The following is a 230686-nucleotide window of genomic DNA, read 5'->3' as shown; positions in this document are numbered from 1 at the left end:
GCGAAGTGATCGACGAGCCGCAGTTCAAGATCACCACCCAGAAGGTCGAGCTGGACCCAGAGGCTAAAGCCACTGCGCCGGAGCCGGTGACCATTCTGCTGCATGCGCCGGTGGGTGTGGATGCCGAAACGGCACTGGCCTCGATCAGCGCCGAGACCCTGTCTGAAGAACACCGCTTCAGCAAGCGCCCGCTTAAAGGCCACTTTCTGCGCCTGACCGCCAGTGCCGACCTGCAAGCCAAGGCCAGCGGCCTGCTGGTGTTCACCCAGGACTGGAAGATTCTGCGCAAGTTGACCGCCGATGCCGCCAAGATCGAGCAGGAATACGTGGTGGAGGTTGAAGGCGACATGGTTGCCCACGGCCTCAACCGCCTGAACCACGGCCTGACCTACAAAGGCAAAGAGCTGCCGCCCGTGAAGGCCAGCTGGCAGAACGAAAACCGCCTGCGCTTTGCGATGAAGAACCCGCAACCGGGCGTGATCGCGCTGTTCTGCGAGGCCGTTGGGCTGAAAGTCATCGCCATCCGCCGCATCCGCATTGGCGGCGTGTCCATCGGCAAAGTGCCGGTCGGCCAATGGCGTTACCTGTCCGGCAAAGAGAAGTTCTAAGCCGTTCCCCTTTTCTCGACACCGCCTGATCAGGCGGTGTCCTCAGTTGAATACCAGGATTGCCCACCATGATTCACAACGACGTACTGCGCAGCGTGCGCTACATGCTCGACATCAGCGACAACAAGATGGTCGAGATCATCAAGCTCGGCGGCATGGACGTAACCAAGGAAGACCTGCTGACCTACCTCAAGAAAGACGAGGAAGAAGGCTTTGTGTTCTGCCCGGATGACGTCATGGCCCACTTCCTCGATGGCCTGGTGATCTTCAAGCGCGGCAAGGACGAAAGCCGTCCACCGCAGCCGATCGAAACCCCGGTGACCAACAACATCATCCTCAAGAAACTGCGCGTGGCCTTCGAACTGAAGGAAGACGACATGCACGCCATTCTCAAGGCAGCCGAGTTCCCGGTGTCCAAGCCCGAGCTGAGCGCGCTGTTCCGCAAGTTCGGCCACACCAACTACCGCACCTGTGGCGACCAGTTGCTGCGCAACTTCCTCAAGGGCCTGACCCTGCGGGTTCGCGCGTAAGCCATGAGTTACAACGTCTCGCCTGTCGGCTTCGTGCGCTCCTGCTTCAAGGAGAAGTTCGCCATCCCGCGCCAGCCGCAACTGGCACCGGCCGCCCGTGGCGTACTGGAGCTGGTGGCGCCGTTTGATCAAGGTGAGGCGGTGCAGGGTCTGGAGCAGGTCAGCCATGTGTGGTTGCTGTTTCTGTTCCACCAGGCCCTGGAAGACAAGCCACGCCTGAAAGTGCGGCCGCCACGTTTGGGCGGCAACACGTCCATGGGCGTGTTCGCCACCCGTGCGACTCATCGGCCCAATGGCATTGGCCAATCCGTGGTGAAACTGGACAAGGTCGAGCCTGGCCGGTTGTGGATTTCCGGGATTGATCTGCTTGATGGCACGCCGGTGCTGGATATCAAGCCGTACGTGCCGTATGCGGACATCATCGACAGCGCCACCAACAGCATCGCCAGCGGCGCACCGCCGCTGATTCCTGTGCAGTGGCTCAAGACTGCACTGTTCCAGGCGCAAAGCCATGCTGAGCGCCTTGACGAGCCCTTGGTGGCGTTGATCGAGCAATGTTTGGCGCAGGACCCACGGCCGGCGTATCAGACGCCAGGGCCGGAGCGTGAGTATGGGGCGCAGTTCTGGGATGTGGATGTGCGCTGGCACTATCCTGAGGCGGGCGTGATCTGTGTGCTGGAAGTGGTTCCAGCTGGATAAACCAGAAACCAAATGTGGGAGCGGGCTTGCTCGCGAAAGCGGTGTCTCAGCCAACCGATTTGGCGACTGATACACCGTCTTCGCGAGCAAGCCCGCTCCCACATTTAGAGCTTCTTTGTTGCTCAGTCAGCACACGGCCTGACTGATTTACTTCTCGACGAACGCACGCTCGATCAAGTAATCACCCGGCTCACGCATACGTGGCGAAACTTTCAGGCCGAAGCTGTTCAGCACTTCGCTGGTTTCGTCCAACATGCTTGGGCTGCCGCACAGCATGGCGCGGTCGTCCTCGGGGTTGATCGGCGGCAGGCCGATGTCGCTGAACAGCTTACCGCTGCGCATCAGATCAGTCAGGCGGCCTTCGTTTTCGAACGGCTCTCGGGTCACGGTCGGGTAGTAGATCAACTTGTCACGCAGGGCCTCACCGAAGAACTCGTTCTGCGGCAGGTGCTCGGTGATGAATTCGCGGTAGGCGACTTCGTTGACGTAACGCACGCCGTGGCACAGGATCACTTTTTCGAAACGCTCGTAGGTCTCCGGGTCCTGGATCACGCTCATAAATGGAGCGAGGCCCGTACCGGTGCTGAGCAGGTACAGGTGTTTGCCCGGCTTCAAATCGTCAAGCACCAGGGTGCCCGTCGGTTTTTTGCTGATGATGATCTCGTCGCCTTCCTTCAAGTGCTGCAATTGGGAAGTCAGCGGGCCATCAGGCACCTTGATGCTGAAGAACTCCAGATGCTCTTCCCAGTTCGGACTGGCAATGGAGTAAGCGCGCATGAGCGGGCGGCCATTAGGCTGTTGCAGGCCGATCATCACGAACTGACCGTTCTCGAAGCGCAGGCCCGGATCGCGGGTGCACTTGAAGCTGAACAGAGTGTCGTTCCAGTGATGAACACTGAGGACACGCTCGTGGTTCATGTTGCTCATGTACGGGGAACTCCTGGAAATGGGTCTGCGCCAAGATTGAGATGCGCAATTGCACAGCATTCTAATGGCGGCGACAATATCTGTTAACTGGATTATTAAGATAAGGGTTATCGGTTATATCGATATGCGATTTACTCTCCGTCAACTGCAAGTCTTCGTCGCCGTCGCCCAGCAGGAAAGCGTCTCACGCGCTGCTGGCCTTCTGGCCTTATCTCAATCCGCCGCCAGCACATCGATTACCGAGCTGGAGCGCCAATCCAGCTGCCAATTATTCGACCGCGCGGGCAAACGCCTGAGCCTCAACGCCCTCGGTCATCAGCTGTTGCCCCAGGCCGTGGCACTGTTGGATCAAGCCAAGGAGATCGAAGACCTGCTCAACGGCAAGTCCGGTTTCGGCTCGCTTGCGGTCGGCGCCACCCTGACCATCGGCAATTACCTGGCAACGTTGCTGATCGGCAGCTTCATGCAGCAACACCCCGAGAGTCAGGTGAAGCTGCATGTGCAGAACACTGCACATATCGTGCATCAGGTGGCGCACTACGAAATTGACCTGGGTCTAATTGAAGGCGACTGCAGCCACCCGGACATCGAGGTGCAAACCTGGGTAGAAGACGAGCTGGTGGTGTTTTGCGCACCGCAGCATCATTTGGCCAAGCGTGGCGTGGCGACTATGGAAGAGTTGACCCATGAAGCATGGATCCTGCGCGAACAAGGCTCCGGCACGCGCCTGACCTTTGACCAGGCCATGCGGCATCACCGCAGCGCGCTGAATATCCGCCTGGAGCTGGAACACACCGAGGCGATCAAGCGTGCGGTGGAGTCCGGGCTGGGGATTGGCTGTATTTCCCGGCTGGCGCTACGCGATGCGTTCCGCCGTGGCAGCCTGGTGCCGGTGGAAACGCCGGACCTGGACCTGGCCCGGCAGTTCTATTTCATCTGGCATAAACAGAAGTACCAGACCTCGGCAATGCGCGAGTTCCTGGAGCTGTGCCGCGCCTTCACCGCCGGGGTGCAGCGCAGCGACGAGATCGTGCTGCCGAGCATCGCCTGAGCCTTAGATCAGGATCACGGCCCACACCAGGGTGATCATGGTCAGTGCCACGAATTGCGCGGCGCTGCCCATGTCCTTGGCGTTTTTCGACAGCGGGTGCAGGTCGAGGGAGATCCGGTCGATGGCAGCTTCCACTGCCGAATTGAGCAATTCGACGATCAACGCCAGCAAGCACACTGCAATCAGCAAGGCGCGTTCGACACGGCTGACCTGCAGGAAAAAGCTCAGCGGGATCAGGATCACGTTGAGCAACACCAACTGGCGAAAAGCTGCCTCGCCGGTGAAAGCCGCGCGCAGGCCATCCAGGGAATAGCCCCCTGCGTTGAAGATACGTTTGATACCGGTTTGACCCTTGAAAGGCGACATAGATGTAGGCAACTGAACCAAAGGAGTGGGGAAACTAGATCACGCAAAGTCAAAAAAGCGTGAATCAGTAACAACTTAATGCTGCGAAATTGACTCAAGTTGTTGCAAGAGCAGCGCCGCCTGAGTACGCGTACGCACGCCCAGCTTGCGGAAAATCGCCGTAACGTGGGCCTTGATGGTCGCTTCAGACACACTCAGCTCATAGGCAATCTGTTTGTTCAGCAAGCCTTCGCAGACCATGGTCAACACGCGGAACTGCTGGGGTGTCAGGCTGGCAAGGCCATCACGGGCCGCCTTGGCTTCGTCGGACACGTTGATTTCTTCAAACGCTTGCGGCGGCCAGGACACATCGCCATCCAGCACGGTGCGCACGGCTTTCTGGATCGCTTCCATTGAACTGGACTTGGGAATGAAACCGCTGGCGCCAAACTCCTTGGAGCGCACCACCACGTCGGCTTCTTCCTGGGCCGAGACCATCACCACCGGGATCTGCGGGTATTGCCCGCGCAACAGCACCAACCCGGAAAAACCATAGGCACCGGGCATGTTGAGGTCGAGCAGCACCAGGTCCCAGTCGGATTTTTCGGTGAGGCGGGCTTCCAGCTCGGCAATGCTGGCCACCTCAACCAGTCGCACGTCCGGGCCGAGGCCCAGGGTAACCGCCTGATGCAGCGCACTGCGAAACAGCGGGTGGTCATCGGCTATCAGGATTTCGTATGTGGCCATTGATTAAATGATCCTGTTTTTTATGGCAGCCCTGATGGGTTCAGGGTTCGCCAGTACACAAGGCAACAGCCAGGCAGCCATCGCCACAGGGCATGCTCAACGTCAAAAACACCTGCAACGACGCTGAAAATTCACGGTTACGCCCCAATCGGCGCCCAGCATGCCCAGCGTAGCCTAGGGGGTCAAGCACTACGCCCGTGGGCATTTTAGCGGGGTGCAGGTTTACGGTGCCATCATGCAAACGTCGTCTGGTTATACCGCCGGTATATAGGGTGCAAGGCGAGTATGGACGATGTCGGTCAGGTCCAGGGGCAACTGGAACTTGGCGGCCAGGTAATGGGTGCTGAAGACGTCGAGGTAGGCGTCCAGCACTTCGCTGGCGGCTTGATCGCTCGCCAACTCCAGGCACAGCGCCGCGACTTCGGCGGTGCAGAAATGGTCATCTCGCTTGGAACGGCGCAGCTTGTAACGCGACAACTGCTCGGGTGCCAGGCTCAGCACTGGCAAATGTTCCAGGTAGGGACTTTTGCGGAACATCTTGCGCGCTTCGCTCCAAGTGCCATCCAGCAAAATGAACAGCGGACGCTTGCCCTCCTCCACTATCACCTCACTGACAACCCGCTCGGGCACGACGAATTCACCAGGGAACACAATGTAGGGTTGCCACTGCGGGTCAGCCAGCAAGGTCAGCAGTTCGGGATCGACCTCGGTGCGCGACCAGGCGAACGCGGTGGTGTCGTCGATTACATCGGCGATCAGCCAGCCGGTGTTACTGGGTTTCATCGGCTCGACATCGTGCATCAGCAGGCACATGGCCGAGCGGGCCTGCACCTTCGGTCGCCAGGCACACAGGCAGTACTCGGGAATCACCCGGCAGCCGGGGCAGCGTTCGGCGCGTGAGCCACGGTTGAGAAAAGGCCGCACGGCCCGCGCCAGGCGCTGAGTACGCAAACGGGAGACGGCGTGGCTCATCGGGTGCAACCCGTAGAAGGGAAAGTCGACACTGGGGAACTCGAGGCAGGCTTTAAGTGGCGGCAGTTTACCAGAGCCACCCGCACTTCCGAGCGATTCGCCTGGCTGTAGTGGCAAGCGGTCACCTATAATTGCGCGCCACTGAACGCACAGCGCAGTGGCTGGTCTATGCACCAGTAACCGAATCAGGAGAGTTTCATGCTGCGTTCCATGCTGCGCCTTGTTGCCCCATCCGTCGCCCTTGCGCTGGTCCTGCCTATGGGCGCCCACGCGGCCTCGCTGCTGGAGGCTCAAATGAATAGGAAGCTGCAAAGCGTCGCGGCTGAAAGCAACAAGGACCTGCCCCGGGAAATCGATGAAAAAACCCTGGAAGTGGCCTACACCGTTGAAGGCATGCAACTGATCGATCACCTCAGTGTGCAACCTGATCGGGCCGAACAGATGCGCGCCAACCCCAAGGCCGTGTATTTCCAGCTGGGTCAAAGCGTGTGCCTGAACAAGGGCTACCGCGAGTTGATGGCCAAGGGCGCCGTGATGCGCTATGACATCACCGAGAACAAGACCAACCGCCCAGTGGCCTCGGTCAAGTTCGTAGAAGCGGATTGCCCAGCCCCCGCGGCAGCCAAGAAGAAAAAGTAACCTTTGCTCGACCGTCGCGCGCTGCTGTCCAGTGGCGCGCACTTCCCCCGCTGCATTTGCCTGCCGACGGCTAAACTCGATGATGTGTGGCCAATAACCGGTTGCCAGCCAAGGGTTTTTCGGCTCATGATCAAGTCATTCCAGCAGCCCTGCCACCGCGTTTTCTACGCCGTTCTGTAACATTTTCAGGGCAAAAGAGGGTTGCCCTCCTGCGACTTGCAGTGCAAAGGTTTTTAAATCACAAGGAACATACAGAGCCCGCTTTGCCGCTCGGCGAACACCGTGCATCGCCTTCAGCATGCAGCGACACATGCAGTGTCGTGGCCGCGGACGAATATCTCGCCGATGGCCCAGGTTCTGTGAAGAAGGAGAAGTTGAATGCCTTACGAATCGAATGACCATCTGCTCCGTCATTTTGAAGAACACGGGACCGACCTCACACAGCAGGTCGACGCGCAACTCCAGCTGATCGCTCCCAACAGCCTGAATATCCCCCTTTATCGCGACATGATCCTCACCGTTCTGCGCATGGCCCAGGACGACCGCAGCCGTTGGAACGCTAAAATCACCTTGCAGGCGATCCGCGAGCTGGACAATGCCTTCCGCGTATTGGAACAGTTCAAGGGCCGCCGCAAGGTGACGGTATTTGGCTCGGCGCGCACACCGGTCGAAAGCCCGTTGTACGCTTTGGCCCGCGAAGTCGGCGCCAAGTTGGCGCAATCAGACCTGATGGTGATCACCGGCGGCGGTGGCGGCATCATGGCGGCAGCCCACGAAGGTGCCGGCCTGGAACACAGCCTGGGGTTCAATATCACCCTGCCGTTTGAACAACATGCCAACCCGACCATTGATGGCACCGAGAACCTGCTGTCCTTCCACTTCTTTTTTACCCGCAAGCTGTTCTTTGTCAAAGAGGCCGATGCGTTGGTGCTGTGCCCTGGCGGTTTCGGCACACTGGATGAAGCACTGGAAGTACTCACGCTGATCCAGACCGGCAAAAGCCCACTGGTGCCGGTGGTACTGCTGGATGCGCCCGGTGGCGGTTTCTGGCAAGGCGCCCTGGACTTTATCCGCAGCCAGCTGGAGGCCAACCGCTATATCCTGCCCACCGACCTCAAGCTGGTCCGCCTGGTGCACAGCGCGGAAGACGCGGTGGACGAGATCAATCAGTTCTATGCCAACTTCCATTCCACGCGTTGGCTGAAGCGTGAGTTTGTGGTGCGCATGAATCACCCACTGAGTGATCGCGCGCTGGCCCATCTGCAGAGCGAGTTTGCCAGCCTGCGGCTGAGTGGGGAGTTCCAGCAGCTTGCCTATACGGGCGAGGAGCATGATGAGCCGAGGTTCGGTCATTTGACGCGGTTGGTGTTCAACTTCAATGGAAGAGATCAGGGCCGGCTGCGTGAGTTGGTGGATTACATCAATTTGCCGGAGAACTGGGCGCAGGCTCAGGGTAAGGCGCAGCAGCGCGTGACGCCGGAACCGGCGTGATTTTTTGAAAGCAAAAAAAAGGCCCACTATTTTCATAGTGGGCCTTTTTTATGGTGCTTCAGGTGACCTTGCAGTGAAGCGATTGGGGCTGCTGCGCAGCCCAGCGGGAGCAAGCTCCCTCGCCACAAAAGCTCGCCTACCGTCCCGGTCAGTCGTCCATGTCTCGGCCGCTTAATAGGCGGCTGATCATTTCCATCGAAAACCCGCGATAACTCAGGAAGCGACCTTGCTTCGCACGCTCCCTGGCATCAATCGGAAGATGGCCGGCAAACTTGCGACGCCAGGTGTCTTCCAACTGCGACTGCCAACTGATACCGCACTCACGCAAGGCGAGGTCGATATCGGCACGTTGCAGGCCACGCTGGCTCAGCTCTTCGCGAATTCGCGCAGGGCCGTAGCCGGAGCGCGCTCGGTAGGAGACAAAACTTTCGAGGTAACGGGCTTCCGACAGCAGCCCTTCTTCCGTCAGGCGGTCGAGGGCAGTTTCAATCATCTCGGGCTCTGCGCCGCGCTGACGCAGTTTACGCGTCAGCTCGACTCGACCATGCTCGCGGCGAGCGAGCAGGTCCATTGCAGTGCGCCGAACGGCGACGAGTGTATCCAGTACAACTGTCATCGTTTGCTTCAGATGTCAGTGTCGACTTCTTCCACTTCCGCAACCGGCTCGCGGTTGGCTGCAGCTTTCACGTCAGGCGTTGGGGTCAACAGCTTGTCGCGGATCTGCTTCTCAAGCGTGGCAGCGATATCCGGGTTGTCCGCCAGGAACTTGGCCGAGTTGGCCTTGCCCTGACCGATCTTGCTGCCGTTGTAGGCATACCAGGCACCAGACTTCTCGACGAAACCGTGCAGCACGCCCAGGTCGATCATCTCGCCGTTCAGGTAGATACCCTTGCCGTAGAGAATCTGGAACTCAGCCTGACGGAACGGCGGGGCCACTTTGTTCTTCACGACTTTAACGCGGGTTTCGCTACCGACAACCTCGTCACCTTCTTTAACCGCGCCAGTACGGCGGATGTCCAGACGGACGGAAGCGTAGAACTTCAACGCGTTACCACCGGTGGTAGTTTCCGGGCTGCCGAACATCACGCCGATCTTCATACGGATCTGGTTGATGAAGATCACCAGGCAGTTGGCGTTCTTGATGTTACCGGTGATTTTACGCAGCGCCTGGGACATCAGGCGGGCTTGCAGGCCCACGTGCATGTCGCCCATTTCGCCTTCGATTTCAGCCTTTGGCACCAGGGCAGCCACGGAGTCGACCACGATCACGTCGATGGCGTTGGAGCGCACCAGCATGTCGGTGATTTCCAGGGCTTGCTCACCGGTATCCGGCTGGGAAACCAGCAGGTCGTCAACGTTGACGCCCAGCTTGCCGGCGTACTCAGGGTCGAGGGCGTGCTCGGCGTCGACGAACGCACAGGTGGCGCCCATTTTTTGAGCCTGGGCAATCACCGACAGGGTCAGGGTGGTTTTACCGGAAGATTCAGGACCGTAGATTTCAACAATACGGCCTTTTGGCAGGCCGCCAATGCCGAGCGCGATGTCCAGACCCAGAGAGCCAGTGGAAATAGCCGGGATCGCCTGACGGTCGTGATCGCCCATACGCATTACGGCACCCTTGCCGAATTGACGTTCGATCTGACCCAGGGCCGCAGCCAAGGCTTTCTTCTTGTTGTCGTCCATTAAAGTCCTCACGTAATCAATAAGGCCTGACGGCCAACACCTGTATAAGTAGACAGTATTGTTCCACAAAGATCGAAGATCGCCTACCCCTGATTTTCTATTTCTGCTGCAGCTCGTCGCAACAAGCCCTCTAGCGCGGCTTTTACCGTTTGTCGGCGGACCTCATCGCGGTTGCCGGGGAAGTGCGCCAGCTCAGCGGTCATCTCCTCGCCAACACCAAACGCCAGCCAGACGGTGCCTACCGGTTTGTCCGGCGAACCACCATCGGGCCCAGCGACACCACTGACCGCCACGGCAAAGCGCGACAGGCTTTTTTCCTGCGCGCCCCTGACCATTGCCTCCACCACTTCCTGGCTGACGGCGCCGACGTTGCCGAACAACTCCTCTGGCACACCCAGTTGCCGGGTTTTCTGTCGATTGGAGTAAGTGACATAGCCCGCCTCAAACCAGGCCGAACTGCCCGGGATCCGCGTGATGGCTTCGGCGATACCGCCGCCGGTGCAGGACTCGGCGGTAGTGACGTGGGCATTGAGCACCTGCAAACGGCGCCCCAGTTCAGCGGCCAATTGAGTGATTTCCTTCACGGTCGTCTCCAGAGGTAGGCGGGGGTTTGCCTACCCTACAGGAGCAAATCGCACGCGCAAGCAACAGACTGGATCAAGATGCTAACGCCCGACGGCGCGCACATACGCCTGGCAGGCACGCAAGGCAATCAAGGCGTTATCACCGTCGTCGGTGATGGCGATAATTCGTTGAGCATGCGCCGGGTCAAGTCGGGCTCGCGCGGCTGCATGAACCACGCCGCTGGAGGTGGCAGCGGTTGGCATTGAGCAGCCGATGGCGGGGTCGGTGGCGTCGAGAAGGACTGACAACCGCACATCAGCAGTGGCCAGGCGGTCACGCAGAGTCGCTTGATTACGTTGGGCATCGATCAATTCCCGGGCATGTTGTGTGTCGCTGGCGCTGAGTTGCTGCTCCAGCGCCAGCCGTTTTTTCTGCTCGGCCTGCTGTTGAAGCAAGGCCACCTGAGCGTGCAGATCCGCCTGCTGATCAAGCTGAGAACCATAGCGCCACGCCTGCACCTGCCAAGTCACCAGCACCAGCAGGCCAACGCCGATCAGCCGTAATGCGCCTAAGAAACGCATAACAGCGCCTTGGCCCGCGCCCACACTTGCAGACGGTCCTGGAGCCCATTCAGCCCGCCGTTGATGCGCCGGGTGATGAGGGTGAACTGGTCCTGGTCGGCGAGTTCATTCAAGCCGTTGCTCTGCCAGAACCACGCCGCGGATTCACACGCCCACTGCGGTTGTTCCAGCAGCTCGGGCTGGCGCAACAGGCGATCGTCGCCAAACAGCGCCTGGCTGCAGGCCAGATAATTGCGCCGCCCGGTAATCTGGATCAGCCCCCGGCCCCGATACTTCTGGCCGTCGCCGTCCGCTTCGGGGCTGTTGCCCAGGCGCGCAGCCAAGCTGCCGGTATCGTATTTGCTGAGGTATTGATCGCTGCCCAGCTCGCGCACGTAGCGCAGCTCGCCGGATTCGTGGCCGATTTGGGCGAGGAAGGCGGCGACGCGTGTGGGCGTGGTGATTTGCCGATTCAGCATGGCCGAGTTGAGTGCGGATATGAAAACGCCCGCTAGAGAGCGGGCGTGCGGGAACACTTGCTGCAACTGCTCAAGCGTCATGGGATGACCTTGCCGCGAGCCGCCGCCCGCGCCGCCAGAATCGCTTCGGGCACCGGTTTTTGCTCCTCGATTAACCGCAAGCTGTACCAGTCGGTAGACGCCAGATAGGCGAGCGCCTCGCGGGACTCCGCTTGCGCCTGGAGGTCTTGCGGCGTTGGCGTTTTTTCCAGCTTCGACAAGTCAAACATCCTGCTTTACCTCCTGGGGCTTGGCTGCGTGGGGTGAGGCCTCGACGGGTTCAACGGGAAAAGGCACAGGCCCAGCCGATACCTGCAGCCTTGCGCTCTGCCACATATAGGCCGGGGCGCCCGCGTTGACTGCTAGTTTCAAAGTCAGCTCGATTTCACCATTGCGACGGCTGATCGGCCCTGCGAACAACTCGTGCTCGATCGCGGACATGGGCAAGGTCATGCCCTCGGGGATCAGCGAAAGATCAATCCTTTCGTCATTCAAGATCAGCGTGTCGCCCTCGACGGAGGCAGTCGTCGGGTTTGCGGTGCCAAGCGGCCGAAAAGGTACGTGATGGATAATCATGCGTGCCACCTCCCGATTGCAGTCACTGTCACGATATTGTTCAGGGTGAGGTCAGACACAAAGAAATAGGAGCCGACATTGCCGTAGCACCTGGCCGTCATATCCCAATTAACCGACGGGTAAATATTGTGAAACACCGCCACCGGCGTATCCGCGAAAGCCGCCAACCATGACACGTTGCGCGTGACGCCGGCGGTGTAGCCGGTAAACCGCTGCTGACAGATTTGCAGGCCGCCGGCAAAACGAAAATACCAATTGTCGAGTGCTCCGCCGCGCTCGATGAGCCCGGAGTTGATCGGCAGAGCACCCGAGGGGCCAGCATTGAGCACTCCGGAAATCGCATTACCGTTATGAAGGATGCTGCGCCAGTTCGGCGCAGCTGCCCCTGGGTTGACGCTGAACTGGCGAAAGTGGATACCGTCCCCGGATACCGCCATCGACAGTTGCGCGCGCCATTGCGGGTCATGCCCCCACGCCTGGGACAACACACTGATTGCACCAAACCCGGGTACGCCATCGGGGTGCAGGTAGTAGCTGTACAAACCGGTGTTTGCCTTATTGGGCGAAGCCGTCTGTGCCGCCGACAACCCGATCAGCTCGCCTGCAGTGGAGCCTTGTCCTGTACCAATCGCAAACAACGACGAATTGATATCAGCACGCCACGGCGACCACGCACCATCGCCACGCCGCCCTCGCGTATAGACCGATTCGTCCAGCATGGCCTTCGCGGTTTGCCAGACGTATCCGCCTGTGTTGGCGATCTGCAGGATCTGCACATACGGGTTCGGCAGGTTGACTCCCCCGTTGCCAAATTGAAACAGGCCGCTGACGCGTGGCAACTCGTTGGCGTCGTCGGTAGGTGCTTTTGAAATCGGCGAGCTGCCCCACCCTGCGTGGCCCATCATTGATACCCGACCGGGTGTGAAATCATCGCTGCCGGTCACTGCATCTAAAGTGGCTGCTGTGCCCAACTGAGCCTGCCGGGCGAACAACTCTTGAGTCATTGCGTTGATCTTGACGTTCGCACTGCGCGGGGTGTCGCCACCCACGCCGGTGGGTGCCGTACCAATATTGATTTCCTGTCGTGCCATTGGACTCTCCATAGTCAGGGCAATAAAAAACCCGCTCAAAGGCGGGGTTCGCGTGTTAACGGCAGCGCTCAGGCAGGGCGATGGGGTCGAGACTCGAGGGCAGGATAACCATCGGTACCTTCTTCCCATCTGCGCACTTGAGTGCGGTAGTCGCGCCATTGCCGCTCGGTGCCTGGCTGAGCAGTCGGGTCCTGGTCTTCGAGCGCGATCAGTTGATCGGCAATAAACGCCATCTCCGCTGTTTGCCAACGTGCTTCAGCTTCTTTGAGCGGTGCCAACAGCCTGTTTGCTCGGTCGCGCGCCGTCGTCAGCTGCGACCAATCAATATTCTCAGTTGTCATGCTCCACCTCCTTGAACGCCGGCACTTCAATGACGCCATTGTGCTCAATGGTTCTGTCCACTGGCAGCACGCCGTTGAAGTTGAACCCCGACGCCACAGGCACAAATAACGATAGGCAAAGGTGTTCGCCTTCGACACTGACACGATGTGCAAACCAGGTGCTTTTCACCGCAACAGGTGCGATCAGTTCATCACCCTCCTGCAGGCGGGAAAAATCAAACTGTTCCCCATTTACTTCAATCTGATACGGCCCGACACGTTGATACTTCACCGTGTCCAAACGCTGTTGTGGCATAAAGTGAATTTTCATTATCCCCACATCCCTATCATGCTCACCATGAATGACTGCGGCAGTGTCTGGTCCGGATAAACCACACAACTGGAACCCGCCGCGTACCCTCTCAACGTTGTCCAGGCATAACTGGGAATCTGATTGGGCATGCAACTGGCATTGCCCACAAAAGCCGAATACATCGCGATAGTGATAGGCACACCCGCCGTCGTGCCGGCGTTATATTGGACGGTATAGAGCATCAAGCCCGTGGCGAACTTGTGCCATTGATGAACACTGCCGTTGCCGTCGGTGACTTCTCCTGACTCCATCAACGCGCCTGCCGGCACGCGCCCTCCCGCCGCTGCGCTGAACCCGACAATGCCCACCGCAGTGGACTGGTCATACACCAAGCGCCAAGGTGACCAGTTGCCGTCGCCATAGACGCAGCGGGTCCAAGTGGGTTTGCTGACCGCCGCCGTGCCGCCGATGATGACGGTCCAGATTTGATGGACCGAGTCTCCGGAATAGCCAAATGTTTCGAGAACACCATAGGTGTAACCCGGAGGTCGAGTACCGGGGGCTGAGTTATTGACGTAATAACGGCCGCGCTGAGTTCGGTCATCAATGTTCTTGGCGTACAGCACCACATTGCCACCGAGACCGAAGTCACCCGTTTGCAGGATCTGCCGCCACGGGCTCCAAACACCGCCCCAAAGGAAACGCGTGGCGCGCTTTTCGCCGTTGAGCGCCACGGCTTCCTGGGTACAGAAGCTCGCATCGGCAGAGCCTACAACCAGGACATAACAGTAAGTCATGCCTTCGATACTGGCGCCAGGTCCATCCAGGCCGCTGTTACCAAAGATGTAATTACCGGTGCGGGTGCAGTCGTTGAAGCTGGCGGTAGAGGCCATGTCCACCGGGTAGCCTGTCAGCCCCCAATCACCAAACTTAAGTACGTTTTGATTAACGGGTCTGACGTCGCCGTCTACCGTAGTGTTGCGGTTGGCCGCTGTGCCCAATGCGGCGTCGCGGGCATAAAGCTCCGCCGTCATTGCATTGATTTTTACGTTGGCGGTACGGGGTGTGTCGCCGCCCACGCCGGTAGGCAGCACACCTAACAGTATTTCTTGTCGTGACATTTGCGTCTCCAATGCCGCACATCGCGGCCGGGTTATCAGCGATGGGGCCGGGACAGCGCCATTCAGTTAAATTACAGGCTGTGCAGCCGGCTCAAGCTCCATCAGTTCGGCATGCAGGGACATAGCCCCCACCAGGTCACAAGGCTGCCCATCCTTGTACAACTTCACGGTCAAGACCTTGCGTGAATAGGTCACCACCGCCGAAATATCCTTCTGTGCAACACCCATGCTGTAGCCCCAACCATTGCCTGCAGGAGGCAATGGAATCAGCCCCAAGGTGCCACGTACTTCGTAGACTCCGACGGCCTTGCGCTTGGACGAAACCTTCGGATAAGCAAAGGGCACGACTGCGCAAACACCCTCAGCCCCGCTTAGTTCAATAACTGCTCGCATGCTCAAATCGCCTTTATCAAGCCATCCGCCTGCCTTGCGCAGTTGGCCGTGTTAAGAGTAGTGATGACCGACAGTGCGCCCATGTTCATCGCCGCGGTTGGCGGGGCGATGTCGGCCACGGTGGTCCAGTTCGATGTATAGGCTGCGGGCACTTCAAGGGCGCCGGTCTGGATCGAGTACATGGCAAAGCGCGGCAGATACACCAACCCTGGGAACCCGATGTAAACAGACATCAAGCCTGTTTCCGGGCGGCGATACACACTGACCTTCAGTGCGGGCGCGCCTTGTACGTTGCTGATGCCCGGCGAAGCCGAATTCAACAGCGCAACGCCGGTGTTGAACGAGCCCTGGTAGTAGTACCAGGAGAGGTCGAGGGTAAACGGCGACGTATAGCCGTTGATGCAACCTACGCACCGAATCAGCGGTGATTCACCTTCGGTGTAGGGCATGGTGGTGTGGATGGTCAGCGAGGAAACCAGTCCTCCACTGGCCCTGCCTGCTTCGGTGATGTTCTGCCCAAGCAGGCGCTCGCCATCAGCCTGAAAGGCGCGTGACTTGAGGCCCAGCCGTTGTTGCGTAGAAGCAAGGCCTGGACCGTCAGTCAGCACTTTTTGCCAGGGCTGCCACACGCCGGCGGCCTCGATTCGCACCCATTTGGCACTGTCGACGCCGACGTACTCCTGCAGGGTGTAGCCACGGCCGGCTTCGTTGACGGTTACCCAACCATTCGTTGCGTTAGGCGTATTCACGCCGGACATCGAGTAATAAGTGCCGACAACACGCAGGCCATCCAAATCTGCGCCGACTATCGATTTGACTGCACCTACGCCAAAGTCCCCGACACGGACCACTCGGCCCAGCGTGTGATCGTCAGTGCTGGTAGTGAGCGTGCCCAAAGCAGCAGTGCCGAGCGCATCGACTCGTCCGTACAGCTCTTGGGTCATGGCGTTGATTTTTACGTTGGCGCTGCGAGGCGTATCGCCGCCAAGACCGGCGGGCAAAGAGCCTAAATTAATTTCCTGTCGTGACATTTCTCACCCCTATCCCTGTCAGATATCAGTGTCGGATAAATAACCCTAACTACCCGACGACAACCCGCGCCCCTCTCTGCAATGGGCGTGGTTAGACGCTACAAACCCGTCACATCGGCGATGAGCATTCGTTGAGGCGCGCCCCGGTTTGGAATTTGCCAAACACGCGAGTTAGGCCATGACTGAGTCCATTGGTACTTGGTCATGAACTTGCATTGATAAAGACCAGAACTGGTCATCGAGGCAATTCGCACACTATTATAACTGGCGCTTTTACCCGTATTCGTTCGGACCAAGCGGTAATAGTAATGCGCATTGGAAAATTGAAACGCCAACTTCCTTGCGCCCTCGACATAGGCTGTTTGATATTGATAGGGCGGCGGCAAATCTTCTGTCGCCACCGCGGGATGGGTGTCTACATAGACACCGACCAGCTTCAGAAAGGGCTGGCCGGTAGAAAACTTCACGACCCCCGCCTGATCACGAACTTCCAGACCACTGCTCGCCGAATCCGGCAGCGCCGGGCCGAATGAATAACACTCAAACGAGGCCCCCACCACATCGGAAAATATACGACCGCCTTGTTCTACCAGTTTATGACCCGCCGGCGAACGGTAAAAACGTAACGTGCTCTTATCGTCCGGGACGACCGCGCTGCCCACGTAGCTAACAAAGTTAAAACCTGGCCCATTGACGTTAAAGTTCTGCGTCACCAGCGTCGTTTTTCCATACAGTACCAAGTTAGGGTAGTCCGAACCCGCTATCTTGAAACCTGCCTGATTAAACACCTCGAATCCATTCATTAGAAAGCCACCACTACGAGAAGTCGTGAGCCAGAAAAGCCACCGGCGTAAAAGGCATCATCGAGTCGCCAGTTAATCGTTTGCCCGGATTTCCAGACGGTCAGTGCTTGGAAGTCGCCTTGAAAATAGGCGAAGTCCAAGCTGTCTTCAGCGATATCTGAATAGGTTTTGCTGCCCGTACCAAGGTTAGGCGTTAAAATATCAATGACCCGACCATAACGGCCGGTGCCATCCATATAGAGCTCGCCCAACCTGCCATAGATTTCAATCCCTGAAGTCATCACCAGATCCCGGCACGCAAACATGGTTTATTGGGGCCATAAAAAATCTCAATCAATTGATTGGTCATTCTCAAATAGCCGCCACCTGCGATGTTCCCATTAATTTCAAAACCGCCATCCCTGCTCAACTTCCAGCCCGTATTCAGCTCTTTGCTGTAATTATCAGACTGGAGGTCACCGCCAATTTTCAACATATCAATCGAGCCATTTTTTATAAACGCCGAATCGATAAAGGCTTTCCCATCAGCCACCGCAAACGGGCTTGTCCCGCCACCACCGTCCAGAATCACAAACTTATCGGCGGCGACCACAAATTGGCTTTCCAGTATTCCTGACGTTCCGCTTTCCAGCCCCAGACCAATCCCGGCGTACTTATATTTACCGTCCGCAGTTGCTTGCATGCGCACAGACCAATTGGCCGCCAATCTACCTTTCGTGTCCGCAATCGCGCTGGCGTTGGTTTGGATACTCAATGCCTGCTGATTAACGTTGGCCTGCACGGTATCAATACTTTGAGCGAGTGCTTTGTCTGCACTCACCAAGGTACTCATCTGCACGTCAACTGACGCGGAGTTACCGTTGACCTTTGCATCCAGGCGCGTCACTCGCTGCGCCAAGGCGTCATCACGTGATGCCGAAGCGGTATCCACATTGGTGATACTGGCCTGGTTTTGATTGACCTTGACCTGCAACGCATCCGTCCTAATCGCCTGGGCAAGATCGCCTTCAGCAATCGCTGACATGACCGACCAGGCGCCTGCGAGGGAAACATCATCTCCCGCAAGACTGGTTTGCTCGTCACCCGCCATCTTCGGATTGACCTGGGCAAAAACCCCGTCGGTTTTCTCCGACGTACTGGTAACCTTTCCATCCAGAGTGGTGACTTGGCTCTTCAACCCATTGAGTCCGGTCGAGGTGGCTGCCAAGCCAGTGACGGGGTCATCCACCTTGCTTTTCACACTGTTCAGTTGCTGGGACTGAGCGGTGACTTTCCCATCCACCGTTTCGATAGCAGTCCTGTTTTGACGGATCTGAACGGCCAACGCATTGCTGTTTTGCGCCAGCGAGCCGATATCCAACCAATAAGCAGCGTTGGGTGGAGGGTTACCCGCAGGCACAGCCTGAAGTGCCTGATACAAGTGATTACTCTGACGAACACAATCACCCGCGGCGTAAGTGTTCGCTGGTTCATAAAGCAGCGCGCCAGTGACTTGGTCAACCAGCCCTTCAAGCTCTTTACGCGTTGCTTCCAAGCGTTTATTGACCGAACCGGCCCCCGAACCATCGATCAATTCAATGCGATCGAACAGATGCTTGCCCAGTTCAGTCTCGCCCACCTGCCCGGCAATCAGTTCAAGGATCGGCGAAGGATCCGAACTCGCTTGCCCCTGCACTGCAGAGCCCTTCGGGAACCACGGCCCGATATTGCCCGTACGGTCCACCAGGCGCGCCCAGAAGAACAACGAGGCGCCGGCGCTCAACCCCATCAAGGTCAAGTCAGTCTGCGGGTATGCGTAATCGCCCAGCTTGGTCGCCAGCGCCAAGTCGCCCGTCTTGCCATACCAGATCTCGGTGCGCTGCAAATCCGCGGTACTCACATCCTGCGGAATCTGCCATTTCACCTTGATCGCAAACACCAGCGACTCCGTCGTCAGCGCGGCAACGGTCGGTGGCAAGGTGGTCTTGCCGTTGAGCACGGTCTCAATGGATTCGCTGTACAACGAGCCGATATCCAGTGCGTTGATCGCCCGTACCTTGGCCACGTAGCGCCCGGCGTAAATCCCGGAGACTTCCAGCGAGGTGCCACCGGTGCGCCCGGCGTAGACCCACTCGCCATCGTTTTTGCGCCAGTAAGCCTCGAAGGCAATTGCGTTCGCCGGGCGTTGCCACTCGATGGTCATCACGTTGACCGCGCTGCCCTGCTCGACAAAATGGTCATTGCTGACCGTCACGCCGGTCGGTGCCGCTTGCACACTCGGCGGAATCACGGTGATCGGTGGGCGGTCGATTTTTGCGCCGTTGTCGATCGCGGCAAATTTGCTCGGCACGTGCTTGACTGCGCTGAGGCTGTACTTGATTTCGCTGTCCGAGAAGTCTTCGGAGATCGACAGCACGCGAAACTGTTGCAAGGCCAGGGTCGCGGAGTCGATGGCCCAGATCGATTGCGCCGGTGGCAGTTCGTCGAGTTTGCTTTGCAGCACAACCTGCTGTTCGTCGGCGTTCCCGGCGCTGGTGGATTTCACCACGCGCGACACCGCTTTGCCGTTGGGCATCACCAGGGTAATGGTGTCACCGGCAGCGGCTTTGACTTCGGCGTCCAGCGTGAGGGTGTCGAGGGTCGCGTTACGCAAACGCCCACCAATACGACGGCCGGCACGGTCATTGTCGGCCACGCGGATGATCTGGCCGGGGCGCGCCAACGTGCCATCCAGGCCAACCGAGAAGGTCACGCTTTCGGTTTCCAGACGGTTGGTCAGCAGTGCCCATTTACCGATGCGCTGGGCTTGCGCCTGGGAGGTGCAACCGGCGGCACTGATTTCGGTTTGCTGGATGCCGTAGCGGGCGATGCCATCGGCGTCGTCGACGTATTGCACCTTCTGCCGGTAGAAATCATTCGGGTCATTCCAGCTGACCAGGGCCACGGTGTAGCGGGTCTTTTTCGCCGAGCCACCGTAGACGAACTGACCGTCGATCACGTTGGCGTTGGAGTAGGTGTAGACCGGATCTTCCGGCATATCCGCCACCGCCATCACCGAACCTGCGCCCCAATAGGACATGCCACGGAAGGTGGTCGCCAGGTCTTGCAGCACCTTCAACGCATCGGCCCGTACCGACAAATACAGGTTGCAGGTAAAGCGCGGCTCGGTGCCGCCCTTGCCGTCAGAGACCGGCTGGTCGCAATACTGGCCGATGCGGTACAGCTCCCACTTGTCCACTTGGCCGGCGTTGAGCAAATGACCGAGCCCATAACGCGGATGCAACAGCAGGTCGTAGTAGATCCACGCCGGGTTATCGGTCCAGGCGGATTTGAACGTACCGTCCCACACACCGCTGTACGCGCGGGTTTGTGGGTCGTAGTTGCTCGGCACCTTGATGATCCGGCCGCGCAGTTCGAAGGAGCGCGAGGGGATTGATTGAAATTGCGCGGCATCAAATTGCAGCCCGATCAGTGCCGACCCCGGGTAGCGCAATTTGGCGTCAATCACCTCGGTGGAGGATTCCACGGTGGTGGTATCGGCAACCGTGCCACTGGTGGAGTTCGGCGTGATCCTGCGCACACGCACGGCCCAGCCAGTTTTTGCCGGGGGCAGGTCAACTCGGTGGGAGCGTTCGTACTTAGTGGTGGTTTTACCGCTGAACGCCGCCGCCAGCACCTGCACGAATGCGCCGCCGTCGGTTGAAAGATCGATGGCGTACTGCACGGTGTAGCCGTTGGTGTCGCCATTACCGGTGTTGGTTTGCGACAGCCGCGTGACTGCCAGGCGAACACGCACCGCTGATAGCTGCAGGTTGGAATAGGACTTGGTCCAAGGCTGATCGCTGCGCAGCTCAATTGACACCGGGCTCTCGCTTTCCACTGCGGGGAAACCCGAGATGTGCGTCTGGTCCTGGCTGCCGTTGCGAGTGTCGAGGGTTACGCCGCTGAAATTGAGGCTGCCATCAGCGTTGGCCAGGGGCGTCTCATCGAGAAACACCGAGCGCTTGTCGTTTTTCAAGCCGACAATCTCGCCTTCACTGACGAGATCGAGAATCCGGGCATAGGCCGTGCTTTGCAGGCTGTCTGGCGCCTCCACGGAGGGGCGTGGCTTGGTCTCGCCACCTTTACTGCCAGTGATAGGGAGGTCAGTCATGGTTTTCCTTCAGGCGAAATAAAGCCCGCGCAGTGGCGGGCTTGTTGAAGAGGAAGAACGTTAGAGTTGGTCTTGGGTGTAGATACCTGCGCTGATCACCGCGCTGCCGACCGTCAACTCGCCATAAAGCAGGCCAACCGGACTGCCTTGAACGCTGGTATTGACCGGACCGTTGAAGCTATAGCTGGGGCGATTGTCGGGGCGATCCATCGTGCCCAGCCCCTTGGCTTGGGGGGACATCATCTGCATTGCGCCCCCCATCGCCAGGGCAATCCCCATGTTGGCGGCAAACGTCCAGCCCGCCGCAGAAGTGCCGCCGACCAACGTCGACGCACCTCCCGCCGCCGCCAACCCGCCGGAAAAATACGACGCCGCGACAACGAGCGCCACACCGATGATCGTTTGCATTGAGCCTGCGCGCTTGCTGCCCAGCAGTACCGGGGCAATACGGATATCCGAGTCCCCCGAGGGTGCCTTGAGACGATCCTGGCCAATATTGTCCTTGCCCAGGAAGACCGAATAGGTCACGCCCTGGTCCTTGGACCCCATCAGGAAACGCTCGAAACCGGGAACTAGAATGCACAGCGCGCGAATCGCCTCAGAAGCGTTGCTGACGGCCAGCCGATGCACACGCCCAAAACGTGCGCCCAGGCTGCCGTAGAGGCGCACCGTCCTGACTTTTTCATGATGCATGACGTACTCCAGGCGAAAGAACCGCCAGTGTGATTAATGATGGTTGTGCGGCCGGTGCCGCCAGTAGCTGACCGTGACCTCGCCCCAATACCCGCCATAGGTATCGCGCCTGCTGTCGCGGCCGTAGAGGTGGTGCAGGATCGAGCCAGGCGCCGGGTAATGACCGGGCTCGCTCTTGAGCTTGCCGTCCGCCAGGTAGATCGCCGCATGGTTAGGCACTGGTGAGCGAATCTGCATCAGCACAATATCGCCTTGCTGCAAGTCGCTGACCTGTTCAAAACCAGCGGTCGGCAGGTTGTCCAGATAGAGGTTGCCGCCCTTGTCCCACCAGCCGTCTTCGCGCGAGTAGTCGCCCAGCTCGATCCCCAATTCCCGTCGGTAGTAGTCAAGGATGATGCTGAGGCAGTCATGCACACCGTGGGCAAAGGCGCGGCCGATCAAGGGCGCCTGATAACCGTTAGGTGTGAGGCTGGCCCACTCGCCGGTGCGCACCACCTGATCATCGTCGCGGTGCACCTGGACAATGTGCCAGGGCAAACCGGAGGCTTCGCATGCCACGCGATCGGCTTCACTGGGCGTCGCCGGGTAGTCCGGATGACTGTGGATCACCGCGAGCACTTCACCACGCTCTTCGGCCGCCGCATAATCCTCGGGCGCCAGACGAAAGTGTTCACTCGGCGTGGTCGCCGTATTGCGGCACGGCACGTAAATGCGTTTACCGCCTTCGCGAATCAGCAGGCCGCAGCACTCGTGCGGGTATTGGGCCACGGCATGTCGAGCAATGGCCGCCAGGTTGCGCTTGTTCATACTCAGCTCCGCAGCAGGCCTGCCGCCGGAAATGAACCGTAAGGCAGCGGGTTGTTCTCACCAAAACGCAGCTTGCAGCTGGTCAGGCGTCCGCCGCATTTATCCTTGGCGGCATCCGTGACGATCACGTCATTGGCATCTGCCACGGGGCCGCCGTTGTAGCCACAATACGGGCCGCGGTAACCCCCGCAACTCAGCCACCAGCAGACATTCGCAACGATTTGCCGACGCGGCAATTGCACGCCGTTGAAGTCCAACGCACTGGCCAGCTCGAACTTCACGGCTTCGCTGCTTTCCGCGACTTTGCGCTCGACGTACCAGATGTCCGGCGGCAATTCCTCTTCCGGGTCCGCCTCGGGCTGGCCATCAAGGTACTTGCCGAGGGTGCGATGACGGACCAGACGCGCACCCACCAGGTCATCGAAATACAACACCAGGGCAGTAATGAAACCACCGACATTGCCGACTGATAGCGTCGGCGTTGGTTGCATGCCCTGCCCCGACATTTCGAAGCCTTCAGCCTGGATTGGCCATGGGGAATATTCCTGGCCTTGCCAGAAGATCGAAGCCTGCTGGGGGTAACCGTGAAAGCGGTATAGCTCGGCACCCAGCGAGGTGGCGTCGAGCTCGAAAAGCTCCACCCAGGCCCCGGGCTCCAGGGTCTGGATATCTGCAGTAATGGACATAAATTCTCCGGGCAAAGAAAACCCCGCCGTGGCGGGGCAAGTGGGTCACACGCCACCCACTAAGGGTGAAAGGCCTGCTCGAACGTCGCCGTCAAGCTGTAGATCCCGGCGCCCCTGGGCGTCGGTTGATAACCCTTGCAGCGGTACAGAGCAGGTGCCGCCAGGGGCGCCGTCCAGAAGAACGGCGAGGCGCCGGCGTGACGGTCGAGGAACGCGATGATGGGTTTGATCTGCGCTTCATCGCCGACAAACGTCAGTGGCCAGGACTGGCTCTTATTGTTGATCCCGTCCTGGGCCGATTGTTGATAACCGTCGCCGAACCTGGCCGTTTTCAGGCGGTATTCGACGCTGCCGACGGGTTCCACTTTGGGCTCCCAAGTGAAGGTTTCTATCGTCATGTTTTCTCCGAGCATAAGCCGTTGCAGCCGCTGGTCATCAGCGGCCGTTGATGGCGGACCAGATCTGCCCACCCGGTTTCAAATCGCGGGCAATTTGCTCGGCTGCGCCTTGACGAGCAGAGCCGGCATAGGCCTTGGCGACGTCCTGGGAACTGGCGCCATTGCTCGCGCCCTGACCGTCACCAACATTAATGGTCTGCTGAATTACCACTTGGTTGCTGCTGGTACCGCCCGATTGGCCGCCACCCAATGCGCGTACGCCGAGGGCACCATCGGCACCGCGACTCAGCGGCATGATGGCTTCAGGTCCTGCCTCACCGAACAGGGCCATCGGCGCCAGGGTCGGCCCCGTGGTAACAGAATTGGTGAACGCACCGCCGCTGGCAAACCTGAAAGTGCTTGGCGGTGAGTAAGTCATGTCCGCAGGCGGTTTGAGTGCGTTGGTATAACCACCAGGGTTTCCCGTTGCACCCGCTGCCGGACTCGACCCGGGCCACAGGCTCGAAAGTGCCGTGCCCGCCAAGCTGAACAATGAACTCAAGGCTTTGGAGGCCGCCGTCTTGGCGGCCATCGTGGCCATGTCTTTGAGCACTGAAGTGGCAAACGCCGAAAAGTTGAATTTACCGGTGGTGGTAAACGTTTGGAGCGCTTCGCCCATTTTGTCGAAAGCTGTGGTAAACATGGCCTTCGATTGTTCGGCCACCGAACCCGCCTTACCCACGTAATCATCAAAAGCCTGTTGGGCGCCCTTGCCCCATTCATCGAGCAGATCGGTCATTACCGCAAAATTGCTCTGCACCTGGCGGGTTTTGTCATCGTTCAGGAACGCAAAGCTTGCTGCGTCATCACCTGCGCCCGGAGCCGGCAGGTCGCCATGTGGCCCGCCCGTTGGAAACTTCAAACCTGAACGGTCGGTGTAATTCGACTGGCCATCCAGCGCGCCGACAAAGTCGCTTTGCGCACCCTGACTTTGCTTGAGTGCTTGCACCAGTTGCGCATTCTTCTGGATAAATTTTTCCGCCGCATCCGTGGCCGGGTCATAGGACTTTTGGAAGTCCTTGAACTGGCCGGACGTGACCTGTAGCGCCGCCGCAGCAGACGCGCTGACCTTTTTACCGGCGTCCTCGATCTTCTGCTGCATCTCGCGCATGCTTTGTTCGGTAATCCGTGACGCCTTCGCCAGGGCCTGCTCCAGGCTGCCGAGGTTGAGCGTCAGATTACCCTGGGAAGCAGTTGCCATAGGTTTCTCCGGGTCATGGATAAAACCCGCTGGGCGCGGGTTTCAAGGAAAGTGGCGTCGTCCCTAACGCCACTCGTTCATCGCACGTTCGAGTGATACGCCCCGGCGCAGCTCATGGGGCATAAAGTCAATCAACTCGGCCGTGCCGCCGCCCAGCCGGTGGGTCTGCAGCGCCACCAACGCGCTGCCCGCCTCCAGCCGCCTACCGGCATGCAGGGAGCCATATCGGTCGATATAGCGGCCCCACGCCAGGGCTTCGTGGTAGGTCATGCGTTCCTTGGCTTGCGCAATCGTGCGGCCGCCCACTCCGTTCAGCACCAGTTCGTGCCAGAACTCATCGGCGACCGTCAGCTCTTTACGCCGCCACCGCTGGTGCCATTTACCTCATTGACTGCATTGAGGATCACAAACCCCAATGAAGGCTCAAGGCCGAAGGCATCGTCGTAACTCAGGGCTTCAGTGCCGTCGTTACCCAACGACACCGAAGCGGCAAGGTAACTGGCGTTGCGGCTCTGGGCAGATTCACCTTGGGTAAAGAGGCGCTCGATCACACCGAACGACTGGCGGCGGATGTGCAGCGTGAAGGTGTCGGTCACTTCCTTGCCGGTTTTGCTGTCCAGGTGCGTCCAGCTGATTTCTTTCTTTACCGGCTGGCCATCAACGATGCCGCCCTTGGCTTTCAGTTGTTTGAGGTTCATGGCTTCTCTCAGGCTTTCTTGATCCAGGCGCTGCCGCCGGTACGTTGGATGGTGACGGTGGTGGTCACGACCGCGTTCAGTGCGAAGTTGAACGGGAAGTCCGAGACGTAGCCGTCGAAGGTGAACCAGGTACGGGTTGCCGGCAGTTCAAAGCCATCACCCTTGCTGTTGACGGCAGGCAGGACGTCTTTGCCGTCGGACCAGCCCACGGCCCACTTCACGCCGGTGTCACCCTTGGCCTCAGACAATTGGTGCAGGCGGATATGGCTGGCATTGGTCGGGTCGGCGTTCAGGCCCAGACTGGCAGTGCCGGGGGTGCGCAAACCCTTTTTATAGCTGCGTTCTTCGGCATTGAGGCCAGTGTCTTCGATCTGTTCGGCCGGCGCACCGCCCGGTTCGAACGAGGTGGCGTGCTCGACTTCCAGCACGGTGTAAGGCCCAGTGCCGGAGACCGGCGGGACGAGGGCAAAAATCTGGGTACCTTGGGTAAGAATCGACATCGAGTGTTCTCCATGAACATTAAAAAACCCGCGAATGCGGGCTGTGGGGGTGCAACAGCTATATGGCTGTGGATGAGGTGAATCAGGGCGCCGGTGTGCCATCCAGATAAGGCGGAGCATTCGGGTCCGGTTCACGGCTCTTGATCAGGTCGACCAATGCCTGGTTGCTCTGGGCCAACAACCGAATGGCAGCGTTAAGCGCCACCTGGCCGTCAGTTTGGGTTTGCAGGGCGGCGATCAAACGGTTGATGGCGGCCAATTCTTCGTCGTTCATAGGCATCTTGGTTCCTGTCGTGCTTCAGGTAGGCAGTGCAATGAGGGGTTTTCAAACATCAGTAACGCGCGGCGGCGGCGATCAAGACGACAACCCACCGGCCGTGATCGAACTGCGATAGCCCGTCGCCGGGTCGCCGACATGGGTCACGCTGGTAATCGACCAGCGCCCCTGCATGTACACAGGCCAGGTCTCATCCAGCACCAGCAAGCCCTCGGCCGCCAACAGTGGATTGCCGGGGCAATCGATCAGCAATTTCAAATTTTCACGCCCCACACGACGCAGTTCGCCTGCGGCAACGGCGCGGGCTTCCGCTTCGTTCTGGTGGCGTTGGCGCAAGGTTTTGAAAGGAGCATTCCCGACCTGCACCACACGCTGCTTGCCACCGGCGGCATCCCACCAGGTGACGCGGCAGCCCTCGTATTTTGCGCGGGATTTTTCGTCGAGCTTGGCGGTGATAAAAGCCTGCTCACCGGGGCGGTTGTCTTCGGTTACGGTCAACTTCACTTGCGGCAGCATCTGGCCGGAGAGCGACGTGACCTGCCCGGCCTCGGCCAGCACATACAGTTCGTTGAACGGTTTGGTGACCGCGCAATAGCGTTTGGCAAGGCGCGTAATGAACGCCATGTCACTTTCGTTGGACTGGTCGATGTGCGCGATTGCGATACCGTCCAGCGCCGGCGCCACGCGCGGTGAATAGCCATGACGGCTGACCAACTGGCGAAACAGCGCGCCGAGGGTGGTCGGCCCGTAACTGGCGGATCGGCGCTGGCGATAGCCGCTGGCGTCCGCCACACTGAACGGCGCTGCGGTGGCCACGATCATCAAGCGCATGGGAAACAGCACCGGAGTGCGCTGAGTAATCACAAACTCGCCCTTCTCCACCAACCCCGATTCCTGATAACCGACGCGCAAGCCGATCTTGCCATTCAAACTGGGCAGGCCTTCCAACCCTTCAATATTGAGGGTCAGTTCCAGCCGGTCACTCTCGATGCCCGCAGTGTCGGTGTGGCTCCAGTGCATCAGGCGTTGATTGAGCAGCGCCGCGTTGGCGCCATAAAACTCCACGATCGGGGTAAATCCCTGTGCCATGCAGCCTCCTTAATCCCAGGCCAGAACAGGTCGCACGGCAGCGGGCCGCGCTTGCATTTCAGGCACAATCACCCACACGCCGGCTGGCAGTACCGGGCCGTATTCGGCCAGTAACGGGTTGTGGCGCCAGAGGGTTTCTTCCGCCGCGTCATCGCAACGCCCCAGCTCGCGGTAGAGCAGCAGGTTGACCGAATCACCGGCAATACTTCGTACTCTACGCATTGACGAATTCCTCTAATTCCATGGTCCAGGTCATGAGCATGGCGGTGCCGTCGTCGATCACATTGCTCTGGGTTTCCACCACCGAATTGATCCGCCAAAGGCCCCAGTTACGGCCAATGCCATCGACCAGGGGCAATGGCGCCCGCGCATTTTGCAGCGCACGCAATTCGTCCAGCCGCTGCATACCGATGGCGTACATCGCTGTACCGCTGAACGTGAGCTTTTCCAGCTTCTGGCCGCTTTGCCGCGACTGGGACTTGCTGGCAATAATCGCCAGGTCACTCCAGCCGCCGTCGCTGGTACGTATCAACGACGAATAGGCAAAGCCTCGGGACAAGCCAAAGATAAAGTCGCCGAGGACCATTTGTTGTCGCATCAATCACCTCCTGAAGGATCGGCCAGTGCCGCGTTGCGCCGGACCCCCAGGCTGTCGGTGAGCATCGGCATGCATTGGAATTGCAGGGCCTGGATCACTTGGTTGACGACTTGCTGGGCATCGGCGGGGTTGACGCCCGTAATCTGGATGCTCGGGGCGAGGGTGACTTGCACGTTGTCTGTGCGCGCACTGTTGAGCTCTTTGCTCACTGCTGCGGGTGCAGGCAAGCGATCGCTTGAGCTGAACAATTTGTCACCGAGCCAGGCGCCCGCTTCACTGCCGAGCAAGCCGCCAATGGCGCCACCGACCGCAGTGCCGACGCCGGGGAAAACCAGCGTGCCGATAGCCGCGCCTGCGGAGGCCCCGGCCCAGGCGCCACCGGCTGTGCTCAGGCCGCTACCAACGGCTTTGGCGTCGCCGTTGCGCACACCCTGGATCACATTGATGGCGGTGTCGGCATACCTCAACGGGCCCAGGCGGCGGGCGCCAGCCGACTCCAGCCGGGTCATCGCGTTCGCCAGCCGGGAAGTGGCCGGCGCCGGCACGCTGGGAACTGCACCCGTGGCACGGTTCAACGGCGCAGGTGACAGGGGCTGGGGCGGGCTCGCGTTCACTTGGGCGGGCGTCGGGACCAAGCCTCGGTCCAACGCCTGAATCAAACCGACGCCCTTGCCTGGTGCCAGATTGCGCGCGGCATTGGCTCCCAGCTGATTGCCCGGCTGACTCAGGCGCGGGGGTGCCCCTTGACTCGATGCACCGCCATGAAAGCCCATTCGCGGGCCTTCGAATGCCTTGCCCACCTTCTCGAACAAGCTGCGCACCGTCGCGGTGAACCCGCTGGTGGCTTTGCTGGAGGTCTGCCTCCACCCCGCTAACCTGGATTTGCCCGCCCCTTTGCGCCCCGGCGTGTTTTGCGGCCCAAAACGCTCGCGCCCACGCAGCGCCTCGCTGACGCCTGGGCAGCAGCCATCATTGCCCTTGCCGGCGCCCTTGAACAACGCGCCGATGCCGGGAACTCTGCCAAGCGTGCCTTCAATGGCCTTGTCTGAAAGCTTGGTTCTGAACGAGTCCGTCAGACCTTCTCCCGACCACTTGAGAAACTTGACGAGTGAGGAATCGTCGGCAGGCGCTTTTTCTTTCGACGTGTTTTTCGCTTCACTGGCAACGGTGCCGCCCACCGGGCCCGCCAGCGTAGCGCCCGTAATGAATAACGTACTGTTGAGCGTTTCCAGCGTCTCGCGCAGCCGCACTTGCTCCAGGGTCAAGGCGTTGATCTCCACACTGACGGTGACCAGTGCCGAGCTGAGTTGCGGCTGCGGCTGCGGCTGCGGCTGCGGCGCAGCATTCAGACTGACCGGCGCGGCAAGGCTTGCGGAAAACGGTGCAAGCACATTGCCCAGGTCCGCATCGCCGATCATCCAGCGCTTGTCTTCCTGAGCAAGCCTGGTCTGAAATTGAGTCTCTTGCATCCCGCTTACTCCTGTTTAACGCCAAGGCGAGTGATCGCAATGTCGTAGCGGCGCAATGCTTTACCGGCGTCCCAGTCGAGGATTTGTGCCTCATTGACCGAGTAAATCAGCGGCACCACATCGAGGATTACTTCGATGTCGCGCTGCGAAAGAAGGCCGCCGGTTGATTTAAAAAATCGTCGATGCGCTCCTGCAGTTGCGTCCAGTCGGGCACGGTCAGGCCGGCCAGGTCAGGGATCATCAGGCCGGTGCAGTGCGCGGTGATGAACTCGGCGCGCTCTTTGTTGGTGGCGAGTTTTTTCATCACCTTGGTGGCGCGCAGGGCGGGCATTTCCAAAGACAGTTCGGTCAGCGAGCGGCCGGCAGCGTCCAGCGGTAGCAGCAGTTGGACGGGCTGGTCGTGGGTCGCTTCTTCACGCGCATCCAGAAAGAACGACGCAGGGCGCGTCGACATTTCATGCACGTACTGGGAAATGCTCACGTAGTCCGGCCGCTTGAGCTGGTCGAGCTCTTTTTCCGACAGGCCGGTGGCGAGTTTCGCCAGTTCAAAAAACTGATCGTCCTCGTCATCACCGGCCCGGGCCAACGCGGCTTTTTGCGCGGCGTAGAACAGCGGTTTGAGTTGAATCTGCTGGATCGTCGCGCCGGTGTCGGCGGTGATCGGAGACAGCAGAATGTGCAGCGGTGGCATCCAGGCCATGGGGCAATTCCTTGGTCAAGCGTTGTTGAAACACTGCAGACCTAAAGCTGAGCACGGTCAATGTGGGCGCTGGCTTGCCTGCGATGGCATCACCTCGGTTCACCCGGCACACCGAGCCGCCTGCATCGCGGGCAAGCCCGGCTCCCACATTGACTGTGCCCACTTCAGATCAGCGTCGTCCTTAAGGCATCAATACGGCGCGGCGCGCATCGCCGAGAATGTCGACACCGTTGAGCACGAACTTCTGAGTGCGCACGTCGATGTCGATCACCGGAATGCCGTTTTCCAGACGGTTGTAGGTGCGGCAGGACAGTTCCAGCGTGGTGGTGGCCTTGTCACCCATCTTCAACTTCGCCTCGGCCAGGGATTTCAACTTGCCGCCGACGGTGTGATAGGTGAAATAGGTCTTGCCGTCCTGGTCCTGGCCGGCTTCACGCACGTTCAGCAGGATGTCGTCACCCAGGCGCACGCCGAGGGCCAGCATGATTTCCGGGCCGGCGCCTTGCAGCACCAGCGTGGCGTTGAGCACCTTGCCGCTCTTGGCCATTTCTTCGGCAATAAAGCGTCCGCCGGACATGGCTTCCATGTCGAACTCGATCTTCGGCGGGGTGAACTCTTCCACCGTCGCGGACAACGGCAGGCCTTGAAGGGTGGCCGCAATGGCCTGTCTTACACGGTTGGTAAACATTAGAGAACGTCCTCCAGGAACTGCTCGATGATTTCATCGCGGGCATTGAGTTGATAAATCATGTGTTCGTTCGGCGCGTAGCGGCCGTAGTCGATGACGATGAACCAGGTGCCGTTCTTGTACTTCTCGACACTGTTGAGCTCCGGGTGCAGGTACACGCTGCCGCCAGGAATGGTTTCGTCGGCGACCAGGGTTTGCAGCCAATCGTTGATGCGCTTGACCTCCTGGTCCATGAACGACTTGGTGAGGTTCTTGGCCATGGCTTTCTGGCCAGCCTTGACCAGCTTGCGGCTGATCGCATCTTCCAGGCCCACGTAGCTGATGAATTTACCGGTGATGGAGCGGTTACCCAGCAGCGAAAAACCGCCAAGGATGGTGCGCGCGTAGTAGCTCACGCCATAACGGTTGAGCAGGTCACCTTCGGTGGACGTGTCGAGGATGTTGTACTCGACCACGCGGGAAACGTCCTCGGCGAACGTCACCTGGTTGCCTGGGCTTTCCCACTGTTTGACCTTGGCCAGTGCCGCAATGGCCAGCGAGGATGGCGACAGGAAGACGTTTTTCTTCGCTGCCTTGGAGTACACCGACGGCAGGTTGTGCACCAACAGGCAACGGTCGAAACCGAGGTCGGCACCGCCCAGCTCACCGCTGTAGGTCACTTGGTCGGCGACAGACACGTCCTTGCCATCCAGCACCACACGCGCCTTGATGCGTTTGCCGAAAGAGGCGAACTCACCGGCCACAGCCTTGGTGCCGGTGAAGCCTGGGGCGCCAATGATGGTCAGGTCTTCGGGGACGCTGGCCAGCGCCGCCAGGCCCAGTTTGCGGCCGGTGGCCGGCTCATTGCCGCCGATTACATTGTTGATCGTGTCGGCCGGGGTTGCGCCCTCCTCCACGATCACCACGTAGACCGGCACCTTCACCACTTTGAGGATCTGGTACACCGCCTGGAACAGCGTGCCCGACTCAGCGCCGGTCGGGTCCAGCAGCGCCTGGGTGGTGAAGCTGTTGATACGGAACGGCGCGTTTTTAGGGATCGACGCGTGGGCATTCGGCGCGGTGCCGACCAGGCCGATGACGTTATCGCCAAGGCCACCCATGGCCTCGGGGGATTCGCTGGCATTCACGGTGATGCCGTTGTGCTCGAAGTTAAGAACCTCAGCCATGGTTAGTCAGCCTTCTTGGTGGGGGCCTTTTCGGCCGGGGTGGTGGTGTTAAGGACGCTGGTCAGTTCCAATCGGCCCGCATTGCGTAGAGCCGACGCTTCGACGTCCAGCAGGTCAAGTTCCTGACCGGCGGTGGACCAGTGGCCGGCACCGGTGGGATAGGGAATCAGTACGGTGTAGTTTTGACGGATAGCCATGAGTGAATCTCCGGGCATAAAAAAAGCCGCAGGCGGCTTTGGTGGATTAAGAGGAGTAATAGACAGAAGAGAAAACGCCCCTGGCGTGAGGGGCGTTATCGAAGTTTTCCAGGCAGCCAGGCAGGCTGTTGAGGCCTGTATTCAATGGCCGGGAAATGCTCCGACTCAGGCCAGTCGCGAAGAGCCTGCCGGTAGCCCTGCAATTGCTTGTATTGCTCGGCGGTGAGGGTTGTAGGGCGCTCGGCTTCCAGCTCGTCACGATGCCGGGCAATGATCGGGTCAGTAAGCAGCAAAGACCTGTCACGGACAACGCGCTCGCGGTTTTCCAATTCTTCAACCGCAGGCCCAGGCGCCGGAGCAATGCTTGGGCGGCCTTTTTTGTCTGGCGTAAGGATCGAACCACCCGATGCAAGCAGGCGAAATATCTCGTCGTGCTCATCCTGGGTCATTTCTACAAGCTCCCTCTCGGGAGGAAGCAAGCACGCCGGGTTTGGAACAGCAATCAAGGGAGGAGAGGCGCTGCTATCCAGCACATCAATTATCGGTGCCACAGCATCGGCGTCCAATACCGAGTTAGTTTCAGGTACCGATTCGTCACCCTCACTCCATGCTGGGTTAGGAACTTCGATAGTTGGGCGAACCCAGTCAGGATCAGGGACCTTGACGGTTGGCCGGCGCCAGTCAGGGTCGGGCACTTCAATCGTGCGGGTCCCATGGAAAACCTCATTGAAAAATGTATTTTCTTTTGAACTATAAAATATTTTCATGTTTTAGAACCCTCTGGCCTCAACAACGATCACCATCCCCGTTTGAATGGCGCCGCCCCATTCCTCCAAACGCAATGTGCAGCCTGTCACCGTGGCACCAGAATATGAAACCTGCGTGGCACATTGAGTCTGGCCATTTGGCATTTTCAAACTAAATTTAGCGTTCAAAAATTGATTAGGGAATTGGAAAGGCCATGCAATATTAATGACCAATGCAGCGGGATAATCTCCTTGAGCGTATTCAAACCACTGGATTACTTCGCCAGTATCCGCGTCTTTGCTCCAACCATTGGGCGCAAGCAAGGCCGTATTTTTCGGCTTTAATGGTTGGAGCATGACGAGTTCGCCCGTAGACTCCAAACGCATATATGGCTGATTTTTATCACCGCTCGCCACCCCGACTGTCGTGATCCAGTCACGGGCCGCGTACTGCACAGTCCACGATTTTACAAACTCTGTATTCGCTATCTGCTTGCTTTTATCTAGATAATGCTGAGTGGGTACTTCCGTATTTCCTAAAACCTTGAGAGACGGCACAGCCAGCCAACCGTCGTAGGCGTAGGACATCACAGGGCCGGTTTGACTATTGTCCGAATTAACGGATCGCCACATAAATCCGCCGGTCCCCGTCCCCCTATTGCAAACAAACTGCATGGCTCCCCACATATTGGCTTCAGCATTGCCCCAGCCAATATAACCACCCTGCAAATTGTAACCGGCAACGTCTTGCCCTACACCTGCACTTGCAAATCTCGGACGATGCCCCTGGCCATCGCTTGCCATTTTACTTGTTGGATCAAAGTTTCCTGAGTGCCATAGGCTGCGATACGCTGACGGCCCGCCCGCACCTGTATATCTAACTCTAAAATCCTCGCTCGTAACGCTCGATATAATATCAAGAGCGTACTTCCCCACCGCTCCGGGGTATTTGATATGCAGCCCTACCGCGTAAGTCATTCCCGCCGGAAGATCGGAAACGTTGCCTTCCCCCGCTTGAAAAAATTGAGTCGTGGGCAGATCTGAAATAGCACCAGAAACCCCAGGCGCACTGGTCATAAGCCCACCCGCTCCAATCGGCATCGCATCAGTGATACCGAAGCCAGCCAGCGTAGTTGGATTCGATCCCGTGACTACTCGCCCGTACTTATCGACAGTAAACATCCTGTAACTACCGGGAACAATCCCTGTTCTACCGGCAAGTATTTCAAAAACCAGCTCGGTAGTGCCCAGCTCAATAGGTGCCTTAGTGACCAGCTGCCACAGTGAGCCACTATTGACGGGGCCCTCCTCGACCGTAAAAAAAAGCCCCGTCGTAACCTTGTCGCTTGAATTTGCATCGGGTGAACGTACCCAAGGGCCATTGGCCACAATCCAGATACCGTTATCCCTGCCAGCCGTTTGGCCCACTACCCCGACCCTGTCGCCAGCAACAACTGCTACTGTGCCAACTTGCTGAGCACCACTTAGTTTAATGTTCTGAGTTGCGACCACACGAACCGACTGTTTGTAATCGCGCCTGGCCAACTCATCAGCCACATAGCCAACCACCCAAGCCCGCGTCGCCTTGACGACCGTGTCATCGATCAGCAACGTGACTGCCGAGGCGTTGCTCGTTTCGAAAATCGAACGGATGTAGAACTCTTTTCCAGAGCCCGACGTCGCCAGCACGGGTTTGAACGACTCAGGGTATTTGACGATGGCATACAGGATGCCCGTGTCAGTCCAAATACCTGCCTCACGCACATACCACCCGCCCACCTCAGGCGGGATCGTGACCTCGGCCAGCAACCAGCTAGGGTTTTTTTCATCTTGGAACAACGCATTCAACGGCCCGCGCCACACTTCACGCTTGAGCGCAGTCGCCGTTGCGGCAGGGTTGTAAGCGGCGCCATTGCCGTCACCGACCGAGAGGTGCGACAGCTTGATTGGCAGACCTGCGGCCTTACAGGCAGTTTCGTAAGCGATCCCCGCATTGGTGAGCAGGGTGTAATAGTCAGCCATTTAGTGCTCCTGTGGATAAAGGGTAGTGGTTTCGACGGTATAGAGACCGGCCGCCGTAAAGGCTTCGCCTGAGGCCTCAACCCCTTTCAGCACACTGGGATAAACCGTCGTCAGCTCGCCGCATAGCGTCGTCGCGCCGATGCAGTGCAGGCCAGCCGCGCTCAAACCCACCGAGATCGACAGGCTGTCGCGCTCGCTTTTAGCGTCAGCCAGGCGGCGGTCGAGACGAGAATCGATGGTTTCGCTGTAGGGTAATTCGGTGTACGCACGTACAGAGAAGCTGTAGGGCACACCCGGTGGATTTTGCTCGTACCAGGCGCGCACTTCGGGCGTGAGCTGAAGCCCCCTGGCAGCGTTTTCCAATGCTTGGCGAGTGCCCGCCTGGCGTGCAGTGGGCCAGGCCAGTTTGACGGTCAGGCGCTTCTCGGCTTCCGATGCCGTAGCGCTCCATTCCTTGACTGCACGATCGGCCGCCAGGTAGGGCAAGAACAACGCCGGAGTGAGAGCGGGATCCATCAATTCGGGAAACGGCGGCGCCACCCTTTCCAGCAAAGTGCCAAACCCCAGGTCCAACGCCTTTTCCAGCGGTGAGCTGTTGGCCGGTAACAGGCTCGGTTTGCGCTCACTCATAGCGTACGCACCTCCACTTCAACCCCGGTGCAGTAAGGCGCCTGGGAGGCTGTCGCAACAATCGGCGCCATGGGTTCAAGGATTTGCAATTGCGCAGCGCCTGCACTGTGAATCGCATAGTCAATCCAACTCGGATCAACCCGCCCTTCCAGCCGGTGACAAGACTCTGCATAGTCTTGCAGCAGTTTCTGCGCAGCGACTTGTGTGAGCCCGGAATCCGGGCCGGCGTTGATCTTGGCGACCACGCGGATTTTGTAAGGCAAAATTTGCGCGCCTTGCACGCTAACCAGGTCAGTTTCCGGTCGCACATCCGGCCGTGCGAAATGGCGACGCACACCGTCAAGCAAATCGGCAGACGGCGTGCCATCGGCCTCCCTTGAAAGCACAGTGACCATCACTTCGCCGGGCGCTGTTCGGCGCCCGTTACCGTCCTTGACCTGCGCCGCATAACCATCCGGGTCAAAGGTGTAGCTGACGGTCACCACACCCGGCGTTGCGCTCTGCACTTTCACCGACGGCCGCTCGCCGAGGGTAAAAACCTCGCGGCGATACTGCATCCGCGAACCCGCTGCCGGTGCGTGCGGCGCCAGGTAATAACGCAGGCGAGCATCGTCATCGCTTTCCAGCGTCGGCGGCACCGGCGGGAAAGCCGCCGGGTCGCCGGGGTCGAGTACTTGGCGCTCCAGGCCCATGTCGGCCAGGCGTGCATCCAGGTTGCTGCCGGTGGCCCACCACGCCAGCATCTGCTTGATGCGGGCGTTGTATTTGCGTTCGTGGGTTTGCAGCCGCACGCAAAAGGCTTCCAGGGCCAGGGTCAGCAATTCGCTTTCGTTGTCGAGGCTGACCTTGAGTTTGGCCGCGCTTTGCGGCGCGCGGGTGGCGACGTAATCGACCACGAACGCCTTGAATTCGGCCAGCAACGGCTCGAACTCATCCACCGCGATGATGGCCGGTTCCGCCAGTTGGTTCTGGCCGGGGATCAGCATGCTCATGTCACGACCTCGAAGGTTTGTTGGCGGTTTTTCCAGGTGCCGGCAAAGCGCAGCAACAGGCCGGCGCCTTGGCGGGTGGCGACGATGACCTGGGGTTGAAAGTCGCTGATGCCGTTCTGGGTGTTGTAGAACGCCTGGGCGGCGTGGCTTTGGGAGAGGATCAGCAGGTCATCGCCGAGGTTCTGGCCGAGCAGTTGCGGGATCATCGAGCCGTACAGCGGGCGCTTCTGCCGAGTGCCTACGGGGGTGGTCAGCGCTCGGGTGGCGCGCTGCACAAATTGCAGCCAGTCATCGACGGCTGCCCCGGTGTTTCGATCGATGCCGATCATGGGATGTCCTTATCGGGGGCTGATGACGCGTCCTTGGTGGTCCACCACCGGGCCGCTGAAATGCGCGCCGCCGGCATCCAGCAACAGGCTGGTGCCGCCGATTTGCAGGGTGATGCCCTGGGCGCTCAGCGTCAGGCTGGCGGCGCCGACCTTGATGTCGACCTGTTCGCGGGAACCGCTGAAGGTGGTTGGGCCGTTGACCCAGTTGAACGTGTGGCTGGCGTCGTCGTAGTCGCTTTGGGTGCCGTCCTGATGGCGGCGTCGGGTCAGCGTTGCAACGCTGGAAACCGGTGGGAAGCGATCACTGTTCAGGCCGAACAACGCCACTGATTGCGCGCCGCCCTCGCCGCCGCCGTAGTTGAGCAACAAGCATTGCTCACCCACAGTTGGGATGCGGGTTTCGGTCTGCGCACCGGCGCTGGGGTTGAAGAAGCGGATGGCCGGCGTCAGCAAGTCGCCATGGCTGACCTTGCAGGTATTGCTGGCGGCATCGACTTCCTGGCAGATGCCGATCCGACAGAAACTGTCGGCGCGTCGATACAAGTCTTCGAGTTGGGTTTCCATCTCCGCCAAGCGTTCGATGATCGGCCCCAGTTGCATGCGTAACAGCGCGTCGAACATGGGCTACTCCGCCAGTGGTGTGTATTGCTCGGGGTCGTCGATATTCGACACCTCCCAAGTGCGGGCAAACAACGGTTGGCCTGTGGGATCGTTGAGCAGTACCGGCCCCAGATAGAGGGTTTGGGTGAAGGAAACGGTCCAGGTGTCGTAGTCCGTTTCCGCAGTTGCCTGCACAGCAGGCGCGGCGACAATATTCGTCGGCAAATCGCACTGGGCCTGCGGCAAGTTCCAGCGGTTATCCAGCACCAAGTCCATGAGTTGGCTGGCCAGGTCGCAGGCATCAAACGGCAATGCCTGCGGCGCAACCATAGCTTTGAGCGAAATCGCCAAGGCATGCGCCTTGCGACCTTCACGGGAGCGAATGCCGGGGCCGTTGCCCTCGACCGTGATCAACACGCCGGTCGTATCCCCGGCGCCCTGAAAATCTTGGTGATTGCCGACCTTCAAGTCCGGGAAGGCTACGCGCAGGGCCTCGCCAATGGCCTGAGGGAGTTGGGAGGGTCTTTCGATAAGCGTCATTTTGGGTAGCGTCCTTGCAACGGTTACTGCGGGTCCTGGCGGGAGCCTTCGTTAACGCCGATGCGCTTGGCTGCCCACCGCTCATAAAGGCCGATGGCTACATCCGCACCGGCCATGGCGGTCAGGCAACCAATGGCGCCGGCGGTCCAGAGCGACATACCAGCGGCGTAGCACAGCATCAGGGCTGACACCCCACACACCATGCACGCTCCGGACCGCAGGGCCAGGCGCCGAATCAGCGACCAACCCCGCGCGCCCTCCTTGTCGGCGCGCCACATTTCGCCGGATACACCGCCGATCAGGGCCAGTACGATCACCAGCCAGATAGGCATTTCCGCTAACGCTTGCTGCTCGTTTGTCATGTCACGCCTCCTGGCTGAGCATTACCGGCGCGGTGCCGGCTTTGTTGGGGTAAATCCATTTATCGGTAGGCATTCCAAAAAGCCCGGTTGCCCGGGCTTTTCAGTAATGATGTCCTCGAACTTTCGGCACTACTGGCGCGGTACGGTTCTTTCCTCAATGTTTTTCCGACCACGATCCCTGTCTGCCGGATAACTGCTTCTGGTGCTTTACGCTGCACACCCGGGTCAGTTGCCAACCCTCTGAACCGTTATTAGGCCGGTTCATCGCTGCCTGTTTTTGCGAAGCGGTACTACTAAAGAGCGTCGGCATCCTTGCCGGTGTTGCCTGGCATCCCTGCCATCGCTTCGATGGCGTCCTTGCCGATGTTGCGTGCCGTCCTTGTCTTCCTTGGCAGCATCCTTGCTGCCTCCACCAGGCCTTGTTGGCTGGCTTGAGATGGAGAATATGCATGTATGCATATACAGTCAATGCACAAATGCATTTATTTTTCCTGATCGCATGCATCAGTGCATTTGCAGCCTTATGGGGTCAGGGTTTGACGGTTTTCTACAGGCGAAAAAAAGCCCGCGCATTGGCGGGCTTTGTCTTACGTAAGGAGGTTAACGGGCGTACATGCCCCACCAGAACACATGGCCGAGGATGCTGATTTGCTCATCCTGGATATCCTGGAAGCTGTAGTCCTCGTCCGGGTGCTCATCGCGATTGAAACTGCGCAGGCGAATCCCGGAAGGCAGGCGGTAGAGCTGTTTCACCCGCAGCTGGCCATTGTGGTTGATGGCATACAAGTCGCCATCAACGATATCGCCAATGCCGCTTTTGCCGGCATTCACGCCCACCGTCGCGCCGTCGCGCAGTACCGGCAACATACTGTTGCCGCGCACCGTCACACACTTGGCCTGGTCGAACTGCACACCGTTATGCCGCAGGCTACGCTTGCCGAACCGAAGGCTGGCCTTCTCGCTTTCCTCGATGACGAATCTTCCTGATCCAGCAGCCAATTCAACCTCGCGCAGAAAGGGGATCGACACCTCGTCATCATTAACGGGCGTGTCGTCGTCCCACAGGCTTATGTCCTTGAGTTCCGAATGCATCGGGTCGCGCCCGTCATCCCGCAAAGCCCCCACCGCCGCGCGCCCGCGCAAGTGGTCGGTGCTGACGCGGAAGTACTCGGCGATGCGTGAGATGTGCTTGTCCGACGGGTCAACGATCTTGCCGCTGAGGATCCGCGAGAGCGTGGATTGAGGCACGCCGGTGCGCCGGTGAAGCTCCGTGGGGGAGATCCGGTCGCGGTCCAGCAGTTCTCTTAAGACGGTTGAAACGTTGCGTTTTTGCATAACGGGGATAGTGCCGGGTGTTTGGGGGGTTGGCAAATGCTAATTTGCATAAATCATGCATTATCTGTGGACTTCAGTGGGGTCTGCGTAACCACACCTTATCTAACAGCGGAACTTCCGCTCAGGACAATGTCAATTTGATATCTCAGCAAAATGCTCGTTGAGAGGGGTTCAAACAGTGCCAGGCTGTTTCCTGGCAAGCCAAGGAAGAAAGTAATGAGAGTCGTACTAGCGGTGTTGTTGATGTTCAGTGGTTACACCTTTGCTGCCAGTTGCACCACCATTAGCGACTCAGACCAACGCGCCTTCTGCAATGCCAGACAAAGCGGCTCCAACTGCGCCAACATCAGCAACAGTGACTTACGCGCGCAGTGCAACGCGGAAATGAGCGGCAGTTCGTGCACCAACATCAGTAATTCTGACCAGCGAGCCTACTGCAACGCCAAACAGAGCGGCTCCAGCTGCACCAACATCAGCAACAGCGACTTACGCGCGCAGTGCAATGCAGAAATGAGTGGTAGCTCGTGCACCAATATCAGTGACTCTGACCAGCGGGCCTTCTGCAATGCGAAACAAAGCGGCTCCAGTTGTACCAACATCAGCAATAGCGATTTACGTGCACAGTGCAATGCCATGAAGCCTTGACCAGACATAAAAAGCAGATGAGAGGGACGGTGTACTTTCCGACCAGATAATGGCGCCCCCCTTCAATACTTGTGCTTTTCGACAGCCGAACAAGCGCCCCCCATTTCCCAGGTTGCACCCACCCCACCATCACGCTAACCTCCCCCGTCGCTGCAAATTCAGCGACCGGGCGTGAGAACCCGAGCAAATCAAGGCGCAAAGCGCCCAAGAACCCTATCGCGGCGTTTTTTTTCGTCTGCGGTATCGTTTTATGGCGGCTGTGCGTGGGAGACCTTCGGGTCTACCGGTTGCCTTGATTGCCGGTTTCTCACCCTGCGCACAGCTGCCACCCAAACCTGTGAGAAGGTTCGTGGCAGTTCCTCAAATCAAGGAACTTTCACTTATGTGCTTCTACGTTTACCGCACCAAACGGCGTCATCCTTCCCGGTTCACTTCCTCCGTGCTCGGAGGTGTTTTATGAACGCTGCGCAAGATCTGACCACCCTCGGCGTCACCCCCTTCTCCTTTCACTCCGACCAACCTCTATTCCGCGTCAACAGCGGTGTTTCCCTGCACGAAGCCTTGCATCACGCCTCCGACCTCCTCCACGTTGCCAAGCAGCTCGCAGAAGATGCGGCGATGACCAAGGAGACGGATCGTTATGCCTGGGCATCGCACTACTTGCAGGAGATGGTGAAAGCGGTGTGGATGATGTGGTGAAGGTGTTGGATTCACCGGTTAACACTCAGGCGGGCAACCGCTAACCTGTGGCGAGGGAGCTTGCTCCCGCTGGGCTGCGTAGCAGTCCTATCTTTTAGGGCTGCTGCGCGCCCCAGCGGGAGCAAGCTCCCTCGCCACAGTGACGGTGTTCTGCCTTAACAGTTGCGGTGTTCCTTCTTGGGTGGTGGGTATTACCTAGCCGTTTGTGACCTGCGAAGCCCCGACTTCACGTGTTAACCTTGCGCCCATCGCAACAAATGCTGGGCCAAGCGCCCAATGCCGATCAGTTAAGCGACCCCGATTGGGCACGATGTTGAGCTTTCGAACTTCAGCGATGCAGGGGCTGCGGCCTGCAGGTACAGCGCGGCGATCCCTTCGCAGCCGCGCTAAGGCTCGACAGCTCGCACACTCGGCCTGTGTCGTTTGGAAGTCCGCGCTCCGCAACTGATCGACACTGGACCAAGCGCCCCCTTTGCCCCATCACTTTCAACGAATTTGCCTACTATCCAATGAGTAAAAACACGTCCGATCTGTCCTCCCACACTCCAATTGTGCTGGGGTATGAGACAGCTTTGGCGCTATAGCCCCGTTTTTGCTGCCTGTAACGCCTGTTCTTGCCTCCTCGCATCAACGCCTAATGGGCATTGAATGGCATGGTTTAGCGTATGGTTTGCCCCATTTTTGCCCCATGGCCCCACCGGTGGTGCTGGCTATCCCATGAGTTCAAGGTCACGCCCGGCAAGCCTAATGATGGGCAATCTGAATTCTTCTGACTGACTGATTCCTGCCAGAAGAATTCGTTCACGATAGACAGTTTTCAACCCAAAGCGACCGTTCGCGTAATGCGGTCACTCGGCGACAACGGCCGATCACAGACAAAAAGGCACAATTTCGAGCATGTGTGCCATTATCGACAAGCTGCTCACAGCGCGCAAAACAGAATTGATATGCATCCAGAGTATGCGATTAGAAGGTAGAGGCGTACCTTATGCTTAGCCGTTACCTAATGTAGGACCTACTTTTGAAGCTCAGCTAAAATACGGAATAGAGCCTGAAATGCCGAATTATGACTTTAAGCAACTTTCCCCTCACGACTTTGAGCAACTATCTCGTGACCTACTCCAGGCCAAGGATAAAATAGTTCTAGAGTCATTTAAGGTTGGAAAGGATCAAGGGATTGATTTTCGCTATGCTCGCGGAAAAGATAACGTCATCGTGCAATGCAAGCACTACATTGGGACCGGGCTCGCCGGGCTTATTAGAGACCTCAAAAAGGAAGTAGTTAAAGCCGCGCTATTGAAACCGACTCGCTATGTGCTGGTCACCTCAGTAGGGCTATCTCCATCGAACAAGAAAGAAATCAAGTCTTTGTTTTGCGGAATATTAAATACAGATGACATTATAGGTTCTGATGACTTAAATAATTTGCTCAGGCTTCATCCGGAAATAGAGCGACAGCATTACAAACTTTGGCTTACAAGTAGCGCAGTGTTAGATCGAGTAATTAATAATGCCTCACATACGCATAGTGATTTTGATGTTGCTCGAGTACATCGCGACATTCATAAGTATGTTCGTAACGCTGCTTATCCTAGGGCGTTAGAAATGCTCGCGAACGAGCATGTTGTAATAATCTCCGGAGCGCCCGGCGTAGGTAAAACTTCACTCGCTAAAATGCTATTGTACACGCACATTGAACTTGGTTATCAAGCCGTTTCGATTATGACTGATTTTCAAGTTGGTCGTGAACTTTATCAGAAAAACAAAAAGCAAATATTTTATTTTGATGATTTCATTGGGGCAACATTTTTAGGTGAGCACGCTTCTGTGTTCAGCCGGAACGAAGATCGCGCGATTATCGAGTTCATTGAGATGGTGCGATCCTCGCCTACTTCCAAGTTAATTATGACTACTCGGGAACACATTCTCAGCCAGGCCATAGCAACCTCCGAGAGGTTTAGTCAAGCAAATATAATTGATAGTCGCTGCGTGCTTTCAGTTGGCGACTATGATCGAATGCAGCGAGCCGAAATCCTATACAATCATATCTATTTTAGCGATCTGCCTGCCAGTTATCGGAACGCTTTGCTGTCCAATCGATTTTATATGGAAATTGTTCAGCACCAAAAATTCAACCCGCGTCTAATTAACTGGCTCTCAACATACAAGCGGGTAAAGTCCTCAGCCCCAGAAGATTATAAAGATTTTGTTAGGAATTTATTAGCCAACCCCGCTGAGATCTGGAGTCACGCTTATGAATATCAAATCAGTGACTCAGCGCGGAGTATTCTACTTGCCCTTTACACGTTTAACGGAGTATGCAGCTCAGAGCTTCTAGAGCGAGCTTTTTATTCTCTGCACGAATTACGGGCTCTGCGATATCGCTTTCCAATAAAACCGTCAGACTGGCGATCAGGCCTGGCAGAACTTAATGGATCATTTATTCGTCCTGGAAAAAAAATTGAGGTAATTGATCCATCTGTTCTCGATATGCTGAACTCTGTCGTCCGTCAGGATATGCCCAACGCGCTAGATATGATTGAGGGGGCCACACGTTTCGAACAGGTACGACGGATGTGGACGTTCTCCCTAGATAAAGATAGCACGGGCGTTCTTAAACATCTTATCAATGAATCTCACCGGGTAGCAATAGCATTCGAACGACTGTTCGCAGCCCCTTACAAGATCCCTAATAGAAGGCGCCCTTATTTTACTGACGATAGGCTTGAAACTCGCGTTGGCACGATGATACATGCTGCAGAGAGACTACAGTCTACCGCGCTCATACAAGCCTCTTTAGCAGCGCTCAATACTCTCGTTGGCAGTTGGGAGGTAGAGTTTGCAGATATCGAAAAAGGCATTGAGCTACTCGAACAAATGAAAGCCTCTAAATTTGACGCATTATCCAAGGACAAGGATCTCCACTCTCGCATTATTCGAGAGCTGGTAGATGAGGCTTCGACAGGCTGTAATGCTGAAGATCTTAAGAGTTTGCTCATTGCAATTAAGTCTGAAACAATGAGCGAGGAGCTGAATGATAAGATCAACTTAGCTATTGAACATTTCCAAGATAGTGTTCTCAGTGACGAGATATCTGAGTGTAGGTCTATCTCTGCATTTGAGAATCTCGATGAAACAATTAAGGCTATTGCGGATCTCACGGAGCTGGACTTTGATGTTGCCATCGAGTCAGTACGAGAAAAAATGCATGAATTTGAAAGCGAACAAGCATCTTATGAAGATTATCTTTACGAAGATTGGAAGGATCATCGACATGAACGTTATGACGGGGACAACGAGATTCACAATATTTTTGATTCATTGCGTGAATCCGATTGATTCCCTGACAATCAAAAACTGCAAGTGAAATTTTGCATTTTTGTGATCACTTTTCCGGTCGCTGCCTTAGCCAGCGAGAGTTTTGCACGCGTGCCCATTCAAATAGCTTCTGTCCCTCCCCAGTAGCCGCTTTGGTTCGAGAGCGGCCATTCAACAGTTCAGAATCAACCCAGCAAAATATTACCTAATCCTTCATCCTCTACTGAGAATTTCGGATATCGAAACTAACTGTTACTGGGCATTTTAGCTACTCACAATGAATGGTCCAGAGCTGGTCAAGCTTCGTCGTATAGCTCTGGCTCATCATCTCGCGCCGCATGCCCCTGTCAGGGTCCATCGGCACGCTGGCCGCACGCAACGTCCCTCTCCCCCACCGCTCATTTATTTGATCCAGCACCGTCATAACCCGAGTTGCCTCGGCCGGCTGCGATAGAGCGAACAGGTCGTCGGTGTACTCGCCTGGCTGACACAGATTGAGCAACATCACCTCAGCTTTGCTGTACTTGAAGCCCGGCCGAAATATGCGACCAAGCGCACCTACGGCCGCCTGGGTGAGCAGGCGCACGTCGTCAGTGGGATACGGCATATCCACCACCACCCCGTTGGCATATTTCGCCTCCTCTGGGTTGAACATACCGGTGCGGATGCACACGCGTACCTTCTTGCACAGCGAATTCTGGGCGCGGAGTTTTTCAGAGGCACGCATCATGTAAGTGGCCACTGCCTCTTTGATGGGCGGTAACTCTGTCAGCCGCTTGCCGAACATGCGGCTGCAGCATATCTCCTGCTTAGGCGGATCAGGCTCCTCCAGCTCCAGGCAAGACGTGCCGGCCAATTCTCTGGCCGTCTTTTCGATCACAATGCTGAACTTCTTACGGAGTGTCCACGGATCAGCCTTAGCTAAGTCCATAGCCGACTTGATACCCAGGGCATCGAGGTGGAGTTTCATCTTGCGGCCGACACCCCACACTTCCGCTACGCCCGTATTGCGAAGCACCCAATCACGTTTAACCGGATCCGTGATGTTGACCACCCCACCCGTTTGCGCCTGCAGACGCTTCGCGGTGTGGTTTGCCAGCTTCGCCAGGGTCTTCGTGTGAGCAATGCCAACACCGACCGGTATGCCCGTGCAACGCAGTACCTGGGCACGGATCTGTCTACCCAACGTATCCAGCCCACCAATACCGGTCAGGTCGGCGAATGCCTCGTCAATGCTGTACACCTCAACTGCCGGCACCATCGCCTCGATCAAGCTCATCACACGCTCGCTCATGTCACCGTACAGAGCATAGTTGGAGGAGAACGGCACTATGCCGTGCTGCTTGAGCTTGTGCTTGATCTGGAAATACGGCTCGCCCATCTTAATGAAAGGCTTGGCGTCATAGCTACGGGCGATGACACAGCCGTCATTGTTGCTCAATACCACGATGGGCACCTTCGCCAGGTCAGGCCGGAAAACCCTCTCGCAGCTGGCATAGAAGCTGTTGCAATCGATCAGTGCAAAGGTGGGCTCTTGCTTAGACATGGCTGCGCACTGTGCTGGTGATCACGCCCCAGATCGACAGCTCATCGCCCTCAAGGACGTAGCGCGCAGGGTATTTGGGGTTCTCTGACAGCAGAACCACCTCCCGCCCGCGTTTACATAAGCGTTTGCAGACCGGCTCATTGTTCAGCAGAGCTACCACCACGTGCCCGTGTATCGGTTCAATGGCACGATCCACCACCGCGAGATCACCATCGAAGATCCCAACCCCCTGCATGCTTTCCCCGGTAATGGCTACCAGGTACACATGCGGTGCACGGATATTCAGAACCTCATCCAATGAGATGTGCTGCTCGATGTGATCCGCTGCCGGCGAAGGAAAACCGGCAGGAACCTGGAACGAACACAAAGGCAGCTTCGCGCCTGCCTCAGCGATGGGACCTAGAATGGTGAAGCTCATGATGCGCCGTCTACAAATACTGTACGAATGTACAGTTAACTTTGAAGGACGCTTGCGGTCAATTTATCTGTAGGGGATTTCGACAGGCGGAGAGGTGCAGATGTCGACACGATACGACCGGAGCGAAAGAAGGTGATTCTGATCTAGGTCTTCCTTCACGACCCCAGCAAAGGCTAACAAATGAAGGTTAAATTTTAGCCGCTAAAATTCTATTGTCTACGCAGAAACTCACCGCGGATGTCCAGCGGGTCAACAGTTCTATACTGTTAATCCGTTATTTCGTTATTTCGTTACTCAACGAACCAACCCCATACGTAAATACGTAAATGCGTAAATGCGTAAATGCGTAGAGTACAAAAGCGCAAAGGTACAAAGGTACAAAGGTACAAAAGGGCTAAATAGCTAAATAGCTAAATAGCTAAATAGCTAAATAGCTAAAACGCTAAAACGCTAAAACGCTAAAACGCTAAAATTTTGGAGGTTCAAACAGCAAGAAACCACCCCTCAACTGCTCGTACCCTGTGAAATCAGGCCATGCAGCTTCGTCCGCTTGCGTAAGCTGCATAAGTTACGCAACTTGCGCAATCTCCAGAGACCAAAAAAGTTAACCCAAGGTGTTGACTTAAAAGTCCTAACCAGCTTAGCCTAAAAAGGAAGTAGCAAATACTCCCTCGTACTCATATGCATTCTTAACAACAAACAACAGACAGCTTCCTGCCCCACCAACAGCAAACTTTCGAACACGATGCATCGGACCCACTTGGGTGCGATTTCACTACAGAGAAAAACTGCATGAAATGGATCGCCTTAGGAATCGCGCTTACCAACGCTTTTGTAGCTCTACGCAAAGTTTGGGAGGTCTTTAAGTCCTAAAGTTTGCGTTTCGGGTTATGGATGACCCTTCGATGCGAACTTAAAAAAGGGACCCAAACGGATCTGGTTGCCAGTTCATGATTACCAATTCTCCACTGACCTCCCCCTTGCATTGCCGCTGGTTGGCTGTGCTGTACCGGATGTCGACAGTTTCAAAACGAAATCCTTGAAAAACCTGCCGAATGTCCGGGTGATCATTGATGCTGACCATGACCTTCCCCTCGCAGCGCCGCATAAAATCGGCCATGCGCTCGTAGTTCTCAAAGGGGAAATCCGCGCCATAACCTGCGGTCTGCCAATAAGGAGGATCCATATAGTGAAAGGTATGGGGACGGTCGTAGCGTTCCGCGCAGTCTAGCCAAGGTAGGTTTTCAACGTACGTGCCAGACAACCGCTGCCACGCTGCAGAAAGGTTTTCCTCGATCCGCAGCAGGTTGATAGCCGGACCAGTAGTCGCAGTGCCGAACGTCTGCCCCGTCACCTTGCCGGCAAACGCGTGGTGCTGCAGGAAGAAGAACCGGGCGGCGCGCTGGATATCGGTAAGGGTTTCGGGGCGGGTCATCTTCTGCCACTCGAACACCTGGCGGGAGCTGAGCGCCCATTTGAACTGGCGCACGAATTCTTCCAGGTGGTTCTGCACGACTCGGTATAGCGTGACCAGGTCGCCGTTGATGTCGTTGAGGACTTCAACGGGCGCCGCCTGGGGACGCATGAAGTAGAGCGCGGCACCGCCGGCAAATACCTCAACGTAGCATTCGTGTCGCGGGAAGAGAGGGATGAGGCGATCGGCCAGGCGGCGTTTGCCGCCCATCCAAGGGATGATGGGTGTAGACATATAAAAGCAAGACCTTTGCTGTATGGATGAACAGTGCTAGGCTCGCTCCGCTTTGTGCACGAAGCAGGAGCCTTGGCTGGACTTGCAGGGACGATCTGCGGGGAAAGTGGCCGGGCTGGATGTTGACGCATCCTGCCCCGCCGCTCCTTTTACTTAGGTGTAGAAACCTCTTTCGCGTAGGCCTGACAGGCCCTCACGGCGATCAGTCCTTGGTAGCCGGAATCGGTAATGCAGATAATTCTTTGAGCATTCGTGGTATCGCGTTGGGTTCGCGCAGCTTCATATTCATGGTGGCCTGTCGATAGCTAAATGATCGCAATACGAACGCCCGAAGCATGGTCCGCTGACCGCGCCCAGAAGCGGCAGTAGCGTAATGACCTCACCAACCTGCTCGCGCTAAGCATTGGCACCCTGTATAAAGTGTGGCTTTTTTACCTCGCCGACAGGGAGACAGAAAAATGGCATTTCTGACAGAGACTCAGCTAAAGGAAATGGGCTTCGAGAAGCTCGGCAAGAATGTAAAGATCAGCGACAAAGCCTCTATCTATAATTGCGACCGGATTTCAATAGGCGATAACACCCGCATTGATGACTTTTGCATGCTCTCGGGAACGGTGACGCTGGGTCGTAATGTTCACATTGCCGTTTTCAGCAACGTGGCCGGTGGTGAGCCAGGTGTAACAATGGAAGACTTTTCCGGCCTGGCTTATGGGTGCCAAGTGTTCGCTCAGTCAGATGACTATTCAGGAAAAACACTGACCAACCCAACCGTTCCCAGCGGCTACAAGATCGAAGCCAAGAGCGCTATTCGTATTGGCAGGCACGTCATCATAGGCACCAGTTCAGTCGTGCTCCCTGGTGTAAACCTGGCTGATGGATGCTCTGTAGGGGCTATGTCAATGGTCACAAAATCGACCGAGGAATGGGGAATATACTTTGGGGTTCCGGCCAAGCGCATAAAGAACAGGAGCCGCCAGCTTCTTGAACTTGAAGCCGAGTATCTTGCTTCGGAAAGCAATTAGTCCGTCGCTCGTTTTTAGCCTGTTCATCAAGCCCATCAACGGGTCACAGCCCTGACGTAAGCCTGACACGCCCGCAGCGCTATTACGGCGTTATCCCCATCGTCGGTGATGGCGACAATTCGTTGCGCATGCGCTGGGTCAAGTTGGGCTCGACGGGCTGCATGAACCACGCCGACGGCGCCGGGGGCGGAAGGCACACTGCAGCCACGGGTTGTATCGGTTGCGGCGAGAAGGACTGACAGCCGCACATCAGCAGTGGCAAGGTCATCGCGCAGAGCAGCCTGCTTACGTTTTTCATCCGAAAGCTCCATGGAGTGTTTTTGATCGGCGGAGAACGCTCTCTCCTCCGCGGCTAGGCGCTTATCTTGCTCAGCCGTTTGTTGGCGCCAGGCCTCGTCGGTAATTGCATCCAGAGCTTTCTGTTGTGCAATGCCCCGCTCCGAGAGCTGCTCTGCGAGCTGCTTGCCCATTCGCCACTCTTGAACCTGCCAAGCGCCACCAAAGCCGATAGCAACCGCTAGCAGGATCGAGACCAGGATCTGCCCAGGCGTCATGCCAGCGCCCGCCGCACGCCTTCGGCCAGCACACCATCGGGGTAGGCATAGCCTGCATTCTCGTGATGGATGATCGCCTTGACGAAACCAGTCATTACCGCCGGCTGGGACAAATCCACGTCGGCACCTGGCCGGGTACCGGTGTTCGCTTCGACGGCACGCACGTAAGCGGCGGTGTCGTTCTCTACCGATGGTGCCCAGCGGCTGATGATGGCCTTCACCGTCTTCAGCCCATGCTTACGCTGGTAGGTCAGCAACACCTTGCCCAGGGCGCGGATGCCGCTCTCTGCGTCAATAAATTCAGCGAATCGAGGCTTAGGAACACCCCGCTCGATTCCAATCTGTCCCTGCCATTGATTGGCCGGACTGTAGTCGATGTTTCCGGGGTTTTTATTGCGCACCCCACGGGTTTCGGTGATCGGCATATCTTTCTCCAGGCGAAAAAAAACCGCTCGATGGCGGCGGGTGATAAAGCATGTACGGCAACTCACAGCTCCAGGACTTTGACCTCCTTGGACTTCTTCGTTTTCTTACCGGCCGCCTTGGCCTTGCCCTTCTTCCCTGCATTACATCCGACGGTGGTGCTCCAGCCGGCCTGTGTGAACACTTGCTCCACCGAGTCAACTAGATACTCTCCGTCCAGCCCATCCTTGAAGGCTTGGGCATTGATCTGTCGTTCCGCAAACAGATCTGTGCGACCGACCATCTCCAACCGAACTTCAGCGGTTGAGCGATTGAATGCCGCGAGACGGGCCTTGGCTGCTTGCTCTGCAGCGGATTTATTTGGATGGATATGCCGGTCGGTGTGAACCGGTGGCAAACCTGCAGGCGCGTCCTCGTTGTCCAGGGTGAGGTTAACCAGCTCGCCAGTTTTCTTATCCTGGTATCTAGCTTTAACAGCCTTCTGCGTGGTGCGATCCGTGAATCGAAATTGCCACCGACTGACGTCACTGCGCCGGATGGTGATCGTCGGCAGGTTTTTGCCACTGGCGGTCTGCCCACTTTGGCGAGGTAGCACCAGTAGTTTGCTGTCAGCGACCTTGGCCGTGCAGTCGTGGTCCTTGGCGAGCCGCGTAATGAAGTTGAAGTCCGACTCGTTCAACTGATCCGCGCGAGGCACGGCCGTGGCGACCGGGCACTCAGGCGTCCAGCCATTGCGTGCAGCAATGTCGCTGACGATCTTGGACAGCGGGACATTTTCCCAACTACCACTACGGGTGGTCTTGCCACTGCCACGCATGTCGCTGGCCTTACCGCGAATCACCAGCGTGTCGGGCGGGCCGGAAACCTCAATGTCGTCGACCGTATAACGTCCCAGGCGTGTATGTGCCTTGCTGTCGTAGCCGAGGTAGATCTCAATCCCCGCCCCTTTCTTTGGAAGTGTCACCGCACCGTCTCGGTCATCAATACGCAGCTCGAACTCGTCCGACTCCATGCCGGGCTTGTCCAGGGTACGCAGCAGCAGCAATCGGTCATTGATCAGCGAGGTGATATCAGCGCCGTCAGCGACAATTCGAAACGTCGGCTTCATGGGCAGTCCTCAAAATTCAGTCCCACAACTGCACCTGCTCGGCCACAGGCTCCGCAAGATCAGGAAAGGTAATCAGCAGCCGTGCACGTAACGGTTGCGGCTCATCAGCCAGCAACCGGTTGGCCGCGAGTACCGCCTCGACCGTCCCGTTCAGGTGGCCGTAATGCTGGTAACACAAGGTGTCGAGCAGGTCTCCGTCAGACGTTCTGCATGTCGTCGCCATAGCGGGTGAACTCCAAACTAAAGGTTTGCTTACGCGGGATCCCGCCAGCCAGTAAGGCGCCCTGCTCTTCCTCCAAGCTGCGCAGGCACCAGGTGCCCAGCACAACGCCGTAGCCGGTGGTCAGGTTCAGCGGCAGCAACTTGCCGCCGATAGAACGTAGGGTGTCCAACTGCTTGAGGCCCCCTTTGAACGCAGGAAAGATCGCGCCCTTAAGGCTGAGCTTCTCTTCGCCCATACCTATGGCCTGCTGCGCTGGCCGACGACCAAGGCGCTCTTGCGAGGCCCAGCGGAATTCCGTCTGCCGGCGTAGTTCGTCGAAGGCTGCCGTGTCCAGGTTGAAGTAAAACGGCTGAGCATTGGTTTGAAGCGGCTGCAGGATGAGCAGGTGAGGAAACGGTTTGACCGCTTCCGCCAAGGGCGTGACATTCGGTGCCAGGGCACTGGTGGGCAAGATGTTCGCCAGGCGTGGATCGACTTTGCCTGCGACTTGGTTGATCGCGGTTCCAGCCTTATAAGCTTGTTCCTTAAGGGTGCCCATGCGCTCGTCAATGCCTGACATCGTGCGGGACGCCTTGTTATAGGTAGCGAGCACAGTCCCAACTTTCGATTGAGCCGCACCTATTCCTCGCATAACCCGCTGCAGCTTCGCCCCAACCTCTGGCGGCACGCCAGGCAAGCTAGCGATTTCTTCTGCCGCCCCGCTTATCTCGCTGATAGCCCCATTCACCGGGCCGATCATATCGTCAATGCTATGCCGGCCCACTTCCCCGGCCTTGACCAGAGATTTGAAGCCAGCCTGCAATTGCTCCATATAAGTCATCTCACCTCCTTAAACGTGTGGAGCATCAAACAGGTTGCGCCGGGCCTGCTCCCGACTGAACTCCTCAAACAGCTGACGCATATACGGCATCATTTCCAGCGCCAGTTGCCGTGGATCCTTAACGTCACCCTGCACTGTCACCGGCATGGTCGGGGAGAACGTCCACTGCTGATCAATCCGTGGGGGTTCCGCCTTTGTGGCGAGGCCGGCAGTGAGTAAGGCAGGTGCCGCAATGGCTGACGGGCCGGCCGCCAGCGAGCGCGAGACGTCACCCAACGATGGCCCCGGTGCATTCGGCGTCTTGAGCATCAAAGGACCAGACGATAACGACGGTGCCATCTGCCCTAGACGCGGCATGGGCATGGCACCTGGTGGTGGCAGCCGCAATGGCGAGGGCTGCACCGGCAGAACCAGCCGCTCGGCGGGATCGTCTGGACCACCGAACGCAGCCTTGCCCACGGCACTCCCCAACTCCCCGCCGCCCCACCCTCCCAGGAACCCGCCGATCAACCCACCTACGACGGTGCCGATCACCGGCACCACCGAACCAATCGCGGCCCCAGCTGCAGCACCGGCCAATGTACCGGCTAACGTACCCGCAGCATTGCCGTAGCCCTCGGCCTTTTCATCGCGCGTCTCTGCGTTCTGGTAGGTATCCGCTGCGATCAGCCCGGCCTCGATCAGCGCCATGGGTGCGCCAACCTTGGCAAAGCCCAGGCCTTTACTCATCATGGCCTTGGGTGCGAACCGGCTAGCCGTCGCGGCAATCGGCGAAGCGGCCGCGGCGCCGGCAATAGGACCTCGACCACCGCTACCTGGCTTACCTTTGCGTCGTCGCTTGCCATCCCCCCCCTCAATCCCTCCCGCACCACCTGATGGGTTAGTGACGAAAACCCGCTGAATCACATTGGGATTGCCCATCAATGAACCACGACCAACGTTCAGCAATCCTTTGCCGATCTTGATCGCGTTGATCGCGGCACCCAAACCAACAACGCCTGCAGCCAATATCGTCGCGCCGCTGACCACCGCTGGAAACTTCCCTGCCATCTCGCCGAGCCCGTAGGCCACTTTCGCCAATCCATCGGCTGCCAGGTCACTCAGCGGCCGCAGTGCGTCGCCGATACGCGTCATCGACGACTCCATACCAGCAGTCGCCGTCGCCCATTTCCTGTTGGATGTTTCCCGCGCCTTAGCCGCGTCTGCTTCGATCTTGGCCTTGCCGTCCGTGTCCTTAATGGTCGACATGTCCGCCTTGATCTTGTCGCCGTATTTGATCTGCGCGAGCAAACCAGCACTCGCACTTTGATCGCTGACGATGTTCGCCAACCCAGCCGCTTCAGTCAGCGCGATCATGGCCTGCTCCTCCTCGGCGCTGCCATCCGCCGAGGCCTTGATCTTGGCTTTGAGCACCTCGATTTTCTTCGCCTTGGCCGGGTCCTGTTTCTTGATCAACTGCTCGCTGAGCATGATGAATGCATCTACCGGGTTGGCCGCCTTGCCGCTTTTTGTCGCGGCGAGAATCGAGCCGGCCAAGTCGTAGCCTTCTTTGGCAAACCGTTCCTGGCTGGTGCTGCTGATCACCGCGTTCAGCAGGTTGTTCATGTTGGTGGCTGCTGCCGCCGCGTCCTGGGTTTGCGAGAATTGCGACTGCAGGCTGGCACCGAGGAAGCGCACAGCCTCCGGGCCTTCCATACCCAGGCGCTTGATGTTGCCGAGCATGGCCGGCAGGTAGCGTGCCATCTCTTTAGGACCGAACGCGCCGATGTCACCCGCCGCTGCCACCTGGCCCAGTGACGCAGCCATGTCGGCCTGTTTGACTCCGGCCTCTTTGAACGAGTTGATCAAGGTTGCAATGGTCTCAGGCTCCATGCCCTGACCATCGATCAGGTCGGCAATCTGCCCGGCGTAACCAGCAGCAACGTCCCAATCGACGCCTTTTTCGATCAAAGCGCCGACCGACTTCGCTAGCAGTTGCTGGCTTATGCCCTTTTCCGCCGCGACCTTGCTGATGCTGGCTGCCAGTTCAGCTTCGTCGCCAGTGCCGGCTGTGTGAGCCCACAACGACATCTGGCGGATCTGCGCCTGGTAGTCGCCGGAGACCTTCGTCGGGATTGCCAACGACGCTGTGAGAGCCGCCGCCTTGCCCAGGGAGTTTTTCATCCCCTCTTTGCCTTGCTGAATCTGGGTATGCCCTAACGCCTTGAGTTCAGCACCACGCGCTACCTGACCGAGCGACTGGTATTCCTTGCGTAGGTTGCGGACTTCGATGCCCTGTTCCTTAAGGGTCTTGAGATTGGATTCCAGTTTTCGCAGCAGGCCATCGGCCGAGGCCGATCCCGTGTCGTGAGCCTTCTTCCATTCGTCCCGCAAGCGCACCGTGTCGCCAATGGTGCTCTGGAGGACGCGGGCCTTGGTGCCTGTTTCTCCGAGTTTCTTTATGCGGCCTTCGACATCCTTGAAGGCGGCGCCAACCGTAGAGCTGACGGCGCCGCCAATGACCAGGCCGAGAGCCAGGTTGTTCGCCATGAGATCACTCCAGGCAGGGATGCGGGGCTCACTCCATGAGCCACCAAATCATCGTGGAAAAGGGCATGGTCTCGATTTCACTGGCGGCAAATGAATATTGCGTCGCCAAGCGTTTCGCGACCTGCTTCTGCAGAGAGGCGTTAAACCCCGTCATCCTGCACCAGGCGAAAGTAGGCGGCTTGCAGCCGCTGGTAATCCGTCAGCTTGAGCCCCTCCAGATCCTTGGTGTTGGATTCAGACAAGTTGGCCAGGAGGATCGTGTCGCGCTGATCGTCGTCGCCGCTGGAGGCAGAAGTAGCAGCGCGAACGTCGCGTACGGTTGGGGCGCGCAGGGACAGTCGGTCGAGCTTTACCTCTTTCATCTCATAGGGCCTGGAGAGCGTGACAATGGCGCGCTCCAGATCTACGACCAGCCACGCGGGCATTACGCCCTTGTCTTCCGGGATTCCCGTGTCCTGCAACAGCCACTCATAAGCGGTTTGCAGGCGCGCATAGTCCGGCAGGTCCAGCCCATCGATATCTTTGGTGCCGGCATCCGACAGCGAAGCGAATAAAGTCACTTCGCGCAGTACCTCGTCATCACCGCCAACCGCATCAGAGGCCCGCACTTCACGCAACAACGGCGCACGCAGTGCCAGTTGCTGGACCTGCACGCTGTTGATTTCATAAGGTCGCCTCAGAGCGACCGTAGCGCCATCGGTTCCAAGGGTGAGCCAGGAAGGAAGCTTTTTCAGTTTTCTCATGATAGACATTTCCCTTACATACCCAAGTCGCGACGGACACTGGCAAGTTGATCAACTCCGTTGATGACCCGGACGCAGTTGACCGGGTCGATCTCATACATCAGGCGTCCGGCTACTTCGAGCTTGTAGTAGCTGCAGGCAACTGAGTACTTGAACTCGGCAGCCTCACCCGCTTTCCAGTCGCCCGGATCAATCTCCTTGAGCATGCCGCGGATAGTGGCGACCACTGCAGTGGTCGCCCCCCGCTGGCCTTTGAACGAACCACGAAACACCGCGTTGAAAGCGGTCTGGTCTGCCAGTCCAAAAAACTTCATGGCCTCTGGGCGTACCCCTTTGCCGGCAAAACTCGGCTCAAGCTTTTCCATTCCCTGGTCCATCTCAATCGGGGCATCCATACCCCCAGCTCGATGCTCCTCGGTTTTCAGAGCCAGCTTGGGTAGCGTCAAGCTGGTGATGTCCCCGGAGAAGCTGACGCCATCGATATGCGCGTTCATGTTGTAGAGCGTTTGCGGAACCATCTGCGGCTCTCCTTATGCGTTGGTGTCGAGAACTTCGGTTAGCCACTCGTTGGTGACCTCGACCCGGAAGTTGGGGTTTTCTGCCGGCGGCACGTCGGTGAACCGGATGTTCCAATACACCTTGCCCTGCTCCAGCTGACTGGCCGTGTTCAGCTCCGGGTCGGCGAACACCTCGAAGTTGATCACCGCACCCTGATTTTTCAGGTCACGCATGAACGCCTGGAGGCCGTTGGTTACGTCGCTGACATAGGTCTTGGTGACCGAGCGGTCGACCGCCCACTTGTGCCCGTAGAGGATCGCGTCCATGACAATGTCCATGGTCCGAACGCGGGTGACGAACGCCCACTTCGGATCGCTGGAACAGGTGCGGTTCCCCCACAGGCGGAAGCCGTCATCACGGATGATGGTGGTGATCTGCGCGTTGTTGAGCAGATTCGCCCGGCAGGTTTCGTCCCCGTCCAGGAACTCGATTGGCCGACCGGTGCCGGTGATGCCTACGAACTCTTTGTTCGACGGCGAGGCCCAGAAGCCGTACTCCGAATCGGTCCAGGCGAAAAGGCCGGCGACCCAGGCAGAACCAGGTGCGTCGATGGTGGCATCGAGGGTGGTGTCCCAGTACTGCACGCCCGGATCGACAAAGAACACCCGCTTGCTGCCAAAGTTCTCGCGATACTCCAGGGCTGCTTCATCGGTTGTGTTCGGGCCATCAATGATTGCCATAGCACGCAACTTATCGCTCAGGGCTACCAGCGCCGTTGCAGCAGGCAACGTGGCGGTGTGCTTCGGCGCAGCCAGCAAGCGAGGCTGTGCATTGAAACGGCTCTTGCCATCCAGCAACGCCTGCATGCCGGTACGTGTGCCGTTTGCCAGAACACCGCCAATGATGGCCGAAGTTTGCGCGGCCGCATCCGTCAGCTTCTCCACGCCGCAGGCGACAATCACGGCCTTGGAGCGAACATAGATAGCCTTGACGGATTTGGTGATCGCCGCGTCTTCCCCCCACGCAGCGATGGCTTCGCTTTCACGGGTGATCAGCATTAGTTGGTTAGGCAAGGCCTTGGCCTTGGGGCCAGGGGTGAAGGTGTCACAGAGACCGATGATCGACGACGACGGTACCGCGATAGGCCGCGTACCGGTGTCGACGTTGGTCACGGTGACACCGTGAAAAAATCCAATTCCACTCATAGTTGAACTCCAGAAACGAGAAAGCCCCGCATAAGCGAGGCAGTGGGGAATATTCGTTGATACGGCTAACTGCAAAGAAAACGCCTCGTCATTGCGGGGCGTATTGGATCAACTCATTCAGGCTGCCGGATCTTGTTAAAGATCAGGAGTATCGGGCCACGCTGGAGACTGCAACTTAAGGTCGACAGTCTTGAGAGCACGGCAGTAGGCCTGCCATGCTTTGGCTTTGGCAGTTTCTTCTTCCGTCGCATCACCCAGCTGTAAGGACATAAGAAGGGGCGTCATTGCCTGGGAAGCCAATTTAAGTAGCCCCACCTGACGATCCGTATTTATGGCAACCTTTTCCTCTGATGAGGGAGGGGGAAATGGATATTTCTTGATTTCCCCTTTCGCGCTGCGTGTCCAAACCCCATCATTATCCTGCATAGTTTTAAGCCAAAGTTCCTCGCTTACGGATGAGATATTTTTCGGTATTGGCTTTTCTACATCAGCGTTCATTGGAAGTCTGCTTAGCAGCGTTCCGTCATCGTTAAAAACGATATAAAACCTGGTCATTTTAATACCCCAACGCCCATACGTAAGATGGCCCGACAGCTGCAGTCACAATTCCTATTGCAAGTCCGACGCTTGAGGTTGTGGGCTGACTATAAATCTCCACCGGACCTTGGCTAGTGCCAATCATTGTACCGATCACCCCAACCACTTCATTTGGAAACCGAATTGGAAAATTCCAAACATAACTTGTTTGCGTGCTTAGCTGCGGGGTTTTCGTCCATTGCAGAATAAGACCACCGAGGTAGTCGGGAAACTTTATATACCCGGTCGGGCCTTTGACGATCTGGAATCCCAAGATGCTATATGCTTTGGATGCAAGGTACACAACCGAACCATTTAAGTGCCGCATATACGGATCGACAATGTTATCGCCGCCACCTGCAAACCCTGTGGTAGTGCATCGATCACCGTCAACCTTGTCAGCCGGCCTAAAGTTACCGTCATGCCAAACGTTTCGCCATACTCCTAGTCCTGGCGTTGGCCCCGAACAGCGGAAAGTTAACTTTCCTACAATATCGTTTATTGATACGCATATATCTGCCGAAAAATCCGGATTTGCAAAAACATAATGCGTGCCGACCATATTTGGCGCATACGACGGTGAGTCGGTGGTGGCGCCAGTTACAGCAGATATTAACGTTGACTTGGTAAGTGAAGATATTGCACCAGTTACCACATTAGCTACGCTACCAAGTTTGGCCGACGGGTCAAAATTACCAGTATGGTAAAGTTCTCTACCAAACGCATACGCAGACTTAGTTTTCAGATTCAAATCAAGCGGAATTAAAGTATCTCCTCCATCGACCGTACCGAAAAGCCGAAAAGAGTTATTTACAACATCCATGTAGACTTTCGTCGTGGGAGTCGCAAACCCGAACTCCGGTGAATCATTTGTACCATTTGAAAGAATCAACGAACCCGATAGAGTTGCGCCAGTCTTTGCTACCACTCCCGCAATCGCATCAGCGAGCGCGGTTTTCGTTACGCCATCAGTAATCCCGCTTTCCGCAAGCGTTGCGGGGTTCGTGCCGGCAATAGCTCGACCGTTCCTATCTACGGTCAAACTGCGATACGTCCCAGCTACGACTCCCGTGCGGCCTGCTACCACTTCAAAAGTCAAAGCGGTAGTGCCCAGGTTAATTGGCGCATCCGTTACCAACTGCCAAACACTGTCGCCGTGGACTGTACCCTTCTCAACACTGACAAACAGCCCGGGGGTCACTTCAACGCTGGCGTCTGCATCCTGCGCGCGCTTCCAGGCACCGCCAGCGGGCACGACGTAGATACCGTTGTCCTTAGACTGGATTTGGTCCTTCACCAGAACGCGAGCATCTGCTGCCAACGGCACGCCGTCGACGGTCTGAATTCCACTCAGAACGATGTTTGCCGTGGTAGCCACCAGTACCGACTGTTTGAAGTCCTGCTTGTTGATCGCGTCAGTGATTGCCAGATCAACGTACTCACGAGTCGCCAGCACTATCGCCGGATCGATCTTAAGCACGACGTTATTGATGCTGGAGACAATGAAGTTCATCCGCACAATCTGAGTGCGGCCGGACCCTTGATCCAGCGCCGGTTTGAAGCTAGGCGCACAGTTGGAAACCGCGACCAGATCTCCATCCGAATCGTACAAGCCGATCTCACGGATCCACCAACCACCGATGTCTGCGGGGATCACTTGCTCGGCGATAATCACCGCCGCGTTAACCGGGTCAACGCGCAGTTGATTCAGCGGCGCCCGGCGTTTCTCGTTGATCAGCTTGGTCTGGGTCGCGCTGGGCATCGGATCGGTGCCGTTGGCATCCCCTACCCCCAGCTCGGTGAGATTCCACGGAATGCCCAAGGCATTGGCATTAGCCAGTTTCGCGGCCCCCACGTTGGTGAGGATCGCCATAAATTGCGAGTTGCGATCAATCATGGGTAAACGTCCAGAGTGTCTATGCTGTGTTCACGCCCGACTACGCCGATGTAGCCAGTGACGTCGATGTCACGCTGCACGGGCGGGTAGACGTCGATTACGTCGCCTTCGTAGAGGGCGACACCGATGTTTATGGCGCCTTGGGTTTCCAGGCTGATCGCCAGGCCGGTCAAGGGGCGACTGACGGGCTTGGCGTCATCGATCAGACGCTCCAGCTCCAGGTACATCTCTTCTGTGATACCGGTCTCCAGAACACCCACCTTCAAAGCGAAGGTGCCGGGAATGCCTTTCGGTGTGGTCTGCCACCACTCGACAACCTCAATCAGATAGCCAAGCGGCTCGACCACTCGCCGCAAGGCGCCGATGGTGCCTTTGTGGGCATGCACGTAAAACGCGGAGCGGATGGCCGAGCGCTTGATGGCTTCTGACCACTTGTTGTCCCAGCGGTCGACCGACCAAGTCCAGGCTAGCCAAGGCAGCAGATGTGCCGGGCAAGTGCCTGGGTTGTATAAGGTGCGTAGCGGGATCTCGGTTTTCTCAGCCAGGGCGGCCTCAATGGCTCGCTCCAACTGAGTGCTGTTTAGCGGTAGCAGGCTGGTCATTTCGCTGCTCCGAGAACCACGTCAAAACCAGTGCAGTACGCCGCCTGGTACTTTGTAGGCTTCAGGTCGATCCAGTTTTTTAACTCGACCCGGCCGACGCCACTGACGTGCAGCTGAGCGTCAACACCAGACCTGGCGACTTCCAAGGCAAGACGTTTACGCGGGTTGATCCAGGCAGCGAGACGTTTGATAGCCTCGGCCAAGATGGCGTCGTTTTCTGGACCCGCGCCGATCATGTGCAGCACGGCGTCAATCCTGTATTCCAGGATCTCGGCGCTCTGCGTCGTGAGACGGTCGCCCACCGGGCGGATGTCGTCGTCGCTGAGTTTGGCGTGTACCTGGTCAAGCAGCGCTTGATCTGCCTTGCCTTTGCCGACCAAGCTCAATACCGTCACCACTACTTCAGCCGGTGCAGGGCTTTCTGCCGTGGCATCGGCCACCAGCGCCGAGGCGTTGCGCGCGTGGAAGATGTAGCTGTTGCGCGGGCCAGCAGTGGTCAGCCCTTCGTAGACCAGCTGGATGCGTTCACGCAGAGCATCGTCTGATTCCCTGACCTCTTCGACTGGCGGCACTGACTGCAGGTTGGCCGCTTGGATAATCAGGCGCTTGAGTTTTACGTTGGCTGCAAGGTGATCGAGGTCTTCCTTTTCGGCGTAAGCCAACAACAGTGCCTTGGCAGCATCGTTAACCCGCGCCCGGTTTTGCATCTTGCCGTACGCCCCCAGTTCCACCAGTTTGACCACCGGATCGCTCTCCAGTGGAGCCGACCAGTTGTCTCCCATGTACGCGCGAAAGGCTGAAAGCCCCTCTTCGTACAGCGCTTCGTAGTCCAGGGACTCCAGCACCTGCGGCGCCGGCAACGCCGATAAATCCACAGTACTCATGCCGACACCTCCAGCAGTAAGCTTTCGCCCTGGTAGCTACCCGTTAACTTGAAGTCGATACGGCCACCAACAATGGCGACAACCTGCACCTGCTCCAGTTTTAGCCGTGGCTCCCAGCGTTGAAGCGAGCGCGCAACCTCAGCCTGTACGGCGCTTTTCCAACCCGCGTTAACGGGCAAGTCGACAAAGCGACGGATCAAGCTGCCGTACTCTGGCCGCATACGCCGACTGCCCACGGGCGTTGCGAGAATGTCCCCAATGGACTGCTGGAGATGGTCGAGACCGGACAGCGGTTTGCCGGTATGGCGCTCCATTCCGATCATCGGGTTTACTCCTTCAACAGTTCCAGATCAGGGTGGGCCTCGAGGAACGCGAGCTGCTCATCAGTGATGGCCGTCACGCGCCCCTTAATCACCGGCATCGTGCTGTCATCGGGAAGGACCAATGTGCGCGAGGTGTAGCGCGTGTCGCGGAAGGTGCGGCTGGTACCGATCGGCAGTTCGGCCTCAATGGCGTCCTGACTATCAGGCTTGTTTCTACTCATGAACGGATGCTCCTAAAACGAAGAAACCCGCACAGGGCGGGTCGGAATCAGTGTTTGTGGTTCGGCGTGTTCCCGCCGACATCAATGACCTTGCCGGCGCTATTGATGTCGCCCGTAGTAGTCAGTGGGCCGTTGATCTGCGTTACGCCGTCGATGGTGACCGCGCCTACCAGGTTGATCTCGCTCGACACTAATCGCGCGCTGCTCGGCGTCATCTCCAGCACCGAGTCGCCGACCTTCACCGTGACGGTGCCCGCCGGCAGATCAATGGTGTAGCTGTTGGCCTCCCAGTCGTAAATCAGCGAGCCACCATCGTCGAAACGCCAGACCTCCACGTGGTCGCGGTTGTCCGGTTGCGAACCGGCATTGCCGTACAGGCCGGGGATGAAGGTTCCCATGCCCGCTTCCCCGCTGGGACTGATCAACACGCCCTGCTCTTTCAGGCTCGGCACCCTCCAGTGGCGCGCCTTGCCTGCGGCCTGGCTATGCCAGCGTACCCAGGCGCTTGTCCAATCCCCCGCCTGCACGCGCACCATGGCGGTCGATAGATCCACCGCCACCACCACGCAGGGCATCACCAGAGAGGCGAGCATCCGGTCATGCTGAGCGACCGCGTAGTTCATTTCAGATCCTCCGGCCTGATCTGTCCGACACCTGGCCCCAGGTCAATGATCAGTGAACCCGGTGGTTCATCCGGCCAAGGCCATTCCTCGGCGCCAAGGTAGACTGTCTGATCCCACTCCACCAGCCAGACGAAGTAGCCATCCAGCTCAGGCTTGGTCCAGTCTTGGGTGCACCTGACAAACTCAGCGCATTCAACCTCCAAGCCCCAACTCTGCGCCCGCAAAAGCACAGCCAGTTGCGAGGCCAATTGCACGGCCTGACGTTGTGGATCCGTGCTGATCGAGTCGACGATGATTCGCGCCTCGAACTTGCAAGTCAGCGAGGTTTCACCCGTACCGAGATCCGTAGCCGGTTCCATTTCCGACATTTCCAGCAGCACCACCGGAGTAGGAATACTGGTGGCTGCCGACAAGGCCGGCCAGAAAGATGCACCCTGAATCCCCGGCAACTGCTCCTGCAGGTGCCGCTCGATAGCGTCATACAAACGGTCGAGGCTGAATGGTTGATCAGACACGGGCGGTCCCCTTGAGGTACTTCTGCAGTTCAAAGTTGAGTTCTTGCTTGAGGATCTCCAGCAAGCGTTCATCGGCGCGCTTCACCCAGCTCTCGAAGTGCGGTCGCACCTGGTCCAACGAAACCTTGGCTTTCGCCAACGGGAAGCGGTTATCGCTTTCCGCAACGAAGCCGGAGCTGCGCCGCCCCTGCGTGCTGCCGGGATAGTCCGTGACGTTGAAATGCTTGCTCGACGTGCGGATCCAGATGTCGGGGCTGTTGCCATACACCTGCTTGAAGAACGCGCCCTGGTAACGCCGCCCCGCCACCGACACGCCGGCACGGGATTGCCGAGGCCGACCGATTCGGCTGGCCTCGATGGCGTTGATCCCAAACCACAACTTGCCCCGCATCGCCCCGCCGCTGACCGGGTAAGCCCTGAGGCGTTGCCGGACGGCGCCGATGGCAATGCGTTCCTGCTTGCCGACGGCGCGGGCGATGTGAGTACGCAGCCAGCCCAGCGTCTTGTTGATCGCACGACGCTGGGCCGCTGCAGCAGCCTTGGGCACCAGTTGGCCAAACTCGCGCAAGGCCTGGGAATGCACCGCCGACGGCAGGATGTTGATCATCCCGCTGTCGCGGTTTTGCTGCACATGACTACCAACGCTCATGGGCGCTTCCTCAAAATCAGGGCCACCAAACCATCGCCACCGGGCTCCAGCTGCAGCAGGTCGTAGTCGCCCCCGCCATCCAAGGCAGGCAGGTCGATAGTGACCCGCAAGCCCTTGCTCAGGCCGTCCGAGTCCTTCACGCGGATCTCGAAGCGAGGCTCGCGTAATCCGGTGTGGACCTTCCCGAACTGCGGCGCTTTCCAGGGTGCCGCGAACATACCCAGCACCGGTTCGGCGCGGCCTTCGATCTGGGCGGTGTCGCCCAGGGTTTCGAACACTACGTCGTCGATGTCGTCGATCAGATCGCGGAAGGCCACGATCAGAGTTCCAGCAGAATCTGCGCCCGAGGTCGTGTGCACAGGTGCAGCGGGTTGGACTGGGCTTCACCGGCCACGCCCTTGCCGAACTGCATTGGCTCGATCTTGCTGTAGTACGGGATGCCCTGGGTGTTGACCGTTTCCATGTAGTCGGCCGGCGCGAAGGACGAGATATACAGATCCGGCACGCCCTCGGGGATCAGCAGGGCCTTGTCGTCGTGGACGAACGCAACACCGGCCACCTTGCCGCGATAACGCTCCCAGACGATCCCACCGAACTCGAAGCTTTCACGGGCATCGCCACGCAGGGACGCGGCCTGCATGGTGTTGAGGTAAGTCTCCTTGACCGACTTATGCACGATGAGCTTGTTCCAGAAGTTCTTGCCACACATCGCGCGGGAGCCACTGCTGGTGACGCTGCCGAGGGCTTCCTCCTGCATGTCCAACGCTTCGCCGCATTTGACCCGCAGCTCGGTGTCTGGACTGTTCAAGCCCATCTGAAGCTTCTGACGATTCACGCCGAAGGATTTATAAATGTCCAACAGGACCGTCTTGCCATCGGCGTCCAGTACCTGGCCGTTCAACGCGCCCATGCGCTGGAACTCGTGGGTGGCATCCAACTGGCGGCGCGCTTTCGCGAGGCGCTTGTTGACCACGTCCTGCACGGCCTGCAACTCACTGCGGGTACCGAAGGCGCGAATGCCCTGGATCTCGTCGGCCTTTATAGTGAAGCGTTCGGGCAGGTGCACGGTGTTGAACGGGATCAGCGTACGCTTGGTGCCACCGACCACAAGACCTGAGGTACCGCGTTCACCAGAAGGCACCAGGGCCAGAGTGTCGCCGTCCTTCTCGATCTGCACAGTCAGGGTGCTGATGCCCTCTTCGCGGAACAGGCCGAGGCTGCTAATGCGGCCCGGCAGGTATTCCTGGTCATTAATTGCAGCGGTCAACGAGGAAACGCTGAACGCGTCATCTTCAAAAATGGCGATATCGGCCATGGGGTTACTCTCCAAAAACGAAAAATCCCGCACTCTGCGGGATGGATAAACGGGGCGAGCGTCTTAGCGAACGATCACGAAACGGGTGGCCAGGGCCTTTTCAGCGGCGGGGTCGAGGCCGGTCAAGTGCGCTTCGCTGACCTCGGCCATACGCACGATGGCGCGACCACGACGAACAACATCTGACTCGCCCAGCGGCCCGTAGAGGATCGCGACGGCGTTTTCAGTGCCGTCCTCAGCGGTCGGCTGATACGGCGCAAACTCGCTGGTGAGGGTAACCAGACCAAGGATCTGGCCCGGCTCCAGGGCCGCACCAGCGGCGACGTTGATCGCTTCGCGGGAGATGTTGCCCGCACCCTCGGACAGCAGGAACTCGCCTGCGTGCATCGATTCAGTTTTCATGCTCTTGCTCCTTTCGAGTTACCGTTTTGTGCCGCCTGACGGCTGGACCAGATTGAATGGGTGTCGACCTGCTTGGCCTTGATCGTGGGGGCTGAATCATCGTCCAGCGGCAGGCTGTTGTTGATTTCAAAGCCGCCGCCACTGCCGACCAGCTTGTCGAAGAGACGAGCACGAACTGCAGCTTCATCCAGGCCCGCCGTGATAAATTCGCCGGCCAGTTCTGGCAACCGTGCCGCGACACAGAGACCGTGCAACGCTTTTGCATTGGTCAGTGCCGCTTGGATCACCGCTTCGCTTTCGAGCTTAGTTGCGGCGAGCAGCGGTTCCACCAGGTTGCTGATCCCTGCTTCAGCACAGCCCTGTGTGACCATCAGCGCCAACTTGGACGCGTCCAATACGGGAGCTGGATCTGGTTCCGGTGGTTCGACCTCCGGCTCTTCGTCCAGTTGGGCGAGCAGCTCAGGCGGGGCATGCTGGAAACGCTGCAACACGCTGCCCTGGCCGAGACAGGCGCTGACCTTCAAACCGTCGCCCACTTCATCGGCCAGGCCCAGTGCCACCGCTTCGTTGGCCGTGAGCCAGGTTTCAGCATTGACCATGCGCCGCAGCTCGGCTTCGTCAATGTCCGGCGACTTGGCTTTGTAGGCCGCGATAATCGCTTCCAGGGTCTGATCCAGCACGTCAGCGACGCGGCGGAAGTCTTCGGCATCACCACCGGTAAAGGTGTAAGGGTTATGAATCATCAACATGGCGTTGGCCGCGATCACTACCCGGTGAGCGCCACACACCGCGACACTGGCCGCGCTGGCCGCCAGGGCGTCAATGCGACCCGTGCAGCGCGCGCCCAATCGCGACAACGCGTTGTGAATCGCCAGACCGTCGAACAGATCACCGCCGATGCTATTGAACGCGACAATCACGGGGGACGAGCCGTCATCCATGGCGCGCAGATCCTGCACGAATTGATTAGCGGTGACGCCCCAGGCGCCGATCTCGCCGTACACGAAGATTTCGATGCTGCGTTGCTCGGCCTCGCCGCTGGCCTGGAGGGTGTACCAGCTTTTGTCGGCGACCTTGACCTGCTTGCCCGCCTTGTCATAGACGCGGGGTTTGGCTTTCTTGCTCATGCTTGTTCCTTGTCATCGTTCAGCTCGATGGCTTCAAGAGTTGTGTAGTTGAGGCCGAGGTCGGTGGCTCGGACCAGATCGGCCGCGTTTTCAGCGTCGATGGTTTCGGCGTCGTAGCCGTTGCGCAGACACATCTCACTGCGTGAACCAAAGCCCGCCTGCACTTCCATCCGCCGCGCCTGTACGTCCTGCACCGGCTGGATGTAGGCCCATCCCTGCGGCACCCAACGCGTGCGTAGATATTCGCGTCGACGTTGCGCGTAGTCCGGCAGCACCAGGGCACCGGACAACACCGCCATGTCCATCCAGGCAGCCCGCACCGGGCGACACAACTGGTGCACATACACGCCGAACTGCAGTTGCTCCAGACGCCGCCGAAACTCGTTGAGCACCACCCGAAGCGCCCGGTCGTTGACCTCGCGCATGTCGCCGGTAAGGATCTCGTAAGGCGTACCCGAACCCGCCGCAGCAGCCATCAGTTGCTGCCGCATGAAGTCCGGGTAGTTGTTGCCGGCGTCCGGTGGTTTGGAGAACTCCACCTCTTCACCTGGCCCCAGCTCCTGCATGGTGCCGGGCTCCAAGGCGACCATCGGCGTGAAGCCGTCGCGGTCAACGTTCAATGGCATGCCCGTAACGGGATCGCGAGGCTGCTGCGTTGCCTCCGGTGCCGGGCGCTTGATGAAGCCCGCGAACAGGTTCGCTACTTCCTGTCTGAACAGCACCGCGTCATCGTAGTTGTCCAGGCTGCGCAAGCGCTTCAATACCGGCGCCAAGCGCGGCACGCCACGCAGTTGACCAGGTTCCATCGGTTCGAAGATGTGCAGCACCTGTGTTGCCGGTACGCGCACCAACTGGTTGTAGCCAGCGTTCAACGACGACGAGTCGCGTGGGTGCGACAGGTACATGTAATACGCCACACGCTTGCCCGCCGGGTTGAACTCGATTCCGGCGCGGATGACGTTGCCGTTTTTGGCCATCTCGAACTTATCGTGCGGGACAAATTCAGGGGCCAGCGCCTGCAGCTGCAGCGGCACTGCCAAACCCTCGCTCGGGCTGCGGGGTCGCAATCGCACAAAGCATTCACCGGCCGTTTCAACGGTGCGCGCCACCAGAGCCTGCATGCCGTAGAAGTCGGTCAGCTCATCAGCATCCGCCTCATCCACCCAGTCATCCCACAGCTGCTGCTTGAGCTTGCGCAGCTCGGCGTCGTCCGTGGTCGGCCTGGGCGTGATGCCGGTGCCGATCAGGTTGCTGACGCGTTTGTCGATGACGTTGAACGCGTACGGATCATTGCGCACCGCCGCCCGCGAACGCGCACGCAGGTTGCGCAGGGCCGGGGTGTTGATGCTGTTGATGCCGTTGTCCGTAGCCTCCCAACTGGCCGAACGTCGGCCCTCACCGGCGCCTTCGTAACTGGCCTTGATGTTCGACGGCAGCAAGAATCCGTTACGGGTCAGCGTCGGATAATTTCGGGCCATTAGATTCCCTTGCCTCCGTGGGTAAGCCGGATCACGCGCGAGCGCGGCCCGGCGGCTTGGCTCAGCGACGTGCGGATCTCGTCGCGGGCCTTGAGCAGTTCGTCGATAGAGCGGTACTCCACCGTGCGGTCGCTGTAGCGCACGGTCTTTTCACCGCGTGCAATGGCGCGCTCGATGGCTTCGAGGTGCTTCGGGGTAAACGACATATCAGCGTCTCTTCAGGTAACCGCTGGTGGAGCTGCGGCGTTGTGGGGGTGCAGCGGGTCGCGGTTGGGCGACAGATGCAGCAGGTGGCGGTGCGGGTAGCGACTGACGCGCCGCAACTGGTGCCGGTGCCGGTGTTTCGTCAGCGTTGACGCGCTCGCCCTGCACGGGCTTGACGCCCAACACATCGTCGAACAAACCGGACTGAGCCAGCGCCTGTCGCACCCGCTCCCAGTCGTGTTCCTGGTACCGGTTGATGCCGAGGTAATGCGCCATCGCCAGGCAATACACCATCAGGTCGAGCGCCTCGTTGCGCTCAGCCTTACCCTTGACCCACTCGATACGCTTGTAGCCTTTGACGTATCGGGCGACCTTGCGCTCGGCCACGCACTGGGCGAAGAACTCGTCCGGCAGATCGTTGGCAAAGTGCAACGAACCGGGGCCGTCCTCGAAGGCGTAGCGGTTGTAGATCCAGTCCTTCGCGGTGTCGGTACCGACAAACCACAGCTCGGCGCCGCCACGTTCGGTCTGACCCTTCCATGTCACATCGACCATGGACGGTCGTTGAGCAATCACCGGTTTGCCGGGCTTGCTCGCGCCCTTAATGGCGAAGATGTTGCGCCAGCGCCGCACACGGCAGAACTGGTACACCTCGTCGGTGTGGTGACCGCCGGAGTCGATGCCCGTCGCAAGGATCGCCAACGCGACACCGCACGGATGCCGATATCGAACCTTGAGTTTTTCGTCCAACACCGCCCAGGTGCGTTCATCGGCAGGGTCGCCCCAGATCACCTGGTGGTCGACCACCCAGCGTTCCATGCCGACACCGAAGCCCATAACCATCAGTTCCAGGCGGTTGGCCTGGACGTCGACGGCACCGGTCAGCATCAGCACGCCCACCGGCATGCTGCCGAGGGTGTAGGTCTCCAGCCGCGCCCGAGCGACCAGCACTTCGGCCTTGGTCTGCTCTTGCGCGCTGTCCCAGACCTTGGCGAGGCGGGTGTTGTAGAACACCTGCATCAGACCCATGTCGCCCTTGGCCTGGGCCTTCTTGGCGTCTTCGAACTCCTCGGCAAGCGAGGGCCAGTCCTTCCAGCCAATCGGCGAGTACAGCGCGTTGAGGTGGAAGCCCACCGTCTTGCCATCGCCGCCGCCATGGGCACGCCACTCGCCACGGGCGAGCATGTCGGTCTTGTGATGCTCCTCGATCAGCACGTCACATTCAGGCGCGGCGCACTGGTAGTGAACCGTGCTGTAGTCCTTGCTGTAGAGCAACCGCTCCCACTCCAGCACCTGCATATGCCCGCAGGTGGGACATGGCACGTAGTAGTAACGCTGGTCGCTGGACTCGAACAGATCCGAGATCCGCGAGGCGCCCTTGATCGTCGGCGAGCTGGAGAAGTAGATCTTCGCGTTGCGCCCGAAGTTGGTCGCCCGCGTTTCAGCCAGGACGATGGGGTCACCTTCCTGGCCGACATCGTTTTCCCAACGGTCGACCTCATCGCCATAGATGTAGCGTGCCGACAGCTCCGACAAGTTGGCCGCCGAGCCCGCCGTGGTGACGTACAAGGCGCCGCCCTCGAACTCCTTGGTGTCCATGGTGTTGCGGGCATCCCGAGAGCGGCTGGCCGCTACACGCTTCGCCAGTTCCGGGGTTGCCTTGATCGTCTTGCTGATCCGCCCGGAGACACGCTTGGACAGACCTAGGCTGGGCAGTAGCGCCAGAATGTTGGACGGCGCCATATGGATCAGGCCGCCCATCCAGTTCAAGGCGATCTGCGTTTTCATCAGTTGCGAAGCCACCATGGTGACCACTCGCCGGCACGGGTGGGCCGGTGAGAGGCAACGCATCGGCTCGCGGGCATACGGCGTCCGGTCGGTGCGGTACTGGCCCGGTTCAGGGGCGCCGGTATCACGCGGGATGCGCATGTATTCGTCGGCCCACTCGTCGATCCAGAGGTCTGGATCAGGTCGCAGCCCACGGAAATACGCCTCACGGTACGCACGGTCACCGTCAGGAAATTCCGTGGTCATAGGTCAGCTCGTCGTCATCGCTCGTTCAAGGTCGGAGGAGGACATGCGCTCAGCCTCTTCCAGTGATTTACGGAGTGTCGCCGTCAGGTGTTTTTCGATGTCCCAAGGGTCGGTCATGACCGCAAGCTTGTGGGACAGCTGGGGCAGCAGACCGAACAACTGGTCACGCAGATGGCGCCCGGCGTTGTATGCCCCAAGCTCCACCGCGTCCCTGGCAACCAGCGAGCCCTGCGCCTTGTGCAGCTCGATCTCGGCCAGTTGCGCCAGGTTGTGTTCGCGCATGGCGCGAGCCTTTTGGAAGTCGTGGCCCTTGGCGCCGACAGCAATAGGCTGCTGCGGCGCAGCCGTGTTAGTCGGCTCGACCAGGGGCGACAGTTGACTGTAAACGTCGCGCTGAATCCGGTCCTGTTGGTGTCGAGCCGCAACAGCGGCCTTGCTGGGGTCGGCAGTTTCGAGAATCAGTGCTTCGGTTGCCAGCACGTCGACCTTCTTGCCATCGGGCGACAGCACCAGGCGGTTGTTGTCTTTCAGCCAGGTGATGTAGCTCGGTGTCCTGCCGATGCGAGCCGCAAAAGCGCTCTTAGACATATGAAGAAGCGGCGTCATAAACGAGGTTCCTAAGTGGACGGGAGAGGGACTGAAAATACGTCCCCCACCTGACCAGATAAGGAACTACTTTGCGAAGTGGGCTTCCATGTGCGTGAGCAATGTTGACGTGCTCAACTGATTGATGGGCAGCACTGTGTACGTGATGTCATCATCAGCACCCTGCTTGTTACCCAAAGCAATGGTGAGCTCGTCAGGTTTATCATCCATAACCAACACCATGAGCCGATTCTTTGTAATCGAACAGTCGATTACGACTGCGACGCTACCAGCGATCTTCATCGGCCCGTAGGACACTGACGCAGTGTCATAGAGCTTCATGTAAACGCTAACAGCCTCAGCGGCATTACTATTCATCCGTTCGCCAATTGGCATGTGCTCACCACGTATCATTGAAAGGCACATGGAACCACACTATCGATGGTCGCAGATAGCCATCACGAGAACCAATCTGCGCATTTTTCAAAGCGAGCATTTCAATTTCAATGGATTGAATTTCAGTAAGCTGGCAACCCACCCGCTAACGCTTTCCCGCGGGTTTCATGCCCCGTGCCCCTCGAATGCCGCCAGGGTCCCCGGCGATCTTACGGCGCACCATTTCAGTGCAAAAGATCTGCAGGCCACGTATTCCGTGTCCTGTAGCACATCACCCCTGGGCGCCGCCCGAAGGTGGCACATCGCACACGCCCAGCCGCTTGGCGGCCCAGCGTTCGTACAGCCCGATGGCGACATCAGCACCAGCCATCGCTGTGAGGCATCCAATGCTGCCAGCCGCTAGCACCGACATGCCCGAAGCGTGCAGCAACATCATGGTTGAAAGCCCGCAGACCACGCAGGCCCCTGATCGTAGGAGCAAGCGGCGAACCAATGACCAGCCGCTTACCCCTGCTTTGTCTGCCCGCCATGCCTCGCCCGAAATTCCGCCGACCAGGGACAACACGATCACCATCCAGATTGGCATATCAATAAGCGCTTGCTGCTCGTTCGTCATCACTACTCCCATATCGGTTCACACTTAAACCTAGGTTTAAGCTCTCCGAGCTAATGTTTGAACCATAGTTAACCTTTCAGGGAAAACCTTGTTATGGCTCCCTGACGCCCTTAATCTCAGGCGTTCAAACCCAATCGAAACGTGGTGTCACATGGAAAAAATGTCGTTCGCCATAGCCATCCTTTCTGCCGTTTTCGCTTACTACTCGATTAGCGGCCAACGTCTGATCGAACTGAAGATATTTGCAGTCTGGTGCTCACTGGCAATTCTGGTTGTCAGCCATGCGCACAGCCTTTACCTGCTATTCAGCAGCAATGAGCCAATCACTTTGATTCGGATCCTGACGCTCAACATTGCAGCGATGGGGGTGCTCGTCTTACTGGCAACAGGTGTATTTCTAAAATTTCACCTGCGTGAATCGCTGGAGAGACAGAAACCTGAAAAATAAAAAACCCGGCGCAATGGCCGGGTTCAGTGTGGTGGTGTGTCCCGCTGCTCGCGGTCGCACCTATCGAAGATGGGTACTTTTTACAGGTGGATTTTACTGGCAGCAAGCTGGTTTTAATGCCATGGCGCAATACGGGTGCGATACGGGTATGACGCAGGTGCAACGCAGGTACAACGCATTCAATCGGCTATCGCTTCTGGTGAGCTGTCTTACCTGTCCCACTATTCAGAATCGAAGCAGGACAGCTACAGGCGCCTAAATTCGGGGCTCTGCCCTACTGTCCTACCTTTACTTCTTTTTTCTTGTGTATAGAGAGAGCTAAAAGCACGCGTGCGCGCCATGGGCGCGACTACGTGCCCGCTATGCTCATGTGTGCGGGGGCGGGTAAAGGTTGGACAGTAGGACAGCCCAGCAACTGCGCGGCCTGCGCCTGTCCAACTTCGCTATAGGGCAGTCGGACAAGGCCGGACAGTCGGACAGAGGCACACAGAGTGACGGCAGGAGTCATGCCGCTTTCCCCATCAGCATTCCTTGGATAAACACGTGGGCGTCATGCAGCCGCAGGTAGTAGGTCCGAGAGCTGCACGCACAGTGCTTTAGCTTCTGAGAAAGGAAACTTTCCTGATTGCAGTAATGCTCCCACACCACCAGGGCAAGCCGAGGCGGCAGGTGCTTTTGGACGATCAGCTCGATATCCGCTGATTCATCCAACAACACGCGGCTGCCGCGAGTGCCACGGATCAGCTCACCCTTGCACTCCATCAGCATGGCGATCATGTTGCCGCCGCTCGGCCCGCCAGTGTTTTCCGGCACAGGCGAATGCAGATCCTGCGCCCATAGCTTGAGCATCTCGTCGATTCGCTTAATCATCGAAGCAAGGCTCCTCTATCACTGACTGCTGCAGCGCAGACGCACGGCCCCATCCCGCAGGTTTCTCATAGGCCCATGGCCGCACACCGCTTTTCAGCAGTGCGGGCATGCGCTTCTTGCGCCAACCCAGCCGGTGCATGATCGCCCCGACCCGCATCTGCTCAGGCTTGCCCCAATGGCCGAAGTCCAGCTTGAGTGCCTGGGTCAGTATCTCGTTGCCCGTGGCGGTCTCGCCGATCTGCGACTCCTCCAACCAGGCCAGAATCGGCCCTTCCCACTCATCGACAACGAAGCGTTCGTCCTGGGCCTCGGCGAACATCCAGGATTCGTCCTTGGTCACCCACCAGATATCGCCCGCCTCAAAGCAGAACAGCGCCTCAGCCCATAGCTGATCGCGAATCTCGCGCAGTTGCTCCAGATCGACCTTGTTACAGAACACCGGCCAGTACCGGCGGTTGCCCGTGGCGTCCTTGAGGTATTCCTCTTGGTTGGTCGTACCCACGAACACACACTGGCGTGGCACGTCGTTCGTTCTGCGGCCGTAGCTCTCGCGGTAGGTGTCGGTGGACGCGGAGAAGAACTGCTTAGCCTTGGTGCTTTCTGCCTTGTTGAAGCTGTCCAGCTCCCCCAGTTCGACAATCCACTTGCCGCGAATCGCCTGGAAACTATCCTTGTCGCCGAGGGCAAAGGGCGTGTCCATAAACCACTCGCCTCCGAGAATCCCCATGGCCGTGGACTTACCGGCGCCCTGCCCGCCTTCGAGGATCATCACCGAGTCAGCCTTGCAGCCTGGACGCATTACCCGCGCAACCGCAGAGATCAGCCAACGCTTGCCGACCTTGGCCGAGTACTCCGTGGCGTTGACGCCCAATACGTCAGTCAACCAAGTATCCAGGCGCGGTACGCGGTCCCACTCCAATTCCTCCAGGTACTCGCGCACCGGGTGAAAGGAATGGTCGTGAGCAACCACGCTGACCGCCTCGATCACATGGGACGCTTTGACCCGCAAGTTGTACTGCTGCGCGAGCCACTTCATCACGCGCATGTCATCTATGTCGGCCCAGTCACCGGCACCGCCGCCAAAGGGCGCGGACCGTAGCTTGACGATCTTGGAGCTAAACACGCTGTAGCCGATGACACCGGCCCAGCGTTCGTCATTGCCCAGGATCAGCTCGACGTTTTGCATATGCGCGATCAAGGAGCCGTTTTCGGTGCGGGCGAGTTGATCCTTCCAACCACCCGCTGCAGGAGGTTTCACCACCGCTAACACCTGGCGGCGGACAGCCTCCAATCCTTCGGCGACGTGCAGGTCGTTGAAGTCGGTCCACTTGATCTCGCGTTCGCCAGAAAATACTGGGGCAACCACCTGACCGCCAACGACTAACGCGGCGTTACAGGCTTTCTCTTCACCTGGGTTCCACGGGTCACCATTGGGGCGTTTGGTCTTCCAGTCATCGTCACGACAGATGATCAGCGGGCAACCGGGGAAACGCTCGCGCATCGCCTTGGAGACCGGCAGCAGGTTGCCCGCGTCGAAGGCGATGGCGACAGTAAGCGAAGTCGCCATATGCAGGCTTGCGCCCGTGGCGTAACCCTCACACACCAGCACCGGTTCACCCGGTTCTGGGTGCGGGCCGATCAGATGGAAAGCACCGTCTTTCGACATACCGTAGGGCCAGTAAGCTTTGTCGCGCCCGGTGTCCTCTTGAACAGTCGGGAAGATCACCTGCAGACCGACAATCTGGTCACGTACGTTACACATCGGCACTAAAAATGCGCCGGTACGTGGCGCATAGCGAACCTTGAAGCCAACAATCTGCTTTCGATCCAAGTAGGCGCTCTTGCCCTTCTCGGGCATGCGCTTGAACAAACCGGCAGCACGGTTGGCCGCTCGACGTGATGCGTTGGCCGCAATCTCAACAGCTTTGCGCTTGGCCTCTTCCTGCCGAGCCCGCATGACTTCGCGCTCTTCGTGGCTCATGCGTCCAGCCTTGACCTTGATCTTTTGGGTATCGCCTGAGCGCCAGTCACCGAAGCTGCCGAAGATCAACGTTTCGTTCTTCTGGGTGCGGTGTTCGTGGACGACGTACCAGCCGTTCTTTTCCTTGCCTTTGTCTTGGGAGGTTTTGCAGCGGGTGAGCTTGCCGAACACCAATGGCTGGGCAGGCTCAAGGCCGTAATCTGCAAACTGATTGATTACTTCATCGAGCATAACGCGAAGCCCTTAGATCATCAGCGGCCTTGCATCCCACGCACAGTGTGCAACCAGGTTGTGCCAACCGACGCGCCTCCGGTATAGGCTCATCACACCCCTCACAGAACATCAGGGAATGCAGAACGGCGTTCGACATAAGGGCTAAACGTGCGGCGACAGCCTGATCAATCCGCTCTTGTACCAGGTCATTTGCAAAGTCAGCGATATCAGCCACGGTCCGCCCCCCGAGTTGTCTGGTTGACGTATTTGGCGCGGTTAAACATCCCCAGCAGCCCCTGAATACCGCGAAACACCTGCAGGCGAATCTCGGCCAGTTCCTGATCACTCACGACCCCGTCGCCAATGCTCTTAGCCCAGGTATCGGCCAGATCTGCCACCTGCCGGAAGTACGAGGCAATACCGGTGGTAAGCGTCTCAGGCATGTCACTGGTATAGGTCTCGGCCAGCTCCTGCCAGGTTGTGTCGCCAACCAAGGCATGCACTGCATCCAGAATGCGGCGATCCTTGGTCAGCTCGAGAATCTCGCCGAACTCTTGAATATTGATGGTGTGAGAGGGATGGGTGGGAGACAACTTGTGCTGCAGCGTAGTGGCGTTTCTACCGGTGGTGGCGGCAATTGCTGCGGCACCGCCGGGATAGTCCCGTGCGGCGTGGTACAGAGCTAATTCGAGCGTTAGGACTTCCCTTTGCGCTCTATCAATACAGCTTAAAACTACTCGGCTCATGGCATTAATCCTACGAAGTTGCCAGTGCCCCGCGACATGCAGTGGTGATACATTTGCCGCGTGGCTTGAAAGGGCCCAAACGCCGGCTAGATCTAGGGATCGAAACCGGCACCGTGCCGAGGCGAACAATCCTTTGTTCACCTCTGGCGCAACAGCTGCCTAATCTGTGGTGGAAAAGGCGGCAACCCAAGACATCCGTGTCTTGGTAGCGCGATAAAGGGAGGTGGTTTGCATGTGGTGTGCCCTCCAACCTTCGTCGCGACCCGACAGCACTGTGGTGGTGTGTGCCGGGAGGAACTGGGCGACCCTTGGGTCGCCTTTTTTCTATGCAGCAGTCTTGTCTACCCCCCTTTCGATTACGCCAAAATGCTCCAAAACCTCACACAGAGAGACTTTACCTTCGCTCTCACGCGCCAAGGATTTGATTAGAGAAACGCTAGGATCCTTGCTTGCGTATTTGATGTGTAAACGTAAGTAGCTCTCAGCTATAGAACATCGAGACGCATAATCAGTCAGCTTCGCATCGGATAGATCGTCAATGTAGTCACGTAGCTTCATAGGTGTACCTCCTAACGCAAAATTAACCTATAGGGTTATTTTTTACAATACCTACAGGGACATTCACCTTATAGGTTAACGCAGCCAGAATCCTTCGAATGAAAATTACCGATACTCGGCTACTCAATTTCCGCAGGATCATTTCTGAAAAACAGCTCAGGCTGACAGATGTGGCTGAACTTTTAGGGAAGTCTCCAGCGCAAGTGAGCGCTTTTGGTGGAAAAAACCCAACAAAAGGTATTGGAGATCAGATAGCACGAGAAATTGAAAAAGCATTAAATCTGCACACTGGTTATCTCGATATGCCCTATGGTTTGGACCAATTCAATAACGCAACGGTTTTAAGTCATACAGGTCGCAAGCTTCCAGTTATTGGTTCTATAGCGGCCGGAGCTTGGTGTGAAGGACAGGGCAGCTTCGATCCTAGGGATGCAGAGGAGTGGATTGATGCCCCTGGTCCGGTTGGTCCACGTGCCTTCATTTTGCGTGTGGAAGGCATAAGCATGGAGCCAAAATTTCTAGAAGGTGACAAAATTGTAGTTGACCCCTCTTTGGAAGCGCTTCCTGGGCATTTTGTTGCCGCCAGAAGAACTAGTGATCAGGCTGCGACACTTAAACAACTCAAACAAGAAGGAAACGAGCAATATTTGTACGCTCTCAATCCCGATTGGCCTGACCGTATAATTCGTTTGTCAGAGGAATGGACCATTTGCGGCAGAGCGCGCTGGAAAATATCTGACTTATAAGACTACAAGCTTCAAATGGACTTGCAGATGACTAAACACACCGGCCACATAAAAAACCCACTGACAGTAATATCAGTTTTTGCTGGCATTGCTGAAATAAGTGGAACAGTAGTGCTCCCATTTATCGCTACAGAAAACCAAGCAACATACATTTGGTTTCTTATGCTTTTCCCACCATTCCTAGTCGGTATTTTTTTTGCAACTTTGAACTGGAATCACCGGACGCTATACGCCCCCTCTGATTATCAGAATGAAGACAATTTTGTTATTTCTGTTGGTAGATCAACTTCAATTGAACGAGTTATAAAACTTAACGAGGAGGTTGAAGACATCGTCGCCGAAGCATCCAATGCATCATCAGCTATGGACGCCCCGTTGCCAGCCCCCCCCGACAGATCTGATTGCGCGGACTCGGCACCTCAAGCTGGTGGGGAATCTCCGACATATTCAGATTGCACCTCTCACAATCCACCAGAGCTAGACGCGTCAGGGGCAAACAGTCCGGTACACAATGCTAGCGAAAAATTATCGCCAGAAACTACAACCTCACAAAACTCAGAATCAAAAGACAAAAAATTCATACTTGAAAAAAACCGAATTACAACCGATCTTAGGCTGATAGAAGAATTATCAATAAAGAAGATAACCAAACTTACGGGCCTCCCTTTCATAAAGGGGATGAAAATGCTTAGCAAAAATGGCGAAACTCTTCATTTCGATGCTGGAGTTGTGGAAAAAGATCATTTTTACGGACTTGAAGTAAAATATTATAAAGGGCAAACCTTTAATATCTCACGATTAAAAGGTTTCCTAGACAACTGCCAAAACATAGTAACCAGTGATGGTTTTTTCTCGAAGAGATTTACACTCCATTTAGCAATCGTCACACCATCTGCTGGCACGATCACTCACGAAACCCTCACCAACCTTTTGGCTATGACTTACAATCTTGACTTTGTAGTCGAATTTCACTTATTCAACGCAGATGATCTGATGGAAAAATAATACACCTTCAAGGTATTTTTTTCTTGACCAGTTAACCTATAGGGTTAATATTTGCCTCACTCTTCCACCACAGAGCGAGGCAACACTATGCACACCACAGCCACCCTGCACGTCCACCCGGCCGCTGCGAACCCCTCCCGCATCTTTGAAATCCGCCGCCTAGCGCAAGACCTCGGCTGTACGTTCATGGCGTCCAAGCCTAAGTTCAAAGAACGCCACGAGCCCGCCCCATCCCATCCAAACGGCGGAGGACGAGCGGCATGAACAAATACAAACTCGACAACCGCGCCCTGACACTACTCAAGGCCCAGGTCTGTCTTACCGAGACCTTCAACCATCTCCTGCGAACCGAGGTTCAGCGTGAGGCCCTGGCCTTTCGCCTCAAAGTCGAACGCCGAAAAACCGACACGCTCTTCACTGTTGAACTGGGCAGCGAACGCCACACGCTGACACTGGCCAACAGCAAGAAGATGCACCTCAGGCTCGCAGACTTCATAGAAGAGATCGTCAACGGGCCGGCAGATCCAAAACTCTCGGTGGAACCATCATCCATACCGCACGCAGATCGCCGCTATGGGGTGTTTGAAGTTGAACACAAGCAGCAGGTGTTCGAGCTGGTGCGCACGGGCGGCGCGCTCAGCCTCAACATGGGTTTTGAATTGCCAATCAACCTTGCGATACACCGCAATAAAACCCGCGCGGGTATCACCACCATCATGAGCATCGGCGTCAAGAAGCCGCGCACCAAGTGCTTCACGGTGTACGGCAGTGACGTAGAGATCTACTCCATGGTCGCCGCATCCATAACCGACCTGGCAGCCGTGGCAACTCCCGCCGCGCACGCAGCGTAGGAGGCCACGATGGAACGTAGCCTTGAGAAAACCGCCAAGTACTTCGGCCTCACCCGGCCCAAGCTCATTGCGATGATGCGCGAAAAGGGCTTGCTCAACGATCGCAACCTGCCGGCCTTCCCCGTCCGTGATCGTGAGTACCTGCGGATCAAGAACGGCAACTGGTACCACGAGACCGCCGGCATGCAGTACAGCCAGTCGACCAAGGTCCGGCAAGCGGGCATGCCCTGGCTGGCAACGCAATTGGGCCTCGAACTGCCTGCCATCCCGGCAGACAACCGTGACGTGGCCTAGGGAGTACGCCCGCCAGATCGTCGCCATGCGCACAAAAGAGGAGCGCAACGCTGCGCTCCTCGAAGTGCCGGAGCATCTGCGGGAGTTGACCAAACGCCACTGCCTGAACGCCTGGAAACACCCCTCACGACTCAAACGCAAGGAGGCCGCAGCCCATGAGCAACACCAGCCAAACACCGCTACGACTTCAACACGCACCGGATAGCGCGACCGTCGAGATGCTGCACCAGCTCTTCGGCGACGTGCTTATCCCCCTGGAAAAGCTGCGCGTGCATTACTTCAAGAACCTGAACGAGAAGACCTTCACCGAGGCGATCAACAGCGGCCGGATTCAGCTGCCGGTGACCACGCTGGATCACAGTTTGAAGGCGTTGAGGTATGCGCACATCAAGCACGTGGCCGCGCTGATCGATATTCGGGCTTATAAGGCGGATGAAGACATGCCGCGACCACAGAACGATCCAACCGAGCAAAACCAGTAACACCAACGGCTGCCACCACCAGCCAACAAACCACCAGGAGCACACCACATGACTGCAATACAAATCTGCGCGCTGATCGCAATCACTCTACTGACAGGCCTTGTCTATTGGCTGGCGTATCGAAACGGCTTTAGCACTGGGCACTCTGAAGGCCAGTCTGGGGGGTACAGCGAAGGCTACGACGATGGCTGTTGCGTTGGCTATCGTGACGGTCAAGACGCGGCTAGCGAAAAAATGCGGCAAATGGCGAATCGCTGCAAAGCCATGGATCTTGTCCTTGCATTCGGCCCAACGGAACGCATGCACCTCCTGCAGATTGCCAAACAACTGCAGCTGGCCGCCGATACATTCCGTGCGTTGAAATCCGATCAAGAACAACAGGCGATTTATCTTCAGAAGCAAGCCCTGGGTATGGCGACTCTACTGGAAGTGGCAGTAGAGGAGGTTGCCGCATGAACTGGATCCTCACCTCCACAGGCAAGCGCTTTGACCTGTTCGAGCCTGACGCCAACATGATCGACCCACGGGACATCTCACACTCGCTGGCCCATCTGTGCCGCTTCAACGGTCACACCCGCGAGTTCTACAGCGTGGCCCAACACAGCTGCATCGTCGCCGAGCTGGTGCCGGAAGAACACAAACTCGCGGCATTACTTCATGACGCACCCGAGGCGTACCTGGGCGACATGACACGGCCACTCAAGCAATGGATTAGCGCCTACCAACACTTCGAGGACTGCATCTGGTGGCGTGTTTGCGAGCGGTTCGACATCGCCCCAGAACTCCCTGCCTGCATCCACAAGGCTGACCTGATAGCGCTGGCGACTGAACGCCGCGACCTGATGCCAACCGATCCGGCTATCTGGGATTGCTTGGTCGGCATCGAACCCATGGTTGAAACCATCCGCCCATGGCCTGCCGCAGAAGCGCGCAACACCTACCACCAGCGCTTGATGGACCAACTCGCTATCGATCATCGGAGGAAAGCGGCATGAAGACTTACCAGGACAACACCAGCACCCTGCCCGCTTTGCTCTGCGCCGCCAATGGCGTCGACACGCTAGAAACAAACAGTCTCTGCTGCGCAGCAGCAGGCATTATTGCTCCTTCCAACACCACTGCCGAGGCACTTATACCCCACGAAAAGCTGCGCGGGGCAGCGCTCGCTGATGCAACGCTAAACGCTCAGGAACGCCCGCCCGCGCAGCCTGCCTTGGGGTATACGCACGTTTCTAAAATGGTGGATTACCCACCAGAATCCAGACCAGGCCGACGTTACTGGCCTGCAGACCTGACTGACGTCCGCCCCGATGAATGGGCTCTTATGTCCCCCAAACACGTCGCCGAGTTTGCTGGTGTGACTGAGGTCTGGATGTTGCTTGAGGCTGCTCAAAGGCACATTGCCACGTTGGAGCAGGTCAATCGAAATCTACGGGACCACGCCAACGCCCTGATCATCGAGGCTCACCAGCGGGACCAGACCAAACGCGCCGGAGGTGACTCATGACCTCCTTTAATCCACACCCAATCACGTCAGCCGTTAAAACCCAGTTCGGTCTGGACTTCGCCGGCGAGATCCGCGTTGATCTATTCGCCGGTGGTGGTGGTGCAACCATGGGCCAAGAGATGGGTACCGGCATGCCGGTTGATATCGCCATTAACCACAACCCCGACGCAATCAGCATGCACAAGCGCAATCATCCCAGCGCCGAGCACTACATCACCGACGTCTACGATGTGTGCCCACGCCTGGCGACTCGAGGCCGTCCGGTTGCCCATCTGCATGCAAGCCCGGAATGCACACACCACAGCCTTGCTGCAGGCGGTCAGGCACGCAGCACAACCAGCCGCTCGCAGTCCTGGGTCATCCTGAAATGGGCTGGGCAAGTCAGTCCTCGCATCATTACGATGGAAAACGTCGTGCAGATCCTCCAGTGGGGTCCACTGATAGCCAAGCGTTGCCTCAAGACTGGTCGAGTGGTCCGTCGCGACATGACCGTCGCCGCTGCCGGCGAGCGTGTTCCGGTCCAAGAGCAGTACCTGGTGCCCGACCCGAAACGCAAAGGTCAGACCTGGCGCCGTTTTGAAAGTCTTCTGCGCGCCATGGGCTATGACTTGATGTATGGAAAGCTCAAGGCTTGCGACTTCGGTGCTGCAACCACACGCGAGCGCCTGTTCAAAATCGCTCGGCGTGACGGCCAGCCGTTGCGCTGGCCAGAACCAACTCACTTCAAGAACCCGGGCAAAGGCCAGCTCCCCTACCGCACCGCTGCCAGTTGCATCGATTGGTCGATCCCCTGCCCGAGCATCTTCCTCACCAAAGAAGAAGGACGTGCTGCAGGTGTTAAGCGACCATTGGTGAACAACACCATGGAGCGCCTGCGTAAAGGTGCCAAGCGGTATGTCATCGAGCACAAGAACCCCTTCATTGTGAGCGTCAACCATCGCGGCAACGACTTGGCGCGGTGCCAGCCTTTGGACGGTCCCACGAAGACAATTACCGGTGCGCAAGGATTCGCGCTCGTCACGCCACAACTCGCGCCCTACATCACCGAACATGCCAATGGTAGTAGCCAGCGCAACATGCCTGGTGACGATCCTCTGCGCACCATCTGCGGGGGTGTTAAGGGCGGGCACTTCGCTTTGGCAGTAGCCTACGTCGCTCAACACAACGGCGGGTACAACTTGACGCCAGGGCATCACCCGGTTGAGCCACTGACGGCGATCACTACCACCGGCAGCCAGCAACAGGTCGTCACTGCACACCTATCAACGCTACGCAGGAATTGTGTCGGCAGGGGAATGGACGAACTGGTACCGACAATCACAGCCGGCGCCGAACATCATGCTCTGGTCGAGTACAAGCTCGCTCCAGAGGTCGAGGCCGGCGCAATGCGTGTCGCTGCCTTCCTCATGGGCTACTACGGCAGCGACAACACCTATGACCTACGCGATCCAGCCGCCACCATTACCACGCGGGACCGCCTGGCGCTTGTGACGGTCACGATCCAGGGCACGCCCTACGTGATCGTAGATATCGGAATGCGCATGCTCACTCCACGCGAGCTCTACCGCGCCCAGGGTTTTCCCGACAACTACGTGATTGACCGTGGGCACGATGGCCGCAAGTTCAGCAACAAGACACAGGTGCTGATGGTGGGTAACTCGGTGTCGCCGTGGCCAATGATGGCGCTTATCAGAGCCAATAAAGACATGGACGAAACAGAACTTATGGAGGCAGCAGCATGAGCTTCCCTCGCTGGGTAATGATCAGCCGAGCTTCAGAGCTCACTGGATATAGCGAAGACGCTATCCGCCACAAAGTGAAGAACGGCACCTGGGCCCAAGGCCGAATCTGGCGCAAAACCCCAGACGGCCGAATTGCAATCAACATGACGGAGTATGACAAGTGGGCCGAGAGCGCACCTCAGGAAGCGGCCTAGAAACCGAGCTGGCAAAGCACAAAGGGATTGAGATACACGGCGGCAACCTGCGCGTCGTGTTCATGTGGCGGCGTATACGCTGCCGCGAATCCCTCGGCCTTCCGATCACCAAAGCCAATATCAAACACGCAGCCCTATTAAGGGCGGCAATTCTTCATGAGATCAAAACCGGCCACTTTGAGTATGGCCGACACTTTCCTAACTCAAAGCACGCGACCAACTACAGCAGCGCCAAGGACGAAAGGCTTGGAGCATTGCTGGAGCGGTACAAACCGTTGAAGGCTGTCGACATCACGCCGATGACCGAGGAGAAATACGGCTATGCCTTGGACATCTGCACCGCCTTGGTTGGAATTGATCGTCTCGCCGGAGTTTTGTTGCCCGAAGACATTCAGTTGATGAGGACGTTGCTGATTGCAGATCGAGCACCGTCAACCGTCAATCACTACTTGGCAACGTTCGCCGGTTTCCTGGGCTGGTGCGAGACCAATGGATATTGCCGCACCGGATTATCAGAAGCGTGCAATCGGTTCGCAATGCAAGGCCAAGAGCCGGATCCACTTACTCGTGATGAGTTTCAGCTGCTGGTCGATAAAGGCTGCCTTCACCCCCAAGACTCTGCTGCGATTACGTTGGCCGTGTATACCGGGCTTCGACCAGGTGAGCTATGCGCGCTGGCTGTTGAAGACATCGACCTGGACGCAGGACAGATCAACATAACCCGGGCCATAACCGCCAACGGCACGTTCAAGGTTCCTAAAACCGGGAAGCCGCGCTCAGTATTATTAATGCCACCAGCGGTCGAAGCCTGCCGGGTGTTGCTGTCGATTGTTGCTGATCATCCTGCACGCGTCATTGAGGTGTTCCAGAACAGGCACGAGAGCCGGAAAGAGAGCGTTACCCCACTGCTTTCTCCATCCACCCAGGCGCGCAAGAAGATCATAAACTTATGGTATGTTCCCACCGCGTGGAACACCAAGTGGGCAGCGATCCAAAAGCGTTCAGGCATCCGTCCACGTCGACCATATCAAACTCGGCACACCTACGCCTGCTGGTGCCTGACAGCTCGCGGTAATATTGCATTCATCGCGAAGCAGATGGGCCATAAAGACTTCACAATGCTGGTCGAGGTTTATGCCAAATGGATGGATGATGAGTCACCGAAAGAACTAGAACTTATATGGTCAAAATTGAAAGAAATAAAAAGCGCCTAAGGCGCTTTTTTTGAGCAGTCATTATCGTTTCAAAAGCCTTAATCTTTCTGCTGTTTTTGACTTAACATCAGTTGTCGTGCTCTCATTTGAATCAGCGATCAAATTATCTAGAGCCAAAGAGTGAACATCATAAATCTGGAAAGGCAACAACAAAACCCGATAACAACCCAGTACGAAAAATCCAGCCGAAAACGCTACCGCTGTGGGCTGATGCAAAAATCCACTCTTACTAGAAACCATAGTCAAAATACAAAACAGTAAACACATCAAAAACGAGAACAGAGTATTAATTTGAGACATGAGCATGTATCTAGTCTTCTGAGCATACAACAACGTTTGCTCATAAGTCATCTTAGTCAAATATTGGCTACGCCCAGAAAAAAGCATCGCCGTAATCACAAACCCAATTATCACACCGCTGAACGCGATAATTGCATTGAGTAAATTATCATCAACGAAGGAAGCACCAAAATATCCTGGCACACCACCTACTACTAAGACCAAAGTATTCCAGCACAAATAGGCAGTATTACTAGAACCCGAACGCGCAACCTCTCCCAGCTCATCACTTACCAGCTTCGCGTTTCTTACTTCTTCGGGAATTAGGTATAAATATTTCATTATCTGCCAGCCCTCCAGATTCGTCCAAAATCCTTTTTCCATCTTTACCGGGAGTGCATAGTTCCTCTAGGTAGAGCACCATCTTGTGTGCAAGCTCGCCACGATCCGGATTCTTCCCACCGACGTCGTCCACATGCACAGTCTTCTTAATCTTGAATTTGGAAAGTCCACGAATGGAAGATCCGTCATTCAAGTGAATTATAACAGTCTCTACCTCTTCTTGCTGCTGCGCTTCGTCGTATGCCTTGATGACCTTATCCGTAGGGAGTTTATCCTTGGATTTCCAATCAACCGTTAGAATTCCCGACGAGGGCATATAACCACGAACACCAGAAAGAACGCCCAACAATTCACTTTTGCTATTAGGATCCACGCTGGTCACGCCAACGGTAAATCCACTCGCGCCACCAGCACGATCAATCTCTTTAGACAAACTACTTGAAACAGCATCAGTAAAGTAGAAGTTACCTCTTCTTCCCAGCCCGATTCCACGCGCCATTTTATTCAAATAACGCTGAATATTATGGACACCGCCGGTACTGCGCGTACTTTCAATTATAGCGCAGCGCCCAAACGCCAACACATGAGAAATATGGATAAACTCTTTAGTTTTACCATCCTCATCAACTTCCAATGCAACCGTATCAACCACAGCATTTTCTAAGCTAGGGTCAGGTGTAAGTGTCTGCGGAATTGTGCCAGGCTCATATGTCCAAATCTCAAATAGACAGGTGTCATCGCCCAGGTCTTGATAGTTATTAAAAAATGTACATTGATTAGGTATTACACTCATATCAGCGAGTGTTACACCCGTCGTATCAGTCCGTAACCCGACGGTGGGAAGCTCGCCGGCCAATACAGCCATCAAGCCAGACAAAGTTGTATCGTTGCCATCTTTAAGCTCAGAAAACTGAATTGGCTTCAGCTGCAGCGTGCGACTGATCGGTTTTCTAGGTGCTGGTATAGCCATGATAATCCTTTATTTGATAGACGCTTCCCTAGCTCGGGCTGAAAGACAGTCACCAGGGCAAATACTTCCATTGAAAAAATGGGCCAAGGGATGTACTTAAGGCATCATAGCGCGGCCCTTGGGAAAATGACGAGCAGCTTGATGGCACCGTGCCCAAAAAGTGGGTGCTAAAATGCCCCATTTTTGCCCCCACCAATTCGACGAGACTCTCTAAGCTACTGATGAATAAAGCAATTTCAGATCTGTCCTCCCACACTCCAATGATGCAGCAGTACTGGCGTCTGAAAAACCAGCACCCTGATCAGTTGATGTTCTATCGCATGGGCGACTTCTACGAGATCTTCTATGAAGACGCGAAGAAGGCCGCCAAGTTGCTGGACATCACCTTGACCGCGCGCGGGCAGTCGGCAGGGCAGTCGATTCCGATGTGTGGGATTCCTTACCATTCGTTGGAAGGCTACTTGGTCAAGCTGGTGAAGCTGGGCGAGTCGGTGGTGATCTGTGAGCAGATCGGCGACCCGGCGACGAGCAAGGGGCCGGTGGAACGTCAGGTGGTGCGCATTATTACGCCGGGCACGGTGAGTGATGAGGCGTTGCTGGATGAGCGTCGCGATAACTTGATCGCGGCGGTGTTGGGCGATGAGCGTTTGTTCGGCCTGTCGGTGCTGGACATCACCAGTGGCAATTTCAGCGTGCTGGAGATCAAGGGCTGGGAGAACCTGCTGGCGGAGTTGGAGCGCATTAATCCGGTGGAGTTGCTGATTCCGGATGATTGGCCTAAGGATCTGCCTGCGGAAAAGCGTCGCGGGACCAAGCGTCGTGCGCCGTGGGATTTTGAGCGGGATTCGGCGCTGAAAAGTCTGTGCCAGCAATTTTCGGTGCAGGACCTTAAAGGTTTCGGTTGCGAAAACCTGACCCTGGCCATCGGCGCCGCCGGTTGCTTGCTCGGCTATGCCAAGGAAACCCAGCGCACCGCCCTGCCGCATTTGCGCAGCCTGCGCCATGAGCGCCTGGACGACACCGTGGTGCTCGATGGCGCGAGCCGTCGCAACCTGGAGTTGGACACCAACCTCGCCGGTGGGCGCGATAACACGCTGCAATCGGTGGTCGACCGTTGCCAGACCGCCATGGGCAGCCGCTTGCTGACCCGTTGGTTGAACCGCCCACTGCGCGACTTGACTGTGCTGCAAGCGCGCCAGACCTCTATTACTTGCCTGCTGGATGGCTATCGCTTTGAAAAGCTGCAGCCGCAGCTGAAAGAAATCGGTGATATCGAGCGCATCCTGGCGCGTATCGGCCTGCGCAACGCGCGGCCGCGTGACTTGGCGCGCCTGCGCGATGCCCTCGGCGCACTGCCGCAGCTGCAAGCGGCGATGGCCGAGCTGGACACGCCGCATCTGCAACAACTCGCCGTGACGGCCGGCACTTACCCGGACCTCGCGGCGCTGTTGGAAAAAGCCATTATCGACAACCCGCCGGCGATCATCCGTGACGGCGGCGTGCTGAAAACCGGTTACGACACCGAGCTGGATGAGCTGCAGTCGCTGAGCGAAAACGCCGGGCAATTCCTGATTGACCTGGAGGCCCGCGAAAAAGCCCGCACCGGCCTGGCCAACTTGAAGGTTGGTTACAACCGCGTGCATGGCTACTTTATTGAGTTGCCGAGCAAGCAGGCCGAGTCGGCGCCGATCGACTATCAGCGGCGTCAAACCCTTAAAGGTGCCGAGCGCTTTATCACGCCTGAGCTCAAAGAGTTTGAAGACAAGGCGCTGTCGGCCAAGAGCCGTGCGCTGGCGCGGGAGAAGATGCTCTACGAAGCGCTGCTCGAAGACTTGATCAGCCGCCTGGCGCCGCTGCAGGACACCGCCGCCGCCCTGGCGGAACTGGATGTGTTGAGCAACCTCGCCGAGCGCGCCCTGAACCTTGATTTGAACTGCCCGCGTTTTGTCAGCGAGCCGTGCATGCGCATCGTCCAGGGTCGTCACCCAGTGGTGGAGCAGGTGTTGACCACGCCGTTCGTGGCCAACGACCTGTCGCTGGATGACGACACCCGCATGCTGGTGATCACAGGTCCGAACATGGGCGGTAAATCCACCTACATGCGCCAGACCGCGTTGATCGTGTTGCTGGCGCATATCGGCAGCTTTGTGCCGGCGGCCAGTTGCGAGTTGTCGCTGGTGGACCGCATTTTCACGCGGATCGGTTCCAGCGATGACCTGGCCGGTGGCCGTTCGACCTTTATGGTGGAGATGAGCGAAACCGCCAACATCCTGCACAACGCCACCGAGCGCAGCCTGGTGTTGATGGACGAAGTGGGCCGCGGCACCAGCACCTTCGACGGTTTGTCGTTGGCGTGGGCGGCGGCCGAGCGTTTGGCGCATCTGCGTGCCTATACGCTGTTCGCCACGCACTATTTCGAGCTGACCGTACTGCCGGAAAACGAGCCGCTGGTGGCGAACGTGCATCTCAATGCCACCGAGCACAACGAGCGCATCGTGTTCCTGCACCACGTGCTGCCGGGGCCGGCCAGCCAGAGCTACGGCCTGGCCGTGGCGCAACTGGCCGGTGTGCCGAGCGAGGTCATCACCCGTGCACGCGAGCACCTGAGCCGCCTGGAAGAAACCGCCCTGCCCCACGAGATGCCCGTGGCCAGCCCGGCCAAAGCCAGCAACAAACCCGCCGCGCCGCACCAGAGCGACATGTTCGCCAGCCTGCCCCACCCGGTGCTGGATGAGCTGGCCAAGCTTGACCTGGACGGCTTGACGCCGCGCAAAGCGCTAGAAATGTTATATGCACTGCAGACTCGGATATAACGCACAGGCTTGCAAGCTGGTAGACTCTCGCGCGGTTTGGGATGCTGCGGGCTTTTAGCCTGGCCTGCAGACTATCGCTCCCGAACCTCGCGAGCCCCACCACAAGGGGTTTCGCTGCCGCCGCCTGAGGAGAGAATTAGAAATGACCTTCGTCGTTACCGACAACTGCATCAAGTGCAAGTACACCGACTGCGTCGAAGTGTGTCCGGTGGACTGCTTCTACGAAGGCCCGAACTTCCTGGTTATCCACCCGGATGAGTGCATCGACTGCGCCCTGTGTGAACCAGAGTGCCCGGCCGTCGCTATTTTCTCCGAGGACGAAGTCCCGGCAGAGATGCAGCAATTTATTCAGTTGAACGTCGAGCTGGCGGAAATCTGGCCGAACATCACTGAGCGCAAAGATCCGATGCCGGATGCAGCGGAGTGGGATGGCAAGAAAGGTAAGATTGCAGACCTCGAGCGCTAAACGCGCCGCCGCCCAATAAAAAGGCCCCTTGCGGGCCTTTTTACGTTCCTGCGTGGCAGGTTTCACTTTCCTGCAGGCGAAAAAAGGGGCGGTATGACCCGCCCACATTTTTTCCCTAGTCCCTGTATTCCTTTTTCATCGTCCTGATGAATCGCATCCTGCGACGTTCCTTCAAACCATCGTTCCTTGATGGCTGTGTCAATCCGTGGACACAGGGCTGATCTTAGAGAGTTCCGAGGGAAGTTCAACGGGATCCAACTGGTGGGCAGACAGACTTCGGCATTCGAGTTGAAATAAATAATTGTTATATTTCAACAAGATAAAAAAGTCTCCCGCCAATTCAAGACGTACGCGCCCGGTAAAAAAACCAAACACTTACCCAAAAGTAAGCGAATGCTTACACGCGTGATTGCGTAAATGCGTATTTGGGAACCGTCGACGGATCCGCAGGCATGAAAAAGCCCCGACTGAGTCGAGGCTTGTTTTCCGTCAGGCTGATCAGTCGTCGCTGACCGTAATCGTTGGCATTGCCGGCGCAGCCGCTTCCTGCAGCACGATTCGCGCGCCCACATGCCGGGCCAGTTCCTGGTAGATCATCGCGATCTGCCCATCAGGCTCGGCCGCCACGGTGGGTTTGCCGCCGTCAGCCTGCTCACGAATCTCCATCGCCAGCGGCAACGAGGCCAGCAGTTCGACGCCGTATTGGGTGGCCAGCTTCTCACCGCCGCCTTCGCCAAACAGGTGCTCGGCATGCCCGCAGTTGGAGCAGATGTGCACCGCCATGTTTTCCACCACGCCGAGCACCGGGATGTTGACCTTGCGGAACATCTCCACGCCTTTTCTCGCGTCGAGCAGCGCCAAGTCTTGCGGCGTGGTCACGATGACCGAGCCGGCCACCGGGACTTTCTGCGCCAGGGTCAGCTGGATATCGCCGGTGCCTGGCGGCATGTCGATCACCAGGTAATCCAGGTCGCCCCAGGCGGTCTGCGTGACCAGTTGCAGCAAGGCGCCGGAGACCATCGGGCCGCGCCAGACCATCGGCGTGTTGTCATCGGTGAGGAAGGCCATGGACATGACTTCAACGCCCATCGACTCAATCGGCACGAACCACTTCTGGTCCTTGACCTTCGGTCGGGTGCCTTCGGCGATGCCGAACATCACGCCTTGGCTTGGGCCATAGATGTCGGCGTCGAGAATACCGACGCGGGCACCTTCACGCGCCAGGGCCAGCGCCAGGTTGGCTGCCGTGGTGGATTTACCCACGCCGCCTTTGCCGGACGCCACGGCGACCACGTTCTTGACGTTAGCCAGGCCAGGGATCTGCGCCTGGGCCTTGTGCGCGGCGATCACGCACTGGATGTCGACCTTGGCCGAACGCACACCGTCCAAACCCTCGATGGCCATTTGCAGCATCTGCGCCCAACCGCTCTTGAACAGGCCGGCGGCATACCCCAGTTCCAACTGGACCGACACCTGGTCACCCTGGACCTCGATGGCGCGTACACAACCGGCACTGACCGGGTCCTGGTTCAAATAGGGGTCGGTGTATTGGCGAAGAACGGCTTCCACCGCTGCGCGATTGACGGCGCTCATGGGCTACTCCCGAAAAAAGACTGACTGAAACAGGCGGCTATCCTAACCGTTCCAGCTGCCCAGCGGCATGCTTTCGAGACTTGGGAATATTCAGAAACCGCGTCACGGGGTGAAATAAATTTCCCGGCGCTTTATAGTGGCCGACCTCCGTTTCATCAAGTAGCCGAGCCCCATGTCCGAGCCACGCAAGATCCTCGTCACCAGCGCCCTGCCCTATGCCAATGGTTCTATCCATCTTGGCCATATGCTTGAGTACATCCAGACCGATATGTGGGTGCGCTTCCAGAAGCATCGCGGCAATCAATGCATTTATGTCTGCGCGGACGACGCCCACGGTTCGGCCATCATGTTGCGCGCCGAAAAGGAAGGGATCACCCCGGAACAACTGATCGCCAATGTGCAGGCTGAACACAGCGCCGACTTTGCCGAGTTCCTGGTCGATTTCGACAATTTCCACTCGACCCACTCCGATGAAAACCGCGAGCTGTCGAGCCTGATCTACAAGCGCCTGCGTGACGCCGGGCACATTGCCACGCGCTCGATCACGCAGTATTTCGACCCGGAAAAGAAAATGTTCCTGGCCGACCGCTTCATCAAGGGCACCTGCCCGAAATGCGGCACCGAGGACCAATACGGCGACAACTGCGAGAAGTGCGGTGCCACCTACGCACCGACTGACCTGAAGAACCCGCGCTCGGCCATCTCCGGCGCCATTCCGGTGCTCAAGGATTCCCAGCACTTCTTCTTCAAGCTCCCGGATTTCCAGCAAATGCTGCAAACCTGGACCCGCAGCGGCACCCTGCAGGACGCCGTGGCCAACAAGATCGCCGAGTGGCTGGATGCCGGCCTGCAGCAGTGGGACATCTCCCGCGATGCGCCGTACTTCGGTTTCGAGATCCCGGACGAGCCGGGCAAGTATTTCTATGTGTGGCTGGACGCGCCGATCGGCTACATGGCCAGCTTCAAGAACCTCTGCGACCGCACGCCTGCGCTTAATTTCGATGCGTTCTGGGCCAAGGACTCCACCGCTGAGCTGTATCACTTCATCGGCAAGGACATCGTCAACTTCCACGCGCTGTTCTGGCCGGCGATGCTCGAAGGTTCGGGCTACCGCAAGCCAACCGGCATCGCCGTGCACGGTTACCTGACGGTCAACGGCCAGAAAATGTCTAAGTCCCGTGGCACCTTTATCAAGGCGCGCACTTACCTGGACCACCTGTCGCCGGAATACCTGCGCTACTACTACGCCTCCAAGCTGGGCCGTGGCGTTGATGACCTCGACCTGAACCTGGAAGACTTCGTACAGAAGGTCAACTCGGACCTGGTCGGCAAAGTGGTCAACATCGCCAGCCGTTGCGCCGGGTTTATCCACAAGGGCAATGCCGGCCTGCTGGTGGCCGAAAATGCCGCTCCGGAACTGACCGAAGCTTTCCTGGCCGCCGCGCCCAGCATTGCCGACGCCTACGAAGCCCGCGACTTCGCCCGCGCCATGCGCGAGATCATGGGCCTGGCCGACCGCGCCAACGCCTGGATCGCCGACAAGGCGCCGTGGTCGCTGAACAAGCAGGAAGGCAAGCAGGCGGAAGTCCAGGCGATCTGCGCCACGGGCGTCAACCTGTTCCGCCAGTTGGTGATCTTCCTCAAGCCGGTGCTGCCACTGCTGGCCGCTGACGCCGAGGCGTTCCTCAACGTCGCGCCGCTGACCTGGAACGACCACGCCACCTTGCTCAGCAACCATCAATTGAACGAGTTCAAGCCGCTGATGACCCGTATTGACCCGGTCAAGGTTCAGGCGATGACCGACGCTTCGAAAGAAGACCTGGTCGCCAGCCAGACCGACACCGGCGAAGCGGCACCGGCCGGCAACGGCGAACTGGACAAGGACCCGATCTCGGCAGAAATCGATTTCGACGCCTTTGCCGCCGTGGACCTGCGTGTTGCGCTGATCGTCAAAGCCGAAGCCGTGGAAGGTGCCGACAAGCTGCTGCGCCTGACCCTGGACCTGGGTGGCGAGCAACGTAACGTGTTCTCCGGCATCAAGAGCGCTTACCCGGACCCGTCCAAACTTGATGGTCGCCTGACCATGATGATCGCCAACCTCAAGCCACGGAAAATGAAGTTCGGTGTTTCCGAAGGCATGGTGATGGCGGCGGGCCCTGGTGGTGAAGAGATCTACCTGTTGAGTCCTGATAGCGGCGCCAAGCCGGGGCAGCGTATCAAGTAAGCCCGCACAATAGCCCTGCCGCTTCGGCGACAGGGCTTTTCAGCTAGTCCCCTTTTCTCGCTTACCGGATAATCAGCCTCTGTTTGGTTAACCGGCATGCCAATGAACACCCCATGAATTTGATTCAACGTATCGACGCGCTGCTGCCGCAGACCCAATGCGGCAAATGCGGGCACCCAGGCTGCAAGCCTTACGCCGAGGGCATCGCTCAGGGCGAGGCGATCAACAAGTGCCCGCCCGGTGGGCAGGAAACCATCGCCGGCCTTGCGCAATTGCTGCGTGTGCCGGTGCTGGAACTGGACACCAGCCGGGGGGAAGCCCCCGCCCAGGTCGCCTATATCCGCGAGGCCGAGTGCATCGGCTGCACCAAGTGCATCCAGGCCTGCCCGGTGGATGCGATTGTCGGCGCGGCCAAGTTGATGCACACCGTGATCATTGATGAGTGCACCGGTTGCGACCTGTGTGTTGCGCCCTGCCCTGTCGACTGCATTGAGATGCGCCCTGCAACCGCTGTGCTGCCGATTGTGGGCGGCCTGGAGGCTAACGATCACCAGCACCATGAACGCGGCCTCAAGCGCGACCGAGCACGCCGGCGTTATGAACAACGCAATGCGCGCCTGCAACGCGAAGAAGCCCATAAGCTCGCTGAACGCCTGGCACGGGCCAAACGCTCGGCGCCGGTTGCGCCGGTCCAGGCTGATACCGCTCAGGCCACCAGGGACGCAGCCGTCAAGAAAGCCAAGATCACGGTCGCCATGAGTCGCGCCCAACTGCACAAGTCCCTGAAGGCGTTCGGCCACCCGCCGACCTTTGAGCAACAATCGCAGTTGATTGCCCTGCAGCAGCAGTTTGAAGCGGCGGAGCAGGCGCTTGCGGCGCTGGAAGTGGACAGCCCGCCGCCGCCATCGATAACCAAAGACCCTGAGCTCAAGCGCGCGAAAATCCAGCTGGCCATGCGCCGCGCCGAACTGAAAAAAGCTCAGGACCTGAACGCTGACGAGCAGCAACTGGCGACCTTGAGCGCCGCGCTGTCCACCGCCGAGCAAGCCCTGCATGATGCCGAGGCGATCAGCGAGCAGCCCAGGCCAGAGCTGCAGCGCGTGGAAAAACGCCCTATCGACGCCCAATTACGCCAGCTGAAAACCGCCCTGGCCTATGCCCGCGCCGATGTCAGCAAGTTGCAACGCCAGTCGGACGTCAGCGCGGACGCACTAAAAGCCGCCCAACACAGGCTGGATGAAGCGCAGCGCCACGTCGATGCCCATACCGACGCTTGATCCGCAACAGGCGCTGCCGGGCACGGTGACGATGGTTTATCCTGCACAGCTTGGCCTCACTTTGACCGCCTGTAAGGAAATGCCTGCCCCATGAACGCCGCAAAACGCCTGGAAATTTTCCGCAGGCTTCACGAAGACAATCCGGAACCCAAAACCGAGCTGGCCTATTCCTCGCCGTTCGAGTTACTGATTGCGGTGATCCTGTCGGCCCAGTCCACCGACGTTGGCGTCAACAAGGCCACGGCCAAACTGTATCCGGTGGCCAATACGCCCGAGGCCATCTATGCCTTGGGCGTGGAAGGGTTATCGGACTACATCAAGACCATCGGCCTGTACAACAGCAAGGCCAAGAATGTCATCGAGACCTGCCGCCTGCTTGTGGAGTTGCACCGCAGCGAAGTGCCACAAACCCGTGAGGCCCTGGAAGCCCTCCCGGGTGTGGGCCGTAAAACCGCTAACGTGGTGCTAAACACCGCGTTTCGGCAGCTGACCATGGCGGTAGACACGCATATTTTTCGCGTCAGCAACCGAACCGGCATTGCTCGCGGCAAGAACGTGGTGGAAGTGGAAAAACAGCTGATGAAGTTCGTGCCCAAGCCGTATTTGCTCGACTCCCATCACTGGTTGATCCTTCACGGGCGCTACGTTTGTCAGGCCCGCAAACCTCGCTGCGGCAGCTGCCGCATCGAAGACCTGTGCGAATACAAGGACAAGACGTCCGACGATTGAGGGTTCAATGGTTTTCTCGATCAGTCGATTGAAAAAATCTTTTTTACCCTGTCGTGGTTTATCGTTATAAGGAGCGCCAACGGCAGTCTTAGCCTGGAGTTAACCTTATGAGCACTGGCAAAGAACAACTGGATGTAGAAGACGACCTCGTTGCCGAGTCGGAAGACGAGGGGGAAGCACCTGTTGCTGAGGTGGCCAAGACCAATTTAAGCAAACGCCGCACTATCGATAACCTTCTGGAAGAGCGACGCTTGCAAAAACAGCTGGCCGATTACGACTTCGATCTCTGATCGAGCCGCCTTCGACCGGAAGCCTCCCTGACGGAGGCTTTTTTTTGCCGGTTGTACGGGCTCGTGCGGGATGCCCGCGTCCTCCTATACGAGGCCGTTGCGTTGGGCCAATTCAATCAGGTCCACGAGGGAACGCGCATTGAGCTTGAGCAGCAGGCGCGTCTTGTAGGTACTGACGGTCTTGTTGCTGAGGAACATGCCGTCAGCGATCTCTTTGTTGGTTTTGCCACGCGCCAGTTGCTGCAACACCATCATCTCGCGACCCGACAAGCGTTCAACCATGTCCGCCTCACTGGCATTACCCATGGTGGAGCGTACGGAGTTGAGCGCCTGGTTAGGGAAATAGCTGTACCCGGAGAGCACCGCCTTGATGGCGCTCAACAGCTCAGTGAGGTCCTGCTGCTTGCACACGTAGCCAGCCGCACCCGCCTGCATGCAGCGCATGGAAAAATGGCCGGGAGCCTGAGACGTCAACACCAACACCTTCACAGGCGCAGGCTGCTTGGTAGAGGCCAGGCGACAAATAACCTCCAGGCCATCGAGCTTGGGTATTCCAATATCCAATATAACAATGTCCGGCACATGCTCGCGTGCAAGTTGCAACGCATCGACGCCGTTATCAGTCTCGGCAACGACTTCATAACCATGACGCTCCATGAGCATGCGCACAGCAAGACGAATGACGGGATGATCATCCACGATCAGCACTTTATTCATGAGAAAGTCCAATTTCGCTGTTCGAATTATTTAGAGCAAGCACAATAGCCTAGTCGTTTCCTAGTTAGCATAGCGCTCCCCCCCAAGCAACAGCAAGCAGAGACCCAACCCACAATGTTATAGGAATTAACCTACAAAAAAACACTAACCCAGACGTATCAGATTTTATGCAGACTTTCAGACCTTTCCGCGGGCATACATATCTTGAGTGAAATATCCGCCGCATTAGCGGTTCAAGGTAAACGTACCGCACAAGACTTTCAGGAATTGCCCATTGTGTGCTGCCGCCAGGCAAGTGAACAGGTGAGAAAATTCCGACTCTTTTAGTTCCATTCAACATATTTTCTAACATCCTTAAATCCTACAGAATTTTCTTCGTCTTACATACCATTCTCACTTATGTAGTGAATCTTCTGTAAGACATAGTTCCTAGGCAGGTGTTAAAAAATCATTCACTCATGTAAAACAAAATTCCAAAACAAAAATACAGCTCAGTAACTTTCTCACCGGCAACCATAAACACTTGGCAAACACCTTTTAAACATCAGGCGGCACTCCACGCTAGCGCCTTGAATAGTCAGGCAAAAAAAATGGCCCCATAAACAGGGGCCACTTTTTTTACAACGAAGGGATCACTCAGAACAGCTTGCGACCCTTGTTGGCAGCGATGCGCATGCGCAGCGCATTCAACTTGATGAAGCCCGCTGCGTCCGCCTGGTTGTAGGCGCCGCCATCTTCTTCGAAGGTGGCGATGTTGGCGTCGAACAGCGACTCATCGGACTTGCGACCGGTAACGATCACATTGCCTTTGTACAGCTTCAGGCGCACAACGCCGTTCACGTGAGCCTGGGAGGCGTCGATCATCTGTTGCAGCATCAGACGCTCAGGGCTCCACCAGTAGCCGGTGTAGATCAGGCTGGCGTACTTAGGCATCAGCTCGTCTTTGAGGTGAGCAACTTCACGGTCCAGGGTGATGGACTCGATGGCGCGGTGGGCGCGCAACATGATGGTGCCACCCGGGGTTTCGTAGCAGCCACGGGACTTCATGCCCACATAGCGGTTCTCGACGATGTCGAGACGGCCGATACCGTGTTCACCACCGATGCGGTTCAGAGTCGCCAGCACGGTGGCCGGGGTCATCTCGACGCCGTCCAGCGCGACGATGTCGCCGTTGCGGTAGGTCAGTTCCAGGTACTGGGCCTTATCTGGAGCGTTCTCCGGGGAGACCGTCCATTTCCACATGTCTTCTTCGTGTTCGGTCCAGGTGTCTTCCAGCACGCCGCCTTCATAGGAGATGTGCAGCAGGTTGGCGTCCATCGAATACGGGGACTTCTTCTTGCCGTGACGCTCGATCGGGATGGCATGCTTTTCAGCGTAATCCATCAGCTTTTCACGCGACAGCAGGTCCCATTCACGCCAGGGAGCAATCACTTTCACGCCGGGTTTGAGCGCGTAGGCACCCAGCTCGAAACGCACCTGGTCGTTACCCTTGCCGGTGGCACCATGGGAAATGGCGTCGGCGCCGGTTTCGTTGGCGATTTCGATCAGGCGTTTGGCGATCAGCGGACGTGCGATGGAAGTACCCAGCAGGTACTCGCCTTCGTAGACGGTGTTGGCGCGAAACATCGGGTAGACGAAATCGCGGACGAATTCTTCGCGCAGGTCATCAATGTAGATCTCTTTCACGCCCATGGCTTGCGCCTTGGCACGTGCAGGTTCGACCTCTTCGCCCTGACCCAGGTCAGCGGTGAAGGTCACCACTTCACAGTTATAAGTATCCTGCAGCCACTTGAGGATCACCGAAGTGTCCAGGCCGCCGGAATACGCGAGAACGACCTTGTTTACGTCGGCCATGCCATCACTCCACGGGGTTGTACGGAAAGCCGTCGATTCTACCGACCAAAACCGTGAATTTACAGAGGCGCGACAGCAAATGAAGATAAAGCGACAGATTATGTCGAGCGGGCGACCGATGGTCGCACCTCAGGAGGTGTGTGCGGGGTTGCTGGGCGCAGTGGCTTGCGGCGCCGGTTTCTCGGGGGCAGCCACGCGTTCGAGCTGAATATTCACGCGGCGATTGCGCGCCCGGTTGGCAGCATTGGTGTTGGGCGCCAGGGGGTAGCTCTCACCGTGGAAACGCAGGGTAATCTGCGATTCCGGGATGCCATTGGCCTTGAAGTAGTCGGTGACCGCCAGCGCCCGGCGGCGTGAGACATCACGGTTGGTCAGGCGATTGCCACTGTTGTCCGAATGGCCATTCAACTCGATATGGTTGACGGTAGGGTCGGCTTTCATGAAGGCGAGAATCACGTCCAGCTTCTTCTTCGCGGCAGCGTCCAGCTCAATGCCGCCACCGGGGAAGCCGACTTCGGTCTGTTTGACCTGGTCGTAATTCATTGGCAACAGCTTGGTGGTGCACAGCTGATAGTCGTTGTAGGCCTTGTTGAACTTCACCGGCAGCAAGCGAACTTCCGAGTACCCGCCTTCGCGCCCGTAATGCCGTACGGTCGGGCTGCGCCCTTCGAGCAACCCTGTGAACAGGCGCCCTGCCTGGGCCTGGGAACTGTTGAATAACACGTCGCCACTGCCCGCACGCACGGCACCGAGGTTGATATCACCGCGGCCCGGTTGCCAAGGCGCAGCGGCGGCCAACAAGGTCGCGGAGCCCGCGCCCAGCGCGCCGTTGTAGGCTTTAAGGCGAAATGTCGCCTGCTCGCCGGCCCGGCGCACGAACTCGCCCGAGCCGAAATCGGTGATCGGTTGGGTGAGGCGGCACTCGAACTGGTCGCCTTCCACCTTCCACTCAATATTCTCCAGACGTGTCTGGAACGTGAGGGCCATCGCAGGCAGGCTGGCGAACACACTGAGCAGGGCTAGATAATGCTGGCGCACGGGAGGCTCCACTGGTTTCTACAACACTTCAAAGCGTCATACGTCGTTAAGGCATACCCAGGGATATCGGTAGCGTCCCGCAAAACTTGATAGCGAGTGCCTGCAAGAGTCTTTTCCGGTAGCATTCCCACCAGATTGACCCGCCTGGAATCCCCAATGTCCGACCGCCTGACCCTGCTGCGTCCCGACGACTGGCATATTCATCTTCGCGATGGTGCTGCGTTACCCCAAACTGTGGCCGATGTAGCGCGCACGTTTGGCCGCGCCATCATCATGCCTAACCTGGTACCTCCGGTGCGTAATGCCGCTGAAGCCGACGCCTATCGCCAGCGCATTCTCGCTGCACGACCGGCCGGCAGCCGCTTCGAACCGTTGATGGTGCTCTACCTCACCGACCGCACCCAGCCTGAAGAAATCCGCCAGGCCAAGGCCTCCGGCTTCGTGCACGCCGCCAAGCTGTACCCGGCCGGCGCGACCACCAACTCCGATTCCGGCGTGACCAGTATCGACAAGATCCTGCCGGCGATCGAAGCCATGGCTGAAGTCGGCATGCCGCTGCTGATCCACGGTGAAGTCACCCGTGGCGATGTGGACGTGTTTGATCGCGAGAAGGTCTTCATCGACGAGCACATGCGCCGTGTGGTCGAGCTGTTCCCGACACTCAAGGTGGTGTTCGAACACATCACCACCGCTGACGCCGTGCAGTTCGTCACCGAGGCTTCGGCTAACGTGGGCGCGACCATCACCGCGCATCACCTGCTCTACAACCGCAACCACATGTTGGTGGGCGGGATTCGGCCGCACTTCTATTGCCTGCCGATCCTCAAACGCAATACCCACCAAGTGGCCTTGCTGGATGCCGCCACCAGCGGCAGCCCGAAGTTCTTCCTCGGCACCGACTCCGCACCGCATGCCCAACACGCCAAAGAAGCCGCGTGTGGCTGTGCCGGTTGCTACACCGCTTATGCAGCGATCGAGCTGTACGCCGAAGCGTTTGAACAGCGCAATGCCCTGGACAAGCTCGAAGCGTTCGCCAGCCTCAACGGCCCGCGCTTCTATGGCCTGCCAGCGAATACCGACCGCATTACCCTGGTCCGTGAAGATTGGACCGCCCCTGCCAGCCTGCCGTTTGGCGAGCTGACTGTTATCCCGCTGCGCGCCGGTGAAACACTGCGCTGGCGCCTGCTGGAGGAAAGCAAGTGAGTGAAGATCATTACGATGACGAACACGAGCACAGCGGTGGCGGTTCTCGCCACCCGATGGCCGAGCGGTTTCGCGGCTATCTGCCGGTTGTCATCGACGTAGAAACCGGTGGTTTCAACTGCGCCACCGACGCCTTGCTGGAAATCGCCGCGACCACCATCGGCATGGACGAGCAGGGTTTTGTGTTCCCGGAACACACTCACTTCTTCCGTGTCGAGCCGTTCGAAGGCGCGAATATTGAAGCCGCAGCCCTGGAGTTCACCGGAATCAAGCTGGATCACCCGCTGCGCATGGCAGTGAGTGAAGAAGCGGCGCTGACCGACATCTTCCGTGGTGTTCGCAAGGCGTTGAAGGCCAATGGCTGCAAACGCGCGATCCTGGTCGGCCACAACAGCAGCTTCGATTTGGGCTTCCTGAATGCCGCCGTGACGCGGCTGGACATGAAGCGCAACCCGTTTCATCCGTTCTCCAGTTTCGACACTGCCACGCTTGCAGGCCTGGCTTATGGCCAGACCGTGCTGGCCAAAGCCTGCCAGGCCGCCGGTATCGACTTTGACGGTCGTGAGGCCCACTCGGCTCGCTACGACACCGAGAAGACCGCCGAGCTGTTCTGCGGCATCGTCAATCGGTGGAAGCAGATGGGCGGCTGGGAAGACTTCAACGACTGAGGCTGCAGCGAGTGGGCTTCCGTGGCGAGCGAGCTTGCTCGCGCTGGGCTGCGAAGCGGCCCCAATAAGACCGCCGCGGTTGACCTGTTAAACCGCGGTGTCAGGTTCTGGGGCCGCTGCGCAGCCCAGCGCGAGCAAGCTCGCTCGCCACAACAAGCTCGCTCGCCACAGAATTAAATCCCGCGCATAAAAAAACCGGCCCTCTCAGGCCGGTTTTTTTGCTTCGAACGAGGCTTACAGCTTGCCAGCGTTCTCAGTCAGGTAAGCCGCGACGCCTTCTGGCGAAGCGTTCATACCTTTGTCGCCTTTTTTCCAGTTGGCAGGGCAAACTTCGCCGTGCTCTTCGTGGAATTGCAGTGCGTCGACCAGACGGATCAGCTCTTCCATGTTACGGCCCAGCGGCAGGTCGTTGATGATCTGCGAGCGCACAACGCCCTTGTCGTCGATCAGGAACGCGCCACGGAAAGCCACGCCGCCTTCGGACTCAACGTCGTAGGCCTTGGCGATGTCGTGCTTCATGTCGGCAGCCATGGTGTATTTGACTTTGCCGATGCCGCCATCATTGATGGCGGTGTTGCGCCAGGCGTTGTGGGTGAAATGGGAGTCGATGGAAACGGCGACCACTTCAACGTTGCGCGCCTTGAAATCGTCCATGCGGTGGTCCAGAGCGATCAGCTCCGAAGGGCACACGAAGGTGAAGTCCAGCGGGTAGAAGAACACCAGGCCGTATTTGCCTTTGATGGCTTCAGACAGTTTGAAGCTGTCTACGATTTCGCCATTGCCGAGGACGGCAGGTACGTCGAAATCCGGGGCTTGTTTGCCGACGAGTACGCTCATCTGTTATCTCCTGATGTAGGGGTGACGATTGAAGTAAAAGGACCGGCCCAAGTCTGGCGCAGATAAGCGACAGCCCTGTGACGCAGTCACGCTTCGTGAAGACCGACCATCATACACTGAAAAAACCGTTCGTCAGCGCAGCGACGGTGCTCGGCAATTGCCTACGAATCTACTTTGACAATCATTCTCGTTAACATTAAGATCCATCGCACTTAAGCCTAAACCCGCGATGGTTCTCCCTTATGTATGTCTGCCTCTGTACTGGCGTCACCGACGGACAAATCCGCGAAGCAATCTATGAAGGTTGCTGCAGCTACAAGGAAGTACGTGAAACCACCGGCGTTGCCAGCCAGTGCGGTAAATGTGCCTGCCTCGCCAAGCAAGTGGTACGGGAAACCCTGACGCAGCTGCAAACAGCCCAGGCCGCGCTCCCCTACTCGACAGAATTTACACACGCTTAATTAGGCGTGTTTTGAAGAACCGGACTTAGTGTCCGGTTTTTTTATGCCCGCAATTCAATTAGTTAGCGTCAAGACGCGGAACACAAACATTCTTATTCCGATTAATTTTCATTTATTATTCAATAACTTAGGTTTGACACTAGGGATTTCGCCGCTCAAACTCCGCCCTATACACAGCTATTACAGGGCAGGACCCCAGTCATGAAAGGCGACATCTCAGTCATCCAGCAACTCAATAAAATCCTTGCCAATGAACTGGTCGCGATCAATCAGTACTTTCTGCATGCGCGCATGTATGACGATTGGGGCCTGGAAAAGCTCGGCAAGCGTGAATACAAAGAATCCATCAAGGCCATGAAGGACGCGGACGCGCTGATCAAGCGCATCCTGTTCCTGGAAGGCCTGCCGAACGTGCAGGACCTGGGCAAGCTGAATATCGGCGAGCACACCCAGGAAATGATCAGCAGCGACCTGGGCTTTGAACGCAAGAGCCACAGTGACCTCAAGGCCGCTATTGCACACTGCGAAACCAAGGGCGACTTCGGCAGCCGGGAACTGCTCGAAGACATTCTGGAAGACCAGGAAGAGCATATCGACTGGCTGGAAACTCAACTGGGCCTGATCGACAAAGTCAGCCTGGAGAACTACCTGCAATCGCAGATGGGTGAATAACCCGCAGCGCACAGGTATAGAGTAGGAGGCGGATTCACATCCGCCGTCCTCTCACACCACCGTACGTACGGTTCCGTATACGGCGGTTCAGGTTATGCGGTTAAGCCGGTTTATCGTATCCAGTATCGAGACCAGTCCCAAACGATCCCATAGTTTCTTCGGTAGCGCCTGATTCATATGTGACGCTCCCGAGTTCCACCAAGGGCCTCGACCATTGAAGGCAGACTTACACGCACGGGCTTCGTCCAGCCCCAGGCGCATCAGGTTACGCGCCCTCGTAGAGGGCCGTTTCCATTGGCGCCACACGACACACCGAAGTTTGTGCCGCACCCAACCGTCCAGCGCCTCAAGGGGTCTTTTGCTCTGGCTCAGCTTGAAGTAACTAGCCCAGCCACGTAGCACCGGATTTAGTCGCTCGATAAGACTGACGACTTTGTAACCCTGTGCCCCGCGTAGCAACGCTCTGAGACGGTCGCGCAAGCGACCAAGGCTCATTTCTGCCACCCGCAGCCTCGGCTGTTTATTCCAGCTCATCCCATAACCCAAATAATCACAGACCCACGGCCGTGCCACGCGGCTCTTTTCCCGATTCAACGTCAGCTTCAGACGCTGATTCAAGAAACGCTCAACTCCTGCCAGCACTCGCTCGCCAGCACGGAGACTACGTACATAAATGTTCGCATCGTCGGCATAACGAACGAAGCGATGGCCCCGCCGCTCCAACTCCCGGTCGAGTTCGTTGAGCAGGATGTTCGACAGCAACGGCGAGAGCGGGCCGCCTTGCGGCGTCCCTTCCTGCCGTCGGCTGGCGATCCCGCCCGACATAACTCCCGCTTCAAGGTAACGGCGGATCAGTCTGAGTACGCGTTTGTCTTCGACATGACGCTCAACTTTGGCCATCAACACGTCGTGATTCACTCGATCAAAGAACTTCTCAAGATCAAGTTCCACGCACCAGCGGTGGCCCGCTGCAACATGGTCACGGGCTGTTTCGATGGCTTGATGGGCGCTTCTGCCCGGACGAAAACCGTAGCTGTAATCCGAGAACAGGGGATCGAAGATCGGCGTGAGCTGTTGCAGCAAAGCCTGTTGGATCAGGCGATCCACGACATTGGGGATACCCAGTTGGCGTGTTCCACCCTTGGGTTTGGGGATTTCGACAGCGCGTACACCTTGCGGGTGATACTCGCCGACCAGCAACCGAGCCTTGAGGGTCGGCCAATACTGTTTCACGTGGCCCGCCAACTGGTCGACCGTCATGCCATCGGCACCCGGTGCGCCCTTGTTGCTGACCACGCGTTGATACGCACGCTTGAGGTTGGCGGGTGCAAGCACCCGCGCCATCAGCGTGTCCGGCTCCGCGTTCGTCCACGTCACAGACGCCGCCGATGTCTGCGCACTGCCAGCCGCAAACCCCGGATTCCGTCCGGGACTTGGGGTTACAGCTCTCGTGTTGAGAGATTTCTGCTTTATCGACATTCGACGAGACTCTGACGCCTACTGGCGGCATAACCTGTTCGGCCCTTGGTGGCGTGGTTTTTTTTTCCGCCACTTACTACGGCCTCGGCTGACTTCTGCATGTTCATCCCGTCGCCTCTCGACGCTCGGTAGCACAGTGGCAAACCTGCAGATCTCCCAGGGTAATTCGCGCGACCTTCCTGCTTATGCCTGTCGGATATACGTCGTAGCGTTCCGTGCAAGTATTGGGCTTTAACGATTTATGCCGTCTTACCCCGCTACGCCGCCTCTATCCGCTTCCTGTTCGTCAGGCCAGCATTTTGCCTCGGGCTTCCTTCAGATTCGCAGTCACCCGCGACACCCTTGCCTCTGGCTAACACTTCCCCTTGCCGGGTGTGTAGAGGACTTTCACCTCCAAGTCACCAGCGAGGCCACCACAGCCAAGCTGGTTGCGCTTCGCGCAACGCGCCATGCCTGGCGCACATAAAAAAGCCCCGCTCTCTTTCGAGAAGCGGGGCTTTTTATTGCAATCGAATCAAGCGTCAGTCTTGGCTGCCGCGTTTACCGCAGCTTCTTTGACCAGCGCTTGCAGCGAACCATCAGCCGCCATCTCAGTGATGATGTCGCTACCGCCGACCAGCTCACCGGCGACCCACAATTGTGGGAAAGTTGGCCAGTTGGCGTACTTCGGCAGGTTGGCGCGGATTTCCGGGTTCTGCAGGATATCCACGTAAGCGAATTTCTCGCCACACGCCATGATGGCCTGGGAAGCCTTCGCGGAGAAACCGCACTGCGGAGCGTTCGGGGCGCCCTTCATGTAAAGCAGAATGGTGTTGTTGGCAATCTGCTCTTTGATCGTTTCGATGATATCCATGGAACACCTCGGCTGGAACTTTGCGACTCACAGGTCGGCACGGTGGCGCATTGTAACGCAAAATTCCAGCGCGGTGCTCAGGCCTTATGCGGCGGCCACCTGCACCGGCACGCCGTTCAGCGCGGCGTTACCGGACAATTCATCCAATTGCCGCTCGTCGGTCAGGTCATTCGCGCTCGCCCCCGGCTGCCCGCTGGCGATGCTCATCTGCACGCCCGGGCGGCCGTGCCCCCAGCCATGGGGCAGGCTGACCACGCCGGGCATCATGTCCAGGCTGGCCACCACTTCCACTTCAATCATGCCGATGCGCGAACTCACACGCACCCGCTGCCCATCGTTCAACTGTCGGCTGGCCAGGTCATCAGGGTGCATATGCAGTTGATGGCGCGGCTTGCCCTTCACCAGGCGGTGATAGTTATGCATCCACGAATTATTGCTGCGCACATGGCGACGGCCGATCAGCAGCAGCTCGCCCACCCGCGGCACAGGTTGCGAGGCGAACCGCGCCAAGTCCGCAAGGATCACTGCCGGCGCCGCCTGCACCTGGCCGTTGGCGGTTTTCAAGCGTGCGCCAAGGTTGGGCTTGAGCGGCCCCAAGTCCACGCCATGCGGATGGTCGGCCAACATAGCCACCGACAACTTATGATCGCTGGCATCACCGTAAGCCCCGGCGCGCAGCCCTAAGTCGATCATCTGCGCCGGCGCGATGGTCGGTTTAAGCACGGCGCCCGTCTGCGCTGCAAAAGCCTCGGCCAAGCCAACAAAAATCTCCCAGTCATGCAACGCACCCGCAGGCTTGGGCAGTATCGCGCGATTGAACCGGGTGACATTACGCACGGCGAACATATTAAAAGTGGTGTCGTAATGGTCGTTTTCCAGCGCGGACGTCGACGGCAGGATCAGGTCGGCGTAGCGCGTGGTCTCGTTGATATAGAGGTCGATGCTGACCATGAACTCCAGCCCATCCAGCGCTTGCTCCAACTGGCGACCATTGGGCGTCGACAGCACGGGGTTGCCGGCCACGGTCACCAAGGCGCGGATTTGCCCTTCGCCTTCGGTAAGCATTTCTTCAGCCAGGGCCGAGACGGGCAATTCGCCGCCGTATTCCGGGCGCCCGGACACACGACTCTGCCAGCGATTGAAATGCCCGCCGCCGGTCGAGGCCACCAGGTCCACCGCCGGGCTGGTGCATAACGCACCGCCCACCCGGTCGAGGTTGCCGGTCACCAGATTGATCAACTGCACCAGCCAATGGCACAAGGTGCCGAACGCCTGGGTAGATACGCCCATGCGGCCATAACACACCGCCTTGTCCGCAGCGGCGAAATCGCGTGCCAATTGGCGGATCTGCTCAGCAGGCACCGCACATTGGCGGCTCATGGTTTCAGCGGTAAACCCGGCGATCGCGCGGCGCACGTCGTCGAGGCCTTCAACCTGCAAATGACTGTCGCGCGTCAGGTGCTCGGTAAACAGCGTGTTGAGTACGCCGAACAGCAGCGCCGCGTCGCCGCCAGGGCGTACAAACAAATGTTGATCGGCAATCGCCGCCGTCTCGCTGCGACGCGGGTCGACCACCACCACCTTGCCGCCTCGGGCCTGGATGGCCTTGAGACGTTTCTCCACGTCAGGCACGGTCATGATGCTGCCATTGGACGCCAGCGGGTTGCCGCCCAGGATCAGCATGAAGTCGGTGTGATCGATGTCTGGGATCGGCAACAACAGGCCATGGCCATACATCAGGTAACTGGTGAGGTGATGAGGCAACTGGTCCACCGAGGTTGCCGAAAACCGATTGCGCGTCTTCAACTGCCCCAGGAAGTAGTTGCTGTGAGTCATCAGCCCATAGTTGTGCACGCTGGGATTACCCTGATACACCGCCACCGAATTCTGCCCATGCCGCGCCTGAATGCCCGCCAATCGCTCGGCGACCAACGTGAACGCCTCGTCCCACGCAATCGGCTGCCATTCGCTGCCTACCCGCAGCATGGGCTGGTGCAGGCGGTCCGGGTCATTCTGTATATCCTGCAGCGCCACGGCCTTGGGGCAGATATGCCCACGGCTGAAGGTGTCCAGCGCGTCGCCCTTGATCGAGGTGATCGCCAGGCTGCCGTCATCGGCTTGAGTGGTTTCCAGGGTCAGGCCGCAGATGGCTTCACACAGATGGCAGGCACGGTGGTGGAGAGTCTTGGTCATGGCCAGTCTCTTTATTAGGGCTTTGGCTTCACTATGGGCCGCGACCGGCGCAGGCACCAGCAACGTCAGCGCCGTGAATCGACGGGCATCAGGCTAGGCCATGGCTAAGCGTGAGCAAATGTTTCAGGAACCTGCCCACCGCCTCCAAAACCGACACAAGCTGGCCAGGGCGCGGCTCCACACATTGCAAAAGGTCTCAGCGCCAGTGTACAAATGGGCCGCTGCTGTCAGGAATCAGTCTTCAAAAGCGCTCCGGCGCCCTTCTTGAACACCCTTAAAAACTGTAGCCCTATTGGTAAGACGCGACATTTAATTATAAGATCGCGCCTTCCCCTATTTCGTCGCCCCGTGCGGCTTTCGCCGCAGGTCTCGCCCGTTGTCACAATAAACAAGGCTTTGAGTATCTGCGGTCTGTTGCAAAAAGGTAGTTAATGATGAGCGCAAGGCACTTTCTCTCCCTGATGGATTGCACGCCCGAAGAGCTGGTCAGCGTGATCCGTCGAGGCATTGAGCTTAAAGACCTGCGTAACAGCGGCGTACTGTTTGAGCCTTTGAAAAACCGTGTGCTCGGGATGATTTTCGAGAAGTCGTCGACGCGCACCCGCGTGTCCTTCGAAGCCGGCATGATCCAGCTGGGTGGCCAAGCCATCTTCCTGTCCTCGCGCGATACCCAACTGGGCCGTGGCGAGACGATTGCCGACAGCGCCATCGTGATGTCGAGCATGCTTGATGCGGTGATGATCCGCACCTTTGCCCACAGCACGCTGACCGAATTTTCCGCCAACTCGCGCGTACCGGTGATCAACGGCCTGTCCGATGACCTGCACCCGTGCCAGTTGCTGGCCGACATGCAAACCTTTCTCGAGCACCGCGGTTCGATCCAAGGCAAGACCGTGGCCTGGATCGGCGACGGCAACAACATGTGCAACAGCTATATAGAAGCGGCGATCCAGTTCGACTTCCAGCTGCGCATCGCGTGCCCGGAAGGCTACGAGCCTGACGCGCGCTTCCTCGAACAGGCCGGTAGTCGCGTGACCGTTGTGCGTGACCCACGTGACGCTGTGGTTGGCGCCCATTTGGTGAGCACCGATGTCTGGACCTCCATGGGCCAGGAAGAAGAAACCGCCAAACGCCTGGCCCTGTTCGCGCCGTTCCAGGTGACCCGCGCGCTGCTCGACCTGGCCGCGCCGGATGTGCTGTTCATGCACTGCTTGCCCGCGCACCGTGGCGAAGAAATCAGCCTCGACCTGCTCGACGATAAGCGCTCGGTCGCTTGGGACCAGGCTGAAAACCGCTTGCACGCACAAAAGGCGCTGCTCGAACGCCTCATCGCCCCCGCGTACCACCACGCATGAGCCAGCCATTACTGCTGAACCTGCGCAATCTGGCATGCGGCTATCAAGATCAACGCGTGGTGCAGAACCTCAACCTGCACCTCAACGCCGGTGACATCGGCTGCCTGCTGGGCTCTTCGGGTTGCGGCAAAACCACCACCTTGCGTGCGATTGCCGGATTCGAGCCGGTGCACGAAGGCGAAATCAGCCTGGCCGGCGAAGTGATTTCCAGCGCCGGGTTCACCCTCGCGCCGGAGAAACGCCGGATCGGCATGGTGTTCCAGGACTACGCGCTGTTTCCGCACTTGAGCGTGGCCGACAATATCGCCTTCGGCATTCGCAAGCACCCGCAAAAAGACCGCGTGGTCGCTGAGTTGCTGGAACTGGTCAACCTGAAGAACCTCGGCAAGCGCTTCCCCCACGAGCTTTCCGGTGGCCAGCAACAACGTGTCGCCCTCGCCCGCGCTCTGGCGCCGGAGCCACAACTGCTGCTGCTGGATGAACCGTTCTCCAACCTCGACGGGGAACTGCGGCGCAAGCTCAGCCACGAGGTGCGCGACATTCTCAAGACACGCGGCACCAGCGCGATACTGGTGACGCATGATCAGGAGGAAGCCTTCGCCGTGAGTGATCAGGTGGGGGTTTTCAAGGAAGGCCGTCTTGAGCAATGGGACACGCCCTACAACCTCTATCACGAGCCACAAACGCCTTATGTCGCCAGCTTTATCGGCCAGGGCTATTTCATACGCGGCCAGTTGAGCTCACCGGAATCGGTCAGCACCGAGCTGGGAGAGCTGCGCGGCAACCGCGCCTACACCTGGCCCACGGGCGGCGCGGTGGATGTGTTGCTGCGCCCGGATGACATCGTTTATGCGCCGGACAGCGCGTTGAAAGCGCGCATCGTCGGCAAGACCTTCCTCGGCGCCTCGACCTTGTACCGCCTGCAGCTGCCGACGGGTGCACAGCTGGAGTCGATCTTCCCCAGTCATGCCGATCACCAGGTGGGTGTGGACGTGGGGATTCGGGTGGCGGCTGAGCATCTGGTGCTGTTCCAGGCTTCGGGCAGCGTTGCGGCGCAGATTCCTAAAGCCGACTCCGGCGTAAGGCGCTACAGCCCCGCCAACTGAGTAACTGACGAAACCAGATCAAAATGTGGGAGCGGGCTTGCTCGCGAATGCGGAGTGTCAGTTAACGAATTTATTACTGAACCACCGTTTTCGCGAGCAAGCCCGCTCCCACATTGGATCTCGTCGCATTCAAAATGCGAGTTTCAGGCCCGGCCAATCGGCGCGAATGTGGCCTGGGTATGCTCAGCCAACACCGCAGCCGGCAATTCAACTTCCAAACCCCTTCTCCCCGCACTCACAAAAATCGTCGCGAACGGCTGCGCCGTCTCGTCGATAAACGTGCGCAAACGCTTCTTCTGCCCCAATGGGCTGATACCGCCCAATAAATAACCGGTGGAGCGTTGCGCCGCAGCCGGGTCGGCCATCTCGACTTTTTTTACGCCTGCCGCGTGAGCCAGCGCCTTTAAATCCAGACTTCCGACGACCGGCACCACCGCCACCAACAATTCACCTTTCTCACTGCTGGCCAACAAGGTTTTGAACACTTGAGCCGGGTCGAGCCCCAATTTTTCCGCGGCCTCCAGGCCATAGGACGCCGCCTTCGGATCATGTTCGTAACTGTGGATGTGATGTTCGGCGCGAACTTTTTTCAACAGGTCCAGTGCGGGGGTCATGGCTACTCCGGGCGTGGCAAACAGACGGCCAATTCTAGGCCAAGGGCAGGCAAAACGCTCTAGTGCGCCACTCCTGAAATGAGTGAAGCTTGGCGCAAGCGTGATCATTCATCAGACTAATAGTTTGAAAATGACCAATGGTTCACTTTCGACCTTTGACAGCCGTCATTCTTGTCTATATTTTTTCGTTTCCGAATACTGTAGGAATAGAGCTGCAGTACTCCAGCAGTAAGCCGTGACGGGGATGGGGATCCCCGCCACGGTGAAAATCGCGCAACAGCCCGTTGAGGCCGCGCGCCAAACAAGAACAACAATTGAGGTTTTCCATGACAACTGCTCTTCAACAGCCCTCACTTTCGAGCCAATGCATGGCCGAATTCCTGGGGACTGCGCTTCTGATCTTCTTCGGTACAGGATGTGTCGCTGCGCTCAAGGTCGCGGGTGCCAGCTTTGGGTTGTGGGAAATCAGTATCATCTGGGGGATCGGCGTGAGTATGGCGATCTACCTGAGCGCCGGTATTTCCGGGGCTCACCTCAACCCGGCGGTGAGTATCGCCCTGTGCATTTTTGCCGATTTCGAAAAGCGCAAACTGCCCTTCTACATCCTTGCTCAAGTCGCCGGCGCCTTCTGCTCGGCCGCCTTGGTGTACACGCTGTACAGCAATCTTTTTTTCGATTACGAACAAACCCATCACATGGTTCGCGGCTCACAGGCCAGCCTGGAGTTGGCGTCGGTGTTCTCCACCTACCCGCATGCACTGTTGAGCACGGCTCAGGCGTTCCTGGTGGAAATGGTCATCACCGCCATCTTGATGGGCGTGATCATGGCCCTCACCGACGACAACAATGGCCTGCCACGCGGCCCGTTGGCCCCGCTGCTGATCGGCCTGTTGATCGCTGTAATTGGCAGCGCCATGGGCCCACTGACCGGTTTTGCGATGAACCCGGCGCGGGATTTCGGGCCCAAGCTGATGACCTTTTTCGCCGGCTGGGGTGAAATGGCCTTTACGGGCGGTCGCGATATTCCTTACTTCCTGATACCGATTTTCGCGCCGATTGTCGGCGCCTGCCTCGGTGCTGCGGCTTATCGCGGGCTGATTGCCCGTCATCTGCCGAGCGCCGCACCTGCTATAGATGAAACAACTGACACGGCTGTCAACGGCAAGACGCGTATTTCCTGATAGCGCCGGCCTGGTCCGCACTGCCCCTTTGCGGCCCAGGCTGATTCCTTACTTCCTTATTTTCCGTCTAAGGCAATCGACATGACCGACATTCAGAATAAGAACTACATCATTGCCCTTGATCAGGGCACCACCAGTTCGCGGGCGATCATTTTCGACCGTGACGCCAACGTGGTTTGCACCGCCCAGCGCGAGTTCACTCAGCATTACCCGCAAGCCGGCTGGGTCGAACATGACCCGATGGAAATCTTCGCCACCCAGAGCGCGGTGATGGTCGAGGCCCTGGCACAAGCCGGCCTGCACCATGACCAAGTCGCCGCCATCGGTATCACTAACCAGCGTGAAACCACCGTGGTCTGGGACAAGATCACCGGCCGCCCGATCTACAACGCAATCGTCTGGCAATGCCGCCGCAGCACCGAGATCTGCCAGCAGCTCAAGCGCGACGGCCACGAGCAATACATCAATGACACCACCGGCCTGGTCACCGACCCGTACTTCTCGGGCACCAAGCTCAAGTGGATCCTCGACAACGTCGAAGGCAGCCGCGAGCGTGCGCGCAACGGCGAACTGCTGTTCGGCACCATCGACAGCTGGCTGATCTGGAAATTTACCGGCGGCAAAACCCACGTCACCGACTACACCAACGCCTCGCGCACCATGCTCTTCAACATCCACACCTTGGAGTGGGATGCGAAGATGCTGGAGATTCTGGACGTGCCGCGCGAAATGCTGCCGGAAGTGAAGTCGTCCTCGGAGATTTACGGCCGCACCAAAAGCGGCATTGCCATCGGCGGCATCGCCGGTGACCAGCAAGCCGCCCTGTTCGGCCAGATGTGCGTGGAAGCCGGCCAGGCCAAGAACACCTACGGCACCGGCTGCTTCCTGCTGATGAACACCGGCGACAAAGCGGTTAAATCCAAGCACGGCATGCTCACCACCATCGCCTGCGGCCCACGCGGCGAAGTGGCCTACGCCCTGGAAGGCGCGGTGTTCAACGGTGGTTCCACCGTGCAATGGCTGCGTGACGAGCTCAAGATCATCGCCGACGCCACCGACACTGAATACTTCGCCGGCAAGGTCAAGGACAGCAACGGCGTGTACCTGGTGCCGGCCTTCACCGGCCTGGGCGCTCCGTACTGGGACCCGTACGCGCGTGGCGCGCTGTTCGGCCTGACCCGTGGCGTACGCGTGGATCACATTATTCGTGCAGCCCTGGAGTCGATTGCCTACCAGACTCGCGACGTGCTGGACGCCATGCAACAGGACTCGGGCGAACGCCTTAAAGCCCTGCGCGTGGACGGTGGTGCGGTGGCGAACAACTTCCTGATGCAGTTCCAGGCCGACATCCTCGGCACCCGAGTCGAGCGCCCGCAAATGCGCGAGACTACCGCACTCGGTGCCGCCTACCTGGCGGGCCTGGCCTGTGGTTTCTGGGGCAGCCTGGACGAGTTGCGCGGCAAGGCGGTGATCGAGCGCGAGTTCGAACCAACGCTGGACGAAACCGCCAAAGAGAAACTCTACGCCGGCTGGCAAAAAGCGGTGAGCCGCACCCGTGACTGGGAACCGCACGAAGGCGCTGAATAAGCCAACCGCCGGACCCACATAGGGTTGTAACTGGCGGGGAGCCGCGTGCTGCGTCATCATGGGCCACTTTTGTATGGCAGCCCAAAGGACGCCCCATGAATCTGCCTCCCCGCCAGCAACAAATCCTCGAACTGGTCCGCGAACGCGGCTACGTCAGTATCGAGGAGATGGCGCAGCTATTCGTAGTCACCCCGCAAACCATCCGCCGCGATATCAACCAGCTGGCGGACGCCAATCTGCTGCGCCGCTACCACGGCGGCGCGGCCTATGACTCCAGTGTCGAGAACACCGCGTACGCCATGCGTGCCGACCAGATGCGTGATGAAAAACAACGCATCGGCGAAGCCATCGCTGCGCAAATTCCTGATCACGCCTCGCTGTTCATCAATATCGGCACCACCACCGAATCCATCGCGCGTGCGCTGCTGAATCACAACCACCTGAAAATCATCACCAACAACCTCAATGTCGCCACCATGCTCAGTGCCAAGGACGACTTCGATGTACTGCTGACCGGCGGTAATGTGCGCCGTGATGGCGGTGTGGTTGGCCAAGCCAGTGTCGACTTCATCAACCAGTTCAAGGTCGACTTTGCGCTGGTGGGCATCAGTGGCATCGACGAAGACGGCAGCCTGTTGGATTTCGATTACCAGGAAGTGCGGGTTTCCCAGGCGATTATCGCTAACGCGCGCCAAGTGATCCTGGCGGCGGACTCGAGCAAATTCGGGCGCAATGCCATGATTCGTTTGGGGCCGATCAGCTTGGTGGACTGTTTGGTGACCGATCAGCAACCGGTGCCGGCGCTGGTGCAGTTGTTGAATGACCATAAAGTTCGCCTGGAAGTCGTATAGCGTCTGCACTGACGCCTTCGCGAGCAAGCCCGCTCCCACATTTAACCGAGTTCCAGCATGAGAATGCGGTCGAATGTGGGAGCGGGCTTGCTCGCGAAGGCGATTCAACGAACACCCTTTTCCTCAAGCCTTCCCCAAGCCCATGTTCGCAAATTTTCCTTTCTCGCCGCTTCGATGAGTTTTTTCAATCGAAGTCGGGTGGCTGTGCGCGCGATTATCAGCTACCATTTTCGCAAATGAACATTAATGTTCGAATTCCAAGACAAAAAAGATCGCGAGGCTAGCCGATGAACCCTTCCACCTTGCCTGCCCCACCGCTTGCCGAAGTCTATGACGTTGCCGTAATCGGTGGCGGGATCAATGGCGTCGGCATTGCAGCAGACGCAGCCGGTCGCGGTTTGTCGGTATTCCTTTGCGAAAAGGACGACTTGGCCAGCCACACCTCCTCCGCCAGCAGCAAGCTGATCCACGGTGGCCTGCGGTACCTCGAACATTACGAATTCCGCCTGGTGCGCGAAGCTCTGGCCGAACGTGAAGTGCTGCTGGACAAGGCTCCGCACATCGTCAAGCAGATGCGCTTCGTGCTGCCGCACCGCCCGCACCTGCGCCCTGCGTGGATGATCCGCGCCGGCCTGTTCCTGTATGACCACTTGGGCAAGCGCGAAAAACTCGCCGGTTCGAAAAGCCTCAAGTTCGGCCCGGACAGCCCGTTGAAAAGCGAAATCACCAAAGGCTTCGAGTACTCCGACTGCTGGGTCGACGATGCCCGCCTGGTGGTACTGAATGCCATGGCCGCCCGCGAAAAAGGCGCGCACATCCACACCCAGACCCGTTGCATCAGCGCGCACCGCAGCAACGGCATGTGGGAAATGAACATGGAACGCGCCGATGGCAGCCTGTTCTCGATCCGCGCCCGTGCACTGGTAAACGCTGCCGGCCCGTGGGTCGCCAAGTTCATCAAGGAAGACCTGAAGCTGGATTCGCCGTACGGCATCCGCCTGATCCAGGGCAGCCACTTGATCGTGCCAAAGCTGTACGAAGGCGCCCACGCGCACATCCTGCAGAACGAAGACCAGCGCATCGTCTTCACCATTCCGTACCTGAACCACCTGACCATCATCGGCACCACCGACCGCGAATACACCGGTGACCCGGCTGCAGTTGCGATCACCGAAGGTGAAACCGACTACATGCTCCAAGTGGTGAATGCCCACTTCAAGAAGCAGTTGAGCCGCGACGACATCGTGCACACCTATTCCGGCGTGCGCCCGTTGTGCAACGACGAGTCGGACAACCCTTCAGCCATCACCCGCGACTACACCCTGTCGCTGTCTGGCGGCACCGGCGAGGCGCCGATCCTGTCGGTGTTCGGCGGTAAGCTGACCACCTATCGCAAACTCGCCGAGTCGGCGATGGCGCAGCTGGCGCCTTACTTCACGCAGATGCGCCCAAGCTGGACCGCCACGGCCAGCCTGCCTGGCGGCGAAAACATGAGCACGCCAGAAGCCCTGGCCGAGGCGATTCGCGCCAAGTTCGACTGGGTGCCAAGCGAGATCGCACGCCGTTGGTCCACCACTTACGGCAGCCGTACCTGGCGCCTGCTGGAAGGTGTGCAATCGCTGGCCGACCTGGGCGACCACCTGGGTGGCGGCCTGTACACCCGCGAAGTCGATTACCTGTGTGCCGAAGAATGGGCGACGCAACCGCAGGACGTGCTGTGGCGCCGCACCAAACTCGGCCTGTTCACCACGCCAGAGGAACAGGACAACGTGCAGCGTTACCTGTCCAAGGTTGAGCAGAACCGCGCAAAGATTGAAGCGGCCTGACAGTCAAGCCTCACAAAAAGCCCCTGCACCGTAAGGTTCAGGGGCTTTTTTATAGCGCCGCCGCCATTCGGTTTTCCGAACGGCATTCCCTTCTCGATTCGGTTTGCCGGACCTTTGCGTTACAAACCGCCTGTAATACAAAGTTAATATTCATATAAATCAACTAGATAAGCTTTTATTCCTGGTATGGCACGACTCATGCTCTACACTCCCTGACGATTGCCTGAGACGCTTCAGGAGCCGTCACGGGCATTCGCTGTACAAGAGAGCCGTTTTAGCCGGCTTCATAAAAAAAACAAATGTCGAGGAAGTATTGATGCGCATCGTTCCCCATATCCTGGGCACAGCTATCGCTGCTGCTCTGATCAGCACTCCAGTTTTCGCCGCCGAACTCACCGGCACACTGAAGAAAATCAACGACTCCGGCACCATCACTCTCGCTCACCGCGACAGCTCCATTCCGTTTTCCTACATCGCGGATGGCTCGGGCAAACCAGTGGGCTACTCCCACGACATTCAACTGGCCATCGTTGAAGCCCTGAAAAAAGACCTGAACAAACCCGATCTGAAGGTCAAGTACAACCTGGTCACCTCGCAAACCCGTATCCCGCTGATCCAGAACGGCACCGCGGATATCGAGTGCGGCTCCACCACCAATAACGCCGAACGCGCCCAACAAGTTGATTTCACCGTCAACATGTTCGAAATCGGCACCCGCCTGCTGGTCAAGAAAGACAAGGATGGCAAGCCGTCCTACGCTGACTTTGCCGACCTGAAAGGCAAAAACGTGGTGACCACCGCCGGCACCACGTCCGAGCGCATCATCAAGGCGATGAACGCCGACAAGCAAATGGGCATGAACGTCATCTCCGCCAAAGACCACGGCGAATCCTTCCAGATGCTGGAAAGCGGCCGCGCCGTCGCCTTCATGATGGACGACGCCCTGCTGGCAGGCGAAGAAGCCAAGGCCAAGAAGCCGGACGACTGGGTCATCACCGGTACTCCGCAGTCCTTTGAAGCCTACGCATGCATGGTTCGTAAAAACGACCCAGCCTTCAAGAAAGCCGTGGATGACGCCATTGTCGGCCTGTACAAATCCGGCGAAATCAACAAGATCTACAGCAAGTGGTTCGAGAGCCCGATTCCACCAAAAGGCCTGAACCTGAACTTCCCGATGAGCGAAAAGGTTAAGGAGCTGATCGCTAACCCAAGCGACAAACCAGCGCCTGACGTAAAAATCTGATACCTGACTAAGCTTATCTCCTGAGGGGGCCAACGCTCCCTCAGGCGTCTGTTACTACCTGCGGGCTTTAATTTGGAACACTCGACCTGGCGGTTTTCGAGCCGATCGCGTGTGCCTGGCGTTCAACGTCAGGCGGGAAAGGATCTTCCCCAAGCGGGTGCTTGTATATCGATCGATCTCGAGGGGAGACCCTAATGAATTACAACTGGGACTGGGGCGTGTTCTTCAAGTCCACTGGCGTGGGCAGCGAGACTTATCTCGACTGGTACATCGCCGGTTTGGGCTGGACCATTGCCATCGCTGTCGTGGCATGGATTATCGCCTTGTTGCTTGGCTCCATTCTGGGGGTCATGCGTACCGTGCCAAACCGCATCGTATCGGGCATTGCGACCTGCTACGTGGAACTGTTTCGTAATGTGCCGCTGCTGGTTCAGCTGTTTATCTGGTATTTCCTGATACCCGACTTGCTGCCGCAAAACCTGCAGGACTGGTACAAACAAGACCTCAACCCGACCACCTCGGCTTACCTGAGCGTTGTCGTGTGCCTGGGCCTGTTCACCGCCGCCCGTGTGTGTGAACAAGTGCGTACCGGTATCCAGGCGCTGCCACGTGGCCAGGAGTCCGCGGCACGCGCCATGGGTTTCAAGCTGCCGCAGATCTACTGGAACGTGCTGCTGCCACAGGCCTACCGCATCATTATTCCGCCGCTTACCTCGGAATTCCTCAACGTGTTCAAGAACTCCTCCGTGGCGTCCTTGATCGGTTTGATGGAGTTGCTGGCGCAAACCAAACAGACTGCCGAGTTCTCGGCCAACCTGTTTGAAGCCTTCACCCTGGCCACGCTGATCTACTTCACCCTGAACATGAGCCTGATGTTGCTGATGCGCGTGGTCGAGAAGAAAGTCGCGGTGCCCGGCCTGATCTCCGTGGGGGGTAAATAATGGACTTCGATTTCAGCGGCATCATCCCCGCCATCCCGGGCCTGTGGAACGGCATGGTCATGACCTTGCAGTTGATGGTCATGGGTGTGATCGGCGGCATCGCGTTGGGTACGGTCCTGGCACTGATGCGCCTGTCGTCCAACAAACTGCTGTCGCGCCTGGCCGGCGCTTATGTGAACTACTTCCGCTCGATCCCACTGCTGTTGGTGATCACCTGGTTCTACCTGGCGGTGCCGTTCGTGTTGCGCTGGATTACCGGCGAAGACACTCCGATCGGTGCGTTCACCTCCTGCGTCGTGGCCTTCATGATGTTCGAAGCTGCGTACTTCTGTGAAATCGTGCGGGCCGGCGTGCAGTCGATCCCCAAAGGTCAGATGGCCGCCGCACAAGCGATGGGCATGACCTATGGCCAGACCATGCGTCTGATCATCCTGCCCCAGGCGTTCCGCAAGATGACCCCGTTGCTGCTGCAACAGTCGATCATCCTGTTCCAGGACACCTCGCTGGTTTACACCGTGGGCCTGGTGGACTTCCTCAACTCCGCCCGCTCCAACGGCGACATCATTGGCCGCTCCAATGAGTTCCTGATCTTCGCCGGTGTCGTCTACTTCATCATCAGCTTTTCCGCCTCGCTGCTGGTCAAGCGTCTGCAAAAAAGGTTTGCCGTATGATCTCTATCAAGAACATCAACAAGTGGTATGGCGACTTCCAGGTGCTGACCGATTGCAGCACCGAGGTTAAAAAAGGCGAAGTGATCGTGGTGTGCGGGCCGTCCGGCTCGGGTAAATCCACCTTGATCAAGTGCGTCAACGCACTGGAACCGTTCCAGAAGGGCGACGTGGTGGTGGATGGCACGTCCATCGCCGACCCGAAGACCAACCTGCCGAAACTGCGTTCGCGCGTGGGCATGGTGTTCCAGCACTTCGAGCTGTTCCCGCACCTGACCATCACCGAAAACCTGACCATCGCGCAGATCAAGGTGCTCGGCCGCAGCAAGGAAGAAGCCACCAAAAAAGGCCTGCAACTGCTTGAGCGCGTAGGCCTGTCGGCACACGCCCACAAGCACCCGGGCCAGCTGTCCGGCGGCCAGCAACAACGTGTAGCGATCGCCCGCGCCCTGGCCATGGACCCGATCGTCATGCTGTTCGACGAACCGACCTCGGCGCTGGACCCGGAAATGGTCAACGAAGTGCTCGACGTGATGGTGCAACTGGCCCACGAAGGCATGACCATGATGTGCGTGACCCACGAAATGGGCTTCGCCCGCAAAGTGGCTGACCGCGTGATCTTCATGGACGCCGGCAAGATCATCGAAGACTGCCCGAAAGAGGAGTTCTTCGGCGACATCAGCGCCCGCTCCGAACGCGCGCAGCACTTCCTTGAGAAAATCCTGCAGCACTAAGTACGTTGAATACAGAACCGCTGAGGGGCTTTTTGTGGCGAGGGAGCTTGCTCCCGCTGGGGCGCGAAGCGGCCCCAAAACAAGCGACGCATTTTTCCCATGAGAAATTACAGTCGTCAGTTTTGGGGCTGCTACGCAGCCCACCGGGAGCAAGCTCCCTCGCCACACTGAGCACTCCTTGCCAAAAAACCCTGTATTCACATTGGTAGCTGACCCAAGGCATCTGTGATGAAATGCGACCCCAACCAATTTCGCGCCGCACCGCCATCACTTGCCGTGAAACCTCGTCTGATTCGCCAACTGTTCCTGCCGCCGTTGATCATCGCCCTGATGATCGGCTTGGGTTATATCGGCTTCTGGGTCAGTGAGTACTACGACATCCGCACCCTCAGCGACAACGGCGAACGCCAGTTGGAGCTGCATGCGCGCACTGTCGAAAGCGAACTCAGCAAATACACTTATCTGCCAAGCCTTCTGGAACTGGAGTCCAGCGTTTCCACGCTGCTGGCTGACCCGAGCCAGGAAACCCGCAAAACCGTCAATGATTACCTTGAAGGCCTGAACCGGCGCAGTCGCAGTCGGGCCATCTACGTGATGGACACCACCGGCCGCGTGCTGGCCACCAGTAACTGGCGCGATGCCGACAGTTACCAGGGTGAAGACCTGTCCTTCCGGGCCTATTTCCAGAATGCCGTACGCGGCCAGCCGGGGCGCTTCTATGGCATCGGCAGCACCAACGGCGAGCCCGGCTACTACCTGGCCCATGGCCTGGAAGAGCACGGCAAGATCATCGGCGTCGCGGTGGTCAAAGTGCGCCTCGAAGCCTTGGAAGAACGCTGGCAACGCGCGCGTCTCGAAGCCTTCGTGAGCGACGAGAACGGCATCATCATCCTCTCCAGTGACCCCGCCCGCCGCCTCAAGGCCGTGCGGCCGCTGAGCGATGACACCAAGGAACGCCTGGCCCACAGCCTGCAATATTACTGGGCCACGCTGAACGAGCTGGAGCCGCTGGCCCGCGAACGCCTCAATGAAGGCACTGAAAAGCTGACCTTCCCGGCCAACAGTGAAGTGGTCAACGACGAGCATGAGGTCAGCTACCTCGCCCAGACCCGTCCGCTCAACGACACACCGTGGAATTTCACCCTGCTCACTCCGCTCAACGACTTGCGCCGCGCTGCGATCAACCAGGGCATCCTGGTCGCCGTCGCGTTTGGCCTGGTCGCGTTTTTGCTGATCGCCTGGAACGAGCGGCGCAAGGTCATCGCCACGCGCCTCGCCGCGCGGGAAGCCTTGCAGGAAGCCAACAGCCAGCTGGAGCGTCGGATTGCCGAACGCACCGCCGACCTGCGCGCCAGCAATGAACGGCTCAAGGGGCAGATCCGTGAACGGCGCCAGGCTGAAGAAACCTTGCGCCGCGCCCAGGATGAACTGGTGCAGGCCGGCAAGCTCGCCGCCATCGGCCAGATGTCGACCAGCATCGCGCATGAATTGAACCAGCCGCTGGCGGCATTGCGCACGCTGTCGGGCAACACCGTGCGGTTCCTTGAGCGTGGCGCCCTCGACACCGCCAGCGCCAACCTCAAGACCATCAACGAACTGATCGACCGCATGGGCCGCATCACCGCCAGCCTGCGCTCCTTCGCCCGGCGCGGCGATGACCAGGGCGAAGCCAACCTCGCTAAAGCCGTGGACGCGGCGTTCCAGGTACTCGGCGCACGTTTGGACGGCCTGCCGTTGACCGTGCACCGCGACTTCGCCAACGCCCAATTGCAGATCGACCAGACGCGCCTGGAGCAGATTCTGGTCAACCTGATCGGCAACGCCCTCGACGCGATGCAGGCGCAGCCGGCGCCCGAGCTGTGGCTGGACGGCCACGTGTTTGAGGGCAAGTATCGCCTGCACGTGCGCGATAACGGCCATGGCATTGATCCCGAAACCCGCAAACACCTATTCGAACCGTTTTTCACCACCAAACCCGGCGAACAAGGCCTGGGCCTTGGCCTGACGCTTTCCGCCAGCCTCGCGGCGGCCACCGGCGGCAACCTTGCCGTGGAACACCCGGCCAGTGGTGGTACGGCCTTTGTCTTGTGCCTGCCGTTGGTGGGCACTCAAAAAGCTGAGTCGACATGAATACAGACGCTACAGCCCCTAAAGACGACCTGACCGTTCTGATCGTCGAAGACGACCCCCATGTACTGCTCGGCTGCCAGCAAGCCCTGGCGCTGGAAGACATCCACAGCGTGGGCGTGGGCAGCGCCGAGGAGGCACTCAAGCGCATCGGCGAGAACTTTGCCGGCATCGTCATCAGCGATATTCGCCTGCCGGGCATTGATGGCCTGGAGCTGTTGACCCGCCTCAAAGCGCTGGATAAAAGCCTGCCGGTGGTGCTGATTACCGGGCATGGCGATATTTCGATGGCGGTCGGCGCCATGCGCAATGGCGCCTACGATTTCATGGAAAAACCCTTCTCCCCCGAGCGCCTGGTCGACGTGGCGCGTCGCGCCCTGGAGCAACGTGGCTTGGCGCGCGAAGTGTGGTCGCTGCGCCGCCAGTTGGCTGAGCGTGACTCGCTGGAAGGCCGCATCATCGGCCGTTCGCCGGCCATGCAAAACCTGCGCGAACTGATCGCCAACGTCGCCGACACCTCGGCCAACGTGCTGATCGAAGGCGAAACCGGCACCGGCAAGGAACTGGTCGCGCGCTGCCTGCATGATTTCAGCCGCCGCCACTCCCATCAGTTCGTTGCCTTGAACTGCGGTGGCCTGCCGGAGAACCTGTTTGAAAGCGAGATTTTCGGTCACGAAGCCAACGCCTTTACCGGCGCCGGCAAACGGCGCATCGGCAAGATCGAGCATGCCCACGAAGGCACGCTGTTTCTCGATGAAGTGGAAAGCATGCCGATCAACCTGCAGATCAAATTGCTGCGAGTATTGCAGGAACGCACCTTGGAGCGCCTGGGCTCTAACCAGAGCGTGGCGGTGGATTGCCGGGTGATCGCCGCCACCAAGTCCGACCTCGACGAACTGAGCCGTGCCAGCCAATTTCGCAGCGACCTTTACTACCGCCTCAACGTGGTCACCCTGGAACTGCCGCCGCTGCGCGAACGTCGCGAAGACATCCTGCAGTTGTTCGAACACTTCCTGCAGCAGTCGTCGCTACGTTTCGACCGCACCGTGCCGGAGCTGGACAACCAGACCGTTTCAACCCTGATGAGCCATGACTGGCCAGGCAACGTGCGTGAACTGCGCAACGTTGCCGAGCGTTTTGCCCTGGGCTTGCCCGCCTTCAAGAAAAGCGGCAACGGCAACGTCAACCATGGCCTGGCCTTTACCGAAGCGGTGGAAGCCTTCGAGCGCAACCTGCTCAACGACGCCCTGCAACGCAGCGGTGGCAACCTGACCCAGGCCAGCCAGGAACTGGGGATGGCCAAGACCACCCTGTTCGACAAGGTCAAGAAATATGGGTTGAGTCACTGATGGATCTATTCTTCAAGGCAGCCCTCGGCGCGGCGGTGGTGTTGATCCTGGCCGCGCTGGCCAAGACCAAAAATTATTACATTGCCGGGCTGGTGCCGCTGTTTCCGACCTTTGCGTTGATTGCGCATTACATCGTCGGCAAGGGCCGTTCGGTGGAGGACCTTAAGACCACCATCGTGTTTGGGATGTGGTCGATCATTCCGTACTTTGTGTATTTGGCGACGCTGTATGTGATGGTCGACCGGATGCGCCTGGAAGCCTCACTCGCCGTGGCGGCCGTGGCGTGGTTGATGGCGGCGACAGTGTTGGTGAGTGTGTGGGTACGCTTACACGCCTGACACTCCTGCCACACCTCGATCAAAAATGTGGGAGCGGGCTTGCTCGCGAAAGCAGTGGTTCAGTCAGCACATGTATTGGCTGACACACCGTCTTCGCGAGCAAGCCCGCTCCCACATTTGATCGGCGATGTCTTGAGTATTGGGTTAACCATCTCAACGCACGATCTTGTCGACCTGAATCCCCAACTTCTTCAACCGATACCAAAAGCTCCTCTCGGAAATCCCGATCTTCGCCGCCGCTGCGGCCTGCACGCCGTTACTCTCATTCAACGCCGCCAAGATGTAGGTTTTCTCGACTTCCGCCAGTGCCGCGTCCAGGTCCGCAGGCACGCTGGGGTTGTCGCCGAGCAGCGTCGTGACGCCCTCTTCAGCAGGCCTGGACGCAAACAGATACCCCGGCAGGTCGATGTCTTCGATCACAGGCGACGCCGCCACGATGGTCGCGCGCTCCACGCAATTCTGCAGTTCACGAATATTCCCCGGCCAGCTGTAGGCCGCCATGGCCTGCAACGCCTCGGGGCTGAAGCCGGTGATGCGTTTGCCGGCGGTGGCGCTCAGGGTCTGGGCGAAGTGCCGGGCCAGGGGCACGATATCTTCAGAGCGTTCGCGCAGGGCCGGCAACGGGATCGGGAACACGTTGAGGCGGTAGTACAGGTCTTCGCGAAACTCTTTATTGGCCACCGCATCCAGCAGGTTTTTGTTGGTAGCCGCGATCACTCGCACGTCCACCTTGCGCTCGCGCGGGTCGCCCACCGGCTCGATTACTCGCTCCTGCAACGCGCGCAGAATCTTGGCCTGCAGCGCCAGGGGCATATCACCCACTTCATCCAGGAACAGCGTGCCTTTGTCGGCTTGCATAAAGCGCCCGACCCGATCTGCCACGGCGCCGGTGAAGGCGCCTTTGCGGTGGCCGAACATCTCGCTTTCCAGCAAGCCTTCCGGGATGGCCGCGCAGTTGACCGCCACGAAAGGCTTGTCGGCGCGGCTGCCATGCTTGTGGATGGCACGGGCAACCATTTCCTTGCCGGTGCCGCTTTCGCCGGTCAGCAGGATGGTTGCACTGCTGTCACGCACCGAGTCAATGGCGTGCAATACCTGGCGAAACGCCGGGCTGTCGCCCACCAGGCTGTCGAACTGCGCGTGGTGGTCCAGCTCGGCACGCAGCCGCGCGTTGTCGCGCATGATGTCGCGAAACTGCAGGGCCTTGGCCACGGTGATGTCCAGTTCATCAATGTCGAACGGCTTGGCGATGTAGTCGTAGGCGCCATTGCGCATTGACTGCACGGCATTTTTTACCGTGCTGTAGGCGGTCATCACGATCACCGGCAACTGGGGGAAGCGTACCTTGATCTCGGCCAGCAACGCCGGCCCGTCCATGCCTGGCATGCGCCAGTCGCTGATCACCAGGTCGATGTCTTCCTGCTCCAGCACTTTGAGCGCGTGCAGGCCGTTGCTTGCGGTGAATACCTGAATGCCGTTCTGGCTCAAGGCCGACGACAGCAAGTCGCAGAGCTTGGGCTCATCGTCGACTACCAATACGTTATGCGTCATGACCTTCCTCATCGTCGCCGTCGTCCTCACCATGGGCCGGAATGTACAGGCTGAAGGTGGCGCCGGCATCTTTGTCACTGGCACATTCAATGCTGCCGTCGTGACTTTCCATGATCGAATAGACTTTGGCCAGGCCCAGGCCCGTGCCTGAGGCCTTGGTGGTGACGAACGGCGTGAAGATCCGCTCGATCATATCCGCCGCAATGCCTTGGCCGGTGTCGGCGATGCTGATCATCGTGTTGCCGTCGACGCTGCGAATGCCCAATGTCAGGCGGCCGCCTTCGGGCATCGCGTCAATGGCGTTGAGAATCAGGTTGAGGCAAGCCTGCTTGAGCTGCTTGGCATCGGCATAGATCGTCGCGCCGGGCGCCTGATCGTCGATTTGCGCATCAATGTTATGCGTCGACAGCTCCGGGCTGCAAAAGCCGAGAATTTCGTCCACCAGCGGGCGCGCCGCCTGCAACACCCGCAGCGGCGGGTTGGGTTTGGCAAAATCGAGAAACTCGGTGATCAGGTCGTTGATGCGGCTGACCTCGCTGATCACGTATTCCAGATGGCGCTTGTCGGTTTCCGGCAGGTCGACACGACGGTGCAACAGTTGGGTGGCCGTCTTGATGATGCCCAACGGGTTGCGAATTTCATGGGCCAGGCCCATGGCAACTTCGCCCAGGGCGTGCAGCCGATCGCGACGGCGTAGCTGGGCCTCGAGGTGATGCAACTCGCCCAGGCGCTCGGTCATGTGGTTGAAGGTGCTGCTCAACTGCGCCAGCTCATCGCCGCCGGTGACCAATACACGGTGTTCATAATTGCCGGAAATGACCGCGTCCACCCCTTGGGACAGGTCCCGCAAAGGCTTGGTCAGGCGCCGCGACACCAGCACCCCGGCGCCCAAGGACAATGCTGAGCTGAGCAGGAATATCAGCACGAACAGGTTACTCTGGTTCACCAGCCCGACCAGGCTGGTATGCCGTAGCAGGCCGCTGAAGATCACCCCTTGCAGGTCGCCGGCGTCATTGAAGATGGGCCAATACAACCCGCTGTAGTTGTTGGTGAACTGCTCACTCGGCTGCTTGGTGCTGCGCATGGCCGTCTCAACATCCTTGGGGATGCGCGACGGGTGATTCTCGAACCGCTGGGTCGAGAATATCTCGTTGAAGCCCGATGGATTGGCCAGGTACAGGCGCAAGTCGAGGGAGTGCACATCAGCCACGCTGGTCAGGAAACTGCTGTCCAGGTAAGTGGCCACCAAGAGCAGGTAGTCGACGCCGTCCTGAGTGGTTTCGAACGTCGAGACCACCAGGCCCGTGTTTACGCCAGCCACCTGGATGGTTTGCAACACCGCGTTGCTGGTCAGGTTGATCTGCTTGACGACATCGTCGGACGCCGTGCTGAACACCACTTTGTGGTCACTCACGCGAATCAACGCGACCACGTCGATGTCGGTGGCGTCGGCAATATCGGCCGTCAACCGGTCATGCTTGGCAGCCTGCCTGCTCGAAGGCGGGCCGGTGTAGCGCAGGAACAGCTTGGCCATGCGCGCGTTGTCATGAAGGATATCGCCAATTTCGTCCTTGACGATCTTGGTCGACTCTTGCAGCCAAATGCGCACGTTACTGTCGAAAATCTGCGACAACGTGGTCGCCGCCAGCTCGGCGGCGATCATGGTAGGAATAACGCTGACCAGCCAAAACGCCAGCACCAGCTTGCGCTGGACGCTCCAGCGCGAAATGGCAAAGGGGCGGGCTTTCTGGCGGGTTTTGGTGATCATCAGGTTTCGCTTATCGCAGCAGCCATGGCAGGGTCGGAACGATCCGGTCTCAGGTACATTTTCACGAGTTTGAGCAGGCCATTGACCAGCCGATTGCGGTGACGGAAGAACATGCTGTTACCCCGGAACTCGCAACCCAGGCGCAGCTTACTGGCATACCCCTCCTGACCGCACTCGTACACAGGAATATTGTGCGCAATACAATAGCCGACATTGGTCAGCCAATACCTGAAGTACAAGCTGTACTCGCGGCTGAATTGCATGTCATGCCCGAAAAACTTGTCGATCAAACGGTGCTGGTCCAACAGGATCAGGTTGAACGCCACCAGACGCTCGTCCACCCAATACAAAACACAGACTGCACGCCCTTCAAGCCGTTCAAGGACCTCGGTGAAGAAACTGGCCGGCAGGCGTTCGAATTGCAAGTCGGCGCGGCTGAGCGTCGCCTCGTACAGGCGCATCACGTCAGGCAGCACGTCATCGATGTTATGCCGCCATTGCACCCGCGGGCCCGGTGCGCGCAGTTTACGGCGCAGGTCCTTGCGGGTCGATTTGCACAACGAGCCCAGGTAGGCGTCGACCGAACCGTAAGGCACTGCCAACAAACCGCTGGGCAAGCTCGGCATGCTCTGGAACCCGGCGGCAAGGCAGCTGGCCGCCCAATGCGGGTCTTTGGTGGGTACATCCTTGACCGCCACCAGGCCGATGCCAAGTTTATTGGCGTCCTGACGTGCGGCGTTAAGCAAATGCTTGAGCAACAGCGGGCGCCGGTCCTCAGGCACGCGACTGGAGACCCCCGCGTCACAGCGCTCAGCTATCGGCGAGCCAATGGCATACAGCTGCAAGCGTAAAACACCCGGCCACAGTCGCTCCAGGCGCTCGCTAAAGCGCTTGCCGGCGCCCGACACCGTGGTGTCGAGACGATAATAGGTGATGAACGCGGCGGCGACCGCCACCAGCGTTTCATCTTCGTAGACCGCCAGGTAACGCCATTTGAAATCATCGATGGCGGCGTTTTCCACGGCGACGTAAAAATCCCAATCCTCCAGCGCTCCGGGAAAACAGTCGTTCCAGGCACTGCGCGGGATGGCCCGGATGGTCGAGAAGGCTTGGGCGGTGATCACATACTTCCCTTACTTATATGGCGAGATCCGATCAATTGTGGGAGCTGGCTTGCCTGCGATACAGACTCCCGGATCTGTCAGGCAGACCGCAGTGATGCAATCGCAGGCAAGCCAGCTCCCACATTGACCTGTGTTGGTTTGAAGATCGTGTGTTGCTCGACAAACTCTGCGCTCAACTCGATCACACGACGGTATTGCAGGTCGACGGTGATCATGTGGTAGCAGTTGTCCAGCAGGATCTTGGTCACCGGGCCGCCCAAGTGGCGTTCCACATAGTCAGCGTTCCAGCGGCTGGTGATGTCGTCCTCAATGGAGTGCAACACCAGCGCCGGCACCTTGACCTCGGGCATGCGTTTCTTGACCACGGCGTTCATGCGGTGCAACTCGCGCACCGTAATGCCCTCCATGGTCAACAAACCGGCCTCGCTGCTCTCCCCTTCCTTCATCTGGCGCTCGACGATGGCCCGCAGGCGCTCGTTCTTGATGCCGTAAGGCGGCTTCTCTTCGAAGCGGCAGATGTGCACGCCGAATGGAATCTTCATCAACAGCGGCGTCAGGAACGCCAGCTTGTTAATGCTCCAGCCGTCGTACTTCAAGGTGGTGGAATACATCAACAGCCCGGCGACTTGGCCTGGGTGCTCGGCGGCCACGTACATCGACATCACCGCGCCCATGGACAAGCCACCGACAAACACCTGCTCGTGGCGTTGCTTGACCTGTGCGAAGGTCTTGCGCACGCCTTCGTACCAGTCCAGCCAGCCGGTGGCCTGCAGGTCACTGTTATCGCCGCAATGGCCGGCCAGGGTGGGCACATACACCGTGCAGTTACCCGCCTTGGCCAGGCCTTTGGCGACCTGACGCAATTCCGTCGGGGTGCCGGTCAGGCCGTGGATCAACAGGATCCCGACCGGACCTTCACCGAGAACGAAGCCGGCATCACCTTCGCCGAGGTCGATCCCCACGTGGCTCACCGCTTAGTCGCTCGCACCAGCAGTTGCTCGAGCAGCTTCAAGCCCAGGTCGATTTCCGGGTAGCTGATTTCCAGCGACGGAGCCAGGGTGATCACGTTTTTGTAGTAGCCGCCCACGTCGAGGATCAAGCCGAGTTTCTGGCCATCCACAACCATGTCGCCCTTCATGCCTTCTTCGACCATGTAGTCCAGGGTCGCCTTGTCCGGGGTGAAACCATCCGGGCCGCAGATTTCGCAGCGCAGCGCCAGGCCCAGGCCGTCGACGTCGCCGATGATCGGGAAACGTTTCTGCAGGTCTTGCAGGCCTTCCAGGAAGTATTTGCCCTTGGCCATGACCATTGCGCCGTAGTCGACTTCGCTGGTCATCTTGAACATTTCCAAACCTACCGCCGTACCCAGTGGGTTGGAGGCGAAGGTGGAGTGGGTCGAACCTGGTGGGAAGATCTTCGGGTTGATCAGTTCCTCACGGGCCCAGATGCCGCCCAGTGGGTTGAGGCCGTTGGTCAGTGCCTTGCCGAAGACGATTACGTCCGGTTGCACGTCGAAGTGTTCGATCGACCATAGCTTGCCAGTACGGTAGAAGCCCATCTGGATTTCGTCCGACACCATCAAGATGCCGTGCTGGTCCAGCACGTGCTTGAGTTCGCGGTAGAAGTTCATCGGTGGGATCACGTAGCCGCCGGTGCCCTGGATTGGCTCGACGTAGAAAGCTGCGTATTCGCACTGGTTGGTTTTCGGGTCCCAGACGCCGTTGTATTCAGTCTCGAACAATCGGGCGAACTGCTGCACGCATTGGCTGCCGTACTCTTCTTTGGTCATGCCTTTTGGGCCACGGAAGTGGTACGGGAACGGGATGAAGTTGGCGCGTTCGCCAAAGTGGCCGTAGCGGCGACGGTAGCGGAAGCTTGACGTAATCGACGAGGCGCCGAGGGTACGGCCGTGGTAGCCGCCTTCGAAAGCAAACATCAGGCTCTTGCCGTTGGAGGCGTTACGCACCACTTTCAACGAGTCTTCGATGGACTGCGAACCGCCGACGTTGAAGTGCACACGACCGTCGAGGCCGAATTTCTTCTTGGCGTCGACCGCGATCATTTCCGACAGCTCGATCTTGCCTTTGTGCAGGTACTGGCTGGCGATTTGCGGCAGGGTGTCGATCTGCTGTTTCAGCGCGTTGTTCAGGCGTGGGTTGGCGTAGCCGAAGTTAACGGCCGAGTACCACATTTGCAGGTCGAGGTAGGCCTGGTCTTCGGTGTCCCACACGTAGGAGCCTTCGCAACGGCTGAAAATACGCGGCGGCTCGATGTAGTGAACGGTGTCGCCGTAAGAGCAGTACTTGGCTTCTTTATCCAGAAGGATCTGGTCTTCGGCGGTGGCGATACGGATATCAGACATGGTGGAAGAGTTCCTGATTGTCAGCAGCAGTAAAGGTGGTGGCGTTGGCGGCGATGCCTTGCGGCAGCTTGGCCAGCAATGCGGGCAGTTCGGCAAAGGTGTCGAAGCGCGCATGAGGAATGTGGTTGGCTTCGCAGTACTTGGCGAGGCTGCCTTTGGCGAAGACGAAGTCTGCGGTGGAGGCCACGCACATGTCGGACTTGCCGTCGCCGATCACCAGCACGCGCTTGTTGCGCGGGGTGGATTTGCACTTGCAGTTGCCGGAAGCGGCGCGGCAGGCATCGCTGGAATACGGGAAGTCGATGCGCCAGCTGTTCTGGTCGACCTGGCGCAAGCGGTTGGCGAGGATCGGCAACAAGGTCACGTAGTTGCGCGACAGGATGCGCGCGATGCCCTGTTCGATGCCGTCGCTGACCACTTCAATGGTCGCGCCAAGGCCCATGACGTGATCGACAAAGTCCGGGAAGTCCGGGTCGATCTCGACGCTGTCAAAGTACGCCAGCAGTTCAGCCGGGGTCGCCTTGATCAGCGCCAGTTGGCGGCTCAGGCATTCGCGTGAACCGATATGCCCATCCAGCCATTCCTGTTCGATGGTTTCCCACTCGGGGCCGGCGAAGCGTTGGAGGACGTTGTCGATGACGTCGGTGGGGGTGATGGTCCCGTCAAAGTCACACACGATATGCCACTGGATCATTGCCTGTCCTTGAGTTGGAGGGCTTGAAGAGGAGCGCGCTGAATGCGCTTGCTACCGGGATATAGCAGGGACTGTGCCAACGGGTTAAAGCCCAGCGGGGCTGGGGCTTTGGTCGATACGCAGGGTGATTTGTGTCGAAGGAGCTACAATTTTTGTAGCTTGCTACAAACAAGATGAGTGCTTGCGCCAGGGATGCGCTTCGCGCGTGAATGCGCGCATGTTCAGATAAGGAATACGCTTCATGTCCAAGGTTACTTCTGCGGTGTTCGCCGGTTTACTCGGGTTGTGGGGCTTCTCCAGCTCGGTATTGGCTGACGGCATTACCGGTGAAGTCGGTGCCGGGGTGAGTTATCAGCCTCACGATCCAACCGGCAGCCGCTACGAAACACAGCCGATTCCCTATTTCGATCTGGACTGGGGCAGTGTCAGCCTGGGCACCGACGATGGCCTGACCTGGAGCGCACTGAATACCAACGGCATTACCGCCGGCCCTTACATCAATTACCTGTCGGGGCGTACGGCCAATGGCTCGCTGCGCGGTTTGCGCGATGTACCGGATATGGCTGAAGTCGGCGGTTTTATTCAATACGCACCGGCCGAGTTCTGGCGTGTGTATGCGCAGGTGGGCCAGGCCGTGGGTGGCGGGCGTGATCGAAGTGGCGTGCTGGGCAAACTCGGCGGCGAGCTGGGCTACCCGCTCGGTGGTGGCATCATCGGCAGCACCGGGCTGATGGCGCACTTTGCCGATGCTCGCCAGACGCAGACGTTTTTTGGTGTCGATGACAAGGAATCTGCGGCTTCGGGTATTCGCGCTTATAACGCCAGTGCGGGGTTTCAGAACCTGACGTTGACGCAGAGTTTCGAGTTCCCGCTGGATGCGCATTGGTCGTTGTTGACCAGCGCGAGTTGGACGCGTTTGGTGGGGTCGGCGGCTAATAGCACTATCGTCAAGCAGACGGGTGATGTGAATCAGGGGCAGGTGCAGACGGCGATCAGCTATAAGTTTGACTGACGTTTTGGGGGGTGGCTGCTAGGTGCATATCCGTTATTTGGGTTGGGGCGGCTATTGGTTCCGCTCTTACAGCGGGTCACTTTTGAAAAGAGCCCAAAAGTAACCAAAAGGCTCTTGCCCCACCACTCGGCACCTCGCCTCCGGCTCGGTGTGCCCTCACGCAGGCTTTGGAGCGGGGGCCGCCGCGATGGGCCATCCTTGGCCCAGCGCGGCTAAACCGGCGTCCTGCCGGTTTACCCCCGCTCCAAAGCCTGCGTTCGGCCAGCGTGGTTTAACGGGGCGCCTAAGATCAAAATCAAGATCAAAATCTACAGCACGGCGGCCTGGTAGCCGACCTGAGTGGTAGAAGCAACAGCAGGGCAAAAGCACGGCAACACAGTATCCATCTGATGGAATGAGATCTAAATGTGGGAGCGGGCTTGCTCGCGAATGCGGTGTGTCAGTCAATTCATCTGTTACTGGCCCACCGCCTTCGCGAGCAAGCCCGCTCCCACATTTTTGAGCTCAGTACACCAGGTAGATGTGTGTACTCGGTCAAGTGTGGGAGCTGGCTTGTCGGACCGCCGAACCGCTGCGATGGCATCACCTGGCTATGCCTGATGTACCGAGGTGTCTGCATCGCAGCGGTTCGGCGGTCCGACAAGCCAGCTCCCACAGAAAAGCAGCTCTGTTTTTGATCTGAGATCGCCCCGTTAATCACGATGGCCGCAGCAACGGCTATGCACTCAGCCCCCCATCACCCCTTCGCTTCACTGATAATCTGCCGAATCGCCCCCACAAACGCCTCAGCCGGCTGCCCCCCACTGACCGCGTACTGGTCGTTAAACACAATCGTAGGCACCGAAGTCACCCCCCGGGAAATCCACAATTGCTCCTGCTCACGCACTTGAGCGGCATACTCATCAGACGCCAAAATCTGCGCAGCACGCTTGATATCCAGCCCCACACTTTCAGCAATAATCGCCAAAGTCGCGTGATCGGATGGGTCCCGACCATCAGTGAAATAAGCCTTGAACAGCGCTTCCTTCAGGTTGTACTGCAACCCCTCCAACCCCGCCCAATGCAACAACCGATGCGCATCAAACGTGTTGTAGATACGACTCTGACCGTCGGTACGGAAAGCAAAGCCCAACGCCGCACCCAAGTCCCGAATACGCGCACGGTTAGCCTGCGATTCCTCAGCAGTGGAGCCGTACTTTTCAGTGATGTGCTCAACAATGTTCTGCCCGATGGCAGGCATATTCGGGTTCAGCTCAAACGGCTGGAAATGAATCTCAGCCTGCACTTCAGCGCCCAGTTGATCCAACGCCTCGGTCAGCCCACGCAGGCCGATAATGCACCAGGGGCAAGACACGTCGCTGACGAAATCGATTTTCAGGGGAGTACTCATGGCAGGCAACCTCGCTGGCATTCTTGTCGGCATTAACGTGCCGTAAAAGGTTGCACGATACACCAACTTCACAACACCTTCGAAGGCTCGCCCAAGTCAATCTGTGCCCAATGCGCGGCATCTTCACGATGGGCTTTCAAATACGGCAGTACGGCCGTCAACAGCGGGGCCTTGAACGCTTCCTGAAAACGATGCGCCATGCCCGGAATCAGTTTCAGCTGGCTGCCCTGAATATGCGCGGCCAAATGCACGCCGTGCATCACCGGCAACAACGGGTCGGCAGTGCCATGCACTACCAGCGTCGGCACGCGCAATTGGTTGAGCAAGGGCACGCGGCTGGGCTCGGCGAGGATCGCCATGATCTGGCGCTTCACGCCGTCCGGGTTGAAGGCGCGGTCATAGGACAGCGCCGCCTGGTGCAGCAAGGCTTGGCGGTCATCTTTCACATAAGGGCTGCCCAGGGCGGCCAACAAATCCGCCTGTTGCTCCAGCGCCACTTCACGATTAGGCGCGCTGCGCCGCGACAGCAACTGCACCAACGCCGCGTTCGGCGCCGGCAGGCCTTCAGCGCCGGAGCTGGTCATTACCAGGGTCAAGCTCTCGACCCGTTGCGGCGCCATGGCCGCCAGGTGTTGGGCGATCATGCCGCCCATGCTCGCGCCCAGCACGTGGAATTGGCGGATCTGCAACGCATCCATCAACCCCAAGGCGTCGTCGGCCATATCGGTCAGCGTATAGGGCGCCGCCACCGGCAGGCCGAGCTTGTAGCGCAGCACTTCAAAGGTCAGGTTGGCGCTGGCCGGGGCTTGTCGCCAAGTGGACAGGCCGACATCACGGTTGTCGTAGCGAATCACCCGAAAGCCCTGTTCGCACAACGCCACCACCACTTCATCCGGCCAGTGGATCAACTGCCCGCCCAGGCCCATCACCAGCAGCAACGCAGGGTCGGACGCACGGCCGATGCTCTGGTAGGCGATGCTCACCTGAGCCAGGTCGACCGTTTGCGTCGGGACATTGACATCACATCGAGAAGCCGCAAAAGACGGCAGGCCGAACAGAAGAGCGGCCAGTAAAAACAACACGCGCATGAAAAACACCGAAACGCAGAACCCCAGTAGAGCGCGAGTCTGATGAAGTTTGTTCAAGCGCGCTGCCACACTTCTGTGACAGTTTGATGAAGAGTGCCCAGCGGTCACGGGCGATGCCTTGTCGACAGGCATCACAACATGAGACAAACTCACGCTACCCAGCTTCTTCACAAATTGTCTTCATGGAGAGCCCGTGCTCGAAATCCGTCACCTCAAAACCTTGCATGCCCTGCGCGAAGCCGACAGCCTGGTCGAAGCCGCCGAGCGCCTGCACCTGACGCAATCGGCGCTGTCCCACCAGTTCAAAGAGCTGGAAGAGCGCCTGGGCATGCAGCTGTTCGTGCGCAAGACCAAGCCGCTACGCTTCACCAGCGCCGGCCTGCGCCTGCTGCAATTGGCCGATGCCACCCTGCCGCTGTTGCGTGGCGCCGAGCGCGATATCGCACGCTTGGCCGGTGGCACCGCCGGGCGTTTGCACATGGCGATCGAGTGCCACAGCTGCTTCCAGTGGCTGATGCCAACCATCGACCAATTTCGCGATGCCTGGCCGGAAGTCGAACTGGACCTGGCCTCAGGTTTCGCTTTCGCCCCACTGCCGGCGCTGGCGCGGGGCGACCTGGACCTGGTAGTGACCTCCGACCCGCTGGAGCTGCCGGGCATTACCTACGTGCCGCTGTTCACCTACGAAGCCATGCTGGCGGTGGCCAACCAGCACGCGTTGGCGAACAAGTCGTACATCGTGCCCGAAGACCTGCTCAGCGAAACCCTGATCACCTACCCGGTCGAGCGCGACCGCCTGGATATCTTCACGCGCTTCCTGGAGCCGGCAGACGTAGAACCCGCCCAGGTGCGCACCTCGGAACTGACGGTGATGATGATGCAACTGGTGGCCAGCGGCCGTGGCGTCTGCGGCATGCCGCATTGGGCACTGCATGAATACAGCTCGCGCGGTTACGTGAAAGCCAAGCGTCTGGGCGAGAAAGGGCTGTTTGCGACGTTGTATGCGGGGATTCGAGCGGACATGTTGGATGCGCCGTACATGCGCGATTTTTTGCTGACGGCCAAGGACACGTCGTTTTCCACGTTGGACGGCGTCAGCGTAGTGCGTTAAGCGCCGCAGGCTAACATGTGGGAGCGGGCTTGCTCGCGAAGGCGGTGTGTCAGTCAACTTGTCTTTAACTGATCCACCGCTTTCGCGAGCAAGCCCGCTCCCACATTAGCCATCACACGTCTCTCAATTCACACCACATGTGGATTTTGTCGAAATAGTCCTCACCCACCCGCACCGCCAGCGGCTCCAGGCCGAACTGGATAAAGCCGCAGCGCTGGTACAACGCAAAGGCGGCGTCGTTGCCGGCGGTCACCGTCAGTTGAATCAACTTGAGCCGTGAGTGGCGGCGCGCCTCGGTGAGCGCCGCCTCCACCAGTTGGCGGCCCAAGCCCCTCTGCTGGTAAGCCTCGTTCACGTACATGCCGAACAAGGTCACCTTGTGGCGCGCCTTTTCACGCGGCTCGAAGGCCAGGCCAACGAGGCCTGCCAATGCGTCACCGTCAAAAGCACCGAGCAGCCGGTCCAGCGGGTTGCCCAGGCGCTTTTGCCACCAAGTCAACGGCATCACGGCGCGCTCCGCCACGCTGGAGGTGAACGCCTGGGGATAGGCGCCATACGCCTCAAGCATCAACGCCCGATAAGCCTCGGCGTCGTTGGCCCCAAGCGTGCGAATGATCATGCGTCGCAGGTCAGCGAAGCGCGATAAAACGGCAGGATCAAATCACGCGTCAATGGCGCCAAGACCAGGCCACCGTCACCGGCCGGGTCGATCCAACGCACTTCTTCGATTTCAGCCGCAGGCCTGACCGGCACATCGATGTTCACTTGAAACAGCTCGGCCGCCACGGTAAACCCAGGCTCGTTGGCGGCAGGCGCCGAAAAGTGGCCCAGGTACACCGCTTCGCTCGGCTCGATGCGCAGGTTCAATTCCTCAAACAGCTCACGGGCCAGGGCTTGCGCGGGTTGCTCGCCGGCGTCGATCTTGCCGCCCGGCTGCATGAAGGCCTGGGTGCCGCGCTTGCGCACCAGCAGGGTTTGGCCGTCGCTGCCGATCAGCAAGGCTGCGGCGATGCGGATAGTAGAGGTCATATCAAAACTGCCTTGTAATGCAAAGACACAAGGATCACAGAAAGCGCCTCAATCTGAAAGCAGGGCCTCATCCGGTTCTTTGATAAACACGCTGTACTTGGCCCCCTCCATCGCTTCAAACGCAATCAACTTGTCCACCAGCGGCAGGTTCAGCACCTTGCCGGCATTGAGCAGCAGCATGCCGTTATCGGCATTGAGGTTGCGCGCCAACACCATGCCCTCGGTGAGTTCGCGGGTGGTCAAGACTTTCACACTCGGGTCACCCAGTGTCACGTCACTGAGGAACGCGGCGCAGGCCTGCACGAAGTCTTCCACCATGTCCGGGTCGTAGAGCTTGCCGGCGTATTTACGGATGTAGAGCAGCGCTTCATCGCTGTTCATATGGCGCTCGAGGATCAAGCCCTTCTGCAATTCGATAAAGTCGACGGCCAGCTTCAATAACCGGGCACCCGAGGGGATCAACTCGCCCTTGAGGTGGTCCGGAAAACCTGTGCCGTCCCAGCGCTCCTGGTGATGGCGGATCAAGCGTGCGGCGTCCTTCATCGGCTCCAGGGTCATCAGCAACGACTCGCTCTGGGTCGGGTAGTCGCGATAGCGCTCGCGGTCCGTGCTGTGCAGCAGGTCCGACGGCGCGGCCATCATGCTGTCGCTCCAGCTCAACTTGCCGATGTTGTAGAGCGCGGCGGCCATGGTCAGGTCGCGGGCGCTGGCTTCGTCCATTGCCTGTGCCTTGCAATACACCCGAATCAGCTCGATCAGTTGGCGGTTGGTTTGCTTGTGCTTGGGCAGCCGCAGGTTGGCGAGCAGTGAAAATACTTCGGTGCCGGTCACATAGCTGCGCTTGAGCTCATCGTAGGCCAGGTCGAGCATGTCAGCGGTTTGCTGCAACTCGCTGGTGCGGGCCACGACGCGTTTTTCCAGGGTGGCGTTGAGCGCCTTCAGTTGGTCGTTCTGCTCGCGGGTCAGCTGCTCAAGCCGCAGCCGTTCGCGCTCGGAGTGCTGGTGCTCCAAAGACTGGCGCAACGTGAGGAGCATTTCCTCATCATTCCAGGGTTTGCTGATGTAGCGGTGAATCTGACCTTCGTTGATTGCCTTGATCATCATGCTCATGTCGGCATAGCCGGTGAGCAGGATGCGCGTGGTGGACGGGTACAGGCGGTGGGTCTCGGCCAGCAGCATCGCACCGTCCATCGCCGGCATGCGCGCGTCGGTCATCACCAGGTCGATGGGCCGGGCCGCCATGATTTCCAGGGCTTGGGCGCCACTGCCGGCCAGCAGCACGTCATAAGGTTGGCCGCGCAGCAGGCGGCGCAGGCTGTTGAGGATCGACTCTTCGTCGTCGACCAGCAAAATCGTAGGGGTGTAGGGGGACGTGGTAGCAGTTTGTTCATCCATGGCGACACCTCCTGGCAATGACACACGATTGCTTCATTGCGGCCCGACGTGAACCATCGCTGTACTTGCTCACGCATTGAGCGCTAGATGAACGCCGGGATAACTGAGGTGATTTGACGCCAACTGGCCGACTTATTCAAGGGAGCCGACTATGCTTGTGGCATGAAGCCGGTGACTGTTCCTGTTTATTGAAGCATTCAAGGTAAGGAAGCCCTATGCGCCAGAAACCGCAGTTGCGCGCCTCTCGGACCCCGTCATGACCCCGCGCTCAGGAAGGGCCAACCGACGCATTCTGATCGTCGATGACACGGCGTCGATTCATGCCGATTTCCGCAAGATCCTGTGCGCCGATGCCAACGGCCAGCCGTCCCTGGACAGCATCGAAGAAACCCTGTTCGGCACCGCCCCGGCCGTGCGCCAGACTTTTATGCTGGATTCCGCCTACCAGGGCCAGGAAGCCCTGGCGTTGGTGAACAAGGCCCTGGCCGACAACGCCCCGTATGCGCTGGTGTTCATCGACATGCGCATGCCGCCGGGTTGGGATGGCCTGGAAACCATCGAACAGCTGTGGAACGTCGACCCACACCTGCAAATCGCCCTCTGCACGGCCTACTCCGACTATTCCTTCGAAGCCATTGAGGCGCGCCTCAAATACGACGACCAGTTGCTGATCCTGAAAAAGCCCTTCGACGACCTGGAAATCCGCCAGATGGCCACTGCCCTGACCTGGAAATGGCAGCTGGCGCAGGACGCTGCACAGAAGTTGATCGGGCTTGAACGCACGGTTGAGGAGCGCGTGCAGGAACTGCTCAAGGTCTCGCATCTGCTGCAATACGACGCCTTGACCGAATTACCCAACAGCACACTGCTGGGGGACCGCCTGACCCAAGCCATTGCCGTGTGCCGGCGCCATGACACGCAGTTGGCCGTGATGTTTATCGGCCTGGACCGCTTCAAGCGCATCAACAATGCCCTGGGCCACCCGGTCGGCGATGAAATGCTCAAGCACGTCAGCCAGAGCCTGGTAGCCACAGTGCGCGAATCGGATTCGGTGTTTCGCTACGGCTCCGACGAGTTTGTGCTGATCCTCAACGACATCAAGCATCCCCAACAAACCCAGTACATTGCCGAAAAACTCCTCGCCGCCGTCAGCACCACACGCTATGTGGCCGGCCACGACCTGAGCGTCACCGCAAGCGTTGGCATCAGTGTTTACCCCGATGACAGCAGCAGCGCCGTGGAGCTGATCAAAAAAGCCGAAACCGCCATGCGCACCGTCAAAGACCACGGCCCCAACGACTTCAGTTTTTTCATCGATGAGATGAACCTGCGCGCTCAGGAACAGCAAAGCCTTGAAAGCGCCATCCGGCTGGCGCTGCAGCGCAATGAATTTATCTTGCACTACCAACCCAAACTGGACTTGAACAGCGGGCAGATCGTCGGCGCTGAAGCACTGATTCGCTGGCACCAGCCCGACCAAGGCTGGATCTACCCGTCAGCGTTCATTCCCGTGGCCGAAGACAGCGGCCTGATCGTGCCGTTGAGCCAATGGGTGTTGCGCCAGGCCTGCGAACAAGCACGCGCCTGGCAGGCTGCAGGGCTGCCGCCGATCTGCATCTCGGTGAACATCTCGGCGATTGATTTTCGTCAGCGTAATTTCGTCGCCAACCTGGCGGCGATCCTTGAGACGACGGGCCTGGCGCCGCGCTTGCTGGAGTTGGAGATCACCGAGAGCGTGCTGATGCAAAACGTCGAGGACACGCTCACCACCCTGCGCGCGATCAAGACCTTGGGCGTGCGCCTGTCCATTGACGATTTCGGCACGGGGTATTCCAGCCTCAGCTACTTGCGCCGCTTTCCGATTGATGTGCTCAAGATCGATCAATCGTTCATTCGTGGCTTGAGCCACAACAGCCCGGATGCGCAACTGATCAGTGCAATCATCAGCCTGGGCAAAAGCCTGGACCTGAACATCGTCGCCGAGGGCGTGGAGACGCTTGAGCAACTGGCATTCCTCAAGGCGCACCAGTGCGAGGAAGGCCAGGGGTTCCTGTTCAGCAAAGCCCTCGCGGCCGATGACTTCGCCCAATTACTGCAAACCGGGCAACACAGCCTGATGCCCGGCCACTGACCTTTTGCCCCCAAGGAGCGAGCCCTTGAGCCGCACCACGCCACGTTCTGTTCGCCTGTTGCCACGGGCGCTGGGCATTGCCGCCGCCCTGGGGTATGGCGCCTGCCTGCCCGCTTTGGCCGCGCCACTGGATGAACCGCTTAAACCGTTGCCACCAGTGCCGACGCTGGATGCGGCAACGGTGGAATTGGGACGCCAGTTGTTCAACGAGACACGGCTGTCCGTCAATAACACCAAATCCTGCGCCAGTTGCCATAACCTGGAAATGGGGGGTGGCGATAACAAGGCATTTTCCCTGGGCTTCGATGGCAAGCCGGTCGGGCTCAACACCCCGACGGTGTTCAATGCCAGCCTCAACTTCAAACAATTCTGGGACGCCCGGGTCGACACGCTGGAGGCACAGGTTGAAGGGGTGGTCACCAGCCCCATGGAAATGGGCAACGATTGGAAGACGGTGGTACAGACCTTATCGGCACTGCCCCACTACCAGGCCACTTTCCAGCAGATCTACCCCGACGGCGTAACGGCAGCCAACGTGCAAAACGCCCTGGCCTCCTATGAACGCACCCTGCTCACGCCCAATTCGCGCTTCGACCAGTACCTGCAAGGCAACACTGACATCCTCACCATCGAGGAGAAATATGGCTACCAGCGGTTCAAGGACTATGGCTGCATCGCCTGCCACCAAGGCGCCAATATCGGCGGCAACATGTACCAGAAGTTCGGCGTAATGGGCGATTACTTCAAGGCCCGTGGCAACCCCACCGAAGCTGACCTGGGCCGCTACCTACTGACCCGGGACGAAGCAGACCGCAACGTATTCAAGGTGCCGAGCCTGCGCAATGTCGCCGTCACCGCCCCGTATTTTCACGATGCCTCGGCCAAGACCCTCGAGGACGCCGTCGACATCATGTTCAAGTTCCAGCTGGGGCGAATTCCCTCACCTGAGGACAAGACGCTGATTATCCAATTTCTCAAGACACTGACCGGCGAATGGGCAGGCAAGCCCTTATGAAAACATCACGCCTCGCCAGCCTGCTTACCCTCAGCGGCATCGCCCTGATAATGGCCTCAGTGCTGGTGTTTTTGTACCTCAAGTCGATCGGCGACCAGTCCACCACCTACACCGAGTCCCGCGACCTGATCCGCCAGATCAAGCAACTCAACTCCCAGTGGGACGTCGAGGTGCTCAAGGCCAGGATCGCCCTCACCCACAACTATGACCCGCTGGTGGCGCCCCTCAAGGAGATGAACCAATTGTGGGCGACTCTGGAACGCCGCGAGGCGCTGCACTACCACGCAAATCCGGTCGATTGGCAGGCCGGGCAGGACGCTTATCGCCAGTCAATCCAGGAAAAGGCGCGGCTGGTGGAGCAGTTCAAGTCGCACAATGCGGTGCTGCGTAACTCCCTGGCCTTTTTGCCCACCGCCGAGGACGACATCCAGGCGCATTTTCTGCGATTGGAAGACGCCGACAAACTGCAACAGCAAAACATCGCCACCGACACCTACGACTTGCTGCTCAGCGCCCTGGAGTTTGCTCAGGTGACGAGCGACGACAAAGCCGCAGACATCCTCGTGGGCCTGAGCAAACTGGCGATCAACAAAGAAAACCTGCCGGCAGAATTCCAGGTGCCGGTGGAGATTCTCAGCAATCACATTGCGCTGATTCTGCGCGAGCAACCCATCGTCAACGACCTGCTTGATCACATCGCCGCAATTCCACTGTCCGATCAGCTGGACGCCCTGACCACCCAACTCAACCAGGACCAGACCGCCGTCGACCTGATTGATCAGAAGTACCACCGTTACCTGTTGATATTTTCCGCGCTGCTGGTGGTGCTGTTGTTATACCTGGCGATTCGCTTGTTGCGCAGCTTTGCCGAGATCAACCGGGTCAACCGCGCCTTGCAAACAGTCAATGAAAGCCTTGAGCAACGTGTCGAGGAGCGCACACGGGAACTCAAAGATGCCCAGAGCGAACTGCTCGACAGCGCCCGCCAGGCAGGCATGGCAGAAATCGCCACCAATGTGCTGCACAACGTCGGCAACGTGCTCAACAGCGTGAATATCTCCGCCGAACTGGTCACGCGCAAGCTACGCACCAGCAAGGCATTGGGGCTGGGCAGAGCTATGCAATTGATCAACGAGCACCCTGACGACTTGGGTACTTACTTGCGCGAAGACGAAAAAGGCAAACTGCTGCCCGGCTACCTCAACCAATTGGTGGACGCCATCGCCCTCGAGCAACAGGGCCTCACCGACGAGCTGGCGCAGTTGAGCAAAAGCGTGGACCACATCAAGGACATCGTCTCCACTCAGCAATCCTACGCCGGCGTGTCCAGCCTGCTGGAACCGGTGCAGATCAGCGCCTTGATGGACGACGCCCTGCGCATGAATTCCGGCGCGTTGAGTCGTCACCATGTGACGGTGGTCAAGGAGTACGCCGAGGTGCCGGAACTGATGGCGGACAAACACCGGCTGTTGTTGATCATGGTCAACCTGATCAGCAACGCCAAGTACGCCATGTCGAACCTCACCGACCGCCCACGGCAGATCACCTTGTCGATCACCACGGTGGAGGACAGCCTCCTGCAGATCAGCGTCAAGGACGAGGGCGAAGGCATCCCGGCCGACAACATGACGCGGATCTTCACCCACGGTTTCACTACGCGTAAGGAAGGCCACGGGTTCGGCCTGCACAGCTGCGCCCTGGCCGCCATCGAAATGAATGGCCGCCTCACCGCCCACAGCGATGGGCCGGGTAAAGGCGCCGTGTTCACGTTGCAAATCCCTCTCAACGATGCAGCAGGCCAAGCATGAACCAAGCCCCCAACCGACGCATCCTGCTGATCGACGACACGCCGTCAATTCACGAAGACTTCCGCAAAATCCTCATGCCGCCCCTGGAGCAGAACCAGGCCCTGGACGCTATGGAAACTGCGCTATTTGGTGCCAGCGACACGCTGCAAAGCCCCGCCTTCGAGCTGGACTCGGCCTACGGCGGCCAAGAGGGGCTGAAATTGCTGGAGGTCGCCATGGCCGAGCAAAAACCCTATGCCCTGGCGTTTGTCGACATGCGCATGCCCCAAGGCTGGGATGGCGCGCAGACCATTGAAGAACTCTGGAAAGTCGACCCGAACCTGCAAGTCGTGGTGTGCACGGCCTACTCGGACTATTCCTGGGAGGCGTTGCTGTTTCGCCTGCACGCCCATGACCGGCTGCTGATCCTGAAAAAGCCATTCGACAACATTGAAGTGCAGCAAATGGCTAATACCCTGGCCGCAAAATGGGACATGGCGCGACGCGCGTTCTTGCAAACCAGCCACCTGGAACACCTGGTGGAACAGCGCACCCAGGCGCTGACCCAGGCCAGCCAAGCCCTGCAGCTGGAGATCGACGAGCGCAAACAACTGGAAAGCCAGCTGGTGCAATCGGAAAAACTCGCCTCCCTGGGCCAACTGGCGGCCGGCGTGGCCCACGAAATCAATAACCCGGTGGGGTTTATTTCCTCCAATCTCGGCACCCTGGGCGGCTACTTCAACCAGTTGCAAGAAATGCTCGATGCCTATCGACAGGCAGAAACCGCACTGGGCGGTGAGCAGTTCGAAGCCTTGCGTCGGCGCCTGGATTTGGACTTTCTCAAGGAAGACATTCCCACACTGCTGCGCGAATCCAAGGAAGGCATTGGCCGCGTGGTGCAGATCGTCAAGGATTTGAAGGACTTCTCCCGGGTGGACAACCACCAGACCTGGCAGTGGGCAAACCTGCAACAGGGCATCGACTCAACCTTGAACGTCGTCGCCAGCGAACTCAAGTACAAGGCCGACGTGATCAAGCACTATGCGCCGTTGCCGGAAATCGAATGCCTGGCGTCGCAGCTCAACCAAGTGGTGATGAACCTGGTGATCAACGCCGCGCAAGCCATGGGGCCGGAGCGCGGCACCATCACCATCAGCAACGGTGTGGAAGGCGAGACTATTTGGTTGGAAGTGGCGGACAACGGCTGCGGGATTGCCCCGGACAGCGTGCAGAAAATCTTCGACCCATTCTTCACCACCAAACCGGTGGGCGAAGGAACGGGGTTGGGCTTGTCACTCTCCTACGGCATCGTCAAAAAACACCATGGCACTATTTCTGTCAGCAGCGAAGTGGGCAAAGGCACCACCTTCAGGGTGGTGCTGCCCATTCGCCAAACGGCGGCGTAGGTTAAAAAGCAACATCATGCGCAGTGTGCAACTCTCTCGACTTCCTTGTAAATCTGGGCACCCTTGGCAATTTCTGCTGTGCGCAGATCATAGGCGGTCTGCAAGTTCAACCAGAACTGCGCAGAGGTTTCCAATGCAACGGCCAAACGTAATGCGACATCCGCGCTGATGCTGCGACGCATCAATACGATGTCATTCACCGTGGGCGCAGAAACATGCAGCGCCCTTGCGAGAGCGGCTGCGGTAAGGCCCAGCGGTTCCAAGTACTCCTCCTTGAGAATTTCTCCAGGGTGTACGGGTCGCATGCCATTCTTAAACATGATTCACCTCAGTGGTAATCCACAATTTCAACGTTTTCCGGACCTGTAGAGCCCCAAATGAAACAAATCCGGAACTGAGCATTGATTCGGATACTGTGCTGCCCGTCTCTATCGCCATACAGCGGCTCGAGCCTGTTCCCGGGTGGTGAGCGCAAGTCTGCGAGATCAACCGCGGCATCAAGCATGCTCAGCTTGCGCTCTACCACTGAAAGGATGGCGGACCAGCGCCGCGTTCGGCCAGTTTCAAAAAGTGATTGGGTGTCGGCGCATTTGAAGCTTCTTATCATCGCTTAATGCTTAACGTTATTCGTTAACGACCAACTCTACATGGGTTTCAGAGATATTCAACTGACAGTTGAAAGCAGGCTGAGGTATGACGACCGGCGGTCAGTGGAGAAATAAAAAAGCCGCCCCAAAATCTGGAGCGGCCTTCGAGGTGAAACGTGAACCCCTCACGCCTCGGCTTTTTTCGGGCTCGACCCAAACGAAGCAAAACGCTTGTTGAACCCGGCAATCCGGCCTTCGGCCTGGGTCTTGCGCTGTTGGCCGGTGTAGACCGGGTGCGAGGCGCTGGACACGTCCAGCGGGATGTACGGGTAAGTGTTGCCGTCGCTGTGTTTTTGGGTGCGGTCGCTGTCGGCGGTGGAGCCGATCAGGAAGAACACGTCGGCGGCGGTGTCGTGGAACAGCACGGTGCGGTAGTCGGGATGGATACCAGCTTTCATAAAGCCTCCGGGGCGTCTGGGTGCATTTGATGCGTTATACAGTAACGCAAAATCATGCGCCAAAACGAGAACCGATTGCAATAAGAATAGACCGCGCGCTTCTATGCGGCTTCCTGGAAGTCCATTTCCGGCGGCTGCTGCGAAAAGCCGCGCGTGAGAAAACCCAGGTAAACCAGGCCGATTGCCAACCACGCCACGCCCAGGTAAATCGCCAGGTGATCGAGGCTGACCATCAGCCACACATCCGCCAGCAGGCCAATGGCCGGGAACAGCAGGAACAGGATCAACTCACGCACACCGCGTTCTTTGGCACCGATCCAGTAGTGAAAGATCACCGACAGGTTCACCAGGCTGAACGCCAGGAATGCGCCGAAGTTGATGAACGAGGTAGAGGTGGTCACGTCCAGCTTCAACGCCAGCAACGCCACGACTGCACACAACAGGATGCTGTTGACCGGCGTGCCGAAGCGCGTGTGCAACGTGCCGAAGAACGACTTGGGCAACACGCCGTCACGCCCCATCGCGAACAACAGGCGCGAACCACTGGCCTGGGCCGACAGCCCCGAGGCGAACTGGCCGACGATCAGGCCGATCAGGAAGATCGACACAAACAAGTCACCGCCGATATTGCGCGCGATTTCATAGGCCGCCGAATCCACATCGGCAAACTCGAAGGACGGGTGGGCGATCTGCACAAAGTACGACACGCCGACGAAGATCAGCCCGCCGATCAAGGTGATCAGCATGATCGCCCGCGGAATGGTGCGGCGCGGGTCACGGGTTTCTTCAGTCAGCGTGCTGACCGCGTCAAAGCCCAGGAACGAATAGCAGGCGATGGCCGCGCCGCTCATGATCAGCGGCATTTGCATCTGGCCGTTGAAGAATGGCGTGATCGTCCACAGCGGCTTGCTCGCGTCGCCCCCGATGTAATGGATGCACAGCGCCACAAACGCGATCAGCACCAGGAACTGCACCAGCATCAGCAGTGCGTTAATACCGTTGGCCAGTTTCAGACCGATGATATTGATCGCCGTGGTGATCCCGATAAACGCCAGTACCCAGATCCACTGCGGCACCGCAGGGAATGCCGAATGCAGGTACGCAGCGCCGATCAGCCAGATGGCCATGGGCAAGAACAGGTAATCGAGCAACACCGCCCAACCGGCGATAAAACCCAGCTTGGGGCTGATGGCCTTGCGCACGTAGCTGTAGGCGGAACCGGCCACCGGAAAGGCCGACGCCATGCGCCCGTAACTCATGGCGGTAAAGAACATCGCCACCAAGGCGGCCAGGTAAGCGGCCGGGACCATGCCGGCGGTGGATTGCGCGAGGATGCCGAAGGTGCCGAGCACAATGATCGGCGTCATATAGGCGATGCCAAACAGCACCACCGACCCTAACGACAGGGTGCGTTGCAAACGAGCCATGAGCGATTCTCCGCTGATTTATTAGATTTATGGCAGAACTGAAGTCGGTGCAGCACGAGCACTATTTTTATGATGGATGCAGCTTGTGTGGTGAGGGAGCTTGCTCCCTCACCACAAGGGGCCATTCTTAAGCGTTGGGGATCAGCAGTTCGCGTGTCCCGTCAGTGCGCTCAATCACCTCACCCGGCAATTTCAAGCGCTGGTCGTCCAGGTAGCGGTAGTCCTTGCGAGCCGCCCCCAATTGGTCGAGATCCAGCTCGACGGTAAATTGCCCTTCCTCGCGCCCGGCTTCGAACAGCAAGCTGCCAATTGGGTCGACCAAGGCGCTGCCGCCGGCAAACAACAGCCCGCCATCGCCCTCTTCCACCCGGTTGACCATCAGCGCAAACGCTTGGTTTTCCTGGGCGCGGGCCATGATCGCGGTGCGGTGCGTGGGGCCGTAAGGGTCCATGTTGCCGTTGGTGACGATCAGCAGTTCGGCGCCCAGTTGCGCCAGGGCGCGGGCGGTTTCCGGGAACTCGATGTCGTAGCAGATCAACAGGCCAACGCGCACGCCGTTCCACAAGCAGGTGGCATAGCGATCACCCGGCGTGAACACGCCGCGATCCGAGGCCCACAGGTGGGTCTTGCGATAACGCAGGGCGATGCCTTCGGGGGTAATCAGCAAAGTGGTGTTATAGAATTGGCCGTCGTCGTGCTCGGCCATGCCAATCACCACGGCGATATTGCGCGCGCGGGCCGCCTCGATAACCGCCTGTACGGTGGGGCCGTCTACCGGCTCGGCGATGTCGGCGACGGTCTCGGCTGAAGGGAAGCCCATCAGGTGGGTTTCCGGGAATATGATCAATTGTGTGTCGGCGGCGCACGCAGCAATTGCCGCCAAGGCGCGCTCAAGGTTGTAAGCTGTGCCGTTATCACGACCTGCCAACTGGGCAAATTCGACCTTCATGGGAAGTCCTGTTGTTTTATCTGTGGCGCAGTATGCGCAGCCGCACCCGCCGGGGAAATCACGCCGCCGGGGTAACCCTATGGGGGTAGACGAATGACGGTCTCGCTGCAAGACATCGCCTGGCACCGTTCGGTGGGGCAAATGATAGACGCCCTCGACCAGGCCAACTTCTGGACCCAGCTGGTGCGGCTGCTGGACCCGTATGTGCCGTTCGACAGCTGGGTGGTGTTGCTGTTCAGCAGCGCGCACCGCCCGCTGGTGTTCGCCGAATGCCCAGGCGCCGACGGCGCGCCAGACCACTTGTTCCAGGACTACCTCAACGGCCTGTACCTGCTCGACCCCTTCTACATCGCCAGCCGCGAGCACTCACGCACCGGGCTGTTTCGCCTGGCCGACGTCGCGCCGGAGCACTTCGAACTCACCGAGTACTATCAGCGCTACTTCCGCCTGAACGTGGTGGCGGATGAAATCCAATTTAATTGCCAACTGCCGGATGGGCGTACCCTGTGTCTGTCCCTGGGCTCGAAACAGCGTTTTGACCCGCAGCAGATCGCCCTGCTGTCGCTGATTCAGCCTTGGGTGCTGAGCCTGCTGCGCCAGCGCCTGCCCTATGAGCTCAATCAGGTCAGCGCCCCGCAGCCGCCGATTCAGAATGATGGCTGGGGCGCGCAACTCACCGCCCGCGAGCTGGATGTAGGCCGCTTGATGCTCAGCGGTTGCTCCAGCAAGGAAATCGCTCGTAAGCTGGAAATCTCTGTTGAAACCGTGAAAGTCCATAAAAAACACATGTACAGCAAGCTAGGGATCAAATCCCAGTCGGAGCTGTTCTCGATCTTTCTACAGGCGCAAAACGCCTGATCGAGCCCTGTGGGCGCCAGCTTTTGTGGCGAGGGAGCTTGCTCCCGCTGGAGTGCGAAGCGCTCCCAAACCAGTCGCAACCATGCACCTGATGCATCGAGAGCGCCTGGTTTGGGGCTGCTACGCAGCCCAGCGGGAGCAAGCTCCCTCGCCACACCAAAGCGGTTCCTATTGGTCCTGATGAGTGAACCAAGGAAAAACGTATGAGCCTGTCCCTGCTAAGCCGTTACGCCTTCTTTGCCGTGTGCGTCATTTTCACCCTCGTAAGCCTCCCTTTTATCGAACATGAATGGCTGTGGCCAATCACCGTGGTCACCGGCATTCTCAGCCTGATCGGCCTGTTCGACCTGCTGCAAAGCCCCCACGCGGTGCGTCGTAACTACCCGATCCTGGGCAATATTCGTTACCTGGTGGAAGCCATCCGCCCGGAAATCCGTCAATACCTGCTGGAGTCCGACAGCGATGCGCTGCCGTTCTCGCGCTCGCAGCGCTCGCTGGTCTATTCGCGCGCCAAGAACGAAACCGCCGACAAACCCTTCGGCACCTTGATCGACGTGTACCAGTCGGGCTTCGAATTTATCGGCCACTCCATGCGCCCGGCGCCGCTGAGCGACCCCAGCGCATTTCGCGTGATGGTCGGCGGCCCGCAATGCACGCAGCCGTACTCGGCGTCGGTGTTCAACATCTCGGCGATGAGCTTCGGCTCGTTGAGCGCCAACGCGATTCGCGCGTTGAACCAGGGCGCCAAGCTCGGCAATTTTGCCCATGACACCGGCGAAGGCAGCATCAGCCCCTACCACCGCGAAAACGGTGGCGACCTGACCTGGGAACTGGGCAGCGGTTACTTCGGCTGCCGCACCAGCGACGGCCGCTTCGACCCGGAGCGCTTCGCCGTACAGGCGCAGAACCCGCAGGTGCGCATGATCGAAATCAAGATGAGCCAGGGCGCCAAGCCCGGCCATGGCGGGATCCTGCCCAAGCACAAGGTCACCAAGGAAATCGCCGAAACCCGCGGCATCATGATGGGCGAAGACTGCATCTCGCCGTCGCGCCACAGCGCGTTTTCCACGCCGATTGAAATGATGCAGTTCATCGCCCAACTGCGCGAACTGTCCGGCGGCAAACCGGTGGGCTTCAAGTTCTGCCTGGGCCACCCGTGGGAATTCATGGGCATTGCCAAGGCGATGCTCGAAACCGGCATCCTCCCGGACTTTATCGTGGTCGACGGCAAGGAAGGCGGCACCGGCGCCGCGCCCGTGGAGTTCACCGACCATATTGGCGTGCCGTTGCGTGAAGGCCTGCTGTTTGTGCACAACACCCTGGTCGGCCTGAACCTGCGCGACAAGATCAAGCTCGGCGCCAGCGGCAAGATCGTCAGCGCGTTCGATATTGCCAGCGTGCTGGCCATCGGCGCCGACTGGGCCAACTCGGCGCGCGGCTTCATGTTCGCCATCGGCTGCATCCAGTCGCAAAGCTGCCACACCAACAAATGCCCGACCGGCGTCGCCACCCAAGACCCGCTGCGCCAGCGCGCGCTGGTGGTGCCCGACAAAGCCCAGCGTGTGTTCAACTTCCATCGCAACACCCTCAAGGCCCTGGCGGAAATGCTCGCCGCGGCAGGCCTGGATCATCCGTCGCAATTGTCGGCCAAGCACTTGGTGCGGCGCATGTCGGCGACTGAAATCAAGCTGTTCTCGCAGTTGCATGTGTTCCTCAAGCCCGGAGAATTGCTGACGGGTGAGGTAAACGGCGAGTTCTATTCGCGCATGTGGCAGATGGCGCGGGCGGACAGCTTTGAGCCGCATGAAATCGTCGCTGCGTAATCATTTAGAAATTATTGACTGCTGAACCGGACCACCGACGGCATCGTTGAAACAAGGAGATTCTCATGCCGTTACTCGACTTCAACGCCATCGCCGGGCAACTGCCCGACAGCTGGAAATCCACCCGCCTGGGCCAGGTAGGCCCGGCGCGGATCAAGGTGCTGCGCATGGACGAGCAGGCGTACGAAGAAGAAACCCATGACTACAACGAAGGGCTACTGGTGGTCAGCGGCCTGCTGCGCCTGAGCATCGGCAATCAGGAAATCCGCGTGGAAGCCGGCCAGATGTACCTGATGGAGGCCGGTATCGCCCATGCCGTACTCGCAGGCAGCCATGGCACATTGGTGATCATTGATGTCTAGTGTGCTGTTCTTGCCTTCCAGTAACACGCGAGCCTGATGAAGCGTGTTCAAATGACGCCGAGCGGTCATCAACTGCTAACTATGTAGGCCCTGATGTTGGCCCCACTCTACGTAAATGAGGCTCCCTCTTTGCATGAGTAGAGCCACATGACGGATACACCTCAAATTTCCTCGCCCATTGCGCTGACCGATTTCGGCGGCCCTTCCCGAATGCTGGGGCGCGCCACAGATGAAAGCCTGTTCCTGGAAGCCACCGCGCGCTGGCAGGACAGTCGCCAGCGTTTGCTCGAACTGACCGCCAACGTGCCAAGTGTGCACGCCTGTATCAACCAATGGCTCAAGCAAACAATGAACCTGGACGGCGACAGCGTCCAAGTGCATTTTTTTGCCCAGGGCGATACGCCAGACCGCTACATCACCCTGGCCCAGGCCTGCGCGTTTGTGCAGGGGTTCCCTCCCCTGGACCCATCGCTTGATCAACAATGCCGAATCATTGGCCTGCAAGATCAGACGCACTACGCGTCACGACCAGTGGAATTGCTTCATTACCTCAAAAAAACAATGGATGCCCGACAACTGCTCAGAAACCGCTGGGCCACTTACTGGTTCGCGCGCGCGCCTGGCACGGCGATGTCTCGCCGTGACTTGGCCATCACCTTATACAGCGCCCATCTTCAAGCCGCCGGGCAAGTGGCCTGCGCGTTGAGGACCCTCAGCGCCGATCAACTGAAACCGCTGCTGACCCTCATCGACCCGCCTGCAGGAGAGTTGCAGGTTGACGGTCAGAAAATCTATGTCGAACAGCTACTGTTAAACCGCCCCGGCCAGTCCTCAGTGGAACTGCCAGGTGCCCTGGTCCTGAGCCTGGATGCCGAGCCGAGCCTTCAATTACTTTACCTGCCCACCCGTCAACCGGCCCTGAAGCTGTTCAACAACCGAGTGGCCATGGAGCGCTGGCTGGGTGAGCAATCGGGGCTTTTCCAGGGCGTTACGCAGTGGCTGGACGACTACCTCGTCGACTACCGCCTGATCACCCAGCCGCTGCAAACCGGGTTGACCCAACTGCTGGAGCAACAATTCAAAGAAAAACAGGACAGCCTGTTTACCAACCCCAGCAGCGACCTGGCTACCCATGGTGCCAAAGCCCTGGAAGCAGCCGAGCGCATAGAACGACAACATCGCGACAACGCTTTCTTTGCCCCGCCCCCACCGGCACCGCCGCCGCTAACCGATGCCGGCACCGACGAACCACCGCCCATAGCCTTCACCGGCCTGACTGCTGACATGCCCCTTGCCCTGCGGCGCGGCGCGATAAAACAGCAGCGACAGGCCCTGACCACCTTAATGGGGGCGGACTTCCAGGGTGAGCCGAACAACCCGCGCCTGCTCGCGTTCAGCACCTCGTTTGATGCGCTGCACCAGGCTCAAGAGGACGCCACCCAGGCCGCGTCTGCGCTGCTTAATCAAAAACCGGTGATCAAATTGCTGGAGCTGCAACAAAAAAACCAGGCCGATTACAACGCTTTGTACCAAGCGCGATTGCAGGGTTTGATTCATGAGGCCGACATTCAGCGCCAACTGGGGCAGATCAGTAGCCACGAACACACGCTGCTGATGCGGCTGGACACCTCCAAAGCCACACAACCGCAGGTGCAGGTGGCCATCTCCACGCTGACCTTGTCGGCGACTGAACGCACCAATGGCCAGAGCATCACCACCCGCAAAGAACTGAACGGCGTGCTGCTCATCACCCAAGCCGGGACTGCGCAAGACCACACCGTGCCCCATACCTTGCTGCTTTATTGGCCAGGCAAGACGGGCGGCCTGCTACGCCTGGACAGCGTTCAAGCCCTGGAGCACTGGCTGCAAGTCGACCCAACCGGCAACCCGCAAACAACCCTTGAACGGCGCGTGTTGAGTCATGACGCATTCGACTACAGCCTGCAGGCTCAACTTGATGACTGCGTACAGCAGATCCAAGTATTGTTTAGTCGCACTCCAGACGCGGACGACGCCCAACAACGGGCAACGGAACTGGAAAAAATACGCCTGCAGGCCATTAACGAACTCGGTGTGCCCGCCCATGCCGCCAGAGAGCTCGCCTACTCCCAACTGCTGGAGCAAAACCAGAGCAGCGCCCTCTCCCGGCAATTGCCTGAATGGTTAGGAAAAGTGCCACCCGCCGATAAGACGTGGTTAAAAGCCAAAATCGAGGCCTACATCCAAGCCTTTCAGCAGGCCGACACCCTGCTGGACCTGTACCTGCCGCAGAGCATCAGCTTTTGTAAAAAGCGCCTCGACGCGCGCCTGGCCCGGGACTTTTCTGTGCAACAGCCCTTCACCGTGCAAGTGGATCTGCCCGCGTCGGTGACCCATGAACAGCACTTTTTCCCTGCCGCCGGTGCTCCCAGTACGCCGACCAAAACCGTGCTGATTCCCAGCGCTGCCCGGGTTAGTTTGTCGCTGGAGGAGTTGGCGTTGACCAACCTGGACTCAGCACTCAAAGAGCGCCTGGCGTTCATGAAAGTAAACGTCAGCAGCGAAAATGCCAGCGAACGCGAGAACCTGAAGGCAGCAATCACCAGCGGCTACCTGCTTACCCTGATACCCGAGTTGGACCCGGCCCAGCATTACACCAACCTGATCCACAAGACTTTCCTGGGCGCCAGCAATGAAGCCGCATTTACTCGCGAGCATCGGCTGGAATGCCTGCGCGAACCGTACCGTTTGATGCTCGAGATCCAGGGACAACTCGCGTTCCTGCAAGGCCAGCTGACAAGCGATGAACTGCAGCGTTTCAACATCGCCATTGAGGCCAGGACGCATGAGGCCTGGCAGGTGAAAGGCGATACGCTGCAATTGCTGCCGGCCTTTCTGAGCGTTGGCGGCGAAGACACCAAGGGCGGCACCAGCACGCTATCAGGCATTACCTTTATTCATTTGAAAAGTGCCGGGCAGACCCTGCTCTATCTTCCTGATTACCCGGACGGCCGCTACTTGCGCCGATTCACGACGCTCGAGGGGGCCCGAAAGGCGCTTTACAATGAGTGCACAAATAACACGATGGTGAACTACCTGGCACAGCGAGCGCTGGGGGGCAACGTTGAAAGCCATGCCAGCCGAATCAACCAGGCAGTACTGAGGAATTTCGACCCGATAATCGGCGTGAATGAGGCCCACCCCTGGGCGGTTACCACTTCACTGGCAGACCATTTGCTGCATGTCCAGATGGGGCGTTTGAAGGAAGCGCACCAGGCAACCTCGCGCTCCAACGACGATCTGTACCTGGAAAACTACGCGCTCAAAGGTGAACGAACTTTTAACTGGATAAAAATGGCCATGGGTGTGGTGCCCATAGTCGGCACCGTGATCGGTTTGCATGACGTCTGGACCAGCGCCACTCAGGCGGTCGACGCGTTTCGACGTGGCGATCATGTTCAAGGCATGCAAGACCTTGTCATGGTCCTGCAATCGCTGATTGATGCCGCCATCGATGTCGCCGGTGGAGTCGGCATCACACCCAGTACGGCACGGAGCCGCACTTTTTCGCGTCACGTTCACAATGCGCTCAAGAGCGGTGGTTATGCGCAATTGCCCCCGACGCGAAAAACCCGGCACATCACCGAACGCTTCAAGGGTTATGCCTACGAAAAACTGATCGCCCTGGATCATCTTCAACCGGCCACGCACGGCCTTTACCGTGGCGTTTATCAACATGCCGATGGCCACTTTATCGTGCGCCAGGACACGGTCTACCAGGTTGAACTGCACAATGGCGACTGGCGGTTAAGCGGTAACTCGCAAAAGCTATACAAACAGCCGATTGCCCTGGATGAAGCCGGGCAGTGGGATACCCATTTCGGTGTCCATGGCGTCTTGCAAAATGGTGGACTTGCCGGTGGCGGTGGCGTACTTGGGCACTTGGCAGACACGCTGGAACCGTTATGGCCGCTGGCTATTCGTGAGCGGTTATCACCCTGGTGGACCGATAGAGTGATACGCCGCCAGCAGGCAATTACCCACCGAGCCAATACCTTGGGCCAGCAGTTCGATGCCCAATTGGCCACAACGGAAAACCTGCAAAAAGCCTCCAACCAAAGCGACGTTGCAACTCGCGAAGCCTTGCAGACCACCCTGGAACAGTCCTACAACAAGGACATTAACCTGGCGATTGAACACGCCAGGGCGATTGACGAAATCCTGGAGTTGGCCCCCGCTGGAGAACACCTCGCCCTCAAAGGCATGAAAAGCCGAAACGCGTGGATCATCAGCCATCGATACAACGAGCTGGCGCGCAGTAGCGTGACACGACTGGATAGCATCACCAAAAAGCGCGGCACCAACCCGCCCTCACCGCAGCAATTTCAAGATTTTTTCCGTTATCTGCAGACCAACAAAGAACACAGCGTAAATATCCTGAAGGAGCTCGACCAGGTCGACTTTGCGCTGAAGCAGTTGAACGAGTGGAACGACAAAATCAATCTGCGCGCCCAGGAAGCCGATCTACGCAGAAACGGCCGCGTCGCAGGAGAAACGCAGCAGCAGATCAATGACAACGTGAGCAAAGTCCTTAAACAGATCGAAGACTTACGCACAGACATCACGAACTGGAACGACCTCTACAGCCCCGACTTCCGACAACACCTTAGAACGTCATACAGTCTTGAGACCTTCAACCGCTACGACAACGTCCTTGATCCGTCCTGGCTTTACCTGCAAGAGAGAATCAAAGTGGCTTTTAAGCGGGCCTATCGTGCACTGCAGACCCACTACTCACTGACGACCACAACGGTCACCGTCAAACAACGCGAGACAATCCTCAACGACTGCATCCGGGCCTACACCCGCTTCAGCCTCGACCTGCAAACCTTCAGCACCGGTTACCCCCAGCACTTCGACCTGCCCCAGCTGCCACAACTGCTCAAAAGTCTTGAAGGGATGATGGAACTCGCCCGCAAACGCTTGGGCCAGTCTGCCCCCAAGGTGCGCCAGAAACCCGGAGCCCCCTTAAGGAAAGTTTTTGAAACCGAAGATAACCAACTGCTGATCGGCGTAGAAAGCACCTCGTCAACCACAGGCACAAAGCAATACGAAATCGAAAACCTCAATGGCCCGACTGAAATATGGGAACAAAAAAAAGACAGCAAGGCCCGGCTGATAGAACCTCCGGCGGCCTCTCCCCCAGCAGCCTCACAAGCGAAAGGCGTGTTGGTCGCGGAGGCCCAAACCCGTCTGGCCGGGGTGGCTACTTATCAGGCAAAAGTAGAAGGCTTTGCCCGCCAAGGCATGCTGCCAGTGAGCCTGGAAGACATGATGATCAGCGAAGCTGCCGAACTCACCCTGCGCGCCAACCGTATCGAACGCGTTGCCTCTCAGGAAGCGATCATTGGGCAACTGCGCAGCAAAGCCCAGGAACTGACCACCACGGGGCGTGCGATGCGTACACGCGAATCCCTGGCGAGCCAGAACCCCACCGACGGGATGCTTGATGACCTCGCCACACAACGCGTCGTCGAGGTGCGTAAAACCAGCGCGATGAAGAATCTGGGCAAACGCGCAGATGGTCGCACCGACTACATGCAAGAGTATGAGGTGTGGGACCTGACAGCCACGCCTCCACGCCTGCTGTGGTATGCGCACTTTCATTACACTCGGGCTACACCGACGTTCGCGGAATTCGAAAAAGGCCATTTGAAACTGCCACAGCATCGCTTCATAACCCGTGCCGATGACCCGAACTTGCCGTCTGGCGATATCGGCAAACGTTCGGCAGCTTTGGCTCATTTCCCTCAGGAGTAAACGTGTTGCGGCGGGCCTGAATCCCCGTCGCAGCTGTCGGCCAAGCATCGGATGAGGTAAATCGCGAGTTCAGTTCGCGCCTGTGGCAGATGGTGCGGGCGGACAGTTCTGAGCCGCGTGAAGTCAATGCCGTCTGATAGCACCCACAAAGCCTGCCCGGCCATCAGGCCGGCCTGGAGACATTCAGTAATACCAAGCCTTTGCATTTGCTTACAAATACCGCCAACCTGCGCCCGCCCGACGTGTGGCGTACGACAACACGCGCATTCACCGGTCATTAATAAACCTTTTGTCCAAGAGCCCGCTGCCATGTTGAACGGACGCGACCCGCGCATCGATTTTTTTCGGGGCCTGGCGTTGATCTTCATTTTCTGGGATCACGTCCCCCACAATCCTCTCGGCCTGATCACGCTGCGCAACTTCGGTTTCAGCGATGCCGCGGAGGTGTTCGTGTTCCTCGCCGGGTTCGCCTCGGTGCTGGCCTACAGCAAAGTCATGCAGCGCGAAGGCTATTGGATGGCCTGCCTGAAGATCCTGCGGCGCACCTGGGTGTTGTACGTGGTGCATATCTTCCTGCTGGCGATGTTGATGGGCATCGTGTTCTTCGCCAACAGCCATGTGCAAACCCGCGACCTGGTCGAGGAGATGGGCCTGACGCACTTCGTCACGCACCCGCAACAAGCCCTGGTCGATGAACTGTTGTTGCGCTTCAAACCCAACCTCATGGACCCGCTGCCGCTGTACATCGTCTTGCTGGCCGGCTTGTCCGTGGTGCTGCCGCTGATGGTGCGCGCCACCTGGGCGGTGGTTGGCGTCTCGCTGGCGGTGTACCTGATGGCGCCGTGGATGGGCTGGAACCTGCGGGCCATCGCCGATGGCGTGTGGTATTTCAACCCGGTCACCTGGCAGTTGCTGTTTGTGTTGGGGGGCGCGGCGGCCATTTACAGTCAGCGGCCCAAGGTGCCCGAGACGCGCCCCTTGCAACGTCAACCGCTGTTCGTCGCCGCTGCGCTGTATGTGGTGGTCGCCGGGGTGATCACCGTGTCCTGGCTCTGGCCGCACATACATGACGCGGTGATGCCGCAGCTGCTCAGCAACTGGCTGTACCCCATCAGCAAAACCGACCTGTCACCGGTGCGCCTCGTGCATTTCCTGGCGCTGGCCTACGTGACCGCCAAGCTGCTGCCCGGCCGCGAATGGACACAAAACCGCCTGGCCGAACGGGTTGGCCAGATGGGCCGGTACTCCCTGGAAGTGTTCTGCCTGGGCGTGGTGCTGGCGCCCCTGGCGGACATGCTCAATGCACTGGCGGACGACGCCGTGACCATGCAATTGCTGACGGCCTTGGTCGGCGTGGTGTTGATGTCGGCCCTTGCCGCCTGGATGGAGTTCAACAAGCGCCTCAACCAGGCGCCGCGCGCCGGCCAAACCAGCGCTACATAGGTAGCGCCCGCCAGCGCCAGACGGGTGTTTCCATTTACCTTCCACTTGACTGTGAAAGGAAATGCCTTTGTCTACCCATCAACTGCTCAACGGACTGTCGGGCAACCTGCAGTCCAACGAATCCTGGACCCGCCAACAGGCCCTGGACTTTATCCGCCAGACCCTCGCGCACAACTTCACCGGCCTGACACTCAGTCAACAACAGCACTATGTGCGGCTGCAACGCGAAGCTCTCCAGGCCCTGAACGCGGTGGACACGGCAAACACCGCACTGATCAATGCCTTCAAAACCGAGGGCCTGGCGCAATTGCGCAGCACACTCAATGGCCTGGACCCCGAGACGATTTTTCTGCACACCCGCTACCTGGAGGAAGTGAGTGTGCCGCTGCCGTGGGAACCACGCACCAGTAGCGCCAAGCCCGTTTCAGGCTCACGCCATCGCCGCGCCTATGATGAATGGAAATACCGCCCCCACCTATCCACACTGTCGCTCTGGGATGCAGCCTGCCTGAACTTCGATTTTGCCACGCAGACGAAGCAGAAGTCCGGGCACAGCTTTGTCGATTCGACCTACCTCACCGGGGTGGATAAACAACAACTGGACGTGCCGCGCTTTGTCGCTATCAGCCGCGAGCTGAACCTGGGTGGCCAGTTGCAAACCCGTCTGAAAGCGGCTCTTGCCCAAGGTGGCAATCTCCAGGCGCTGATCGAAACCAGTGCGCGTGCCTGCCTGCTGTTCGAAGCGTTGGAAGCCTATCGTGACCGCGCCAGCACCGGCATCACCCAGGCCCTCTACGAAAAACTGGTGCACGCCATCGACGGCAGTGGCCCGGCCCTGGCCTTCGATACGCTGAGCATGGATGCCTCGCCCTACGGCATCTCAACGCCGTTGCCGCTGCTGCTGATCCACGTGGCCAGCCTCGGCGTCGTCTCCTACTTTCCGTTTCGCCCGGGCGGCGCGCTGCGCTTTCATACGGATGCCAGGGCCGCCAACGCAGCGTTTCTCGCCGACTTGAAAAGCAGCCATCACCGCGGCGACCTGGGCTGGTTTGCCCGGCAATTACCGATGGCGCAGATGCACGCGTTCAAGCAACTGTTGAGCGAAGAGCAGCGCCCTGTCGGCCTCACTGATGCGGCGGGGTTCCTCTACGACACCTTCCATCACTGGTTCCCGGAGCGCACCCTCGAACGCCTGCATTTTAGCGTCGACGCGAAATCCGGCCCGGTGAAAAGCCTGGTGCACGCCTTCGCCTCACGCCAGGTGCAGCGTTACCACGCCAACTTGTCGACCCTGGCCACCAACCGTTCCGAACGCGACCTGCAAGCCGTGATTGACGGCGCCGCCGCGGTCGCCGACGAGATCCTGCAACTGCTGCTCACGCCCGTACCCGGCGGCGTCAGCGGGTTGAACCGGATCATGCAGGTGGTGGTGTTCGGCAGCCTCACCTATAGCCTGGTGGTCGGCATCACTGAAGCGGCCCAGGGTGAAGCGAGTCATTTTGCCGCAGCCATGACAGACGTCGCCGACCTGGCGGTCAACAGCCTGCTGACTGCCACTGCCGGGCGCGTCCATCGCCAGCGTATCGAAGGCCTGCTGCAGCGCCTGGGCAACCCGCGCAAAGTGCAGCGTGCCGATGGCCAATTCGAGTTGTGGAAACCCGATATCAGCCCCTACGCCACCCTTGACCAAAACCTGCTCAACGGCCAAATGGCCAACCCCCAGGGCGTGTATCAGGTCAACGCCAGCCAATACGCTTGGCTGGTCCAGGGTCAGCAGCGCGTGGTGGCCCAGGTGCGCATTGATCCCCAGACCGGGCGCATTGCGCTCAAGCCACACAACGACGCGACCTTCGCACCGCCGATTATTTTTGACCCGGCGCAGCAAGCCTGGACGTTTGACCTGCAAAACGCCCACACCCTGTCGGACGTGGAGTTGACCGAACGCATGCTGCCCGAGGGCTCAAGCTCCGTACCCCGCGCCGCGATGGAGCGTATGCTGCGCAGCACCGCACCCACCCGCGCCACACTGAACCGCATCTGGGGCGGCGAGCCCGCGCCGATCCACCTCACCGAAAGCGTGCGCCGCCTGCAGGTCGATCAGTTGATCAAGCAATTGATTCACGACTTCCACCGTCGCGGCCATATGCCGCCGCATGCCGACAGCAGCGTGCTGTGCCTGCTGACACAGCTTGAGACCTGGCCGCAGGACGCCGTCATCCGCGTGCATAACCAAGCGGGCACCCACGTTGAAACCTACGCGGTTAACGAGCACACGGCGCCCAGCGCCCACACCATCGACCTCACGCGACGCGATGACGGCACTTACTTGGCCTTGGGCGACGATACGGTCGGCGTCGCGTCCCAAGAGCAGTTGTTCGAGCTGATCATCGCCCGGCAACCTGCCCACTCCACCCTGGGCAACGAGGGCAGCGCGCACCTGACCCTGGCGCAACGTATCGCCCGCATACGGTTGCAGATCAGCGCCCTGGCCAAGGTGCGGCAACTGGACTTATTCAACGCCATGACCCGCTATGCCGGCATGGCTCGCGGCGAAGTGCCGGTGACCGACAGCGCCCGCGACCTGGTGGCGACCAAGGTGGCACCACCGCTGGTGGAGATCACGCCTGTGCTGCAAAAACTGCGCGAACTGTACCCGCCACTGACCCCCGCCAACCTGCAACAACTGTTGCTGCAAACGCCGCTGAGCCCGCGCCAGCAAACCGAGTTTCTAAGCCACGGCCAGTTGCCTACGCAGGTGCAGCAACACCTGGAACATCACCGCACCGCTTTACGCATCGACGCAGTTATCGACGGCCTCTACCACGCCCGCACGTTCCAGCGCGACACCGACCTATGGGCCAAAGAGTTCGCCTCCAGCCTGGTGCGCAACACGCTCAAACGTCACTTTGTGATCACCCAGATGAGCAAAGGCGCGCCGGCCGACCGCTACGTCTCCACCGGGCCGGACGACACCACGGTCGAACTGCTGCACTACGGCGACGGCCGCTACGAGGCCTACGACATGCGCAACGGCGGGCCCATCCCGGTGACACCGGCCGTGGACAGTTTTTACCTGGCCATCGGCTCGGTACTGCAACCCCATGAGCGCCTGCAACTGGGCATGCAATCGGCCAGTGATGCCGAAGGTTTTCGCAAGACCCTCGGCGACTTGATGAGTACTCAACGCAGCCCCGATGGCTATATCAGCCTGCTGGACAACTCCCTGGTGCAATACGAACAGCGCCTCGTCTTGCCCTCCGACCTGCAGCCGAGTGCCGAAGGCCTGTACGAATACCAGGGCCAGCAACTGATGCCGCTGTACGGCTCGCTGTACCCGATCACCTTCGATAACAGCTTGCTGAAATGGCGTCTCAAACACCCGGAAAAAGTCGGCGTCGACACCCCGCGCCTTGAGCACAATCGTCGTGGCGCGTGGCGACTGTCCAGCGAGAACCCCATGGCCTGGAGTGACTACTTTCTGTTCTACCGCCTGGGCCCGGAGGGCTACCATGTCGACCAGCCAACCGCCGCGCGCATTCTGCGGGTCACCGACACCCCGGCCCGCGCCTTGCGCGAGGTGCACAGCGCTAACCGGCCGCCGCCACCGCTGCTGGCAGATACCAGCAAACGCTTTCGCATCGAGCGCGAAATCGAGCATTTTATCCAGGCCATGACCACCTACTCGGCCACCGGCAACGCGCGACCGGCGCTGCAATTACTCTTGGCCTGCGCCCTGCCCGAATGGCCGTCGAGCCATGTGCTGCAGGTGGTCGACAGCGACGGTCGCATTATTCGCAGCTACCCGAGCGCCAACGTGCAGGCCGAACACACCCTACGCATGAGCGTTAGGCAAAGCCGCGGGTCTGCCCCCCTGACCAACATCGCCCAGAACGACACCGTGGCCCGCGCCCTGTTGGGTGAGCTACCCAAGAGCCTTGAAGAACGCCTGTTCAAACTGGCCAAGAAGGTCGCCGAATATGCCTATCGCGAGCGCACCCAATTGTTCGACAGCCTCTACGCCCAAAGCGAAGGCAACGGCACGGCACTGCAACGCCGCTTCAAACACCACTACCCGGACGTGCCCGGCAGCGCCCTCGATGCGATTCTGGAGCAGGCCAGCCCGCGCGAAATCAAGCAACTGTACGAGCATGATAAGGTCGGCCTGCGCCTGGCCGAACAGGTACGCTTGACCCGTAACGATGTGCGCCTGAACCGCGCGTTTGAAGGTCTGTACCTGCCCTCCTTGGGCAACCCCGACAGCGAAACCATCATCCTGCATGTGCTCGCGTCGGCGGCGGGCTGGCCGGCCAACACCCGGCTGGACATCCATCAAGGCAACACCAACGGCCAATTGCTCACTAGCGCGGGGCATCTGGATGGCACTCAACGCAAAGTGCTGGCCAAGGTCGACGGGCGTTACCGAGCCTACGACGACCAGGGCCAATTGATCAGTGGCATGGGCGAGGGCTTGCTGAGCGCCATCAACCAAGTGCTGGGCAGTGGCGCGCTGTCCACCTTGCAAAACGGCATTGCCGACGCGGCCCTGAACCAGCGCATCGCCATCAAGGCCCTGTTGGGCATCCCCCATCTTCCCCACTGGCTGCAACCGCCCATGGCCGTGGATACGTCGTTTATCGCCTACCCCTTCTCACTGCAAAACCTGTGGCCGCTCAACAACCAGCAGCCGGTTGACCTGGTGAGCAAGGTGCGCGAGCTCTACCCCAGCCTCAGCGTGGCCGGCGCCCAGGACTTGATCGTCGGCCTGGGCATGAGTGACCCCGCCGTGTTGCTTGAACTGGAACGGCGCAAGGCCGAATACAAAGCCCTGGACTACGGCCTGACCCTGTGGGCCGAGGCGCCCCATGCCAACGACGCCGGCGCCCCCCAAGGCATTAACCTGGGCAGGCGGCGCTTCATCGCCCAGGAAATCCGCCGCGCCTGGCGCCGCGAAACGCGAGCGCCTTATGCGAACGGCCTGTTCGACACCCACCACCTGGTGCTGCAACTGAACGGTAACGACCTGCCCGACCCCGACTTCATGCTCGGCACCCGGGGGTTCGGGCACATTGAATCGCTGCTGATCAGGGGTGACGCGTTCCCCGCCACCGGCAACGCCTTCCTGAGCAAGTTCGCCAACCTGAGGTTTCTGCAAGTCAACTGCGGGCTCAACGAACTCCCGAGCAGCATCACCGACATGACTCAGCTCGAACACCTGAACCTGAGCGACAACACCATCGAGCTGACCGAAGCGTCCCGCCAACGCCTGGCCACCCTGACTCACTTGCGCGAATTGCACCTGGACGACAACACGCTGGAACTGACACCCGACGTCAGTGCCATGACTCGGCTGCACACCTTGAGCCTGCAAGGCACCGGTATCAGCCAATGGCCGATTGGCGCCGAGCAACGCACCGGCATGCGCGCACTGCTGTTACAGGAAAACCAGATCGCTACTGTGCCCACCGTGCTGTTTACCGATGCGCGTATGCGCGTCACCAACCGCAATACCGTGCTGCATGGCAACCCCTTGCTCCCGGGGACCCGGGTGCTGCTCGACGAATACAGGCAACGTGAGGGCATCCCATTGGGCGGTGCCCTACCGGGCGTGCAGCACGTGCCGGTTGCGGCCAACCAAGTCGATCAATGGCTGACCGGTGTCCCCGCGACTGAACATGCCAAGCGCCGGGTGATATGGGCGCAGTTGCTCGACAATGAACAGGTGCGTGCAGACGACGTGTTCCAGGTGCTTCGGGACCTGCCCAAGACCCATGCCTACAAAGCGACAGCGTCCAGGCAAGCACTCACCCAACGAGTCTGGACCTTGCTGCTGGCCATGGCCGACTCCACTGAACTGCGCAACAGGGTGTGCCTCAACACCTATGGCGCCGGAGACTGTGGTGACAGTGTCCTGCTGGCGTTTACCAAAATGGAGTTTGAACATCAGATCCACCAGGCCAAGGTGAAGAGTCGCACCTACGACAGCGACCGCGCCCTGATTGCGTTGGCCACCGGGCACTTCTACTTGAGCCAACTGGACCAGATTTCCGACACCTTCATTCAACGGCGCAGAACGGCCGGCCTGGAAGTCGATGCGGCAGAGACCACTATTTACTTTCGCTACAAATTGGCCGAAGAGTTCAAGCTGCCCTTTCACCCGCTGGAACTGCTGTACACCGTTGAGCTGTACGTGACCGAAACGGTACTCGATGACGCACGCGTAGAGCTGCGCCGGCTGGGCCAAACCCCGGCTCTGCAAGAGTGGCTATTGATGGAAGATTTCTGGATCGAGTACCTGGCCAGGAGTCACCCGGAGCCGTTTTCCACGGTCAAGGACACCATCAAGTACAAAGAGAGCCAGCTGAATAAGGAAATACCCGACAAACGCTCGGATGAGTACCTGGAGCGGCGCCAGTCACTGGTTGAGCTGCAGCAGGACGAACAGAACCGCCTGGTGCGGCAACTGACCGTCGCCACACAAGCGGCCCTGCAACACGCCTAAGCCTGGGCGAGCAACCCACCACCTGTGGCGAGGGAGCTTGCTCCCGTTGGCCTGCGTAGCAGGCCCATCGTCGGGGCCGCTACGCGGCCCAGCGGGAGCAAGCTCCCTCGCCACAGGTTAAGTGTGAGATACACGGCATTAGCTAGGCCCGTTACGCCGAGTGGGCGGTGCCCAGGCCGGCTTTGGTCGGCTGCAACTTGAACACGTAGAACAGCACTGTCAGCAGCACCAGAAACACCGGGCCCACGTACAGCGCGATGCGGGTGTCGGGGAAGTACGCCATCAGGCCCACCACCAAGACCAGGAACGCCAGCGCCAGGTAGGAGCTGACCGGGTACAGCCACATGCGGTACTTGAGGCCAGCCGCCTCGGCCGGGCTCAGGCTTTTACGGAACTTGAGCTGGGCCAGCAGGATCATCAGCCAGGTCCAGATCGCACCGAAGGTGGCGATTGAAGTCACCCATACAAAGACTTTTTCCGGAACCATGTAGTTGAGCAGCACGCCCAGCAACAGCACGAAAATCGACAACAGCAGCGCCCGGCGCGGTACGCCGTTGCTTGAGGTGGTGCCGAAGGTGGCCGGGGCCTGGCCATTTTGCGCCAGGCTGTAGAGCATGCGCCCGGTGCTGAAGATGCCGCCGTTGCAGGACGACAGCGCCGCGGTGATCACCACGAAGTTGATAATGCCGGCAGCGGTCTTGATGCCAAGACGCTCAAAGGTCATCACAAACGGGCTGCCCTGGGTGCCGATTTCGTTCCATGGGTAAATCGACAGAATCACGAACAACGCGCCCACGTAGAACAGCAGGATGCGCCAGAACACCGAGCCGATGGCACTTGGGATGGTCTTCTGCGGGTTCTTCGCTTCACCGGCGGTGAGGCCGATCATCTCGACGCCGAGGTAGGCGAACATCACCATTTGCAGCGACATCAGCACGCCCTGCACACCATTGGGCATAAAGCCGCCGTGGGCCCACAGGTTGGAAATACCCAGCGCCACACCGTCATTGCCGAAGCCGAACGCGATGATGCCGACGCCGCCGATGACCATCGCAATGATGGTGACGATTTTGATCAGCGCGAACCAGAACTCGAACTCCCCGAAGGCCTTGACCGCGATCAGGTTGATGGTGCCCATGCTGATCAGCGCCGCCAAAGCCCAGATCCAGCGCGGCACGTCGGGGAACCAGACGCCCATGTACACGGCGACGGCAGTGATTTCCGCCACGCAGGTCACCAGCCACAGGAACCAATAGTTCCAGCCGGTGAGAAAACCCGCCAACGGGCCGAGGTAATCCTGGGCGTAACGGCTGAACGAGCCGGCGACGGGGTTGTGCACCGCCATTTCGCCGAGGGCGCGCATGATCACCAGGATCGCCAGGCCGCCAATGATGTAGGACAGCATGATTGCCGGGCCGGCCATTTCAATGGCCTTGGCCGAGCCCAGGAACAGGCCGACGCCGATACAGGCACCAAGGGCCATCAGGCGAATATGCCGTTCACCGAGTTCGCGTTTGAGCGGGCCGCCTTGAGCGGTCTCGCCATGGGGCAGTGGGTTGCCGACTGGCATAAGGGTACAACCTCATTTTGTTATTGGAGTGTCCGTCGAGTCTGCGAGGTACAAGCCGGTAAGCCTGCACCCTTGTCGAAACCGGGGCCGCCTCATGGACGACCCCTTCTTGCCAGGCAAGATCAGCGGGGCGTGCAGTATAAAAAGCCCGGAGCAGGGTCTTTCACTATAAAAACGGCCCAATTTAGGGGAAGTGCCGGTTGAAATGCAATTTTACAGGAGCATCTAACCTGCATTGGGTGACAAAACGTCGCACAGGCCACTGCGCGATCACTCCCACGCCCTGGGTGCATGATCGTTCCCACGCTCTGCGTGGGAATGCCGCTATGGACGCTCTGCGTCCGGCTCCTAAAGTCGTGACGCGGAGCGTCACAGGGTGCATTCCCACGCGGAGCGTGGGAACGATCATCACCGTCGATCTGCGCGATCGTTCCCACGCTCTGCGTGGGAATGCCGCTATGGACGCTCTGCGTCCGGCTCCTAAAGTCGTGACGCGAAGCGTCACAGGGTGCATCCCCACGCGGAGCGTGGGAACGATCATCACCGTCGATCTGCGCGATCGTTCCCACGCTCTGCGTGGGAATGCCGCTATGGACGCTCTGCGTCCGGCTCTTAAAGTCGTGACGCGGAGCGTCACAGGGTGCATTCCCACGCGGAGCGTGGGAACGATCAATGGGTGGGGTTAGTGGCATCTGGTCATGGTTTTTAAAAGGCCAGCAAGGCGCGTCTCTTTAAATTGCAGGACGTTTCCTAGACAATCCCTTCCGCCTTGTGCCTGTTGGAATCGATGGCTAGTCTGCGATCCGTCACTGCTCATCAGTGATCGGGTTTAGTCGCTCGATACTCCAAAAGGTGCATGGCCCTCCATGAGGTTTATGGTGGTTGTGCGCAGGGCGCCCTCGGGTGCGCCGGTTTTTGCCTTTTGGTCCGGTCGACTAACCTGCGTACAGCCGCCACCCTACGTTTAGTCGCGAAAGGTTCGGCTCCCCGAATCCAAAAGGTAGCTAAACAATGAAAAAAGTCGTCCCCGACCCACCCCACACTTCAGCCAAAGCCCGCGCCGCCTTCAACCGCGCCATCGACCATTACCTGCCCACCCAAGGCGTTCACATCGAAGACCTGAGCTTCGAAGACGCCCTGCTCTACACCGCAAGCTTGCTCGACAGCGCTTCGGCCACAACACTCAATTGCAGTGAGCAGCTGCCTGGCCCCGAGCGGGCGAAGATCCTGGCCGTGTGGCATTTGCTGGAAATGGCCAAGACCACCGTGGACCGCTCTATCGAGTGCCTGAACCCCGTAAAAACGCCTGCCTGAACACGGTAAAACATGTGTGAGCGGGCCTGTTGTGGCGAGCGGGCTTGCCACAACAACCAAAACACACATCTTTGATCGTTCCCACGCTCTGCGTGGGCATGCCGCTATGGACGCTCTGCGTCCGGCTCTTAACGTCGTGACGCGGAGCGTCACAGGGTGCTTTCCCACGCGGAGCGTGGGAACGATCAAAAACATACATTTCCCTCGCACTCAGCCCCCAGCGACTAAGCTTCAGACAAGTCCGATCAATCTGCGTTAAGGATCAATCGACTATGGGCGCACTGTGGCAAACCGAATCGAGCAAGGCTGCGAAACTACAAGGCAGTTCGGACCCAGCGCCGCTACCCAAAAACAAACCCAGGCCCCGCTATGGGCGGCGCCTGTTCTGGCTGATCGTGCTGATGGCGTTGGTGGCCCTGGGGTTTGCCGTCGCCAAAGAGCTGCGCACCTCCCGCCTGCAGGCCCAGGAACTCAGCCGCCTGGCCCGCGACCTCACCTGGCAGGTCGAGCCCGGCCCCAGCCAAGCCATCACTTATCCCGGTGCAGGCCCATTCGACCGGCGCCTGGGTTACAGCGACCTCGGCACCTTCCTGCCGCGCCTACTCAAGCGCGGTTATGTGATCGAGGCCCAGGCGCGTTTTTCGCCCGCATTGATGAGCTACAGCGCCAAGGGCCTGTTTGTGCCCTACGCCGAAAAAATCCAGGCGGGGCTGACTATCACCGACTGCCGCGCCGTATCGCTGTACCAGTACAACTATCCACAACAGCTGTATGAAAGCTTCGCTGCGATCCCGCCCGTAGTGGTCAACAGCCTGCTGTTTATCGAAAACCGTGACCTGCTCGACCCCACCCAGCCCCAGGCCAACCCCGCCGTGGATTGGCCGCGTTTTGCCAAGGCCGCGTGGTCACAAGTCGCCAAAGTGCTGCACCTGCCCGGCCAGAGTGCCGGCGGCAGCACCTTGGCTACCCAGCTGGAAAAATACCGCCACTCCCCGGATGGCCTGACCGTGTCGGGCGAGGAAAAACTGCGGCAGATGTTTTCCGCCGCCGTGCGCGCCTATCGTGACGGGCCGCAGACCTTGCCGGCGCGGCAGAATATCCTGCGTGACTACCTCAACAGCGTGCCGCTGTCGGCGGTGCCCGGCCATGGCGAAGTGCATGGTTTGGCCGAAGGTTTGCGGGTGTGGTACGGCGCCGATTTCAACCAGGTCAACCAGGCGCTGGCCGGCCCCGTGAACGCTGAACAAGGCCAGGCCCTGCGTGAAGTGTTGTCGTTGATCATTGCCCAGCGTCGCCCCTCTCACTACCTGGCCAAAGGGCGCGAAGAACTGGCGGAGCTTACCGACAGCCATCTGCGCCTGCTGGCCCAGAACGGCGTCATCACACCTGCAGTGCTGCAAGCGGCGCTGGCCGCCAAGGTCAGCTACCGCGACTGGGTGCAACAACCCACGGTGCAGCCGGTGGAAACCAACAAAGGCATCAGCATGGCCCGCGCGCGCCTGGCCGCCCTGCTCGACCGGCCGCTGTACGACCTGGACCGTCTCGACCTGTCGGCCACCACCACCCTGCAAGCACCGTTACAGGGCCAGGTCAGCGACTACCTCAAGCACTTGGCCGACCCCGACTTCGCCCGCCAGGTCGGCCTGCTCGGCGAGCGCCTGCTGACCCCGGCCAACACCGCGCAAGTGCGCTACAGCTTCACGCTGTTCGAACTGACACCCGACGGTTCACGGGTACGCGTACAAACCGACAACACCGACCAGCCGTTCGATATCAACGATGGCAGCAAACTCGAACTGGGCTCCACCGCCAAGCTGCGGGTGCTGACCACCTACCTGCAAATCATCACCGAGCTGCACGACAAGTACGCCGCCCTCGCCCCCGCCGCACTGAAAAAAATCGAGGTGCCCGAGCAGGACCCGCTCTCGCGTTGGGCCGTGGATTACTTGATGCAAAACACTGACCACGACCTCGCAAAAATGCTCGACGCGGCCCTCAACCGCACCTACTCGGCCAGCCCCAATGAAGGCTTTTTCACCGGCGGCGGCCTGCATCGCTTCCATAACTTTCGCAACGAAGACAACGGCCGCAGCCCGACCTTGCGCGATGCCCTGCGCGAGTCGATCAACTTGCCGTTCATTCGCCTGATGCGCGACCTGGTGCGCTTCACCACCTACTCCGGCACCCACAACAGTGCCGCGTTGCTCAAGGACGACAGTGACCCGCGCCGCCAGGAATACCTCGCCGGTTTCGCCGACCGCGAAGGCACCACGTTCTTGCGCAAGTTCTGGACGAAGTACCAGAAAAAAGATACCCAGGCGCGCCTCGACACGTTTCTGGACGGGCTGCGCCCCACGGCGATTCGCCTGGCCGCCGTGCACCGCTACTTGTTGCCCGAAGCCAGCCAAGAGAGCTTCAACCTGTTCGTGCGCGCACACCTGACCGGCGTCAAAACCAACGAAAAACTCAGCGATGAACGCCTGCAGAAACTCTACAAAGACTACGGCCCCGGCACCTACGACCTGCCCGACCAGGGCTACATCGCCAAGGTTCACCCGCTGGACCTGTGGCTGCTCGGTTACCTGCTCAATCACCCGCAGGCGACCTTCAGCGAGGTGGTCAAAGCCAGCCAGTTCGAGCGCCAGGAGGTCTACAGCTGGCTGTTCAAAAGCCGCCATCAGAGCGCCCGCGACAGCCGTATCCGCACCATGCTTGAAGTGGAAGCCTTCCTCGATATTCACCAACGCTGGCAGGCCGTGGGTTACCCGTTCGACCACTTGGTGCCGTCCCTGGCCACGGCTATCGGCAGCTCCGGCGACCGCCCGGCGGCGCTGGCGGAATTGATGGGCATCATCCTTAACGATGGCGTGCGTGCCAGGGTGGTGCGCATCGACAGCCTGCACTTTGCGGCCGGCACGCCGTATGAAACCCAGGTCCTCAACGAACCCGCCGAAGGCAAACGGGTGATGCCGGTGGAAGTGGCGCGGGCGCTGCGCGTGGCACTGTCGCAAGTGGTCGATGCCGGCACCGCCAAGCGCGTGGCCGGCAGCTTCAAACTGGACGACGGCACGCCACTGGCCATGGGCGGCAAGACCGGCACCGGCGACAACCGCATCGAGGCCATCGGCGCTGGCGGGCGCGTGCTCAGTTCCAAGTCGATCAACCGCACCGCCACCTTTGTGTTTTACATCGGCGACCGGCACTTGGGCACACTCACCGCGTTTGTACCGGGCAGTTCGGCGCAAGGCTTCAAGTTCACCTCGGCGCTGCCAGTGCAGGTGCTCAAGGGCATGGCGCCGATTCTTATGCCGTACTTGCAGCCGGGTGGTCAGACCCTGTGCCTGCCGGTAGCGCGTGCGCATTGAAGAATAACCGTCGGGCAAACGACAGGGTTATCTTCGACCGGCCGATTTCCAGGGTCTGGCGCGCACGCCCGGTCTGCCCGGTGCGCATACGCGCGTGCGCCTGGGCCTCGACCCGAGCCTGGGCCTGACGCCCCAGACGCTCCTGCTCGGGGCTCTTGATGTGGGGCTCGCCCTCGTAATGATCGTCCGGGCTCTGGCGTTTTTTATAATGGAAGTGGACATAACACAAAGCGCGCTGGGCATCCCCTGCGTCAGCGACCCTGTACACCTGCAGATAATCATCGGCTTTGCCCTTGAGCAGCACGCGTTGCCCTTGCCGGTAGATGCGCACCTCATCGTGGCGGTAAAGAAAGTCGATGTGCTCCTGAGTGGTGGGCCGCAACCGGGTCGCCCTGATGCGTGCAGCCAGCCCGGCGGCCTTCAGTCGGTCTACCGCGAGGCGCAGATCACTTTCCAGTTCCAACGCGCTGGTTTGTTGCAGGGCCTGCAGTCGAACGGTCTCCATCTCCCGGCGCCTGCGGCCCATCGCTTCGCCGGTCCATCGGCGAGTATTGGCCTCAGCCTCCAACAAGTATTCCAGGGAAGACGGATCATTGACCCGCTCAACCAACGCTTCGACAGACTGGACAGCTCTGCGCTCATCCGCCAGCAATGTGCGCGCCTTGCTCATCAACTGCGCCAATTGTGCATCCGGCCTGGGCGTGGGCCGCACGGGCTCCCACACACCGTCCGCCGCCTCGGTAAACGTGCCGATGACCTCGCCGCCTGCCTCATGCAGCTGGGCGGTGACGGGGCCCTGTGTGGCGTCACTTAGCTGCGCCACATACATATCGTGATTGCGCGTACGGATTATTTTTTTGCGGCGGCTGCCTTCGGCCGCAGGGGCAGGCACCGCCGGCGGCGCTGCCTGTGGCTCAGGTTGCAGGAGACCGGCCAGCTCCTTTTCGACCTGTTGGTGCAGGTCGGCAAGCAGTTTGCGTAGTTTTTGCAAGTACTCCAGGTCGAAGGTGTCAGGCTCCATGACGCGCCAGAACTCAATCTGGTCATCGGTTTGGGCATAGATGCGATCGATATTTTCCAGCAGTTCAATCCGCTCCGCCGGGGTCATCTGCAGCTGCGGCAAATCCGCCAAGGTGCGGCTGGCCCGGCGTGCACGCTTGCCGGTTTCTTTGACACTGTCGAACAATTCGTCACTGAGCACGGGCCCCGCGACATCAATGGCGAGCCCCCACAAGGTGGTCATTTGCAAGGCTTGCAGGTCGCGTATCGAGGGGCGCCCAGTCAACGCCAGCGCCAGGGCCTTATCCCGACCGAAGCGCGGAACCCGGCTCAGTTCATCCAGATACCCGGCTTCAAGGGTTCGCCAGCGGATGGCATTGTCCTGCACCGCGGCCATCTCACGCATGAGCCTGCGCAATTCGGCGTGATCGCGACGGTTGATATCCGAATCGGCCTCCTCCTGTGTTTCCTCGCTCAGCCGGTCCAGCAGCGGCCTGAGCCGCGCATTGAGGGCCACGACCTGGCGCCGAGCCTGTGTATCCAGCGACTGTGCGGTCAGGATCACCGACTCCAGCACCGGGCAAAGCTCCTCCTCATAATGACGACGCGGGCCCAGCTCGCGCAGACGCTTGAGTACCTGCAGCTCCAACTGCGCGTGATGGAACGTGTTGTTCAATTCCCGCGCAAAGTCCTCCCACGCCTGGGCCCGCTGCTGTGGGGTAAGCCGATCGGCAGGCCGGGTCGCCCGCATGCGTGCCTGCTCCGAAGCCAGGTGGGCGTTGGTACGGTCCGCAATGGCGTTGCCATAGGCAACCTCAAGCGTGGCACGGTTGGCCGGCTGCGCTTGCCAGGCACGTACAATCGCCTCATCGGCGTTGCCGCCCGGCAACCGCAGGCGCAAGTCGAAATCCCAACGCCCAGCGCCCAGATGCCGCAGCCAGGGCCCTGGCGTGGCGCCGTCCGCGCTGACCACCCGCACCTGGCCCTGCTGGATCTGCACCCGATACAACGCGCCGCGAACCAGTGCCTGCCATTGCGACCTTTCGCGCCGCAAGCCCTGGGCGAGGCCACTGGAAACGGCATCGTCCAGGGCCGCCGGCCAGGGTTTGGGGAAGGTTTTGAGGCACAACTGCTCGGCCAGTGCCAACTGCTGTGGGGTCAGCACGTCCCGAGCATTGGCCCAGCGCGTGGGCGCGTAGAACGTCGCGGGGGCAGGAACCTGCCGGGTGGGCACCGAAACCGGCTCGACACGCGCCAAAGGCGCAAATACCGGGTGCTCCAGGTCCAACGAATGCAGGGCATCATGGGGCGTGGCCTGGTGGGCCACAATCGCCATCAGGTTCGCCAGCATGTCCGTGAGGGCTGCGTTGCGCGTTTGCCCATCGTCGCTCTGCAACCCTTCAATATCAGCCTGCGCACTGGCCACTAGCTGTACCAGCCAACCGCCCACCGCCAGCGGCCCATTGAGCAACGGCAGCAGCGTGCCGAACAGCAGCCAACCGGCATTTTTCAGGTTGCGCCAACGCTGCTCGGCATTCGATACCGACTGGCGGTCCGCCAGCGTCACCAGGGCATTGGCCGTGGCATTGAACACTTGGTGCGCCGGGTCGGTGGCGGCCACCTGTTTGCTAAGTTGTACCGGCGCGGGCTTGTCATACACGCTGAATTCATCGCCCGACAGAAAGCGGTGGATATGCGGTTCGTTAAACCCATTGTTGGCATAGATCGCCTGGCGCGCTGGGGCGAGCCAGGTCAACACGTTGTCCTGCAAGGCGCCTGGGGCCTTGATCGCGCTGAACAAGGCCGCCAGCGATTCATATTCCTGCAACATCGGGCTGAACAGCGGCCGGTACAGCAGGTGCGGCCCGCTTTGCCCTTGCAGCGGCCCGATGATGAACATATTGACGACCCCATCCGGGGCGGCATCCGCCGTGGCCTTGAACGCCAGCGGCCACAGCGCGAAGTTGTTGCGGTCGGCTGCGTTGGCCTGCAAGGCGGCCTGCACTCGCTGAAAACCGCTTTGGGTCAAACCGTGCTCGCCCTTGATCTTCGATTCCAGGGCCGACAGCGGCAGTTGCACCCGCAATTGCCGGCTGAACAATTGTCGACGGCGCGTCGCCTCGGCGGTGTCGTCGACCAGCATTTTTTTCAGCAGCGCGGGATAGGTCTGGCCAACATCCGCCTCCTCGACACACGCTTTGATCAGGCTGTAAGTCAGCCAGGCCGGTGCCGCCTCGCCGTTAAGCGTGATGTGCTTGGCGGTATGCGCAAAACCGGCCAGGTTTTCCAGGGCCAGCTCGGTCAGCGTCACCGTGACCGGGTCCACCTCCCCGGCAATGAACCCGCCCGGCACGGGCACGGGCGCGGCAATCACCCGATCAAAGGTCAACGACACCTCGCCTGGCTTGATGTCCGTCGCCCCCGGTTGCGCTTGCAGGCAGTGCTGCAATTGGCGGTCGGCACACGCTTGAATCGACTCGATACCCTCGAGAAAATGCGTAGCCCCGTTGTCATGCAGGGCGACCACCCACTGCTGCAACAGCTGCGCGTACGCAATGCTGTCTTCGGTATTCGCCTGGGCCAACCACAACGGCAGGGCTTCGCGCAGTCGCTGTTGGCGCGCACTCAGCTCGCCGACAAACCAGCGCCGGGGGTCAACGATGTAGTCGAGCAGCGCCTGACATTGCTCAACGGTTCGCGGCACATCGCGCGCGAGGCTGTCGACCTCCAGTCGTTGGCGGGCCAGGTAGCTCACCGCCAGGGCATCGAACGGATCGCCCTGGGCGTCCTGGGTAAACCACTGCTCGGCTGCGCCCGTCAGCACCGGGCTGGTGTAAGCCGGCAGCAGCGCGCCGACCGCCGCCACGCTGTCGAGGGCATGGGCACCACTCGCCGGGCTGAAGAGCAGGTGTTTCGCCCCGTGACTGAGCACCAGCAGCGGCAACATCTGCACCTGATCCGCGCCTTGCAGGTGCACGGTCTGCACGCGTAAGGGGCCGCCATGCAGGCTCCAGTGGGGATCTGGCCGCAAGGGGCGCAACAGGGTTTTGGGGAACAGCGCTGCAAACTGCTGTGCGTTCATGCCGGGTGGTTTCGGTGAGTCGTAGAGCAGCTCCAGCAGGTCATCTGACACGTAGCTCCACAGGCTTTTGTGGGCCGACACGGGCTCACCCCACTCGGCTTGCAAATGCTCGGCAAAAGACGTCAGCAGCAGGGCCCCGCAGTCGTTGATCAGGTTCTCCAGTTCAGCGAGGGTTGGCCCACCTGGCGCATACACCTCACGCACCCGCCGGGCCACGACGTGATAATCCTCGACCAACAACGTTGGCCTGGCGCGAGCCAGCCGTTGCACCAACAGCTCGGGCAAGGATTGATACGTGTAGGACGGCGATGCGCCGGTGCTGCCCGCCGTGGGGGTGCCCAGATGGATCAGGCCGGCGCGCCATTGCTGCGCCGCGAAATACCTGTTCAGGTAGGCCTGCGCAGCCTCTTGCGCCACGGCTTGCAACGACGGCGGTGGGCGGAACAGCGTCTCGATTTGCTCGATATGGGCTTGGCGCGGGGAAGTTGAACGCGACTCGGACGATGTCATGAAAGGGCTTCTCGAAGGGAGGAAGCCTGCGACGCTACAGGCTGCCGCGCGCCGTATGCCGATAGACAATTACTGCCAGGCACACCCCTGTGCGGGACTAATCTGAATGCCCTTTTTTGCCGCAGAAACCACCTCATGAGCACGCTTGTTTACGACTCCCTCCAAGCGCAAGGCGCCCACTACGCGTTCATCCGCGATGCCTTGCCCGACTGGGTAAAAACGCTGCCGGTGCCGCGCATCAGCGCGTTGAATGCCAGTCGCAAATCCATACCCGCCTGGTACAAAAGCGCCTCGCCCGACCAGCACACGCTCTTGCAAGCGGCAATGACCGCACACTGGAAAACCCAAACCCTGGTCGACAACAAACTGGCCCCGGTCACCGACCTCAAGGGGTTCGCCGAACCCTTGTTAAAAGCCGCGCTGAAACAGCACTACCACCTCGAGGTGGATGTGCAGCGCACCTGCCTGCGACTCTACGCCCCGGCCCAGCAGGCGTGGTGGGTCAAGAACCTCAGCGGGGGCGTACAAAGCCGCACGGTGTCGCTGCTGGACGCGGCGTTGCACAATTTTGCCGACACCGAGGTGTACACCGCCGACTCGCAATTCATCACCCGGCCCGATGCCTCGGGCCATTTCGACGTACTGCCGCTGAAAAACACACTGTCCATCCCGCAGTTCAAAACCTTGGTGCGCAGCCTCGACATCGGGGCCCAGTACCAAGCCCATCTTGAGCTTTACCTGGGGCGTACCGAACCGGTAGTGGACGGTGTGCTGCGCGCCCGAGTCCGCGCCAACCACCTGGCGGCGCTCAAGGTCGCGGCGCAAATGGCGCTGATGAAAGGCGATATCCAGCCACACGACCACCCACTGATCACGCGCCTGATTGAGGGCCGCCAAGGGCTGACACTCGACGGCAGGGCCGCGCACTGCCATGACCTGAGCCTGATGGACGCGACCTTGACCGGCGTTGTATTGATCGCCGCCGACCTGGAACAACATCAGCAGGCACTGCCCGTTATCGCCTATGTACCGGATGACCCGGAGCACCCGCTGAAACGCTATGCCTCGACGGTTGAGTTCATGCAGGAACTGACCCGGCAACTGCGTCAGGCTGACTATCAAAAATTCTTCAGCCGGTTTGTCGAGCATCAGTACCAGGGGCATTTTTTCAGCCAGATGAGTGCGCGCCTGAACCCGGTGAAGTGGCACCCCCATGTGCCCGGCGACCCGCTGCCGAGCTGGCGTGAAACAGCGCTGGACACCCCAAACCTGCAGTTCAGCGTGAGGCGTATCCGCACGCCGCTGTGGGAGCATATGCACCAGCAAAAACTCAACAAAATCCTCAACGACGCGCGTGAACTGGCCGTGCCCACTGCCTACGCCGACCGCATGGCGCGGTGGGCCTGGTGGGACAACCTGGAAAAAATATTCTCGGACATTCTCAACGCCGCATTGCTGGTGGTGACCCCGTTCGTACCGTTTTTGGGCGAACTGATGCTGGCTTATACCGCCTACCAACTCACCGACGAGGTGTGTGAAGGCCTGTTGGATTGGGCCGAAGGCCTGGGTATAGAGGCGATTGAACACGTGGTCGCGGTAGCGGAAAACGTGCTGCAACTGCTCGCATTCGGCGCCGCCGGGCAACTGGCGCACCTCAAGCTGTCGCCCTTTGTGGAAGGCTTGAAGCCCGTGACCCGGGCCGATGGCAAACAGCGGTTATGGCATGCGGATTTAAGCCCTTATGAACAAACCAGCCTCACATTGCCCCCCGGCGCAAAACCGGATGCCCAGGGCTTTCATCAGCACGACGGTAGAACAGTCCTGCAATTGGACAACACACACTACGAAGTCAGCCAGGAGCCCGGCAGCAGCCAGCACCGAATTGTCCATCCACAACGCCCCGACGCCTATCGCCCCGAGGTGGTGCTGAGCGGCCATGGCGCCGTGGTGCTGGAGGGCGAGGAACCGAGGACCTGGGACACGCCGCAGCTGCTCCAGCGCCTGAGCCCGGTGACCGCCACCTGGTCCGAGGCGAGCCTGCAACAAGTGCGCTACATCAGTGGTATCGAGCCCGGCGTGCTGCGGCGCATGTACGTCGAAAACCAAGCGCCGCCGCCGTTGCTGGCCGACACCCTGGACCGCTTCGAAATCAGGCAGCACGTCGAAACGCTCAGCGAGCCGTCCGCCAGTAGCGGTGAAGCCGCCTATTGGTCGGCCGATATGGTCACGCGCATGGACGGCTGGCCTGCGGACAAAGCCATCGCCGTATTCGAGGCACCCGACCTGAGCGGCGAGCCGATCCAGCATGGCGCGATGCAGGCGGCGCCGCAAGCAACGCTGACCATCAGCCGTGAAGACCTGCAAGCCGGCCAGCTGGCCCAGCGGGTGGTGGCGTTCCTTGACGAAAGCGAACTGGCCGGGCTGCTCGGCGAGCCATTGCCCAACGACCGAGAGACGTGGGCGCAGACTCTGCGAGAACAATTGAGCCGCTATGTAGCCTCGCGCAAGGACGATATTTTCGAGCACCTGTACAGCTTCAGGCGCCAGTCAAACAGCGCCCACGGCTTACTGCTGCAACGCCAGTTCCCCGACCTGCCCGACCACCTGGCCCAGTCGATACTGGCCCAGGCGCGCCCCGCCGAAGTGCAGCTTATGGACGAAGAACAGCGCCTGCCCGTGCGCCTCAGGCATCAGGCTCGGGAGCTGCAATTCGAAACCCGCGCCACTCACGCCTATGAAGGTTTTTACCAGGGCGATGCCCCCACACCGGACACCGAGCGCCTGTTGCTCCAGACCCTTAGAATGCACAGTGACGCCTTCGGCGATCTGCGCCTGAGCATCCGCGAGCAACTGCCTACCGGCCAATTGCGCTGCAGTGTCGGCCCGGACGACGCCACCACCGATACGCTGCTGATACGCACGGCGCCGGGGCGCTACGCGATGCCCGGGGCAGGCACTGAAACCACCTGGGATCTGTATGAAGCCGTGCTGCAAACCGTGCCCGCTGACACCCTGGGCTTCGCGCCCGGCCAAGGCGATGCGTTGCGCCAATGGCTGCAGCAAACCCTGCAACCGCCCGCCGAACGCCGTGCGGTGCTGGCTAACCCGCCGATCTTCGCAGACCCGCCGCGAGAGACCCTGTTGCTGCTCAAGTCGCCCGCCTTCAGTGCCCTGCGCGACAGGCTGAGCCGCGCCAGTGTCGAGGAGCGCCTCAAGGCGTTGTACCCGACACTGACCGAAGACGACGTGACGAACTATGCCCGCGCCCTCGACTCAGCCGATGGGCAAGGCCTGTTGCGCGAGCTGGAAACCCAGAAGAAAACCCTGCGCAAGGAACTCAAAGCCTGGCGGCACCTCCCCGCCTCCGGCAGCAGGCGCCTTCGGCCATCGTTGCCGGAGCAGTTATTCAGAAAGCGCCTGACCACGCTCATACGCGAAAGTTGGGAGCAATCGGCCAAGGGTTACGAAACAGATGCTGGCGACAGGCGAGTGGGCAGCGAACTGGACCTGCGCGGAGAAACCATCCACGGCTTTTTGCAGAACTTCCCACAACTCAACACGCGGCTGGAGCACATCACCAGCCTCAACCTGGCGGGCGCCGAGTTCGGTGACGACGACAGCCCGTTCCTGCATAACTTTCCCAACCTGCGCAACCTTGACCTGACCGGCAAACGCCTGAAGACCCTGCCGGACGCCATCGCGGGCATGCGTCGTCTCACCCAATTGGGGCTGTCGGAAAACCCTATCCGCTGGACCCCGGCGCAATTGGAGCAACTCAAGCACCTGCAGCATCTGCGCATACTGATTCTCTCGCACAACGAACACCTGGTGACCGCGCCGGACATCAGCCGCATGCCTGATTTGAAGATACTGATGCTCAACAACACCCGCGTCAGCCAATGGCCGGTGGGGCTCTTCGAACTACCGCGGCGGGTGCAGGAGTTTCACTTGAACCTGCTGAACGCACCCATCACTCAGGTGCCGATCGTAGAACCGGGCTCCGTATCGGCGGAGCTGATCGCACGCACCCGCCTGGACCGCAACAAGCTGGAGCTGGATGCCGAGGACCGGGTGGTGAGCTACCGCCGCGCCGCCGGCCTGGACCCTTATCGCACCTACCCGCCTCGCGGCGAACAAGACAGCCAATTCTGGTTCGAACTCCTGAAGCCCGAGTCACGCCAAGGGTGGCAGGAGCTCTGGGATGACCTTGAGCAGGCACCCGGTTCCCAGGGCTTTTTCGAGGTCATCAAAAGCCAGCAACGACCGGCCCCCGAGATTGTCCAGAACCCGGATGACCTGCTGCGCTATCAGCACAACCTCCGGCAAATGCGCACCAATGTGCTGCGCCTGCTGATGGCTGCCGACAGTGATGAACCCACCCGCACCACGCTGTTCAACCTCGCTGCCACCCCGGCCCGGTGTGCCGATGCCGGCGCTCATCTGTTCAATGCCATGGGGATCGAAGCCATGAAGCTGGAGGCGTGGAACGAGCCCACCCCACAAGAGCGTACAAATGCACTGGTGCGGCTGGCAAAACAAAAGGCGCGGCTGGACAAGGTCAATCTGATCGCCCAGCAGGATATCCAGGCGCGCCTCAACACGCCCACGCGCAATGAGGATGGCAGCGAAGGCCCCGCCTTGCGGCTGACCACCGATGTGGTTGACGGTGAACCGGGCACCCTGGATGAGGTCGAGGTGTACAGCGCCTACCAGACCGGGCTGAAAAACCTGCTTGAGCTGCCTTGGCTGGCGGATCACATGCTCTATCGCGATACCGGCAATGTCGACCCCACGCAACTGGTCAGTGCCTACAACAAGGTGATCGAGGATGAACAGGGCGATGGGCTGACGGACCAAATGCTCGAGCAGTATTTCTGGAGCGACTATTTGCGCAACTTCCACACCGACGAGTACGCGCAGGTCACATGCCAGCACGAACAGGCCAGTGAAAACATCGACGACTTGCGCCTGGCGCAGGACGCTTGGGCCGCCCACGAACAACTGCCCCCGGAGCAGCAAAACCCAACCACCGGCGCCCAACTGCGCCAACGCCTGGTCGAACTGGCCGACACGCTGAAAGTGGACCATGAACAGGTGTTGACCGGCGCCCCTATGAGTGACGAGCTGTATGGGAGCCTGTTTCTCAGGAGTTTCCACGATGAACAGGAACTGAGCCGACACCTGACACGCCAGGCCATGGTGATCGCCAACGTTTAAGCCGCCCTGTAGTGGTTATGTATTCCTGCTCCTTTCTCAAGGGTCATTAGTGTGGGCACTCGCGTGCAGTGCCCTCACACCCCGACATCGGCCTGCGCGGTTACCTCTATCGCTACAGGAAACCCAGGTTATGCCCGAACAACCGCTACCCTCCGCAGAAGATCTGCTGCGCCCATTACCGGTGTGCATCACCGCCATTGAGCACCTGCTGGATGCTCAGCCGGACCTGGCTACCGTGATGGCCACTCAGCTACGCCAGGCCCTGGCAACGCTCGTGCCCGCCAACCCACCGAACCCCGACACGGTGTTTCTCAACGAATATGTCTACGACACCCCGTCGAAGGCTGCGCAAGACGGCAGCGCACGAGTGCCGCGCATTACCCGTACGCGTAGCCTCACACAGCTGCTGCAAGAAGCCATTGTGAGCCACAAGGTGGCGACGCAAGCGGCCAAAGAGCCACCCACCGGCCTCGTCGACCAGGCTGTGGGGTTTTATGCGCAGGCCTACCACGCCGGCCGCGACGGCGAGATCGCGGCACTTGAGGTCGCCGCCGTGAACACGCTGATCGACGATCTGCAACACGACAGCCTGAGCCTGTACGCGCAGGCACTTGCGGCATTCTGGTCGGCGCCCCACGCCAGCACCGGAGCCTTGAGTGTGCTGGACGCCGTGAGTCAGCAGCAGCGTGTGATGTTTGCGCTGGAGGCCGACTTGAAATTGCACGAGGCCCGGCAACAGCTCACCCAGGCTGAACAGGTTGTGCAGAGCAAGCCTGCGGATGCTCAGGCCCAAACGGCCCTGGCCAAGGCCAACACCGACCTGAAGGTGCTGACCGAAGGCCGGCAATTGATCGAGAACCGCCTACTCCATGAGACCTCGAACAACGCGATGCCACCGCAGACGCTCAGCATCAGCCTGTATTCGCCGAACCTGCCTGGATGGTCCACACCGCTGAACGGTTGCTTTGTGCTCACCGAACGCCTGCATGGGCTGCGGCCGGCAGTGCTGTATACGCCGCAATTTGGGGTGGAGATATTCGAGCATTTCTACGCCATGGAGAACGTCATGTGCCGACGCCTGGTGAGCGGGCCGGAGAAAACCCTGCTGCTTGCCAACATTGTGCAAAGCGAACGCTCCGGTGCCAGCGAGACGTTACGCGGTGGGCAGCACCTGCGCTACACCCCGATTACCGGGCCGGTATTCAGGGCATGCCTGCAAGGCCAGCGCGACCAGCAGGAGGCCGATATCGAGCAGGCCTTCAGCGCGTCTTACAGCACCTTCGACGCCTTGGCGACAGCGGTAAGCGCCAGCCTGGCGCTGCCCCTCAAAGGCAGCCCGAATGTGTCGGCGCGCTTGCCCAAACTGCTTGACCCCGTGAGGCTCCCGGCCCACTCCCCACCGGACCCGGAACAACAGGCGCAACTCATACACCTGTGGAACTCGCTCAATCAACAGCTGAACGACGTGCTGGACAAACGCAAACACCCTTCGCTGGACGCGGTGCTGACGCCCCTGCTCAAGCAGACTTTCCCGCACCTGGCCACCGAAACCGAGCCGGCCGGTTTATACGTCAACCGCTACCGCACCGACAGCGACGGCCTGCGCCATTTTGAATCCTCGCGTACCTTGCGCGAGTCGCTTGGCGCCTTGTTGCTGTGGGAAGACGACGCCGCGCCAACAGACAACGGCGTTACCTTCACAGAGGGCGTCTTCTGCAGCCCGAGCGCTGTCAGTGAAACCGAGCAAATAGAGCAGAACGGCACGTTACTGGCCTTGGCTGAAAGCCTGCAGGCCGGTCTGGCCGCGCAGGTCAGCACTTACTGGCAAACCCCCATAGCGCCTGAGATGGCCTGCCCACAGGCCAGGCTGATAGACGTGCACCGCCAAGCCCTGGATGTACAGGCACGCCTGCGCGTGGCCGACAATACCCTGAGCCCGCAGGCCAAATGGCTGATTGACTGCGCACTGCACTGGCCGACCCAGGCCCGGCGCGAAGCCTGCTTCGGCCATGGCAGCCGCCCCGGTGTCTACCAGCTGACGCTAAACACCGGCAGCGCAGCGGGTGCACGCCTGGCCGGCAGCTTCGTCCTGACCGCCAGTGATGGTTCCAGCCCGGTACTGCCCCACTGGCCCTACGCGCACAAAAACCTCAGTACCCAAAGCAATGGCGGGGCCATGGCAGTGCTGTACACCCCGGGCGAGGGCTTTGAAGAATTTGCCACCCTGCGCACCCTGCACGACACCCTCACGGTGCGCATCAATGCCGGCGACGACGCCGGCAAGTTACTCGCCAGCGGCTTACCACTGTCGGTGCAACACACCAAGTCCGGGCTGTGGGGAAGCGACCTGCGCAGCACCTTTGCCCCTATACAGGACGATTTCGTCGCCAACAGCATTCAGGCCCTGCTCGACAAACAGCAGGCCGACATCCAGGCCATTCTGGGCTTGACCGAAGGTGAACCGGATGGCGAAAGCAATGGCCGGGTTGAACTGGTCGAGCTGTTGGACATGGCCGCAGCCTTCATCACCCGCAACCAACGGTTGCTGGAACACTGGCGACCCGACTGGCAAAAGCGCTTGAGCCCAACGGACCAAAAAGCCCTGCAGGACCAGGCCCAGATCGCCCGTGAAAAACAGGACGAATTGGGCAAGCAATGGAACGCGCTGATCCCCACGCTGGCCGAGTACGCCAAGCAGCAGGTGCTGCTGAAGATACGCGCCTTCCTGGCGGAAAAAGGTTCGGATGACAAGACCAGGGCCGACTATCCCGCGCAGGGTATCGACCCGGACCGGACGAAGGTCGTGAGTACGACGAAAACCCGCATCAGTGCCGGTGCAGGTTTTCAGTCCGTGCATGAAAGCGTTGTGCCCAGCCAAATGAGCCTGACCAACCTGCTGCTGAGAAATACCAAACCTTGGGATAAAAGCCTTTCCTGGAGCCAGGACGAGCAGGTGGAAGCCACGCTGATCAACGGCCAGGGTGGCTGGGTAAAGGATGCCCACGGCAAAGCCATCACCGTGGACAAAGAGCGCCTCGAACTCTGGGTCAAGGACCTGAATGTTGGCCATGCGTACACCGAGAATGTGCTCAAAAAATACCTCGCCCCGCAGGCCACAGAGGCCGCAGCCCAAGCGCTGCAAAAAGCCTGGATCGCCAGCCAGGCGTCGGCTCTGGAGTACGCGGCGCTGTCGGCGCGGTTGAGCCCTGATGCCTACAGCACCGCCTTGGCCAGCGACAATAACCAGAACAAAGCCGCCGCCTGGATGGCGGCAGTACTGGCGTCTACGGACCCCGCGACCCGCCAACCCGTCGACGGGCAGGCGGTGCTGGCGAATGCGCTGATGTTCAACCCGGCCAGTGACGCCCCTGAGGGGCGCGGCGGGCAAACGGTGAACGGGGTGCTGATCCTCTGCACCGCCGTCAATAAAATGCGCGTGCTGTATGCCCCGCATGCCCCCGATGGCCTGGAACTCAGGGAAGTCGCCAGCGAAGCCGAATTGATTCGGCTGATGGGCAGTTCAGCCTGGCAGGCTTACCTTCAAGAACGGCTACCGGCCGCAACACGCTTGCTCAATCATCGGCTGGTCGTGCACCCAGGCGATGTGCTGGCCGGGCTGTACCGACAGAACTACCTGCACCTGTTGGACAAAACCGACACCGAGAGCGTGACGAACGAAGAATTGAACGCCCAATCCACGTTCAACAAAGTGATGTTCGGCGTTGAAGTGGTCACGACCGTGCTGGGTGGCTTCCCGTGGGGTGGGAAGCTGGCCTCTTCGGCCTTTGGGTGGGTCGGCAGGATGACGCGCACCAGCGTCCAGGCCCTGCGCAACGTGGGGCAAAGCGTTGCCGGGTTGATTGTGCGGCGTGGGGTGGCCGGGCGCGTATTGTTTGAGGTCGCCACCGCCAGCGGCACCGCGCGCGCCGCAGGGGTTGGCATCACACCGTTGTCGATACTGCTCAAACCCGTGAAGCGTACACCGCTGCCGGACCTGACCGGCTACCAACGCGCGTTCCAACAGGAAAGCGCCAGCCTGGCGATCAAGGGTGGGATACCTGCAGGTTCATCCCTGGCCGAAGGGACCGGCATCTATCGAACGCCCGGCTCTCCCAGCACCTTGCTGGTGCGCAGCAGCAGTGAAACGGGCAAGGAGCAGGTGTTTCGGATTCAGGACGCGTTCAACCGCTACGATCCGAATGGGTTGGTGGCACCGGTGCTTACCCCGAGTGGAGGGTGGACCCGGTTCAGGCTGCGGCCGTTGCCGAACCAACTGTGGGCATTGGACACCCTGCAACGCACACCCGGCGGAGCCCCGAACGCTGCGAACGCACTCGAAAAGGCGCTGAGAGAATGGGAGGCACACGTCGCCGCCAATGCCCAGCTACCCGCCCCGCTACCGCTGGACTGCAGCGTTTTTTTCAGTGAGCGCAATATCCCGCTCAAGACGTGGAACAAATATGTGACACAAGCCGGCCACATAAACGCACGCGGTCAGTGGCGACTCAACCCCGGAAGTTATGGCGAGCTCACCGACAGTTTGTTCAAGGCATGGTTACGGTTGGGGGATGAAACCCCGCAGGCGGCGAATACATTTTTGCAAACCCATCGCCTCAGCCCAGCGGTTTGGTGGAAGTACATTGCGCACAACGGCACGTTGAAACAAGCAGGCCTGATCAGATCGTTAAGGCTGGGGCTACGCCCATCGGGCGGGCGAGGCAAGATCACCGATCAACATATTCTGGATTGGGACCGCCTGTACCTGCGACCGCAAACACCCAGGGCAACGCCAATCACCAAAATGGACGTTGCAAACTATGCACTGGATAACGATATCCACCTCGATAGCTGGCGAAAATACGTGTCAACCACGGGCTCCTTCCTCAGAAGCAACCCCAGTATTGCAGCACGCCTTGACCGCCTGGGAATTGCGCGAACGCCAGTGCAGACAGCACCGGTCGACTTGGCCATAGCGGGCCCCTCCCAGCCGCCTGCCTGAAAGAGCCGAGGAGAAACATCGAGCTTGCTCCCGTGGCGGCCTTGGGGCCAACCTGTGGGAGCGGGCTTGCTCGCGAATGCGATCAGTCAGCCGATTCACTGGGTGACTGACACACCGCATTCGCGAGCAAGCCCGCTCCCACATTTGGATCCAGGAGCCTGCGCTAAATACCCGTCGACGGTCAGCCCGTCACGGGAGCAAGCGCACTCGCCACAGGTTAAGCACTCGGTATGCCTCAGTGAACGGCAGCATTAAACCTCCGAATCCCAGATCACCGTGATGTTGCCCGAATAGGTCCGCGACTCACCGACCTTGAGCATTTTTTCCACCTCATCGCGCTCGATCTCGAAATGCAAGGTGCTGGGTTTGCGGTCCACATAGATCGTCGGCTGGAACAGTTCCGTGCCCACGCCATCGCGGCGCAATGGCCGGCGACTGACCGGGCGCCCGGCCTGGTCGGTGATGCCGTAGGGCAGGCTCACACTGACGTTCACCGGCACGGTTTCACGGGAAACACCGTCGAGAATCCGGCAGTTGTTGTCGGCTTCGACGTACTGGCAATCGAGGGTCATCTTAAAGCGCGAGGAGGCGTAGAGGTTGACGGTCTGGTCCTTGAACAACCGCGTCGGCTTGCGGCCCTGGTTCAGCCACGCTTGCCAGCCGCCCTGGGGCACCAGTTCGACAAGGGTGCCACCGGGCGGCACATCGACTTTGAGGATGTGGTCCACGTCCAGGGTGAAATCCAGGGTGACCGAGTCATCACCGGTCGGGATCATGTTGTCACCAAAATCAAAGTCCGCCGCCGCACCGCCGACGGCGTAAGTGATGCTGCCCACGTATTGCCCGGACGTCATGCCCAAGGGGTTGGGCGTGACCAGTTCGTAGGCATACTCCGTGGTGTAGTAGTTTAACCAGGGAATATTAACCGACGGGACACGGCTACAAGCGCCGGCATCCTTGGGCACGATCCAGAAAAATGAGGCATAGGTGGTGGAGGCCGCCAGGTGCCCCGTGGAAACACAAGGGCTGGGCGCTACGCGCCACTGGCTCGTCCAGTCAACCCCGGGTTGCGACCACGCGGAAACCCCGGGTGGTCTCGGCAAGGCCCAGAGCGTGCCAATGCCCGCGATGCGCACCTGCACGGTTTCCACCTCACCGGTTACCGTGTTGCGAACCTGCACATCCCTGAACGATGAGGGCACCTTGAAATAGGCCCCGGCACGCGGGTCTGAGTGGTTGGCTACGATGGGCGCCAGGGAACTGGCGGCGAGGTTTCCAAAGCGCAGGCTGAAAATCCCCAGCGCCTTGCACTGGGCCGGGATGTGCGCCTGGCAAATCGAGCTTTGGGGTGTGGTGTTGGTGAATTTGTTGGCCGCCACATTGGTGGGGTCCGGTCGGAAACTGGCGGTGATCTGTTGCGTTTCGGCGCTCGCGGGTACAGCGAACACAGCCCATAGCGCGCTCGCCAGACCGGTGTGCTTCAAGTTTTTCAGGTTCATCTCTATTACTCACTTGTCGGGTCAGCGGCATCAAGGCCTGAGCGCATCAAAAATGATCTGCACACTGCCGAAGTACTGGCCCGGCAGGTAGCCGTCGGCGGGCGGCGGCTCGGCGGCGATCACCAGCGGTACGCGCTTGCCCACCTTGGCCTGGTCCTCTGGCACCACGAGGGTGTCGACCACATCCAGGCGGTGGCCATTGAAGGTCACTTGCAGGGCAATCAAGTCAGTGCCATTGGACAGTACCGGCGCAAAGCCCAGGCGCGCATTGATGCCGCCCAGCACGTTCTTCACCTCAAAGGGTTCACGCAACGGGCTAAGGCGCCCGGTCACCAGGTTGTAGTCCATGACCTGCTCGCGCTCGAGGAATCCTGGGTTGAGTGGCAGCACGAAAAAGTCGCTGGTGGGCACCTTGACCGAGACGTGGAACACCGCTTCTTCACGGGCGGCAATGGCTGAAAAGCTGAGCAGCGCCAGCACCGCCGACAACGGCCACTGCGTCAAACGGTTCATCCTTTCACCACATGGTCTTTGCGGGCCTCGCCTTCTACGAGTTTGAAGCGGTATTCGCGACCTGCCTCCTTGTCGAAGGAGAAAATGCGCCCCGGCAAAAGGTGGTTCTTGGTGGTGGGGTGGCAGTCATTTGGCTTGCCGGCCACGCAGTTTTTGAACTCATCCACCTCGATCACACTGTTGCCGTTGTTGCGCAGGGTGTAGCGGGCGCCGTCGTTTTCAATGCGGGTGTCGTAGCGGGTGTCCCTGGGCCGCACAAAAAATACCGTGCCGTAACCCGCCAACACGCTGACCCCGGCCTGCAAGGTGTTTTGGTAGGCCTCGCGCTCTTCTTCGGAAACCGCGAACGCGTCCTCCTTCTCAGGCATCACCGGGATGTAACGCACGCGGAAGTAACGCTCGCTGCCGCGCTCGCCCAGGTAAACCAGGCGCGTGCCCTGCATGCCGTTGGCCGGCACGATCAGCCGCGCAGGGCTGGCGATCAAGCCGTCACGGGCGCCGCTGTCGGGCCGGGATTCAAGGGGTATTTCCCTGGCCACACCTTGCGCGTCGTAGACGATTTCAAGAATCTCGACCTTCACAAAAGCCGTGCTGGTGCCACCGTTGAAAATGCGTTTGAGGTAGGTGCTTTTGTCGCCGTCCAAATAGTCATACACCACCCCGACGTTAATGCTGGGGCCTGCCTGAACCCCGTGGGCCAACAGGCAAAAACCAATGACTGCCAATACTCGTTTCATTGCGGTGAACCTCATCGAATAACGGGCGCAGGGGCTCGGGCCACCTGCTCTTTTCAACACCTTCAACCCGCGGCTTGCGGCACCACCAGCGCATCGGCCAGGGTGTCTTGGGTGCAGCGCAGATCACCGATCATCAGCACATCGTTCTCGCTGCGGGCCTTGCTCGGGTCGAGGCGGAACTGGCACAGCAACTCGGTGCCACGGCGAACTTGCAGGGTGGGTGAACTGGCGTTCATTTCCATCGAGAAGAACCCGTCCACCTCACTGACCCCACGGCTGGCGTGGTTGATGATGTGGTGGCCCTTGAGCGGGCGGCCTTGCGGGTCGACCAGGCGACCGAGCACGGTCACGGTTTTCATCACGCTGATCTTGCGGTAAGCGACGCCGCCCTTGTTCATGTGGTAAGCGGTGCGCGCCGGCTGGATGGTGGCGGCCGGTGGGTGGTTGCCCTCGAAGTCGAAGGCGACCGAGCTGCTCTTATAGGCGGTGATGGGCACGAAGTTACGCCCGGGCCGCAGCGCCATGCTGGAGCCGGTCATGTCATCGGCACGCAGCGCGATGCCCTCCACATCGGTTTCCACATCAATGATCATTCCCGAGCCGCTGCCGTGGTACTGGCTGGTCAGGACCATCTTTTGCGCGCCCACCGCGAGGGTGTTGTTGAGGTTAAGGCCGCCGGTCAAATCGCCGTTATAGGACGAGCGCTGGGCAAAGGCATCACCCGCCAGGGTGTCGGTGGCGAAGCTGGTCATGCTCGACAGGCCCACGCCGTAGACATCGCTCAGGGCGGTGACCGAGACGTTTTGCAGGGCGTGATCCTTGAGCTCTTTGCGGTAGGTCAGCGAGGCGTTGTTGTCGCGCTGGCCTTCGCGCGCGGTGCGCGAACCGATGCTGCCGGACCAGCTTTCCCCCGGGCCGCCGAGGGCCAGGTTGAGGGTCAGGTCGACACCGCGATTGCGCTTGTCGCTGAGCGTGCCAGTGGGCGGCCGGTCGAACACCGACAAGCGCCAGTTGGCATCGCTGCCAAACAGCGTGTCGTGCCGGGTCCAGCCCAGGTCCAGGCCCACGCCTTCGACATTGCCCTTGCTGTGGGAGACGCGGGCATTCACCGAATTCTGGTTGCCCAAACGGTGGTTGATCGACAGCGACGATGTACGGGTCTGGCCGACAAACGTGTTGCGCTGGCGCAGACGCGTGCCGTCGGGCAAGGTTTCGTAGGTGTTGCGGGTATCGAGCCAGCTGCGGTTATGGCTGGCGATCACGCTGCCCATGCCGTAGCTGTAGAGCCCTTGCACGTCCATGCCGGTGCCGTAGTCGCGCGTCTGGTAGAGGTTGGCGTAGACACTGGCGCTCTGGGCCAGGCTCCAGTCGATGGAGCTGCCCAACTGCAAACGGTCCTGCACTTGGCGGCCCGATACGCCTAGAACCACGCGTGGGTGTACCAGGTAGTTGACCGAGGCACCGGCGGTCATGTCGCCTTTGTCGCGCTGTTCCCAGTTGTTGAGCAAGGTGCTTTCACGCCCGGCAAACAGGTTGTAGCGCCAGCGCTCGTCATGGTTGCGCCAGTTATTGGGCTTGTACACCAACTCCTGGCGGGTGGACGTGACTTGGCCGTCTTCGATCAGGCGCACTTCCACTTCATAGATACCGCCAGGCAAGGGCCGGGTGTCGAGGGTCTGTAAACCGGCCGGCACTGGCTGGGTATTGATCAACAGGCCGTTGCGGTAGATCTCTACCGAGCCCTGACGGTTGGAGGTCACGTAGATCGGGTAGACGCTCGGCTTGGGGTTGTTCATCGCCAGGCTGTCGGAACTGCCGACCATGACCCCGACGGCCACGTCCGGCGCCGCACCGAAAGAACGGGGCTGGCGGTTCAGGCCTTCGGAATTGGGGGTGAAATAGCCCAGGCGCAAAAACTGGCCCTCGAACTCGCGCTGGGCGTAGGCCGAATACAGTGCGTGGTAAAGCTGGGTGTCCGGCCCGCCGAGGCGCGCCAGTTGAAAATTCAGGGTCTGGCTCCAGTTGCCCAGGCTGCTGCTGGTTTCGAGACCGAAACGCCCGCCCAGGTCCTGGTTCTGCCCGCCATTGAGGTTCAATTGGTTGTTGATGATCAGCCCGGTGCTGCCGCCGTCCGGCTGGGTGTAAAACTGCTGTGGGGCAGCATCACGCTCGGCATTTTCGGTGAGGATCGAGACCAGCGAGTTTTCCAGGTTGTAGTGCACCGCCAGCAACTGTTCAGGACAGCCCTGAGTGCATTGCCCCAACGGTACACCGGGCTTGAGGTAAGTCTCCCAGGCGTCACGCTCGACACCTGTGATCGGGCTGTCGCTGTGGTCGGTGAACTCAAGCAGGGTGAGCCGGTCATCACGGGTCAACACAATCATCGCCTCGCCCACGAACTGTTGATCCCGCTCGACCCGTACCGCCAACGGCACATCGAAAAAGTGCTCTTCGAAATCGCTCGGCAAACCTTTAGCCTGGGACAACAAACTGCGCGGGGTGTAGTTGTTATCGGGCGCGGCCATAACGACCGAACAGGTGGTCAGCGCGATGGCTGCCACGAGGGGTCTCAAAGGGAACATGAACTCAATACTCTGTTGGCAAACTGCAGGCCGGTAAAAAGCCGACCGCTGGAAACGGCCGGCTGGCGTTTTCAATAAGCGCCGGGCTTATTGGCAACACCTGCTCAAGGCGTGGTGCGCGGCACGTTATCGAAGATCACGGTGGTCACAGCGGTGTATTGGCCGGTTTGTACGTCGGTCGGCTTGGCCGCCTTGATCACCAGGTTTTTTTGCAGGCCTGGGTTGGACTCGGCGTCTGCGGCCACTTCCTTGGCGGTGCCATCGAGCGTCACATCGCCCAGGGTGATGGTCAGTGGGATAGCGTCGGCGCCGTTGGTGAGCGACGCGGGACCGTCCTGCAGGTAGGCGTCAATCGAGCCGCCGGTGTTTTTCATCGTGAAGACGGCCGACAGCTGGCTCAACTCCCCGCTCACGGTGTTATAGGTCATGACTTCGTCACGGCCGAAGTTAGGGTCCAGCGGCTGGGCGTGGAACTGCTTGGTCGGAATATCGGCGCGAATATTAATGAGGGTGCTGGCATCGTTGGCGGCCATCGCGGACGAAGCGCCCACGACTGCGACAGCCAGAGGGAGGCACACTGCTAACTTCTTGAACATGGTCAATACCTGTCTTTAACGTTTAGTTGAGGCGCTGCACGGGGAGATCGAGGCGAACGCGCAAGGCCAAAGCGCTGCTGTGCGACGCATTAACTTAAGTCGCGTTAACCCCGCCCACTCACTATTGCAACGCCGCACTAGAATCGGCGAAATCAAACAACAGGTATGCAAGCCACATCCCTGTTCGGCGTGGCTTTGAGGTGTAATCATTGAACGAAAAAGATGGCCTTTTGCCAAAACTTTATAATTAGCCGTAAGAACAAGACTACGCGTCTATAAATAGAAATTACTTAACAGCAGAACGTTCTGTAGGCGCGTACTTACACGGCGCGCCACGCCATGAACTTAATACACTAAACGGCACTGGAAGTTGTACCACATTTAAACGCACGTTATCACTCTAACTTATAAAGCTGCACCGTACAGTGCTCTTGAGTGGCACCGCCAGTAACGCAAAAGGAGTGATTCGCAGGAGGGGCGCTGCTGAACCGGGATGGGGTCAGCAGGCAGAGTGAGGCGAGGAACCCTGGAATGATCGAACACCCAGGGTGGGTGCAGCCTTGGCGTTATGCGTGCGTCAAGGCACCCCCATCACGAGTACGCCACTGCCATTGATGGGGCCCGCCGCGGGTAGCGAGCCATTGCGCCGCACCAGGGTGAAGGTCACATCATCGCCGCCCACGCTGTTGGTGATGCGGGTCAGGAACGAACCGCCGACTTGCACCGCAGAACCGCCACGCACAAGTGCGGTGCCCACGTCCGGGTTGCTCATCACCAGGAGCCGTGAGTCGAACGACGATGGGATGCCTTTGTAGGTGATGGTGATCGGTGTGGTAATCCCCCCGTCGGGGCATGCGTAGTTCAGCCTGCGATCACTGCGGATGGTGGTGGTCAGCGGGTCGGTGCCGATTGCGCGCTGGTTGACGTTGCCGAAGTTGATCTCGATGGGGTTGTTATTGTTGATGGTGCAGGTGGAGGGGGAGATGGAAAAGTTATTGGCGGCGGTGTACGTGAGCACGAGCAACGTACTTGTCCCACTGTAATTGTTTGTCTGACGTAGCCGTAACGCCCCGAGGATGTCGCCCATTCGAACGTCGATTGGGTTTGTCGGGTTGTTGCGGATCAAGATATAGGGCGTTACATCAATGGGCACACCCACACCGTTATTGGGCATGCTAGCCAAGTGAATTTCATACGGGACAGGGGTGTTCAGGTACGCTCCGTTTATTCGTAAGCCGGTGCCTTGGCTGGTGAACTTCGGGCCTGGGGTCCAAGGGGCGCCGGCTTGTGACGAGGTTCGCCAATAGTCTACAAACGTAGGAAAAGGCTGGCCGGGAGTGAATCGACACTCCAGCCTCGCCCCTTCGAGGAGGAGACGGGTGGTGTCCGCGCCCACCCGGACAGTAACGGGAACCTGCAGGTTTAAAGTGCCACCTGCACCTACATGCACCCAACTCCCGCTATTTACTCGGCAATCAGCGGCGCTCACAAGGGTACTCATACCCATCAGGGTGAGCAGCACACTGGCGCCCAATAGTCGTTTCATTTTGATCTCTCGTTGTGCGTAGTTCATGGCACCCCCATCACCAGTACGCCACTGCCATTGATGGGCCCGGCGGCCGGCACAGACCCATTGCGCCGAACCAGCGTAAACGTGACATCGTCGCCACCCACACTGTTGGTAATGCGGGTGAGGAACGAACTGCCGACCTGAACCGAAGAACCAGCACGCACAAGGGCGGTGCCCACGTCTGCGTTGCTCATCCGCAGCAGGCGTGTGTCGAATGACGACGGGGTGCCTTTGTAGGTAATGGTGATCGGTGTGCTAACCCCGCCATCTGGGCATGAGTAAGTGAGCCTGCGGTCGCTGCGCACAGTGGTGGTCAGCGGATCGGTGCCTATTCCCCTCTGGTGCACGTTGCCGAAATTGATGTCGATGGGGTTGTTATTGTTGATCGTGCACGTTGAGGGGGACACGGTGAAGTTGTTCGCGGCGGTGTAAGTGACCGTGAGCTGCGGACGGGTAGCGTCGTAGTTGTTCGAACTGCTGACACGTAGCAGGCCCAGGTTGTCGCCGACGCGAACATCGATCGGGTTAGCCGGATAGTTACGTACCAGAATGTAGGGGGTGACATTGATCGGGTAAAAGGCCCCGTTATTGGGCATCGTCGCCAACCGTATTGCGGGCGTCACCGGGGTATCCAAAAACGACCCGTTGATTCGCAAACCGGTTCTTTCGCCGCTGAACTTGGAGCCCGGTGTCCACGGGGTGCCGGAGCTGTTCCCCGTTGCCCAATAGTCCACGCCCCAAGCCGGGCCCTGCCCAGGGGAGTATCGACATTCCAGCCTCGCCCCTTCCAACAACACCCGCGTGCGGTCTGCGCTCAGGGTGACCGTTACGGGAACAGACAGGTTGGGGTTACCCGTCTGCCAAGGCCCTCCATTTACCCGACAATCAACCGCCTGTGCAGTTGCCGTAACCGCCATCAAGGCAAGAAGCACCATGGCTTCATAGAGTCTTTTCATTTTTCTTCTCTCATTACCCCCTCCCCAGACGCCGCCTGACGAATAGTCAATCCGTGGCGCCCAGAAGAGAGTTGAAGTGTGTCCAAGGCGGTTGTCAGCCCAGGAAGAACGGCTCACCGCTACGGGTAGTCCAGGGTGAACGTCGAGCTCACCGTGTAAGCACCCGGCCCGATGGTCTGCTCCCTGATCGCATCCGGCTCGCCCTGCACGTAGGCTTTGAGCTCAATCACATTGCTGCCATCACTCAGCACCTGTTCGTCGCTGACGATATTCACGGGCAACGGCTTGTTGTTGAGTGTCTCTATGCCGACCGCGATACCTGAGGCGGCACTGCCGCCGTCGAGCGCGATCAACCCAGGCAGTTTCAGGTTTTCAGTGCCGCCGAAGGTGATGGTCACTGTCTTGCCAATCGTGGTGTCACAGTCCTGCAAATGCAGCTTGAAACCTTTGCCCTGGGTGCGCGTGTTGATGTAGAGGTGCTTGCTGGTCACGTCCCAGAGTTCCAGGATGATGGCCTCGTCGCCCGGCCGGATGGTGCAGGCCTCTTCAACCAGGTTGCCCTTGAAACGCAGGTTGTCCGCCGCCTGTGCCTTGGGGGCCAGGCCAAAGGTCAGCAGTAATGCCAGCCCGGCCCACGGCCAAGCCTTATGAAGCAATTCAGGTCGCATAGCCTTCACTCCTACTGGTATTCAGCCAACAGCGTGGCCACCGCCGTAAACGGTGCGGGGGCCAGGATTGAACCCAGCTGCTTGACCGGTACGACTTCCAACGTCGGCGGTGACGACAGGTTTATGTCCAGCGGCGTGTTGAGCGCGAACGGCACGTTGTTCTGGAAAATCCGAATGCCCAGCGCCGGCACATTGGTTTGCACCGCTGCGCCGTCAAACGCCGTGGGTGTGCCGTTGACACTCAACTTGAGTTCCCACGGCAGCGTGTCGGCGCCACAACTGATGATGTAACCGACGCTTTTGCGGTATCTCACCCCGTCGACGCGCTTGACCCCGACATCGCCAAAATCGACTTCAATGGTGTTGCCCGCATCAATCGTGCAAGGCGGTGGCTCGTTCAGGGTTCCGCTGAACGTCAGGTTGGCCGATGCACCGCTGCACAGGCCGATGGAGCACAAGGCGAGGAACGCTCGCTGCTGCCAACGTGTCATGGGTCGCTCCTCTTCATTGATAATCGATCACAAGGGTGGCGGCGGCATCGAATGCGCCCCCCGTCAGTTGGCTGCCCACGCGCTTGACAGGCACCGCCTGCACCACCGGAAAAGTTGGGTAGGTGAAATTGACCGGCGTATTCAGTGGCCAATCAGCGCCGTTGACGAACAGCTTGACCCCAAGGTCCTGCTTGCGCGTGAGCAGCACCCTGGAATCAAACGCCGCCCCCGAGCCCTTGAGTTCCAGTTTCATCGCGTTGTTGAACGGCGCGGAACACGCGACGGTATACGGCACATCCCGACGGTAATTGACCCCGTCAACGCGTGACGTCAGCAGGTCATTGCCAAACGGCACATCCAGGGTAGTGCCGCCGTTAATCACACACGGCGGCGGCGCGATGATGACCGCGCGGATGGTCAAATTGGTCTCGGCCTGCACGCCTTGGCCGACAGCCCACAACAGGCCGCCCGCGATAAGAATGGCCCGCGAGCCGGTTGACTTAGCACTCATGCTGCCCTCATTCATAATTGAGCCTGAAATCCACCACGGCCCGAAATGCGCCGCTGGTCAACGGCGCCGAGGTGCGCGTGGGCCGAACAGTCCAGGTCTGGGTGCTGTCGCCCAAGGGCAACACCAACGGTTCGCCCCGCGAGCCCAGCTGTACATCGCGCCCCAGGGAATCGGTCAACCGCAGGCCCATCCCGGTGATGCCCTGCACCTTGACCAGCCGTGTGTCTTCGGCATCGGCGGGCGCCAAAAACGTTAACGACACAACGGGTTGAAAGGCACTCCATGTCAGGTTGCCCGTGCGTTCATTACGGATGCTGCCGGCGGTGCGCTGGCAATCCCTGAAACCCAATTGAAATGTCATGGGTGTTGCGTGATCGCCAGGCCGCTGCAACTGGCTGGCCGTCACGGCGCCCAGGTCCACCGTTTGATACTGTGATGTCATCTCCACGCTGCACGGGGTTTCATGCATGGACCCAAGAACGTTGAGCAGCCCGCTCATGCCTTGGATGTCCTCGTCCTCCTGGGCATGCGCGCTCCCCGCCAAGGCCAGCAGCAGGCCGCCCAAGACCTTCAGTTTGTGCGACTTCATGATGTTCTCCGGCAGCAGGCCTTACTGAATAGGCGGTGACGCTTGCGCGTTGACTTGGCACGTGGTGCCACTGCAGGTGAAGGCCATCAACGGCCGCCCGCCGTAATCATTCACGTAGGCCAGGTAAGGTGTGGCGCCGAGTGCCTTGGCTGTTGGCCCCAGGGTTTGCGAGCCCTTTGGCGCGATCATCAATGGCTCGAAGCCCGCCACGGTCTTGCCTTCCTTGCTGCTGCGCGCATCCACCAGCGTCACGTAGTAAGGCGTCGGGTTATGCACCTGGTAAACGTCGCCTTCGCGGGTGAGGGTCAGCTTTTCCTGCCAGGGGTTGGACAGGTCTTGCTGGCTGGGCGTAATGGCCTGCGGTCGGTAGAACAATTTGATCCGGGTTTGCAGCGCAATTTGCAGGGTGTTGGCTTTATCGCTGCGCGGCGGGATTTCCCTCAAGTTGAAGTAGTAGACCGTCTCTCGATCCTGCGGTAGCAACTTGGCTGCCGGCAACGCCTGCACCTTCACCTGGCTCTGTTTGCCGGGCTCCAAGCGCTGAACCGGCGGCAGTACGGTCAAGGGCGTGGTGATTTTGTTACCCGCTTCATCCTCGATCCAACCCTGGGCCAAGTACGGCAGCTGGGTATTGTTGTTGGTGATGTTCACGCTGGTGGCATCTTTGCCGCCCTCGAAAATCACGCGGGTACGGTCCAGGCCGACAGCGGCATTGGCGCTCTGGCTCAAGCCCAGCGCCAGCAGCGCGGCGGCCGGCAGTGTGAGGCGTATATTCAGCATCATGAGGATGTGTTCTCCGTATCGATTGGCTTGCCGGTCAGCGCCGCTGGCTCGGGCAAGGAGGGTTTGGCGGCCACCATCTGGCAGCGCAGTTGCAGGGCATCGGTCAACGCATCAGCGGGCAAGGTGCCGGGCAGCGTGAGGATGCAGCGCTCGCTTCCACCCCAACTGACGACCATCTGTTCGCCGGCCTGGATGCCGCTCAGGTAGACGTTGCCGCCGTCATTCACAATCCCGGTGTCTTGTTGTTTCCTGTTTCTCACCGTGGCGCCAAAGGGCGGTGAGCTGCCATCGGGCAGGCGCAGAACCGCCATGGCTTTTTCACCGGAAATCACTTCCAGCGAGCGATAGCCAATCGCGCCTTCGGTAAGCGTCAGCTGCGTGACCGATTGAGTCGCTTCGACATTGCTCGGCAAACGCTCCAGATCAACACTGGCCGCTGTTCGCTGATAGCTGCTGATATCGGAAATAACCGCTTTGCCGAAGGCGTTGCTGCGGGTCGGTGAACCGTAACCGCGCACCGGCACATCGGGCACACCCGCGGTATCGATCATCAGCCGGGTGCCGCCGATACTGTTGGTGCGATGCAGTGCCGCGCCGTAAGGCGTGAGCGTGGCACCGCCGCGCGCCGACATGCTCAGGCTGGTGTAATCGCGCTCTTGCTGGCTGGCGCTGAGGTTGATGTCAGCCTGATCCCCGACATGACTCAGGTAGCCACTGGCACCGTTGTCGCTGGCCGTCAGCTGGTAGCTGTTACGTTCATCGATACGGTCGGCATAGCGCGTTGTATAACGGTTCTGGCCTGCGTTCCGGTTGGCATCCATCGACAGCGTGCCGGTGCGCCCAAAGGGCAGGCTGACCGTCAGCGCCATGCCATTATCCTTACGGTTGTATTCCTGGCTGCGGTACATATTCAACGACAGGCTCAAGTTTTTTACGGTGCCCACATTGAAGTAGCGCGCCACCGACAGGTTCCAGCGCTGGGTGTCTGGCCGCTCCCAATAGGTTTGTTTGCTGTAGCTGGCATAGACGGTGGCGCCGAGGTCACGAAACTGCTTGTTCACGGTCACCGTATAAAGCGCCTTGCTGCCACCAATCGGTCGCCAGTCCTCGCTGTACACACCGTCCTCGTTGTACCTGCCACGCCCGGCGAGTTCGCCGTTCAACCCATAGTGGCGAGCATCCAGGTACTCACTCATGCTCAAGAAGTTTTTCTCGGAAAATCGGTAACCGGCGAAGGTCACTTGGCTGTCGTATTCTTCAAAGTTCTTGGAGTATTGAAGGCGATAGGATTTGCCCGTGAGTGTCTCGTTCCACACCTCTGCGTGAGAGCGTGAGACATCCAGCGACACGGCGCCGAACGCCAGCAGGTCACGGCCCACACCCACGGAAAGCGCGCGGTAGTTGTTATCACCGATACCGCCGCCAAACAGCGACCAGCCATTGCTGACGCCCCAGGAAAACTCGCCGGTTCCGAAAGCGTCGCCGTCAGCACCGTACTGAAGATTGGACGGCCGCCCCGTCGCCAGCTTGTAACGCACTTGCCCTGGGCGCGTCAGGTAGGGAACGCTGGCCGTGTCGACCTGGGAGGTGTGCACCGAGCCATCCTGCTCCTCCACCCGCACATCCAGCCTGCCGGTCACGGCGTCATTGAGGTCGCGAATGCGAAACGGTCCTGCCGCCACCAGGCTTTCATACAGCACACGCCCTTGCTGGCTGATGACGACCTTGGCATTGGTTTTGGCCACGCCGACCACTTCCGGTGCGTAACCCCGTAAGTTGGGTGGCAGCTGGCTTTCATCCGACTTGAGCGCAGCACCGGTGAATCGGAAGCTGTCAAACAGGTCCGAATACAGGTAGTCCTCACCCACCACCAGGCGTGCCTTCAGCGCAGGAATGGCGCGATAAGCGTAGTAGCGGCTCCATTCCAGCTTTTGGTGCCTGGCCGCGCCTTCAGTGTTTTTTTCGACACGCCCCTGCCAGTCAGCCCGCAGGCGCCAAGCCCCGGCATTGGCGCCGAGTGTGCCGTTACCACTGAGGTTCGTGCGGTTGCCGTCGTTCCTTTGGTGGCTGGACAGCGCCGTCATGTTGTAGTCAACCAACAGCCCCGGCACTCCCTCATCCCAACGGGAAGGCGGATCCCAGTTGATCGCGGTGTACTCAAGGTAAGCTTGCGGCAAGTTAATGTTCAGCGTGGACGTTGCCAGGTCGCCACTGACTTCCATGCCGGGCAAGCTTTGAATATCCAGGCACTCCCCACCTTTCCACCACGCCAGTGTGGCCCCGCCGGACTCTTTCAAGCCCAACTGTTCGACGAGACTTGGCGATAAACAGGCCTGGCTGCCTTTGGGATCATTATCGGGGGCATAGAACGCCACCGACTGCTCACTTATTGTCTGGGCATTGATCTGCACCACCATCGAGTAAGTACCCGGCAGAATAAACCCGCTGCGTGCAAACTGAGACAGGTCAATATTGGTGCGATCATTGAGGTCAAGAACGTCGGTATTGAACTCAATGTCCCCGGCCGCCAATGCCGTTCCTGCCAGTGATATCAACCCGCCAAAGAGGCTCGGGCCCAGCGCATGTTTGACCTTCGACTTATTCAACATGAAAGCAGTCCATCAATGTTCAAAAGTATTCCAACTTGAAACGCACTGCGGCGCTGTGAGGCCCAGCCGCCAGCGGCCATCCGTTGCCGACCAGGCGCAGCGTGTAGTGAAGTGTCATGTCGCCTTCTACCAATGGACGCAGCGCCATGGGCACTCCCGGAACACTCTCCTGGCCGGCGGCATCTTGAATATGCAGCGCCACGCCCTCCGAGCTGCCGAAGAGCGCAAAGGTGCGCCCGCCCATATCGCTGGGGCCGTCGAACGTCACCCGCAAGTGCTCCCAGTCAGGCAGGCTTGCACCAGGGCGCGACGGGTCGGGGCGGCTCAACGTGCAATTGACCAGGCGCAACTGAAAGGGCTGTGGTTGCCCTATCGTGTGGCGCAAAAGCCGGCCGATGGGTTCCGGGTCCATCTCGATGGTCTGGTCGGAACTGACCGCTTCCAGCCCGCAAGCTGAGTCAACGATCTCCCCTCCTAACGTGACTACGCCCTCGCCTTGCGAAGACGCTTGCGCGACTACGTAAGGGCTGATGAACAGGGTCAATGAAGAGGCAATAGCGAGACTTATGAATGTGTTCACCTTAATCTCCCGCCAGCATTCCCCCGCCACGCACAGTGGCGGGGGAAACACTTACTGATAAGCCAAGGTGAAGTTGGTGACCGCGCTGAACTCGCCCGGGACAATGTCGCCGGTCGCTGCGCCCTGCACAAAAGCACCGAATTCCAGGGTGTTATTACCCGTGGAAATGGCTTGTGGGGTGGTCGGCGTGCCCAACACAATGGGTTTGCTGCCATGGGTCATCATGATGCCCACGTTACCCGCGCCACCGATGGTGCCGATCGCACCTGGAACAGTGCTGGAGGGTGCGGCGGTGAAGGTGGTGGTCACGGTGTTATCGGTCAGGCCGCTCAAATCGCAGCCTTCAAGTTCGATCTTCACACTACGGGCTTCGGACTTGCCGCCAGCTTGCAACTGATGCTTGGCGATCGCGCCAAGGCGAATGGTCTGGTCTACGGAGTCAGGCTTGATGGAGCAAGCCCCCGAATGAACCGAGCCCAAAAACGTAATCGTCCCATCCGACGCCTGAGCAACGGAAATCGAACCCACCAGCAGACCGATGGACAACAGCGCAGTTTTCATCTTGGTTTTCATTTGCAGATACTCACACATTGATAAATGTCATAAAAAACCCTGCCGCAGTGGTGCGCAGGACTTATTAAGCAAGCGATGAACGGGGTAACCCCTGAATTGCACTCAACTGGCGTTGGCATCACGTGGTAAACGCGACACCTGCTTTCCAATTAGTTGTATTGCAAATCAGGCTCCGTTCGAAGCCAGGCAAGTTTCCACTTCAAGATTGACTATGTAAGCCGTCTGTTTCGCTTAATCGCGTAGCTTTGTTACAGCAAGGCACATACGAAAATTATGGCATTTTGCCAAAACTTAAATACCAGCTGTAAGACACAGACTACATGGAGTCCAATGAGAATGTTTTACTTATATAAAGGTCCGTAAGAATAGGATTACATACTTCAAAAAACAATAACGATTATTGAGTCTGACTCACTCAGTAACTAAGGCGTGAGCGCTTCACAGCAGACCGTCCGTCGGGGCCCCTTGCGCTGCGCTTAAGATATATCTTACGTTATATCTAGACACACACAGAGGCGCCTACCATGCGAGACCATCCTCACCAGCGTGACGGTTTTGACCCACGCGCAGGCCGCGGTCGCGGCCCCCGGGTATTTGCCCCCGGCGATTTGAAACTGCTGCTGCCGGCCTTGATCGCCGAACAGCCGTGCCATGGCTACGACCTGATTCGCCGTATCGAAGGCCTGTTCGACGGCGCCTACACCCCAAGCCCCGGCGTGATCTACCCGACCCTGACCTTTCTTGAAGAAAGCGATTTGATCCAGGGCGACGCCGACGGCGGAAAAAAACGCTACACAATCACCGACGCCGGTCGTCTCTTCTTAAGCGAGCAAGCGGTTGCCCTGAACGGCGTGCGCATGCGCATCGACGTCAGCAAGCGCTCGCTGCGCGGCCAGGACCGCCCGCCGGAAATCCACGAGGCGGTGCACAACCTGCGCCATGCCTTGCACTCGCATCACGGGCGCTGGAGCCCGGAAGAAATCGTTCGTGTCGCGGCGCTGCTCAATCGCACCGCTCAAGCCATTGCCGACGGGAAAGACCAATGAATACTCAAGCTATCCATCGCGTTACCCACGAAATCAAACGTCGCCGCCTGGATGTTTTGCGCGTCGTCGACATCACCCCGCGCATGCGCCGCATCACCTTGGGCGGGCCTGAGCTGGCGGGTTTTGTCAGCCTGGGCAGCGACGACCACATCAAGTTGCTGTTCCCGCAGAACGCCGCCGAACAGGCAGCGCTGCAAAGCCCGACGTTCAGCATCAAGGGCGACGGCCCGCAACCGGCCATGCGCGACTACACGCCACGGCGGTTTGACCTGAGCATCGGTGAGTTGGATATCGACTTCGTGCTGCACGGCGATGGCCCTGCGTCGACCTGGGCCGAGCAGGCGCAGGTCGGTCAGCAGTTGTACATCGGCGGGCCACGGGGCTCGATGATCGTGCCGGATATCTTCGACAGCTATTTGCTGATCGGCGATGAAACCGCCCTGCCCGCCATCGCACGGCGCCTGGAAGAATTACCGACTGGGCGCAAGGTGCTGGCGGTGATTGAAATCGCCAATGCGGCGGAACAGCAGGCGCTGCAAAGTGCAGCGGATGTGGAAGTGATTTGGGTGATCCGTGGCCAGGATGACCTACTTGAGACCGTACGCACCCTGACGCTGCCTGGCGGCTCGCTGTACAGCTTTGTAGCGACTGAAACCAAGCTGTCGCGCCAGGTGCGGCGCGTGCTGCTGGACACGCACAAGGTCAATGAGGAGTTCCTCAAGGCCGTGGGTTACTGGCGTGCGGAAGGCAGCGAAGAGGAGTAAAGCCGATTGAGATCGAAAATGTGGGAGCGGGCTTGCTCGCGAATGCGGTGGGTCAGAGCCAAATGCAGTAGCTGACACTCCGCCTTCGCGAGCAAGCCCGCTCCCACATTTAGGTTTGGGATGGCTGCAAGATTCTATCCAGTCCCACCACCGCCAACGCGATCAGCACAAACCCCGCCAAAATCCCCCCGGCATTCACAAACACTTGTGGATAACCGAGCGTGTCCACGTCAATGAATGGGTACTGATACTGCCCCAGCAAATGCCCGCGCAGCAGCACATAAGCGAAGTACACCAGCGGGTAAATCACCCAGCCACCGATGTGCTTGAAGCGCAAAAAACCCTTGGGCACACACCGCCACCAGTACACGACAAACAGCACCGGCATTACGTCGTGGAGCAATTCGTCGGCAATAAACTGGAAGCCTTCGGGGCTCCACAAATGCCGCAGCAGCAGGTTGTACGCCAGGCTCACCACGATGATGCTCGCAGCAATCCCACTGCTGACCTGGGGCGCCAGGAAAAACCGCTTGGCGGCGCCATCCCGACTGACCAGCGCATAGCTCAACACCACCACCACCAGGGTGTTGGTCAGCACCGTGAAAAAGCTGAAAAAGCTGATCAGCCCGCCCAGCAAGCTGGCGCCCGCCTCCCAGCGCGAATAGAAAATCAGGTATTGCTGAATCGCCAGCCCTAGCCAACCGGCCAGCGCCGCTGCCGCGACGAAGCGCTTCATCGGCTCAATCCAACGGGCGTTTGGTGCGCATCAGCTTTACGTACAAGCCTTCGACCTTCTCCCGTGCCCACGGGGTTTTGCGCAGGAACGTGAGGCTCGACTTGATGCTCGGGTCGCTCTTGAAACAGCGCACATCAATACGCTCGGCCAGACCGCTCCATTCGTAGTGTTCCACCAAAGTGGTGAGGACGTGCTGCAGGGTCACGCCGTGGAGTGGGTCGTTGCTCGTCGCGGTCATGCCAGGCCTTTTGCAAAAAGAGAAAACACAGCCGCGCACCTTAGCCGACGGGGCTTACCGGTGGAAGCACTGCATTGAATATAGCCCCTGTGGAAAAGTTCCCCTTTTCAGCCAAAAAAGAGATGTTATATTGTAACTATACTTATCAAAAGTAACTGATTCGATACCGTTTTTAAGTCTTCTCTTTTTTTGTGCCGTTTTGCCAAGGAATGTCCGATGTCCCTCTCTTCTCTCTGGCGCTTGACCCCGCTCGCCGCCGCCTTGCTGATCTGCTCCGAAGCCCACGCCCTTGAACTGCAACCCCAAGTCATTACCGGCAACCCGCTGGGCAGCGAACAACTCGCCTCGCCCACCACCGTGCTGGAAGGCGATGACCTGACCCTGCAACAAAAAGGCAGCCTCGGCGAAACCCTGAACAAACAGCCGGGCGTGTCGTCGTCGTATTTCGGCCCAGGCGCCAGCCGGCCGATCATTCGTGGCCAGGATGGCGACCGCATTCGCATCCTGCGCAACGGTGTGGGCGCGCTGGATGCGTCGTCGCTGTCCTACGACCACGCAGTGCCGCTGGACCCGGTCAATGTCGAGCGCATTGAAATCGTGCGCGGCCCGGCCGCCCTGTTGTACGGCGGCAGCGCCATCGGTGGCGTGGTCAACACGTTCGATAACCGCATCCCCACCGAAGCCATCGAAGGCATTCACGGTGCCGGCGAATTGCGCTACGGCGGCGCCGACACCACCCGCAGCAGCGCGGGCAAACTGGAAGCCGGCAACGGCACCTTCGCCCTGCACCTGGACGCGAATGCGCGGGAATTCAACGACCTGAAAATCCCAGGCTTTGCGCGCAGCCGTCACGCTCCGGCCACCGAAGACGGCCCAGGCAAAGACGGGCGCCTGGGCAACAGCGACGGGCGCCAGGACGGCGGCGCCGTAGGCGGTTCCTACACCTGGGACGACGGTTACGCCGGGCTGTCCTACAGCAACTACGACGCCAATTACGGCTCACCCGCCGAACAGGATGTGCGCATCCGCATGAAGCAGGATCACTACGCCTTTGCGTCCGAGATCCGCAACCTGCAAAGCCCGTTTACCTCGGTGAAACTCGACGCGGGCTACACCGACTACGAGCACCGCGAAATCGAAGGCGGCGAAACCGGCACGGTGTTCAAGAACAAGGGCTACGAGGCCCGCGTGGAAGCGCGCCATCAGCCGATCGGCCCGTTCGATGGCGTAGTCGGCGCACAGGTGACCCGCAACGAGTTTTCGGCCCTCGGTGAAGAAGCCTTCGTGCCGCAGACCGACACCAACGCCGGCGCGCTGTTTATCCTTGAAGAGATGCAAGCCACCGAGCGCCTGAAACTCAGCCTCGGCGGGCGCCTGGAACACACCCGTGTCGACCCGGATGCCAAGGGCAACGCGCGTTTTGCCAATGCCGACAAAACCAATGACTTCACTGCCGGCAGCCTGTCCTCGGGCGCGGTGTACACCCTCACGCCCATCTGGTCCCTGGCCGCGACCCTGGGCTATACCGAGCGTGCGCCGACCTTCTATGAGCTGTATGCCAACGGCGCCCACGTCGCCACCGGCACCTACGAGTTGGGCGACGCCAACCTGAAGAAAGAAAAAGCCGTGTCCAGTGACCTCGCGTTGCGCTTTGACAATGGCACCCACAAGGGCAGCTTCGGCGTGTTCTACAGCCGCTTCTCCAATTACATCGGCTTGTTGGGCACAGGTCGTACGCTGAACGATGAAGGTGAAGAGGACGCGGGCGGCATCCCCGAGTACAAATACTCCGGCGTACGCGCCCGTTTCGCCGGCTTCGAAGCCCAGGATCACTGGAAGCTGGGGGAAGGCGCCTACGGCAAGTTCGCCCTGGAACTGTCGGGCGACTACACCCGCGCCACCAACCTGGATACCGGCGAAGCCTTGCCACGCATCGCGCCGCTGCGCTTGAACAGTGGTTTGCTGTGGGAACTGGATCGTTGGCAAGCGCGCATCGACGTGGAACACGCGGCGGGCCAAGGGCGTGTGCCGGATAACGAAAGCGGCACCGATGGCTACACCACCCTGGGCGCCAGCGCGGGTTATCGCTTTAATGTCGGCGGCAGCCAATGGCTGGCGTTCGTCAACGGCGAAAACCTGACCAACCAGACCGTGCGGTATGCCAGCTCGATCCTGCGCGACATCGCGCCAGCACCGGGTAGAAGCGTGCAGTTCGGCGTGCGTACGACCTTCTAACCCTGTGGGAGCTGGCTTGCCTGCGATGCAGACACCTCGGTTTTCCAGTTACACCGAGGTGATGCCTTCGCAGGCAAGCCAGCTCCCACACACGCCAGTTCCCACTGACCTTTTGCAGCGACGTTCTGTCACTGTTACCAGATCTGAAATGATGCATCTCTCGATTTAGTCTTTCTCAAAACGAGAAGGCGCTTTATCCTTGCCGCAACAAACTGAAACGTTTCACTCCCGCGGTCGATCCCATCTTGCCGAATTCACCCCTCCTCAGAGACAGCGCTGTCTTACACCGACCTGCGCCTGGGACTAAATCGCCCGCCTGTGGATAACCCTCTTATCCCCAGAAAAACCGAATTAACGCTGAACCAAGCCCGCGCCGAATCGTCATCTACAGTGAAGCACGGGGTTACATAATTCCAACGTAACGGAGAAACACACTATGAGCACTGATGGTGCCTCAAGCCCAAGCCGCCTGCTGCCCAGGCTGCTAGGCGTCTTGCTGCTGATCATGGGGCTGGCCTTGCTGGCCGGCGGCGTCAAGCTGAGCATGCTCGGCGGGTCGCTGTACTACCTGCTGGCCGGTATCGGCATCGCCCTCACCGGCGTTTTGCTGCTGGCTACCCGCCGCGCTGCGCTGGGCCTGTACGCACTGGTGTTGTTCGCCAGTACCGTGTGGGCACTGTGGGAAGTCGGCCTGGATTGGTGGCAGTTGGTGCCGCGCCTGGCCCTGCTGTTCGCCTTGGGCATCGTCCTGTTGCTTCCGTGGTTTCGCCGTCCGTTGCTGCGTGGCCAACCCGCGCCGCTGGGCACTGGCGCGCTGAGCGTGGCCGTAGTGCTGGCAGGGGCTGCCGCCCTGGCCAGCCAATTCACCAACCCAGGTGAGATGGTCAAGACCGGCCAACTGGACCGCGACGCCGTGCCGGGCATGACCAGCGCTGCGCCGACCCAGGCCGATGGCGACTGGAATTCCTATGGCCGCTCGGCCTTCGGTGACCGTTACTCGCCGCTGGCCCAGATCACCCCGGAAAACGCCCACAAGCTGGTGCCGGCGTGGACCTATCGCACCGGCGACATTCCTGGCCCAGGCGATCCCGGTGAAACCACCGCGGAAAACACCCCGCTGAAAGTCAACGGCATGCTCTACGTGTGCACGCCACACAGCCAGGTGATTGCCCTGGACCCGGACACCGGCAAGGAAATCTGGCGTTTCGACCCGAAGATCAGCAGCGAAGGCGCTGCGAACTTCAAAGGTTGGGCGCACATGACCTGCCGTGGCGTGTCGTATCACGATGACGCGGTGTACGCCTCCGAACAAAGCCCTACCGGCAGCGCCAGCGCCGCGCCGGTGAGCGCGGTGTGCCCGAAACGCATTTTTGTACCGACTGCCGACACCCGTCTGATCGCCCTGAACGCCGACACCGGCAAGATGTGCGAAGACTTCGGTGACAAAGGCCAGGTCGATCTGCGTGCCAACATCGGCAGCTTCGCCCCAGGCGGTTACTACTCCACCTCGCCACCGGCCGTGACCAAGAACCTGGTCGTGATCGGCGGTCACGTGACCGACAACGTTTCCACCGACGAGCCTAGCGGCGTGATCCGCGCGTTCGACGTGCACACCGGCAAGCTGGTGTGGAATTGGGACAGCGGCAACCCGGACGACACCACCCCGTTGGCCGAGGGCAAGACCTACACCCGCAACTCGCCGAACATGTGGTCCATGTTCAGCGTCGATGAAAAGCTCGGCATGCTCTACCTGCCGATGGGCAACCAGATGCCCGACCAATACGGCGGCGACCGTACCGAAGACTCGGAAAAATACAGCGCCGGCCTGACCGCCCTGGACATCGACAGCGGCCACGTGAAGTGGACCTTCCAGTTCACCCACCACGACCTGTGGGACATGGACGTGGGCGGCCAGCCGTCGCTGATCGACATCAAAACCGCTGACGGCGTCAAGCCAGCAGTCATGGCGTCGACCAAGCAAGGCAGCATCTACGTGCTGGATCGCAGCAACGGCAAGCCGGTGGTGCCGATCAACGAAATCCCTGTACCGCAAGGCGCAGTGGCCGGTGATCACACCTCGCCGACCCAACCGAAATCCGACCTGAACTTCATGCCGCCGCCGTTGAAAGAACGCGACATGTGGGGCGTGACCCCGTTCGACCAGATGCTGTGCCGTATCGATTTCAAATCCATGCGCTACGACGGTCCGTTCACCCCGCCATCGCTGCAAGGTTCGATCGTTTACCCAGGTAACTTCGGCGTGTTCGACTGGGGCGGCATTTCCGTCGACCCGGTTCGCCAGATTGCTTTCGTGAACCCGAGCTACATGGCGTTCAAATCCAAACTGATCCCGGCCGCCGACATCGCCAAGCAAGGCCCACGTGTCAGCGAAACCGAAGGCGTGCAGCCAAACAAAGGCGCGCCGTACGGCGTGATCCTCGAAGCACTGCTGTCGCCTCTGGGCCTGCCGTGCCAGGCACCGGCGTGGGGTTATGTGGCCGCGGTCGATCTGACCAACCACCAGACCATCTGGATGCACAAGAACGGCACCGTGCGCGACAGCTCGCCGGTCCCGATCCCGCTGACCATGGGCGTGCCTAGCCTGGGCGGTACGTTCACCACGGCCGGTGGCGTGGCCTTCCTCAGCGGCACCCTCGACCAGTACCTGCGCGCCTATGACGTGAAAAACGGCAAGCAGTTGTGGGAAGGCCGCCTGCCTGCAGGCGCGCAAACCACACCGATGACCTACACCGGCAAGGACGGCAAGCAGTACGTGCTGGTCATGGCCGGCGGTCACGGCTCGCTGGGCACCAAGCAGGGTGACTATGTGATGGCGTTCAAACTGCCGGACTAAGCAATACCGGCGGTAAAACAAAGGCGGCTACCTTCACGGGTAGCCGCCTTTTGTGTCTGTGGGTCGCGCGCTCACGGGAAAAACCCTATTTTTTGGAACCCGTTCTGACTCAACTTTATTGGGAAATCGTGCTCCCCGAAATAATAACGCCTCTCTCTATTCCCAAACCTTCTTAAATACTGTGAGTTCTCACAGTATCCATTTAACGGTTGCCTGCACCAGACTTGGCACTCTCACGTTACTTGAGAACAGACACAGCACAGTGGATCAAAAACACTCCCCCCAAACGAGGTGACTTATGAACGGCAAAGGCATAGGCAGCGAAACGGATACCATCTCCACTACGGAGGTTGAAAAACCATTCAAAGCACGACTCTACCAAAATATCTCATTCACGTACGTCAAAGATAACAACTCGTCCCTTCATAACGCAAAGCTTGTGAGCTACGACATGAATACACGACTTTTCGAGGTCGAGGAGAACGGAAAAGTCACGGGCTACAACATGGAACACGTAACTTACATCTCCTAAAAAACGGTATGACAATACGGGCTATATACACATACAGTCTATAGCCCTCCCCCCTAACTATTTATTTAAAGCACAAGAGAGCGTGCATCGATATTGTACCGGTGAGCAGATCCACTTTATTGCTCTACAAGACTTTCATATCGGCACCCGCTCACACCGCATCCACCTCTCAAACGCCATGGCAGTCAACGGCCGGCTGATCAGATACCCCTGCGCCGTATCGCACTTCCACTGTTTGAGCAGCTTCAGGCTGGGTTCGAATTCCACCCCTTCCGCCACTACCTTGAGCCCCAGGTTGTGGCTCATTTCGATGGTCGAACGCACGATCACGCCGTCTGCGCTGGCGCTGTCGAGGTTGCGGATGAACGACTGGTCGATCTTCAATTCCTGTACCGGCAAACGCTGCAATTGCGCCAGGGATGAATAGCCGGTGCCGAAGTCGTCCACCGACAGGCTGATGCCGCAGGCGCGCAATTGTTCCAACACACTGAGGGCCTGCTGCGGGTTATGCATGATCGCGCTTTCGGTGATCTCGAAAATCAGGTGCTCGGCCAAGACCTGGTATTGCATCAGCAACGCGGTGACGCGAATGGCCAGGTCATCATCGGCCAGGTCGTCCACCGAAATGTTCACCGAGAGCTGCATGTGCAACCCGCGCTGCGCCCAGTCGGCGATCTGGCGGATGGCTTCTTCGATCACCCACAGGGTCAGGCCGCCTATGCTGCCAGTGCGCTCGGCCAAGGGTATGAATTCGGCGGGTGACACTTGGCCCAGTGTCGAATGCTGCCAGCGCAGCAAGGCTTCCGCCTGGCGTACGTGCCCATGGTTGAGGTCGAGTTTGGGCTGATAACACAGGAACAATTCGCCCTCGACAACCGCGCGGCGCAAGTCGCGGATCAGGGTGATCTGGCGCTGGTGCGCCAGGTCGCGGTCTTGCTGGTAGACCTGCAGATGCCCGGGCAGGCTCGCCGCATCATGCCGGGCAATGGCCGCGCGGCTGAGCAGTTCCTCCACCTGCTGGCCGTCGGCGGGGTAGGCGGCGATACCGATACTGACTTCATGGCGCACTTCGTCGTTGCCGATGCGCTGGGGTTCGGTGAGCAGCCCGTAAAGACGGTCAGCACGGGCCACGGCGCGGTCGATCTCGGTGTTTTCCAGCAACAGCAGAAACTCACTGCCGGCGATGCGCGCCGCGGTGTCGCTGGCCAACAGGCTCATGGACAAACATCGGCTGGCTTCGCGCAGCATCTCCTCTACGCCCTGAGGGCCAAAGCCTTCGTTGATCACCCGGTAGTTTTCGATCCCCAGGTACAGCAACACCACCGGCCGCCGCGCACTGATCGCACTGCCCAGGCGCTCCATGGCCAGGGCGCGGTTAGGCAAGCCGGTGAGCGGGTCGTGCAGGGCGTTATGGGCCAATTGTCGCTCGCGCACGGCAATGCCGCTTTGCATGGCGTTGAAGGCACGGGCCAACAAGCCGAACTCATCGTGGCTGCGCACCCGCACCGGCGTGTGATAGTCACCGGCACCAATCCGTTCGGCGGCCTCGACCAAGGCATTGAGCGGGCGCGAGACGCGCCGCGCCAAAAACAATGCGGCCACCAGCGACACCAGCAACACCACCAGGGCAATCCACAGGAACTGCCGGTCCAACGGCGCAAAGGATTCCAGCGCATGGTCGAGCGGGCTTTGCAGCAATACGCGCACCTCATCGCCCTCGCCGGTATTGGCCAGCGGCAGTACCTGGCTGAGCACGCGCTGCCCGTGAAACAGCGTGATCTGGGCTTCAGGGTTGAGGTGCGCCTGGTGCAGCGTTTCGATGATGGAGGCCTGATAGGCCGGCGGCTGAGTACTGAACAACTCGCCGACGTGGCCGTCCTGCGCACTGAGGAACGACACCTCGAGGTTGCTCATCGAACGCAGCTCATTGGCGAACAGCGTGTCCATGGGGAACCCCATGACCACGCGGGCGATAGGCTCGGGGTTGAGCACTTCTTCCTGCACCAGCAAATAGGGCTGGCCGTCCAGGGCGACGATGAGCATTTGCTGGCCACTGCGCCGCGCATGGCGCAAGGCCTCTTCATAGGGAAACGACTGGCCGCGCGTCAGCACGGGTAAGGTGCCGACCATCACTTTGCCATCCAGGCCCAACACAAACACTTCAGTGGCGTGCAGGACGGTGCCATGCCGGCGCAACGCGGTCAGAATCGATTCATCGTTGCCCTCGATCACCGCTTGCTTGAAGGGGCCGTCGACGGTGAGCCAGTCCAACCCGTATTGCAGGCGGCGACCGCGCAGGTCCAGCAAGCGCTCGAACACTTGGCTGCCGGTGGTGAGTTGCACCTGGGCCTGGTTTTCCACGGCACGCGCAGTGGCGGCCTTGACGGCGAAGTAAGTGGCGGCCACGACCACCAGCAGCAACAGCGCCAGCACCCCGGCAATGCGGGTTTGGAAGGTGTGGCGCCACTTCATTGCCGTGCCCTCTGGCAGCGTTCGCCGTGCTTTGCCGATTCGTCCCTTTGTCATACGCATTCCTGGCGGCTGCTGACCAAGTGTCAAAAAAACATCTATTTTTGTTGGATAGTTGGTTTTAGCAGATTAGCTGGGACTTTGGATAAGTAAACCTAGTAAAACCTGCAACCTGGCCGTCACATTATTGACGGCAGTCAGCTGACTTGGGCTGTAAAGTCATGCACATCAATGTCCGCTTTCCGACACTTTGCGTCTGATGGCGTCCGTAGCGTGCTGAGGCGAGGCATGAAAATATCGACTTTCTTTTTCCCCAAGGAAGTGGCTATGCGTTATTTAAAAATAACGGCACAGGACGACTACGATAATGATGTCATCGACGCCGTTTATTTAGAGTTTTTTGATGGCGTAAACCCTAAGGCCGCCGCTGAAGCGCTAGTTATGAATACGCCCGAACATGACCACGGAAGTTTAAAGTGGGTACTGGCTGATGACATCAATGGCACTGGCGTCAGTAATAAAGTCGATGGCGCTTTGGCCCGTGCCTTGGCCAAAAGTTATCTGCAGTTCAACTGGTGGAAGGTGGATCGGCCGTTTAACCGCTATGTTGAAATTTTTGCCGAAGACCTTGACCTTGATGGCAAGCCCGACCTGGTCCGGCTGAGATTTCACGAAGGCGAAGGGGCGCCTACCGATGAGACATTGGTCAATGCCGCTGCCTGTGTTTTTCTCAATGACCCTGCCGGGCGCTATGTCACTCTCAACGCGGATGTGAATGGGGATTCGAAAACCGACCCTTTGGATAGCGCGCTCGTGGTAGACCTGTGTCGTGACTTTTTAAAGTGCGGTTGGAATAACGCTCGAGCGCAAAGAAAGTGCGCGGCTGACGGTACGACGTTGTAGTGGCTGATGCTGCTTGCTCGCCCTCTTCTTTCTATAGGTGTTTTTTATGCGCTACTTGATATTGCGTGCACACGATGTGTCTGACCGCAACAAACCTGATGTGGTTTACCTGAACTTTTACGATGACGTGCTGGCGCAGCCTCTTGCTTTAAACGCCACACTGTTCGATATCAACAGCGACGGCAAACTTGATTGGAGCCTGGCCGACGACATCAACAACAACGGTATCGCCGACAAACTCGATGAGGTGATGGCGCTTGAGTTCGCCCAACAATTCATTGAGTTCAGTTGGTTTAGCCTGGATGCGCCTTTCAATAAATACCTCAGGGTGTTTGCCGAAGACTTCGACGCGAACGGCATCCCCGATACCGTGCGCTTGCACTTTCATCATGGCGAGGGTGAGCCTCGCGATGAAACCATTGCCTACACGGCGGCTTTGTATACCAACGGCGATGGTTCCGGTAACGGCACCACTGTGAGCTGGGATGTGAATAACGACGGTAACGTCAACGTCGCCGACACCGAACTGGTGCGTCGTTTCTGTAAAAACTTCCTGGTAGTGGGCTGGCATGATGCGCGCCGCTCCAAGCCGTCGATAAAACCAGGCAAACCCGTTATTTCTCGCCCCAAAAAAAACTGCTGATGACTACAGGGTCGGTACTCCGGCCCTTTCTACGGGCCCATTACCCCGTGGCCCGAGCCCGCATAAAATCCCCCCAGCGCCGCACCAGATAATTGTGCTCATCCATCACCGAATTCCACACGGCAACATGCCCCATGCGCTGCTCATACGAGCCACCATCGCGAACTTCACCGACATCGATCAGCGGCAACCCGTCACTGCCAGGCAACTCTTCCCGCGCAGGCAAACCCGCGTACCAATAATCCCACTCAGCACGGCTCAAATGATCACGCGTTCGCGCCGGGTTGCCGATGTAGTAACCCTGCCGCGCCATCACCGCCCCCGGCCACCCCGACAACCACCAATTGAGATAAGCATAAGCCGCATCCAATACCGGCCCCTGAGCGTGGCGCGACAACGACAAGCCGCCAAACCAGGCGCGATAGCCTTCGCGGGGCACCGCCAGTCGGTATTTCACCCCGGCGCGGTGCAAACGCATCAAGGTCGGCGACCACAAACTCTGGATATCGATGCTCGGGCTGAGCATCAACTGCGCCGCCTCTTCGTCATCCGACCAGAACGCTGCAAAATGCCCTTCTTTCTGCTTGCGCACCAGGATGTCGGCGAGCACATCGATCTCTTCGATGCTCATATTGCCGATGTCCCTGAACTGCGCCAACCCCGCGCCCTGCACCGCCAGCGCGGCATCCAGCGCACCAATCGCGGCATCACTTTGCAGCGCGGTGCGCGCGCGCCAAGCCGGGTCGAGCAGCCACCCCCAGCTTTCATTGCCGCAGCTGAACCCTTCGGGCAAACGCTCCGGGCGGTAGGCAAAACTGTCGGCGTTGTGGGTCAGCGGCAGCATGCTGATGCGCTCGGTCACCGTGCTGCCGAGGTTGCCGTCGTGCTGCACGAACAGGCGTTCGCTGGGCACACTGCCGCTGCCCAGCCGGTCGTTGGCCGACAGCCGCCCCCGTTTGGGCAGGTCGTTGATCTCGTGCCACAGCGCAATGCGCCGCGTGTCGATGGGCTGGATCGCCCGCGCCGGCCACACGAAGTCAACGTTGTGGAACCACTGGTCGTACAGGTCGTAGCTTTCGGGCTGCATCACCGCGATGCGCTGGGCCTGCGCGACATCGTGCACCTGATACACCAGGCGAATTCCCAACTCTTGCTCCGCCCGCACGCGCAAGCATTCCAACAAGGTCACAGACGTACCCAACACGCGCAATGTGATCATGCCGCAAACCGTCGGGAGAACACGTCGAAAGAGCGCCGCAGCAGCGCCGGGTCGAGGCCACGCAGGATAAACACCAGCCGCGATTGGCGGTCGGTGCCCGGCCACGCAGGCAAGTGCACCGGGGCATGCAGGCAGTGCTGCACGCCATGAATGACGATAGGGGCCGAGCTTGCGTTCACGTTGAGCAGTCCTTTGACGCGAAGGATTCGTTCGCCGTGGCATCTTAACAGCATCGACAACCACACCCCGAAGCCAACCCAGTCCAACGGCTGGTCGAAGCTCAGGCAGCACACTTGCGCCGCGCCGTGGGTGGCCGTGGTGGTTTGATGCAGTTGCCAGCGGCTGACTTCGGCGGCGGGTTCGGCACTGCGCAACCCTTCGCCGAGCAGCAATTGATCGCCACTGTGAATCTCATGGGTATTGAGGATCGGCGTGCCGGCGTTGAGTGCCTGCAGATGAGCGCGCAGTGCTTCGCTGTCGCCCGCCAGGTCAGTCTTGCTCAGCAACAACCGATCGGCCGCCGCCACCTGGGCCAGCCATTCCGGGTGCAAACGCTCCTGCAGCGTGGCGTGGCTGGCATCGACCAAGGTAATCACCAAGCCAATATGAAAACGCCCGCGCAATTGCACGTCATTGTTCAGCGTGGCGAGAATGGGCGCGGGGTCCGCCAGGCCAGTGGTCTCCAGGATCACCCGTTTGAACGCCGGGATTTCGCCACGCTCACGCCGTTGCAACAGGCCGAGCAACGCATCTTTCAGCTCACCGCGAATCGAGCAGCAGACGCAGCCGCTGGGCAGCAGCACAGTGTCCGGCGCCACCTCTTCGACCAACAGATGATCGATACCGACATCGCCGAATTCATTGATCAGCAACGCAGTATCGCCAAGGCTTTCGCCCTGTAGCAGGCGTTTGAGCAAGGTGGTTTTGCCACTGCCGAGGAAACCGGTGATCACGTTAAGGGCGATGCTCATAAGGCCTCCAGGTGATCGAGCAACCGAGGATCAAGCGGGTCCAGCGGGCGGCCCATCATGCGTTCAGCCTCCAGCCAGAGTTGGTCCAAACCACTCGCCAGTGCCTGCTTGCCGGTAGCGCCCAACAGCAGGTACGACGCGCCTTGAAAGTCCTCGACCTTGAGCCGGAACACCGCCAATACCTGATTGATAGCGGCGATCCGGCGCAGGCGTTCGCGGCGCCTGGGCAGTTCATCGCCCAAGGGGTCGCTCCAGTGCAGGTCTTCGCCGAGCAAACCGCAGAGTCCGCACATGACTACACCTCACTCATGGCATGACATCGCCGGAGTTCGGGCCCAGGGTCTGGCCGACGAACAAATTGCCACCGGGTTCACTGGCCAGCAGCACGGCGGTGGGCGCCACCTCATCGGCCAGGCCGAAACGGCCCAGGGGCAGCTCGGCAGCCTTGGCACGTTTCCAGTCAGCACTGATGCCGCCCACCAACGGCGTTTCGATAGGGCCCGGTGCGATGGCGTTGACCAACACATTGTCCTTGGCCACTTCCAACGCCAGGGATTTGGTAAAACCGATCACCCCGGCCTTGGCAGCGGCGTAATGGGTCAGCTCCGCGCCGCCCTTTATGCCCAGTTGCGAGGCGACATTGATGATCCGCCCCCAGCGCTGCGCCAACATGTGCGGCAAGGCGCGCTGGCTGGCGACGAATACGCTGGTGAGGTCAACGCGCAGCATGTCGTTCCACATCTCAATGCTGAGGTCGACACAACGCGCCTGGGTGAGCATGCCAGCGTTGTTGACCAGAATATCGATGCCGCCAAAGTGCTCGACGCAGCGGTCGACACTGGCCTGGGCGCCCTCGACAGTGCCCACATCTGCCAGGCATTCGAAGACCTCGGCGCCGAGGTTGCGGCAGGTGATGGCGGTTTCGGCAAGGCTGGCGGCGTTGCGGTCGGCCAGCAGTAATCGCGCGCCTTGGGCCGCATACGCGCGGGCGATGGCGGCGCCAATGCCACTGCCTGCGCCGGTAATGACGGCGCGGCGGTTAACGAGTTGGGACATACAAGTCTCCTTGGACAAACACAGTTCCAATGTGGGAGCGGGCTTGCTCGCGAATACGGTGGGTCAGTAACAAATGCATCGACTGACACGACGCATTCGCGAGCAAGCCCGCTCCCACATTTGGATTGGATGCCTTCAGTCGGGCCAGCGCACGGTTAAACCACCGTCGATGACGATGCTTTGGCCAGTCAGATAACTCGATGCATCACTGGTCAAAAACTGCACCAGCGAAGCCACCTCATCCGCCCGCCCTACCCGCCCCAGCGGAATCGCCCGCGCGGCCTTGGCCAGACCTTCCGGGCCGAGGGAGTTCTTCGCATCCAACGACTGCGGCGTCTCGATCAACCCCGGTATCACCGCATTGCAACGAATCCCCAACGGCGCCAGCTCCACCGCCAACGAACGGCACAGCCCCGGCACGCCGGCCTTGGCCGCCGCGTAATGGCTGTGCTCCTGCCAGCCATACACGCCACCGGCAATCGACGAAATCGCCACCAGCGCGCCGCCTTCATTCATATGCCGCGTCGCTGCGCGGAAGGTGCGCATCACCCCCGTGAGGTCGACATTGAGCATCTCGTTCCACAGTTCATCGGTCATTTCCAACAACGGCGCGCGGCGCAATAAACCGGCATTGGCCACCGCGTAATCCAGGCGGCCGAAATGCTGCACCGCTTGCGCGGCCAACGCGTCCACCGAGGCGCTATCGCCCACGTCCAGCGGCAGCATCAGGCACTCGCCGCCCGCCTCTTCCACCCGGGCCACGGTGGTGTGCGGGTCATGCGGGTCGGCCGGGTAATACCCGCCCACTACCGCCACGCCGCTGCGCGCATACGCCACGGCGAGGGCTTGGCCGATACCGCTGGCAGCGCCGGTAATCAGGGCAACTTTACGGCTCATCGCATACTCCTTACTGAACGGTTTCCGGGCGCACATGGCGGGCGGCAAACATCAGCGCGCCGGACAAAAAGCACGGCAGCGCGCCGAACCACAGCGCGGCGGTTTGCCAGTCACTGCCGGCGGACAACACTTGGGTGGCGCCAAAGCCTGCCACCACCGCACCAATCGGGCCCATGGCATGGATGATCGCGCCACCGGTGGCGCGGATGCTGGTGGGGAAACTTTCGCTGATAAAGAACAGCGCCGCCGAATACGGCCCAATCAGGAAGAACAGGCCCAGGCTGTACAGCCCGACCACCATGGGCATATTGCTGGGGCCGAACAGCATCCCGGCAAACGCCAGGCCGCCGAGCATCCAGCCCAGGCCGATCACATTGCGACGGCCGATCTTGTCGCCCATCCAGCCGTGAGTCAGGTAGCCGCAATACCCCACCAGGTTCGACAGCACGAGGATGATCAACGAGTTCTCGAACGAGATGTGGTGCACGCTGACGATCACCGAAGTACCCAGCACGCTGAACACCTGGATCGCCGCCCAGTTGAGCAACAGTGCGGCGCCGATCACCAGCGTGGCGCGGCGGGCCGGGCCACGGAAGGCGGCTTTGAGGCCAGCCTTGCTGTGCTCGTCATAGTCCACGCCGTAGGTCACGGCGACGTTTTGCGCTTCTTTCACAGCGCCGCGTTTACGCAGCTCGCTGATGCGCTGGTGAATCTGGAACTGCGGGCTCTCCTTGAGCTTGCGCGCCATGATCGCAATCACGATGGCCGGGATCGCCGCGAAGATAAAGCACCCCTGCCAACCAATGATCGGCAGCAGCAACGCAGTCAAACCGGCGGCGATCAACGCGCCCACCGGCCAGCCGCCCTGCACCAGGCTGTAGATAAACCCACGGCGCTTGGTCAGTCGCGGGTCTTGCGAAGCGCCATACAGCTCGCTCAGGTAAGTGGCGTTGACGGTTTCCTCGGCATAGCCCAGGCCGCCCAACGAACGGATCAGAATCAGCGGCGACTTGCCCCACGCCCCGCCAATCGCGGTGAGTGCCGAACACAGCGCGGAACCGGCCACGGTGAAAATTATGCCTTTGCGCCGCCCCAACTTATCGACGACCGGGCCAATGGCAAAGGCGACCACCGCCGTGCCCACCGCCACCCACGTCGCGATCTCGGCTTGCTCCACTTCACCCCAGCCGAAGTGCCGGCCGATCTCCGGCAGCAAGGTGCCGAAGAGGATGAAGTCATACACCGCAAACACCCAGGCGAAAAACGCGATCCAGGTGGCGAAGCGCACTTCCTGGGAACTCAGTTGCCGGGGTTTCCAGCCAGTCAGGTCAAGCTTGTTGTAGATGGACATAAATCGCGCCTCGCAGGGTTGGGGGCAAACGCCGACTAGCCACAGGTCACGGATGACTCAGGTCAGGTGCGCGGTTGGCGGCGGATAAAGTCGTCGGCGATTTCGTCGAAGGTGACGAAGCGCACGCCGGCATGGCTCTGGATGTGTTCGATCAAGCGCTCGAGCATCAGCAGCACTTGCGGGCGACCGGACACATCCGGGTGGATGGTCATGGTGAACACCGCGTGTTCGTGCTCGCGGTAGACCCAGTCGAACTGGTCGCGCCACATTTCTTCCAGGTGACGCGGGTTGACGAAGCCGTGGCTGTTGGGGGCTTTTTTGATGAACATCATCGGCGGCAGGTCGTCCAGATACCAGTTGGCCGGGATCTCCACCAGGTCGGTTTCTTCGCCGCGCACCAAGGGTTTCATCCACGTGTCGGGGTGCTGGCTGTAGTCGATCTTGGTCCAGCTGTCGCCCTTGCGCACGTAGTAAGGGTGGAAGTCGTTGTGCATCAGGCTGTGGTCGTACTTGATGCCTTTTTTCAGCAGCAGCTCGTTGGTGACCTTGCTGAATTCCCACCACGGCGCGACATAGCCCGTTGGGCGTTTACCGGTGACTTGGGTGATCAGCTCGATGGATTTATCCAGGACGATTTCTTCCTGCTCCGCCGTCATCGCGATGGGGTTTTCATGGCTGTAGCCGTGCACGCCGATTTCATGCCCGGCGTCGGCCACGGCCTTCATCTGCTCGGGGAAGGTTTCCATCGAGTGGCCTGGGATAAACCAGGTGGTGCGCAGGCCGTAGCGTTCGAACAATTTAAGCAGGCGCGGCGCGCCGATTTCACCGGCGAACAGGCCACGGGAAATGTCGTCCGGCGAGTCTTCGCCACCGTAGGAACCGAGCCAGCCGGCGACCGCGTCTACGTCGACGCCAAATGCACAGAGGATGTCTTTAGCCATGGTGTGTCTCCTTAAATAGTCATTACGGATTCGACAGACAGCGCCGTGCGCAACAGGCGTGCGTCTTCCCCCATTGGGGCACTGAGCAGCAACCCGGTGGGCAAACCCTGGGCATCGCGGCCGCTGGGCAGGCTGACGCCAGGCATGTCGAGCAAGCTGCCGGGCATGGTCAGGCGCAGGGTGGCAAGGTTGGTTTTCACAAACAGATCGTCGCAGGCTTCAAGCGCGGCCAACGGCGGTGCGACATGGGCAACGGTCGGGGTAATCAAGACGGCGCCGTCGAGTTCGTCGACCAGTTGGAGTTGCAGGCGACGGCGCGCATCGGTCAGGTGCAGCAACTGGCTGGCGGGCAATGCGCGCGCGGCTTCGAGGCGGCTGCGCACGCGCGGGTCGAGTTGCTCGGCATCGCGGCTGTCGAGTAAGGCTTCGTGCAAGGCGAAGGCTTCGAACGCGCCGAGCCAGCCACACTGCTTGATCAGGTTGAGGGTGGCCTGGAAGGTGGCTGACGCACGCACCTCGATCAGCGCGCCTGTGGCCCTGAGTTGGTCAACCGCGCGCAGCAGGTTATTGCGTACGGCGGGCTCGATGTCTTCGAGTGCGCCTTGCTCAAGCACAAAGTGCTGGCCCTTGAGGCTGCGCGGGCTGTGGGTTTGGGTGCGGCCGTTGAGCAAGTCGTCGATGGCCAGTGCATCGCGCACGCTGCGGGTCAGCGGGCCGAGGCTGTCGAGGGTGTGCGCCAGCGGGAATACGCCGTCACGGCTGTAGCGCCGGCAACTGCTGCGGTAGCCCACCACGCCATTGAGCGCGGCGGGAATGCGGATCGAGCCGGCGGTGTCGGTGCCCATGGCGATCGGCACGATCCCGGCGGCCACGGCAACCGCCGACCCCGACGATGAACCACCGGGAATGCGCGGTTGATCACCGCTGCTGGGGTTGTAGGGCGTGCCAAAATGCGGGTTCAAACCCAGGCCGGAATACGCCAGTTCGCTGAGGTTGGTCTTGCCCACGCTGACCATCCCGGCGCGGCACAGCTGCCCCACGCTCGGCGCGTCGAGCAAGGCCGCGGGCGCCTCGCGACGGTACGCGGCGCCCGCAGTGGTAACGCTGCCGGCCAGATCAAACAGATCTTTCCAGGCCAGGGGCACGCCATCGAACACGCTCAAAGGCTGGCCGGCACGCCAACGAGCGGCGGAGGCTTCGGCCTCACGGCGGGCACGCTCGGCAGTCAGGGAGATAAATACGCTGGGGGCCATGCTCGCGTGGAGAAGTGCCTGTTCGAGCACTTGCACCGGGTCGCTGCGACCACTGGCAAAAGCCTCGGCCATTGATGTGGCGTCTGACATCAGAACGGACCTCATAAAACGTACATATTAATAAAATGTACGTTTAATAAAGGCAGCTTTCGTGCCAGTCTCTGTGCAACCGTTTTGCTGCGAACAGGGTTTATCGCCCAGAACTACGGGCTAGATGGTTTTGTAGGAAGCAAAATTGCGCGGCGAAACCCTCTGAGACGGTCTTCAATGAAATAATGTATCTTTTATTAATAAGTACATTTTGGTGCAGAAAAGTAACAAGGCGACGAGCAAGGCCCCAAAAAAGTGCCACTGACGTAGCGCAGAGTGACAGGTGCATCTATGAGAGAATCCCCGGCCTACGTCCTACACCACTTAGTACTCTTTACGTCAGAGAATGCGATGAAAGCAGTGTCTGCCTCGGCCTCCCGTTACGCGATGATTCACCAAGTGTTGCGTGACGCGATCATCAACGGCACCGCACGCCACGGGCTGGTTTTGCTGGAAGCGCCGCTGGCCGAATTGTTCGGCACCAGCCGCGTGCCGGTGCGCAAGGCGCTGGACCTGCTGCACAACGAGGGGCTGATCTGCCGTTTCAACGGCCGCGGGTACCTGATCAACCCCGACGGCCTGGCCATGGAGCCGCTACGCCTGCCCTTGAGCCACGCGCACCTGGGCCTCAATGGCGACGACGAGCTGGTGGACACCCGGCCGCTGGGCGAACGGATCGTCGAGGAACTCGGTGCGGCACTGTCCACCTGCATTGCCTTCGGCCATTACCGCCTGGACGAGCAAGCCGCCGCCGACCACTACGGCGTCAGCCGCGCCGTGGTGCGCGAAGCGTTGATGCGCTTGCGTGATCGCGGCCTGGTCGAAAAAGAGCCCTACTCACAATGGCTGGCCGGGCCGCTGACCGCCCGGGAAGTTACCGAAGACTACGAACTGCGTGCCTGCCTGGAACCCGAAGCCCTGCGCCAGAGCGCGCCGAACCTGGACCGCGAAATGCTCGAGGCCATGTTGCAGCGCGTGCTGGTTGCCCAGCAAAGCCCACAGTGCAGCCTGGAAGCTATCGAGCAGATCGAAGAGGATTTGCACCAGCACTGCCTGGCCGGCCTGCAAAACCGCAAGATCGCCGCGCTGATTCGTCAGGGCCAGAGCCCGATGATCATCAGCCGGATTTTCTACCGTTTACTGGGAATCGGCGCAGATCCAACCATGCTCGCCGAACATCGCTTGATTCTCGAACTGTTGCTGCATGGTGCGTTTGATGCGGCAGCATTGAATTTGCGTGAGCATTTGCAGCGGGCGCGCCAGCGGATGTTGCAGCGTTTGAAGGTGTTGTCGGTGCTGCCGGAGCAGCCCTTGCCGGCCTACCTCCACAAAATCAGCTGACCGCCCGCGGTACAAAATGTGGGCGCTGGCGTGCCAGCTCCCACAGGGATACAGCGGTGCTTTCGAAAATATTATGCAATATGTTGCTATCTCACTCCCGCCATTGAAACCACCGCTGCCCCGCCCCATCTAACCTGCATACTTCCTTATGCAGGTGCCCCATGAGCGACCAGCAAGAATTCCCGGACATCGACCTGAACGATTACGCCGATCCCGAAAACGCTGAACACGAAGCATCGTCCAACACCGGCCTGGCCCTGCCTGGGCAAAACCTGCCGGACAAGGTCTACATCATCCCGATCCACAATCGGCCGTTCTTCCCGGCGCAAGTACTGCCGGTAATCGTCAATGAAGAACCGTGGGCCGAGACGCTGGAGCTGGTGAGCAAATCCGATCACCACTCGCTGGCCCTGTTCTTCATGGACACCCCGCCGGAAGACCCACGCCACTTCGACACCTCCAGCCTGCCGCTGTACGGCACGTTGGTGAAGGTGCACCACGCCAGCCGCGAGAACGGCAAGCTGCAATTCGTCGCCCAGGGCCTGACCCGCGTGCGCATCAAAACCTGGCTCAAGCACCACCGCCCACCGTACCTGGTGGAAGTCGAATACCCGCACCAGCCGACCCAGCCGACCGACGAGGTCAAGGCCTACGGCATGGCGCTGATCAATGCGATCAAGGAACTGCTGCCGCTCAACCCGCTGTACAGCGAAGAGCTGAAAAACTACCTCAACCGCTTCAGCCCCAACGACCCGTCACCGCTCACCGACTTCGCCGCCGCGTTGACCTCGGCCACCGGTAACGAGTTGCAGGAAGTGCTGGACTGCGTGCCCATGCTCAAGCGCATGGAAAAAGTGCTGCCGATGCTGCGCAAGGAAGTCGAAGTTGCGCGCCTGCAAAAAGAACTCTCCGCCGAAGTGAACCGCAAGATCGGCGAGCATCAGCGTGAATTCTTCCTCAAGGAGCAGCTCAAGGTCATCCAGCAAGAACTGGGCTTGACCAAAGATGATCGCAGTGCCGACGTCGAGCAGTTCGAACAACGCCTGGTGGGCAAAGTGCTGCCGGCCCAGGCGCAAAAGCGCATCGGCGAAGAAATGAACAAGCTGTCGATCCTGGAAACGGGCTCGCCGGAATACGCTGTGACCCGCAACTACCTGGACTGGGCGACCTCAGTACCGTGGGGCGTGTATGGCGAAGACAAACTCGACATGAAACACGCGCGCAAGGTGTTGGATAAACACCATGCGGGCCTGGATGACATCAAGAGCCGCATCCTCGAGTTCCTCGCAGTGGGCGCCTATAAAGGCGAAGTCGCCGGTTCCATCGTGCTGCTGGTCGGCCCGCCGGGCGTGGGCAAGACCAGTGTGGGTAAATCGATTGCCGAATCCCTGGGCCGGCCGTTCTACCGCTTCAGCGTCGGCGGCATGCGCGACGAGGCCGAGATCAAGGGCCATCGCCGCACCTACATCGGCGCCATGCCGGGCAAGCTGGTGCAGGCGCTCAAAGATGTGGAAGTGATGAACCCGGTGATCATGCTCGATGAAATCGACAAGATGGGCCAGAGCTACCAGGGCGACCCGGCCTCGGCCTTGCTCGAAACCCTGGACCCGGAACAGAACGTCGAATTCCTCGACCACTACCTGGACCTGCGCCTGGACCTGTCCAAAGTGCTGTTCGTGTGCACCGCCAACACCCTGGACTCGATCCCCGGCCCATTGCTGGACCGGATGGAAGTGATTCGCCTGTCGGGCTATATCACCGAAGAGAAAGTCGCCATCGCCAAGCGTCACCTGTGGCCCAAACAGCTGGAAAAAGCCGGCGTGTCGAAAAACAGCCTGAGCATCAGCGACGGTGCCCTGCGTGCATTGATCGATGGTTATGCGCGGGAAGCCGGGGTGCGCCAGCTGGAGAAACAGCTGGGCAAGCTGGTACGCAAGGCCGTGGTCAAGCTGCTGGATGAGCCGGACTCGGTGATCAAGATCGGCAACAAGGACCTGGAAAGCTCCCTGGGCATGCCGGTGTTTCGCAATGAGCAAGTGCTGTCCGGCACCGGCGTAATTACCGGCCTGGCCTGGACCAGCATGGGCGGCGCGACCTTGCCGATTGAGGCGACGCGCATCCACACGCTCAATCGCGGCTTCAAGCTCACCGGGCAGTTGGGTGAGGTGATGAAGGAGTCCGCCGAGATTGCCTACAGCTACATCAGCTCGAACCTGAAGTCGTTTGGCGGCGATCCGAAGTTCTTTGACGAGGCCTTCGTGCACTTGCACGTGCCGGAAGGCGCCACGCCGAAAGACGGCCCGAGCGCGGGTGTGACCATGGCCAGTGCGCTGCTGTCGTTGGCGCGTAACCAGGCGCCGAAAAAAGGCGTGGCGATGACCGGCGAGCTGACGCTGACCGGGCATGTGCTGCCGATTGGCGGCGTGCGTGAGAAGGTGATTGCGGCAAGGCGTCAGAAGATTCATGAGCTGATTTTACCGGAGCCCAACCGTGGCAGTTTTGAGGAGTTGCCGGAGTATCTGAAGGAAGGCATGACAGTGCACTTTGCCAAGCGCTTTGCGGATGTGGCGAAGGTGCTGTTCTGATTTCACACTGACCTGTGGCGAGGGAGCTTGCTCCCGCTGGGGCGCGTAGCGGCCCCATTTTCTTGGGACTGCTGCGCAGTCCAGCGGGAGCAAGCTCCCTCGCCACAGGGGTTTGTGTCGCTTCCTGCTTGTCACACCTTGTCTCATCTTCGGTTATGCTCGCCCTTCGTCGCCATACAACGGAGCCTCCATGACCGCTGCCCGCCTGCTTCTCCCCTTGAGCCTTGCCCTGCTGGCCGCTTGCGCCAGTGCCCCCAAGCAAAACGTCACAGTGGAAAACCAGAGCGCCTGCCCGCTTCAGCTTAAAACGGGGCAAAACCTGACCCTCACCTTGCCGAGCAACCCTACCACCGGCTACCGCTGGGCCATCCAGGACTCTGCCGGCGGCGTGCTGCGCGCGCTCAGCCCGGAGGTCTACAGCAGCAGCGAATCCGGCGTGATCGGCGGTGGCGGTCAGTCCACGTGGCGCTTCCAGGCGTTCGCGGCCGGCCAGGGCCGGTTGCGCCTGACGTCGCAACAACCCTGGGAACCGGAAGCGGAACCTGCCGAAACCTTCGACTGCGCCATTACGGTGAACTGATATGCCATGGCTGATTCTTGCGCTGATGGGCGCCGGCACCTTTATCTACGGCCTGACCACCCATGCCACGTTGTTGTGCCTGTTGGTCAAGCCGCTGCCGGTGCTGGCGTTGCTGGGCTGGCTGCATGATGCACCGCCCACCGACTATCGACGCTGGATCAGCCTGGGGCTGATTTTTTCGCTGGTCGGCGATGTATTGCTCGCCTGGCCGGGTGACCTGTTTATCTTCGGCCTCGGCGCTTTCCTGTTCGCGCACCTGGCGTACCTGAAAGCCTATCTCAGCGATTGCCGCCGCTTGGCGGTGTTGCCGCTGGTATTGGCATTGGGCTTGGGCGCCATCCTGCTGAGCGTCCTGATTTCCCATGGCCTGGGCGAACTGCTGATTCCAGTGGTGGTGTATGCGCTGGTGATCAGCGCCATGCTCTGGCGTGCGCTGGCGCGGCTGGGCAGTGAGGTGCCCAAGCAATCGGCACTGCTGGCGGCGGCGGGTGCAGTGTCGTTCGTGTTTTCCGACGCGCTGATTGGCATCAATCGGTTTGTCGTCGCCTTTGAGGCAGCACCGTATTTATTGATCAGCACGTATTGGCTGGGTCAGTGGGGCATCACCGCCTCGGCTTTCCATCAGACAACCCGCGCACACGAGGGCCAATTTGGCTAAAATGCCGGCCTTTCCCCCCTCGTCGCCGGAACAACCGTGAGCAAAGAACCCGATCGCCTATTCGCCCAGCCCCTGCCCCAGGTGCCGGACTTCGCCTTTAACGAGGACGTGGTGCGGGTGTTCCCGGACATGATCAAACGCTCGGTGCCCGGTTACCCGACCATCGTCGAGAACCTCGGCGTGCTGGCGGCGCAGTTTGCACAACCCAACAGCGTGCTCTACGACCTGGGCTCGTCCCTCGGCGCGGTGACCCAGGCCCTGCGCCGCCACGTGCGCACCGACGGTTGCCGGGTGATCGCGGTGGATAACTCGGCGGCGATGGTCGAGCGTTGCCGCGAATACCTCAATGGCCAGGACTCGATGTTCCAGGAGTTGCTGCCGGTTGAGGTGATCGAGGGCGATATCCTCGCGCTGCAGTTCCAACCGGCCTCGGTGGTGGCGCTGAACTTTACCCTGCAATTTATCGCCCCCGATGAGCGCCTGGCGCTGCTCGGGCGCATCCGCCAGTCGCTGCTGCCGGGCGGTGCGTTGATCCTCTCGGAGAAGCTGCGGTTCAATGACCCGCAAGAACACGCGCTGCTCACCGACCTGCACATCGCGTTCAAACGCGCCAACGGCTACAGCGAACTGGAAATCGCCCAGAAACGCAGCGCCATCGAAAACGTCATGAAGCCCGACAGCCTCCAAGAACACCGCGAACGCCTGCTGGCGGCCGGGTTCTCGACAGTCGTGCCGTGGTTCCAGTGTCTTAACTTTGCCTCGTTGATTGCCTTGCCATGATTGATCTTTCCCCCCTCGCCCGCCATCTGGTCGGTACTCCTTTGGCCGTGTGGGCCCAGGGCCTGCAAGCGCAACTCGATAGCAAAATGGAAAAGGGTCATGGCGACCTGGAGCGTTGGCAGAGCGCGTTGGATGCGCTGCCCAACATTCAGCCCAGCGAAGTCGATTTGCTCAACGGCCTGACCCTCGACACCGATTGCGACGACGATACCCGCGCGCAAATGCACACGGCGCTGATGGGCCTGAGCCCGTGGCGCAAGGGCCCGTTCAACCTGTTCGGCGTGCACGTGGACACTGAATGGCGTTCGGACTGGAAGTGGTCGCGGGTCGCGCCGCACTTGGATTTCAACGGCAAGCGCATCCTCGATGTGGGCTGCGGCAACGGCTATTACATGTGGCGCATGCTCGGCGCCGGCGCCGACAGCGTGATTGGCGTGGACCCGAACTGGCTGTTCTTTTGCCAGTTCCAGGCGGTGCAGCGTTACCTGTCGGCGCCGAAGGCCTGGCACCTGCCGTTCCCGTTTGAAGATTTGCCACCGAACATGGAAGGCTTCGACACGGTGTTTTCCATGGGCGTGTTCTACCACCGTCGCTCGCCTATCGAACATTTGCTGGCGCTGAAAGACTGTTTGGTCAAAGGTGGCGAACTGGTCCTCGAAACCCTGGTGGTCGACGGCGATCAGCAGCAAGTGCTGGTGCCGGAAGACCGCTACGCACAGATGCGCAACGTGTGGTTCCTGCCCTCGGTGCCCGCGTTGATGCTGTGGCTGCGCCGGGCCGGGTTCAGTGAGGTGCGTTGTGTGGATGTGAGCGTGACCACGGTTGAGGAACAGCGTGGCACGGCGTGGATGAAGTTTCAGTCGCTGAGTGATTTTCTGGACCCGGACGATCACGGCAAGACGATTGAAGGGCTGCCGGCGCCGATGCGGGCGGTGATTATCGCCAAGAAGTGAGCACTGATTTCCCTGCTTAAATAGAGATCAAAATGTGGGAGCTGGCTTGCCTGCGATCGCGATCTGTCAGTCAATTCATCAGTGACTGATAGACCGCTATCGCAGGCAAGCCAGCTCCCACATTGGTTTTCAGTGTTCTTTAGAGTGTGGGCTTGGCTCTTCTGGCCTTAAAGAACTCACTCAACACCGCCCCACACTCCTCAGCCAAGACCCCGCCTTCAAACAACACCCGATGGTTGAGAAACCCTTGGGTAAAAAACTGCCCCTGGCTTTGCACAATCCCGGCCTTAGGCTCCAGCGCGCCGTACACCACCCGCGCGACGCGCGAGTGCACGATCAGGCCCGCGCACATGCTGCACGGCTCCAGCGTCACATACAGCGTGCTGCCGAGCAGGCGGTAGTTGCTGATCGCCTGCGCGGCGGCGCGGATGGCGACCATTTCGGCATGGGCGCTGGGGTCGTTGCCGCTGATCGGGCAGTTGAAGCCACGGCCGATGACTTCACCGTCCTGCACCAGCACCGCGCCCACGGGCACTTCACCCAGTGCGGCGCCTTGGGCGGCAAGGGCCAGGGCTTCGCGCATGAAGTCCTGGTCGCGGCTGCGGTCGATAATCGCTGCGGGGCGAACCTGGCGCATCACGCCACCTCGATGGCGGCCATCAGGCCGGTTTCCATGTGGTCGATCACGTGGCAGTGGAACATCCACACCCCTGGGTTATCCGCCACCAACGCCACGCGGGCGCGTTCGTTCTTGCCCAGCAAGTAGGTGTCGGTGAAATACGGGATCACCTTATGGCGGTTCGAGGCGATCACCTTGAAGCTCATGCCGTGCAGGTGGATCGGGTGCTGGTACTGGGTCATGTTCTTCAATTCGAAAATGTAGCTCTTGCCCTTCTCAAGCTTGGCAATCGGGCGGTCGGCGCAGGTCTTGTCGGTGATGTCCCAAGCCTTGCCGTTGATTTGCCACAGGCTCGGCGGCTTGCCGTCATCCACCGACACCGTACCGACCCACTCGAAATTGAAGTTGAGTTTCTCGGCGTTGGCCAGGTCCGGCTCGGCAATCGGGTTGGCGGGCAGCGCCGGTGGCCATTCGTTGGGCGCGTCGGTGTTAGCCACCGAACGAAAGGTGCCCAGACGCACCGGGCCATTGCGGATGGAGAGTTCTTCACCGGCCGGTGGCGCCTTGATCGCCAGGCAAATGCGCATACCCGGGCCCAGCCAATATTCCTTGCCCAATGGGCGCGGCTCGATGGGGTTGCCGTCCAGCGCGTAGATCTGTGCTTCGACGCCAGGAATATTCAGGCGATAGGTCAGCGTGTTGTCGAGGTTAAGCAGGCGCACGCGAGTGATCTGCCCCGCAGGCAAATCGACCACCGCCTGGGGCACGCCATTGATCGTCGACAACCGCCCCGCCGTGCCGCCGCGCGCCGCTTCGCGGGGTACGCTGAAGGCGACGAAAGCGCCCTCCTCGTCGACGTGCCAGCTTTTCAGGCTCAGGGTGCGCTCGTGTTTAAAACCGGTGGGGTCGCGTTCTTCGATGATCAGCGGGCCAACCAGGCCGCGGCCGAGCTCTTCGCTGCTGTTCACATGCGGGTGATACCAGTAGCTGCCGGCGTCCGGCACGCGAAATTTGTAGTCGAAATACTCACCGGGCAGTACCGGCAATTGCGAGACGTACGGCACGCCGTCCATTTCCAGCGGCAGGCGAATGCCGTGCCAGTGAATGGTGGTGGCGACCGGCAGGTGGTTGATAAAGCGCACCCGCAGCCACTCACCCTGACGCACACGCAGCTCGGTGCCCGGCGCCGACGGCCCGAAGGCCCAGGCTTGGGTTGTGTGCCCTGGCACCAGCTCTACATCCAGTGGTGCGGCGATCAGTTCGTAATCGTGCCCAGCCTCGGCCTCGGCGACTTTCCCCAGCCAGTAGCGGTAGGCGCCACCGGCACCTACGCCCACTACGGCCAGGCCTGCAAGACCACCCAGGATTTGTCGACGGGAAAAGGATCGGGACACAACAACCTCACGTATCTGCCGCAGACCATAGGCCCGCAAAGGGCAGATACGATACACCTGACCCGGCTAAACAGTAAGGCTTCGCATTGCCGCATGGCTGAATTCAAAGGGTTTGGCTGGGTAACTACAACGCTGGACACACCGAAAATCACTGTGGGAGGGGGCAAGCCCCCTCCCACATTTTGATCTTCAGTGATTTTTAGACGGTGCTCACTTGGAGCTGGCAGCCGCCAGGATCAGCGCTTTCATCTCGGCCACCGCGCCTTTGAAACCGACGAACAGTGCGTGCGCCACCAGCGCATGGCCGATGTTCAGTTCGTTGATGCCCTTGATCGCAGCCACGGCTTCGACGTTGTGATAGTGCAAACCATGGCCGGCGTTAACGATCAAGCCTTCGTTCAGGCCGCACTTTACGCCGTCGATGATGCGCTGCAGTTCGTCGGCGACTTCGGTCGGCGTGGTGGCGTCGGCGTAGCGGCCGGTGTGCAGTTCGATGGCCGGTGCGCCGACACGGCGTGAGGCTTCGATCTGGCGTTCATCGGCGTCGATGAACAGCGACACTTCGCTGCCGATCTTCGACAGGCGCTCCACCGCGGCCTTGATCCGCGCTTCCTGGCCGGCCACGTCGAGGCCGCCTTCGGTGGTCAGTTCCTGGCGGGTTTCCGGCACCAGGCAGATATGCGCCG

Annotated in this window: 212 protein-coding genes and 3 pseudogenes (2 of these 215 only partly in view); 74 read left to right on the top strand and 141 right to left on the bottom strand. The window is 59.3% G+C overall.

Features of this window, described 5'->3' with window-relative positions:
• The 3 genes from ACA065_RS06670 to tsaA all read left to right on the top strand — a co-directional run.
• Window positions 1-608, top strand: partial view of an rRNA pseudouridine synthase gene (locus ACA065_RS06670; protein ID WP_497693826.1) — the 3' portion only. It extends 103 nt beyond the left edge of the window; the window shows 608 of its 711 coding nt (coding positions 104-711); its start codon lies beyond the left edge, outside the window; the stop codon is at window positions 606-608.
• Window positions 609-676: 68 nt separating this feature from the next.
• Window positions 677-1138, top strand: a complete 462-nt coding sequence (locus tag ACA065_RS06665) for a YehS family protein (protein WP_003189058.1) — start codon at window positions 677-679, stop codon at window positions 1136-1138.
• A 3-nt stretch (window positions 1139-1141) separates the two neighbouring features.
• Window positions 1142-1837, top strand: a complete 696-nt coding sequence (tsaA, locus tag ACA065_RS06660) for a tRNA (N6-threonylcarbamoyladenosine(37)-N6)-methyltransferase TrmO (RefSeq protein ID WP_497693825.1) — start codon at window positions 1142-1144, stop codon at window positions 1835-1837.
• A gap of 147 nt (window positions 1838-1984) precedes the next feature.
• Here the strand turns inward: tsaA and fpr are convergent, their stop codons facing one another.
• The gene (gene fpr, locus ACA065_RS06655; protein WP_003189055.1) at window positions 1985-2764 is read right to left on the bottom strand and encodes a ferredoxin-NADP reductase; all 780 of its coding nucleotides are present in this window, start codon (window positions 2762-2764) and stop codon (window positions 1985-1987) included.
• A 124-nt stretch (window positions 2765-2888) separates the two neighbouring features.
• Between fpr and ACA065_RS06650 the strand changes: the two genes are divergently transcribed.
• Window positions 2889-3815, top strand: a complete 927-nt coding sequence (locus ACA065_RS06650; RefSeq protein ID WP_169368331.1) for a LysR family transcriptional regulator — start codon at window positions 2889-2891, stop codon at window positions 3813-3815.
• 3 nt (window positions 3816-3818) lie between these two features.
• Here the strand turns inward: ACA065_RS06650 and ACA065_RS06645 are convergent, their stop codons facing one another.
• From ACA065_RS06645 to ACA065_RS06635, 3 genes are all read right to left on the bottom strand, one after another.
• Window positions 3819-4181, bottom strand: a complete 363-nt coding sequence (locus ACA065_RS06645; protein WP_497693824.1) for a diacylglycerol kinase — start codon at window positions 4179-4181, stop codon at window positions 3819-3821.
• Window positions 4182-4256: 75 nt separating this feature from the next.
• Window positions 4257-4907, bottom strand: coding sequence for a response regulator transcription factor ErdR (erdR, locus tag ACA065_RS06640; protein ID WP_106577231.1), 651 nt, complete (start codon window positions 4905-4907; stop codon window positions 4257-4259).
• 252 nt (window positions 4908-5159) lie between these two features.
• Window positions 5160-5879: a tRNA-uridine aminocarboxypropyltransferase gene (locus ACA065_RS06635; RefSeq protein WP_497693823.1), complete on the bottom strand. Its 720-nt coding sequence runs from the start codon at window positions 5877-5879 to the stop codon at window positions 5160-5162.
• Window positions 5880-6077: 198 nt separating this feature from the next.
• Here ACA065_RS06635 and ACA065_RS06630 point away from each other — a divergent pair, with 198 nt between their 5' ends.
• Window positions 6078-6518, top strand: coding sequence for a PA3611 family quorum-sensing-regulated virulence factor (locus ACA065_RS06630; RefSeq protein ID WP_497693822.1), 441 nt, complete (start codon window positions 6078-6080; stop codon window positions 6516-6518).
• 135 nt (window positions 6519-6653) lie between these two features.
• On the opposite strand, the gene ACA065_RS06625 is transcribed toward ACA065_RS06630, so the two are convergent.
• The gene (locus tag ACA065_RS06625) at window positions 6654-6818 is read right to left on the bottom strand and encodes a hypothetical protein (RefSeq protein ID WP_497693821.1); all 165 of its coding nucleotides are present in this window, start codon (window positions 6816-6818) and stop codon (window positions 6654-6656) included.
• A 78-nt stretch (window positions 6819-6896) separates the two neighbouring features.
• Between ACA065_RS06625 and ACA065_RS06620 the strand changes: the two genes are divergently transcribed.
• Window positions 6897-8009: an LOG family protein gene (locus tag ACA065_RS06620; protein ID WP_497693820.1), complete on the top strand. Its 1113-nt coding sequence runs from the start codon at window positions 6897-6899 to the stop codon at window positions 8007-8009.
• A gap of 148 nt (window positions 8010-8157) precedes the next feature.
• Here the strand turns inward: ACA065_RS06620 and recX are convergent, their stop codons facing one another.
• The 42 genes from recX to ACA065_RS06410 all read right to left on the bottom strand — a co-directional run bounded on the left by recX (window position 8158) and on the right by ACA065_RS06410 (window position 39876).
• A complete protein-coding gene (gene recX / locus ACA065_RS06615) occupies window positions 8158-8625 on the bottom strand; it encodes a recombination regulator RecX (protein ID WP_110624373.1) in 468 nt (155 codons plus the stop codon).
• An 8-nt stretch (window positions 8626-8633) separates the two neighbouring features.
• The gene (gene recA, locus ACA065_RS06610; protein ID WP_497693819.1) at window positions 8634-9692 is read right to left on the bottom strand and encodes a recombinase RecA; all 1059 of its coding nucleotides are present in this window, start codon (window positions 9690-9692) and stop codon (window positions 8634-8636) included.
• Window positions 9693-9775: 83 nt separating this feature from the next.
• Window positions 9776-10276 carry a CinA family protein gene (locus ACA065_RS06605; protein ID WP_497693818.1) on the bottom strand — a complete coding sequence of 167 codons (501 nt, stop codon included), beginning with the start codon at window positions 10274-10276 and terminating at the stop codon, window positions 9776-9778.
• Between the two features lie 81 nt (window positions 10277-10357).
• Entirely contained in the window at window positions 10358-10837 is a 480-nt protein-coding gene (locus tag ACA065_RS06600; protein ID WP_497693817.1) for a lysis system i-spanin subunit Rz, read from the bottom strand.
• On the bottom strand, window positions 10825-11376 hold the full coding sequence (locus ACA065_RS06595; protein ID WP_497693816.1) for a glycoside hydrolase family 19 protein: 552 nt from the start codon (window positions 11374-11376) through the stop codon (window positions 10825-10827). Before ACA065_RS06595 ends, ACA065_RS06600 begins: the two co-directional genes overlap by 13 nt.
• Complete coding sequence (locus ACA065_RS06590) at window positions 11373-11564, bottom strand: hypothetical protein (protein ID WP_497693815.1); 192 nt, start codon at window positions 11562-11564, stop codon at window positions 11373-11375. The genes ACA065_RS06595 and ACA065_RS06590 overlap by 4 nt, the downstream gene beginning before the upstream one ends.
• On the bottom strand, window positions 11557-11910 hold the full coding sequence (locus tag ACA065_RS06585) for a hypothetical protein (protein WP_497693814.1): 354 nt from the start codon (window positions 11908-11910) through the stop codon (window positions 11557-11559). Before ACA065_RS06585 ends, ACA065_RS06590 begins: the two co-directional genes overlap by 8 nt.
• Window positions 11907-13001: a hypothetical protein gene (locus ACA065_RS06580; protein ID WP_497693813.1), complete on the bottom strand. Its 1095-nt coding sequence runs from the start codon at window positions 12999-13001 to the stop codon at window positions 11907-11909. The genes ACA065_RS06585 and ACA065_RS06580 overlap by 4 nt, the downstream gene beginning before the upstream one ends.
• 68 nt (window positions 13002-13069) lie before the next feature.
• The gene (locus ACA065_RS06575) at window positions 13070-13342 is read right to left on the bottom strand and encodes a hypothetical protein (protein ID WP_497693812.1); all 273 of its coding nucleotides are present in this window, start codon (window positions 13340-13342) and stop codon (window positions 13070-13072) included.
• Window positions 13332-13652 (bottom strand): hypothetical protein, encoded by a 321-nt coding sequence (locus tag ACA065_RS06570; protein WP_497693811.1) that lies wholly within the window; start codon window positions 13650-13652, stop codon window positions 13332-13334. Before ACA065_RS06570 ends, ACA065_RS06575 begins: the two co-directional genes overlap by 11 nt.
• Entirely contained in the window at window positions 13652-14755 is a 1104-nt protein-coding gene (locus ACA065_RS06565; RefSeq protein WP_497693810.1) for a pyocin knob domain-containing protein, read from the bottom strand. The genes ACA065_RS06570 and ACA065_RS06565 overlap by 1 nt, the downstream gene beginning before the upstream one ends.
• Before the next feature lie 66 nt (window positions 14756-14821).
• Window positions 14822-15148, bottom strand: coding sequence for a hypothetical protein (locus tag ACA065_RS06560; RefSeq protein WP_497693809.1), 327 nt, complete (start codon window positions 15146-15148; stop codon window positions 14822-14824).
• A 2-nt stretch (window positions 15149-15150) separates the two neighbouring features.
• A complete protein-coding gene (locus ACA065_RS06555) occupies window positions 15151-16179 on the bottom strand; it encodes a pyocin knob domain-containing protein (RefSeq protein ID WP_497693808.1) in 1029 nt (342 codons plus the stop codon).
• A 98-nt stretch (window positions 16180-16277) separates the two neighbouring features.
• Complete coding sequence (locus tag ACA065_RS06550; RefSeq protein WP_497693807.1) at window positions 16278-16982, bottom strand: hypothetical protein; 705 nt, start codon at window positions 16980-16982, stop codon at window positions 16278-16280.
• Window positions 16982-17263, bottom strand: coding sequence for a hypothetical protein (locus tag ACA065_RS06545; protein WP_236447354.1), 282 nt, complete (start codon window positions 17261-17263; stop codon window positions 16982-16984). Before ACA065_RS06545 ends, ACA065_RS06550 begins: the two co-directional genes overlap by 1 nt.
• On the bottom strand, window positions 17263-21114 hold the full coding sequence (locus ACA065_RS06540) for a TipJ family phage tail tip protein (protein WP_497693806.1): 3852 nt from the start codon (window positions 21112-21114) through the stop codon (window positions 17263-17265). The genes ACA065_RS06545 and ACA065_RS06540 overlap by 1 nt, the downstream gene beginning before the upstream one ends.
• A 60-nt stretch (window positions 21115-21174) precedes the next feature.
• Entirely contained in the window at window positions 21175-21807 is a 633-nt protein-coding gene (locus ACA065_RS06535; RefSeq protein WP_497693805.1) for a tail assembly protein, read from the bottom strand.
• A gap of 33 nt (window positions 21808-21840) precedes the next feature.
• Window positions 21841-22614, bottom strand: a complete 774-nt coding sequence (locus ACA065_RS06530) for a C40 family peptidase (RefSeq protein WP_236447357.1) — start codon at window positions 22612-22614, stop codon at window positions 21841-21843.
• A 2-nt stretch (window positions 22615-22616) separates the two neighbouring features.
• A complete protein-coding gene (locus tag ACA065_RS06525; RefSeq protein WP_236447358.1) occupies window positions 22617-23300 on the bottom strand; it encodes a phage minor tail protein L in 684 nt (227 codons plus the stop codon).
• 59 nt (window positions 23301-23359) lie between these two features.
• Window positions 23360-23698, bottom strand: coding sequence for a phage tail protein (locus ACA065_RS06520; RefSeq protein ID WP_236465104.1), 339 nt, complete (start codon window positions 23696-23698; stop codon window positions 23360-23362).
• Window positions 23699-23735: 37 nt separating this feature from the next.
• Window positions 23736-24938, bottom strand: coding sequence for a phage tail tape measure protein (locus ACA065_RS06515; protein WP_497693804.1), 1203 nt, complete (start codon window positions 24936-24938; stop codon window positions 23736-23738).
• 63 nt (window positions 24939-25001) lie between these two features.
• Window positions 25002-25256 (bottom strand): hypothetical protein, encoded by a 255-nt coding sequence (locus tag ACA065_RS06510; RefSeq protein WP_094949899.1) that lies wholly within the window; start codon window positions 25254-25256, stop codon window positions 25002-25004.
• A 29-nt stretch (window positions 25257-25285) separates the two neighbouring features.
• On the bottom strand, window positions 25286-25636 hold the full coding sequence (locus ACA065_RS06505; RefSeq protein WP_236448237.1) for a phage tail assembly chaperone family protein, TAC: 351 nt from the start codon (window positions 25634-25636) through the stop codon (window positions 25286-25288).
• Window positions 25637-25644: 8 nt separating this feature from the next.
• Window positions 25645-26136: a phage tail tube protein gene (locus tag ACA065_RS06500; RefSeq protein ID WP_497693803.1), complete on the bottom strand. Its 492-nt coding sequence runs from the start codon at window positions 26134-26136 to the stop codon at window positions 25645-25647.
• An 82-nt stretch (window positions 26137-26218) separates the two neighbouring features.
• A complete protein-coding gene (locus ACA065_RS06495) occupies window positions 26219-26416 on the bottom strand; it encodes a hypothetical protein (RefSeq protein WP_497693802.1) in 198 nt (65 codons plus the stop codon).
• A gap of 75 nt (window positions 26417-26491) precedes the next feature.
• On the bottom strand, window positions 26492-27502 hold the full coding sequence (locus tag ACA065_RS06490; protein ID WP_497693801.1) for a phage late control D family protein: 1011 nt from the start codon (window positions 27500-27502) through the stop codon (window positions 26492-26494).
• Between the two features lie 9 nt (window positions 27503-27511).
• Complete coding sequence (locus ACA065_RS06485; RefSeq protein ID WP_083359878.1) at window positions 27512-27724, bottom strand: tail protein X; 213 nt, start codon at window positions 27722-27724, stop codon at window positions 27512-27514.
• The gene (locus tag ACA065_RS06480; RefSeq protein WP_497693800.1) at window positions 27717-28100 is read right to left on the bottom strand and encodes a phage tail protein; all 384 of its coding nucleotides are present in this window, start codon (window positions 28098-28100) and stop codon (window positions 27717-27719) included. Before ACA065_RS06480 ends, ACA065_RS06485 begins: the two co-directional genes overlap by 8 nt.
• The gene (locus ACA065_RS06475) at window positions 28100-29569 is read right to left on the bottom strand and encodes a glycine zipper domain-containing protein (RefSeq protein ID WP_497693799.1); all 1470 of its coding nucleotides are present in this window, start codon (window positions 29567-29569) and stop codon (window positions 28100-28102) included. The genes ACA065_RS06480 and ACA065_RS06475 overlap by 1 nt, the downstream gene beginning before the upstream one ends.
• Before the next feature lie 127 nt (window positions 29570-29696).
• Entirely contained in the window at window positions 29697-30269 is a 573-nt protein-coding gene (locus tag ACA065_RS06470; RefSeq protein ID WP_497693798.1) for a phage tail assembly protein, read from the bottom strand.
• 181 nt (window positions 30270-30450) lie between these two features.
• Entirely contained in the window at window positions 30451-30957 is a 507-nt protein-coding gene (locus ACA065_RS06465; RefSeq protein WP_497693797.1) for a phage major tail tube protein, read from the bottom strand.
• Window positions 30957-32123: a phage tail sheath protein gene (locus tag ACA065_RS06460; RefSeq protein ID WP_497693796.1), complete on the bottom strand. Its 1167-nt coding sequence runs from the start codon at window positions 32121-32123 to the stop codon at window positions 30957-30959. Before ACA065_RS06460 ends, ACA065_RS06465 begins: the two co-directional genes overlap by 1 nt.
• Window positions 32124-32125: 2 nt before the next feature.
• Window positions 32126-32320 (bottom strand): hypothetical protein, encoded by a 195-nt coding sequence (locus ACA065_RS06455; RefSeq protein WP_497693795.1) that lies wholly within the window; start codon window positions 32318-32320, stop codon window positions 32126-32128.
• Between the two features lie 95 nt (window positions 32321-32415).
• Window positions 32416-33087, bottom strand: coding sequence for a tail fiber assembly protein (locus tag ACA065_RS06450; RefSeq protein ID WP_497693794.1), 672 nt, complete (start codon window positions 33085-33087; stop codon window positions 32416-32418).
• A 3-nt stretch (window positions 33088-33090) separates the two neighbouring features.
• Window positions 33091-35088 (bottom strand): phage tail protein, encoded by a 1998-nt coding sequence (locus ACA065_RS06445; protein WP_497693793.1) that lies wholly within the window; start codon window positions 35086-35088, stop codon window positions 33091-33093.
• Window positions 35089-35718: a phage tail protein I gene (locus ACA065_RS06440; RefSeq protein WP_497693792.1), complete on the bottom strand. Its 630-nt coding sequence runs from the start codon at window positions 35716-35718 to the stop codon at window positions 35089-35091.
• A complete protein-coding gene (locus ACA065_RS06435) occupies window positions 35715-36710 on the bottom strand; it encodes a baseplate J/gp47 family protein (RefSeq protein ID WP_497693791.1) in 996 nt (331 codons plus the stop codon). Before ACA065_RS06435 ends, ACA065_RS06440 begins: the two co-directional genes overlap by 4 nt.
• Window positions 36707-37039: a phage baseplate protein gene (locus ACA065_RS06430; RefSeq protein ID WP_497693790.1), complete on the bottom strand. Its 333-nt coding sequence runs from the start codon at window positions 37037-37039 to the stop codon at window positions 36707-36709. Before ACA065_RS06430 ends, ACA065_RS06435 begins: the two co-directional genes overlap by 4 nt.
• Window positions 37040-37048: 9 nt before the next feature.
• The gene (locus ACA065_RS06425; protein ID WP_497693789.1) at window positions 37049-37660 is read right to left on the bottom strand and encodes a phage baseplate assembly protein V; all 612 of its coding nucleotides are present in this window, start codon (window positions 37658-37660) and stop codon (window positions 37049-37051) included.
• Between the two features lie 3 nt (window positions 37661-37663).
• Window positions 37664-38179 (bottom strand): hypothetical protein, encoded by a 516-nt coding sequence (locus ACA065_RS06420; RefSeq protein WP_497693788.1) that lies wholly within the window; start codon window positions 38177-38179, stop codon window positions 37664-37666.
• 23 nt (window positions 38180-38202) lie between these two features.
• Entirely contained in the window at window positions 38203-38541 is a 339-nt protein-coding gene (locus ACA065_RS06415; protein WP_497693787.1) for a phage holin family protein, read from the bottom strand.
• 600 nt (window positions 38542-39141) lie between these two features.
• Window positions 39142-39876: a LexA family transcriptional regulator gene (locus ACA065_RS06410; RefSeq protein WP_094949894.1), complete on the bottom strand. Its 735-nt coding sequence runs from the start codon at window positions 39874-39876 to the stop codon at window positions 39142-39144.
• A 216-nt stretch (window positions 39877-40092) separates the two neighbouring features.
• Here ACA065_RS06410 and ACA065_RS06405 point away from each other — a divergent pair, with 216 nt between their 5' ends.
• The 3 genes and pseudogenes from ACA065_RS06405 (at window position 40093) to ACA065_RS06395 (ending at window position 44559) form a co-directional block, all read left to right on the top strand.
• A complete protein-coding gene (locus tag ACA065_RS06405; protein ID WP_497693786.1) occupies window positions 40093-40521 on the top strand; it encodes a hypothetical protein in 429 nt (142 codons plus the stop codon).
• Between the two features lie 456 nt (window positions 40522-40977).
• A pseudogene (locus ACA065_RS06400) lies at window positions 40978-41264 on the top strand (DUF3077 domain-containing protein).
• Between the two features lie 1012 nt (window positions 41265-42276).
• Window positions 42277-44559: an nSTAND3 domain-containing NTPase gene (locus ACA065_RS06395; protein WP_497693785.1), complete on the top strand. Its 2283-nt coding sequence runs from the start codon at window positions 42277-42279 to the stop codon at window positions 44557-44559.
• A gap of 247 nt (window positions 44560-44806) precedes the next feature.
• Here ACA065_RS06395 and umuC read toward each other — a convergent pair whose 3' ends face one another.
• From umuC to ACA065_RS06375, 4 genes and pseudogenes are all read right to left on the bottom strand, one after another.
• A complete protein-coding gene (gene umuC / locus ACA065_RS06390) occupies window positions 44807-46084 on the bottom strand; it encodes a translesion error-prone DNA polymerase V subunit UmuC (protein ID WP_497693784.1) in 1278 nt (425 codons plus the stop codon).
• On the bottom strand, window positions 46077-46502 hold the full coding sequence (locus tag ACA065_RS06385; protein WP_497693783.1) for a LexA family protein: 426 nt from the start codon (window positions 46500-46502) through the stop codon (window positions 46077-46079). Before ACA065_RS06385 ends, umuC begins: the two co-directional genes overlap by 8 nt.
• Before the next feature lie 913 nt (window positions 46503-47415).
• Window positions 47416-48210, bottom strand: coding sequence for a DNA adenine methylase (locus tag ACA065_RS06380; protein ID WP_497693782.1), 795 nt, complete (start codon window positions 48208-48210; stop codon window positions 47416-47418).
• 149 nt (window positions 48211-48359) lie between these two features.
• Window positions 48360-48470: pseudogene (locus ACA065_RS06375) on the bottom strand (lysis protein); the annotation flags it as partial.
• A 198-nt stretch (window positions 48471-48668) separates the two neighbouring features.
• Between ACA065_RS06375 and ACA065_RS06370 the strand changes: the two are divergent.
• Complete coding sequence (locus ACA065_RS06370) at window positions 48669-49232, top strand: acyltransferase (RefSeq protein ID WP_497693781.1); 564 nt, start codon at window positions 48669-48671, stop codon at window positions 49230-49232.
• Window positions 49233-49267: 35 nt separating this feature from the next.
• Here ACA065_RS06370 and ACA065_RS06365 read toward each other — a convergent pair whose 3' ends face one another.
• From ACA065_RS06365 to ACA065_RS06230, 28 genes are all read right to left on the bottom strand, one after another.
• Window positions 49268-49786, bottom strand: a complete 519-nt coding sequence (locus ACA065_RS06365) for a lysis system i-spanin subunit Rz (protein WP_497693780.1) — start codon at window positions 49784-49786, stop codon at window positions 49268-49270.
• A complete protein-coding gene (locus ACA065_RS06360) occupies window positions 49783-50211 on the bottom strand; it encodes a structural protein (RefSeq protein WP_497693779.1) in 429 nt (142 codons plus the stop codon). Before ACA065_RS06360 ends, ACA065_RS06365 begins: the two co-directional genes overlap by 4 nt.
• 62 nt (window positions 50212-50273) lie before the next feature.
• Window positions 50274-51317 (bottom strand): phage late control D family protein, encoded by a 1044-nt coding sequence (locus ACA065_RS06355; RefSeq protein WP_497693778.1) that lies wholly within the window; start codon window positions 51315-51317, stop codon window positions 50274-50276.
• Between the two features lie 16 nt (window positions 51318-51333).
• The gene (locus ACA065_RS06350; RefSeq protein WP_497693777.1) at window positions 51334-51540 is read right to left on the bottom strand and encodes a tail protein X; all 207 of its coding nucleotides are present in this window, start codon (window positions 51538-51540) and stop codon (window positions 51334-51336) included.
• Window positions 51515-52360, bottom strand: coding sequence for a phage tail protein (locus ACA065_RS06345; protein ID WP_497693776.1), 846 nt, complete (start codon window positions 52358-52360; stop codon window positions 51515-51517). The genes ACA065_RS06350 and ACA065_RS06345 overlap by 26 nt, the downstream gene beginning before the upstream one ends.
• A gap of 9 nt (window positions 52361-52369) precedes the next feature.
• Window positions 52370-54889 carry a phage tail tape measure protein gene (locus tag ACA065_RS06340; RefSeq protein ID WP_497693775.1) on the bottom strand — a complete coding sequence of 840 codons (2520 nt, stop codon included), beginning with the start codon at window positions 54887-54889 and terminating at the stop codon, window positions 52370-52372.
• Window positions 54890-55029: 140 nt separating this feature from the next.
• Window positions 55030-55632, bottom strand: a complete 603-nt coding sequence (locus ACA065_RS06335; RefSeq protein WP_497693774.1) for a phage tail assembly protein — start codon at window positions 55630-55632, stop codon at window positions 55030-55032.
• 14 nt (window positions 55633-55646) lie between these two features.
• Entirely contained in the window at window positions 55647-56150 is a 504-nt protein-coding gene (locus ACA065_RS06330; RefSeq protein ID WP_497693773.1) for a phage major tail tube protein, read from the bottom strand.
• Window positions 56151-56162: 12 nt separating this feature from the next.
• Entirely contained in the window at window positions 56163-57335 is a 1173-nt protein-coding gene (locus ACA065_RS06325; protein ID WP_497693772.1) for a phage tail sheath subtilisin-like domain-containing protein, read from the bottom strand.
• A gap of 135 nt (window positions 57336-57470) precedes the next feature.
• Complete coding sequence (locus tag ACA065_RS06320) at window positions 57471-57833, bottom strand: tail fiber assembly protein (protein WP_497693771.1); 363 nt, start codon at window positions 57831-57833, stop codon at window positions 57471-57473.
• A gap of 58 nt (window positions 57834-57891) precedes the next feature.
• The gene (locus ACA065_RS06315) at window positions 57892-59808 is read right to left on the bottom strand and encodes a phage tail protein (RefSeq protein WP_497693770.1); all 1917 of its coding nucleotides are present in this window, start codon (window positions 59806-59808) and stop codon (window positions 57892-57894) included.
• On the bottom strand, window positions 59805-60410 hold the full coding sequence (locus ACA065_RS06310) for a phage tail protein I (RefSeq protein ID WP_497693769.1): 606 nt from the start codon (window positions 60408-60410) through the stop codon (window positions 59805-59807). Before ACA065_RS06310 ends, ACA065_RS06315 begins: the two co-directional genes overlap by 4 nt.
• Window positions 60407-61294, bottom strand: a complete 888-nt coding sequence (locus ACA065_RS06305) for a baseplate assembly protein (protein WP_497693768.1) — start codon at window positions 61292-61294, stop codon at window positions 60407-60409. Before ACA065_RS06305 ends, ACA065_RS06310 begins: the two co-directional genes overlap by 4 nt.
• Window positions 61291-61617 (bottom strand): GPW/gp25 family protein, encoded by a 327-nt coding sequence (locus ACA065_RS06300; protein WP_497693767.1) that lies wholly within the window; start codon window positions 61615-61617, stop codon window positions 61291-61293. The genes ACA065_RS06305 and ACA065_RS06300 overlap by 4 nt, the downstream gene beginning before the upstream one ends.
• A gap of 5 nt (window positions 61618-61622) precedes the next feature.
• A complete protein-coding gene (locus ACA065_RS06295) occupies window positions 61623-61838 on the bottom strand; it encodes a hypothetical protein (RefSeq protein WP_497693766.1) in 216 nt (71 codons plus the stop codon).
• Between the two features lie 47 nt (window positions 61839-61885).
• Complete coding sequence (locus ACA065_RS06290) at window positions 61886-62461, bottom strand: phage baseplate assembly protein V (protein ID WP_497693765.1); 576 nt, start codon at window positions 62459-62461, stop codon at window positions 61886-61888.
• The gene (locus ACA065_RS06285) at window positions 62458-62976 is read right to left on the bottom strand and encodes a hypothetical protein (protein WP_497693764.1); all 519 of its coding nucleotides are present in this window, start codon (window positions 62974-62976) and stop codon (window positions 62458-62460) included. Before ACA065_RS06285 ends, ACA065_RS06290 begins: the two co-directional genes overlap by 4 nt.
• A complete protein-coding gene (locus ACA065_RS06280; protein ID WP_497693763.1) occupies window positions 62969-63625 on the bottom strand; it encodes a hypothetical protein in 657 nt (218 codons plus the stop codon). Before ACA065_RS06280 ends, ACA065_RS06285 begins: the two co-directional genes overlap by 8 nt.
• A complete protein-coding gene (locus tag ACA065_RS06275) occupies window positions 63622-63942 on the bottom strand; it encodes a head-tail joining protein (protein ID WP_497693762.1) in 321 nt (106 codons plus the stop codon). The genes ACA065_RS06280 and ACA065_RS06275 overlap by 4 nt, the downstream gene beginning before the upstream one ends.
• Before the next feature lie 2 nt (window positions 63943-63944).
• Window positions 63945-64940 carry a major capsid protein gene (locus ACA065_RS06270; RefSeq protein WP_497693761.1) on the bottom strand — a complete coding sequence of 332 codons (996 nt, stop codon included), beginning with the start codon at window positions 64938-64940 and terminating at the stop codon, window positions 63945-63947.
• Window positions 64941-65003: 63 nt separating this feature from the next.
• Entirely contained in the window at window positions 65004-65342 is a 339-nt protein-coding gene (locus ACA065_RS06265) for a head decoration protein (RefSeq protein ID WP_497693760.1), read from the bottom strand.
• Window positions 65339-66469, bottom strand: coding sequence for a head maturation protease, ClpP-related (locus tag ACA065_RS06260; protein ID WP_497693759.1), 1131 nt, complete (start codon window positions 66467-66469; stop codon window positions 65339-65341). Before ACA065_RS06260 ends, ACA065_RS06265 begins: the two co-directional genes overlap by 4 nt.
• A complete protein-coding gene (locus ACA065_RS06255) occupies window positions 66466-67947 on the bottom strand; it encodes a phage portal protein (protein ID WP_497693758.1) in 1482 nt (493 codons plus the stop codon). The genes ACA065_RS06260 and ACA065_RS06255 overlap by 4 nt, the downstream gene beginning before the upstream one ends.
• Window positions 67947-68153 carry a phage head-tail joining protein gene (locus ACA065_RS06250; RefSeq protein WP_032889620.1) on the bottom strand — a complete coding sequence of 69 codons (207 nt, stop codon included), beginning with the start codon at window positions 68151-68153 and terminating at the stop codon, window positions 67947-67949. The genes ACA065_RS06255 and ACA065_RS06250 overlap by 1 nt, the downstream gene beginning before the upstream one ends.
• 1 nt (window position 68154) lies before the next feature.
• Window positions 68155-70185 (bottom strand): phage terminase large subunit family protein, encoded by a 2031-nt coding sequence (locus tag ACA065_RS06245; RefSeq protein WP_497693757.1) that lies wholly within the window; start codon window positions 70183-70185, stop codon window positions 68155-68157.
• A gap of 3 nt (window positions 70186-70188) precedes the next feature.
• A complete protein-coding gene (locus ACA065_RS06240; protein ID WP_497693756.1) occupies window positions 70189-70791 on the bottom strand; it encodes a terminase small subunit in 603 nt (200 codons plus the stop codon).
• Window positions 70792-70857: 66 nt separating this feature from the next.
• Complete coding sequence (locus tag ACA065_RS06235; RefSeq protein WP_497693755.1) at window positions 70858-71166, bottom strand: hypothetical protein; 309 nt, start codon at window positions 71164-71166, stop codon at window positions 70858-70860.
• A 271-nt stretch (window positions 71167-71437) separates the two neighbouring features.
• The gene (locus ACA065_RS06230; RefSeq protein ID WP_497693754.1) at window positions 71438-71782 is read right to left on the bottom strand and encodes a phage holin family protein; all 345 of its coding nucleotides are present in this window, start codon (window positions 71780-71782) and stop codon (window positions 71438-71440) included.
• A 151-nt stretch (window positions 71783-71933) separates the two neighbouring features.
• Here ACA065_RS06230 and ACA065_RS06225 point away from each other — a divergent pair, with 151 nt between their 5' ends.
• Window positions 71934-72230, top strand: a complete 297-nt coding sequence (locus ACA065_RS06225) for a hypothetical protein (protein ID WP_497693753.1) — start codon at window positions 71934-71936, stop codon at window positions 72228-72230.
• Between the two features lie 504 nt (window positions 72231-72734).
• Here ACA065_RS06225 and ACA065_RS06220 read toward each other — a convergent pair.
• The 4 genes from ACA065_RS06220 to ACA065_RS06205 are packed head-to-tail and all read right to left on the bottom strand — an operon-like array spanning window position 72735 to window position 76040.
• Window positions 72735-73100 carry a PA0613 family protein gene (locus tag ACA065_RS06220; RefSeq protein WP_497693752.1) on the bottom strand — a complete coding sequence of 122 codons (366 nt, stop codon included), beginning with the start codon at window positions 73098-73100 and terminating at the stop codon, window positions 72735-72737.
• Window positions 73093-75312, bottom strand: a complete 2220-nt coding sequence (locus ACA065_RS06215; protein WP_497693751.1) for a VapE domain-containing protein — start codon at window positions 75310-75312, stop codon at window positions 73093-73095. Before ACA065_RS06215 ends, ACA065_RS06220 begins: the two co-directional genes overlap by 8 nt.
• Entirely contained in the window at window positions 75302-75529 is a 228-nt protein-coding gene (locus ACA065_RS06210; protein WP_497693750.1) for a TraR/DksA C4-type zinc finger protein, read from the bottom strand. The genes ACA065_RS06215 and ACA065_RS06210 overlap by 11 nt, the downstream gene beginning before the upstream one ends.
• Window positions 75522-76040 (bottom strand): phage regulatory CII family protein, encoded by a 519-nt coding sequence (locus tag ACA065_RS06205; protein WP_497693749.1) that lies wholly within the window; start codon window positions 76038-76040, stop codon window positions 75522-75524. Before ACA065_RS06205 ends, ACA065_RS06210 begins: the two co-directional genes overlap by 8 nt.
• Window positions 76041-76696: 656 nt before the next feature.
• Here ACA065_RS06205 and ACA065_RS06200 point away from each other — a divergent pair.
• The 11 genes from ACA065_RS06200 to ACA065_RS06150 all read left to right on the top strand — a co-directional run bounded on the left by ACA065_RS06200 (window position 76697) and on the right by ACA065_RS06150 (window position 84633).
• Window positions 76697-77344 (top strand): LexA family protein, encoded by a 648-nt coding sequence (locus ACA065_RS06200; RefSeq protein WP_497693748.1) that lies wholly within the window; start codon window positions 76697-76699, stop codon window positions 77342-77344.
• 27 nt (window positions 77345-77371) lie between these two features.
• A complete protein-coding gene (locus ACA065_RS06195; RefSeq protein ID WP_497693747.1) occupies window positions 77372-78349 on the top strand; it encodes a hypothetical protein in 978 nt (325 codons plus the stop codon).
• Window positions 78350-78609: 260 nt separating this feature from the next.
• Window positions 78610-79200 carry a hypothetical protein gene (locus tag ACA065_RS06190; RefSeq protein ID WP_497693746.1) on the top strand — a complete coding sequence of 197 codons (591 nt, stop codon included), beginning with the start codon at window positions 78610-78612 and terminating at the stop codon, window positions 79198-79200.
• Window positions 79201-79209: 9 nt separating this feature from the next.
• Window positions 79210-79494: a phage antirepressor KilAC domain-containing protein gene (locus tag ACA065_RS06185; RefSeq protein ID WP_497693745.1), complete on the top strand. Its 285-nt coding sequence runs from the start codon at window positions 79210-79212 to the stop codon at window positions 79492-79494.
• 155 nt (window positions 79495-79649) lie between these two features.
• Complete coding sequence (locus tag ACA065_RS06180; protein WP_497693744.1) at window positions 79650-79976, top strand: pyocin activator PrtN family protein; 327 nt, start codon at window positions 79650-79652, stop codon at window positions 79974-79976.
• 48 nt (window positions 79977-80024) lie between these two features.
• Window positions 80025-80432 (top strand): hypothetical protein, encoded by a 408-nt coding sequence (locus ACA065_RS06175; RefSeq protein ID WP_497693743.1) that lies wholly within the window; start codon window positions 80025-80027, stop codon window positions 80430-80432.
• Window positions 80429-80971, top strand: a complete 543-nt coding sequence (locus ACA065_RS06170) for a phosphohydrolase (protein WP_497693742.1) — start codon at window positions 80429-80431, stop codon at window positions 80969-80971. Before ACA065_RS06175 ends, ACA065_RS06170 begins: the two co-directional genes overlap by 4 nt.
• Window positions 80968-81483 carry a hypothetical protein gene (locus ACA065_RS06165; RefSeq protein ID WP_497693741.1) on the top strand — a complete coding sequence of 172 codons (516 nt, stop codon included), beginning with the start codon at window positions 80968-80970 and terminating at the stop codon, window positions 81481-81483. The genes ACA065_RS06170 and ACA065_RS06165 overlap by 4 nt, the downstream gene beginning before the upstream one ends.
• Complete coding sequence (locus tag ACA065_RS06160) at window positions 81480-83225, top strand: DNA cytosine methyltransferase (RefSeq protein ID WP_497693740.1); 1746 nt, start codon at window positions 81480-81482, stop codon at window positions 83223-83225. The genes ACA065_RS06165 and ACA065_RS06160 overlap by 4 nt, the downstream gene beginning before the upstream one ends.
• Window positions 83222-83419, top strand: coding sequence for an excisionase family protein (gene xisR, locus ACA065_RS06155; protein WP_032893305.1), 198 nt, complete (start codon window positions 83222-83224; stop codon window positions 83417-83419). The genes ACA065_RS06160 and xisR overlap by 4 nt, the downstream gene beginning before the upstream one ends.
• Window positions 83386-84633, top strand: a complete 1248-nt coding sequence (locus ACA065_RS06150) for an Arm DNA-binding domain-containing protein (protein ID WP_497693739.1) — start codon at window positions 83386-83388, stop codon at window positions 84631-84633. Before xisR ends, ACA065_RS06150 begins: the two co-directional genes overlap by 34 nt.
• A 21-nt stretch (window positions 84634-84654) precedes the next feature.
• Here ACA065_RS06150 and ACA065_RS06145 read toward each other — a convergent pair whose 3' ends face one another.
• Together ACA065_RS06145 and ACA065_RS06140 are read right to left on the bottom strand one after the other, a co-directional pair.
• Complete coding sequence (locus ACA065_RS06145; RefSeq protein ID WP_497693738.1) at window positions 84655-85254, bottom strand: hypothetical protein; 600 nt, start codon at window positions 85252-85254, stop codon at window positions 84655-84657.
• Window positions 85199-86224 carry a hypothetical protein gene (locus ACA065_RS06140; protein WP_497693737.1) on the bottom strand — a complete coding sequence of 342 codons (1026 nt, stop codon included), beginning with the start codon at window positions 86222-86224 and terminating at the stop codon, window positions 85199-85201. Before ACA065_RS06140 ends, ACA065_RS06145 begins: the two co-directional genes overlap by 56 nt.
• 233 nt (window positions 86225-86457) lie before the next feature.
• Here ACA065_RS06140 and mutS point away from each other — a divergent pair, with 233 nt between their 5' ends.
• Together mutS and fdxA are read left to right on the top strand one after the other, a co-directional pair.
• Window positions 86458-89037 carry a DNA mismatch repair protein MutS gene (gene mutS / locus ACA065_RS06135; RefSeq protein WP_497695310.1) on the top strand — a complete coding sequence of 860 codons (2580 nt, stop codon included), beginning with the start codon at window positions 86458-86460 and terminating at the stop codon, window positions 89035-89037.
• A 142-nt stretch (window positions 89038-89179) separates the two neighbouring features.
• On the top strand, window positions 89180-89503 hold the full coding sequence (fdxA, locus tag ACA065_RS06130) for a ferredoxin FdxA (protein WP_049709743.1): 324 nt from the start codon (window positions 89180-89182) through the stop codon (window positions 89501-89503).
• 498 nt (window positions 89504-90001) lie between these two features.
• On the opposite strand, the gene apbC is transcribed toward fdxA, so the two are convergent.
• The gene (gene apbC, locus ACA065_RS06125) at window positions 90002-91096 is read right to left on the bottom strand and encodes an iron-sulfur cluster carrier protein ApbC (protein ID WP_497693736.1); all 1095 of its coding nucleotides are present in this window, start codon (window positions 91094-91096) and stop codon (window positions 90002-90004) included.
• Window positions 91097-91268: 172 nt separating this feature from the next.
• Between apbC and metG the strand changes: the two genes are divergently transcribed.
• The 4 genes from metG to ACA065_RS06105 all read left to right on the top strand — a co-directional run bounded on the left by metG (window position 91269) and on the right by ACA065_RS06105 (window position 95616).
• A complete protein-coding gene (gene metG, locus ACA065_RS06120) occupies window positions 91269-93320 on the top strand; it encodes a methionine--tRNA ligase (protein WP_497693735.1) in 2052 nt (683 codons plus the stop codon).
• A 113-nt stretch (window positions 93321-93433) separates the two neighbouring features.
• On the top strand, window positions 93434-94597 hold the full coding sequence (rsxB, locus tag ACA065_RS06115; protein ID WP_497693734.1) for an electron transport complex subunit RsxB: 1164 nt from the start codon (window positions 93434-93436) through the stop codon (window positions 94595-94597).
• Between the two features lie 90 nt (window positions 94598-94687).
• Window positions 94688-95326, top strand: coding sequence for an endonuclease III (gene nth / locus ACA065_RS06110; RefSeq protein ID WP_497693733.1), 639 nt, complete (start codon window positions 94688-94690; stop codon window positions 95324-95326).
• 107 nt (window positions 95327-95433) lie between these two features.
• Complete coding sequence (locus ACA065_RS06105) at window positions 95434-95616, top strand: PA3496 family putative envelope integrity protein (RefSeq protein WP_497693732.1); 183 nt, start codon at window positions 95434-95436, stop codon at window positions 95614-95616.
• Window positions 95617-95700: 84 nt separating this feature from the next.
• Here ACA065_RS06105 and ACA065_RS06100 read toward each other — a convergent pair whose 3' ends face one another.
• The 3 genes from ACA065_RS06100 to ACA065_RS06090 all read right to left on the bottom strand — a co-directional run bounded on the left by ACA065_RS06100 (window position 95701) and on the right by ACA065_RS06090 (window position 99225).
• The gene (locus ACA065_RS06100) at window positions 95701-96333 is read right to left on the bottom strand and encodes a response regulator transcription factor (RefSeq protein ID WP_053254650.1); all 633 of its coding nucleotides are present in this window, start codon (window positions 96331-96333) and stop codon (window positions 95701-95703) included.
• Window positions 96334-96969: 636 nt separating this feature from the next.
• Window positions 96970-98187 carry an argininosuccinate synthase gene (locus tag ACA065_RS06095; RefSeq protein ID WP_497693731.1) on the bottom strand — a complete coding sequence of 406 codons (1218 nt, stop codon included), beginning with the start codon at window positions 98185-98187 and terminating at the stop codon, window positions 96970-96972.
• 129 nt (window positions 98188-98316) lie between these two features.
• A complete protein-coding gene (locus ACA065_RS06090; RefSeq protein WP_497693730.1) occupies window positions 98317-99225 on the bottom strand; it encodes a flagellar protein MotY in 909 nt (302 codons plus the stop codon).
• 156 nt (window positions 99226-99381) lie between these two features.
• Here ACA065_RS06090 and pyrC point away from each other — a divergent pair, with 156 nt between their 5' ends.
• Complete coding sequence (pyrC, locus tag ACA065_RS06085) at window positions 99382-100428, top strand: dihydroorotase (protein WP_497693729.1); 1047 nt, start codon at window positions 99382-99384, stop codon at window positions 100426-100428.
• Complete coding sequence (rnt, locus tag ACA065_RS06080) at window positions 100425-101096, top strand: ribonuclease T (protein ID WP_017137041.1); 672 nt, start codon at window positions 100425-100427, stop codon at window positions 101094-101096. Before pyrC ends, rnt begins: the two co-directional genes overlap by 4 nt.
• A gap of 234 nt (window positions 101097-101330) precedes the next feature.
• Here rnt and ACA065_RS06075 read toward each other — a convergent pair whose 3' ends face one another.
• On the bottom strand, window positions 101331-101933 hold the full coding sequence (locus ACA065_RS06075; protein ID WP_003172097.1) for a peroxiredoxin: 603 nt from the start codon (window positions 101931-101933) through the stop codon (window positions 101331-101333).
• A 242-nt stretch (window positions 101934-102175) separates the two neighbouring features.
• Here ACA065_RS06075 and ACA065_RS06070 point away from each other — a divergent pair, with 242 nt between their 5' ends.
• Both ACA065_RS06070 and bfr read left to right on the top strand, forming a co-directional pair.
• Window positions 102176-102394, top strand: a complete 219-nt coding sequence (locus ACA065_RS06070) for a bacterioferritin-associated ferredoxin (protein WP_017526354.1) — start codon at window positions 102176-102178, stop codon at window positions 102392-102394.
• 201 nt (window positions 102395-102595) lie between these two features.
• Window positions 102596-103066 carry a bacterioferritin gene (gene bfr / locus ACA065_RS06065; RefSeq protein ID WP_012722487.1) on the top strand — a complete coding sequence of 157 codons (471 nt, stop codon included), beginning with the start codon at window positions 102596-102598 and terminating at the stop codon, window positions 103064-103066.
• An 87-nt stretch (window positions 103067-103153) separates the two neighbouring features.
• Here the strand turns inward: bfr and ltrA are convergent.
• The 3 genes and pseudogenes from ltrA to ACA065_RS06050 all read right to left on the bottom strand — a co-directional run bounded on the left by ltrA (window position 103154) and on the right by ACA065_RS06050 (window position 107591).
• Window positions 103154-104576, bottom strand: a pseudogene (gene ltrA, locus ACA065_RS06060) (group II intron reverse transcriptase/maturase).
• Between the two features lie 483 nt (window positions 104577-105059).
• Entirely contained in the window at window positions 105060-105398 is a 339-nt protein-coding gene (gene grxD / locus ACA065_RS06055) for a Grx4 family monothiol glutaredoxin (protein WP_497693728.1), read from the bottom strand.
• Window positions 105399-105482: 84 nt separating this feature from the next.
• Window positions 105483-107591, bottom strand: coding sequence for a molybdopterin oxidoreductase family protein (locus ACA065_RS06050; RefSeq protein ID WP_497693727.1), 2109 nt, complete (start codon window positions 107589-107591; stop codon window positions 105483-105485).
• Window positions 107592-108025: 434 nt separating this feature from the next.
• Here ACA065_RS06050 and argF point away from each other — a divergent pair, with 434 nt between their 5' ends.
• On the top strand, window positions 108026-108946 hold the full coding sequence (gene argF / locus ACA065_RS06045; RefSeq protein ID WP_497693726.1) for an ornithine carbamoyltransferase: 921 nt from the start codon (window positions 108026-108028) through the stop codon (window positions 108944-108946).
• Complete coding sequence (locus tag ACA065_RS06040; RefSeq protein ID WP_497693725.1) at window positions 108943-110052, top strand: ABC transporter ATP-binding protein; 1110 nt, start codon at window positions 108943-108945, stop codon at window positions 110050-110052. The genes argF and ACA065_RS06040 overlap by 4 nt, the downstream gene beginning before the upstream one ends.
• Window positions 110053-110195: 143 nt before the next feature.
• Here the strand turns inward: ACA065_RS06040 and ybaK are convergent, their stop codons facing one another.
• Entirely contained in the window at window positions 110196-110666 is a 471-nt protein-coding gene (ybaK, locus tag ACA065_RS06035) for a Cys-tRNA(Pro) deacylase (protein WP_497693724.1), read from the bottom strand.
• A 326-nt stretch (window positions 110667-110992) separates the two neighbouring features.
• On the opposite strand from ybaK, the gene ACA065_RS06030 reads away from it, so the two are divergent.
• From ACA065_RS06030 to ACA065_RS05980, 11 genes are all read left to right on the top strand, one after another.
• The gene (locus ACA065_RS06030; RefSeq protein ID WP_497693723.1) at window positions 110993-111847 is read left to right on the top strand and encodes an MIP/aquaporin family protein; all 855 of its coding nucleotides are present in this window, start codon (window positions 110993-110995) and stop codon (window positions 111845-111847) included.
• An 81-nt stretch (window positions 111848-111928) separates the two neighbouring features.
• Window positions 111929-113434: a glycerol kinase GlpK gene (gene glpK / locus ACA065_RS06025; protein WP_497693722.1), complete on the top strand. Its 1506-nt coding sequence runs from the start codon at window positions 111929-111931 to the stop codon at window positions 113432-113434.
• 95 nt (window positions 113435-113529) lie between these two features.
• A complete protein-coding gene (locus ACA065_RS06020) occupies window positions 113530-114285 on the top strand; it encodes a DeoR/GlpR family transcriptional regulator (RefSeq protein WP_034118315.1) in 756 nt (251 codons plus the stop codon).
• Between the two features lie 287 nt (window positions 114286-114572).
• Window positions 114573-116111 carry a glycerol-3-phosphate dehydrogenase gene (gene glpD / locus ACA065_RS06015; RefSeq protein WP_497693721.1) on the top strand — a complete coding sequence of 513 codons (1539 nt, stop codon included), beginning with the start codon at window positions 114573-114575 and terminating at the stop codon, window positions 116109-116111.
• A 316-nt stretch (window positions 116112-116427) separates the two neighbouring features.
• Window positions 116428-117354, top strand: coding sequence for a glutamate/aspartate ABC transporter substrate-binding protein (locus tag ACA065_RS06010; RefSeq protein WP_497693720.1), 927 nt, complete (start codon window positions 116428-116430; stop codon window positions 117352-117354).
• A gap of 194 nt (window positions 117355-117548) precedes the next feature.
• Window positions 117549-118295 (top strand): amino acid ABC transporter permease, encoded by a 747-nt coding sequence (locus tag ACA065_RS06005; protein WP_003208731.1) that lies wholly within the window; start codon window positions 117549-117551, stop codon window positions 118293-118295.
• The gene (locus ACA065_RS06000; protein ID WP_497693719.1) at window positions 118295-118966 is read left to right on the top strand and encodes an amino acid ABC transporter permease; all 672 of its coding nucleotides are present in this window, start codon (window positions 118295-118297) and stop codon (window positions 118964-118966) included. Before ACA065_RS06005 ends, ACA065_RS06000 begins: the two co-directional genes overlap by 1 nt.
• Window positions 118963-119697 carry an amino acid ABC transporter ATP-binding protein gene (locus ACA065_RS05995; RefSeq protein WP_010170183.1) on the top strand — a complete coding sequence of 245 codons (735 nt, stop codon included), beginning with the start codon at window positions 118963-118965 and terminating at the stop codon, window positions 119695-119697. The genes ACA065_RS06000 and ACA065_RS05995 overlap by 4 nt, the downstream gene beginning before the upstream one ends.
• Before the next feature lie 228 nt (window positions 119698-119925).
• Window positions 119926-121827: a two-component sensor histidine kinase AauS gene (gene aauS / locus ACA065_RS05990; protein WP_497693718.1), complete on the top strand. Its 1902-nt coding sequence runs from the start codon at window positions 119926-119928 to the stop codon at window positions 121825-121827.
• A gap of 65 nt (window positions 121828-121892) precedes the next feature.
• Window positions 121893-123173, top strand: a complete 1281-nt coding sequence (aauR, locus tag ACA065_RS05985; RefSeq protein ID WP_497695309.1) for a two-component response regulator AauR — start codon at window positions 121893-121895, stop codon at window positions 123171-123173.
• Window positions 123173-123511 carry a GlpM family protein gene (locus tag ACA065_RS05980; RefSeq protein WP_497693717.1) on the top strand — a complete coding sequence of 113 codons (339 nt, stop codon included), beginning with the start codon at window positions 123173-123175 and terminating at the stop codon, window positions 123509-123511. Before aauR ends, ACA065_RS05980 begins: the two co-directional genes overlap by 1 nt.
• 153 nt (window positions 123512-123664) lie before the next feature.
• Here the strand turns inward: ACA065_RS05980 and ACA065_RS05975 are convergent, their stop codons facing one another.
• The 6 genes from ACA065_RS05975 to ACA065_RS05950 form a co-directional block, all read right to left on the bottom strand.
• The gene (locus tag ACA065_RS05975) at window positions 123665-125062 is read right to left on the bottom strand and encodes a sigma-54-dependent transcriptional regulator (RefSeq protein WP_497693716.1); all 1398 of its coding nucleotides are present in this window, start codon (window positions 125060-125062) and stop codon (window positions 123665-123667) included.
• Entirely contained in the window at window positions 125052-126830 is a 1779-nt protein-coding gene (locus tag ACA065_RS05970) for a sensor histidine kinase (protein ID WP_497693715.1), read from the bottom strand. Before ACA065_RS05970 ends, ACA065_RS05975 begins: the two co-directional genes overlap by 11 nt.
• Window positions 126830-127954 (bottom strand): GNAT family N-acetyltransferase, encoded by a 1125-nt coding sequence (locus tag ACA065_RS05965; RefSeq protein ID WP_497693714.1) that lies wholly within the window; start codon window positions 127952-127954, stop codon window positions 126830-126832. Before ACA065_RS05965 ends, ACA065_RS05970 begins: the two co-directional genes overlap by 1 nt.
• A 77-nt stretch (window positions 127955-128031) precedes the next feature.
• Complete coding sequence (locus tag ACA065_RS05960) at window positions 128032-128925, bottom strand: alpha/beta hydrolase (RefSeq protein ID WP_497693713.1); 894 nt, start codon at window positions 128923-128925, stop codon at window positions 128032-128034.
• Window positions 128922-130316, bottom strand: a complete 1395-nt coding sequence (locus tag ACA065_RS05955) for an aspartate aminotransferase family protein (protein ID WP_110624423.1) — start codon at window positions 130314-130316, stop codon at window positions 128922-128924. Before ACA065_RS05955 ends, ACA065_RS05960 begins: the two co-directional genes overlap by 4 nt.
• A complete protein-coding gene (locus ACA065_RS05950; protein ID WP_497693712.1) occupies window positions 130309-131010 on the bottom strand; it encodes an MtnX-like HAD-IB family phosphatase in 702 nt (233 codons plus the stop codon). The genes ACA065_RS05955 and ACA065_RS05950 overlap by 8 nt, the downstream gene beginning before the upstream one ends.
• 241 nt (window positions 131011-131251) lie before the next feature.
• Between ACA065_RS05950 and ACA065_RS05945 the strand changes: the two genes are divergently transcribed.
• A complete protein-coding gene (locus ACA065_RS05945; protein ID WP_497693711.1) occupies window positions 131252-132022 on the top strand; it encodes a MipA/OmpV family protein in 771 nt (256 codons plus the stop codon).
• A gap of 736 nt (window positions 132023-132758) precedes the next feature.
• Here the strand turns inward: ACA065_RS05945 and ACA065_RS05940 are convergent.
• Together ACA065_RS05940 and ACA065_RS05935 are read right to left on the bottom strand one after the other, a co-directional pair.
• The gene (locus ACA065_RS05940) at window positions 132759-133412 is read right to left on the bottom strand and encodes a DsbA family oxidoreductase (protein WP_497693710.1); all 654 of its coding nucleotides are present in this window, start codon (window positions 133410-133412) and stop codon (window positions 132759-132761) included.
• Between the two features lie 68 nt (window positions 133413-133480).
• Window positions 133481-134500: an alpha/beta fold hydrolase gene (locus ACA065_RS05935; protein ID WP_497693709.1), complete on the bottom strand. Its 1020-nt coding sequence runs from the start codon at window positions 134498-134500 to the stop codon at window positions 133481-133483.
• 193 nt (window positions 134501-134693) lie between these two features.
• On the opposite strand from ACA065_RS05935, the gene metR reads away from it, so the two are divergent.
• The gene (gene metR, locus ACA065_RS05930) at window positions 134694-135611 is read left to right on the top strand and encodes a transcriptional regulator MetR (RefSeq protein WP_497693708.1); all 918 of its coding nucleotides are present in this window, start codon (window positions 134694-134696) and stop codon (window positions 135609-135611) included.
• A gap of 112 nt (window positions 135612-135723) precedes the next feature.
• Here metR and ACA065_RS05925 read toward each other — a convergent pair whose 3' ends face one another.
• The 3 genes from ACA065_RS05925 to nosR are packed head-to-tail and all read right to left on the bottom strand — an operon-like array spanning window position 135724 to window position 138035.
• A complete protein-coding gene (locus ACA065_RS05925) occupies window positions 135724-136230 on the bottom strand; it encodes a GNAT family N-acetyltransferase (protein WP_497693707.1) in 507 nt (168 codons plus the stop codon).
• Complete coding sequence (locus tag ACA065_RS05920; RefSeq protein WP_497693706.1) at window positions 136227-136640, bottom strand: NUDIX hydrolase; 414 nt, start codon at window positions 136638-136640, stop codon at window positions 136227-136229. The genes ACA065_RS05925 and ACA065_RS05920 overlap by 4 nt, the downstream gene beginning before the upstream one ends.
• Window positions 136641-136688: 48 nt before the next feature.
• Window positions 136689-138035, bottom strand: a complete 1347-nt coding sequence (gene nosR / locus ACA065_RS05915) for a response regulator c-di-GMP phosphodiesterase, NosR family (RefSeq protein WP_497693705.1) — start codon at window positions 138033-138035, stop codon at window positions 136689-136691.
• Between the two features lie 256 nt (window positions 138036-138291).
• Between nosR and ACA065_RS05910 the strand changes: the two genes are divergently transcribed.
• Genes ACA065_RS05910 through ACA065_RS05895 form a run of 4 tightly spaced genes read left to right on the top strand, consistent with a single transcriptional unit; the run spans window position 138292 to window position 144374 of the window.
• Complete coding sequence (locus ACA065_RS05910; protein WP_497693704.1) at window positions 138292-140166, top strand: putative bifunctional diguanylate cyclase/phosphodiesterase; 1875 nt, start codon at window positions 138292-138294, stop codon at window positions 140164-140166.
• Between the two features lie 58 nt (window positions 140167-140224).
• Complete coding sequence (locus ACA065_RS05905) at window positions 140225-141181, top strand: cytochrome-c peroxidase (protein ID WP_497695308.1); 957 nt, start codon at window positions 140225-140227, stop codon at window positions 141179-141181.
• Window positions 141178-142989 (top strand): DAHL domain-containing sensor histidine kinase, encoded by a 1812-nt coding sequence (locus tag ACA065_RS05900; protein ID WP_497693703.1) that lies wholly within the window; start codon window positions 141178-141180, stop codon window positions 142987-142989. The genes ACA065_RS05905 and ACA065_RS05900 overlap by 4 nt, the downstream gene beginning before the upstream one ends.
• Window positions 142986-144374 carry an ATP-binding protein gene (locus ACA065_RS05895; protein WP_497693702.1) on the top strand — a complete coding sequence of 463 codons (1389 nt, stop codon included), beginning with the start codon at window positions 142986-142988 and terminating at the stop codon, window positions 144372-144374. The genes ACA065_RS05900 and ACA065_RS05895 overlap by 4 nt, the downstream gene beginning before the upstream one ends.
• Before the next feature lie 14 nt (window positions 144375-144388).
• Here ACA065_RS05895 and ACA065_RS05890 read toward each other — a convergent pair whose 3' ends face one another.
• From ACA065_RS05890 to ACA065_RS05870, 5 genes are all read right to left on the bottom strand, one after another.
• Window positions 144389-144694 (bottom strand): HigA family addiction module antitoxin, encoded by a 306-nt coding sequence (locus ACA065_RS05890; protein ID WP_017844583.1) that lies wholly within the window; start codon window positions 144692-144694, stop codon window positions 144389-144391.
• 8 nt (window positions 144695-144702) lie between these two features.
• Window positions 144703-144981 (bottom strand): type II toxin-antitoxin system RelE/ParE family toxin, encoded by a 279-nt coding sequence (locus ACA065_RS05885; RefSeq protein ID WP_497693701.1) that lies wholly within the window; start codon window positions 144979-144981, stop codon window positions 144703-144705.
• A 165-nt stretch (window positions 144982-145146) separates the two neighbouring features.
• Window positions 145147-145419: a type B 50S ribosomal protein L31 gene (locus tag ACA065_RS05880; RefSeq protein ID WP_448652760.1), complete on the bottom strand. Its 273-nt coding sequence runs from the start codon at window positions 145417-145419 to the stop codon at window positions 145147-145149.
• A gap of 101 nt (window positions 145420-145520) precedes the next feature.
• Window positions 145521-146846 carry an APC family permease gene (locus ACA065_RS05875; protein WP_497693700.1) on the bottom strand — a complete coding sequence of 442 codons (1326 nt, stop codon included), beginning with the start codon at window positions 146844-146846 and terminating at the stop codon, window positions 145521-145523.
• 127 nt (window positions 146847-146973) lie between these two features.
• Complete coding sequence (locus ACA065_RS05870; RefSeq protein ID WP_497693699.1) at window positions 146974-147795, bottom strand: carbon-nitrogen hydrolase family protein; 822 nt, start codon at window positions 147793-147795, stop codon at window positions 146974-146976.
• 93 nt (window positions 147796-147888) lie between these two features.
• Here ACA065_RS05870 and ACA065_RS05865 point away from each other — a divergent pair, with 93 nt between their 5' ends.
• The 6 genes from ACA065_RS05865 to ACA065_RS05840 all read left to right on the top strand — a co-directional run bounded on the left by ACA065_RS05865 (window position 147889) and on the right by ACA065_RS05840 (window position 164579).
• Complete coding sequence (locus tag ACA065_RS05865) at window positions 147889-148653, top strand: helix-turn-helix transcriptional regulator (protein ID WP_497693698.1); 765 nt, start codon at window positions 147889-147891, stop codon at window positions 148651-148653.
• Window positions 148654-148856: 203 nt separating this feature from the next.
• Window positions 148857-150476, top strand: coding sequence for an FMN-binding glutamate synthase family protein (locus tag ACA065_RS05860; RefSeq protein ID WP_497693697.1), 1620 nt, complete (start codon window positions 148857-148859; stop codon window positions 150474-150476).
• A gap of 65 nt (window positions 150477-150541) precedes the next feature.
• Window positions 150542-150838 carry a cupin domain-containing protein gene (locus tag ACA065_RS05855; RefSeq protein WP_497693696.1) on the top strand — a complete coding sequence of 99 codons (297 nt, stop codon included), beginning with the start codon at window positions 150542-150544 and terminating at the stop codon, window positions 150836-150838.
• Window positions 150839-150985: 147 nt separating this feature from the next.
• Window positions 150986-156637, top strand: coding sequence for a dermonecrotic toxin domain-containing protein (locus ACA065_RS05850; protein ID WP_497693695.1), 5652 nt, complete (start codon window positions 150986-150988; stop codon window positions 156635-156637).
• Between the two features lie 309 nt (window positions 156638-156946).
• Window positions 156947-158080 carry an OpgC family protein gene (locus ACA065_RS05845; RefSeq protein ID WP_497693694.1) on the top strand — a complete coding sequence of 378 codons (1134 nt, stop codon included), beginning with the start codon at window positions 156947-156949 and terminating at the stop codon, window positions 158078-158080.
• 61 nt (window positions 158081-158141) lie between these two features.
• Window positions 158142-164579, top strand: coding sequence for an NEL-type E3 ubiquitin ligase domain-containing protein (locus ACA065_RS05840; protein ID WP_497693693.1), 6438 nt, complete (start codon window positions 158142-158144; stop codon window positions 164577-164579).
• Window positions 164580-164730: 151 nt separating this feature from the next.
• Here the strand turns inward: ACA065_RS05840 and ACA065_RS05835 are convergent, their stop codons facing one another.
• Window positions 164731-166149, bottom strand: coding sequence for an amino acid permease (locus ACA065_RS05835; RefSeq protein ID WP_497693692.1), 1419 nt, complete (start codon window positions 166147-166149; stop codon window positions 164731-164733).
• Window positions 166150-167160: 1011 nt separating this feature from the next.
• On the opposite strand from ACA065_RS05835, the gene ACA065_RS05830 reads away from it, so the two are divergent.
• Together ACA065_RS05830 and ACA065_RS05825 are read left to right on the top strand one after the other, a co-directional pair.
• Complete coding sequence (locus ACA065_RS05830; RefSeq protein ID WP_497693691.1) at window positions 167161-167463, top strand: DUF6124 family protein; 303 nt, start codon at window positions 167161-167163, stop codon at window positions 167461-167463.
• 272 nt (window positions 167464-167735) lie between these two features.
• On the top strand, window positions 167736-170828 hold the full coding sequence (locus tag ACA065_RS05825; protein ID WP_497693690.1) for a transglycosylase domain-containing protein: 3093 nt from the start codon (window positions 167736-167738) through the stop codon (window positions 170826-170828).
• Here the strand turns inward: ACA065_RS05825 and ACA065_RS05820 are convergent.
• Window positions 170767-175419 carry a hypothetical protein gene (locus ACA065_RS05820; protein WP_497693689.1) on the bottom strand — a complete coding sequence of 1551 codons (4653 nt, stop codon included), beginning with the start codon at window positions 175417-175419 and terminating at the stop codon, window positions 170767-170769. The genes ACA065_RS05825 and ACA065_RS05820 overlap by 62 nt on opposite strands.
• A 135-nt stretch (window positions 175420-175554) precedes the next feature.
• On the opposite strand from ACA065_RS05820, the gene ACA065_RS05815 reads away from it, so the two are divergent.
• Both ACA065_RS05815 and ACA065_RS05810 read left to right on the top strand, forming a co-directional pair.
• Window positions 175555-180636 carry a dermonecrotic toxin domain-containing protein gene (locus ACA065_RS05815; protein WP_497693688.1) on the top strand — a complete coding sequence of 1694 codons (5082 nt, stop codon included), beginning with the start codon at window positions 175555-175557 and terminating at the stop codon, window positions 180634-180636.
• 130 nt (window positions 180637-180766) lie between these two features.
• Window positions 180767-185635 carry a hypothetical protein gene (locus ACA065_RS05810; protein WP_497693687.1) on the top strand — a complete coding sequence of 1623 codons (4869 nt, stop codon included), beginning with the start codon at window positions 180767-180769 and terminating at the stop codon, window positions 185633-185635.
• 251 nt (window positions 185636-185886) lie between these two features.
• Here the strand turns inward: ACA065_RS05810 and ACA065_RS05805 are convergent, their stop codons facing one another.
• From ACA065_RS05805 to ACA065_RS05735, 15 genes are all read right to left on the bottom strand, one after another.
• Window positions 185887-187134, bottom strand: a complete 1248-nt coding sequence (locus ACA065_RS05805; RefSeq protein ID WP_497693686.1) for a hypothetical protein — start codon at window positions 187132-187134, stop codon at window positions 185887-185889.
• 30 nt (window positions 187135-187164) lie between these two features.
• Window positions 187165-187647, bottom strand: coding sequence for a CS1 type fimbrial major subunit (locus tag ACA065_RS05800; protein WP_497693685.1), 483 nt, complete (start codon window positions 187645-187647; stop codon window positions 187165-187167).
• On the bottom strand, window positions 187644-188384 hold the full coding sequence (locus ACA065_RS05795; protein WP_497693684.1) for a molecular chaperone: 741 nt from the start codon (window positions 188382-188384) through the stop codon (window positions 187644-187646). Before ACA065_RS05795 ends, ACA065_RS05800 begins: the two co-directional genes overlap by 4 nt.
• A gap of 62 nt (window positions 188385-188446) precedes the next feature.
• Complete coding sequence (locus tag ACA065_RS05790) at window positions 188447-190966, bottom strand: CS1-pili formation C-terminal domain-containing protein (protein ID WP_497693683.1); 2520 nt, start codon at window positions 190964-190966, stop codon at window positions 188447-188449.
• Window positions 190967-191070: 104 nt separating this feature from the next.
• A complete protein-coding gene (locus ACA065_RS05785) occupies window positions 191071-191562 on the bottom strand; it encodes a CS1 type fimbrial major subunit (RefSeq protein WP_497693682.1) in 492 nt (163 codons plus the stop codon).
• A gap of 577 nt (window positions 191563-192139) precedes the next feature.
• Complete coding sequence (locus ACA065_RS05780; protein WP_497695307.1) at window positions 192140-193108, bottom strand: fimbrial protein; 969 nt, start codon at window positions 193106-193108, stop codon at window positions 192140-192142.
• A 23-nt stretch (window positions 193109-193131) separates the two neighbouring features.
• Window positions 193132-194088, bottom strand: coding sequence for a fimbrial protein (locus tag ACA065_RS05775; protein ID WP_497693681.1), 957 nt, complete (start codon window positions 194086-194088; stop codon window positions 193132-193134).
• A 119-nt stretch (window positions 194089-194207) separates the two neighbouring features.
• Window positions 194208-194756, bottom strand: coding sequence for a fimbrial protein (locus ACA065_RS05770; RefSeq protein WP_497693680.1), 549 nt, complete (start codon window positions 194754-194756; stop codon window positions 194208-194210).
• 11 nt (window positions 194757-194767) lie between these two features.
• Window positions 194768-195247: a fimbrial protein gene (locus tag ACA065_RS05765; protein WP_497693679.1), complete on the bottom strand. Its 480-nt coding sequence runs from the start codon at window positions 195245-195247 to the stop codon at window positions 194768-194770.
• Between the two features lie 13 nt (window positions 195248-195260).
• A complete protein-coding gene (locus tag ACA065_RS05760; RefSeq protein ID WP_497693678.1) occupies window positions 195261-195758 on the bottom strand; it encodes a fimbrial protein in 498 nt (165 codons plus the stop codon).
• Between the two features lie 7 nt (window positions 195759-195765).
• Window positions 195766-196347, bottom strand: a complete 582-nt coding sequence (locus ACA065_RS05755) for a fimbrial protein (protein WP_497693677.1) — start codon at window positions 196345-196347, stop codon at window positions 195766-195768.
• Window positions 196348-196368: 21 nt separating this feature from the next.
• Window positions 196369-197130, bottom strand: a complete 762-nt coding sequence (locus tag ACA065_RS05750; RefSeq protein ID WP_497693676.1) for a fimbria/pilus periplasmic chaperone — start codon at window positions 197128-197130, stop codon at window positions 196369-196371.
• Window positions 197127-199739: an outer membrane usher protein gene (locus tag ACA065_RS05745; protein ID WP_497693675.1), complete on the bottom strand. Its 2613-nt coding sequence runs from the start codon at window positions 199737-199739 to the stop codon at window positions 197127-197129. Before ACA065_RS05745 ends, ACA065_RS05750 begins: the two co-directional genes overlap by 4 nt.
• Before the next feature lie 19 nt (window positions 199740-199758).
• Window positions 199759-200319: a fimbrial protein gene (locus ACA065_RS05740; RefSeq protein WP_497693674.1), complete on the bottom strand. Its 561-nt coding sequence runs from the start codon at window positions 200317-200319 to the stop codon at window positions 199759-199761.
• A gap of 51 nt (window positions 200320-200370) precedes the next feature.
• Window positions 200371-200880 carry a fimbrial protein gene (locus ACA065_RS05735; protein WP_497693673.1) on the bottom strand — a complete coding sequence of 170 codons (510 nt, stop codon included), beginning with the start codon at window positions 200878-200880 and terminating at the stop codon, window positions 200371-200373.
• A gap of 536 nt (window positions 200881-201416) precedes the next feature.
• Between ACA065_RS05735 and ACA065_RS05730 the strand changes: the two genes are divergently transcribed.
• Together ACA065_RS05730 and ACA065_RS05725 are read left to right on the top strand one after the other, a co-directional pair.
• Entirely contained in the window at window positions 201417-201938 is a 522-nt protein-coding gene (locus ACA065_RS05730; protein WP_497693672.1) for a PadR family transcriptional regulator, read from the top strand.
• On the top strand, window positions 201935-202702 hold the full coding sequence (locus tag ACA065_RS05725; RefSeq protein WP_497693671.1) for a siderophore-interacting protein: 768 nt from the start codon (window positions 201935-201937) through the stop codon (window positions 202700-202702). Before ACA065_RS05730 ends, ACA065_RS05725 begins: the two co-directional genes overlap by 4 nt.
• Before the next feature lie 109 nt (window positions 202703-202811).
• On the opposite strand, the gene ACA065_RS05720 is transcribed toward ACA065_RS05725, so the two are convergent.
• Both ACA065_RS05720 and ACA065_RS05715 read right to left on the bottom strand, forming a co-directional pair.
• Complete coding sequence (locus ACA065_RS05720; protein WP_497693670.1) at window positions 202812-203438, bottom strand: Pr6Pr family membrane protein; 627 nt, start codon at window positions 203436-203438, stop codon at window positions 202812-202814.
• A 4-nt stretch (window positions 203439-203442) separates the two neighbouring features.
• Window positions 203443-203676, bottom strand: a complete 234-nt coding sequence (locus ACA065_RS05715) for a VF530 family protein (protein WP_010212838.1) — start codon at window positions 203674-203676, stop codon at window positions 203443-203445.
• 216 nt (window positions 203677-203892) lie between these two features.
• On the opposite strand from ACA065_RS05715, the gene ACA065_RS05710 reads away from it, so the two are divergent.
• The 3 genes from ACA065_RS05710 to ACA065_RS05700 all read left to right on the top strand — a co-directional run bounded on the left by ACA065_RS05710 (window position 203893) and on the right by ACA065_RS05700 (window position 209297).
• Window positions 203893-205911 (top strand): TonB-dependent receptor, encoded by a 2019-nt coding sequence (locus ACA065_RS05710; RefSeq protein WP_497693669.1) that lies wholly within the window; start codon window positions 203893-203895, stop codon window positions 205909-205911.
• 436 nt (window positions 205912-206347) lie between these two features.
• A complete protein-coding gene (locus ACA065_RS05705; RefSeq protein ID WP_497693668.1) occupies window positions 206348-208765 on the top strand; it encodes a glucose/quinate/shikimate family membrane-bound PQQ-dependent dehydrogenase in 2418 nt (805 codons plus the stop codon).
• 298 nt (window positions 208766-209063) lie between these two features.
• Complete coding sequence (locus ACA065_RS05700) at window positions 209064-209297, top strand: hypothetical protein (protein WP_497693667.1); 234 nt, start codon at window positions 209064-209066, stop codon at window positions 209295-209297.
• A gap of 135 nt (window positions 209298-209432) precedes the next feature.
• Here the strand turns inward: ACA065_RS05700 and ACA065_RS05695 are convergent, their stop codons facing one another.
• Window positions 209433-211769 (bottom strand): putative bifunctional diguanylate cyclase/phosphodiesterase, encoded by a 2337-nt coding sequence (locus ACA065_RS05695; RefSeq protein ID WP_497695306.1) that lies wholly within the window; start codon window positions 211767-211769, stop codon window positions 209433-209435.
• A gap of 285 nt (window positions 211770-212054) precedes the next feature.
• Here ACA065_RS05695 and ACA065_RS05690 point away from each other — a divergent pair, with 285 nt between their 5' ends.
• Window positions 212055-212669 carry a hypothetical protein gene (locus ACA065_RS05690; protein WP_497693666.1) on the top strand — a complete coding sequence of 205 codons (615 nt, stop codon included), beginning with the start codon at window positions 212055-212057 and terminating at the stop codon, window positions 212667-212669.
• Window positions 212670-212715: 46 nt separating this feature from the next.
• Window positions 212716-213312: a hypothetical protein gene (locus ACA065_RS05685; RefSeq protein ID WP_497693665.1), complete on the top strand. Its 597-nt coding sequence runs from the start codon at window positions 212716-212718 to the stop codon at window positions 213310-213312.
• Window positions 213313-213352: 40 nt separating this feature from the next.
• On the opposite strand, the gene ACA065_RS05680 is transcribed toward ACA065_RS05685, so the two are convergent.
• The 8 genes from ACA065_RS05680 to ACA065_RS05645 all read right to left on the bottom strand — a co-directional run bounded on the left by ACA065_RS05680 (window position 213353) and on the right by ACA065_RS05645 (window position 221090).
• Window positions 213353-214531 (bottom strand): ABC transporter substrate-binding protein, encoded by a 1179-nt coding sequence (locus ACA065_RS05680; RefSeq protein ID WP_497693664.1) that lies wholly within the window; start codon window positions 214529-214531, stop codon window positions 213353-213355.
• On the bottom strand, window positions 214528-215502 hold the full coding sequence (locus ACA065_RS05675; protein WP_497693663.1) for a CobW family GTP-binding protein: 975 nt from the start codon (window positions 215500-215502) through the stop codon (window positions 214528-214530). Before ACA065_RS05675 ends, ACA065_RS05680 begins: the two co-directional genes overlap by 4 nt.
• Window positions 215499-215795, bottom strand: a complete 297-nt coding sequence (locus ACA065_RS05670; RefSeq protein WP_497693662.1) for a hypothetical protein — start codon at window positions 215793-215795, stop codon at window positions 215499-215501. The genes ACA065_RS05675 and ACA065_RS05670 overlap by 4 nt, the downstream gene beginning before the upstream one ends.
• A 13-nt stretch (window positions 215796-215808) precedes the next feature.
• Window positions 215809-216558, bottom strand: coding sequence for an SDR family NAD(P)-dependent oxidoreductase (locus ACA065_RS05665; RefSeq protein WP_497693661.1), 750 nt, complete (start codon window positions 216556-216558; stop codon window positions 215809-215811).
• 135 nt (window positions 216559-216693) lie between these two features.
• The gene (locus tag ACA065_RS05660; RefSeq protein WP_497693660.1) at window positions 216694-217455 is read right to left on the bottom strand and encodes an SDR family NAD(P)-dependent oxidoreductase; all 762 of its coding nucleotides are present in this window, start codon (window positions 217453-217455) and stop codon (window positions 216694-216696) included.
• Window positions 217456-217465: 10 nt separating this feature from the next.
• Window positions 217466-218806 (bottom strand): MFS transporter, encoded by a 1341-nt coding sequence (locus tag ACA065_RS05655; RefSeq protein ID WP_497693659.1) that lies wholly within the window; start codon window positions 218804-218806, stop codon window positions 217466-217468.
• Window positions 218807-218868: 62 nt separating this feature from the next.
• Window positions 218869-219747 carry a polysaccharide deacetylase family protein gene (locus ACA065_RS05650; RefSeq protein ID WP_003234086.1) on the bottom strand — a complete coding sequence of 293 codons (879 nt, stop codon included), beginning with the start codon at window positions 219745-219747 and terminating at the stop codon, window positions 218869-218871.
• 11 nt (window positions 219748-219758) lie between these two features.
• Complete coding sequence (locus ACA065_RS05645) at window positions 219759-221090, bottom strand: amidase (protein ID WP_497693658.1); 1332 nt, start codon at window positions 221088-221090, stop codon at window positions 219759-219761.
• A gap of 351 nt (window positions 221091-221441) precedes the next feature.
• Here ACA065_RS05645 and ACA065_RS05640 point away from each other — a divergent pair, with 351 nt between their 5' ends.
• The 6 genes from ACA065_RS05640 to cmoB all read left to right on the top strand — a co-directional run bounded on the left by ACA065_RS05640 (window position 221442) and on the right by cmoB (window position 227987).
• A complete protein-coding gene (locus ACA065_RS05640; RefSeq protein WP_497693657.1) occupies window positions 221442-222431 on the top strand; it encodes a GntR family transcriptional regulator in 990 nt (329 codons plus the stop codon).
• 161 nt (window positions 222432-222592) lie between these two features.
• Window positions 222593-225016, top strand: coding sequence for an endopeptidase La (lon, locus tag ACA065_RS05635; RefSeq protein ID WP_497693656.1), 2424 nt, complete (start codon window positions 222593-222595; stop codon window positions 225014-225016).
• A gap of 190 nt (window positions 225017-225206) precedes the next feature.
• Complete coding sequence (locus tag ACA065_RS05630) at window positions 225207-225596, top strand: protease inhibitor I42 family protein (RefSeq protein WP_497693655.1); 390 nt, start codon at window positions 225207-225209, stop codon at window positions 225594-225596.
• A 1-nt stretch (window position 225597) separates the two neighbouring features.
• The gene (locus ACA065_RS05625) at window positions 225598-226254 is read left to right on the top strand and encodes a lysoplasmalogenase (RefSeq protein WP_497693654.1); all 657 of its coding nucleotides are present in this window, start codon (window positions 225598-225600) and stop codon (window positions 226252-226254) included.
• 36 nt (window positions 226255-226290) lie between these two features.
• Window positions 226291-227034, top strand: a complete 744-nt coding sequence (gene cmoA, locus ACA065_RS05620) for a carboxy-S-adenosyl-L-methionine synthase CmoA (protein WP_497693653.1) — start codon at window positions 226291-226293, stop codon at window positions 227032-227034.
• A complete protein-coding gene (cmoB, locus tag ACA065_RS05615; protein ID WP_497693652.1) occupies window positions 227031-227987 on the top strand; it encodes a tRNA 5-methoxyuridine(34)/uridine 5-oxyacetic acid(34) synthase CmoB in 957 nt (318 codons plus the stop codon). Before cmoA ends, cmoB begins: the two co-directional genes overlap by 4 nt.
• Window positions 227988-228126: 139 nt before the next feature.
• Here cmoB and tadA read toward each other — a convergent pair whose 3' ends face one another.
• The 3 genes from tadA to pdxJ form a co-directional block, all read right to left on the bottom strand.
• On the bottom strand, window positions 228127-228624 hold the full coding sequence (gene tadA, locus ACA065_RS05610; protein ID WP_497693651.1) for a tRNA adenosine(34) deaminase TadA: 498 nt from the start codon (window positions 228622-228624) through the stop codon (window positions 228127-228129).
• Window positions 228624-230000 (bottom strand): multicopper oxidase family protein, encoded by a 1377-nt coding sequence (locus ACA065_RS05605; RefSeq protein ID WP_497693650.1) that lies wholly within the window; start codon window positions 229998-230000, stop codon window positions 228624-228626. Before ACA065_RS05605 ends, tadA begins: the two co-directional genes overlap by 1 nt.
• Before the next feature lie 210 nt (window positions 230001-230210).
• On the bottom strand, window positions 230211-230686 hold the 3' portion of the coding sequence (gene pdxJ, locus ACA065_RS05600) for a pyridoxine 5'-phosphate synthase (RefSeq protein WP_497693649.1). The gene runs 271 nt beyond the window's last position; only the last 476 of its 747 coding nucleotides appear in the window; the start codon falls outside the window, past its right edge; the stop codon is at window positions 230211-230213.

This window comes from Pseudomonas sp. LBUM1640, from assembly GCF_059716225.1.
Note: the sequence above shows the minus strand (reverse complement) of the source record. Positions and strands in the feature narration are given on the sequence as shown.

Bases quoted from the DNA above. Each gene is read 5' to 3' on its own strand.
- umuC (WP_497693784.1), bottom strand. From the start codon at position 46,084: ATGTCTAAGCAAGAGCCCACCTTTGCACTGATCGATTGCAACAGCTTC.
- ACA065_RS06405 (WP_497693786.1), top strand. From the start codon at position 40,093: ATGAGAGTCGTACTAGCGGTGTTGTTGATGTTCAGTGGTTACACCTTT.
- ACA065_RS06100 (WP_053254650.1), bottom strand. From the start codon at position 96,333: ATGAATAAAGTGCTGATCGTGGATGATCATCCCGTCATTCGTCTTGCT.
- ACA065_RS06585 (WP_497693814.1), bottom strand. From the start codon at position 11,910: ATGATTATCCATCACGTACCTTTTCGGCCGCTTGGCACCGCAAACCCG.
- ACA065_RS05775 (WP_497693681.1), bottom strand. From the start codon at position 194,088: ATGAAAAGACTCTATGAAGCCATGGTGCTTCTTGCCTTGATGGCGGTT.
- ACA065_RS06020 (WP_034118315.1), top strand. From the start codon at position 113,530: ATGAATCTGCCTCCCCGCCAGCAACAAATCCTCGAACTGGTCCGCGAA.
- ACA065_RS06420 (WP_497693788.1), bottom strand. From the start codon at position 38,179: ATGACGCTTATCGAAAGACCCTCCCAACTCCCTCAGGCCATTGGCGAG.
- ACA065_RS05760 (WP_497693678.1), bottom strand. From the start codon at position 195,758: ATGAGTGCTAAGTCAACCGGCTCGCGGGCCATTCTTATCGCGGGCGGC.
- ACA065_RS06280 (WP_497693763.1), bottom strand. From the start codon at position 63,625: ATGAGCGTTGGTAGTCATGTGCAGCAAAACCGCGACAGCGGGATGATC.
- ACA065_RS06465 (WP_497693797.1), bottom strand. From the start codon at position 30,957: ATGTTTACCAACCGTGTAAGACAGGCCATTGCGGCCACCCTTCAAGGC.
- ACA065_RS06050 (WP_497693727.1), bottom strand. From the start codon at position 107,591: ATGACCAAGACTCTCCACCACCGTGCCTGCCATCTGTGTGAAGCCATC.
- ACA065_RS05850 (WP_497693695.1), top strand. From the start codon at position 150,986: ATGACGGATACACCTCAAATTTCCTCGCCCATTGCGCTGACCGATTTC.
- ACA065_RS05670 (WP_497693662.1), bottom strand. From the start codon at position 215,795: ATGTGCGGACTCTGCGGTTTGCTCGGCGAAGACCTGCACTGGAGCGAC.
- cmoB (WP_497693652.1), top strand. From the start codon at position 227,031: ATGATTGATCTTTCCCCCCTCGCCCGCCATCTGGTCGGTACTCCTTTG.
- ACA065_RS06070 (WP_017526354.1), top strand. From the start codon at position 102,176: ATGTATGTCTGCCTCTGTACTGGCGTCACCGACGGACAAATCCGCGAA.
- ACA065_RS06395 (WP_497693785.1), top strand. From the start codon at position 42,277: ATGCCGAATTATGACTTTAAGCAACTTTCCCCTCACGACTTTGAGCAA.
- ACA065_RS05650 (WP_003234086.1), bottom strand. From the start codon at position 219,747: ATGGCTAAAGACATCCTCTGTGCATTTGGCGTCGACGTAGACGCGGTC.
- ACA065_RS06260 (WP_497693759.1), bottom strand. From the start codon at position 66,469: ATGAGCAAGAAAGCCAAACCCCGCGTCTATGACAAGGCGGGCAAGCAG.
- ACA065_RS06270 (WP_497693761.1), bottom strand. From the start codon at position 64,940: ATGGCCGATATCGCCATTTTTGAAGATGACGCGTTCAGCGTTTCCTCG.
- ACA065_RS06590 (WP_497693815.1), bottom strand. From the start codon at position 11,564: ATGTTTGACTTGTCGAAGCTGGAAAAAACGCCAACGCCGCAAGACCTC.
- ACA065_RS05745 (WP_497693675.1), bottom strand. From the start codon at position 199,739: ATGTTGAATAAGTCGAAGGTCAAACATGCGCTGGGCCCGAGCCTCTTT.
- ACA065_RS06005 (WP_003208731.1), top strand. From the start codon at position 117,549: ATGAATTACAACTGGGACTGGGGCGTGTTCTTCAAGTCCACTGGCGTG.
- ACA065_RS05840 (WP_497693693.1), top strand. From the start codon at position 158,142: ATGCCTTTGTCTACCCATCAACTGCTCAACGGACTGTCGGGCAACCTG.
- ACA065_RS05660 (WP_497693660.1), bottom strand. From the start codon at position 217,455: ATGAGCCGTAAAGTTGCCCTGATTACCGGCGCTGCCAGCGGTATCGGC.
- ACA065_RS06450 (WP_497693794.1), bottom strand. From the start codon at position 33,087: ATGAAAATATTTTATAGTTCAAAAGAAAATACATTTTTCAATGAGGTT.
- ACA065_RS05875 (WP_497693700.1), bottom strand. From the start codon at position 146,846: ATGGCTCGTTTGCAACGCACCCTGTCGTTAGGGTCGGTGGTGCTGTTT.
- ACA065_RS06545 (WP_236447354.1), bottom strand. From the start codon at position 17,263: ATGACTTCAGGGATTGAAATCTATGGCAGGTTGGGCGAGCTCTATATG.
- ACA065_RS06570 (WP_497693811.1), bottom strand. From the start codon at position 13,652: ATGAAAATTCACTTTATGCCACAACAGCGTTTGGACACGGTGAAGTAT.
- glpK (WP_497693722.1), top strand. From the start codon at position 111,929: ATGACCGACATTCAGAATAAGAACTACATCATTGCCCTTGATCAGGGC.
- ACA065_RS06320 (WP_497693771.1), bottom strand. From the start codon at position 57,833: ATGAACGCTGATGTAGAAAAGCCAATACCGAAAAATATCTCATCCGTA.
- ACA065_RS06145 (WP_497693738.1), bottom strand. From the start codon at position 85,254: ATGAAATATTTATACCTAATTCCCGAAGAAGTAAGAAACGCGAAGCTG.
- ACA065_RS05725 (WP_497693671.1), top strand. From the start codon at position 201,935: ATGAATACTCAAGCTATCCATCGCGTTACCCACGAAATCAAACGTCGC.
- ACA065_RS06165 (WP_497693741.1), top strand. From the start codon at position 80,968: ATGAAGACTTACCAGGACAACACCAGCACCCTGCCCGCTTTGCTCTGC.
- ACA065_RS05685 (WP_497693665.1), top strand. From the start codon at position 212,716: ATGCGCTACTTGATATTGCGTGCACACGATGTGTCTGACCGCAACAAA.
- ACA065_RS05655 (WP_497693659.1), bottom strand. From the start codon at position 218,806: ATGTCCATCTACAACAAGCTTGACCTGACTGGCTGGAAACCCCGGCAA.
- ACA065_RS06185 (WP_497693745.1), top strand. From the start codon at position 79,210: ATGGAACGTAGCCTTGAGAAAACCGCCAAGTACTTCGGCCTCACCCGG.
- ACA065_RS05800 (WP_497693685.1), bottom strand. From the start codon at position 187,647: ATGAACCGTTTGACGCAGTGGCCGTTGTCGGCGGTGCTGGCGCTGCTC.
- ACA065_RS06350 (WP_497693777.1), bottom strand. From the start codon at position 51,540: ATGGCGACGACATGCAGAACGTCTGACGGAGACCTGCTCGACACCTTG.
- ACA065_RS05855 (WP_497693696.1), top strand. From the start codon at position 150,542: ATGCCGTTACTCGACTTCAACGCCATCGCCGGGCAACTGCCCGACAGC.
- recX (WP_110624373.1), bottom strand. From the start codon at position 8,625: ATGACAGTTGTACTGGATACACTCGTCGCCGTTCGGCGCACTGCAATG.
- ACA065_RS06010 (WP_497693720.1), top strand. From the start codon at position 116,428: ATGCGCATCGTTCCCCATATCCTGGGCACAGCTATCGCTGCTGCTCTG.
- ACA065_RS05690 (WP_497693666.1), top strand. From the start codon at position 212,055: ATGAAAATATCGACTTTCTTTTTCCCCAAGGAAGTGGCTATGCGTTAT.
- aauS (WP_497693718.1), top strand. From the start codon at position 119,926: ATGAAATGCGACCCCAACCAATTTCGCGCCGCACCGCCATCACTTGCC.
- ACA065_RS05815 (WP_497693688.1), top strand. From the start codon at position 175,555: ATGAGCACGCTTGTTTACGACTCCCTCCAAGCGCAAGGCGCCCACTAC.
- ACA065_RS06580 (WP_497693813.1), bottom strand. From the start codon at position 13,001: ATGGCACGACAGGAAATCAATATTGGTACGGCACCCACCGGCGTGGGT.
- ACA065_RS06075 (WP_003172097.1), bottom strand. From the start codon at position 101,933: ATGAGCGTACTCGTCGGCAAACAAGCCCCGGATTTCGACGTACCTGCC.
- ACA065_RS05790 (WP_497693683.1), bottom strand. From the start codon at position 190,966: ATGTTCCCTTTGAGACCCCTCGTGGCAGCCATCGCGCTGACCACCTGT.
- ACA065_RS05765 (WP_497693679.1), bottom strand. From the start codon at position 195,247: ATGACACGTTGGCAGCAGCGAGCGTTCCTCGCCTTGTGCTCCATCGGC.
- ACA065_RS05845 (WP_497693694.1), top strand. From the start codon at position 156,947: ATGTTGAACGGACGCGACCCGCGCATCGATTTTTTTCGGGGCCTGGCG.
- ACA065_RS05890 (WP_017844583.1), bottom strand. From the start codon at position 144,694: ATGTTTAAGAATGGCATGCGACCCGTACACCCTGGAGAAATTCTCAAG.
- ACA065_RS06000 (WP_497693719.1), top strand. From the start codon at position 118,295: ATGGACTTCGATTTCAGCGGCATCATCCCCGCCATCCCGGGCCTGTGG.
- ACA065_RS06315 (WP_497693770.1), bottom strand. From the start codon at position 59,808: ATGATTGATCGCAACTCGCAATTTATGGCGATCCTCACCAACGTGGGG.
- ACA065_RS06440 (WP_497693792.1), bottom strand. From the start codon at position 35,718: ATGAGTGAGCGCAAACCGAGCCTGTTACCGGCCAACAGCTCACCGCTG.
- ACA065_RS05975 (WP_497693716.1), bottom strand. From the start codon at position 125,062: ATGACGCATAACGTATTGGTAGTCGACGATGAGCCCAAGCTCTGCGAC.
- ACA065_RS05695 (WP_497695306.1), bottom strand. From the start codon at position 211,769: ATGAAGTGGCGCCACACCTTCCAAACCCGCATTGCCGGGGTGCTGGCG.
- ACA065_RS06470 (WP_497693798.1), bottom strand. From the start codon at position 30,269: ATGGCCTGGATGCCACCGCTGCACATTCTGCTGTCTCCGATCACCGCC.
- ACA065_RS06380 (WP_497693782.1), bottom strand. From the start codon at position 48,210: ATGTCTACACCCATCATCCCTTGGATGGGCGGCAAACGCCGCCTGGCC.
- ACA065_RS06105 (WP_497693732.1), top strand. From the start codon at position 95,434: ATGAGCACTGGCAAAGAACAACTGGATGTAGAAGACGACCTCGTTGCC.
- ACA065_RS05860 (WP_497693697.1), top strand. From the start codon at position 148,857: ATGAGCCTGTCCCTGCTAAGCCGTTACGCCTTCTTTGCCGTGTGCGTC.
- ACA065_RS05950 (WP_497693712.1), bottom strand. From the start codon at position 131,010: ATGATCCAGTGGCATATCGTGTGTGACTTTGACGGGACCATCACCCCC.
- ACA065_RS05665 (WP_497693661.1), bottom strand. From the start codon at position 216,558: ATGTCCCAACTCGTTAACCGCCGCGCCGTCATTACCGGCGCAGGCAGT.
- ACA065_RS06575 (WP_497693812.1), bottom strand. From the start codon at position 13,342: ATGACAACTGAGAATATTGATTGGTCGCAGCTGACGACGGCGCGCGAC.
- ACA065_RS05995 (WP_010170183.1), top strand. From the start codon at position 118,963: ATGATCTCTATCAAGAACATCAACAAGTGGTATGGCGACTTCCAGGTG.
- ACA065_RS06200 (WP_497693748.1), top strand. From the start codon at position 76,697: ATGAAAATTACCGATACTCGGCTACTCAATTTCCGCAGGATCATTTCT.
- ACA065_RS06250 (WP_032889620.1), bottom strand. From the start codon at position 68,153: ATGTCGTTTACCCCGAAGCACCTCGAAGCCATCGAGCGCGCCATTGCA.
- ACA065_RS06215 (WP_497693751.1), bottom strand. From the start codon at position 75,312: ATGCTCGATGAAGTAATCAATCAGTTTGCAGATTACGGCCTTGAGCCT.
- ACA065_RS05715 (WP_010212838.1), bottom strand. From the start codon at position 203,676: ATGACCGCGACGAGCAACGACCCACTCCACGGCGTGACCCTGCAGCAC.
- ACA065_RS06560 (WP_497693809.1), bottom strand. From the start codon at position 15,148: ATGCGAGCAGTTATTGAACTAAGCGGGGCTGAGGGTGTTTGCGCAGTC.
- ACA065_RS05925 (WP_497693707.1), bottom strand. From the start codon at position 136,230: ATGATCATTCGCACGCTTGGGGCCAACGACGCCGAGGCTTATCGGGCG.
- ACA065_RS05835 (WP_497693692.1), bottom strand. From the start codon at position 166,149: ATGCCAGTCGGCAACCCACTGCCCCATGGCGAGACCGCTCAAGGCGGC.
- ACA065_RS06220 (WP_497693752.1), bottom strand. From the start codon at position 73,100: ATGATTAAGCGAATCGACGAGATGCTCAAGCTATGGGCGCAGGATCTG.
- ACA065_RS05770 (WP_497693680.1), bottom strand. From the start codon at position 194,756: ATGCGACCTGAATTGCTTCATAAGGCTTGGCCGTGGGCCGGGCTGGCA.
- ACA065_RS06630 (WP_497693822.1), top strand. From the start codon at position 6,078: ATGCTGCGTTCCATGCTGCGCCTTGTTGCCCCATCCGTCGCCCTTGCG.
- ACA065_RS06310 (WP_497693769.1), bottom strand. From the start codon at position 60,410: ATGACCAGCCTGCTACCGCTAAACAGCACTCAGTTGGAGCGAGCCATT.
- recA (WP_497693819.1), bottom strand. From the start codon at position 9,692: ATGGACGACAACAAGAAGAAAGCCTTGGCTGCGGCCCTGGGTCAGATC.
- ACA065_RS06625 (WP_497693821.1), bottom strand. From the start codon at position 6,818: ATGCTGAAGGCGATGCACGGTGTTCGCCGAGCGGCAAAGCGGGCTCTG.
- ACA065_RS05885 (WP_497693701.1), bottom strand. From the start codon at position 144,981: ATGATAAGAAGCTTCAAATGCGCCGACACCCAATCACTTTTTGAAACT.
- ACA065_RS06180 (WP_497693744.1), top strand. From the start codon at position 79,650: ATGAGCAACACCAGCCAAACACCGCTACGACTTCAACACGCACCGGAT.
- ACA065_RS06245 (WP_497693757.1), bottom strand. From the start codon at position 70,185: ATGACCACGGAATTTCCTGACGGTGACCGTGCGTACCGTGAGGCGTAT.
- nosR (WP_497693705.1), bottom strand. From the start codon at position 138,035: ATGGATGAACAAACTGCTACCACGTCCCCCTACACCCCTACGATTTTG.
- ACA065_RS05895 (WP_497693702.1), top strand. From the start codon at position 142,986: ATGAACCAAGCCCCCAACCGACGCATCCTGCTGATCGACGACACGCCG.
- ACA065_RS06550 (WP_497693807.1), bottom strand. From the start codon at position 16,982: ATGAATGGATTCGAGGTGTTTAATCAGGCAGGTTTCAAGATAGCGGGT.
- apbC (WP_497693736.1), bottom strand. From the start codon at position 91,096: ATGAGCGCCGTCAATCGCGCAGCGGTGGAAGCCGTTCTTCGCCAATAC.
- ACA065_RS05920 (WP_497693706.1), bottom strand. From the start codon at position 136,640: ATGACCTCTACTATCCGCATCGCCGCAGCCTTGCTGATCGGCAGCGAC.
- ACA065_RS05680 (WP_497693664.1), bottom strand. From the start codon at position 214,531: ATGATCACATTGCGCGTGTTGGGTACGTCTGTGACCTTGTTGGAATGC.
- erdR (WP_106577231.1), bottom strand. From the start codon at position 4,907: ATGGCCACATACGAAATCCTGATAGCCGATGACCACCCGCTGTTTCGC.
- ACA065_RS05880 (WP_448652760.1), bottom strand. From the start codon at position 145,419: ATGAAAGCTGGTATCCATCCCGACTACCGCACCGTGCTGTTCCACGAC.
- ACA065_RS06040 (WP_497693725.1), top strand. From the start codon at position 108,943: ATGAGCCAGCCATTACTGCTGAACCTGCGCAATCTGGCATGCGGCTAT.
- ACA065_RS05710 (WP_497693669.1), top strand. From the start codon at position 203,893: ATGTCCCTCTCTTCTCTCTGGCGCTTGACCCCGCTCGCCGCCGCCTTG.
- ACA065_RS05705 (WP_497693668.1), top strand. From the start codon at position 206,348: ATGAGCACTGATGGTGCCTCAAGCCCAAGCCGCCTGCTGCCCAGGCTG.
- ACA065_RS06530 (WP_236447357.1), bottom strand. From the start codon at position 22,614: ATGAACAAGCGCAACCTGGCGGCCATTGCTCGACATGCCGTGGCCCAA.
- ACA065_RS06435 (WP_497693791.1), bottom strand. From the start codon at position 36,710: ATGAGCATGCTGATCCCCGGCCAGAACCAACTGGCGGAACCGGCCATC.
- ACA065_RS06430 (WP_497693790.1), bottom strand. From the start codon at position 37,039: ATGATCGGCATCGATCGAAACACCGGGGCAGCCGTCGATGACTGGCTG.
- ACA065_RS06410 (WP_094949894.1), bottom strand. From the start codon at position 39,876: ATGCAAAAACGCAACGTTTCAACCGTCTTAAGAGAACTGCTGGACCGC.
- ACA065_RS06620 (WP_497693820.1), top strand. From the start codon at position 6,897: ATGCCTTACGAATCGAATGACCATCTGCTCCGTCATTTTGAAGAACAC.
- ACA065_RS06650 (WP_169368331.1), top strand. From the start codon at position 2,889: ATGCGATTTACTCTCCGTCAACTGCAAGTCTTCGTCGCCGTCGCCCAG.
- ACA065_RS05830 (WP_497693691.1), top strand. From the start codon at position 167,161: ATGAAAAAAGTCGTCCCCGACCCACCCCACACTTCAGCCAAAGCCCGC.
- ACA065_RS05645 (WP_497693658.1), bottom strand. From the start codon at position 221,090: ATGTCAGACGCCACATCAATGGCCGAGGCTTTTGCCAGTGGTCGCAGC.
- ACA065_RS06480 (WP_497693800.1), bottom strand. From the start codon at position 28,100: ATGCGACAACAAATGGTCCTCGGCGACTTTATCTTTGGCTTGTCCCGA.
- ACA065_RS06190 (WP_497693746.1), top strand. From the start codon at position 78,610: ATGAACAAATACAAACTCGACAACCGCGCCCTGACACTACTCAAGGCC.
- ACA065_RS05730 (WP_497693672.1), top strand. From the start codon at position 201,417: ATGCGAGACCATCCTCACCAGCGTGACGGTTTTGACCCACGCGCAGGC.
- ACA065_RS06340 (WP_497693775.1), bottom strand. From the start codon at position 54,889: ATGGCGAACAACCTGGCTCTCGGCCTGGTCATTGGCGGCGCCGTCAGC.
- ACA065_RS06665 (WP_003189058.1), top strand. From the start codon at position 677: ATGATTCACAACGACGTACTGCGCAGCGTGCGCTACATGCTCGACATC.
- ACA065_RS06175 (WP_497693743.1), top strand. From the start codon at position 80,025: ATGACTGCAATACAAATCTGCGCGCTGATCGCAATCACTCTACTGACA.
- ACA065_RS05750 (WP_497693676.1), bottom strand. From the start codon at position 197,130: ATGATGCTGAATATACGCCTCACACTGCCGGCCGCCGCGCTGCTGGCG.
- ACA065_RS05955 (WP_110624423.1), bottom strand. From the start codon at position 130,316: ATGTCTGATATCCGTATCGCCACCGCCGAAGACCAGATCCTTCTGGAT.
- ACA065_RS05935 (WP_497693709.1), bottom strand. From the start codon at position 134,500: ATGCGCGTGTTGTTTTTACTGGCCGCTCTTCTGTTCGGCCTGCCGTCT.
- grxD (WP_497693728.1), bottom strand. From the start codon at position 105,398: ATGGATATCATCGAAACGATCAAAGAGCAGATTGCCAACAACACCATT.
- rsxB (WP_497693734.1), top strand. From the start codon at position 93,434: ATGAATTTGATTCAACGTATCGACGCGCTGCTGCCGCAGACCCAATGC.
- ybaK (WP_497693724.1), bottom strand. From the start codon at position 110,666: ATGACCCCCGCACTGGACCTGTTGAAAAAAGTTCGCGCCGAACATCAC.
- ACA065_RS05820 (WP_497693689.1), bottom strand. From the start codon at position 175,419: ATGACATCGTCCGAGTCGCGTTCAACTTCCCCGCGCCAAGCCCATATC.
- ACA065_RS05980 (WP_497693717.1), top strand. From the start codon at position 123,173: ATGGATCTATTCTTCAAGGCAGCCCTCGGCGCGGCGGTGGTGTTGATC.
- ACA065_RS05940 (WP_497693710.1), bottom strand. From the start codon at position 133,412: ATGAGTACTCCCCTGAAAATCGATTTCGTCAGCGACGTGTCTTGCCCC.
- ACA065_RS06500 (WP_497693803.1), bottom strand. From the start codon at position 26,136: ATGTCGATTCTTACCCAAGGTACCCAGATTTTTGCCCTCGTCCCGCCG.
- ACA065_RS06300 (WP_497693767.1), bottom strand. From the start codon at position 61,617: ATGATCGGAATGGAGCGCCATACCGGCAAACCGCTGTCCGGTCTCGAC.
- ACA065_RS05865 (WP_497693698.1), top strand. From the start codon at position 147,889: ATGACGGTCTCGCTGCAAGACATCGCCTGGCACCGTTCGGTGGGGCAA.
- ACA065_RS06535 (WP_497693805.1), bottom strand. From the start codon at position 21,807: ATGCATCATGAAAAAGTCAGGACGGTGCGCCTCTACGGCAGCCTGGGC.
- ACA065_RS06565 (WP_497693810.1), bottom strand. From the start codon at position 14,755: ATGTCACGACAAGAAATACTGTTAGGTGTGCTGCCTACCGGCGTGGGC.
- tsaA (WP_497693825.1), top strand. From the start codon at position 1,142: ATGAGTTACAACGTCTCGCCTGTCGGCTTCGTGCGCTCCTGCTTCAAG.
- ACA065_RS06475 (WP_497693799.1), bottom strand. From the start codon at position 29,569: ATGCAAGAGACTCAATTTCAGACCAGGCTTGCTCAGGAAGACAAGCGC.
- ACA065_RS06360 (WP_497693779.1), bottom strand. From the start codon at position 50,211: ATGCCGATCACCGAAACCCGTGGGGTGCGCAATAAAAACCCCGGAAAC.
- ACA065_RS06255 (WP_497693758.1), bottom strand. From the start codon at position 67,947: ATGGCCCGAAATTATCCGACGCTGACCCGTAACGGATTCTTGCTGCCG.
- ACA065_RS05625 (WP_497693654.1), top strand. From the start codon at position 225,598: ATGCCATGGCTGATTCTTGCGCTGATGGGCGCCGGCACCTTTATCTAC.
- ACA065_RS06240 (WP_497693756.1), bottom strand. From the start codon at position 70,791: ATGACGCCGCTTCTTCATATGTCTAAGAGCGCTTTTGCGGCTCGCATC.
- ACA065_RS05900 (WP_497693703.1), top strand. From the start codon at position 141,178: ATGAAAACATCACGCCTCGCCAGCCTGCTTACCCTCAGCGGCATCGCC.
- ACA065_RS06555 (WP_497693808.1), bottom strand. From the start codon at position 16,179: ATGTCACGACAGGAAATTAATTTAGGCTCTTTGCCCGCCGGTCTTGGC.
- ACA065_RS06455 (WP_497693795.1), bottom strand. From the start codon at position 32,320: ATGGCTATCCGTCAAAACTACACCGTACTGATTCCCTATCCCACCGGT.
- ACA065_RS06365 (WP_497693780.1), bottom strand. From the start codon at position 49,786: ATGACGCCTGGGCAGATCCTGGTCTCGATCCTGCTAGCGGTTGCTATC.
- ACA065_RS06525 (WP_236447358.1), bottom strand. From the start codon at position 23,300: ATGTCCATTACTGCAGATATCCAGACCCTGGAGCCCGGGGCCTGGGTG.
- ACA065_RS05870 (WP_497693699.1), bottom strand. From the start codon at position 147,795: ATGAAGGTCGAATTTGCCCAGTTGGCAGGTCGTGATAACGGCACAGCT.
- ACA065_RS05755 (WP_497693677.1), bottom strand. From the start codon at position 196,347: ATGAAGTCGCACAAACTGAAGGTCTTGGGCGGCCTGCTGCTGGCCTTG.
- ACA065_RS06095 (WP_497693731.1), bottom strand. From the start codon at position 98,187: ATGGCCGACGTAAACAAGGTCGTTCTCGCGTATTCCGGCGGCCTGGAC.
- ACA065_RS06415 (WP_497693787.1), bottom strand. From the start codon at position 38,541: ATGACAAACGAGCAGCAAGCGTTAGCGGAAATGCCTATCTGGCTGGTG.
- ACA065_RS06485 (WP_083359878.1), bottom strand. From the start codon at position 27,724: ATGCGTAGAGTACGAAGTATTGCCGGTGATTCGGTCAACCTGCTGCTC.
- ACA065_RS05720 (WP_497693670.1), bottom strand. From the start codon at position 203,438: ATGAAGCGCTTCGTCGCGGCAGCGGCGCTGGCCGGTTGGCTAGGGCTG.
- ACA065_RS06195 (WP_497693747.1), top strand. From the start codon at position 77,372: ATGACTAAACACACCGGCCACATAAAAAACCCACTGACAGTAATATCA.
- ACA065_RS05810 (WP_497693687.1), top strand. From the start codon at position 180,767: ATGCCCGAACAACCGCTACCCTCCGCAGAAGATCTGCTGCGCCCATTA.
- ACA065_RS06225 (WP_497693753.1), top strand. From the start codon at position 71,934: ATGGAAAAAATGTCGTTCGCCATAGCCATCCTTTCTGCCGTTTTCGCT.
- ACA065_RS06600 (WP_497693817.1), bottom strand. From the start codon at position 10,837: ATGCGTTTCTTAGGCGCATTACGGCTGATCGGCGTTGGCCTGCTGGTG.
- ACA065_RS06325 (WP_497693772.1), bottom strand. From the start codon at position 57,335: ATGAGTGGAATTGGATTTTTTCACGGTGTCACCGTGACCAACGTCGAC.
- pyrC (WP_497693729.1), top strand. From the start codon at position 99,382: ATGTCCGACCGCCTGACCCTGCTGCGTCCCGACGACTGGCATATTCAT.
- ACA065_RS06235 (WP_497693755.1), bottom strand. From the start codon at position 71,166: ATGCCAATTGGCGAACGGATGAATAGTAATGCCGCTGAGGCTGTTAGC.
- ACA065_RS06460 (WP_497693796.1), bottom strand. From the start codon at position 32,123: ATGGCTGAGGTTCTTAACTTCGAGCACAACGGCATCACCGTGAATGCC.
- ACA065_RS06290 (WP_497693765.1), bottom strand. From the start codon at position 62,461: ATGAACTACGCGGTCGCTCAGCATGACCGGATGCTCGCCTCTCTGGTG.
- ACA065_RS06645 (WP_497693824.1), bottom strand. From the start codon at position 4,181: ATGTCGCCTTTCAAGGGTCAAACCGGTATCAAACGTATCTTCAACGCA.
- lon (WP_497693656.1), top strand. From the start codon at position 222,593: ATGAGCGACCAGCAAGAATTCCCGGACATCGACCTGAACGATTACGCC.
- ACA065_RS05795 (WP_497693684.1), bottom strand. From the start codon at position 188,384: ATGAAACGAGTATTGGCAGTCATTGGTTTTTGCCTGTTGGCCCACGGG.
- ACA065_RS05825 (WP_497693690.1), top strand. From the start codon at position 167,736: ATGGGCGCACTGTGGCAAACCGAATCGAGCAAGGCTGCGAAACTACAA.
- ACA065_RS06230 (WP_497693754.1), bottom strand. From the start codon at position 71,782: ATGACGAACGAGCAGCAAGCGCTTATTGATATGCCAATCTGGATGGTG.
- ACA065_RS06425 (WP_497693789.1), bottom strand. From the start codon at position 37,660: ATGTTCGACGCGCTGTTACGCATGCAACTGGGGCCGATCATCGAACGC.
- argF (WP_497693726.1), top strand. From the start codon at position 108,026: ATGAGCGCAAGGCACTTTCTCTCCCTGATGGATTGCACGCCCGAAGAG.
- ACA065_RS06370 (WP_497693781.1), top strand. From the start codon at position 48,669: ATGGCATTTCTGACAGAGACTCAGCTAAAGGAAATGGGCTTCGAGAAG.
- ACA065_RS06355 (WP_497693778.1), bottom strand. From the start codon at position 51,317: ATGAAGCCGACGTTTCGAATTGTCGCTGACGGCGCTGATATCACCTCG.
- fpr (WP_003189055.1), bottom strand. From the start codon at position 2,764: ATGAGCAACATGAACCACGAGCGTGTCCTCAGTGTTCATCACTGGAAC.
- ACA065_RS06515 (WP_497693804.1), bottom strand. From the start codon at position 24,938: ATGGCAACTGCTTCCCAGGGTAATCTGACGCTCAACCTCGGCAGCCTG.
- ACA065_RS06265 (WP_497693760.1), bottom strand. From the start codon at position 65,342: ATGAAAACTGAATCGATGCACGCAGGCGAGTTCCTGCTGTCCGAGGGT.
- ACA065_RS06635 (WP_497693823.1), bottom strand. From the start codon at position 5,879: ATGAGCCACGCCGTCTCCCGTTTGCGTACTCAGCGCCTGGCGCGGGCC.
- ACA065_RS06495 (WP_497693802.1), bottom strand. From the start codon at position 26,416: ATGCCTATGAACGACGAAGAATTGGCCGCCATCAACCGTTTGATCGCC.
- ACA065_RS06385 (WP_497693783.1), bottom strand. From the start codon at position 46,502: ATGAGCTTCACCATTCTAGGTCCCATCGCTGAGGCAGGCGCGAAGCTG.
- ACA065_RS06540 (WP_497693806.1), bottom strand. From the start codon at position 21,114: ATGACTGACCTCCCTATCACTGGCAGTAAAGGTGGCGAGACCAAGCCA.
- ACA065_RS06305 (WP_497693768.1), bottom strand. From the start codon at position 61,294: ATGAGTACTGTGGATTTATCGGCGTTGCCGGCGCCGCAGGTGCTGGAG.
- ACA065_RS06595 (WP_497693816.1), bottom strand. From the start codon at position 11,376: ATGACGCTTGAGCAGTTGCAGCAAGTGTTCCCGCACGCCCGCTCTCTA.
- ACA065_RS06335 (WP_497693774.1), bottom strand. From the start codon at position 55,632: ATGAGAAAACTGAAAAAGCTTCCTTCCTGGCTCACCCTTGGAACCGAT.
- tadA (WP_497693651.1), bottom strand. From the start codon at position 228,624: ATGCGCCAGGTTCGCCCCGCAGCGATTATCGACCGCAGCCGCGACCAG.
- ACA065_RS06170 (WP_497693742.1), top strand. From the start codon at position 80,429: ATGAACTGGATCCTCACCTCCACAGGCAAGCGCTTTGACCTGTTCGAG.
- ACA065_RS05630 (WP_497693655.1), top strand. From the start codon at position 225,207: ATGACCGCTGCCCGCCTGCTTCTCCCCTTGAGCCTTGCCCTGCTGGCC.
- ACA065_RS05785 (WP_497693682.1), bottom strand. From the start codon at position 191,562: ATGTTCAAGAAGTTAGCAGTGTGCCTCCCTCTGGCTGTCGCAGTCGTG.
- ACA065_RS06295 (WP_497693766.1), bottom strand. From the start codon at position 61,838: ATGAGTAGAAACAAGCCTGATAGTCAGGACGCCATTGAGGCCGAACTG.
- bfr (WP_012722487.1), top strand. From the start codon at position 102,596: ATGAAAGGCGACATCTCAGTCATCCAGCAACTCAATAAAATCCTTGCC.
- ACA065_RS05910 (WP_497693704.1), top strand. From the start codon at position 138,292: ATGACCCCGCGCTCAGGAAGGGCCAACCGACGCATTCTGATCGTCGAT.
- fdxA (WP_049709743.1), top strand. From the start codon at position 89,180: ATGACCTTCGTCGTTACCGACAACTGCATCAAGTGCAAGTACACCGAC.
- ACA065_RS05780 (WP_497695307.1), bottom strand. From the start codon at position 193,108: ATGAAACGACTATTGGGCGCCAGTGTGCTGCTCACCCTGATGGGTATG.
- xisR (WP_032893305.1), top strand. From the start codon at position 83,222: ATGAGCTTCCCTCGCTGGGTAATGATCAGCCGAGCTTCAGAGCTCACT.
- ACA065_RS06205 (WP_497693749.1), bottom strand. From the start codon at position 76,040: ATGAGCCGAGTAGTTTTAAGCTGTATTGATAGAGCGCAAAGGGAAGTC.
- ACA065_RS05945 (WP_497693711.1), top strand. From the start codon at position 131,252: ATGTCCAAGGTTACTTCTGCGGTGTTCGCCGGTTTACTCGGGTTGTGG.
- ACA065_RS05675 (WP_497693663.1), bottom strand. From the start codon at position 215,502: ATGAGCATCGCCCTTAACGTGATCACCGGTTTCCTCGGCAGTGGCAAA.
- ACA065_RS05805 (WP_497693686.1), bottom strand. From the start codon at position 187,134: ATGAACCTGAAAAACTTGAAGCACACCGGTCTGGCGAGCGCGCTATGG.
- ACA065_RS06490 (WP_497693801.1), bottom strand. From the start codon at position 27,502: ATGGCACAGGGATTTACCCCGATCGTGGAGTTTTATGGCGCCAACGCG.
- ACA065_RS05640 (WP_497693657.1), top strand. From the start codon at position 221,442: ATGAAAGCAGTGTCTGCCTCGGCCTCCCGTTACGCGATGATTCACCAA.
- ACA065_RS05735 (WP_497693673.1), bottom strand. From the start codon at position 200,880: ATGAAAACTGCGCTGTTGTCCATCGGTCTGCTGGTGGGTTCGATTTCC.
- ACA065_RS06030 (WP_497693723.1), top strand. From the start codon at position 110,993: ATGACAACTGCTCTTCAACAGCCCTCACTTTCGAGCCAATGCATGGCC.
- ACA065_RS06520 (WP_236465104.1), bottom strand. From the start codon at position 23,698: ATGACGATAGAAACCTTCACTTGGGAGCCCAAAGTGGAACCCGTCGGC.
- metG (WP_497693735.1), top strand. From the start codon at position 91,269: ATGTCCGAGCCACGCAAGATCCTCGTCACCAGCGCCCTGCCCTATGCC.
- ACA065_RS06345 (WP_497693776.1), bottom strand. From the start codon at position 52,360: ATGACTTATATGGAGCAATTGCAGGCTGGCTTCAAATCTCTGGTCAAG.
- ACA065_RS05700 (WP_497693667.1), top strand. From the start codon at position 209,064: ATGAACGGCAAAGGCATAGGCAGCGAAACGGATACCATCTCCACTACG.
- ACA065_RS06140 (WP_497693737.1), bottom strand. From the start codon at position 86,224: ATGGCTATACCAGCACCTAGAAAACCGATCAGTCGCACGCTGCAGCTG.
- nth (WP_497693733.1), top strand. From the start codon at position 94,688: ATGAACGCCGCAAAACGCCTGGAAATTTTCCGCAGGCTTCACGAAGAC.
- glpD (WP_497693721.1), top strand. From the start codon at position 114,573: ATGAACCCTTCCACCTTGCCTGCCCCACCGCTTGCCGAAGTCTATGAC.
- ACA065_RS06445 (WP_497693793.1), bottom strand. From the start codon at position 35,088: ATGGCTGACTATTACACCCTGCTCACCAATGCGGGGATCGCTTACGAA.
- ACA065_RS05970 (WP_497693715.1), bottom strand. From the start codon at position 126,830: ATGATCACCAAAACCCGCCAGAAAGCCCGCCCCTTTGCCATTTCGCGC.
- ACA065_RS06160 (WP_497693740.1), top strand. From the start codon at position 81,480: ATGACCTCCTTTAATCCACACCCAATCACGTCAGCCGTTAAAACCCAG.
- ACA065_RS06505 (WP_236448237.1), bottom strand. From the start codon at position 25,636: ATGAACCTCAAACAACTGAAAGCCAAGGGCGGCATCGTTGATGGCCAG.
- ACA065_RS06330 (WP_497693773.1), bottom strand. From the start codon at position 56,150: ATGGTTCCGCAAACGCTCTACAACATGAACGCGCATATCGATGGCGTC.